Below are 225111 nucleotides of genomic sequence, written 5' to 3'. Positions count from 1 at the left end.
CGACGCCACCGACACGGGTCAGCACATCACGCAGGATCTCATCGACGAGCCCCTCCATGGGCGCCAGGGCGATTTGCATACGATCATCCGAAAAAAGGGCGCGTAGTGTAGCCGATAGCGATCCTGAATCGCCCCGCCCGCAGGTCAGGCGGTTTTTAGGCAGAACCTAACCTTCTCCGCTGCGCTCACATCCACAGGACATTCATAACGAAGCCAGGAGGACACCCATGCCACGTTACCTGCTGATCGCCTGCTGGCTGGCCAGCGCCCTGGCAATGGCCAGCGAGTCGGTGCTGGATGCACCGCTCACACCTTCCGCCCCCGTTGCCGACGCGTTGGGGCGCCTGGTGATCAGCCGCGACAACAGCTCACCCAATGCCTGCGATGTCGAACTCTATGTCAATCAGAACTCGGTGGCTCAGATCGCCCCTGGCCAGTCGCTGGGCCTGGATGCGCCCAGCGGCGAACTGACCCTGAGTGCAGCCCTGTCACAATCCGGCTATTGCGCTGGCGCAGGGCCTAGCGCCCCACAATCGGTCCTGCTGGAGCCTGGGCAGACACGCCATTTCGACATCCGCGTCGAGGGCGACGCGGTGTTTCTCGCACCGGTGATGGAGTAAGCGAATTCCAGCCATCCCGGGACGTGACGGTGATCAGACCTGCGGAGCGAGCAACGCCTGACCATATCCCTCGACGAATTCCACCGGCATGCGCTTCGGCTTGCCACTGGACAGTTCGATACACACGAAAGTGGTCTGCGCGCGCAGCAAGGTGCAGGCATCCTCGGGTCGTTTCAGCTGAAAATGGCGCTTCATCTTCAGGCGATTATCGGACTCGACGATCCAGGTCGCGACCTGCAGCTCTTGCCCTTCATAAGCGCTGGCGAGGTAGTCGATTTCATGACGCAATACGGCCATCGCCCGATCCAGGCGCCGGTACTCGCTCAGGTCCAGCCCCAGGCTCTGCGAATGGCGCCACGCGCAACGCTCCAGCCAGCTGACATAAACCGCGTTATTGGCATGGCCAAGACCATCGATGTCCTCGCTGCCCACACGCAAGTCGATGACAAAAGGAGTTGGCAGATCCCAGCTCATTCACGTACCTCCAGATCCTTGCCCAGCGCACACGCCTCGGCAGCCAGTTGGGTGATCTGATCCCAGGCGCGCGCCCGAATCAGGTTGTCGGGAGCAATCCAGGTGCCACCCACACACGCCACGTTGGGCAGGCGCAGGAAGCTCGGCAGGTTATCCGGCGTGACCCCACCCGTGGGGCAGAAGCGTATGCCGGTGAACGGTCCCTTGAAGCTTTTCAGCATTTTCACGCTGGTGGTGCCATTTGCAGGAAATAGCTTCAGCGAGCGATAGCCATACTCCAGTGCCAACAGCACTTCGGAAGGGGTCATCACCCCCGGCAAATACGGCAGGCCACAATCCTCGGCAGCAGCGGCCAGGCGCGCGGTGCAACCCGGGCTTACGGTGAATTGCGCCCCAGCATCGCGCGCCTCTAGAAACTGCTCGGTATGGATCAACGTTCCCGCGCCGACCAGCAACTCCGGGAGCGCCTTGCGGATCGCCGCCAGCGCATCGAGAGCACGCGGCGTGCGCAAGGTAACTTCCAGCACATGGATACCACCGGCATGCAGCGCATGAGCGAGATCGACAGCCAGCTCGGCATTATCGACCACCAGCACCGGCAATACCGGACGCGCCTGCTGCAGCACCTTGTCCATCGTCAGACTCATGCCCTTCCCCTCCAATGTTCCTCAGCCGACAGTAATCGACGAGCCTTGCAGGGACGCCCATTACGCGCAACAAGGCACGCTCCATCATCGATGGCAGCGGCCAGTGTAACGGCAGAAGGTCATGGATAGGGTTATGGACGCGCATGCCCCTGCTGAATGGCAACGGGGAGTGGAAGCGCAGAAAAACAAAAGGGTCATTCCATAACGGAATGACCCTTCAAAAGCCCGCAGAGCGGGTAAAAATGGCGTCCCCTAGGGGACTCGAACCCCTGTTACCGCCGTGAAAGGGCGGTGTCCTAGGCCACTAGACGAAGGGGACAAAACCTTCGAAGAACAAAGCCAGCACACGGCTGGCCTTGTCAGTGATTGGTGGAGCTAGACGGGATCGAACCGTCGACCTCTTGCATGCCATGCAAGCGCTCTCCCAGCTGAGCTATAGCCCCGGATTTATCGTCTCTCGACCCGCAACGCTTACGCGTTGCTGCTGGAATAATGGCGTCCCCTAGGGGACTCGAACCCCTGTTACCGCCGTGAAAGGGCGGTGTCCTAGGCCACTAGACGAAGGGGACGCAAACCCTTCTACAACATCAATCGATCCGAAGATCAACCGTGGCAATTTGGTGGAGCTAGACGGGATCGAACCGTCGACCTCTTGCATGCCATGCAAGCGCTCTCCCAGCTGAGCTATAGCCCCGTCTCAAGGACGGGGCGCATATTAGGGTCAGGGCATAGGACTGTCAACAGAATTTTTCCGTCCTCGCAGAATCTTTTCTCCGCAAGAACAATCACTTACCCCGACTTGATCAGCGAAAGCTCTCCAGCAGCTTCTTCCACTCCTTGGTTTCGCCATTGCTGGCACCACCCAACAGCTCGATAGCCTGGCGCAGACGGAAACGCGACAGATCGGCCCCGAGGATTTCCATGGCATCCAGCACCGACACCGAACTGGCCTTGCCGGTAATGGCCGGGAACATCAGCGGCATCAGGTCGCGCAGCTTCAGACCCAACCCTTCGCAAACGAACTGAATGGCTGCAGTAATGCGCTCCTTGTCCCATTGGCGCAGGGCTTCCAGCTCCCACAGCACCAACTGCATGGCCTGGCGTACCTGGTCCGGCGACAGCTTCTTGTGCACGAACAGAGAGGCATCCGGCTGCACACCACCGCTAAGGAAGAAGCCGGCCAATGGCGCAATCTCGCTGAACGTCTCGACGCGGCCTTGTACGTGCGGGGCGATCTGCATCAGGTACTGTGGATTCAGCGCCCACTGCTGCACGCGCTGGGCGAACGCTTCCACCGGCAGCTCACGCAGCCATTGCCCATTGAGCCAGGCCAGCTTCTCGACATCGAAGATCGGCCCACCCAGGGATACACGCGACAAATCGAAGTGCTCGATCATCTCTGCCAGGGAGAACTTCTCGCGCTCGTCCGGCATCGACCAACCCATGCGCCCCAGGTAATTGAGCAGCGCCTCGGGCATGTAGCCCATGCGCTCGTAGAAGGTGATGCAGGTCGGATTCTTGCGCTTGGACAGCTTGCTCTTGTCCGGGTTACGCAACAGAGGCATGTAGCAGAGCTTGGGTTGTTCCCAGCCGAAGTATTCGTACAGCTTGATCAGCTTCGGCGCCGAAGGCAGCCACTCCTCGCCCCGCAGGACGTGGGTGATCTCCATCAGGTGATCATCCACCACGTTGGCCAGGAAGTACGTCGGCAGGCCATCGGCCTTCATCAGCACCTGCATATCCATGCGATCCCACGGAATCTCGACATCGCCACGCAGCATGTCCGGCACCACGCAAACGCCTTCGGTCGGCATCTTCATGCGCACGACATGCGACTCGCCAGAAGCAATGCGCTGCTGCGCCTCGGCCGGCGGCAGATTGATGCAGTGGCCGTCGTAACGGGGGGTTTCCTTGTTCGCCATCTGCTCGGCGCGCACCTTGTCCAGGCGCTCGGCGGAGCAAAAGCACGGGAACGCATGGCCTTTGCTGACCAGTTCGTCCGAATACTTCTTGTAGATATCGCCCCGCTCGCTCTGCCGATATGGGCCATGCGGGCCGCCGACATCCGGGCCTTCGTTCCACTCGATGCCCAGCCAGCGCAGCGCGTCGAAAATCTGCTGCTCAGACTCCCGACTCGAACGCAACTGATCCGTGTCCTCGATACGCAGGATGAACTCGCCACCGTGCTGGCGCGCGAAGCACAGGTTGAACAAGGCGATATAGGCGGTACCGACGTGCGGATCGCCAGTGGGCGACGGCGCAATACGGGTGCGGACTTTGGTCATGGCGATTCTCGAAACCAGGAGGTGGATCAGAAAGGATGGATCAGGGGCGCGATGTTAACAGGCTGGCCACCGACGGCTCCAGCAGCCCGGGACGCGGCAGGCTGGCCATGAGGAAGTCGAGGAACGCCTTGACCTTCATCGCCTGGAAACGCCGGGACGGATACACCGCATACAACTCCCCGACCGGCAGATGCGCTTCGGGGAACAAGGTGACCAGGCGCCCGCTGCGCACCGCCTCCCCGGTAATGAGCAGCGGTAGCCCGGCAATGCCGGCGCCAGCCAGCGTCGCTTCCCGGGCCATGGTGATGTTGTTGCATGACAACACCCGCTGACAGGGCACCTGCTCGCCCAGCAATGGCCAGTAGCGCGACGAGTCCTGTGGCATGAGGATGGCGCGGTGCCCGGCCAGCTCGGCAATGGTTCGTGGCCGGCCTTGCACTGCCAGGTAGTCGGGACTGGCGAACAGCCCTCGACTGTTCTCGAACAACTTGCGAGCAATCAGTGTGGAGTCATGAGGCTGGCCGAGCTGGATGGCGATATCGATACCCTCCTCCACCGGATCGACATCCCGTGAGGTCAACTCCACCTCGGCGCTGATCTGCGGGTACTGGCGCATGAAGCGCCCCAGCACCGCGCCCAGGAACAACTGGCCAAACTCGATAGGGGCAGTAATCCGCAACAATCCCGAGGGCTCCTGCTGCAGTTGCATCACCGCCTGCTCGGCTTCGGCGAAGTCGAGCATGATCTGCCGGCAACGCTCGTAATAAGCCTGGCCAACCTCGGTGAGTCGCAACTTGCGTGTAGTGCGATTCAACAAACGCACACCCAGCCGCTCCTCAAGCAATGCAATGCGCCGACTGACCGTGGACTTCTGCATGCTCAGGCTCTGCGCCGCCTGGGTAAAGCTGTGGAACTCCACCACACGCGTGAAGATCAAGGCGTCATCGAGCCCCATTACTGTTCCCTATGCGCAACAAAGTTTGTGAATTCTAGCGGCTATATACATGACGGCAACACTGTTAAATTTACTTACATTAATGCACCTCGTCCGAGCCATTATTCATGCCCGCCAAATTGCAGCGCCGTCTGTCCGTTTTTGTTGCCATCGTTGCCCTGATCGTCATCGCCCTCTTCGCCCACTGGCTACTCATTGGTCGCTTCTTTGAGAGCACCGACAACGCGTATGTGCAAGGTGAGATCACCCGCGTATCCAGCCAGCTCAGCGCCCGTATCGATCAGGTCCTGGTAAACGACAACCAGCATGTGGAAAAAGGCCAGTTGCTGGTCAGCCTGGAGTCCGCCGATTTCCAACTGGCCCTCGACCGCGCCCGCGCCACGCTCGCCACCCGCGAAGCCGAACTGACCCAGGCCCAGAGCCGGCTTGACCAACAGGCAAGCCTGATTGCCGCCAGCCGTGCCGATGTGGGCGCCGGCCAGGCCAACCTGAATCGCACGCAGATCGACCTCTCCCGCGCCCAGGCCCTGCGCAAGCCGGGTTATGTGTCCGAGGAGCGCGTCACTACCCTGTCCGCCGACAGCCGTGTCGCCCACGCGCAACTGGCCAAGGCTGAAGCAGACCTGGCCGCGCAGAATCAGCAGGTCAATGCCCTGAATGCCGATATCAAGCGCCTGCAGGCTCAGATCAGCAATGCACGCGCCGACATTTCCCAGGCCGAACTGAATCTCGAACGCACCCAGATCCACGCCCCGCTCAGCGGCATCGTCGGCCAACGCTCGGCACGCAACGGGCAGATCATCCAGGCGGGCGCCTACCTGCTGTCGATCGTGCCGAACGATGACATCTGGGTGCAGGCCAACTTCAAGGAAACCCAGATCGGACGCATGCAGAACGGCCAGCATGCCGAACTGACCTTCGACGCCTATCCGGACACGCCCATCGACGCCACCATCGACAGCTTGTTCGCTGCCTCTGGCGCGCAGTTCAGCCTGCTGCCACCGGACAACGCCACGGGCAACTTCACCAAGGTGGTGCAACGTATTCCGGTGAAATTGACCTTCCCGGCAGACAATCCGCTGCAGGGCAAGATTCGCCCCGGCATGTCGGTCGAGGTGAAGGTCGACATCCGCAATGAGCGGTGATCAGCTAATTCGCCCTACCGGCGAACCCAGCCGGCGCGACTGGATCGCGGTAATGAGCGCCATGCTCGGCGCCTTCATGGCGGTGCTGGACATCCAGATCACCAACTCATCGCTCAAGGACATCCAGGGGGCGCTGTCGGCCACCCTGGAGGAAGGCTCGTGGATTTCCACGTCCTACCTGGTGGCGGAAATCATCATGATTCCGCTGACCGCCTGGCTGGTGCAACTGCTCTCGGCGCGCCGCCTGGCGGTATGGGTATCCCTGGGCTTTCTCGCCTCCTCGCTGCTCTGCTCGTTCGCCTGGAACCTGGAGAGCATGATCGTGTTTCGCGCCCTGCAGGGCTTCACCGGCGGCGCGCTGATCCCCCTGGCGTTCACCCTGACCCTGATCAAACTGCCGGAACATCACCGCGCCAAGGGCATGGCCCTGTTCGCCATCACGGCGACCTTCGCGCCCTCTATCGGACCCACGCTGGGCGGCTGGCTCACCGAGAACTGGGGTTGGGAGTACATTTTCTACATCAACGTGCCGCCGGGTCTGCTGATGATCGCCGGGCTGATGTACGGCCTGGAAAAGAAGATGCCCAATTGGGACCTGCTGAAAAGCACCGACTACGCCGGCATCGTCACGCTGGGGATGGGCCTGGGCTGCCTGCAGGTGTTCCTTGAGGAAGGGCATCGCAAGGACTGGCTGGAGTCCAACCTGATCGTCGGCCTCGGCAGCATCGCGCTGATCAGCCTGTGCCTGTTCGTCATCCTGCAGTTCTCGCGCGACAACCCGCTGATCAACCTGCGCATTCTCAGGGAGCGCAACTTCGGCCTGACCAGCATCGCCAGCCTGGGCATGGGTCTGGGGCTGTACGGTTCGATCTACCTGCTACCGCTTTATCTGGCGCAGATCCAGAACTACAACGCGCTGCAGATCGGCGAAGTGATCATGTGGATGGGCCTGCCACAGTTGTTCATCATTCCGCTGGTGCCGCTGCTGATGAAGGTGATCCCACCCAAACTGCTGTGCGCGCTCGGCTTCGGCCTGTTCGGCTTTTCCAGCTTCGCCTCAGGGGTGCTCAACCCGGACTTCGCCGGCGAACAGTTCAACCATATCCAGATCATCCGCGCGCTCGGCCAGCCGATGATCATGGTCACCGTGTCGCTCATCGCGACGGCGTATATCCGCGCCGAAGACGCCGGCTCAGCCTCCAGCCTGTTCAACATCCTGCGCAACCTCGGCGGCGCCATCGGCATCGCCCTGCTCGCCACCTTGCTCGACAGCCGCACCAAGGTTTATTTCGACTACCTTCGCGAATCGCTGGTGCCAAGCAATCCACAGGTCGCCGAGCGCCTGAATCTGCTTGCCGAGAAACTTGGCAGCGAACAGGCCGCACTGGGCAAGCTGAGCGAAATCGCCCATCAACAGGCCAGCATCATGGCCTACAATGATGCCTTCCATTTCGTTGGACTGGCGCTGGGCATCAGCATGATCGCCGTGCTCCTGACCCGGGCACTGCCACCTGGCACCACAGGTGGTGCGGCCCACTAAAGGCTGTTGTCGCTTGAAAGCGCCTCATGCGCTCCTGTACGCCAGAGCGCTGTATCGACCGTCACACTCCACATGCAATCGCATGTGATTTCTCGCCTAAGGTTTGCAATGCCCGCCTCCGCCCTGCGCACTCACACCCTCTTGCTGATCGGGGCCTTCCTGGTCATTTACATCGGCTGGGGCACCACTTATCTGGCCAACCATTTTCTGCTCCGGGAACTGCCGCCATTCGTCATCGGCACCCTGCGCTTTCTGTTGGCCAGCGTCCTGGCCCTGGGCTGGGCGCTCTTGCGTGGCCAGGTCGGCATGCAATCGGGAAACTGGGGCAGCGCATTGATCGGCGGCGTATTGTTGATCGCCATCGGGCAAGGGGCACTGATCTACGCCAACCAGCACCTGCCCACCGGCATGCTGGCCATGCTCTACACCAGCCTCCCCCTGTGGAGCGTGGCCCTGGAGTGGCTGCTTGGCGAACGCCCGCCACTCTGGGTATTGGTAGGCCTGACAGTCGCAAGCGCAGGCATCATGCTGCTGATGGGCAATGCCCTGGGAGGCAGCGCAGGCCCCATGCAATGGCTTTCGGGCGCCCTCGTGTTGCTTGCCACCCTGCTCTGGGCCGTTGGCGCCCACTGGCTACGCAAACGCCCACCCTTTACCTCCAGTTGGCTGGGGCTGGGCCTGCAGATGCTAATCGGTGCTGCCATTCTCGCCACGCTGGGCGTGATCGAGGGCGACTGGCAGGGGCTGGAACTGAGCAGCCTCTCCAGCCAGAGCTGGCTATGGCTGGCCTACCTGGTCTTGCCCGTGAGCCTGGGGGTCTACCCGGCGTACTTCTGGCTGCTGCGCGAGGTGCGGCCGAGCCTGGTATCCACCTTCGCCTTCGTCAACCCGGTGGTCGCCCTCCTGCTCGGCTATCTCATCCTCGATGAATACCTCAGCCTCAGCGCAGGCATCGCCTGCCTGGCAACGCTCGGCGGCGTGTCGCTGATCATCTTCGGCCGACGCTGACGGCGCAGGAGAGGCCGTCAACATCACACTACAGCGTCAGACCTGCAGCAAGCGGTCGCGCAATTTCTGAATCTCGTCGCGCATCTGCGCCGCGGCCTCGAACTCCAGGTCGCGGGCCAGTTGGTACATCTTCTCTTCCAACTGGCGAATACGCTTGGTGATTTCGCTCGGCGAACGCAGCTCGGCTTCGTACCGCGCATTTTCTTCGGCCGCCTTTGCCATCCCCTTGCGCTTGTTGCTGCGTGAGCCCGGCACCGTGGCGCCTTCGAGAATATCCTGGACGTCCTTTTTCACCCCTCTGGGCACGATGCCGTTGGCTTCGTTGAAGGCGATCTGCTTGTTACGCCGGCGCTCGGTCTCTCCAATCGCCCGTTCCATCGAGCCGGTCATGTTGTCGGCATAGAGGATGGCCCGGCCGTTGAGGTTACGCGCCGCCCGGCCAATAGTCTGGATCAGCGAGCGCTCGGAACGCAGGAAGCCCTCCTTGTCCGCGTCGAGAATCGCCACCAGCGACACCTCGGGCATATCCAGCCCTTCGCGCAACAGGTTGATGCCCACCAGGACGTCGAATGCACCGATGCGCAGGTCGCGGATGATTTCAACCCGTTCGACCGTATCGATGTCCGAATGCAGGTAACGCACCTTGACCCCGTGATCGGCAAGGTAGTCGGTGAGATCCTCGGACATGCGCTTGGTCAGTGTCGTCACCAGGACCCGCTCTTCGAGTGCGACACGCTTGGTGATCTCGGACAGCAGGTCATCGACCTGGGTCCGCGCAGGGCGCACCTCGATCTGCGGGTCGACCAGCCCGGTCGGGCGCACCACTTGCTCGACGACCCGCCCGGCATGCTCGGCCTCATAGGGCCCCGGGGTCGCGGAAACAAAGATGGCCTGCGGGCTGATCGCCTCCCACTCGTCGAAGCGCAGCGGGCGGTTATCCAGCGCTGACGGCAGGCGAAAGCCATATTCCACCAGGGTTTCCTTGCGTGAACGGTCGCCCTTGAACATGGCACCGACCTGCGGCACCGAAACATGGGACTCGTCGATCACCAGCAAAGCCTGGTCTGGCAGGTAGTCGTATAGGGTCGGTGGCGGCTCACCAGGCCCACGCCCAGACAAGTAGCGCGAGTAGTTTTCAATGCCGTTGCAGTAGCCCAGCTCGAGGATCATCTCCAGATCGAAGCGGGTACGCTGCTCCAGACGCTGGGCCTCGACCAACTTGTTGTTGGCGCGCAGATAATCCAGCCGCTCCTTGAGCTCGACCTTGATCGCCTCCACCGCCTCCAAAAGCGTTTCGCGTGGGGTCACATAGTGGCTCTTGGGATAAAAGGTGAAGCGCGGCAGTTTGCGAATCACTTCCCCGGTCAGTGGATCGAATGCCGACAGGCTCTCTACCTCGTCATCGAACAGCTCGATGCGGATCGCCTCCAGGTCGGATTCCGCCGGGAAGATATCGATCACATCGCCCCGCACCCGAAAGGTGGCCCGCGCGAAATCCATATCGTTACGGGTGTACTGCAGGTCGGCCAGGCGGCGCAGCAGCGCACGCTGGTCCATCTTGTCGCCTCGGTCGACGTGCAAGACCATTTTCAGGTACGACTCGGGACTGCCCAGGCCGTAGATGCAGGAAACAGTGGTGACGATGATCGCGTCCGGACGCTCCAGCAAGGCCTTGGTGGCCGACAGGCGCATCTGCTCGATGTGATCGTTGATCGAGGCATCCTTCTCGATGAAGGTGTCTGAGGACGGCACGTAGGCCTCGGGCTGGTAGTAGTCGTAGTAGGAAACGAAATACTCCACCGCGTTGTTCGGGAAAAAGCTTTTGAACTCGCCATACAGCTGCGCAGCCAGCGTCTTGTTCGGCGCCAGCACCAGAGTCGGGCGCTGCACCTGGGCGATGACGTTGGCAATGCTGAAGGTCTTGCCCGAGCCTGTCACACCCAACAATGTCTGGTGAGACAGCCCAGCCTCCAGCCCCTCTACCATCTGACGAATGGCTTCCGGCTGATCACCGGCAGGTTTGAAGCGGGTGACGAGTTGAAACTGCGACATGGGCAAACCTCGACAGGCTGCATGTGACGCGCCACGGTAACGGGCGTCAAAGCTAGCAATAAAGCGTGCGGACGCTGTCGCCGCACGTAACCTTGGCCGCTATAATACCGGCCCGTTACGCAACGCCCTAACATCTATCCCCGTTAGGGGTTGCCGGTCTTCCACCCTCCTCTCCGAGCTGCCGCATCATGAGTCTGTTCTCTGCCGTCGAAATGGCTCCGCGCGACCCAATCCTGGGCCTCAATGAAGCATTCAACGCCGACCCTCGCACCACCAAGGTCAACCTTGGCGTTGGCGTCTACACCAACGAGGAGGGCCGAATTCCACTCTTGCGCGCGGTTGCGGCTGCAGAGGATGCCCTGGCCGCCGCTCACGCACCCCGTGGTTACCTGCCGATCGAAGGCATTGCCGCCTATGACAAGGCGGTACAAACCCTGCTGCTCGGCAAGGACTCGGCTCCTATCCAGCAAGGCCGCGCCATTACCACCCAGACCCTGGGCGGTACCGGCGCGCTGAAGATCGGGGCAGACTTCCTCAAGCGTCTGCTGCCAGACGCTACCGTCGCCATCAGCGACCCGAGTTGGGAAAACCACCGCGCCCTGTTCGAATCCGCCGGTTTCCCGGTGCGCAACTACCGCTACTACGACGCCTTCAGCAACGGCGTTAACCGTGGCGGCCTGCTGGAAGACCTGAAAAACCTGCCTGCCCGCTCGATCGTGGTGCTGCACGCCTGCTGCCACAACCCGACCGGGGTCGACCTGAACATGGACGACTGGCAAGCGATCCTCGAGATCCTGCGGGAGCGCGAACATGTCCCGTTCCTCGACATCGCCTACCAGGGTTTCGGTGACGGTATTGAAGAAGACGCCGCAGCCGTGCGTTTGTTCGCTCAATCCGGTCTGACGTTCTTCGTTTCCAGCTCGTTCTCCAAATCCTTCTCGCTGTACGGTGAGCGCGTGGGTGCGCTGTCCATCATCACTGGCTCGCAAGAAGAAACCGGACGCGTGCTGTCGCAGGTCAAACGCGTGATCCGCACCAACTACTCCAACCCGCCAACCCACGGTGCGGCTGTTGTCTCCGCGGTGCTGAACAACCCCGAACTGCGCGCCATGTGGGAAGCCGAACTGGCTGAAATGCGTGAGCGTATTCGCGGCATGCGCAGCGCCATGGTCGAGCAACTGTCTGCCCTGGGCGCCAAGCGCGACTTCAGCTTCGTAGGCCAACAACGCGGGATGTTCTCCTACTCCGGCCTGACCACTGAACAGGTGGAACGCCTGAGGAGCGAGTTCGGTATTTATGCCGTAGGCACAGGCCGCATCTGCGTTGCCGCACTCAACCAGCGCAACCTGCCAGTGGTCACCAAAGCCATCGCCGAAGTCCTCTGAAACTGGCACCGGGAAGTCGCCCAGATACTTGACTTCCCCTTTCCAATCAGTAGGATACGCACCGTTGTTCCGCGATAGCTCAGTCGGTAGAGCAAATGACTGTTAATCATTGGGTCCCTGGTTCGAGTCCAGGTCGCGGAGCCAAACATCAAAGCCCCAGGTGAAAGCTTGGGGCTTTTTTATTGCCTGCAGCACAGCTACCCCTAGAGCCACTCCGCGCTGAACTGGAATCAAGTCACAGGATACTCCGTGCACCTTCTGCGCAAACAGAAACTCTAAGGGCAATCACCGTTGAACTGGGGACGACTGCGCCCATGGCCGGCACAAAAAAGCCGGTCAAAGACCGGCTCATATACAGCTCTGGGGGGATGGCGTCAGTTGACGCTCAACTTTCCGCGATTCTTTTCAAGCGTCGCCGCGCCAATACCTTTGACCTCCAACAACTCATCCACTGAGGCGAAAGGGCCATTGGCGGTACGATGATCGACGATTGCTTGCGCCTTGACCTTACCAATACCGATCAGCGTAGCCTCGATCGTACCAGCATCAGCAGTGTTGATATTTACCGATCCAACTGCTGCATTCGAGGCAGACTGAGTGGTTTCAGCAACAGGCTTAACAGCCTTGGTGGGTTCTGCTGCAACGGCGGCAACAGACAACGTGGTGATGCAAGCGAACAGGACAGCGGACAGTTTCATCTTCAGCATTTCACACTCCTTGTAATGGCAAGTGACCAATCCCGGTCACGCTTCTAAATTAGTCGCTAACGCATCGCTGTCAACGTTGAACCTCAAGATTCTGTGCGGCGCTGCACATGAACCCAGTCGACTATTTCACCTTCCGGGCTGTAACCGCTGACGGTTTCACGCAACAACTGACGCACCCTGTCGTAATCATCGCACTCAACGGCTGCGAACAGCTCCTCCAAGACGACCTTCAATGCTTCCCATGACAAGTGCTCCTCATTGGCCCGCATGATCATCGGGTGATCTGTCGGACTTACGTTATCGCCAATCAGCAACTCTTCGTACAGCTTCTCACCAGGTCGCAGCCCGGTGAACTCAATGGAAATATCACCAGCCGGGCTCTTTTCTGAGCGCACGCTGAGACCACTAAGATGAATCATCTTCTCCGCCATTTCAGCGATCTTTACTGGCTGCCCCATATCCAGTACGAAAACATCACCGCCCTCGCCCATCGCACCGGCCTGAATGACCAACTGCGCAGCCTCCGGTATGGTCATGAAATAGCGGGTTATATTTGGGTGGGTGACTGTAACAGGCCCTCCACGCTTGATCTGTTCACGGAACAAGGGGATGACAGAACCTGACGAGCCCAGAACATTGCCAAAACGCACCATGGTGAATCGGGTCTGCCTGAGCTGTGAAATACCCGAGTCATCGCTTAACAACAATGGGGCAGACTCTGCGCTCAAGGCCTGCAAAACCATCTCAGCCAAGCGTTTAGTACTACCCATGACGTTCGTGGGGCGCACAGCCTTGTCAGTGGATATCAATACGAAGTTTCGAACACCTGCCTTCAGCGCTGCCTGGGCAGTCTGCAGCGTACCGAGCACATTATTGAGTACACCTTCGGCAATGTTGTGCTCAACGATAGGAACGTGCTTATAGGCAGCCGCATGGTAGATAGTTTGCACATTCCAAGTCCGCATAACGTCCAATAGGCGGTCAGAATTACGAATGCTGCCCAATATACCCACGAGCTTTACCGATAAAGAATCTCGGCGTATCCATTGCTCCAATTCATTTTGGATGCTGTACAGGTTGTATTCACTGTGCTCGAAAAGGATTAGCGTCCGAGGGCCTGATAGGAGAATTTGTCGGCATAGCTCCGAGCCAATAGAACCTCCCGCACCAGTAACCATAACAGACTGAGCGCGAATACAACGCTCAAACAGTTCGCGCTGAGGCGGCACTGCATCACGCCCGAGAAGGTCAATGATATCGACCTCCTGCAAGTCACTAACATTGACCCGGCCGCTGGCCAGATCCATAAACCCCGGAATTGTTCTTACATGAAATGGATATGCTTCGAGTGCGGAGAGAATTTCCCGACGGCGACTACGCGATGCAGAGGGAATCGCAAGCAGAACCTCTTCTGCACCAGTTTCATCAATTAGCTGCTTGATATGTTTCGATTTATAGACTTTGACGCCAGCGATTATACGCCCAGAAATCCCCTCGTCATCATCGATAAAAGACACTGGGAGCATGCGCTTACCCATTCGCAGTGCCGTAAGTAATTGATTTCCTGCTGCACCCGCGCCATAGATTGCAACACGCGTGAGGGGTCGACGCCCCTGAGCGCGCGTGGGAAATAGCTCACCGCTGAAATACTGACGCATCAATAACCGTAGGCCGCCGATGAACAATAAAGACAGTGCCCAATAGATAAAAATTACCGAACGAGGCATGAGCTCGTCAGGCTGTATGAGATAGATGACCAAGGCTAACAGTAGGGCGGAAAGGCTTATCGCATTGAAAATGGTTACTAGCGCACCACTACCAAAATAGCGTAAGACGGCCCGATATAGGCCAAAGCGAATGAATAGGGGAATAGCAGTGGCTGGAGCGACGATGAATAGCCACAAATACTCTCCTACTGGGTCGATCATGCGCTCCAAACCGAGGCGCACGAAAAAGGCCAACCAAAGCGCAGCCCAGAGTAGCAGGATGTCAGCACATACTTGCAGAGAGCGTTTGCTCTGACGTGACATACGCAGAAGATACTGACGAATCCTGTCATTTTCCAATCCCATCAAACCGATACTCCGAGCAAAAGCGATAGCAACCGGCAAGTCTTGCCGTTAGCTAGCTATTATCTTGTCGCCGCAGCCATAACACTGGACAGCACTTCGCAGGTCTTTTCTAGTTCTTCCGTCGTCAATGTCGGATGAACCATGAACATAAGGCTGGTTTCTCCTAACTCGCGGGCTACTGGGAAACGCTCATCAGGGGCCCAGCCAGTCGAATCGAACGCAGCTTCCAGGTAGACCTCGGAACACGAACCAGAGAAACAGGGGACGCCATGCGCATTGATCTCTTCGAGAACGCGATCACGAGACCAACTGTGTCCAAGCCGTTCAGGTTCAACAAATACGTAGCATTTGTAAGCAGCATGTACCACCCCCAATGGGACTTTAGGCACACGTAATCCCTTGAGCTTTTCTGCGACGCCCCAAATCCGTTCAGCATTGGCAATACGCTGCTCATGCCATTGCTGCATCCGCTGTAATTGGATACGCCCGATAACAGCCTGAACCTCAATCATCCTCCAGTTGGTGCCAAAGCTCTCATGCAACCAACGAAACCCCGAGGCATGCTCACGCTCGTACACTGCTTCCCAGCTTTTCCCATGGTCCTTGAACGACCACATCTTCGACCACAGTTCTCTGGAGTTGGTGGTAACCATTCCCCCCTCCCCACCCGTAGTCATTATTTTGTCCTGACAAAAGGACCAAGCTCCAACATGGCCAATCGAGCCAACTGGGCGCCCGTTATAATGAGCGCCGTGGGCTTGAGCACAATCCTCTATTACCTTGAGGTCGTACTCAGAGGCTAGCGCCATGATCGGATCCATGTCACACGGCCACCCTGCCAAGTGAACACAAATAACCGCCCGGGTCCGTGGGCTTAAAACAGAGCGGATAGTCTCAGCAGTAATATTCTGCGAATCGCGATCAACCTCAGCGAAGACCGGAATCGCACCCGCATTCACAATGCTTGAAGCAGAGGCGAGAAAAGTACGTGGAGTGACGATAACTTCGTCCCCGTCACCTATTCCCAACGCCCTTAGCGCCAGGTCCAGAGCGACAGTCCCATTGGTGACAGCAACGGCATACTCCGTTCCAGTCCAAGACGCGAACTCCTGCTCGAACCGGCGACACTCCTCGCCGGTCCAGTAGTTCACTTTGTTGGACAGGATAACGTCACGAGCAGCATCAGCCTCTTCTTCAGAAAAGGACGGCCAAGGAGAAAATGGCGTATTCAGCACAAGAGGGATCTCGACAAACGGTGGCAGTAGATCGATCCGAAACCAGCTCCGGATACAACACAAAAATCTATTCGAAGTGGGCAGGCACCCCGAAAGCGACAATATTATCCGGCACATCGCGCACAACTGCAGCGCCTGCGCCAATAGTGACATCGTCGCCAATATGAATCAGTTGCCGAATGCTCGCCCCAATGCCAATCCAGCTCGCCTCGCCTACCCGCACCCCGCCAGCAAGGTGCGCGCCAGGGCTGACATGAACCGCACGAGCAAGAACGCTATCGTGATCAACGCTACAGAGGGTATTGAGGATACAGCCCATACCTATCTGCGCATAAGCGTTCACTACAACACCGCCGAATACAACGCTCCCCGCACCGATAGAAGCGTAGCGACTAATAGTAGCGGTAGGATGGACAAGCGTCGCAACACTCGCGCCACGCGATAGCAACTCTTCCAGTTTGGATAATCTGGCCCGGTTATGGCCGATAGCCACCAGCACAGCGTCAAAAGTCTCCAGATGCTGCATTAGCTCTTCAGATGTCCCTGCAACAACCCAGTTACCGTTCAGCGCTAAACCCGGGTATGCATCATCATAGAATACGATGCTCTCCCAACCGCAAAGCTCAGCCGTATCAGCCACAACTCTGCCATGTCCGCTGGCACCTAAAATAGCTAGCCGTTTCACGTATCGTTACCCGTGAACTTGGACATCGTCGCCTGCCCTTCGGCACTAATGCCTTCACGAATGAGGACCTTACGCACGGTCAACAGCAGGATCCGAATATCCAGCCAAAACGTCTGGCTATCCACATACCAGATATCCAGATCAAATTTCTGCTTCCAACTCAATGCATTACGCCCGTTGATCTGCGCCCAACCGGTAATGCCTGGACGGACTTCGTGCCGGCGCGCCTGCTCAGCACTATAAAGTGGCAAGTACTCCATCAGCAGCGGACGCGGCCCAACCAAGCTCATATCTCCCTTCAGTACGTTCCACAATTCGGGCAACTCATCCAGGCTGGTCCCACGTAGAAACCGTCCAAAACGAGTTAGGCGAATGTCATCCGGCAAAGAATTGCCTTCAGCATCTACAGCATCAAGCATGGTACGGAATTTGACCATCATAAACGGCCGGCCATACAACCCGGGACGTTGCTGGCGAAAAAATGCAGGGGTTCCCAGTTTTACTCGCACCAGCACGTAAAGAACCAACAGCACTGGCCAGAGCAACAGCAACGCTAGCGCACTACAAACAATGTCGAAAATCCGTTTGAAGCTCATGTCTTATTCCCTTGGCCGAATATGCGCGCATAAAAATCGCTCAATCCGCCGACGACTTTCGCGCGAGAAAAACGTAGCAATGCACGGGTCCGTGCAGCCTCGCCCATTGCAGCACGTAACTCGCCATCCTCGATCAGACGCTGCAGCGCAGCCTTTAACTCTGGCACGCTCGCGGACGGAACCAGCAGACCGGACACACCATCCTCCACCGCATCGGTAAGCCCGTAGATGCGCGTGGCGACCGACGGCACACCAGCAGCGGCAGCCTCGAGAACCGAGCTACCAAATCCCTCCCGATAGCTGGGTAGACAGAAGATGTCCGCTGCAGCCATGTACGCCTCGGGTTCGCGGGTAAAACCCTGGAAATGCAGACGTTCGCCCAGGCAACCGGCAACCGAACGGATATGCTCGACCATCCCGCCCTCGTCAGGCCCGGCTATCAGCCAATGCACATCAGGGAGCTGGTCATCCAGTTCCACCATGGCCTGCGCCAACTCGCGCAGCCCCTTGTCGGTATTCAACCGCCCGAGAAAGAGCACCACCAACGCGTCGGTTGGAACAACGTGCTCATCACGGACCCGCTTACGGGCGAGCGGATCGGGGCGAAAACGCTCACCATCCACACCACAGATCGACCCATCACCAATCACCTCTATCCGTCCCTGGCGACAGACCCGCTCGGCAACCAGGAAGTCACGCTGCGACGGACTATCTGCCAGCAGATGCGATGCGGCTGCAGCGATCAGCCGATCCGCACTCTTGAGAATGAAACGCCCCAGCCCCGTGCGCGTGACCCAGACCTGACCGGTAAACCAGTGAATGCGCACCGGAACGCCAGCCAGCCGCGCAGCCAGCATGCCCAGCAGCCCCGCCTTGGGGGTGACCGAATGAACCACGTCAAAGCGGTAGTGACGAAACAGCCCGACCAGCGAAAACAACGTTCTCAGATCAACGAGCGGAGAAATTTCCCGCGCCAGCGGCACATTCAGATACGTGACTCGCTCATCGTCCGGCAGCGGCCCGGTACCGTAATTGGAGATGACGAAGACGTCGTAGTCATCGGCAAGCCGCTCGATATGCAGGCGCAGAAAGGCCGACACAGCCATGGGGACGGTTGTGATGAAACAGAGCCGCTTACGCGTCAAATCTCGCCCTCCTTCGCTGCATCAAATCTGTAAAGGTGGTAATCACCAAAGCTCTCCATCTCGGCAGAGGGCAAATCTTTGCAAAAGCGCTCTGGCAAATACCCTTCATATGTCAACAGATAGCGCACATGATATTTTTCAAATATCTCCTGGACAGGTACACGCAAAACTGGAAACACCGGTTCCAACAGATGATATCCATACCCATGGCCGCCGAACAAAACCGGCTTGCCTGTCCGATAAGCAACCAAATCATGCCAATGCTGCGGAAAACACATGACAGGACCATCTTCAAGAGTGGCTAAATGGCTAACGGCCTCATCCAGCTTAGAGTCGACCTTCATCGTCCGACTTGTGCGCAAGGCTCTGAAAAAAGCAATGAGAGCCGACATACACATCAATAAGCCAACAACAAGTGCCACCCACCAGTACCAAGCCTGCCCCAACGACAAAAAACCGATGCCCAAGGCCAGTGCAGCCGGAAAACTTCCATTATAGCCATACAAGTAACCTTGGCCCAGCGAACGAAACATCGGAACCAACGTAGTAAGGAGCGCAAACAAGAATATCAAGGCAAGCCAGGCGTATATCCACACCTCATACGTAGAAAAGTCATGTCCTTTGAAGAGAGAAAACAAGCCCACCCCCAATGCAATTGGCATCCAGGGATTAAACCCGATCACAAACTGCAGTCGCCGAACCCAAGCCTTGAATCCGGACCGATAGAACTTGCCAGGAGTTTCATATCCCGCTTCACCATAGACCGGAGATTCCAGCAACGGATGAACTCCATTCCCACGCCAATTTCGAGCCCAGAACTTAACAGTATCCCAATGAGCTCTCATCGTCAGGCGATAAAACCCTCCACTTAACAGAAGCGCAGCCAAGACACTACCGGGCACCAATAAAGAGAGACGAAAATCACCAGCCAGACCCGCCCCAAACAAAGAAATGAACCAAAATAACTGCATGGCCATCTTATGAGTAATCATAACCATGCCAGCAAGAAAAAATACGCCCAGCCAAAACCAGGGTGAGGCCTCATATAAAAAAACTGCACCCACCAACAACCACATCGCATCGAGAAATAGCGCCCCCATGCCCCGCGGATTCAACTGCATATTATAAGTAACAAGAAGAGGCGTAACCGCATAGACTATTCCAGCAATTGCAGCCACTACCAGATCTGCAGTCAACCACCAGGCAGCCCAAACCAAAAGAACCATTCGCAGCATGTCTATAAAAACTGCGAACTGCACACTGAAACGATCAAACATCGAAGCAGGCAACCTCGACATCAACCATGGAAAGAAGGGGGGGTACCAGTGCCCCTCATCCAAGAGAAATTGCGGCATCTTGACGGGCAACGAGCCATCGCGACGCAAGGTTTCGATATAAGTCTTCCAATACCATTGATCCACACCCGAACCATGAGAGGAAAGCAATACCGGCGCGAGGCGCAGAATCAGCGCACATAGAAAAACCAGACACAGAAACAGCACCATCACCATGGCATTCCTTTTCTACATAAGAGCCGCACCAATATTGGAGCAGTACGAGACAGAGAAACCGGCACCATGGCCGAGACTTCTTCTGGAGAAAAAAAGTTGGCACGCCTAACTAAAGTAAGCATGCATAGCATAACCAACCCCGCGATCAGAGACCGAGCCCAAAAACTTTCCATAACAACCAACGACAAACCACCAAGGTGAGCCAGCAGCAGAACCAGGGCACCTCCAGCGAAAGGTAATTTAAGATAGCGATGCTGATCAATTAGAAACAGCCATTGCACTAAAATAAAACCAGCCAATGCCGCAATCGCGGCACCTAAAACACCAAAAACGGGTAGCAAAATTAAAGTTAGCAACACATTGACCAACAACTTCAATCCAAACAGGCCAACATTAGCGGTCAATAGGCGCCCCTGCACGAAGTGCCCCAAACCATAAAGATGTGTAGCTGCAGCACCCGGCACCGCCGCCAATAGAACTTGGAGTATGACCCGACTATCTTCAAAAGAACCACCCACTAACCATGAGAAGAGAGCAGGCAAAAAAGCGATAAGCCCAATAGTTGCGAGCACCCAGAGACTCATTACCTGAGGTGCAACGCGGCCAATCAGTTGTCGCTCACTTTCTACACCCACCTTCTCTACACGAGAAACCAGTTGGGGCATCAAAACAGCAACTACAGCAGTGGGCAGGCCGACCATGATCAACATGTACTGATAGGCAGGGTGATAAAAACCTACGGCCTGAGCATCAAGAAAGTGGCTTATCAGAATATAGTCACACCACTCCGAAAGGTACCCGACCAAGTATCCCGGCAACAGCGGAAGAGAAAAAGCAAGTGCCAAATTAACTTGCTTTTTCTCTGGCACCCCCAAACTTAAAGAGCTCCCTCTTAACTCTCGAGCAAGCATAAAAACCCAAGCTGCAGCTCCCGAGAAACTGACGACCATGAGAATCTGCAACGAGGTTAGACGCTGGCCCAGAATGGCCATTAAAGATAGAGCACCTAGAACCCCAATTAAGAGTAGGTCAGCCGCGAGTGGAGACCATGCAAGCCGCAAATAGCGCTCTCGCACTTGCTGAAGCCCCTGAGTCTCGCCCATGAGCCAAAGGGAGATGAAAATTGGAATAATCAACCACAAGCTATCTTCTGGCACATCCAATCGGGCCGACAACCATTCCGAAGGCGCCAGCAAGAAACAAGCAAGAACTAGCACGCCACCGAAAAACAATAAAGGCCAGCGCGTTGCCCACGTTCGCCGTAGCTGCCCAGAAGCCTCCCACTCCAGTCGCCCAAAGCGTTGAGTAATCGACTGAGACCAAAGCACAAACACTTGATTCAGCAACATGCCGGCGGCCAGAAGCATAGCCCAAGCTCCCAGGCCCTCCGGCCCCATTACACGAGCCATCAAAGCCGATACGAGCAGCCACAGCGGGGCTCGTACGGCACGTGCCAACATGAGTGCGGCTGTAGCTGACAAACGAAACGGGCTGTCAACTGTGCTCATGAGAAGGGCTCAAAATTCGGCCACCACAAGTGAATCTCCAGCATGCAGTCCAGCTAGTAATCCAGACTCCACCGGAACGAGGCGAACCACTCCATGAACACATGCAACCAACAGACTTTCTTCATCAACTTTCAGAATGCAACCCGGCGCAGCACTACTTGCAGCATCATCGACCACTTCCGAAGAGCTGAAATGCAATATCTCGCCCGCTGCTGTGCAACACATAGCTCCCTGTGTATAAGGTGGCGCCACCGCGCGAACGAAGTCCCTGACTTTCTCCGCACGATCAAAGGAGACCAACCAGTTGTCTTGAGCATGGCGCCGGCGAAACAGGCTTGCGCAAGTCTCGTCTTGAGGATGCGCTACCAAACGCCCACTCGCCCACTCAATTAGCGCTGACGGCAACCATTCATTAAGCAGTGCTGTTCCTCGGCGGAAGGCGTCATTAATATCCTCATCCACCCCCAAGTTGAAAGCGACCTGAGCCAAAACACCGCCAGCGTCCACTTCAGCCACTACTTCATGCAGAGAAAATCCCAACTGGGTCTCCCCATTGAGAATGGCCCATGTAAACGCGTGCCGCCCCCGATACCTAGGCAACAGAGAATTATGCACATTGAGAACAGCATGCTGTCGAGAAATGAACTCGGACGACAGTATATAGGGCCAATTTATCAGCAATACATTCGCATCACTGACAGAACCCAGCCCCTCACGCGAGCGAACGACCTTGGATACCAATCCCGAACTCTCAACTGCAGAGAAGAGTGGAGCATCGAATTCCAATGTGGTCAGCAGGGTAAGCACTATTGCAGCCTCAACATATATGTTTCCCTAAACTGCCCTATAGCCCCCAGCGTTTCCTTGAAGCGAAAAATTGAATCGTAAGCTTGCATATTCACTGAAGAGGTCCCCAGATCCATCCAGCAGTAACCCAACGACTGGGCCTGCTCAAAACCATCAAGCAGTAAGGCTGACTGCGCCTGGGTTGCCTGATGCTCAGGGTCCTGACAAAGATAAAATGTTCCTACCACACGACTGTTTTGCGCAAAATAGCAAACACCGGCAATGGGCTTTTCTTCCAAATAAGCACAGGAAAAGAAAACCTTATTGGGCAGCTCAGTCGCAAGCCACTGTAACTCCTCAAAAGTATGGGTTGGCTTCATACCGTGCTTTTCAAAGGTGGCAGTAAGCGTTTGCCAAAAATCCTGAATCGGTGCAGATCTACGCACCACAACGCCTAGCTTATTTGCCTTCCGTGCACGACGCTCCCACTCGGACCGGTGGGACTGCACATGACTATACTCTGCGAGATTAGCGTCAAGAGGAATGACACTGGAAATATCCCTATTAACACACGAGAAGCCTGCTTCCAAAAGCGCGAAACGAAATGTTTCTGTATAAATCAGACTACACGCTCTAATTGGCAATGTTATTCGAAACTCTTTGACACCAGCGTTTGCGACATAGTTGACGACCGAGCCGATTATATCTCTACACGCTGCAAGCCCCATCACACCTTGCATTGCTGGACCACCATAGCTACCGCCGTATGGTGACAGTGCGCAGAGTTCACCGTTGCGATCTATAAGAGCTAACGACCAGAGCGCAACCCTCTTTTTTTTTCGGTGAATGGACAGAAAAATTTCGGAGCTTTCAAAACGATCGCCGTGATAGCTTAAAAAGCTCTTCTTATGAAAGATAGTACCTTCATTTGAGCTCTCCACCCACTCATCCCACTCAAACGAATTCTCGCTCAAGAATGGAACAACCAAACACTCATTATTGGCAGCGTCAGTCATCAACTGATCCCTAAAAAACACACAAGAATCCCGCAAAGAATCAAGCCATAAACTGCACAAGATTCAAATACAGACTAGGCACAGGAACACCTGTACGTCTAGAATTATATATCAGCTCACCAACTTTCAAACCAAGTGAATGCAGCGCAATTACCGGCCTACTCCCAAGATATGAAAGTGTTTTTGCCATTCGATAAGGCCCCAGACAATCGACCGGATAAATTGAAATTCCTGCCTTAAGAATTTCTTTGACATCAAGCGAGCCAGAAAACTGAATAACCTTAAGAGAGCTATTCAAGGAATGAATCTCTTCCACGGTATACGGAGACCTCTCCAGCACATTCTCCTCAGCAGAGTAGGTAGCAACCACCAACGCATCTACAGAGGAAATCGTCTCCTCACTCAAGCAACTAGCATCTTTAACTAGAATCACATTCGCGGCATTCGCCTTCAAAGCCTTAACAATCACCACTCCAAAAGGATCATTGCTTAATACCGCAAACCTGCACCCTGCGACCTCTAAACCAGCCTCAAAAATCAGCTTCAGAGCTAACTGACCACATGAAGAAAAAACACCAAAACCATCAAAATCCTCATTAACTCCAGCAACAGCTATACCTTTAGTCCGACAAAATTCTAAATCCAAGTCACCAGGCCTGTATTCCCAAGCCTCGCTCATATAGGAGACAACCGCACACTCACTGCCACGAGAAATCAAATCTCGATCAAGTGGACGCACAAAACCTAAATTAAGAAATATATCGATACCGTGCGGAATCTTATCTCGAGAGTCTATAACTTCTATGCACCCATCGTTTAGACCCCACTCTTGGCACCTAAGCGATATCTCTTTAAACAGCATTTCATGTGTCGCGTGATAGCTGTCTGGCGCCACTGCGTAGACCTTTCTCGCACCAGCCATTGCCGCCACTAATGCAGAGTAGAGAAAAGGCCCACTCCCCGCCTCGGTCACGACAACCGCGCCACCCAAGTCTATAGATAAGTGATCAATGAACTCACGGATCAGCCTCAACTCTCGAGCGTCTATCATTATCAAATGCCAGTTCTAGCAATGATCGCTTCGCAAATGCGCCCCACATCAACGCCTTCATAGCAAGGCAAGGTGATTGTGTCTTGTTGAAGACGAGCAGCATTGGGCTGAACATCGGCGTATCGATTCTGGTAGTAGGTCGTAGCGCTGAGGCAGTAAGTACCGATGGTGGTTTCGATTTCATCATCGCGCAGCCCGCGGATCAGTGCATCCCGATCCAGTCCTTCTGGCACACGGAACACCAAGGACTGCACGTTATGCACGACATCCCCGGCCCGATGCTGTGGTATGAAACCAGCGGGCTCCAGACGACTCACATAGTCGCTCCGCACCGCGTTTCGCTCTGCCACGATTGAGTCCAGCTTACGTAGCTGGACCCGCCCCATCAGCGCCTGCGGCTCCGAAAGACGGTAGTTGTAACCCTGCTCGATGAAGTCCAGGCCGTAGCCCACCATCCCACTGGCCCCGTGGTTGAGCTTTACGTCAAACCAGGCGGACCAGCTATCGTCATTCATTGTGATCGCGCCGCCCTCACCCGTGGTGAGCAACTTGCGCGGGTGGAAACTGAAGCAGGTGAGATCTGCAATGTTCCCGACGGGAATACCCTGCTCACTGCTGCCGATAGCGCATGCTGCATCTTCGATGAAGGGCAACCGGTGCTCTTTGCAGATGGCCGCGATCTCATGCATACCCGAGGGATTGCCAAATGCATCGACCGCAATGACGGCCTTGGTCCTTTCGGTAATGCGCGCACGCAGGGCGCAGGGCAGCATGTTATAGGTGTCGAGCGACACATCGACAAAGACCGGACGCGCCCCGAGGTCCTCTACCACGTTGGCCGTAGCCGGAAAGGAGAAGTCGGAGACGAGAACTTCATCACCCGGCCCCACACCGATCAGCTTCAGACAGACGCTCAAAGCCGTGGTGGCCGACGTGGCCAAATGGGCGTGCTTCGCACTGGTGTAGGCGCAAATCTCCTTGCGAAAAGCCTCTACATGCTGGCCACGGGTGAACATGCCTGAGTCGAATATCTCGCGCATCTCCGTCTCGACTTCATCGAAGCTTATATAAGGCCTCATCAAGCGAATCTGGCTCATGCACGCTCTCCGATCTGGGCGGTGTACCACGTCAGAGTGTCAGCCAGCCCTTTGCCAAAGGGCGTCAGCGAATATTGAATCAGCCCCTTGACCTTCTCATTACTGGCGTTGTGCGACAGCACATCGGAGTGGCGGCCTGGCTTTCTCAGAATCTCTCCTGAATACCCGTAATGGGCGCAGATACGCGGAATCAGCTCATTGATCGAAATCTGGTTGTCGGTGGAGATATTTACCGTCTCGCCGGACGGCAGCACATCATGGAGCTTGACTACTGCATCCACGGTGTCGTGGACATAGATGAAGTCACGGCTTTGAGTGCCTTCACCGTGGATCTCCGGGGTTCCGCCGGTGAGCAGGCGCACGGCGGTGATCGGGATTACCCCGGCGAGCATGCCCTTGTGGTTCTGCCGCGGGCCGTAGTTGTTGAACGGGCGAACGATGTAGGCATCCACGCCGAACATGCGCACATAGCTTTCCACTGCCAGATCTGCCGCCGCCTTGCCGGCAGCATAGGTGGTGGTCGGGTTGCGCGGGTGGGCCTCATCCATCGGTTCGTACACCGCCGAGCCATAGACCTCGGAGGTGGAGAAGTGGCACAGAGTCTTGAACAGACCACGCCGCTGCAGCTCTAGCAGGTTCAGCACCACCTTGACGTTGGTGTCGAAGGCGTTGGCAGGGTTGAGGAAGGAGTAGTTCAGTGCCTTGGTGGCGCAGTTGAACACCACGTCGATGGCGTGCTGGGTGAATATGTACTCGAGGCTGGTGCTCAGTTCCGCATCGTCACGGTAGAACGTGGCCTTGCCACTGGCCAGCGCCTCGGCCAGGTTGTCTTCGGAGCCGACGAAGAGGTTGTCGATGACCGCCACATGATCAGCCCCTTCGGAAAGCAATCTATCGACCAGATGGCTGCCAATAAAGCCGGCACCGCCCGTGACTAGAATACCCTTGCCCGCAAAACCTTCTCGAATAGTCATGCCTGAACCGCTACCTGAATTTGTGCACATATCTTCATTGCGTCGACACCAGCATCGACTCCCGGAGTCTGCCCTCCACCCAACTGGCGGCAGCTCGCCATGAACGCCTGCAGCTCGGTCAGCAAAGCTTCCTGCGGCGGAACAGCAACGGTTTCCTGAATAGCGGAAACCGCGTAGGGCAGGCTGCCACTGTCGCGAGTCTCAGACTGCCGGTTGATCAGGATTTCCTTACGCAGCAGGTCGCAGTCGACGAACATGTCAACGCAGGTGCCTTCGATCTGGCGGATTTTCTTGTCTGTTACCCGGCTGGCCTGGATACGCGAGAACTGGCCGTTCTCGTGAGTAATCAGCGCCGAGGCGAAGTCGATCATGCTGCCATGAGCGAAACCATGCGCCGCCACAGAGGTAGCCGGACCATTGAGATAAAGCGCCAGGTCAATGTCGTGAATCATCAGGTCGGTGACCACATCAACATCGGTAATGCGCGCACTGACTTTGTTGGTACGTGTGAAATCCAGGCTGATGACACGCTCGGTTCGACCAAGTACTGTCTTCAGTGCCTGGACCGCCGGGTTGAAACGCTCAATGAAGCCGACTTGGATATTCAGACCCTTGTCTTTCGAAAAAGCGGCAATTTCTTGTGCTTCTTCCAGCGTGGCGGCCAACGGCTTCTCAACAAAAATGTTCTTCACATGCGCAGCAGCCAAGCGGATATAGTCCGCATGGGTCACGGTTGGGGTGCAGATCACCACCGCATCTACGCCCGCCAATAGCGGTGTCGGGTCGACCACACCTGGGATGCCATGCGCCTCACCCGCCTTCGCGGCGACCTCGGCATTGGCATCAGCTACGAACGCCAGCTCGAAGCCTTTGAGCATCGAGAGTACGCGCAAGTGGTTGCGCCCCATGTTGCCGAGGCCGATCAGGCCTACTTTGAGCACTTTCTCTTGCATGGCGTCAGACGTCTCCGGAAACTCGATTGCCTTCGCGGTCGATGCGAGCTACCGCACGCGCGGGGTTGCCCATGACCAGGGTGTAGGGCGCAACGTCCTTGGTCACCACACTGCCGGCGGCGACCATGGCGAACTCGCCGATGGTTATACCGCAGACGATGGTGGCGTTGGCGCCGATGCTGGCGCCGTTGTCGATGCGCGTCGAAGTGATCTTCCAGTCGGCATTGAAGGCACGCGGTACCTTGTCGTTGGTGAAGCAAGCGTTGGGGCCGACGAAGACGTCGTCGCCGATCTCCACACCGTTATAAACCGAGACACTGTTCTGGATCTTGCATCGACTGCCGATCTTCACCGCATGGTCGATATAGACGTCTTTGGACAGAATACAGTCTTCGCCGACCACTGCGCTTTCGCGAATCTGCACATTGATCCAGACCTTTGTCCCGGTGCCGATGCTGGCCTTGTCCGAGACATTGGCGCTAGGATGGATGTAGATGTCGTTAGCGGACATTGCCACCTCCAAGAACCGAACCCACCACTTCAACCACGCGCAGTTGCTCGGCTTCATTCATGTAGGGGAACAGCGGCAGGTTCAATACCGAGGCACATAGCTGCTCGCCGATCTGACCGCCGAAGTGGCCCTTGATGTAGGCCGCAGCACCCGGCTGGCTGGACATGACACTGGGATAGATATTGCCAAAACCGATGCCCTCGGCCTTGAGGCGGGCCTCTAGGCTGGCCTTGATGGCCGCATCCGGCACCAGGCAGACGTTGCAGTAGCCGTTCTCCTCATAGCCGGCCGGCGCGTTCATCAGCTGGATGCCGGTGGCGGGCAGGTGCTTCTGGTAGAAGGCAACGGCTTCGCGACGCGAGGCAATGCGGGCCTCGATGTGATCCAGCGACAGGTTGAGGAAAGCAGCCTGCAGTGAGTCCAGGCGCGAATTCCAGCCCACATCGCCGTAACCGTAGTGTGCTGTGCGGCCATGGTTGCCCAGGCGGCGGACCTTGTCGGCCAGCTCGGCGTCGTCGGTAAATACCGCGCCACCGTCACCCGCGCCACCGAGTACCTTGGCCGGGTAGAAGGAGGTGGTGGATATGTGTGCGCCCTTGTAGATGGGCTCACCCTGGTAACGCACGCCAAAGGCCTGGGCACAGTCCTCGATCAGCACCACGTCCTGCTCGCGGCACAGCGCGCGCAATTCAAGCAGACGGGCGCTGCCCCAGCCATACAGATGTGCCACCAGCGCCACCTTGGGTTGGGACTCGCGAATGGCCTGGGCAAAGGCTTCGAAGCAGACGCCGCCATCGCTGAGCTCAGCGTCCACCGTCACCGGTTTGGCGCCCACGTTCACCACCGCCTCGAAGGTCGCCCAGAAAGTGACGTTAGGCACCAGAACCACATCGCCCTCGCCCACCCCAACAGCCCGCAATGCCAGCTGCAACGCGTCTGTGCCGTTGGCGCAGCTCACCGCATGGGCAACCTGCAGCTCGGCCTGCAAACGGCTTTCCAGCGTGGAGACTTCTGCGCCGCCGATAAACTGGGCCCCCAGGGTCATAGCATGGAGTTTTTCCATCAACGCCGAGTGGAAACCGGGTTCCAGGCGCTTGAGGTCGATAAAAGGAACGTTAATTTTCAGACTCCTTGGCGAGGCGGCCGCAAAAAATAGGCGCCACTTTACCAGCAACGTGACGCCGTCGTCAGGATTGCGCCCACGCGACAGTTTCGCGCAGCGCCTTTGGCCGGTCAGGCCGGGCTTGGATTCACGACAAAACAACCGAGAGGCGCTGACGAGAAAGCATTCGCAACTGGAATAGCACCAAGAAAGCTACAGCTAGAAAAACTACAGCACCACCTACCCAACTGCGGAAGTGAATAACTGCGGCTAGACCAACGAGGACAGACCAGGTAGCCAGCAGCATGAGGATATCGGATACGGAAAGGTGCGACTGAGCCCGCGTCACACCAATCACGACTAGCGTCGCGACAAGGCTCGATAATGTCCAAGCCAGAGCCAAACCTACCAAGCCCATCGCCGGCATAAGCAAAAAATTCAACACGAGATTGGTGAGTAGGCCGATCAACGCGGCGATAGCCGCTCTTGTCGAAACAGCCGACACCGCACACAACTTGAATAGCAACAATGCTGAAAGTGCAAATGGTAGTTGCAGTGCACCAAACTTGAGAATCCCAACCAACCTCCCTGCAGCCTGAGGGTCATTCAACCCACTTGCGGCCGCATAGATAATGGGTTCAGCGAAGATGAAAACCGCAACGATGACTATTGCACTCCCCCAACTTCCAAGCATCAAGGAAACAAACAGATCGTCGCGGATACGAGCTTTCAAGCCAAGCGTCACAACTTTACTCATATAGGGCACAAACACTGCCGTCATCAATGCAGCACCCAGCAGAGAAGATATCTGCACTAACTTACTGCCCAGCGCCCAAGTAGACAGCCCACCTACACCGATCTGCCCGGCGAACCAAAAGTTCATAGGTACGGCTGCACCAGTGAGAAGTGCACAAAGCACCAACCATTTGCAGTTACGTAGCATGCCACTTTCATCTCGCAACACCCGCAGAGAACCAGGCAGGAGGTTGAACCCAGAACGCTTGAGAATCAGAGCCAGCACTAAGAGGTTGGCCAACTGGCCCACAGCCATACCAGTCATTGCGACTTTTACTATTTCACCTTCATTTGCAAAAAGAACGAAGGTCACCACAACCAACGGTACAAGCAATTGTGCGGATGCTGCCGCCACTGGCCGTCCTTGCGAATTAACGACGCTATTTCCTGCGACTATCGCTCCTGAAAAAATCAGAAGTAAAAGAGCAGCTGGGAATAGCTGCATCGTCAGATAAATATCCCCCTCACTGGAGAAGGTATGAAAAATGTCCTGCTCAAATACCAACAGCACTGCGCTGACCATAGTGAAAAGCAGCAGCGTGAAAGAGGTAGTACCAGCCAGAAGACGTTGTATCTGCAGATGATCTACAAGCTGTGATATTCGGGCAGACAAGGCGTCCCCCAGTGGCATCGATAGAAGGCCTGTAAAGAAAGTGGGCAGCATGATCGCCAGATAATAGCTATCGAGCGAAGAACCAAAACCTACCCTATCAATCAACAGCAGGTCGCGAACAAGTAGACCTAAGAAACCCACTAGCGAAACCAGCATCACTAGCATTCCTGCACCAGCCGCACGCGAACCACTAGGAGCTCTTGGTCGCTCAGAAAATACCTGCTGAATCCCAGCGGGACCGTCCGGCGGCGATCCGAAGCGCGAAAACAGCCTACCGAAAAGAAGCGCCCAGCCACATGCCCCTATAAGCAGAAACACAAACCACTGCCCGTACCGCACTCGGTGTAGAGTCCCCATGTTCGGACTTACATAGCTGTTGACCACTAACACAGCCCCCGCCACCACCAAACAAATGAGCAAAGGCTTACTCATGCGGTGACGCAGAATAAAGAAAAACCCTGGAAAAAATATATAGAACACCAATGTTTCGAACGCACCGATGACTCGCGGCAACGAGAGTTTTTCCACCCAGAAGTCTGGAAAGGGAGCAAACAACCCCACCACCAGAGCACGAGGAAGATAGGCAATAGTCTGCCCCACACTCTCTGGTTTGATGTCAGCGTCAATGATAGAACCTGCCTCGACAGAAAGGCCATAGTTGACAAAATGGGCACGAACTGCAGAAACCTTTTGAAGCAGGGCATCCATAGAGGCCGGCAAATAACCTGACTGCTGCCACTCCCAGCCAACTAGAAGCCCTCCTGGCACTTCACTTAAGTCCTGGTCAATCAGGGCGTTGCTTGATGGAACAATACTTAAGAAGAGTAAGCCGAGACCAATCAGCCAAGCAGTTCTGCCCAACCCTCCCCAATCCCTTATACTCCCCCATATAAAAGACACTAAAACAAGACAAACGAACGCACCAGAAAAAGCCACCAAATATATGCTCACCAAATGTGGCCGCATCATCGCAACGAGCCCAAGCCCAAGTAAAAACAGAGCTGAGTTCAATAGTAGGCGATAGAATCCTGGAAAACTAAAACACCTCAAAAAAGCAAGCAAGGCTAGTAGAAATCCTGCAATAGCAAAGGAATCCTTATGATTCTGGCCAAACCAGACCAATGCCGATGGAAAAACAAGGAAAAAGAAGCCTGCGACAAACCCGGCACGTAACCCACTTCGCGTTGGAAGGATTTGCAGAGCAATAAATACAATCAATACTGCGCCGAGGGCATGAAAAGCAGAAGTTAAAGGCAAGAAGAAAGCAGGCTCAGGCCCTAGCAGAGCGTAAACTGCAGCGAGCAGCCCCACGTTCCCTGTAGCAGCCCCTGAAGGCATAAGCCTCCACTCACTCCACCCAAGCGCCCGAATGCGCTCCGACATCTCAAGTGCAGTGGTGTGAAAATAAATCGCATCATCCGGCATCAAACCATGGCCGGCATGCATTGACGGCATCATCGGCAACACCAGCTTTTGCAGAATCAAGCCAATGGCCAACGAATAAACAAAGGCAAGCCCCCATAGCAACCAAGCTCCTCGCCCAGAAATCAGAGGGCAACCCCGCTCAACACAAATCATTTTCCTTACCACCAATAATCTGAATGGGCAAAAGCCCCACCGTCACAAAACACGCCAAAGCCCAACATTCTAATCAAGCTAGCTAAGCAGAACGCGGTAAAATGACAAAAAAACCGCAGCTTAGCACTAATGGGTAGCTGCCCCCTACCGTGAAAAAGCCACTGACAATAACATCTACCACTGGCACAAGCATGCCAAGCCTGGTCAACATCAAGCCTAACAATCCAAATATTTCTCTAGACACGGAGAGCCTTGCGAAGCAGTTGAGCAGTGGCGTGCCAACAATTGCAGGCGACTCCAATCGAAGCCTCAACCCCGCCCCCTATCGGAGGGAGGATGTGATACAGCTTTAAATGGGTCGATTTATTGATGACTAGTCCAGCCAACTGAGTCACTTTAGCCCGGACCACTTGGAATACCGACCCCATCTCCCGCTAGCCTATAAACCTTAACAAGGATGGAAAGGACGAATAGCCATCCACGCGCCATCTCCAATCAAAATTCATTTCATATAGATGCCCCTGAGCATGTTCGGCAAACCAAGAGCCAAACCTGTAACGGACTGCAATCGGCTGGATAAAGAGGATCAAGAGCAACATTATATAGAAATGTTGCAGGCACTTATATATAAGTGCACTCCTAACACATAGAAGATGACCGCTTAGAACAAAAAGTAGAAAAGGGAGAAACTATGTTACCAATGCATCCACAGTAACAATAAAACGTGAGCCCTAATTAGGTAACCCCACTTCAGTTCATCCGGATCATGAGATATTGTTGCACTAAAAAGACTGCATCTCAAAAATATACTATTCACGCCATTCAAAGCTGGCAGATAAAGCAGAGATACTGGTTTAACATCAGCGAAAAAAACAGGATAGGTGATGAGCCAAACCGCCTGAATCACCCAACAGAAAATCCCTAAAAGCGGACAGAGCCGTAAGCGAGAGCGCTCACAGAAACGCCCACTAACAGCTAGAAGGCACGAAGCATAAGACCAGCACAGGCCAGAAGAAATTAAATAAGTTTAAGCATAGGCTATATCAACTAATAAACGCTATTACGATCATGCCTTTCACTCATCTTCGTTCACTCGGTCACGCAACTCTTTTCCAGGCTTGAAGTGAGGGACGAACTTTCCGTCCAAGCGAACCGATTCACCCGTCTTCGGGTTACGGCCTACACGAGGCGCACGGTAGTGCAGGGAGAAGCTGCCAAAACCACGAATTTCGATGCGATCACCCGTTGCGAGCGCCTGCGACATCTGCTCGAGCATGGTCTTGATCGCCAGCTCAACATCCTTCGGCGACAAAAGCCCCTGATGGGTGACGATGCGCTCGATCAACTCCGACTTGGTCATGGTTTTCCCTTCTTTTTCAAGCGGCTAGATCACTAGATAGGGAGTTTTTAGCACGCTGCTCAGCTTTTGAACAGCCTATAAAACAAGGTGTTAAGAAAAAGCACTGCGTCAGTCAAGTAATTTCCAAGATCCCAAGCGCAAGGGGAAGCTCGAACAAGTCTTACGTCACGATCCTGCCTGCTGCGAAACGAGGAAACCCTGGAATTGCGCCCACAAAAAAGGGCGACCGAAGTCGCCCTTTCCAGAATCACCCGAACTTAGTTCTGGTTCATCTGCGCACGGATCAGATCACCGATGGTGGTCGGACCAGTGGTTTCAACTTCCTGCTTGGTACGCAGCTCTTTCATCGCGTCTTTTTCGTCTTCGACGTCTTTGGACTTGATGGACAGGCTGATTACGCGGCTCTTACGGTCGATGCTAATGATCTTGGCTTCGACTTCCTCGCCTTCTTTCAGCACGTTGCGCGCGTCTTCAACGCGGTCACGGCTGATTTCGGAGGCCTTCAGGGTCGCTTCGATATCGTTGCCCAGATCGATGATGGCGCCTTTGGCGTCAACTTCTTTCACGGTGCCACGAACGATGGTGCCCTTCTCGTTGAGCGAGGCGTAGTTGGAGAACGGATCGTCTTCCAGCTGCTTGATGCCCAGGGAGATGCGCTCGCGCTCAGGATCAACGGAGAGGATGACAGTTTCCAGCTCGTCGCCCTTCTTGAAACGGCGTACGGCTTCTTCGCCCACTTCGTTCCAGGAGATGTCGGACAGGTGAACCAGACCGTCGATGCCACCGTCCAGACCAATGAAGATACCGAAATCGGTGATCGACTTGATGGTGCCGGAGATCTTGTCGCCCTTGTTGAACTGGCCAGAGAAGTCTTCCCATGGGTTGGACTTGCACTGCTTGATACCCAGGGAGATACGACGGCGTTCTTCGTCGATGTCCAGAACCTGAACTTCCACTTCGTCGCCAACCTGAACGACTTTCGACGGGTGGATGTTTTTGTTGGTCCAGTCCATTTCGGAAACGTGTACCAGGCCTTCAACACCCTCTTCCAGCTCGGCGAAGCAGCCGTAGTCGGTGAGGTTGGTGACGCGTGCGGTAACACGAGTGCCTTCTGGGTAGCGAGCTTTGATGGCAACCCATGGGTCTTCGCCCAGCTGCTTCAGGCCCAGCGATACGCGGTTGCGCTCGCGGTCGTATTTCAGAACCTTGACGTCGATTTCGTCGCCAACGTTGACGATTTCCGACGGATGCTTGATGCGCTTCCAGGCCATGTCGGTGATGTGCAGCAGGCCATCGACGCCACCCAGATCGACGAACGCGCCGTAATCCGTGAGGTTCTTGACGATACCCTTGACTTGCTGGCCTTCCTGCAGGGATTCCAGCAGAGCTTCGCGCTCGGCGCTGTTCTCGGCTTCCAGCACGCTGCGGCGGGAAACGACAACGTTGTTGCGTTTCTGGTCGAGCTTGATGACCTTGAATTCCAGCTCTTTGCCTTCCAGGTGCGTGGTGTCGCGCACTGGACGGACGTCAACCAGAGAACCTGGCAGGAACGCACGGATGCCGTTAACGTCGACAGTGAAGCCGCCTTTAACCTTACCGTTGATAACGCCCTTGACCACTTCTTCAGCTGCGAAAGCCGCTTCCAGAACGATCCAGCACTCGGCACGCTTGGCTTTTTCGCGGGACAGCTTGGTTTCACCGAAGCCATCTTCAACCGCGTCCAGCGCTACGTGGACTTCATCACCGACCTTGATGGTCAGCTCACCAGCGTCGTTGTAGAACTGGTCGAGCGGGATGACGCCCTCGGACTTAAGGCCGGCATGCACGGTAACCCAGTCACCGTCGATGTCGACCACGATGCCAGTGATGATGGCACCCGGTTGCATGTCGAGGGTCTTCAGGCTTTCTTCAAAAAGTTCTGCAAAGCTTTCGCTCATGTTGATTCCTGTTGATTCAGGGCAGGGAATCTGCCCAAACCACACTCCAGACAATGTGGGTTCGTTATGTAAAAAGAGGCCTGCAGGACGTTGACTGGTCTCCTGCACGCCTCCTTGTCGACCGCGGTAGTGCGGTCTTTCTACTACCCGGCGAGATCGCGGCTGGCGACCTCGCTGAGGATTCTTTCCATCACCTGCTCGATGGACAGCTCGGTGGAATCCAGTTGAATGGCATCACTGGCCGGCTTCAGAGGAGCCACCGCACGCTGCATGTCGCGCTCGTCTCGAGCACGAATCTCGTCTAGCAGACTCGGCAGGCTAACACCATCCACTTTTCCTTTCAACTGCAGATAGCGGCGGCGCGCCCTTTCCTCGGCGCTGGCGGTCAGGAAAATCTTCAGGGGCGCCTCAGGAAATACCACCGTCCCCATATCCCGGCCATCGGCAACTAGCCCTGGCGCCTCGCGAAACGCTCGTTGGCGCTGCAGCAACGCCTCGCGCACCGCAGGCAGAGAAGCCACCTGAGAAGCGCCGGCACCGACCTGCTCATTGCGGATGTCGTCGGTAACCTCATCCCCTTCGAGGATGATGCGCTGCCCTTTGCCATCGACACCGGCGATGAACTGCACATCCAGATGCGCCGCCAATACTTTCAGCGACTCCTCGTTGGTCAGGTCGACCCCGTGATTGGCGGCCGCGAAGGCCAACAGACGATACAACGCACCCGAATCCAGCAGATTCCAGCCCAGTTTCTGTGCCAGTAACCCCGCCACCGTGCCCTTGCCCGAGCCACTGGGGCCATCGATCGTGATTACCGTTGCCAAGCCTGTCATACGCTAGCCTCCTCAGCCACGCGGATACCCGCCTGCGCAGCCAGACCGGGAAAATTGGGAAACGATGTGGCCACATTGGCACAATCGTGAATACGAATAGGCGCATTGGCGCGCAACGACGCCACACTGAACGCCATGGCAACGCGGTGATCGCCATGGCTCCATACTTCACCACCGCTCATGATGGCGCCATCAGAGCCCTTGCCCTCGATAACGATGCCATCCGGGGCGGGCTCAACCTTTACGCCGAGCGCAGCAAGGCCATCGGCCATGACCTGGATGCGGTCAGATTCCTTGACCCGTAATTCCTCGGCGCCACGCAGAACTGTCCGCCCTTCGGCGCAGGCTGCCGCAATGAACAACACCGGAAACTCGTCGATGGCCAAGGGCACTAAGTCCTCGGGAATGTCGATCCCCTTGAGCCTGGCCGCCCGCACACGGATATCGGCAACCGGTTCCCCACCCACTTCACGCCGGTTATCCAGGGAGATATCGGCCCCCATGAGCGTGAGGATATCGATCACTCCGGTGCGCGTCGGATTGATACCGACATGCTCCAGCGTCAGGTCGGAACCCTTGGCGATACTGGCGGCAACCAGGAAGAATGCGGCAGACGAGATATCAGCCGGCACCTCAATACGCGCGGCATCCAGATGATGCCCCGACTCGAGAGTCACGACATTGCTATCAACACTCACCGGATAACCGAAGCCACGTAACATGCGCTCGGTATGGTCGCGAGTCGGTGCAGGCTCGGTCACTGCCGTCTGCCCCGCGGCATACAGACCGGCCAACAGCAGGGAAGACTTCACCTGAGCACTGGCCATCGGCATGTCGTAGTGCATGCCGGTCAAGCGCTGACCACCTTTTATGTGCAACGGCGGACGCCCATCTGGGCCCGTTTCGATCACTGCGCCCATCTCGCGCAGCGGCTTGGCCACGCGACTCATCGGGCGCCTGGACAGCGAAGCATCGCCCGTCAGCGTGGTATCGAAAACCTGCCCCGCCAGCAACCCGGAGAGCAAACGCATGGAGGTACCGGAGTTGCCCAGATAGAGCGGCCCGGGCGGCGCCTTCAGCCCTTGCAGGCCGACACCGTGAATGGTGACCCGGCCATGGTGCGGCCCTTCGATGACCACCCCCATATCGCGGAATGCCTGGATCGTAGCCAGGGCATCCTCGCCTTCGAGAAAACCTTCGACCTCGGTCACGCCTTCGGCCAGCGAACCCAGCATGACCGAACGATGAGAAATCGACTTGTCACCGGGCACACGGATGCACCCGACGACCTTGCCTCCAGGGCTGGCTAGATAAACCAGATCATTCGACCGGACGGTATCCACGTACGCACGGCGCGCCAGGATCTTGCCAAAGTGCTCACGAGCGACCCGTGCACGGGTGAATACGCCAAGCAACTGGTGCCCATCCCCCGCATCCACCGCATCGCGCAAGGCGTCCAGATCATCGCGGAAGGCATCGAGGGTGCGCAGCACCGCATCGCGATTGGCCAGGAAGATGTCGTGCCACATCACCGGATCACTGCCAGCAATCCGGGTGAAATCACGGAAGCCGCCCGCCGCGTAGCGGAAGATTTCCAGGTTCTCGTTGCGCTTGGCCAGCGAGTCGACCAGTGTGAAGGCCAGCAGATGCGGCAAGTGGCTGGTCGCGGCGAGCACCTGATCGTGGTGCTCGACTTGCATATGCTCGACATCCGCCCCCAACTCGCGCCAAAGACGATCCACCAGCGCCAAAGCAGCGGGAGCGGTCGAGGCTTGCGGCGTCAGAATGACCTTGTGACGGCGGAACAACGACGCGTCAGCCGCCTCCACCCCACTCTGCTCGGACCCTGCAATCGGATGCCCGGGAACGAAGCGCGGCATGTCGCCAGAGAAGGCCAGGCGCGCCGCCCGCACCACGTTACCCTTGGCACTGCCCACATCCGTCAACACGGCATCACCCAGGTCTAATTTGGACAGCTGCAGCAGCAGCTTTTCCATCGCCAGGATCGGCACCGCCAACTGAATCACCGCAGCCCCCTGGCAGGCAGCCGCCAGGTCGCTCTCACAGCGGTCGACCACGCCCAGGCTTACCGCCTGACGACGCGATTCCGCATCCAGATCGACCCCCACTACCTCATGAAACATGCCCTTCTCACGCATACCCTTGGCAAAGGAGCCGCCAATCAAGCCCAAGCCGATCACCACCAGGCGACCCAGCGTGGACTTCTTGCGTTGCAGCGGCATGACATCAGCCATGGGCCAGAACCTTGGCCAGCGCCTCGAGGAAACGCGCATTTTCCTGCTCGGTGCCAATCGACACACGCAGGTAGGTCGGCATGCCGTAGCCTGCCACCGGGCGCACGATCACGCCTTCACGCAGCAGCGCCTGGTTGATTGGCCCGGCATCGCGACCGAGGTCGACAGCAATGAAATTGCAACGCGATGGTATCCAGCTCAGCCCCAGCCCGGCGAAACCGGCTTCAAGCTGGGCCATGCCGGCATCGTTGGCACGCCGACTGGCTACCAGATATTCGACGTCGTTCAGGGCCGCACAGGCTGCCGCCAGGGCCAGGCTATTGACGTTGAAGGGCTGGCGCACGCGATTGAGCACATCTGCCACTTCGGCCGACGACAACCCATAGCCCACGCGCAGAGAAGCCAGGCCATAGGCCTTGGAGAAAGTGCGCGAAACCAGCAGATTGGGGTAGCGCGCCAGATACTGAAGACCATCCGGCAGCTCATCACCCTCGGCGTACTCGATGTAGGCCTCGTCCAGCACCACCAGCACCTGGGCAGGCACCTGCGACAGAAAACGCTCGAGCGCGTCGGGGCCGAACCAGGTGCCGGTCGGATTGTTCGGGTTGGCGATGAACACCACGCGAGTATTGGCGTCGATGGCCGCCAGCATGGCCTCTAGGTCATGGCCGTGATCCTTCGCTGGCACGACCTTACCAGTTGCTCCCACCGCTTGCGTGGAGATCGGATAGACAGCGAACGCATACTGGCTGAACACGGCGTTCAAGCCAGGCGCCAGCCAGGCGCGGGCGACCAGATCGAGAATATCGTTGGAGCCATTGCCCAGAGTCACCTGCGCGGGCGTTACGCCACAGCGCGCCGCCAGCCGGGTTTTCAGCTCATAGCCGCTGCCATCGGGATAACGGGTCAGCTCGGCCAGCTCGGCCTGAATGGCCTGCAGCGCTTTCGGCGACGGCCCCAGGGGGTTCTCGTTACTGGCCAGCTTGACGATATGCGCCGGATCGAGATTCAGCTCACGCGCCAACTCGTCGACCGGTTTGCCCGGGACATAGGGCGAGAGTTTTTGCACGCCCGGCACGGCCAGGGCAAGGAAATCGGACATGGAAAGCCTCACGCTTCATGCGGCAAGCTGCAAGCAAAGCCCGGCGTTATCCGCGTGAACTGAAGCCTGAAGCCTGCGACTGTATTTAAAGGACCGCTTTCGGATAAGAGCCCAGCACCTTGAGCGCCACGGCGTCGCCGTTGATCTTTTCCAGCACGTCCTTGATCAGCGGATCCTTGTGGTGACCGACGAAGTCGATGAAGAACACATAGGTCCACTTGCCGCTACGCGACGGACGGGTCTCGATACGGGTCAGGTCGATGCCGTTGGTATGGAACGGCACCAGCAGCTCGTGCAGCGCGCCCGGCTTGTTGCGCATGGAGATGATGACCGAGGTCTTGTCATCGCCAGTGGGCGGCACTTCCTGGTTGCCGATGATCAGGAAGCGCGTGGAGTTGTCCGGACGATCCTCGATCTTCTCGGCCAGCTTGCTCAACCCGTACAGGCTCGCCGCCATGTCGCCGGCGATGGCAGCGGAGTTCCACTCGCTCTTCACCCGCTTGGCCGCCTCGGCATTGCTCGACACGGCCACGCGCTCGACATTCGGGTAGTGTGCGTCCAGCCACTTGCGGCACTGCGCCAGGGACTGGGCATGGGAATAGATACGGGTGATGCGGTCGGTCTTGGTGGTGTCCCCGACCAGCAGGTGATGGTGGATGCGCAGCTCCACTTCACCACAGATCACCATGTCGTGCTCAAGGAAGCTGTCCAGCGTATGGTTGACCGCACCCTCGGTGGAATTTTCCACCGGCACCACGCCGAAGTTGACCGCGCCCGCCGCTACTTCGCGGAACACTTCGTCGATTGCCGCCATCGGCTGGCTGATCACCGCATGACCGAAGTGCTTGAGTGCCGCAGCCTGGGAGAAGGTACCCTCTGGGCCGAGATAGGCGATCTTCAGCGGTTGTTCCAACGCCAGGCAGGAGGACATGATTTCGCGGAACAGACGCGCCACCTCCTCGTTGTCCAACGGCCCCTTGTTCAGCTCCATGATGTGCTTGAGCACCCAGGCTTCGCGCTCGGGGCGATAGAACACCGGCGCCTCACCTTCTGGCAGCGAGAGCATCTTCACCCGCGCCACTTCCTGGGCACAGCGCGCGCGCTCACTGATCAGCTCGAGGATTTTCTCGTCGAGGTTATCGATGCGCACCCGTAGCGCCTTGAGCTGATCAGCGTCACTCATCAGGCGTGCTCCTTCTCGAACTCCGCCATATAGGCTACCAACACCTCGACCGCATCCAGGCCGGTGGCGTTGTAGATGGAAGCACGCATGCCGCCCACCGAACGATGCCCCTTGAGGTTGAGCAGACCGCGCGCATCGGCACCCGCCAGGAATAGCTTGTCGAGTTTCTCGTCAGCCAGGCGGAACGGCACGTTCATCCACGAGCGGGCATTGTGTGCAATCGGGTTGGTGTAGAAATCGCTGTCGTCGATGGCCGTGTACAGCAGATCCTTCTTCGCCTTGTTGCGCTGCTCGATGGCCGCAACGCCGCCCTGCTCCTTGAGCCACTCGAACACCAAGCCCGAGAGGTACCAGGAGTAGGTCGCCGGGGTGTTGTACATCGAGCCGTTATCGGCAGCGATCTTGTAATTGAGCATGGTCGGGCAGACGCTGCGGGCACGGCCGAGCAAGTCTTCACGCACGATGGTCACCACCAGGCCGCTCGGGCCGATGTTCTTCTGCGCACCGGCATAGATCAGGCCGAACTTGGAAATATCGACTTCCCGCGACAGGATGTCCGAGGACATATCCGCGACCAGCGGGACATCACCGGTCTCAGGAATCCAGTCGAACTGCAAGCCGCCGATGGTTTCGTTGGTGGCGTAATGCACGTAGGCCGCGTCTTTCGACAACTGCCACTCGTTTTGCCCCGGGATGGCGAAATAGTCATAACCCTTGGCGCTGGCGGCGACATTGATAGTGCCGTAGCGACGCGCCTCTTCGATGGCTTTTTTCGACCAGATGCCGGTGTCGACATAGTCGGCGACGCCGTCTTCGGGTAGCAGATTGAGGGCGATCTCGGCGAACTGCTGGCTGGCGCCGCCTTGCAGGAACAGCACCTTGTAGTCCGACGGGATGGACAGCAGGTCGCGCAGGTCCTGCTCGGCCTTCTCGGCGATGGCCACGTATTCGTCGCTGCGGTGGCTCATTTCCATGACGGAAAGACCACGCCCCTGCCAATCGAGCATTTCAGCCTGCGCACGCTCCAGCACGGAGGTAGGGAGCGCCGCTGGACCGGCGCAGAAGTTATGGGCTCGCTTGCTCACGTCACTCTCACTCTTCGTCGTTGCCTGGGGCATCTGCCGGGGCCTCGTCGCCCTCGACTGCCACTGCGTCATCGCCTGCTTCGCCGGCCACATCGTCACCAGCCAGCTCTTCATCTTCTTCATCCGGTGCGGACGGCTCCTGCACACGCTCCAGGCCGACCAGTGTCTCGTCCGCCGCCAGCTTGATCAGGGTCACGCCCTGAGTATTGCGGCTCAGGCTGGAGACCTCATCAACACGGGTACGGACCAGGGTGCCCTGATCGGAAATCAGCATGATCTCTTCGCCGTCCAGCACCTGGATGGCACCGACCAGCTTGCCGTTACGCTCGTTGCTGACCATGGCAATAACGCCCTGACCGCCACGACCACGGCGCGGGTAATCCTCGAGCGGTGTGCGCTTGCCGTAACCACGTGCCGAGGCGGAGAGGATCTGCGCACCGGACTCGGGAATCAGCATGGAAATGATCTGCTGGCCTTCGGCCAGGCGCATACCACGCACACCACGAGCTGTACGGCCCATGGTACGCACCTTGCTTTCCTTGAAGCGGATGACCTTGCCGCCATCGGAGAACATCATCACTTCACGCGCGCCGTCGGTCACGGCAGCAGCGATCAGGGTGTCGCCCTCCTCCAAGCGCAGGGCGATCAGGCCGGAGCTGCGCGGCTTGCTGAACTGCACCAGCGGAGTCTTCTTCACGGTGCCCTTGGCGGTCGCCATGAAGATATAGGTACCGGTAGGCTCGTCAGCACTGTCGTCATCAGCGTCTTCGTCGTCGCCGACTTCTTCGATTTCTTCCGCCTCGACGATGACGCCCTCGATGACGTCGTCGCCCTCGTCACCTTCTGGCGCCTGCTGACGCACGGCTTCCAGATCGACCTGCAGCATCGCGGTGATGCGCTCGCCTTCGTCCAGCGGCAACAGGTTGACCAATGGACGACCACGCGCGGTACGCGAAGCCTCCGGAATCTCGAAGGTGCGCAACCAGTAGACCTTGCCCTTGCTGGAGAACAGCAGCAGCGTGGCGTGGCTGTTGGCTACCAGCAGGTGCTCGATGTAATCCTCGTCCTTCACCCCGGTAGCCGACTTGCCGCGACCGCCACGACGCTGCGCCTGGTAGGCGGCCAGCGGCTGGGACTTGGCGTAGCCACCATGGGAAATGGTGACGACACGCTCTTCCTCGGTGATCAGGTCAGCGATGGTCAGGTCGACCTGCGATGCAACGATCTCGGTACGACGGGCATCGCCGAACTCGGCCTTGACCTTCTCCAGCTCCTCGCGAATCACTTCCATCAGGCGCGTGGCGCTGGTCAGGATGCGGATCAGCTCGCCAATCTGGGTGAGGATTTCCTGGTATTCGGACAGCAGCTTCTCGTGCTCCAGCCCGGTCAGGCGGTGCAGGCGCAGTTCCAGAATGGCCTGAGCCTGTTCCGGCGAGAGGAAATAGCGCCCTTCGCGCAGACCGTATTGCGGATCGAGGTCTTCTGGGCGGCACGAATCAGCACCGGCGCGCTCGACCATGGCCTCCACGGCGCTGGATTCCCAGGCAGTGGCGATCAGGCGTTCCTTGGCCTCGGCCGGGGTCGGCGAGGTCTTGATCAGTTCGATTACCGGGTCGATATTCGACAGGGCAACCGCCTGGCCTTCGAGGATGTGGCCACGCTCACGCGCCTTGCGCAACTCGTAGACGGTCCGGCGGGTCACCACTTCACGGCGGTGACGGACGAACACCTCGAGCATGTCCTTGAGGTTCATGATCCGCGGGCGGCCATCGACCAACGCCACCACGTTGATGCCGAACACACTCTGCAGTTGAGTCTGGGCGTAAAGATTGTTGAGGATCACGTCCGGCACTTCGCCACGACGCAACTCGATGACCACGCGCATGCCGTCCTTGTCGGACTCATCGCGCAGCTCGGTAATGCCCTCGAGTTTCTTTTCCTTGACCAGCTCGGCGATCTTCTCGATCAGACGCGCCTTGTTCAGTTGGTACGGCAGCTCGGTGATGACGATCTGTTGGCGGCCACCGACCTTGTCGATGTCCTCGATCTCGGCGCGGGCACGCATATAAATGCGGCCACGACCGGTGCGGTAGGCCTCGATGATGCCGGCACGACCATTGATAATGCCCGCGGTCGGAAAGTCCGGACCCGGGATGTACTGCATCAGTTCGTCGACGGTGAGGTCCGGGTTGTCGATCAGCGCCAGGCAGCCGTCGATCACCTCACGCAGGTTGTGCGGCGGAATGTTGGTGGCCATGCCCACGGCAATACCGCTGGAACCGTTGACCAGCAGGTTGGGGATCTTGGTCGGCATGACCGCTGGGATCTGCTCGGTGCCGTCGTAGTTGGGCACCCAGTCGACGGTTTCCTTGTCCAGATCGGCCAGCAGCTCGTGAGCCAGCTTGGCCATGCGCACTTCGGTGTATCGCATGGCCGCGGCGTTATCGCCATCCACCGAACCGAAGTTGCCCTGGCCATCGACCAGCATGTAGCGCAGCGAGAACGGCTGGGCCATACGCACGATGGTGTCGTAGACCGCAATATCACCGTGAGGGTGGTATTTACCGATGACGTCACCGACCACACGGGCAGACTTCTTGTACGCCTTGTTCCAGTCGTTGCCCAGTTCGCTCATCGCGAACAGCACACGGCGGTGCACGGGCTTCAGACCGTCACGCGCATCCGGCAGGGCGCGCCCGACGATCACGCTCATCGCGTAGTCGAGATAGGACTGTTTCAGCTCGTCTTCGATATTGACCGGGAGGATTTCTTTGGCCAGTTCGCCCATGAGAAGCCTGGTTCCTTTTTCTGGTGAAACCCCGTCACACCCTTCCTGGGCGGGACCGGAGTCCGCCGTTGTCGCTCTTGCCCAGCAGCGACTCACGACAAATCAACGAGTTAAGCCAACAATTCGCGCTATGGGACGGCCTCCATGAGGCCGCCTGAAAACTGCCGGAGCTTACCACAGTCAGACGCCTCAGACCTACCCCGGAAACGCCCGTCAGTGCAGGCGCTTGCGGCACATGAGTGCCGCCATTTTCGCCGCATCCGGCCGCTCGACGATGCCCTTTTCGGTGACGATCGCATCGATCAGGTCGGCCGGCGTCACGTCGAACACCGGATTGAAGGCATCCACATCAGCCGCCACGCGCTGGCCGCCGACCTCCAGCAGCTCACTGGCGGCGCGCTCCTCGATGGGAATGTCCTCGCCACTTTCCAGCGCCATGTCGATCGTCGAGCTGGGCGCCACCACCATGAAACGCACACCGTGGTGCATGGCGCAGACCGCCAATTGATAGGTACCGATCTTGTTGGCCACATCGCCATTGGCCGTGATCCGGTCCGCACCGACGATGACCCACGTAATGCCACGGGTCTTCATCAGATGCGCTGCCGTCGAGTCAGCATTGATGCACACCGGTACGCCCTCACCCGCCAACTCCCAGGCAGTCAGACGTGAGCCCTGCAGCCAGGGCCGTGTTTCATCGGCATAGACGCGTTCGACCAGGCCCTCCAGATGCGCCGCGCGAATCACCCCCAGCGCCGTGCCGAAGCCGCCGGTCGCCAACGCGCCGGTATTGCAGTGGGTCAGCAGGTTCTGCGGGTTGCCCTGGTGCTTGCGAATCAGCTCCACGCCCAACTGGGCCATGGTCAGGTTGGCCTCACGGTCACTGGCATGGATGCCCGCGGCCTCGGCCTCCAGTACCGCCAGCGCATCGTCACCTGCCTTGAGCCGTTGTAGGCGATCGCGCATGCGCTCCAGCGCCCAGAACAGGTTGACCGCCGTGGGGCGGGACTCCTGCAGCACGGTGAAGTCTTCCTCAAGTGCCACCTGCCAATCGGCATCACCCTCGGCCAGACGCGCACGCACGCCCAGCACCAGGCCGTATGCCGCAGCGATACCGATGGCCGGCGCGCCGCGCACCACCATGTCACGGATGGCCTCAGCCACCTCGGCAGCCGAGTCGTACGCCAGCCAGACTTCCTGCCGTGGCAGCAGGCGCTGGTCGAGCAGATGCAACGTGCCGTCTCGCCATTCGATGGCTTTAACCTTTTCAGCCGCCAGCAATTGCTCGCGCATGGCACACCCCACCTGCAGAAACGAAAAGGCGCGGATTATAGCGAGCCGCGCCCGGTATGGCTCAGTTATACTGCCGCGACCGTCAGCTTGCCCTGGATACCACGCCATGCCCGATCATCGCGCGCCGCTCGACCTATTGCTCCTGCCGACCTGGCTGGTGCCGGTCGAGCCTGCCGGGGTGGTGCTGCGCGAACATGGCCTGGGTATCCGCGATGGCCGCATCGTACTTATCGCCCCCCGCGCCGAGGCCTTGCGCCACACGGCCGCAGAGGTGCGCGAGCTGCCAGATTGCCTGCTCACACCCGGCCTGATCAACGCCCACGGGCATGCCGCCATGACCCTGTTCCGCGGTTTGGCTGACGACCTGCCGCTGATGAGCTGGCTGCAGGACCACATCTGGCCCGCCGAGGCCAAATGGGTCGATGAGACCTTCGTTCACGACGGCACCGAACTGGCTATCGCCGAACAGCTCAAGGGCGGCATCACCTGCTTCTCTGACATGTACTTTTTCCCGGAGATCGCCAGCGAACTGGTGCACAAGAGCGGCATTCGCGCGCAGATGTGCATTCCCGTGCTGGACTTCCCCACGCCGGGCGCGCGCGATGCAGACGAGGCCTTGCGCAAGGGGCTCAAGCAGTTCGACGAACTCAAGCTGCATCCGCGGATCAAGATCGCCTTTGGCCCGCATGCGCCCTACTCGGTCAGCGACGACAAGCTGGAAACCGTGCGCATGCTCGCCGAAGAGCTGGATGCCGGCATCCACATGCACGTGCATGAAACCGCCTTCGAGGTGCAGCAAAGCCTTGACCGGCACGGCGTACGCCCCCTGCAACGCCTGGCCAACCTCGGCCTGCTCGGCCCACGCTTCCAGGCCGTGCACATGACTCAGATCAGCGACGACGACATCGCCCTGCTGGTAGAAAGCAACAGCAGCGTGATCCACTGCCCCGAGTCCAACCTCAAGCTGGCCAGCGGTTTCTGCCCGGTGGAAAAGCTCTGGCAGGCCGGCGTCAACGTCGCCATCGGTACCGACGGTGCCGCCAGCAACAATGACCTCGACCTGCTCAGCGAAACGCGCACCGCCGCACTGCTAGCCAAGGCTGTCGCCGGTAGCGCCACGGCGCTCAATGCACACAGTGCGCTACGCATGGCCACGCTCAACGGTGCCCGAGCGCTGGGCCTGGACGAGCAGATCGGCTCGCTGGAGCTGGGCAAGCTGGCCGACCTGGTCGCATTCGATCTGTCCGGGCTGGCCCAGCAACCGATCTACGACCCGGTTTCACAACTCATCTATGCCGGTGGTCGCAGTTGCGTGCAGCACGTCTGGGTGGGTGGCAAACAACTGCTCGACCAAGGCCGCCTGACCCGCCTGGATGAAGAACGCATCATCGCCACAGCCCGCGCCTGGGGCGCACGCATCGCCGACAAAGGCGCCGCGCTAAAGAATTCGCTTTAAAGGAACGCCACATGAGCAATGTCGATCACGCTGAAATCGCCAAATTCGAAGCCCTCGCCCACCGCTGGTGGGACCGCGAGAGCGAGTTCAAGCCGCTGCATGACATCAACCCGCTGCGCGTCAACTGGATCGACGAGCGCGTGGGCCTGGCCGGCAAGAAGGTGCTCGACGTCGGCTGTGGTGGCGGCATCCTCAGCGAAGCCATGGCTCAGCGCGGCGCCACGGTAACGGGCATCGACATGGGCGAGGCGCCACTGGCCGTTGCCCAGTTGCACCAACTGGAGTCAGGGGTGAACGTCGAGTACCGGCAGATCACCGCCGAAGCCCTGGCCGAGGAAATGCCCGGCCAATTCGACGTGGTCACCTGCCTGGAAATGCTCGAGCACGTGCCCGACCCATCCTCGGTGATCCGCGCCTGCTACCGCATGGTCAAGCCTGGTGGCCAGGTGTTCTTCTCCACCATCAACCGCAACCCCAAGGCCTACCTGTTCGCCATCATCGGCGCCGAATACGTCATGAAGCTGCTGCCACGCGGCACCCATGACTTCAAGAAGTTCATCCGTCCCTCGGAGTTGGGCGCCTGGAGCCGCGCAGCCGGCCTGCAGGTCAAGGACATCATCGGCCTGACCTACAATCCGATCACCAAGCACTACAAGCTGGCCGCCGATGTCGACGTCAACTACATGATCCAGACCCTTCGCGAGGAGTGAGGCGCATGCGTTTGCGAGCAGTACTTTTCGACATGGACGGCACCCTGCTCGACACGGCGCCGGACTTCATCGCCGTCTGCCAGGCCATGCGCCTGGATCGTGGCCTGGAGCCACTGGACAACACCCTGATTCGTGACCAGATCTCCGGCGGTGCCCGCGCCATGGTGGCCGCCACCTTCGCCATCGACCCTCAAGCCGAAGGTTTCGAAGCCCTGCGCCAGGAGTTTCTCGAGCGCTACCAGAGCCACTGCGCGGTATTCAGCAAGCTTTTCGACGGCATGCCGGCCCTGCTCGAGGATATCGAGCAGGCCAAGCTGCTGTGGGGCGTGGCGACCAACAAGCCCGTGTGCTTTGCCGAGCCGATCATGCAGCAACTGGGCCTGGCCACCCGTTCGGCCGTGCTGGTCTGCCCGGACCATGTCTCCCGCAGCAAACCGGACCCGGAAATGCTCCTGCTGGCCTGCGAAAAGCTCGGCATCCAGCCTGGCGAGGCGTTGTTCGTCGGCGATGACTTGCGCGATATCGAGTCCGGCCGCGCGGCTGGCTGCAAAACCGCCGCCGTGACCTATGGCTACATCCACCCGGACGACAACCCGCGCCACTGGGGAGCCGACGTGGTGGTCGACCACCCACAGGACCTGCGCGCCGTGCTCGACCGAGCACTGTGCAGCTGCTGAGTGCCCGCATGTTCAGCTACCTCACCCTGGGCTCCAATGACCTCCAGCGCAGCATGACCTTTTACGATGCAGCTCTGGCCCCGCTAGGCCACGTGCGCTGCGTGACAGGCGAAGACGGCTGGCAGGGCTGGGCCGGCTGGGGGACGTATCGAGATGACGGACGAGAGCAGCTGGCCCTGTGGTTATGCCAGCCCTTCAATGGCGCCCCAGCCAGCGCTGGCAACGGCAGCATGATTGCCCTCCAGGCGGATAGCTGGCAGGCCGTGCGGGCCTTTCACCAGGCGGCCCTGGCTCACGGCGGTCAGTGTGAAGGTCCCCCTGGCTTGCGTCCGCACTACAGCGATGACTTCTACGCCGCCTATGTGCGCGACCCCGACGGCCACAAGCTCGCCGTCGTCTGCCGCGGCTTTACTGGCGAGCACCAGCAGACGCCTTTTCCCTAATCCATCTTCATTTCAGCGAGACTCTTCCATGTTCGACTACGCCCCCCGCCCCGACCTGCTGCAAGGCCGAGTGATTCTCGTCACCGGCGCTGGCCGCGGCATCGGCGCCGCAGCCGCCAAGGCCTTCGCCGCTCACGGTGCCACGGTATTGCTGCTGGGCAAGACCGAGGCCAATCTGAGCCAGGTGTATGACGAAATCGAAGCGGCTGGCCACCCGCAACCGGCCGTCATCCCGTTCAACCTGGAAACCGCACTGCCCCATCAGTACGACGAACTCGCCGCCATGCTGGAAGGTGAATTCGGCAAGATCGACGGCCTGCTGCACAACGCCTCCATCGTCGGGCCACGCACTCCGCTGGAGCAGTTGTCCGGTGACAACTTCATGCGCGTCATGCAGGTCAACGTCAACGCCATGTTCATGCTGACCAGCACCCTGCTGCCGCTGCTCAAGCTCTCCGAGGACGCCTCGGTGGTCTTCACCTCGAGCAGCGTCGGGCGCAAGGGTCGTGCGTACTGGGGCGCTTATGCGGTGTCCAAGTTCGCCACCGAAGGGCTGATGCAGGTCATGGCCGATGAAGTGGAGGACATCACCAACGTCCGCGCCAATAGCGTCAACCCTGGAGCCACGCGCACCAGCATGCGCGCCCAGGCCTACCCGGGGGAAAACCCGGCAAACAACCCGCCCCCCGAGGCCATCATGCCGGTCTACCTGTACCTGATGGGTCCGGACAGCAAGGGCGTCAACGGCCAGGCCTTCGACGCACAATAACGACCATGAACGCCGCCGGTTTTCCGGCGGCGCAGCGCAAGACGGCATCAAATTGCCACCACGACCCTCATCTTCCTGGCAAAAAACTGCCACCCCACCCTCGCGACAACCCAGTAACCATTTGAATTAAAAGGACTTAAACCAATTGGCACGAAATTAGCTCTATCTCGATATCACAGCGCCTAGCGCCAGAGGTTGAGCTTCATGGTCACGCACACCCACTCCAACACCATTGATTTCGATGCCGCCAAGCTGCAGCGCCTGGGTTACGCCAACCGCGTACCACAGCCCCTGAAGCCGATCAGCGCTGCCCAGTTGCGCCAGCAGTTGAGCTTGCAGCTGCAAACCTCGCTGGAAGTGGAACGCATCCTTGAGCTGTTCTTCCAACAGGTTCAGCGCCTGGTGCCCCTGAATACCCTGAGCTATCAGTTGGCCTCCTGCGACCTGCGTCTGGAACTGGGCGAGCGCGCCAATCATTCGGCAGGCTATCGCCTGAGCCACGAAGGTGAATACCTGGGTGAGCTGGTCTTTCGGCGCAGCTATCGTTTCAGCGAAGAGGAGCTTGGCCAACTGGAGTCACTGTTGGCCAGCCTGCTCTTCCCGCTACGCAATGCCCTGCTCTACCGTGCAGCCCTGCAGATCGCCCTGCGCGACCCACTGACCGAGACCGGTAACCGCGTCGCCATGACCCAGGCCCTGCAACGCGAAACCGACCTTGCACGCCGCACCCTGCAACCGCTGTCGGTGCTGATGCTCGATCTCGACCACTTCAAACAGGTCAACGACAACTATGGTCATTTGACGGGTGATGAAGTACTCAAGGCCGTCGCCGCTGCGCTGAAGAACAGCCTGCGCAACATCGACATGGTGTTTCGCTACGGCGGTGAAGAATTCATGGTACTGCTCTCCAATACCTCCCGCGAAGCCGCAGGCATGGTCGGCGAACGCCTGCGCATGGCCGTGCAGGAACTTCAGTACGTGGTAGAGAATCAGGCCATCGAGTTGTCGATCAGCCTGGGTTGCGCCACCCTGCTGCCAGGTGAGTCACCAGAAAGCCTGCAACGCCGCGCCGACAACGCCCTGTACATCTCCAAGCGTGAAGGTCGCAATCGCCTGTCGATGGCGGGCTGACAGCCAGTTTCTCCAGTAACGCCTGTCTGCTGTAACTCATACCGGCCCTTATCGATACGGATAGGGCCGCGTCGCTGCTCCGTCCTGCCCCCATCTATCGCGCTGCCAGAAATGGCGCAGCAGTTGCTGCATTGCAGGATGAACGTCGCCTAACTGCTCACCTATTTCACCTATCTGTCCGGCGCACCTGATGCTCGGTGTGCTCCTTCGGTGCGCGCGGCGCACCCCACGACAGAGCAGCATCCCTGCGGCAATGGCTCACAGATACGCGCCCATAAAAAAGCCCCGCACAAAGGCGGGGCAGAAAAGGAGCATTTCAGTAAGCGTCTTGCGGTACTGCGTCTTGCTTAGAAGGCGTACTGGGCGCGAACCACGAAACCATCACCGCTATCATCACGGGCAGCTGCCGAGTTGATCACGCCATCAGACTTGGCCTTGACGTAGGTGGCGCTGATTTTCACGGCTTCGTTGGCGTACCAGTTCACACCCAGGTTGTGGGTTTTCAGGTCTACGTCACCCACGGCGCGGGTGGCAGTTGCCACGACGACGGTGTCGTCTTCCACGGTGAAGTCATCGTAGCGGTAGAACACTTCCCAGGCGCCGATTTGCTTGTTGGACGGCTTGATCGCATCAAACTTGCCCAATTTATAGATGCGCGGCTCACCGGTCAGGGTGTAGGCAGCCTGTACGTAGAAGCCATCAGCCTTACGGTCGGCGATCGCATCGTCAGCCTTCAGCTTGCGCTGCAGGTATTCGCCTTGCAGGGACAGTGGACCCATGGCCCAGGCTGCCTCGAGACCCCATGCAGTGTCGGTATCCCATGCATCCTTGTTCAGGTCCTGTGCGCCGATGCTGATGCGGTTGCCGTTGGTGCCGGCATCGTTACCACCTTCGGTTGCCACGCCACGCATGCCCAGACGGGTACGGAAGCGCGAGTCGTAGTTGGAAACGCCAGCGTCACGACGGGCATAGTTGAGGCCGAAGTGCAGGACGTTGCCATCGGCATGCAGCGGTGCGAATACGGCACGGGCGTTGAGCTGCTTGGTGCTCTCGCCATGCTCGTCGTTGGCATCCTTGGCGGTGATACCGGCGGAACCGTACAGGGATTCGCCAACGTTGCCGGAGAACTGGATGCCCAGGCCGCCGTCGTGGTTGTTGACCCACTCCATCAGGTCATAACCGATGTTGCGCTCAGGCGCGGTAACCCACTTGGAGCTAGTGGCTTTTTCCAGGCCGAACTCAGGGTCGAAACGACCAACCTTGATGGTCAGCGGATTGAAGCCGGTGTAGGCCAGCGACGCTTCGTCGAAGTAACCGTCGTTCGACTTGTCGCTACCGCCGGAGTTGTGCGACAGGTCGTAGTTGATCTGGTATTTCCAGTCGGTGAACATCACGCCGCCCACTTCCAGGAAGGCGCGGCGGAAATAAGCAGCGTCAGCTGCGTCGCCGTCTTTGGTGTACAGGCCATCGAAGGTGCTGTAGTCAGCTTGTACGCGACCGCCAATCTTGAAGCCGAAGGCCTTGTCGGTAGTAGCGACTTCCAGGCCGCCCTTGGTCTTGATCACGATATCGGCACCGTCGGTGCTGACGGTACCGGCGAAAGCCTGGGCGGAAATGGCCAGAGCCAGGGCGCTGGTGGCAAAACCGGCGAAGTGCTTACGGATCATTCGAAGATTCCCCTAATTGGTCTTTAGCGTTGGAAACACGCGGGCAAGTGCCAGCGGTGTTGGAGGGGAATCTTGGCGATGGGTTATTTCAGCGCGGTTTCTTTTATATGAAAGTTCGATGACAGAGGAACTTTTTAGTCCGAAGTCGAATAACTGCGTTGACACGCCACAACGCGCGCCTTGCCAACAGCAATAGCCGGGCGCGACAAGGGCGAGTTACAGCAGGTGGGATAATGCAAGACAGGATCGGGCGATCGGCGTGAGAGCTGCTATGCAACCCGGATCAACACGCGATGACGAAACGAGCAGCCATGTGCCGTTTCGCCATTTTTTGCAGTAATTTTCAGCAACCAGGCAGGACAGAGGGTGTCCTGCCTTCAGACTCAGCGCTTGCGCAGAATCACGCTGCCGATGGAGTAACCCGCGCCAAACGAGCTGAGCACACCCAGCGAGCCGCTCGGCAGGTCATCCTGGTGCTTGTGGAAGGCAATCACCGAACCGGCCGAACTGGTGTTGGCGTAGGTATCTAGAATCACCGGTGCCTCGCCTTCCTCGGCATCACGGCCCAGCAGCTTGCGAGCAATGAGCAGGTTCATGTTGAGGTTGGCCTGGTGCAACCAGAAACGTTTCACCTCGCCCACCTCGAGCTCGTTTTCCTGCAGGTGCGCGGCAATCAGCTCGGCAACCATCGGGCAGACATCACGAAACACCTTGCGACCTTCCTGCACGAACAACTTGTCCGGCGCACCGATGCCCTCTTCCGCCGCACGGTTGAGGAAACCGAAGTTGTTGCGGATGTTGTTGGAGAACTGGGTCAGCAGCTTGGTGCCGACTATGTCCCACTGGTAGCTGGAGGTGGCCTGATCGGCCCGCTCGATGATCACCGCCGTGGCGCCATCACCAAAGATGAAGTGACTGTCACGATCACGGAAGTTCAGGTGCCCGGTACAGATCTCCGGGTTGACCATCAGAATCGCCCGGGCCTGGCCGGTCTGCACCGCCGTGACGGCAGCCTGGATACCGAAGGTGGCGGAAGAACAGGCCACGTTCATGTCGTAGCCCCAGCCCTGGATGCCCAGTGCCGCTTGTACTTCGATGGCCACGGCCGGGTAGGCACGCTCCAGGTTGGAGCAGGCGACGATCACGCCATCGATATCGGCAACGGTCCTGCCCGCTCGCTCCAGTGCCTGCTTGGCGGCCTCTACGGCCATCTGGCAGAGAATGCCCCACTCGTCATTGCTGCGCTGAGGCAGGCGCGGTGTCATGCGTTGCGGGTCGAGAATGCCAGCCTTGTCCATCACGTAGCGGCTCTTGATGCCGGATGCCTTCTCGATGAAAGCCACGCTGGACTCGCTCAGCGCTGCGACCTCGCCTCGCTCGATCGCAGCGGCGTTGTCGCTGTTGAATTGCTGCACATAGGTATTGAAGGAGTGCACCAGTTCTTCGTTGGAAATGCTGTTTGGCGGGGTATACAGGCCAGTGCCACTGATTACGGCGTTGTGCACGGGGCGTTCCTCTTGTTCGGGGTCGCGCGCGACCTGGTGTGCGTTGAGCCCACGCCAGTCGGCGTCGGGTATAAATTCGTCATCTGGCTAAAACGGCAGGGCCTTGGCAGAGGTGCTGCCCGCTTTCAAGCCGTAGAGTTTGCCACAGCCGGAAGCCGTCGTCCGCTTGTCCAGCAAGGGCATAAGGCTTGTTTCGCTGATCAGAGAAGATGCTATGTGCTCGCAGAAAGGCACAGATATGTCGCAATAAACTGGGGAAAATGTCAGCAACATCTGCAAGAAGCCACTTAAGTGGCTGTTTTGGTCGTTCATGGGCAACAGCAAATGGGAGGCGCTCCTGCTGCCCGGCGCTGTAATCGAGCAACGACTGCGATTACAGTCCGCTCTTTACCCAGCAATGGACTAATCCATGGCCTTGCATACCTGGCTCATCTACCTTGTCGCCGTGATTGGCCTGTCGTTGACACCCGGCCCGAATGGGCTGCTTGCCCTGACCCATGGCGCGCTATACGGCCACCGCCGCACCCTGTGGACCGTGGCCGGTGGCGTTAGCGGCTTCGTGGCCCTGATTGCCCTGTCGATGTTCGGCATCAGTGCCCTGCTCAAAGCATCGGCCAGCGCACTGATCGTGCTCAAGCTGGCAGGTGGCGCCTACCTGATCTGGCTGGGCATCCAGCTCTGGCGCTCGCCGCCGATCCACATGACCACAGTGACCACTGCCCCCCTGAAACCTGGCCAACAGCTCTTTCGCCAGGGTTTGTTGTCGGCCATCTCCAACCCCAAGGTGATCCTATTCTATGGCGCCTTCCTGCCGCAGTTTCTCGACCCCAAGGCTGATCTGTTGCTGCAATTCGTGGTCATGGCGCTGACCTTCGCTATCGTCGAGGGCTTCGTCGAGTACCTGCTGGCCCGCCTCGCCCACCGCGTACGCCCCTGGCTGGAACGCAGCGGCAGAGGCTTCAACCGCTGCTGCGGCGGCCTGTTCGCACTGATGGGCGCGGCATTGCCGATAACGCGGTAGGCTCTGTTGACGTGTCGGCCTGAATAGCCGGTTCGAGGCAGTTGCGGACATTCGGCTTTTGCGTTTCATGACACTCTGGTTGGTGGGCTGAAGCCCACCCTACAGGATCATACCCCGCGTAGGGTGGGCTTCAGCCCACCAATTGAGGTATCCGCTTGTGCCTCAAAGAGGCCCATTCGAATGGCTAGGCTGGAACGATATTTCCATCCGCTTCGATGAGGTAAAGCGAAACGTCAACCGTCCCTGGTCGCGCGCCTCAGAAGAACTGCGAAACACTCATCTTGATATTGCGCCCAACACCCGAGACGGACTCGCCCAGGTACGGGTAGTACTCGCGATTGAACAGGTTATCCACGGTCACACGGGCCTCGAAGCCCTTCACCTGCTTGGGCTGCCAGCTGGCGAACAACCCGTGCAGCGCGTAGCCCTGAGTCTTGGGCAGGCCCCAGCCCGTTGCCAGCGGGTCATCATCCACGGGCGAACGGTCCTGCCGGCGAACGAAGTTACCGGTCCAGCCCAACGCCATGTCTATTTCCGGCACCTTCACACCCAGGGTCGCCACAGCCTTGCGCGGCGGGATCTCGGCGATCCAGGTTTCCGGCCCCCACGGGTTACGCGGCGACGCATCCCGCTGACCACGGATGTAGGACACCGACAGGCTGCCGAACACCCGCGAGCTGTCATAGAAGGACTCAACCTCAATACCCTCGATGGTGTAGCCGGGTAGGTTGCGGTAGTTGGTCAACGGTTGTGGACGGCAGATACCGTTATTGGCGCCACTGGGGATCTGCTCGACACAGGAAATACCGGTGCGTTTGAAGATCTCGTCCTTGCCACGGTTCTGGAACAGTGTGGTACGGACCTGCACGTTATCGCTATCGACCACTAGCCCTTCGAAGTCGACGATGCTGCCCACCCGGATGCCCCGAATGCGCTCGGGGTCCAGGTTGCGGCTGGTGGCCGGCACACTGCTGATAGCGCTCTGGACTTCGTAGAGTTCATCGATCAACGGCGCACGCCAGGTCTTGCTGACATCGGCGAAGAACGCCAGGTTGTCGGTGGCGGTCCAGAAAATTCCCAGGCGTGGCGACCAGCCGGTATAGGTCACGCTGCTGTAGTCATGGCCAACTGCCGGATTGGGATTGTTGTAACGCGACGCCAGGTTGGGCTCTCCTTTGCTCAACACCTGGTCATAACGCAGCGCCGGGGTGATGGTGACGGAGCCGATGGTCAACGCATCCTGGATGTAGCCGCTGCGGGTTTCCTGTTCACCCGATGGCATGTAATACGGCTGGTAGAAGCCGTAGTTGTAGGTGGCATCCTTCTTCTTGCCCAGGTCGTTCATCAAGGTGTCGCGCTTATGACCGTGCCACTGCATGCCGACGGTCAGGACATGGTCGAAAATGCCATCGGCAAAGCGGCTTTCGTTCTTCACCTCAGCCAGGCGGTCGGTGTAATTGACCCAGCTCTCGTTGCCCAGCGATGCCGCGAATACCGTGCTGGCAGTGTCCGGGCGCTTGTCGTTCTGGTCGGTCTTCGAATAGGCGAAACTGGCAGTCAGGTTGACCCACTGGTTATCCAGCGGCGCATAGTTCCATTTCAGCGAGTAGTTCTCGTCCTTCTGATCGCGATAGACCAGTTTGCGTTTCCAGGCGCCATCGAGTCCGTATTTCGCGATTTCCGCCGCCGTCGGCGCAGCCATTTCGTCACGCTTGGCGGCGAAAGGCTCCCAGGCCTTGCTGCCGGACTGCATGGCGGAAAAGGTGAACACGTGCTCGTCGTTCAGGCGCAGATTGCTCTTGTAGAGGAAGGCATCCAGGCTGTTGGACGAGTACTCGAAACGGGTGCCATTGGGCCGTTCGATGTTGTCACCCTCGCGCCCGTTGACGAATAGCAGGGCATCGAACATGCGGCTGGGCGTTTGCCCATAGACCGCGCCACTGTAGATGTTCTGCCGGTCATTGGTGTGGTAGCCGTACTTGAGGAATGCGCCGATGTTGCGCCCATCCTGCAGCAGGTCCTCGGGGTCCTTGGTGTCGACCTTGATCACCCCACCGAACCCACCGTTGCCGTACAAGGTGTTGTGCGGCCCCTTGTCGACTTCGACGTTCTTGATCAGCTCCGGCTCGATGAACACCGAACCCTGGCGGTATTTCTCGAAGCCCTTGGGCGCGCCGTCGAGGATGACCTTGACGTCTTCCACGTCGCCCATTCCCCAGATATTCAAGGTCTGGCCGCCCGGCCGGGGCGAACCGCTGGAGCTGACGCCCGGCAAGGTATCGAGCAATGCCGCGATGTTGTCCGCCTGTTGTCGGTCGATGTCCTTCTGGGTCAACACCGAGCGCCCCGCCGTACTGCTGTCGATCACACTGCCCATGATGGTGGTGCTACCCAGGGCCATGACATTCTCGCCGCCGCTACTGGCTTCCTGGTGACGACGAATCACGAAGCCGTCGCCCGCCTCGACCAACTCCAGCCCCGAGCCAGCGAGCAACCGCGTGAGCGCCTCACGGGCAGTGAACTCACCAGACAACGCCGGTGCCCGCAAGCCGCGCAATTGCGCTTCATCGAACAGGATCTGCAACTGGCTCTGCTGGGCCATGGCCGTCAGTGCATTGGCCATCGGCTGCGCCGGCAAGTTGAAGGTAAAGGCCTCGGCCATGACCGAGCCACTCAGCAACAGGGCGCTGAGAGCACTGCTGGCGCAGAGGTGGCGTAAGGCGAAACGGGTGTTGCGGGTTTTCATCCAAATCTCCCAGGGTGATAAACCGCTCATGCGTGAGGCGGACACCTGGAAGACGCAGAGAATGGAATAACCCACATATGCAAATGAAAAATATTTGCATCCATGCCGATTAGCGGGAAAAGCGCCGCGGCTCCTGCCTCAACGCGCGTGAATCAGCGCCCTGCCATCACGCTGATATTCCACCTGCACGGGCAGCAACTGGGGTAATGCAGCGAGAAAGGCATCCGGGCGGGCGATGTTCAGGCTGCCGGAAACCCGTTGTGTGGCAAGGCTGGGATCAGCCAACTGCACGGGCGCCTGTCGGTAGTGGGACAACTCATCCACCAACTGCGCCAATGGCCGGTCACGGAAAATCAGCTGCCCGCGTCGCCAGCCGGCAATCTCCTCAGGGTTCTGCTGGCCCAGTTGCAGCGTACCGGTCCGATAATCGAAGTCGGCACTGTCGCCCGCGCTCAACAGGGTCGGCTGTCCGGTGCCGGTTTGAGCGTGCAGGGCCACGCGGCCGCTTTCCACCACCACCGCCAGGCGCTGGTCGCCACGGCGTACATCAAAGCGCGTACCAACCACACGGACGCTGCCCTGCCCCGTCAGGACATCGAACGGGCGCTGGGTATCGGGGGCCACCGTGAAAAACGCCTCGCCGTGCAGCAACTCCACTTCGCGACGATCCGCATAGAGCCGCACATGCAGGCGCGTGTCGACATTGAGGTCGATACGTGAGCCATCCTCCAGCTCGACCTGGCGATGCTCGCCCGAGGTGCTCTGCACATAGCGATCGACATCCGGCTTGGCGGCAAACCAGCTCTGCGAAGTGGCCAGCGCTGCGCAGGCCAATACCACGGATGCAGCCAGCGCCTTTCCGGGTTGCCAGCGGCCTCGGGACTGCAGGGGAACGATAGCGGCAGATGGAGTGGCCGGCCGGGACAGGCTGTCGAAATCGGCCCAGATCAGCTGCATGTCGGCGAATGCCCTGGCATGCGCAGGACTGGCCGCCAACCAGATATCCAGCTCGGCCAGTTCATTCGCCGATAGCTGCCCGCTGGAGCGGCGGCTGAACCAGTTGGCCGCCTGCTCGTCGATCGTGTCCATCCGCTTCCTGTCGCTCATGTCTCGTCCGTCGTCGACTGACCTTGCACCCGCTGCTTGCAATGCAGCAATGCGCTGGCAATGTGCTTTTCCACCATGCTCAGGGAAATGCCCATCCGGTTCGCCACCTCAGCCTGGGACAGGCCATCGAACTTGTGCAGGATGAACGCCTCACGGCGGCGCGGCGACAGATCATCAAGGGCCAAGCCCAATAGATGCAAGCGTTGTTGCTGTTCGATCTGCTCCAAAGGGCTCACTTCCTGCTCATCGGCCATGCCATTGAGGGCCTGCTCGCCATCCAGCCCTTCGCACGCTTGCGGGCGCACCTGCTGCCGACGCCAATGGTCACGCAACAGGTTGCGGGCAATCTGAAAGAGGAACGCGCGGGGCTGCTGGACTTCGCCACCGTTGCGCCAGTCAAGCCAGTGGGTAAAGGCATCCTGCGCCAGGTCAGCAGCATCGGCCGTGCTGTCCAGACGCTTGCCAAAGAACTTCAGCAGCTCGCCATGGAACGCCCGATAGGCACCGGAAATCGATGCGCGTGAACGCTCATCCATATCGATGCCACCTGCTCGCTTCACGTCCGCCGCCCGAGATCACGCTTCGCCCCAACTGCATAAGTCGCCAGCGAACGGGAATGCCGTGCACCAAGGCCTTAAATGAGAATAACTATCATTAGATTACAGGGATTGGGGGCAGGTCAAGAAGCAAGAATCGCCGCGCCCATCAATGAAGGTGATGCCCACTAGCAGACGCATCGATTTTTTTCGTGACGCGTGCGGTGTTCATATAAGCCCCGTACCCAGCCTGACAACGACTCCCAGCGCGCTGCCAGCTCGAGGCAACAGCCCGACAGTATTCAGAGGACAGGTCATGAAAATTGCTTCCATCGTTTCCGCCGTTATCTCCAGCCTGATGCCCATGGCATTTGCCGAAGCCGCCGAAAAACCTGGCGAGGGCATTCCAGCCGTCGATTACCACTACGGCATGCAGCTGGATATCGAGAAGGTCCTGCATCGCACCGACAACTCCGACAAGATCGGCGTGGTGCCCAGTACCGTGGTGTACCAGGACGGCAAGGGTGAAGTGCACAAAGTGCGCTTTCTCGAGTGGGGCGGTAAAACCAGTCAACAAGGTTGAAGCCCAGGCGGATCAACCATGCTGGCCTTCATCGGCCACATGGCTGTCTGGCAGGCAGTCGTCAGCCCCGGATACTTTGCGGGCCGGCGATGCCACCCGAACGAATGAAGCGGGTCATTGCACGCGCTACATCGAGCACGTCGTCGGATGGATGGTTGGCGCAGTACGCACTGATCCACATACGCCGCCTGACGGCATCGAAGTCCTCGACCAGGTTTTCTTCCATCAGCAAGCGCTCACTGACGCCATGCAAATAGCCATCGACCCACAGACCAACCGTGCGCACTTGCGCCGAGTCATGTCGCTCTATGTGTTCGATGCTGTTACAGGTAACCGTAGCCAGATCCGCAGCACGGCTCAGATCATCGGCCAGGGCGCAATGACTGGTGAACAAAAGAACGGTACCGACAATGATGGCCTTCATGGGCAGGCTCCACAGATTCACGCTGACTCTTTTGGCCAACTGCCGCATGTGGACCACATATTCCAGCAAGGTTCCGCAAGGCACGCCTGGAGGCACGGGGAACGACCGGAAAAGCCGTCCCCGTGCACATCGTCACCGCGCGAGAATGGCCACGGCCTGAGTGCCGTAACGAACCAGATAGCCGCCATTCTGATGTTGCCAGACCTGGGCTTGCTGCACGTCGGCAAACCAGTTCGTCTCGAAATCACCAAAGGCCCCGGCATCCAGACGGTAGCGATCGATGGACGCGCTATCGCAGGTATCGATCGTTTGCTTGCAGGTAGCCCAGTCGGCATACCCCAGCTCGACGGCGAGCATGGCCAGGATCTGCTTGAGTTGGAGACTCTCACGTTGCCCGTACAGTTCGGTGAGGCGCTGGACTTTCAAGACCTTTGCCGTCAACAGCCGTCGCAGAATCGGCAAGGCGATACTCCGCTCTGCGCCGCGAGCACGACGCAACAGATGGCGAGCATGACTGCGCAGGTAGTCGGTATTACGGATATCGGTATGAATGGGGCAGGATGTGGACCACATGACGTTTCCTCTGTGTCTGCCGTTCTCGCTGCGGCTAGGAGGTTAACGTGAAGGTCAATCCAGAATGGAAAACCGGGACAGGTGCAAATGGCTTTTGCGAGAGTGGGCGCCCTGTCGTGCCCGGCGGCGATTCTAAAGCGCCTTTTCGTCGCCGTGCAAGCGCCGCCTCGACAGACGGCCGAGCGGTGTGGCTCAACAGCCACTCGGCCAGTCGGCGTAGACAGAAGGGTCGCTCGGCACAGCAAACCGGGTCGAGCGAGCCCCTCTATCGGTCAGCCATTGATGCGTTTGACCAAACGCGCCTGCAGCTTTTCCAGCTCAGCCGGGTCAGCCTTGGCAGTGGCGTGCATTTCGAGGTTATCGCCATTGAAGCGCGGCACGATATGCAGGTGGATGTGAAACACCGTCTGCCCTGCCGGCGCACCGTTGAACTGTGCGATCTGCACACCATCGGGTTGCAGCTCCTCCGTGATCACCCGGGTCAGTTTCTGAAGCGTCAGCATCATCTTGCTCAGGGCGTCCGCGTCGACATCGAGAAGATTGCGAGCGGCAGAGCGCTTGGGAATTATCAGCGTATGCCCGTAGGACTGCGGGAATACGTCAAGAAAGGCGAGCACGTCGTCGTCTTCGTAAAGCTTGTAGCAGGGGGCCTCGCCGCGAATGATCTTGGCAAAGATGTTCTGTGAATCGTAATCGCCGTGCAGGCTCATCAGGGTTCTCCATGTCAGGGTTAAGCCATGAACAATACCGGCTTGGCCTTGTCAGGTAAAAACAGTCGTTCAAAAACAAGTGCCGAGGCAATCCTTGGCCCGTTATTCTCACCTCCTCCTCCCCACATCGGAGTTCGCATGTCAGACCTTTCCGCCTACGCCATTACCCGCAAGTGGCCAGCCGCCCATCCCGAGCGCCTGCAACTCTATTCGCTGCCTACTCCCAACGGGGTCAAGGTATCGATCATGCTCGAGGAAATCGGTCTGCCCTACGAGGCTCACCTGGTCAGTTTCGAGACCAACGATCAGCTCACCCCCGAGTTCCTGTCGCTCAACCCGAACAACAAGATTCCCGCGATCATCGACCCCAATGGCCCGGACGGAAAAGCCCTGACGCTGTTCGAGTCAGGCGCGATTCTGATCTACCTCGCCGACAAGACCGGCAAGCTGATCCCCCAAGACGGCGTGGGCCGTTACCACGCCATCCAGTGGCTGATGTGGCAGATGGGCGGCATCGGGCCGATGTTCGGCCAGCTCGGCTTCTTCAACAAATTCGCCGGCAAGGACTTCGAAGACAAGCGCCCGCGTGACCGTTACGTCGCCGAATCCAAGCGCCTGCTCGGCGTGCTGGAGCAGCGCCTGGACGATCACCAGTGGCTGGTGGGCGATGAATACAGTATTGCCGACATCGCCACCTTCCCCTGGGTGCGCAACCTGATCGGCTTCTACGAAGCCGCAGACCTGGTTGAGTTCAACCGCTTCCCCAACGTCCAGCGTGCACTGGATGAGTTTCTCGCTCGCCCCGCCGTCATCCGTGGCTTGAACATTCCCAAGCGCGCCTGATCGAACCGCATGGCCCGGCTGCCATTAGCCGGGTCATGCGGTCTCGCCAAAGCGCCAACCTGTTCACCGGAGAAGGCTCTAGAACAAGCCTTTCGCCCGTCCTAATCAATCTTCGTAATGATCACTATCAGGCTGATCGGCCTTCTTAATGGTCACACCAGGTTTCTATAATTCCCGCCCCGCATATCTCCAGGCCTGTATCAGGCCTCGCCCTCCGGAACATAAAACCATGTCAAGCCTCAGCCAACCCCTCGACCACCAGGCGCAAAGCCCCAAGCAGCAATGGCTGGCGATCCTTTCGGTGGCCGTGGGCGCCTTCGCCCTGGTGACCAGCGAATTCCTTCCGGTGGGCGTTTTGAACGATGTCGCCAGCGACCTCGGCATCAGCTCGGGCCATGCCGGCCTGATGGTGACCCTCCCTGGCATCATGGCCGCTCTCGCCGCGCCTTTGCTGTCGGTCGGTATCGGTTCGATGGACAGGCGCCACCTGCTGGTCTTTCTGACCCTGATGATGATTGTCGCCAACACCGTCGTGGCCTTCGCCAGTGACTTCAATGTGCTGCTGGCTGGCCGCGTGCTGCTGGGCATCAGCATCGGTGGCTTCTGGGCAACGGCGATCGCCCTGAGTGACCGCCTGGCACCCAAGGGCGTGGGCGTGGGCCAGGCCAACGCGATCATCATGGCGGGGGTGACACTGGCCACCGTGCTCGGCGTGCCGGTCGGCACCTGGCTAAGCGGCCTGATGGGCTGGCGCATGACCTTCCTGGTCACGGCCCTGGTAGGTATTCCGGTGTTGCTGCTGCAGTTCTTCCTGCTGCCCACGCTCAAGCCGCAAAAGGCCATTCGCCTCAACGATCTGCCGGCGCTGTTCATCAATCCCAAGGCGCGTGTCGGCCTGATCGCGGTGCTGCTCATCGGGCTGGCGCACTTTGCTGCCTACACCTACGTCGCGCCCTTCTTCAAATACAACGCCCACTTCGACGGTGCGACCATCAGCTCGCTGCTGTTGCTCTACGGCACCGCAGGGGTGCTGGGCAATATCTTCGCCGGTTTTGCCGCCAACCGCAGTGTGCGCTACACGCTCCTGCTGGTGGCCTGCCTGCTCGGTCTGAGCACTTTCCTTTTCCCGTATTTCGCCACGCAGATGAGCGGTGCGGTCATCCTGATTGCCGTCTGGGGTTTCGCCTTCGGCGCATTCCCGGCCTGCGCCAATATCTGGATGTTCGTCGTCGCCCCCAAGGACGTCGAACGTGGCATGCCGCTGTTCGTCGCGCTGTTCCAGGTCATCATCGCCCTCGGTTCGTTCTTTGGCGGGCGCGTGGTCGATCAAATGGGGGTCGATGCCCTGCTTACCATGGCCACGGTGCTGGTGGTGTGTGGCTTCCTCACCGTCATGACCTTCGGCCGCGGCGTCAGCAACAACCTGGCACCTGCCGCGAACTGAGCTAGGCGAAGCGGGTACGGGGCGGTATCTTCAAGCGCCCCATACCTAGGACCTGCTCGCCTCATGCGTCGATCCCTCACCCTCCTGGCCCTGACGCTATGTGCGACGACTGCACTCGGCCATGTCGAAATCGCCGCCGTGCAGCACCCCACCATCGGCAAAATGCTGGTTGGCAAGGTTTCCGAAGAGATCGCCCCCGGTGACTACGAGGTGCTGCTCAAGAGCCTGCGCGATCACCCTGGCACCTTCGCCCGCAAAGTCATCCTGCTGGATACCATCGGCGGGAGCGCTGCCGAAGCCATGCGCATGGGGCGCCTGCTGCGCGAAACCGGCTTCGATACCCTGGTACCGTCCACCGGTGTTTGCCAGGGCAGTTGCATCTACCTGCTCGCCGCCGGCCACAAACGCACCGTGCGCGGGCATGTCGGCCTGCATCGCCCCTACTTTCCCGCCGGTGATTCCGCGCAGGCGCAATCGACACCGAGCGCGCTGCGGCAGAACCCCGTGACCTACCTGCGGGACATGGGCATGGCGCCCAACCTCGCGCCGGACATGCAAGCCATCCCTCCACAACGCATGCGCGTCCTGACCCCGCAAGAGCTCGCCCGCTACCGGCTCAACTGAGCGCTGTCGCGCTTTTGGGCAATGCGTGGCATTTACCGCAAGCGCGCATTGCGGGCCGCCCTGTAACTGGCTACGTTCGGCTGCACATCTCGTTGCCACCCCGTTCTATTCGCGATTTTCAACAAAGGAATCCGCATGCCTGCCCTACCGCGCACTCTGCTTGCCAGCCTCGCCCTGCTCTGCAGCATCAGTGCCCATGCCACCGATCCGGCCTGCCCGATTACCCTCGACCAGGAAGACCCCTCAAGCATTCGCCAACACCAGGAAAAAGCCGATGAGGGCGATGTCTGCGCCCAGTTCAATCTTGGCTTCTTCCACTACACCCGGCAGGAATACGAACTGAGCGAGCAGTGGTACGCCAAGGCTGCCGAACAGGGTGACGCGCGAGCCGCTTTTGAAATCGCCATCCTCTATCGCGACGCGCTGTTGCCCGGCGACGACAGCCAACGCCGCCAATGGATGGAAAAATCCGCCAACATGGGCCTGGACCTGGCCCAGATCGAACTGGCGATCGATCACCTGGAAAAACGCGAAGACCAGAGCGAACTGATCACGGCCATGGAATGGTTCGAAAAAGCCGCCAAGCAGAACAACGCCCAGGCCCAGTACGTGCTCAGCGAGTTGTACTGGAGCAACGAGCGCGGCCCTCAGGACATGGCCGCAGGCGATGACTCCGACCCTGAAATGCAGCGCGCCATGCATTTCGCCAGCGATGATCAGAAAGCCGCGCAATGGCTGTGCAAAGCGGCAATGAATGACTACCCACAGGCTCAATACACCCTCAGCAACGCCTACAGCATCGGCCGGGGCGATGTACCGCCCAGCCAGGTGCAGCGCCAGCTCTGGCTGGAAAAAGCCGCCGCCAATGGCGACGAAGATGCCATCAATTCACTCGATACCCGCCTCGAAGCCTGGTACACCACCGCGGAAAAGTGGGTGAAACGGCAATTGGTGACAGAAGAAGCCACCTGCCCGGAAGGCGCACTGGAGGTAGAACACTAGGACCTGGCGCCGTTTCGTCGCGAGCCGCGCTGCCGAGTTGCAGCGAGCGGAACGGCAAAGCCCCTCATAGATCGGTGAGCGGGAAAGGATGAATGGGCGCGCTCGCTACTGGCCCTGCAGCGTCCAACTCCTTACTATCCCCTTCCTTTCCGCCCGCTCGCTCACGCTGGGCATGCTCGCTCTTCGCCTCAGGTAGATCATGAAAATCGCCCGTCTGCGCGCCGATGTCCTGGCCGGACTCACCTCCTCGTTCGCCCTGGTGCCCGAGTGCATCGCCTTCGCCCTGGTTGCCCATCTCAATCCGCTGATGGGCCTGTACGGCGCGTTCATCATCTGCACCCTCACGGCGCTGTTCGGCGGGCGGCCGGGGATGATCTCCGGCGCTGCCGGGTCGATGGCCGTGGTGATCGTCGCCCTGGTGGTGCAGCACGGCGTGCAGTACCTGCTGGCGACAGTGCTGCTCGGTGGGTTGATCATGATCGCCTTCGGCGTGCTGCGCCTGGGCAAGCTGGTGCGCATGGTGCCGTATCCGGTGATGCTCGGGTTCGTCAACGGCCTGGCCATCATCATCGCCCTGGCTCAACTGGAACATTTCAAGGACGGTGAAGCCTGGCTCGGTGGCACGCCGCTGTATCTGATGCTCGGTCTGGTGGCCATGACCATGGCCATCGTCTACCTGCTGCCACGCCTGACACGCAGCGTACCGCCTGCGCTGGTGGCGATCCTCGGGGTTGGTCTGCTGGTCTACCTGACGGGGCTGCCAACCCGCACCCTGGGTGACATGGCGCATATCGCCGGCGGCCTGCCGAGTTTTGCCCTGCCGGACATTCCGTGGACCCTGGAAACCCTCGGCATCATTGCGCCCTATGCCGTGCTGATGGCCCTGGTCGGCCTGTTGGAAACCCTGCTGACGCTCAACCTTACCGATGAAATCACCCAGACCCGCGGCCACACCAACCGCGAGTGCGTGGCCCTCGGTGCAGCCAACGTGGTCTCCGGTGCGTTTGGCGGCATGGGTGGTTGCGCGATGATCGGCCAGACCGTGATCAACCTGAACTCCGGCGGCCGTGGCAGGCTCTCCGGTGTGGTCAGCGGCGTGATGATCCTGCTCTTCGTGCTGTTTCTTGCACCGCTGATCGAGCGCATCCCCCTGGCTGCGCTGGTCGGGGTGATGTTCGTGGTCTCTCAGCAGACCTTCGCCTGGGGCTCGCTGCGGGTACTCGGCAAAGTGCCGGCCAACGATGTCCTAGTGATCGGCGCCGTGACCCTGATCACCGTGTTCACCGACCTGGCCACCGCCGTGCTTTGCGGCATCGTCATCGCGGCCCTGAACTTCGCCTGGCAGCATGCACGCGAGCTGTATGCCGACAGCCTGACCGACGCTGACGGCAGCAAACTCTACCGCCTGCATGGCACGCTGTTCTTCGCCTCGACCACGCCATTTCTCAACCTGTTCGATGTCGCCAGCGATCCGGAACAGGTCACGCTGGACTGCCGCCACCTGAGCTTCGTCGACTACTCCGCCATCGCCGCACTGAAGACCCTGCGCGAACGCTACGCCAAGGCCGGCAAGCACCTGCGTGTGGTGCACCTGTCGGAACGTTGCAAACAATTGCTCAAGCGAGCGGGAATGCAGCAATAACGCCTCTCGGTCCGAAATTCGCGATGGCTTGGATCGGCGCGCACCGCGCAGCCTGCGAAGCGATTTCATCACGCACTCGAAATGCCCTCACATACAGGCAGGTGTGCAAGAACGTACCTGTAATCCTCGCTGCAGCTCTGCTCTTCTACGGCCAGCCGCCCAAGCACCACAAAGAAGCTCGACCACAAAATCGCGCACCAAAATAACGCGCCGTTTTTCCTCCTTTTCCTCCTCTTTGCCACGCAAGGCCCGCCCCTTCTGGGTCTGCGCTAGCTGGCACGATGTTCGCTATATCCCAGTCATGCAGAAGCACCCCGCAAGGGCGCACGGCACGACAATTTGCAATGGCTGACTAGGGTTCCGGCTCGACGCGCTCCTGAGAGCACGCGGGTGACTGGTCCGAGAGTTGGCGACCTCGTTCGGGGTTACACGGCGGGACAAAAGCCCGGGAGAACGCGCCACCTGAATGTCAGGCTCGTGCCGCGCTGCTCCTGCCCGTATTCCACCGAACCGGAGGTTCACCATGCGCAAGTCCCTGTTCTCCTCGCTGATCGCCGCCGGCCTCGCTGCCGCCCTGAGCATCCCCGCCCACGCCGAGAAGAAAGACCATTTCAGTGTCTGCTGGACCATCTATGCCGGCTGGATGCCCTGGGAATATGGCGCCGCCGAAGGCATCGTCGACAAGTGGGCGAAGAAGTACGGCATCAGCATCGATGTGGTGCAGCTCAATGACTACGTCGAATCGATCAACCAGTACACCGCTGGCCAGTTCGATGGCTGCACCATGACCAACATGGACGCCCTGACCATCCCCGCCGCTGGCGGCGTGGACTCCACCGCGTTGATCGTCGGCGACTTCTCAAATGGCAACGACGGCATTGTCATCAAGGGCGAGAACAAGACCCTGGCCGATCTCAAAGGCCTGGACGTCAACCTGGTCGAACTCTCCGTCTCCCATTACCTGCTCGCCCGTGGCCTGGAAAAAGCCGGCCTGAGCGAGAAGGACCTGAAAGTGGTCAACACCTCCGATGCCGACATGGTCGCCGCCTTCGCCACCAAGGACGTCAAGGCCGTTGCCACCTGGAACCCGCTGCTGGCCGAGATCGAAGCCACCCCAGGCGTGACCAAGGTATTCAACTCCAGCCAGATCCCCGGCGAGATCATCGACCTGATGCTGGTCAACAGCGCAACGCTGAAAGACAACCCGAACCTGGGCAAGGCCTTGACCGGTGCCTGGTACGAAATCATGGCGACCATGAGTGCCGACTCCGCCGCCGGCACCGCTGCCCGCGAGCACATGGCCAAGGCCTCCGGCACCAACCTGGCCGGCTACGAAGCCCAGCTCAGCACCACCAAGATGTTCTACGACGCCAAGGAAGCCGTGGCTTTCGCCAACAGTCCGAAACTGCCGGCGACCATGAGCAAGGTGGCCAGCTTCTCCTTCGATCACGGCTTGCTGGGTGAAGGCGCACAGAGCGCCGAGGCCATTGGCATGAGCTTCGCCCGCGACGTGGTCACCGGCGACAAGAGCAACGTCAAGCTGCGCTTCGACCCGAGCTACATGCAGATGGCGGCCGACGGCCAGCTCTGACGCCCTGGCCCCCGAGCGGGTTTGATCATTCCCACGTCGAGGCGTCGAACCGTCCGCGTGGGAATGCAGCCCGAGACGCTCCGCGTCTCAGTCTTGTGGACGCAAAACGTCCAACCCGGGCTCCCACGCAACGCGTGGAAACCATCGGTAACCTTGAGGAGCGCCATGCGCCTGATCAACCGACATCCGGACCGCGGCGGACGCCTGCTGCTGATCCTGCTGCCATTCGCCCTGCTGCTGTTCGCCTACTTCGTCGGCTCGGCATCGCGATTGACGGAAAACCCCAACGACAAACTGCTGCCCAGCGCCAGCCAGATGGTCGCTGCCATCGATCGCCTGGCCTTCACCGAGGACAAGCGCAGCGGCAACTACCTGTTCTGGCAGGACAGCGCAGCGAGCCTCAAACGCCTCAGCATGGGCATCGGCATTGCCGCCCTGGTCGGCCTGTGCCTGGGCATCGCGGCGGGCATATTGCCGCTGTTTCGCGCCCCGCTGTCGCCACTGCTGACCGTGCTGTCAATGGTGCCGCCACTGGCGATCCTGCCGATCCTGTTCATCGTCTTCGGCCTCGGCGAGCTGTCCAAGGTCATGCTGATCGTCATCGGCATCACCCCGATACTGGCGCGTGATCTGGAGCAACGGACCCGCGAGATTCCCACCGAAATCCTGATCAAGGCACAGACCCTCGGCGCCAATACCTGGACCCTGATCCTGCGCGTGGTCTTGCCGCAACTGCTGCCGCGCCTGCTGATCGCCCTGCGCCTGGTCCTCGGCTCGGCCTGGTTGTTCCTCATCGCCGCCGAAGCCATCGCCTCCACCGACGGCCTCGGCTACCGCATCTTCCTCGTGCGTCGCTACATGGCGATGGACGTGATCCTGCCGTACGTGGTGTGGATCACCCTGCTCGCCTGGCTGATGGACCTGGGCCTGCGCCAGCTCACCCGCCTGTGCTTCCCCTGGTATGAAGGAGCGAAAGCATGAAACGCATAGAGAGCGGCGCCGTAGCGAGCGAGTCGCTGGCAAGAAGCCCGGAGCGCAGCAACCGGAGTGGACATCTGGTCCATGAGGATTGCGAGCACCGCGTGACGCAGCCAGCGGCTCGCGCAGTAGGCGCCTTCATCGAAGTGAAAAATGTGTGGCAGGAGTATGGCGATCAGGTCGTGCTGGAACGCCTGAACCTGCGCATCAACGAAGGTGAGTTCTGCACGCTGGTCGGTGCCTCCGGCTGCGGCAAGTCGACCTTCCTGCGCCTGCTGCTGGGCCAGGAGCGCGCCAGCCGTGGCGAGATCCTGCTCGGCGGCGAGCCACTGGCCGGCGAGCCGGATAGCAGCCGTGGCGTGGTGTTCCAGCGCTACTCGGTGTTCCCGCATCTCTCGGTACTGGACAACGTCGCCATCGGCCTGGAACTGCCGCGCTCACCGCTGCTCGGTCGCCTGTTCGGCGCCGCCAAGCGCGAGGCCCGCGCCCAGGCCGAGGTGATCCTCGACAAAGTCGGCCTCGGCCATGCCCTGGACAAGTATCCGAGCCAGCTCTCCGGCGGCATGCAGCAGCGTCTGGCCATTGCCCAGGCGCTGATCATGAAGCCGCGCGTGCTGCTGCTCGACGAACCCTTCGGCGCCCTCGACCCTGGCATCCGCAAGGACATGCACGCCCTGCTGCTGGAGCTGTGGAACGAGACCCGGTTGACCGTGTTCATGGTCACCCACGATTTGAGCGAGGGTTTCAGCCTCGGCACCCGCCTGCTGGTGTTCGACAAAACCCGCATCGACCCGCACGCACCGAACGCCTTCGGCGCGCGCATCACCTACGACATCCCCCTGAACAGTGACCGCCGCGCCACCCGCGCCGCCGTCGACGCTTTGCCGGCACACGTCACCGAGCCCTATAAGGAGCACCCATGAGCGCATCCCTGAGCCTGCGTCCGACCCTGTACGAAGAACTCGTGCCTGGCGGCGGCCACACCTCGTTCGTCCTCAAGCGCGGCCAGTTGCTGCGCATCACCGATCTCGAAGGCGACGCCAACGTCAGCTTGCTGCTGCTCAGCGCCGCCGAGAAGAGCGAGCGCCTGAACCTGCCGGACACCCTCAAGTGCCAGCACACCGCCAAGCTCACCGCCGGCCATTGCTTGTACTCGGACATGGGCCGCGTGCTCGCCGCCATCACCGCCGACACCTGCGGCTGGCACGACAGTTTCGGTGGCGTGCTGAATGCCGAGGAAGTCGCCGAGAAATACGGCGCCGGTCGCTACCAGGAACTGCGCAACCACTTCTTCCGCAACGGCGTGGACAACCTGCTGGTGGAAATGGGCAAGTGGAACCTGAACATCCAGGACCTGCTGATGGCGCTCAACCTGTTCAGCAAGGTCAGCGTCGATGGCGACGGCCGCTTCCATTTCGAGCCTGGCAACTCCAAGGCCGGCGACTACATCGAGCTGTACGCACCGATGGACACCCTGGTGGTGCTCACTGCCCTGCAGCACCCGCTGGACCCCAACCCGCAGTACGCACCCAAGCCGGTGCAACTGAGCTGGAGCAAGGTCGAGAGCGACGGCATCAGCGTGCTGTGCCGCACCTCGCGCCCGGAAAACGGTCGCGGCTTCCACAACACCGAACGCCTGTATATCTGAGGACGCCGACATGAGCCTTACCGCCAGCGACAAACATGCTGCCACCGCTGTCTACCGCCACGAGATCCCTGCCGGCGAGCCGTTCCTCTGCGAAGTCAAAGCCGGGCAGACCGTGCGCCTGCTCGACCTCGAAGGCAACCAGGCGGTCGACACGCTGTTCTTCTCGGCCCGCAACCCACGCGAGCGCTACGACCCGCAACGCACCCTGCGCAAGCAGAACAGCGTGTACCTGACCACCGGAACCGTCCTCTACTCCAACCTGGGCAACCCGCTGCTGACCATCAGCGCCGACACCTGCGGCCGCCACGACACCCTCGGCGGCGCCTGCGCCCAGGAGAGCAACACGGTCCGTTACGCCCTCGACAAGCGCTACATGCACAGCTGCCGCGACAACTTCCTGCGCGCCAGCCTGCACGACGGCCGCCTGGAGAAACGCGACATCGGCGCCAACATCAACTTCTTCATGAACGTGCCGGTCACCCCCGAAGGCGGCCTGACCTTCGAGGACGGCATCTCCGCACCGGGTAAGTACGTCGAGCTGGTCGCGCACATGGACGTCATCGTCCTGATCTCCAACTGCCCGCAGTTGAACAACCCCTGCAACGGCTGGAACCCGACCCCGGCCGAGGTGCTGGTATGGGACTGATCAGACGCTGGCTATTCGCCCTGTGCCAGAGCCGCAGCGGCCAGTGCCTGGGGCAGAACGCCAAGCCAACGCAGACCCCGTAGGCGCGAGTTCTGCTCGCGAAGCGTTACCTGCCCTGTTCGCCAGCAGAGCACTAGGCGTGCCCCTAGCTCCTACACAGCGCGCGCGTATTCCCCACCCCGGACGACCGTGGTGCAGACCCAATACCGGCGGGACGGCCCGCCTCCTTCGAGGACACCTCGAATGTTCGACACACTTCTGATCGCCAACCGCGGCGCCATTGCCTGCCGCATTCTGCGTACTCTGCGTCAGCTCGACGTCAAAGGCGTGGCCGTGTACTCCGAGGCCGACGCCGCCAGCCTGCACATCCAGCAGGCCGATGAAGCCTTCAGCCTCGGCGAAGGCCCGGCCGCCCAGACCTACCTGGTGGTCGACAAGATCCTCGCCGTCGCCAGGCAGACCGGCGCGAAAGCCATCCACCCCGGTTACGGCTTCCTCTCCGAGAACGCCGCCTTCGCCGAAGCTTGCGAAGCCGCCGGCATCGCCTTCGTCGGCCCGACCCCGGAGCAGCTGCGCGTATTCGGCCTCAAGCACACCGCACGCGCCCTGGCCAAACAGCACGGCGTACCGATGCTCGAAGGCACCGAGCTGCTGGAAAACCTCGACGCTGCACTGATTGCAGGTGAAGAAGTCGGCTACCCGGTGATGCTGAAAAGCACCGCCGGCGGTGGCGGCATTGGCATGCGCGTATGCCGCAGCGCCGAGGAACTGAGCGACGCCTTCGAAGCGGTCAAGCGCCTGGGGCAGAACAACTTCAGCGACAGCGGCGTATTTATCGAGAAGTACATCCAGCGCGCCCGCCATCTGGAAGTGCAGGTGTTCGGCGATGGCGCCGGCGACGTGCTGGCCCTCGGCGTGCGCGACTGTTCGGTGCAGCGGCGCAACCAGAAAGTGCTGGAAGAGACCCCGGCGCCGAACCTGCCGGCCGGTATGGCGAAAGAGCTGTGCGCGGCGGCGATCAAGCTGGCCAAAGCGGTCAGCTACCGCAGCGCCGGCACCGTCGAATTCGTCTACGACAGCGAGGCCGAGCGCTTCTACTTCCTCGAAGTGAACACCCGCCTGCAGGTCGAGCACGGCGTCACCGAACAGGTGTGGGGCGTCGACCTGGTGCGCTGGATGATCGAACTGGCGGCAGGCGATCTGGCGCCGCTGAGCGAGTTGGCGAAGCACCTGAAGCCCAGCGGCCATGCCATCCAGGCGCGCCTGTACGCCGAAGACCCGGGCCGCGACTTCCAACCGAGCCCCGGCCTGCTCACCGCCGTGGACTTCCCCAAGGCCGATGGCAAGAGCCTGCGCATCGACACCTGGGTCGAAGCGGGCTGCGAGATCCCGCCATACTTCGACCCGATGATCGCCAAGGTCATCACCTGGAAGCCAACCCGCGAAGAAGCCAGCGCCGCGCTGAACCAGGCCCTGGCCGATACCCTGCTGTACGGCGTGGAAACCAACAGCCAGTACCTGCGACAGATCCTGGTCGACGCCCCGTTCGCCAGCGGCTCGCCGTGGACCCGCTGCCTGGAAGGCCTCGTCTACCAGGCGCACACCTTCGAGGTGCTCTCCGCCGGCACCCAGACCACCGTGCAGGACTTCCCCGGCCGCCTCGGCTACTGGGCGGTGGGCGTGCCGCCCTCGGGGCCCATGGACGACCGCGCGCTGCGCCTGGGCAATCGCCTGCTGGGTAACGACGAAGGCGCCGCCGGCCTGGAAATCACCATGAGCGGCCCGTTGTTGCGCTTCAACACCGATGCGGTGGTAGCGATCACTGGCGCGGAAATCCCCGTGACCCTGGACGGCGTGGCGCAACCGCTGAACAGCGCGCTGCTGATCAAAGCCGGCAGCACCCTGAGCCTCGGCACCATCGCCGGCAGCGGTGCACGCTCGTATCTCACCCTGCGTGGCGGCCTGCAGGTGCCGGAATACCTGGGCAGCAAAAGCACCTTCACCCTGGGCCAGTTCGGCGGTCACGGCGGCCGCGCCTTGCGTGCCGGCGATGTGCTGCATATTCCGGCACTCTGCAATGCGGAGAATGGCGCGCAACTGCCCGCCGCGCTATGCACCGCCCTGCCCGCCGTGCGCGAAATCCGCGTGATCTACGGCCCGCACGGTGCGCCGGAATACTTCACCCCGGCCTATATCGACACCTTCCTCGCCACCGACTGGGAAGTGCACTTCAACTCCAGCCGCACCGGCGTGCGCCTGATCGGGCCGAAACCTGAGTGGGTACGCGACAGCGGCGGCGAGGCCGGCCTGCACCCGTCGAACATCCACGACAACCCCTACGCCATCGGCGCGGTGGACTTCACCGGCGACATGCCGGTGATCCTCGGCCCGGACGGCCCGAGCCTGGGCGGCTTCGTCTGCCCGGTGACCATCATCGAGGCCGACCTGTGGCAGCTCGGCCAGCTCAAGGCCGGCGACAAGCTGCGCTTCGTGCCGGTGAATATCGAAACCGCCCGCACGCTGGCCAAGGCGCGCCAGGCAGAAGTCGCCGGGCTGGACGCTGTTGCCGTCAACTGGCAGCCGATCCCATTGGAGCCGCCGGTGATCCTCGACATCGGCAGCCAGGACAAGCGCCTGGTCGCCCGCCTCTCCGGCGACACCCACCTGCTGCTGGAAATCGGCCAGGCCGAGCTGGACCTGGTGCTGCGCTTCCGCGGCCATGCGCTGATGCAGGCGCTGGAAACAAAATTCGGACTGCGTCAGGGCGTAGCGAGTGCAGCCGAGCCGAGTTTTAACGACGCATCGGCAAACGCAGTAGCCCTGACTCGGTTCGCCAATGGCGTGATTGATCTGACGCCGGGCATCCGCTCGCTGCAGATCCATTACCAGCCGGAAACCCTGTCGCTGGCCAACCTGCTGGCGGTGGTGATCGGCGAATGGGACGCGGTGTGCAACGCCCAGGACCTCAAGGTGCCGTCGCGCATCGTGCACCTGCCGCTGTCCTGGGACGACCCGGCCTGCCAACTGGCCATCGACAAGTACATGACCACGGTGCGCAAGGACGCGCCCTGGTGCCCGAGCAACCTGGAGTTCATCCGCCGCATCAACGACCTGCCGAACCTCGACGAGGTGTACCGCACCGTGTTCGACGCCAGCTACCTGGTGATGGGCCTCGGTGACGTCTACCTCGGCGCGCCGGTGGCCACGCCGCTGGACCCGCGCCATCGCCTGGTCACCACCAAGTACAACCCGGCGCGCACCTGGACCGCCGAGAACTCGGTGGGCATCGGCGGCGCCTACCTGTGCGTGTACGGCATGGAAGGCCCCGGTGGCTACCAGTTCGTCGGCCGCACCCTGCAGATGTGGAACCGCTACCGCGAAGTCGCCGCCTTCCACGGCAAGCCCTGGCTGCTGCGCTTCTTCGACCAGATCCGTTTCTACCCGGTGGGGGCCGATGAGCTGCTGCAGATTCGCCGCGACTTCCCGCTCGGCCGCTATGAACTGCGCATCGAAGACAGCGAACTGGCCCTGGCCGACTACCAAGACTTCCTCACCGAGGAAGCCGAGGGCATCGACGCCTTCCGCACCCAGCAACGCGCCGCCTTCGACGCCGAGCGCCAGCGCTGGATCGCTTCCGGCCAGGCCCATTACGAGAGCGAGGAAGTGGTCGCCGAACTCGGTGATGACGCCCCGCTCGCGGCTGGCCAGCACAGCATCGACAGCCACATCGCCGGCAACCTCTGGCAGGTGCAGGTCGAGGAAGGCAGCGCGGTGAAAGCCGGTGACGTGCTGGTGATCCTCGAGTCGATGAAGATGGAAATCCCCCTCACCGCCCCGCGTGACGGCGTGGTGCGCGAGGTGCGCGTGCAACCCGGCTCGCCAGTGCGTGCCGGCCAGCGCGTGGTGGTACTGGAGGAAGCCTGAGGATGAGCTGGGCGGTGGATGGATGGAGCGCCAGCTACGCGCCCCGATCCACCCTACGACTGAATCGCAGGGTGGGCTTCAGCTCACCATTGCCATCAGCCAGAACGCGGTGAGCTAGAGCGGAGCGCCGCCCGGCCCGCCCTACACCTACGAACTCTCACCGCAGGGTGGGTCACGCTTCATCGACCCACCACGCGGACTCGCAATAAACGAGGAAACCTGACATGACCCACGAATTCGACCTGCGCCTCGGCGCCCTGAAAACCGCCTACGCCGACGGCAGCCTGACCCCGCGTCAGCTGATTCTCGCCCTGCATGACAAGGCCGCCGCGCTCAATCCGGAATTCCACCTGTTCATCCACCTGCTCAGCACCGCCGAGCTGGAACCCTATCTAGCGGCGCTGGACGGCAAGTCGCCGGCCGAGCTGCCGCTGTTCGGCGTGCCCTTCGCCATCAAGGACAACATCGACCTGGCCGGCATCCCGACGACCGCCGCCTGCCCGGCCTTCGCCTACGTGCCCGAGACCAGCGCGACGCTGGTCGCCCAGTTGATCGCTCTCGGCGCCGTGCCGATGGGCAAGACCAACCTCGACCAGTTCGCCACCGGCCTCAACGGCACCCGCTCGCCCTATGGCGAATGCCGCAACAGCGTGCACCCGGCCTACCCGTCCGGCGGCTCCAGCGCCGGCTCGTCGCTTGCCGTGGCCCTCGGCGTGGCCAGCTTCGCCCTCGGCACCGATACCGCCGGCAGCGGACGCGTACCAGCCGCACTGAATAACCTGGTCGGCCTCAAGGCAACCAAGGGCCTGCTCTCCACCGCCGGCGTGGTGCCGGCCTGCCGCACCCTGGACTGCGTGACCTACTTCACCGCCACCGCCGCCGAAGCCAGCCAGTTGCTGGCCCTGACCGCCAAGCTGGATCCGCGTGACGAGTACAGCCGCGCCAACCCGCTGTGGAACGACGCCAGCGCCTTCGGCAAACCCCGCGCAGGCTTCCGTTTCGGCGTGCCCAAGCAGCTCGAATTCCTCGGCTGTGTGGAGAGCCCGGCACTGTTCGCCAGCACTATCGAACAGCTGAAAGCCCTGGGCGGCGAAGCAGTGGAAATCGACTTCGCGCCCTTCCTCGACGCCGCGCGCCTGCTCTATGAAGGCCCCTGGGTCGCCGAGCGCTACAGCGTCGCCGGCGCACTGATCGAACAGCAGCCAGATGCCGTGCTGCCGGTGATCAAGGCCGTGCTGGAAAAAGCACCGGGCACCACTGCCGTCGACGCCTTCCGCGCGCAATACCGCCTGCAGGCGCTCAAGGCCATCTGCGACCGAATCCTGGCCGAGGTCGACTGTGTGCTGACCCCGGCCTACCCCCGCCCGGTAACGCTGGACGAGCTGCACGCCGAACCGGTCAAGCGCAACTCGGACCTGGGCTACTACACCAACTTCATGAACATGCTCGACTACGCGGCCGTTGCAGTGCCGGCCGGCTTCATGGCCAACGGCCTGCCGTGGGGCGTGACCCTGTTCGGTCGCGCCTTCACCGACCAGTATCTGCTCAGCCTCGCTGATGGCCTGCAGCGCCAGCACGGCCTGCCGTTGTCCGGTGCGCGCACGCTGGATACGACAGCCCCGGCCGCCATCGCCCGCAACGACCGCGCCCGCGTGGTGGTGTGCGGCGCCCATCTGGATGGCCTGCCGCTGAACTGGCAGCTCAAGCAACGCGGCGGCCGCCTGCTGCAAGCCACGCAGAGTTCGCCGGACTACCAGTTGTACGCCCTGGCCGGCGGCCCGCCCTTCCGTCCAGGCATGGTCCGTGTCGCCGAAGGTGGCGTGGCCATCGCCGTGGAAGTCTGGGAATTGCCAAGCGCCGAGCTGGGCTCGTTCCTTACCGGCATCCCCGCGCCGCTGGGCCTGGGCAAGGTGCAACTGGCCGACGGCAGTTGGGAAACCGGTTTTATCTGCGAACCCTATGGCCTGGCGGGCGCCCTGGACATCACCCATTTTGGCGGCTGGAAGGCTTACATGCAGAGCAAGGGCTGAGGCCAAACACCTAGCGTGAGCCGGGCGCAGCGGATGGTTCGCGCGAGCCTCGGATGCTGATGCGGCTGGAAGCAAGCACAGGGTGGATAGCAGCGCGTTATCCACCCTGCCATTCAAACCGTAGGGTGTGCAGGCGCATCGAAATTATGTGCAAGCCCTCCGCTGTGCACGGCGCACCCGACCTCTCTCTACAGGAGCAGCCAGCGCGTCTACAAATCCCCTGAGCGCTGATAACAGAGAATCCGCCCCCTGAACGGCGCATCCGGGTCATCCAGATCGTTGAGCAGGTCGGCCTGTTGCTGGTAGCCATGGCTGAGCATCTCGCGGCTGAAACGCGGGCTGTTGCCACGCCCCGGATCGACGATCAGCACTTCGGCCACCGGTTTGCTGTGGCGGTCGATAAAGCCGGCCAGCAGGCCAGGATGATCGCGCTCATACAGCAGGTCGCTACCGATGATCAGGTCGAACAGGCCAAGCTCGAGGTACACCTCGCCCCAATCACATGCCTGATATTCGATCGGTTCCAGCTCGTTCAACGTGGCGTTGCGCAGCAGGAACTCGCCAGCCAACGGGTGATAGTCGCTGGCGGTAATATCGGCGCCCAGGCGCTGCAGCACCAGGCTGCTCAGCCCCAACCCACAACCCAGCTCGAGAATGCGCAGGCCCTCGGTCGGGAAGCGGCTCATGGTCTGCGCCAATACCTGCCCGGCAGGCCACAGCTGGCCGAACAGCGACCAGGTGGCCGAGGAAATTCCTGCCAGCTCGGCCAGGCCATCGTGGTCGGCGAACTGCTGCTTGTCACGCAGGGAACACAAGTGAAAATCCTCGGCACCGATGCTGAGGGTGGAGTACTTGATGCGGTAACCAGGCATAGGCTGCTCGGGCCGTCGGAAATGTCATGCCACCCTGGAGGCGCGCAGACGAATCAACCAGCCGTCGGAGGGTAGGCATCCGACACATGGCCTGGAGGCGCCAGACCGGAACGTGTGACCCCATTGCGGGAATCAACGGAGAACATCAGAACAATCACTCTTCGTGCCGGACACCTTAGGCGCCTGGTCCAGGCTAAGCAAGGTCGTCGCCTCGCCACCCTCGGCGCTGGTACAGCCAGCCACCGCCACGTTAGCATGTGGCCACTACGAACCCAGAAACCGCCCCCCATGCCGCCACATACCTCCAAGCATGCCCAGGCCTACCTGCTTCTGCTGTTGCTGGTCCTGCTGCTCAGCGGCTTCATCGCCACCACCCTGGTCAGCTACTACACCTCGCGCGATGGCATTCGCCACACCATCGTCAACACCGAGCTGCCGCTGACCTCCGACAACATCTATTCGGAAATCCAGAAGGACCTCGTCCGCCCCGTGGTCATCTCCTCGATGATGGCGCGCGACACCTTCGTACGCGACTGGGTGATGGGTGGCGAACAGGACAGCGACCAGATGACTCGCTACCTGCGCGAAGTGCAGGAGCACTACGGCGCCTTCACCAGCTTCTTCATCTCCAACAAGACCCTGACCTATTACCAGGCCAAGGGCGTGCTCAAGCAGGTCGACGAAAAGGCCAAGCGCGACGTCTGGTACTTTCGCGTGCGCGACATGCAGACGCCCTACGAGGTCAATGTCGATGTCGACATGGCCAACCAGGACCGCCTGACCTTCTTCATCAACTACAAGGTCTATGACTACGACGAACGCTTCATCGGCGCCACCGGCGTGGGCCTGACCGTCGACGCCGTGGTCAAGCTGATCGACGACTACCAGCAGCGCTTCGAGCGCAGCATCTACTTCGTCGACACCAATGGCCGTATCGTCCTCACCGGCGCCACGGGTGGCCCCATGGGCGCGCGGGTTGGCCAGTCGCTCAGCGAAGTCGCCGGCCTCGAAGCCTTGCAGGCCAAGCTGCCACAGCCCAAGAGCGGCAACTTCACCTACAACGAACAGGGCCGTGGGCACTTCCTCAACGTGCGCTTCATTCCCGAGCTGAACTGGTACCTGTTCGTCGACAAGCATGAAGAAGGCGCGCTGGCCGACATCCGCCACACGCTCTACCTGAACCTGCTGGTCTGCCTGATCATCAGCAGCGTGGTGCTGTTCCTCGTGTACCTGTCGATGCGCCGCTACCAGCGCCATATTGCGGCCCTCGCCACCACCGACACCCTCACCGAACTGCCCAACCGCCGCGGCTTCAACCTGCTGGCCAACCAGGCCATCGTCGAGGCGCAACGCGAACAGAGCCCGCTTAGCGCCCTGCTGATCGACCTCGACAACTTCAAGGACCTCAACGACAGCCACGGCCACCTGGCCGGTGACGAAGTGCTGCGCGGCTTCGCGCGCAACCTGCAACAGGACCTGCGCCAGTCCGACATCATCTGCCGCTGGGGCGGTGAAGAGTTCATCCTGCTGCTCAAGGACACCGACAGCGCCACCGCCCGCCACCTTGCCGAGAAGATTCGCCACCAGACCGAAGCCAGCCGCTTCCCGTTCAATGGTGCCGAGCTGCAGATCAATACCAGCATCGGCCTTACCGAACTGCATGCCGACGACACCCTCGAGCGCCTGATCGCCCGCGCCGACCGCGCGCTGTACCGGGCCAAGAAGTCCGGGCGCAACCGGGTGTGCGAAGAACGTTTCGATCCGTCCTCATGAGCGAGACCACACGCTGCCCCTGCTGCGGCCAATTGAACGACTGCGCCCAGGCCGGCCAGGACGCTGCCGTGGAAGACTGCTGGTGTTTCAGCACGCCGATAGACCCGGCCCAGCTCGACGCCCTGCCCGCCGAGCAACGCAATCGCGCCTGCCTGTGCCCACGTTGTGCCCAGGGCCTGCCGGTAGAGCCCGACTGATCCATGCGCCTCGACCGTTTCCTCAGCAACCTGCCCCGCTTCAGCCGCCTCGATGCCCGCCAGTTGCTGGCCAGTGGTCGCGTCCGTGTGGATGGGCAGGTCAGCCGCGATGGCCGTGATGAAGTACGCGCCTTCAGCCGTGTCGAAGTGGACGATGAGCTGCTGCAGGCCGGCAAGCCGGCACGCTACTTCATGCTGCACAAGCCGGCCGGGGTGGTCAGCGCCACGCAGCACCCCGAGCACCGCACCGTGCTGGACCTGCTGGATGAACCAGACAAACAGGACCTGCACATCGGCGGGCGCCTCGACCTGACCACCACTGGCCTGCTGATCATCACCAATGACGGCCTCTGGTCCCGCCGCCTCACCGAACCGCGCAGCCGCCTGGGCAAGACCTACCGTGTCGAGACCGAGCAGCCCATCGGCAATGAATACATCGACGCCTTCGCGCGCGGCCTCTACTTCGCCTACGAAGACCTCACCACACTGCCCGCCGAACTGGAAATCCTCGACAGCCACACCGCCCGGCTGACCCTGCACGAGGGCCGCTATCACCAGGTCAAGCGCATGTTCGGCCACTTCAACAACAAGGTCCTGCGCCTGCACCGCGAACGTATGGGCCCGCTGGTGCTGGACCCTGCCCTGGCAGTCGGCCAGTACCGCTCGCTGAGCGAGAGCGAGATCACCCAGGTCTGAGCGCGACCGTCCGGCAGAAGAACGAAAAAGGTTCACACGCATGACTTGCGACTTAAACACGCGCCTGCTTGAATCCAGTTAACGGTCCGAACGTGACCGGATAGTCTGAAATGCATTCCAAGAAGATTTTTCCGACTGAAAGGTGCCTTGCACCTGCACGGGGACTGCCCTAGATCGACCTGACCGGCACCGCCGCCAGCCGATTCCCCCAGCCGGAAAACCCCGCCTATAACAACAGCTGTCGGCACGCTTGCACCCGCCGCTACCAGGCCTTTTCCCAGGCTTTTTGCCTACTGACCTAAGCTCGCGCAGCATTGAGTAGCTGTGCGTCCGCAACACGTACGTGTCATGGGGCTGCACGATGAAACCAGAAACCGCTGTGCTGGATATCCAGGGGCAATACCGCGTCTATACGGAGCACTACCGCGCTGACAGCGCCGAGCACACCATCATTCTGGTCAACGGCTCACTGTCGACGACGACCTCCTTCGCCCAATCGGTGCGCTATCTCTACCCGCACTTCAACGTGGTGCTGTTCGACTTGCCCTATGCCGGGCAATCGCGCGAATTCAACGACCACACACACCTGATGAGCCGCGAGGAAGAGGCAGACATCCTCCTCGAACTGATCGAACAGTTCGCCTGCGACCATGTGCTGTCCTTCTCCTGGGGCGGTATCGCCACGCTGCAGGCGCTGGCACGGCGACCACGGCGTATCGTCAAGGCGGTCATCAACTCGTTCTCGCCCATCATCAACGGGCCAATGCTGGCGTACCTCGAACGCGGTGCCGAGGTGCTGGCGGCCTGTGACCGCGAGAACATCGGCACGCTGCTCAACGCCACCATCGGCAAGCACCTGCCTTCACTGTTCAAGCGCTACAACCATCGCCATGTCGCCACGCTGGAGACTTACGAATACGCCCAAATGCGCTTCCACGTGGAAAACGTGCTGACCCAGCAAGGCCGCGCCTGTAACAGCTTCGCCGACGAAATCGACATCCCCCTACTGTTCGTCAACGGCGATTGGGACGAATACACCAGCGCAGAGGATGCGCGCCTGTTCGCCCGCCATGTCAGGCACTGCGAATTCCGCGTGATCCACCAAGCTGGCCACTTCCTCGACATGGAACACAAAGCCGCCTGGATGCAGACCCGCGACGCCCTGCTGGCTTTCCTGCTGCCGCCGCTCAACAGCCCACGCCAGCCAGCGGCCCGCTCCCATGCGCTGGCCATCTGAATAGCCTGGGCACGCAGCGCCCTTCTGCGTGCCCAGGCGGGGATGGGCGGGGGATGGATTACAAACAAGCGGGGAATTTTCTCACCCGCGGCTTCACCTGGGCGGGTGATTCTGGTAAAAAGGCTGCCCTCAAAGCGGGTGTCGTATAATGGTAATACCCTAGCTTCCCAAGCTAGAGCCGTGGGTTCGATTCCCATCACCCGCTCCAAAATCGAAACGTTAAAGCCCTGTTCTTACAGGGCTTTTTCGTTTTCGGGTTTGGGATGTGTCGAAGATGGGATTCAGTCCCAGCTAGCGGTAAGACCGTGTCGGAAAGCAGCCAGCCCAATTCGGCTTGCGACGAAGCCAATTGAAACGCCAACTCAACACAGAATAGCGACCACCCAGGAAGCAGGTAGGCGCTGGTATACCCGGGCATATAGAGCCAAGTGTGGCTAAGAAATTTGACTAAGAGCGGGCTTTAGCTCGTTCTAATGAGCGAAGCGAACGACCTGAACCAATAATCAGGGGCATTTCAACTCCATGCCGCGAGCCAGTTCTGAATTATAACGCTCTGCGAACTTTTTAGCTGCCGGCTGTAGATTAACTATTTCATCGCTGCACAAAATGTCAGATGTGCCAGGCATGTGTTTTATTTGTGCTTTTTGATGCAGGCAAGCCATCACATCGTCTGAAAGCCCTGGAGTGCTTACGGAGTAGCCATATACTCCATAAAATGCGGGACTGGAAAGTTTTGCTTCTTCTTTTGCTAGTTCCTCAGGATTGAGCTGAAGAAGTTCTTTGAGTTCGGCAAGGTCTTTTTCTTGTGGTGGGCAATCAACTACTTCAGTTGCAGCGCATGCAGAAAGAAGAACCATCATGGTGGTTAGTGCAATGCGTCCAAGCACAGGTAATGTTCCTAATGTTTGGTTAAGGGGCCGGCTTTAGCCGGTCCCGCAGTGAGCGAAGCGAACGTCCTGAACCGTTTGTTAGGCGCGCACAGAACAATGAGCTATGCCTGCTTCCGCGTAGGTAAAAATGCGGACAGTCCGAGCGCAACCATTAAAGCTCCAGCCATTGATATATGTGATTCTGGAGACAGAATACTGATGAGGCTTACTGAGGATGGGAGACCGGGAAATAGGTAGTAAATAAGCATTGAGAAACTGGCTATAAGACCGGCGATGATGTAGGCAGATGCGACCATTTTGCTGTTTGAAATTTGCTTTCTTATTGAGCTAATGGCTAGTAGTAGTGCACATGAGAAAATAATATTCCCAACTGCAATTCCTGCTAGAGGTGTGAGGTTGTATGTGCGCTGCATTATGCCTCTGAGAAAGTAAGTTATCTCGCCCAGCGAGTAAGCAGCTGCTAAAAGCAATAAGACTGTGCTTATAAGTAAAGTTATCTTTTTCATTGCGATCTTCATGGGTGGTAGTGGTGCCTAACTATAAATCAGGCGTCATAGCTGTCGCATAAAATCCCCCGGTGGTGTCGGCTAATCTGTCATGAGCGGTAACACCCCTTTGATTTTTAATATATCAAAGGTGACAAACACGACAGACACACTGAGAGACTGATGGCCAGAAGCTAGCCATAGCTGCCAGACATGTCTAGCAGTTGCGCTGAAAAAGTGTCGAATTCACTGCAGGGATAACGGGAAAATGCTGCCGTTTATAGGTCGAAACGTGAGAAAGCTGGCCTTTGCGGATCACAGCGAAGCACTGATAAGTGCTCAACTCCAATCACCCTCTCCAAATAAGCCCCTCAATTCAATCCTCCCTAAGCTCCTGAAACCGCTCCGCCAAAAAATCCACCAACGTCCTGACCGAAGGCAATAATCCACGCCGAGAGGCAAACACAGCGTGGATGATTTCTCGACGTGGCGCCCAGCCTGGGAGGACGTGGATCAGTTCGCCACGGGCGAGCTGTTCCTCGACCATCATTCGTGGCAGTTGCACGATGCCGACGCCGGCAACCGCCGCAGTGCGCAGGGCGAACATGCCCTGGGTGATAAAGCGCGGCTCATGACGGATGGTTGCTTGCCGTCCATCCGGGCCTATCAGGTTCCAGACGTGATCGTACTGAGGCAAGCCCAGGGCCAGACTGGGAAGGCCGGCCAGGTCGGCGGGGGTCTGTGGCACACCCGATGCTGCCAGCACTTTCGGGCTGGCGACCAGGCACTGGCCGCGGTCGGCCAGTACGCGCATGACCAGGTCGCTGTCTTCGAGGGGTGGTGGGCGCACACGAATGGCGATATCGATCCCCTCCCCCACGACGTCCACCCGGCGGTTGGTTTCCTCCAACTGAACCTGTACCCGTGGATAAGCCACCATGAAGGCTGCCAGCATGTCGGCGACGCGTGCGTCGAGCAGCGCGACCGGGCAAGTCATGCGCACGGTGCCGCATGGCTCGGCCTGGGTGATGGCAATCGCCTCGTCGGCGGCATCCGCCTCTACCAGCATGGCCTTGCAGTGCATGTAGTAGGTCTGGCCGATTTCGGTCATGACGAAGCGACGGGTGGAACGCTGGATCAGGCGTACGCCCAGCTTCTCTTCCAGCAGGGCAATGCGTCGGCTGAGTTTGGACTTGGGCATGCCCAGCGCTCGCCCGGCCTGGGCGAAGCCACCGTGCTCCACGGACTGCACATAGAAGTAGAGGTCGTTGAGATCTCTCATGGCTCATCGTTCACCAGATAGGACTCTGAAGGCAAAGATTAGCCTCTACCGGGTCTGTCGTCCCATATCTATTCTCCTTTCACGTTATCGAGACCCTGGTCTCATGCCTCAGGAGAATCCGCCATGAAGAAAGTACTCGGCATCTACAGCGCGCCTCGTCCGCACTGGGTAGGCGATGGCTTCCCCGTGCGTACGCTGTTCGACTATGGCAGCCACGGCGCCCACCTGAGCCCATTCCTGTTGCTGGATTACGCCGGCCCTGCTCACTTCGAGCCGTCGGCTCGTCCCCGTGGCGTCGGGCAGCATCCGCACCGGGGATTCGAGACCGTGACCATCGTCTACCAGGGCGAGGTCGAGCATCGCGATTCCACGGGCGCGGGCGGTCTTATCGGACCGGGTGACGTGCAGTGGATGACCGCGGCCAACGGCATCCTGCATGAGGAGCTCCATTCGCCGGCCTTCAGCAAAACCGGCGGCACGCTGGAGATGGTCCAGTTGTGGGTCAACCTGCCCGCCAGCGGAAAACGTGCGGAACCGGGGTATCAAACCCTGCTGGACGCCCAGATCCCAACGGTCGATTTGCCGGATGGCGCAGGGGCCGTACGTGTTATCGCCGGCACCTTCGATGGCCGCACCGGGCCTGCCCGCACCTTCACGCCCATGCAGGTCTGGGACGTGAAGATGAACCAAGGTCATCTGGCACGGTTCGAAAGCCTGCCGGGCCACACCTTTGCGCTGGTGGTACTGCATGGCTCGCTGCTGATTAATGGCACGCACGCCATCCAGTCAGGGCAATTGGCGCAATTCGAGCGCGGTGGCCATGACATCGAACTGGAGGCAAGCAGCGATGCGGTCTTTCTGCTGCTGGGCGGTGAACCGATCGACGAACCCATCGTCGGGCATGGACCGTTCGTGATGAACAGCCAGGCGGAAATCGCCCAGGCCATCGACGACTTCAACCACGGCCGTTTTGGCCAACTCCCCCGGTAGCGTTGCTACCACCACAGGCAACAGTCCTCAACCCAAGGAGAAACACCATGACTAAACCTTATGTTCGTCTCGACAAGAATGATGTCGCTGTCCTGCTGGTGGACCACCAGACCGGCCTGCTGTCGCTGGTACGCGATATCGACCCGGACAAGTTCAAGAACAGCGTCCTGGCCCTGGCCGGTATCGCCAGCTACTTCAAGCTGCCGACCATCCTGACCACCAGTTTTGAAGAAGGCCCCAACGGGCCGCTGGTTCCGGAACTGAAAGAACAGTTTCCCGACGCGCCCTACATTGCCCGCCCCGGGCAGATCAACGCCTGGGATAACGAGGAGTTCGTCAAAGCCGTCAAGGCCACCGGCAAGAAGCAACTGCTGATCGCCGGCGTGGTGACCGAAGTTTGCGTGGCCTTCCCGGCGCTGTCAGCCATCGAGGAAGGCTTCGACGTGTTCGTCGTGACCGATGCCTCCGGTACCTTCAATGAGCTGACCCAGCAATCGGCCTGGAACCGCATGTCTGCCGCCGGTGCGCAGTTGATGACCTGGTTCGGCGTAGCCTGCGAATTGCACCGCGACTGGCGCAACGATGTGGAAGGCCTGGGCACCCTGTTCTCCAACCACATTCCCGACTACCGCAACCTCATCACCAGCTACACCAAGCTGACTCAGAAACAGTAAGGCCCGCCCGGCACACTGGAAAACAAAGACCCGCCATTGGCGGGTCTTTGTCTATCTGAACACGCGAGGTTCACGCCTCGTTTGGCACACCGGCGTTGATGAACAGCTGTGCGGTCATCACACAGCACTTCTCGGCCTTCTTGGCACTGAACGCCTTGTGGTCCAGCGCCCACTCCAGCCAGAAGCCGTCGATCAGCGCGGTGATGGTCAAGGCGCCGGTGCGGGCATCGAGGGCGATGGCCTTCTCGATGGCAACAGCCTTGAACATCGCTTCCAGCTCCTTGCGGTAATCGCTGTAGAGCTTCTTGTTCAGCGCGCGCAATTGCTCGGATGACACCGCGGCGCCCCAGAAGCCCAGCCAGGTGGTGAGGATGAATTCGTTGAAGATCTTGCCGCGAAAGGAGGAACGGATGATCGCCAGCAACCGGTCTTCGGCCGAACCGCCCTTGATCTCCAGGAACTTGCGGGTCTCTTCACGCAGTTGGTTGGTCAGTTCCTGGTAGGTGGACAACATCAGCTCTTCCTTGCTGGAAAAGTGATGACCGATCAACCCGACCGAAATGCCTGCCTCGGCGCAGATACGCTCTATGGTGCTACCGGAATGACCGAAGCGCTTGATGCAGCGCATCGTCGCTTCGACAATCGCCTTGCGTCGCACTTCTGGCTCGACGCGGGTCCGTCGCTTCTTGACCTCTGGTGCGAGTGTCTCGGTGCTCATGCATCAACCTGCCTAATGCGCGTCGTTCATAGAATCGCTTCACGCCCGTGATCCTGTGGAAACAGGTCGAGGCATTCGAGCGAGGCGACAATTTAGCAATTTTCATCACGGCAGGCGCAGGAATTGCGTTGTAGAGCGAACGCCAGCAACCATCGCAAGCGCACTCAGCGCTTGAGGGAAACCGCCGCCCGTTGCGGGCGGCGGGTTTTACAGAACAGCGACGATCAGAAGATATTCAGCGGGTACTCGGTAATCAGCCGCAGCTCGCGGGTGCTGCCACCGGTGGAGTCGCTACCGGAGTGCCAGGCGTGCATCAGGCGCACGGACAGGTCGCGCAGGCTGCCATCCGGCACCACATAGCGTGCCTCGAGATCCGTCTCATGCTCCTTCTCCCCTTTGCCGTACAGGTCGAAGTAGGCGGACGATTCCTTGGTGTGGCTGCCGTCGATACCCGAACCCCGGATGTGCCGCACCATCATGCTCAGGCCGGGCAGGCCATAGCTCGCCAGGTCCAGGTCGTACCGCACCTGCCAGGAGCGCTCGCCCGGGGCGTTGAAGTCCGAGTACTGCGACGAGTTGCCGAGGTAGATGGAGTCGGCGTAATAGCCGGCGCTCGGTTTTCCCAGGCCGACGTAGTCGAAGGGTTGGTCACCGTGGATCGACTGGTGGATCAGCGTGAGGGTGTGCGCACCGAGGGTGTAGCCGGCAGCCAACGACCAGGCCGTGGTGTCGATACCGCCAGCTTTGGCGCTGCCGCTGTCGGTGGTGCGATAGAGGTTGGCATCCAGGCTCAGTGACTGACCGTCCGCCAGCGGCTGGACGAAGTTCAGGTTGCCGTAGTACTGGTTCCACAGGTCCTTGAAGCGACCGTTGTACAGCGCGACGCTGAGTTGGTCGTTGACCGTGTAACGCCCGCCCAGGTAGTCCGCGGCGCGGGTTTCCTGACCGGCATAGGCAGCGTAGATACCGCCGTCGCCGCTGGTGGTGACCGAGCCCGTACCGGCGGTGAAGTGCCCCGCCTCGATATCCAGCCCTTCGATTTCCTGGCTGGTCAGGCTGAAGCCGGTTGCCGTCTGCGGCAGCAGGTAGTTGCCCCCGGCGGCGAACACCGGTGCGGTGGGCTGCTGCATCGAGCCGTACTTGAGCACGGTATTGCTGATACGCAGTTTGACCGCGCCACCGAGCTTGGAGAAATCGCTCGGCGAGTGGCCATCGCCGTTCACCGGCAGGGTCGGCGTGCCGGTATGGCCGTCACCGCCGTCGAGTTTCAGGCCCAGGTAGCCGTTCACGTCGATACCGAAACCGACGGTGCCCTGGGTGAAGCCCGAGGTGTAGTTGAGCAGAAAGCCCTGGGTCCAGTTGCGCGCATCACGGTTGTTGCGTGCATCGGCATGGTGGCCGTCGCCCTGGTTCTGGGCGTTCCAGTAGTAGTTGCGCACCAGCAAGGTGGCGCTGCCATCTTCGATGAAACCCTTGCTGTCGGCTTGCTGGCTGGCCAGCGCCAGCGTCGGCAGGTGTACCGCGAGGGCGAGCAGGGTCATACGGGCCCAGGGGGCCGCACTTGGAAGCTTGTTCATTGTTATTTTCCCAAATGGTTCAGAAGATGCTCACGAACCGCCGGGCAGCGGCTGGCGCGTGTGAAGCCGCGTCGCAAGGCTGCCATGCAACCTGCGCGACCTGAGCAGCGGAGCCTATACAGCCCGCTCCGTTGCTCAGTGTTTTCACCACGCGTTACCACTGGCTCGCTGGATCGTGAGCGGACGCTCAGAGGCCTTTTTCCAGGTCTTTATCCAGCTCGTCGATCTGGGCCAGCTCTTTCTCGATGTCCTGCGAGCGGCACAGCCACCAGTACACCAGCGCCGAGACGGCCAGGCCGATCAGCATGCTCACGTCGGCGCCATCCAGACGCTCGGCCACATAACCGGTGTACAGGCCGGTGTTGGAGAACGGCAGCATTGCCACGAAGCCCACCAGGTAGGCGCCAATACCGCGCCAGTTCCACTTGCCGTAGATACCGTTGGGTTTGAAGATCTCGCGGATGGAGAACTTGCCGTGGCGCACCAGGTAGAAGTCGACCAGGTTGATCGCCGTCCACGGGGTGAACAGGTACAGCAGGATGGCCAGGAAGTCGCCGAAGTCTTTGACGAAGTTGTCCGAGGCGGTCATCGCGATGAAGATCGCCGAACCACCCACCACCAGCATCGCCAGGATGCGCTTGAACAGCGTGGACTTCTGGGTCTTGACCGTGTCGACGATGCTCAACAGGGTGATCGACGCGCCATAGAAGTTCTGCGCCGCACTGGTCACCAGGCACAGCACCGCCAGGATCAGCAGGAACTCGCCGAAGCCGACATACACCGAGTTGCCCATCAGCACCAGGCCCTTGGCCAGGTTCTGTCCGGGGCTCAGCGCAGCAGCCAGGGCACCGATCAGCATCATCCACACACCACCGATCATGGCGCCCAGGTAGGTCCACCAGAACGAGCCACGCACACTGATGTTCGGCGGCAGGTAGCGCGAGTAATCGGAGACGTAGATCGCCCAGCTCAACTGGTAGGCGGCGGCGACGAAGAACTGCGCGAGGAACGGCGTGGCCTTGAATTCGGAAACATTCATCTGGTCAGCCGGCAGCTTCACGAAGATGAACAGCCCGAAGGTGAACACCACCATCACCGCAATCAGGAAGAACGCCAGGAACCGCTGCACCTTGTGGAAGGTGTTGTAGCCCGCGATGGCCATGATGATCGCCAGCAACGAGAAGGCGATGGCCGAGCCATGCTCGGGCACATCGAACAACTCATGCAGGGTCTGTCCGACCAGCAACTGGTTGAACGCGTTGTAGCCAACGTAGGTGGCAATCGCCACCAGGTACACCAACAGCGCCCCCAGGTAGCCGAATTGTGGACGCGACTGGATCAGCTGCGGCAGGCCCATCTGCGGGCCCTGGGTGGAGTGGCCGGCCATGAACAGCGTACCGAAGGCACAGCCGAGGATGATCGCCACGGCCGACCAGAACAGGTTGGCCCCCATGCCAACACCGATGATGCCGACCGCCAGCGTGGTCAGGTGGGCTTCACCGCAGAACCAGATCGGCCACAAGTGCCAGGCCTTGCCGTGCCGTTCGGCCAGGGGCACGTAATCGATGGAGCGGGTTTCGAGGTTGAGACGTCCTTTGGACGTGGTTTCACTACTGGATGACATGGTCATTGCACCTTTCTTATTGGTCTTGGCATCAGGGCACACAGGGTGGAACGGGACCCGCAGCTCAGCTGCGGGCGTTATCGATGGCTTGCGTGAGCAGCGCCTCCAGATCGCTCAGAGAGCTGTCTCGTGGGTTGGTCTGACGGGCCGGATCGGCGAAGGACTTGCGCGCGATATCAGCCACATCCACCTGTTTCACACCGAGTGCGGACAACGACTTGGGAATGCCAAGGCTGTCGAGTTTGGCGCAGACGGCGGCATAAAAGGTCTCGAAACGCGCATCCGGCAGGTCAAGCACCTGGGAGATCGGCTTGAGGCAGCGCGCGATCTCCTCCTGATTGAAGCGCAAGACCACCGGCAGGATGATCGCGTTGGTCAGGCCGTGGTGGGTGTTGTAGCGCGCACCGACCATGTGGCTGAGGGCATGCACCAGGCCCAGGCCCTTGAGGAACGCCACGCCGGCCAGGCACGAGCCGATCAGCATCTTGCCGCGCGCCTCGAGGTCCCGGCCCTCATTCACGGCGGTGTCGATGGAGTGCCAGAGCAGGTCCAGCGCCTGCAGCGCCGCCCCGTCGCAGAGCGGGTTGAAGCTCGGTACGAAGTAGGCTTCCAGCGCATGGATGATGGCGTCGAAGCCGGTCCAGGCAGTGAGGTTGGCCGGCAGGCTCTGGGTCAGTTCGGGATCGAGGATCACCGCCGCCGGGCGCGCCAGCGGATGCCAGACGCAGCCCTTGATGCCACGCGAGGTGTCCGTGAGCATGGCCGTGCTTTCGGTTTCGGCACCGGTGCCGGCGGTGGTCGGGATGGTGATCACCGGCGGGAAATCCGCCGCGCTCAGGCCTTCGGGCACCGGGCAATCGAAATCGAACTGCCACAGGTCGACATGCTGCTGGCGGGCGATCAACGCCACCGCCTTGCCGCCGTCCAGGCCGCTGCCGCCACCCAGGGCGATCACGCCGTCGGCGTTCCAGTCCTGATAGGCCTTGGCCCCGGCCTTGACCGCATGGTCGGTGGGGTTGGGCTCGATGCCGCCGAACAACCCGCAGGCCAGGCCGTCGTCATTGAGCAGGTTCTGCAGCTCGGCCACGAAGGGCAGGTTCAGCGAGCCCTGGTCGGTCACGATCAGCGGCCGGGTGATGTTGAACTGACGGCACAGCGCGACCAGTTTGCTGCGCACGCCAGGGCCGTATTCCATCGGCAGTGGAACGGTCCACGTCTGATGGTTGAGAGGAGACAGATTGCTTTGCACGAAACTCACCTTAACCGCAGCGGATGATGGTTGATTTCAACTCGGTGTACTTGCTCAGCGCGTGAGCGGAGTTGTCCCGACCATTTCCGGATTCCTTGAAGCCACCGAACGGGAAGTTCATGTCCACCAGTTCGTCATAGCAGTTGCCCCATACCGTCCCGGCCTTGAGTGCGCGGGTCGCGGTACGCAGGGTGTCGATGTTCGAAGACCACACCGCCGCGGCCAGGCCGTACTCGGTCTGGTTGGCAATGGCGATGGCCTCTTCGAGAGTGTCGAAGACGATGACCGTCAGCACCGGGCCGAAGATTTCTTCGTTGGCGATACGCGCATTGGCGTCGGCGAGGAAGATGGTCGGCTCCAGGTAGGCGCCCTCGCCCGCCAGCGACAACGCATTGCCGCCCGCCAGCAACCGGGCTTCCTGCTTGCCGATGTCGATGTAGCGCGCCACTTGCTCGAACTGGATGCGGTCGATGATCGAGCCGGTGACGCTCTGTGGGTCCAGCGGATGGCCCGGCTGGTAGCCCTTGGCCGCTTCGATCAGTTCCGCGATCAGCTCGTCGGCCACTGCTCGCTGCACCAGCAGACGCGAGCCGGCACTGCAGATCTGTCCCATGTTGGCGAAGATGGCGGCAGCAGCCGAGGCAGCGGCACGCGGGATATCCGGGCAATCGGCCATGACGATATTGGCCGACTTGCCACCCAGCTCCAGCCAGACGCGCTTGAGGTTGGACGACGCGGCATTGGCGGCGATCTGGCGACCGACCTTGCCGGAACCGGTGAAGGCGATGCAGTCCACATCCAGGTGCAGGCTCAGTGCGCGGCCCACGCTGCCGTCACCAGGCACTACGTTGAACACGCCAGCCGGGATACCGGCTTGCAGCGCCAGGTCGGCAATGCGCAACGCCGTGAGCGGCGATTTTTCCGAGGGTTTGAGCACCACGCTGTTGCCCGCAGCCAATGCCGGGGAAAACTTCCAGGCGGCCATCAGCAGCGGGTAGTTCCATGGCACCACGGCCGCGACCACGCCCAGCGGCTGGTGCGTCACGGTGCCGAAGAACTGCGGATCGATAGCCGGCACTTCGCCGTGCACCTTGTCCACCAGCTCGGCGAACCATTCCAGGCAATAGATCGTGCCAGGCAGATCACCGCCCGTGGTGTCACTGATCGGCTTGCCGCTGTCGAGGCTTTCGAGCAGGGCCAGCTCTTCTAGGTGGGCCTGCATCAGCGCAGCCCATTTGAGCAATACGGCTTTGCGTTCGCGGGGCGGCAGATCGGCCCAGACGCCGGCATTGAAGCTGCGACGTGCGGCGGCTACCGCAAGATTGACATCGGCATCGGTGCACGCGGCAACGGTGGCCAGCGGCTGCCCATCGATGGGGCTGTACGAACAGAACGTCGCACCCTTGCAGGCATCGACGTAGGCGCCGTCGATGAAGGCACGGCCTTCGATCTGCAACGTTTCACGCTTCTCGAACCAATAGGCACGGTCTTTGACTTGCGTCACTGCAACACCTCGTTTTGTTCTTTTCAGGCTGCGGCGATGCTAGATCATACTGAAAACTCATTCAATAGAAGCGAAAGCCATTATTGAAAATAAATTCAGTAGTAGGTTCCACGGAAAAATCAGCAAGAGAAGTGCCTGAGGCCTTGTAGGGCGTGGCATCCAGCAGATATGGAGAGGGGCCGATCGACAGGCCAAGCCTGTGCCGTTCATCAGGTAATTGCGCATGGGGCTGCGGAGAAAGCGGATGCAGAGACGCTCGCGAACGGAAAATTCGCGGCTTCATTCAGAGAAAAAATCTGCCTACCGAAGAGAGATACAGAAGCAGCCTGATGGAGAAAAATGCTATGGCCTGGTCAGCGGAGCGAGTGTCGCTGGAAATGTGCAGATCGTTGCCGTCGGCTGATGGCAATCGTTCAGCTCATGCACACCCCGTGTGCAAAAAGCCGGAGCGCAAGGCGGCGCCCGCAAGAGCCAGCATGGCTCATCGGACCTGTAACACGCCCTACTCCGGCAACGCACTGCCCACTGCATGGCCACTTATACCGTGCCGCTCGCGATAGGCACTGGGCGTCATGCCATACCAGCGGCGGAAGACGCGCTGGAAACTGCCCGGTTCTTTATAGCCGAGCTGCTCGGCGACCCTTTCCAGGCTCATGTTGGCATCCTGCAGCAGGTCCTGGGCCAGGTAGCGACGTTGCAGGTCGACCATGGCGCTGAACCCCCAGCCGTCGCGCGACAAGGTGCGTTGCAAGGTGCGTGGTGTCAGGTGCAAGCGTTCGGCAATGGCGTCGGCGGTGATGTCATGGGCCAGGCCAGACAGCACCGCATCGGCCACCAGCTCCAGCACCGAACCACCGGCGGTTTCCTGGGCATACTCTTCCAGCGCCTTTTCCAGGGCGCGCTGCACGGCCTGGTTGCCTTCCGGGCGCTCGCTGCGCAAGGCCTGCACGTCCATCACCAGCTCATTGTGTGGCTGACCGAAACGCACGGGGATACCGGCGCCCTGGAGCCAGGGCTCCGGGTTGGCAGGTTCGGGGCGGTGCAGGCGCAGCTCGACCAGCGCGCCAGGCGCCCCTGGCAAACTCCTCATGTGCTGGATCTGCCGAAACGCCCAGTAGTCCATCTCTTCCGCCGCCGGCAACAGGCCATGGTTCGGTAGCAGTGCGCTGTACAGCAGCCCATCACGCTCGTATTGACGCAGTTCGAGGTGGCCGGCAACCAACGGCCAGTAATGTTCCAGGGTCTGCAAGGCTGCCAGGCGCGATGGCAGCAACAGCATCAGGTAGCCCAGCCCCAGCAACTGCCCCGGAGCAAAACGCGCCGCCGCGATCCCGATGGCAGGATCGTCGCAGAACGCGCGTACCACCTCCCAGAAACGCCGCACCAGAAAGGCCGGTAAACGCAGGTTGGGCTGGCGCAAACTGGCCAGCCGCACCCCCCAGGCACTCTGCACTTCATCCAGGTCGATGCCGCGGCTTTCGAGCATTTGTACTGCCGCAAGGATTATGGTGGGGCATAACGAGGCCCTATTACGGTGTTCGGGGAAACTTTTTGTCGGCCACTGCCTCATCGACTCCAACGCATTTCTCCCATAGTTCCTGCACCCACCGGTCACCGCCGGCTGCGGCCAATGATAAGGCTGACATCTTGACGCGTCAGCCCATTGATGCTCACGGGCATACCACAACAATTACAACAGGTGAATTGACGGCATCAACGCCATCAACCCGCTGGACGCCTCCGCGTTCAACCGCCCTGGGGTAGAACTCAAGGAAGGCCAGCTGCCGGTCGAGATGCTCAGCTTCAACTATGACCTCAGCGACAGCCTGAGCCTCGAGGGCTTCTACCAGTACAACTTCCGCCCCACGGTACTCGATGGCTGTGGCACCTTCTTCTCGATCAGCGACAACACCCAGGAAGGCTGTGCAATGACCGAAATGCTGATCGGTCCGGCGGGCAACGCCACCACCGATCAGCTCATCGGCGCCCGTGTCTATGCCAGCCGCGCGGGCACCAAACACCCACGCGATACCGGCCAGTACGGCCTGGCAGTGCGCAAGACCATCAGCTCATGGAACGATGCCGAGCTGGGCCTGTACTACGCCAAGTACCACAACCGCACACCGAGCGTTAACGGCACCGTGGTCACCAGCGCTTCCCTGCCCACGGGCACATACAGCACTACCTATGTCGAAGACATCCGCCTCTACGGCATCAGCCTCAACGGTGTGGTCGGCACTACGGCGGTATTCACCGAGCTGAGCTATCGCCCCAACCAACCGCTGAACTACAACGGTTCCGATGTCGTTGCCGTGATTGCCGGAGCCGGCGCCAGCACACCGATCTACAACGGCGTGTCGCCTGCCCTGGGCAGCGAGTTCGAGGGCTATGCGCGCAAGAAAGTCTGGCAGTACAGCCTGGGGGCGACCGACAGCGTGAGCAACATCCTCGGTGCCGAGAAGTTCATCTGGGCCGGCGAAGTCGGCGCCAACTGGATCGACGACCTGAACCCGAACAAGGAGCGCTTCGGCCGCGCCGCCCTGTTCGGCCGTGTGCAGAACAACGGTGCCGCCTGCTTCGCTGCGGCTCCGGGCGGGCTGAACGCGGGCCAGGCAGCGAAGAAGAACGCCGACTACTGCAACACCCACGGCTACTTCACCGGCTTCTCCTGGGGCTATCGCCTGCGTGGTGCGCTTGCCTATGAAAGCCTGATCCCGTCCACCGTCATTACCCCGGCCATCAACTTCCGCCATGACGTGGAGGGCTACGGCCCGAACTTCCAGGAAGGGCAAATGGCAGCAGGCGTCTCGCTGACCTTCGACTACCGCAACAACTACTCGCTGGAGCTGGCCTACAACGACTTCTTCGGCAGCAACAAGTTTTCCACCATCGATGACCGCGACTTCGCCTCGGTCACCCTGAAAGCAAGTTTCTAAGGATCAGCCATGAAGATATTACCTCTCGCTCTGACCCTATTCGCACTGAGCCCACTGGCTCAGGCCAAGCAGAACGACCCGTCGCTGTTCGACACGCAGCTCACCCCCATGGGCGCCGAACGCGCCGCCAATGCCGACGGCAGCATTCCGACCTGGGACGGCGGCATGGCCCCTGGCGCGGCAGCCGTGAGCGCCAATGGCGACTATGCCGATCCGTTCGCGGGTGAAAAGCCCTTGGTCATCATCGACAAGAGCAACCTGGCGCAATACAAGGCAAACCTCAGCCCCGGCCAGCAGGCGATGTTCGCCCGCTACCCCGAGTACCGCATGCGTGTATTCCCCACGCACCGCAGCGCCCGCCTGCCGCAGAAGTACTACGACGAAAACCGCGCCAACCTGAGCAAGGTCGAGCTGACCGAGCATGGCTATGGGCTCAAGAACTACATGTTTGGCGTGCCATTCCCGCAGCCCACCGAAGCCCTGGAAGTCATGTGGAACCACATGACCCGCTTTCGCGCCGGCTCGGTGCGCCGCGAGCTTGCCTCTGCCACCGTGCAGGAAAGGGGTGACTACACCCTCGTTGTCTACGAAGCCCTGAGCGGCTTCCGCGAGAACCTCACGGATGTCGGCCCGAACGACAACATCCTGTTCTACAACCGCATCCTGACCCGCTCGCCGTCGCGTTTTTCCGGTGAGGTCACCCTGGTCCAGGAGCCGCTCAACCAGGTGGCAGAACCCCGCTCCGCCTGGCAGTACATCCCCGGTCAGCGCCGCGTGCGCCGTGCACCGACCGTGGCGTACGACAGCAGCGCCCGCTACAGCTTCGGCCAGGTGACCAACGACAGCGTCGATGGCTACAACGGCGCGCCGGATCGTTATGACTGGAAACTGATCGGCAAGCAGGAGCTGCTGGTCGGCTACAACTCCTACCAGTTGGCAAGCAAGAGCGTGAAGTACGCCGATATCCTCAAGCCCGGCCATATCAACACCGACCTCACCCGCTACGAGAAACACCGCGTGTGGGTGGTCGAGGCCAACCTCAAGCCAGGTGCCCGTCACGTCTACGCCAAGCGTCGCTTCTACCTCGATGAAGACACCTGGCAGATCATGGCGTCGGACATCTACGACAGCCGTGGCGAGCTGTGGCGCAACTACGAGTCCTACATGGTGCAACAGCATGACCTGGAGCTGCCGCTGACCGCCATGGAGGCGACCTACGACATGATCTCCGGCCGCTACGCCGCCAACATGATGACCAACGAAGCGGCGAAACGGATGGAGGTCAACTTCCCCGTCAGCAAATCCGAGTTCACCCCTGCACAGCTCAAACGTCTGGGCAAGTGAGTCAACGCATCCGGGGTCGGATGGCCCCGGTATCTCGCGTCTCGTCAGGAGATTCAACCATGCAACGTTCCACCAAACTCCGCTGGGGCCTCGGCCTCGGTGCTGGCGTCCTCGTGGCCGGCGCCCTGGCCGGCAAGGCCGTACTCGATCACGCTCAGGCCACCGCCCAAGGCTATCTGTTCGGCTATCCACTGGTGCTCATGGAAGTCACCCAGCGCTACATGATCGAAGCCAACAATGTCCCGCTCAACCGGATGCATCACATGCGCCAGTTCCCGGACGCCAGCTTCCGCTCCGTGGTTTCGCCCAACGCCGACACGCTCTACTCGACCGCCAGCCTCGACCTGAGCAGCGAGCCGGTCGTCATGCACATCCCGGATATGCAGGGCCGCTACTACATGATGCCGATCATGGATGCCTGGACCAACGTGTACGCCTCCCCTGGCTCGCGCACCTATCCCGACGGCCCGCGTGACTACCTGATCGCCGGTCCGGGCTGGAAAGGTGAAGTCCCCCCTGGCATGGCGCTGCTGCAATCGCCGACCAACCTGGCCTGGATGATCGGCCGGATCACCAGCAGCGGCCCATCCGACTATGCCGAGGTTCACGCCCAGCAGGACGGCATGAGCATCACGCCGCTCAGTGCCTGGCTGGGCACCGGCGCGCCGAAGCAGGCCGTAGCGTCGTGGCAGCCACCTGCCATCGACAAGCGCGCCCCGGACCAGCAGCTACCGAAATGGTCGTCCACGGAGTTCTTCACCACGGTCTGCAACCTGATGCGCGCCAACCCGCCGCGCAGCGCTGACGCGCCCGCCCTGCAGCAACTGCGTGACGCCGGCCTGCTCACCGATACCTGCACGCTGGACCAGTCGCCACTGCAACAGCTTGGGACCTGGATCGGCTACCGCAAGGTGATCGCTGCGCTGAACGACACCGACAACCTGATCGGCAAGATGCCGTCCTACAATGGCTGGCGCGTTCCTTACGACATAGGCGAATACGGCACGGACTACCCACGCCGCGCGATGGTCGCCAAGTTCGGCCTGGGCGCCAACCTCAACGAGGACGCCATCTACCCGTCCCTGCGCCGTGACACCGAAGAGCGACCGCTGTCAGGTGAATACCGCTATGTGCTGCACTTCGACAAAGCCCAACTGCCAGCGGTAAAGGGATTCTGGTCGCTGACGCTGTACGATCAGAATCAGTTCTTCGTGGCCAACCCGATCAACCGCTTCGCCATCGGCGACCGCGACAGGCTGCACTACAACGCCGACGGCTCGCTCGACCTGTACATCCAGGCCGACGCCCCGACGCAGCCGGAACAAATGGCCAACTGGCTCCCGGCACCAAAAGAAAACTTCAACATCATCCTGCGCCTGTACTGGCCTGAGCAGGCCATTCTCGACAAGAGCTGGCAGCCACCGGCCATCAAGCGCCTCGATTGACGCCCTTGCGCCCCGACTCATCATCGGGGCGTTTTTTTGTGGCCCAAGAAGGCAGCTAAGGACGTTCGACGTTTGCGTTTCATGACGCGCCGACTGGTGGGCTGAAGCCCACCCTACGCGGGTTGCCAGATCTGTAGGGTGGGCTTTAGCCCACCAACTGCGGTGTCCGCAATTGCCTTAATCCGGCCCTTCATGTCGAAACGGCAACGGCCCCTAGCCCTCACTGTGTCCCTGCCAACGTAGCCGGTTTGCTGCCGATAGCCCTGCGGATTAGAGTACGTGACCACCACACGACTGGTTCGTGCCCCCATGCCTCGATCGTCCTTCAATCTCTCCGATGCCGTGACCAGCACCACGCTGGCGACGGTCGTGCGTGCCATTACCACTACTTTGCGCCTGGACTACGGCATCGACCCCATCCCCGTGCTGCGCCATGTAGACATTGCACCGCAGGTTCAGGAAGACAATGAACTGCGCCTGCCGATGATCCGGCTCAAGCCCCTGTGGGATTACTGCGTGGCGCTGACCGGCGACCCGGCGTTCGGCCTGAAGGCCTCCCGCCACCAGTGCCCTTCCGACCTGCACGGCATCGATATCGCACTCAGCAGCAGTGCCACGCTGGGCGAATCGGTGAAGCGCTACATGCATTACCTGATCCTGCTCAGCAACGTACCGCGCAGCGAGCTCTATCAGGACGAACACGGCGACTGGCGCCTGGAGTTCACCCAGATCAGCGGGCCGCTTCCGGCCATGGCCGCGCGTGATTACTTCATGGCGATGCACCTGCGCCTGTTCGAAAAACAGACGGGAGTGCCTGCCGATCAATTCCTGCGGCGCCTGGACTTCATCAGCCCCGACCCCGAGAGCCGCAGCTACTGGTCGAGCATGAAGGTACCCGTCACCTTTGGCCAGGAAAGCTCGGCGTTGGTATTCAAGGCCGAAGCCTGGGACATGCCCTCTCCCGGCGCCAATCCACGCCTGCTCGCCCAGGTCGAACAACCGATCCTGGCCTACCTCGCCGAGTGCGGCATGCCGCTGCCCCTGAGTGCCCTGCGCGCACGTCTGGCCGATATGCTGGGTGGCCCGGTAAGCCTCGAGCAGTTGGCCGAGTCCCTGCAACTGCCCGTCAAAACCCTGCACGACTCCCTCGAACGGCAGGGGCTGAACTTCGCCCGCCTGCTCGACCAGACCCGCGAAGAGCTGACACTGACCTTGCTGAACGACCCCGCCCTGCTGCTCAAGACGGTCGCCAGCCGCGTCGGTTTCAGCACGTCCAGCGGCCTGATCAGGGCCTTCGTACGCTGGCGCGGCTGCACGCCCAACCAGTATCGCCGCCAACTCGAAACGGCCAAGGACGCCTGAGCCTTTCCTCTTGCAGCCAATCGCAAGGCTGAAATCCGTGTACGCAAAAAACATCCTGCAAAGCGGCTCCTCGCGTTGACTCGATTGACGTTCGATGATCAGATGCCCGGCTGTTTTCAGGTGCCCCCTGCCGCCGTGCATGGGGTGAAACGGGAAACCGGTGCGTCATCTCCATGACAAGTCCGGTGCTGCCCCCGCAACGGTAAGCGAGCGATGCATTCGACAGACCACTGTGCTTCGGCATGGGAAGGTGAATGCCTCATGACCCTCGCAAGCCCGGAGACCGGCCTGAGACGTTGTTTGGCAAACCCGCGGTGGGCGGGCGCAGGCCGGTTTCCGTGGGCTTTCTGCGCCTGCGGTTCCCTATGCGTTGTTCCCTCCGGGATTCATTCATTCCTGCATTAAGTGGAACGACATGTCCCGTAATTCCCTGTTCCAGTTCCTGGCGCGCAACTCCCTGCGTGCTGGTCTGACTCCTTTGGTTGCGCTTTCCCTGCCTAGCATCGCGGCTACCCAGGAGCCCGCCGACAAGGTATTGGCCCTGCCCTCGACGGCGATCACCGACACCGCCGACCAGCAGGCCGAACGCCCTGACCTGCACACCCCGCTGCCTGCCGGCTCGCGCTTGGGCCTGAGCGCCCTGAAGACCCCGGCCAGCGTCACCAGCATCTCCGGCGACGACGTACGCAACCGCAACAACGCCACCATCCAGCAAGCCGTGACACGCTCCCCCGGTATTTCCTACATGGGGGCGGTCGGCAATGGCGGGACCGCACTGGCGGCACGCGGCTTCACCGGGCACACCTCGGTCATGCAGCTGTATGACGGCACCCGCCTGTACATCGGCGCCGGCACCGTGACCTTCCCGGTCGACACCTGGTCGGTGGAACGCATCGACGTGCTGCGCGGCCCGGCCTCCGTGCTGTATGGCGAAGGCGCCACCGGTGCGGTCATCAATACCGTGTCGAAAAAACCGTTCAGCGGCGAGATCCGCAACCACCTGCGCGTTGGCTACGGCTCCTATGACCGCCGCCAGACCGCGTTCGACAGCGGCGGCTCGCTAGACGATGCCTGGAGCTATCGTTTCACCCTCAACCAGCAAGCCAGCAATGGCTCGGTCGACCGTGGCGACTCGAAGAGCCTGGCCATCAGCGGCGCCCTGCGCTGGGACGCCAATGACGACCTCAGCTTCACCCTCGCCCATGACTATGGCGATATCGAGCCCCCGTCCTACTTCGGCACGCCCCTGGTCAACGGTCACTACCGTGAGAGCCTGCGCAAGAAGAACTACAACATCGCCAATGCCGATAACCACTACAACGACCAATGGACGCGGCTGACCACCGACTGGCAGATCACTGACGCCCTGAGCGCCAGCAACCAGCTGTACTTCCTCAAGACCAATCGCTACTGGCGTAACGCCGAGACCTACAGCTGGCTGCCGGGTGACAGGGTGGAGCGCAAGGGCTACTACCGCATCAAGCACGAGCAGGAGCAGATCGGCGATCGCCAGACGTTCACGCTGAACCACCACCTGTTCGGCCTGGACAGCAAGACGGCGGTTGGCGTCGATTACAACTCGATCCGTTTCGTGCGTAACCACGACTTCAGCAACACGTCCAGCAGCAGCGTTCCGCTCTCGCAATCCGGTGGTGGCGGTTACCTGAGCAACGCCCCTTACGCACCGGGCGAGCACAGCCAGATCAAGCAGTTCTCGCTGTTCGCGGAAAACCAGACACAACTGTTCGAGCGTCTTTCGCTGGTCAGTGGCATTCGCAAGGACCAGGTGCACCTGGACCGCGACGACCTGCTCAAGAACACCCGCAGCGACCGCAGCCTGAGCGGTGGCAACTGGCGTCTCGGCCTGGTGTTCTCCGCTACGGATGATTTGTCCCTCTATGGCCAGTACGCCACCAGTACCGATGGCGTGAGCAACCTGCTGACACTGGGCGTTGCCGACCAGCAATGGGACCTGACCGAAGCCAAACAGACCGAGATCGGCCTCAAGCAGCAGTTCCTCGACGGCCGCGGCGAGTGGACCCTGGCGGCTTACCATATCGTCAAGAAAAAGCTCATCAGCCGCGACCCGATCAACCCCACCATCAGCCAGCAGGTTGGCCAGCAGTCTTCCGATGGCCTGGAGGCCTCCCTCGAGCTGAACCTGGCTCATGACTGGCGTCTGTCGGCCAACGCCGCCTTCGTGCGCGCCGAGTTCGACGACTTCAACGAGACCGTCGCCGGCGTCGCCTATAGCCGCGATGGCAATCGTCCGTCCAACGTGCCGCGCCGAACCGCCAACCTGTGGCTGAGCAAGGACTTCGGCCAGGCCTTCAGCGCCGGAGCCGGTGCGCGCTATGTCGACGCCCGTTATGCCGACAATGCCAACACCCTGGTCGTGCCCAGCTACACCGTGGTGGACGCCAATTTCGATTGGCATGTACAGCGTGACCTGACCCTGGGGCTGCAGTTGAACAACCTGTTCGACCGCCAATACGCCACCACGTCCGGCAACGCCGGCAGACAGTGGCTGATGGGCGAACCGCGCTCGTTCTTCGTCACCGCTGATTACAGCTTCTGACCGTGCTGCGGGCGCCTCGGCGCCCGCTCTGGAGCCCGTATGTCATCCCTGATGCTCAACGACCTGTCGTGGGCCGCGACCCAGGCTCGCGGCCAGCCGCACTGGTTGCTGCAGAACATCGACCTGCAGGTTGATGAAGGCGAATTCGTCGGGCTGATCGGCCCCAACGGCAGCGGCAAGACCAGCCTGCTGCGCTGCGCCTATCGGTTCAATCAACCGACTGGCGGCAGCGTGACACTCGACGGACAGGACCTCTGGCAACAGACGCCACGCTGGAGTGCGCAACGCATTGCCGTGGTGCTGCAGGAGTTCCCCCAGGAATTCGGCCTGAGCGTGACCGATGTCGTCGCCATGGGCCACACGCCACACAAGGGGCTGTTCGACAGCGACACCGCAGACGATGCTGCCCGTGTCGTGCAAGCCTTGCACAACGTTGGCCTGACCCCGGCGGCACACCACGCGTTCGCCACGCTGTCCGGCGGAGAAAAACAGCGCGTGCTGCTGGCCCGTGCCCTGGTGCAGCGTCCAGGCCTGCTGATTCTCGACGAGCCGACCAACCACCTCGACCCGCGCTATCAACTGGAACTGCTGCGCCATCTGCGCCAGCTGGGCCTGAGTACCCTGGCCAGCTTCCACGACCTCAACCTGGCTGCCGCCTTCTGCGACCGCCTGTATGTCATCGCCGGCGGACGCATCGTCGCCCACGGCACGCCCAGCGAGGTACTGACCGCCGAGCGCCTGCTGCAGGTCTTCGGCGTGCACGCCCTGGTCGACGCCCATCCGCTCGCCGACTGCCCACGCATCACCTGGATTCCCCACCCATGAACACACGTTGTCTGTTCAGCCTGCTGCTGGTCCTGCTCGCCCTGCCCGCCGCCACCAACGCCAGCGAGTACCCGCTGACCCTGCGCAGCTGCGACCGCGAGGCGACCTACAGCAAACCGCCGCAGCGCGCGGTCAGCCATGACATCAACATGACCGACATGCTGATCAGCCTCGGCCTGCGTGAACGCATGGTGGGCTACACCGGCATCACCGGCTGGAAAGCCGTCGACCCGGCACTGGGCGAGGCACTCGGTGACATGCCCGAGCTGGCCAGCCGCTATCCCTCGCTGGAAACCCTGCTGGACGTCGACGCCGACTTTTTCTTCGCCGGCTGGAGCTACGGCATGCACGTCGGCGGCCCGGTCACCCCGGACACCCTGGCGCCCTTCGGCATCCCTGTTTACGAACTGAGCGAGTCCTGCTCACGGATCATGGCCCAACGCTCAGCCAGCCTCGACGACCTGTACCGTGACCTGCTCAACCTGGGGCGAATCTTCTCCGTGGAGCCCCGCGCCGAGCAGCTGGTGGCCGGCATGCGCGAGCAGGTGGCCGCCGTACGTGCACGCCTGGCCGATGTGCACGACACACCCAGTGTCTTCCTCTACGACAGTGGCGAGGACCGCCCCGGTACGTCGGGACGCCTGGGCATGCCGCAAGCGCTGATCGAGGCCGCCGGCGGGCGCAACATCATGGACGATGTCGCGGCCAGTTGGACGCAGGTCAACTGGGAAAGCGTGGTCGAACGCAATCCCGAATACATCCTGATCGTCGACTACGGCTCACGCACCTGGCAGCAGAAGCGTGACTTCCTGCTGCAGCACCCAGCCCTGCAAACCCTCGATGCCATCCGCGAGCAACGTTTCATCGTGCTCTCGTACCTGCAGGTAACACCGTCAGTGGTCAGCGCCGACGCCGTCGAGCTGATTGCCCGTCACCTGCACCCACAGCAATTCGCCGAGGCCCGGCCATGATGCTGATCCGCACGACGGCGGCTTATCGGCTGCTGGTTCTCGGCTTGCTGGGCTTGCTGCTGGTTTCCTGCGTCAGCGCCCTGGCCTTTGGCCCGGCGAGTGTGCCGCTGGGCAACGTGTGGGGCATTCTTGCTCAACAGGTGGGGCTGAACGTCGATGCGGACTGGAGCAAGGGCCAGGAACATATCGTCTGGCTGATCCGCGCCCCGCGGGTGCTGCTCGGCGCCCTGGTGGGGGCCGGCCTGGCGCTGGTCGGCACTGCGCTGCAGGCCGTCACCCGCAACCCGCTGGCCGACCCGCACCTGCTCGGCGTCAGCTCCGGCGCCGCCCTTGGCGCGGTGCTGGTGATGCTCTACCTGGGCGACTTCATCGGCGTGTTCAGCCTGCCGCTGGCGGCCTTCATCGGCGCGGCGGGCAGCATGGTCCTGGTGCTCGCGGTGGCCAGCCATGGCGGCCGCCTGGAAAGTGACCGCCTGCTGCTGGCCGGCGTGGCGGTGTCCTTCGTGTTGATGGCCCTGGTCAACCTGCTGCTCTATACCGGCGATCACCACACCACCAGTTCGGTGGTGTTCTGGATGCTCGGTGGCCTGGGCGCAGCCCGCTGGGAAGTGGTCTGGTTGCCGGCGCTGTGCGTGGTGATCGGCCTGGGCGCATTGCTGGTTCTGGCGCGCGGCCTGAATGCCCTGATGAGCGGCGAGCAGACCGCCGTCAGCCTTGGTTTCAGCGGGCGGCGCCTGCGCCTGCACGTGTTCATCTGCACCTCGTTGCTTACCGGCGTACTGGTATCGCTGTCCGGCGCCATCGGCTTCGTCGGTTTGATGGTGCCGCACATGGCACGCCGCCTGGTGGGTGCCGAGCACCGCCGCCTGCTGCCGGTCAGCGCTCTGCTCGGCGCGCTCTTTCTGGTCTGGGTCGACGTGGCCGCCCGCACCCTGATCGCCCCTGAAGACCTGCCCATCGGCATCGCCACTGCAGCCATCGGCGGGTTGTTCTTCATCATGCTGCTACGACGCAGGCGCTGACCATGACCCCTGACCACTACCAACACGTGCTTTTCGTCGGCCCCGACCTGCGCGACGGCTCGGCCAGTGAAACCTTTCGCCGCCAGTTGCAGGAACTGCGCGGCGAGCAGGCACTGGACGACATCGTCGACACCACCACCGGCTTCGATGAACTCTGGAAAACCGTAGCCGACAGCCTGGGTCGGTACGCTGGCAAGGTGCTGCTGGTCGATCTCGATCCGAGCGCAGACAGCGCCTACCTGGACTGGCTGCGCTGCGAGCTGCAACGCATCGCCGCACCACTGGCCGGCAGCGGCCGACTGTTCGTCAGCGGCAGCCTGCTCGGCCGTCGCGACCTGTCCGCGGCAAACGCCTGCGACGCCATCGACCAGATCAGCGATCACTTGCCTTGCGAAGGCGCCAGCGAGATTCCGGCCAAACCCAACTGGTCACGCATCCCCGCGCACCGTCATCACCTGTTCCTGTGCATCGGTGCTCGCTGCGTGCGGCGTGGCGCGTTGCCGTTGTGGAAACGCCTGCGCCAGCAACTGAACGCCGCCGGCCGCATCGACACGGTCAATGGCGTGCTGATCACCCGTACCTATTGCCAGTTCCCCTGCAACCTGGGGCCTGTGGCAACGGTGCACCCGTCCGGGCACTGGTACAGCATCGTCAACGAGGAGGATGTCGATCGTCTGGTCCGCGAACAGTTGATCGATCACCAGCCGGCCACTGACGTGATGATCGAACACACCTATCAGATCGAATAAACAGCTCAGGTCGAACGCAGGCGCTCGTAGTAGTAAGGCACCTGCAGCAGGGCATAGCGCGCCGCCGCCAGGCGGACCTCGTTGCGCTCCCCGACGAAGCGCACCGTTTCGCTGACCACGCCCTCGTGGCCGTTGACACTCATGGCGCAGGCAAAGCACACCACGCCCTCGCCTTCGGCAAGCCCCGTGTTGGCCAGCACGATACTGGCGCGGGTCTGCTTGAGTGCCCCCACCGCCATCTCTCGCGCCACTTCTTCACTGGTGAGCCCATGCACCTCGATGGTTTGCAGGCTGACGCCCAGCACGCTGTGCTTGGCCTCGGGTGAATACACCACGAAGCCGCTTTCCAGCACGCCACCAATGCCAGAGAAATCACCCAGCAGCGAAGCCATCAACCCGGCCGTACAGGATTCTGCCGTCGTCAATGACAGCTGATATTTACGCAGAAAACTGACGACCTGTTCGATGCGTTGCATGGGGCGTATCTCGGTTACCGTTGAAAGTCTGTGCGCCATCGGAAGTGTCCGGACGGACAAAGTTCAAGTTTCTTCTTGAGGGCCCCCACGGGCCGAATAATGCGGCGCAGTTGACAGCTGCCAGGACAGGGAGTGGTTGAGCAAGAGAGGAGCCAGCCAGGTGATGCGCGGGCGATCCGCCGTATGCCGATTCGGCTCAAGCAGGGCTGGGCCGAAGGGTAATGAATGGCGTGATGGCCATCTGTTGATGGCACGTTCATCGCGCCATAGCCCATCGAATAAACCGCTCTAGGCAGCCGGTACAGGGCCAAATAAAGGCGAAACTTCTGCCCATTCGCAGCGGTCAGGAAAGTAGGACTTGCGCACTGGTAGCGTACGCAGGACCGCCTGTCGCCAAAGCCTCGGGACAGGCCCGCACAGAACGGAGGATGGTATGAGAAGTGCTGGCATAAGTGCTGATGTACCTGTGGCGAATACCGACTGCCCACCCTGTCCAACTCGCGCTTCACACCAACTCGCGCACCTCCCCGGATTCAAGCAGAGCCAGTTAGTCAGAACCGCCGCAAAATCCCCACCCAACCGACGCACCACGCTGATCGAACACGGTGACTATCTACCTGCCGCAGGTCATACGTGATGTACCCGGTCACGCGCAGCCATGGCGCCCTGCTGCAAGAGGATGGTACGACGCGCTTCGCCCTGTGGGCGCCGAACGGTCATGAGGTGGCCGTGGAGTTGGGCGATGGCACACTGCACCCGCTGCGCGAGCATATCGACGGCTGGTTCAGCAACCAGGTGGACTGCGCAGCCGGCACGTCCTATCGCTACCTGATCGACGGTCACCTGCATGTGCCCGACCCGGCCTCACGCGCGCAGGTCGATGACGTGCATGGCTTCAGCCAGGTGGTCGACCCCCACAGCTATGCCTGGCGCACAGCCAACTGGCGGGGACGGGCCTGGCATGAAACGGTGATCTATGAAGTGCATGTGGGACTGCTCGGCGGCTTCGCCGGCGTCGAAGCGCACCTGCCAAACCTGCTCGAGCTGGGCGTGACGGCTATCGAACTGATGCCCCTGGCCGGTTTCTCCGGGCTGCGTAACTGGGGCTACGACAGTGTGCTGCCCTTCGCCCCGGAAAGCGCCTACGGCACACCCGATGAACTGAAAAGCCTGATTGACAGCGCCCATGCCATGGGCCTGATGATCTTCGTCGACGTGGTCTACAACCATTTCGGCTCAGAAGGTAACTACCTCGGGCAATACGCCAGTGACTTCTTTCGCCAGGACCTGCAAACGCCATGGGGGGCAGCCATCGACTTTCGCCGCGTCCAGGTTCGCGACTTCTTCTGCGAAAACGCCCTCATGTGGTTGCTTGATTACCGCGTCGACGGCCTGCGCCTGGACGCGGTGCATGCCATCGTCGACCGCGACTTTCTCGTCGAACTGGCCCAACGCGTGCGCAAGGCCGTGGAGCCTGGCCGGCATATCCACCTGATGCTGGAGAACGAAAACAACGATATCGACCTCCTGCAACATGGGTTCGATGCGCAGTGGAACGACGATGGACACAACGTGCTCTATCACCTGCTGACGGGCGAGCGCGACGGCTACTACGCCGACTTTGCCCAGGAACCGGCACGCAACCTGGCGCGTTGCCTGAAAGACGGCTTCATCTACCAGGGCAGAACCGATCACGGGCGCAACCAGGGCTATTCGAGCGCCAACCTGGAACCCACGGCATTCATTCTGTTTCTGCAGAACCATGGTGTCAGTAATCGCGCCGTGGACGAACGCCTGATCAACCTGGCCGATGAAAATGCCCTGAAAGCCGCCACCGCCCTGTTGCTGCTGGCACCGATGGTGCCGCTGCTGTTCTTTGGCGAAGAATGGGGCTCGCATCAACCGTTACTGTTCTTCAGCAAATTCCAGGACACGCCAACCGAGGCAGTACGCGATACCAGTCGTCATCAGGCCGACCGTGAAGAGCGCCAGCGCCTGATCTCGGCGCAAGCCAACCGCCCCTTGGCGATACCGGATCATGATCCGGGCAACCAGCCTCAACAGCGTCACTGGCGCAGCTTCTATCGGCGCCTGCTGTACCTGCGTCACGCCCAGATCATCCCGCGCCTGCCGGGCACTCGCGCGCTCAATGCGGAAGTTGTCGCCGAGCATGCCGTATGCGCCCTCTGGCGCCTGGGCGACGGTTGCCGCCTGCATATCGATATCAACCTGGGCAACACACCGGCCTGGGTCGGCCCTCAGGCACTGGGCTCGACTGTCCTCCTGGCTCAGGGCGTGGAGCCGGAGGTGTACCGCCAGGGCTCCCTGCCACCCCGCAGTGCGGTGGTGCTGCTAGAAGACCCCGCCTGAACCCGCGACAAATGGCTTTTGGCCATGTTGCGGGTTCAGGACGGTAAAAAATCCCTGAACCGCAGGCGCGTGTTTTCGCTCGAAGCGGTAGAGAGGCGTGTAGGGGGTGCCATGCGCACCGCCTGCAAACCGCCTCCTGCTGGCCGCCCTGACACCGGCGGGCATTAGTCATTACCGCCTTATTTACGCTAGAGACAGGTCAATGAATTACAGCTGGCGCGAAGGGAACCAGGCCGATCTGCTGGCCACTGGAGAGGATTACTTTTCTCGTGTTTTCGCATGCATTCACGAAGCCCGGGAAGAGGTACTGCTGGAAACCTTCCGCATTGCCGAAGACGACGTGGGCCTGGCCCTGCAGCAGGCCTTGATTGCTGCGGCCAATCGTGGCGTGCGGGTCGAGCTGACCGCCGACAACTACGGTACCCACGACCTCAGCCAGTCATTCGTCAGCGCCATGACCGATGCCGGTGTTCATGTGCACCTGTTCGCCCCCGCGCCGCGCCTGTTCGGCTGTCGCACCACACGCTTTCGCCGCCTGCACCGCAACGTCCTGGTGATCGACGGCGAGCACGCCTTCATCGGCAGCTTTGCCTACTCGACCGGCCACTCTTCCCCTGGCGCAGCGCAAAACTATGCTCTGGCCGTGCGTGGGCCGGTGGTGGCCGATATTCACCGCGATGCCCTGAACCAGTTGCCAGACGCAGGCCGTCAGGCCAACCCGATCAAACCGGTCACTCGCCACGCGGGCAGCGCACGCCTGCGCCTTACCGTACGCGATAACGACACCCATATCCATGACATCGAAAGCGAGTACTTGCGCATCATCCAGGCCTCCACACAGCGCCTGGTAATCGCCAGTGCCTGTTTCTTCCCTCGCTATCCGCTACTGCGGGAAATACGCAATGCCGCCCGGCGCGGGGTCAAGGTCACCCTGCTGCTCCAGGGGCAAGCGCACATGCCCTGGGCCTACGGCTTCTCACGGCTGCTGTATGACTTCCTGTTGCGTGATGGTGTCGTCATTCATGAATACGACCAGGCTATCCTGCACGGCAAGGTCGCCCTGGCCGATCACGAATGGGTCAGCGTGGGCTCCAGCAACCTCGACCCACTCAGCCTCGCGCTGAACCTGGAAGCCAACCTGATGGTGCGCGATGCCCCCGTCAACCGTAGCCTGCACGACCATTTGCTGGAGCAGGCACATACCCACTGCCGCCCTGTCGAGTTGCAGGCTGCCACTCGCGGGTATTGGTGGCGGATACCGCTGATCGTCCTCGGATTCCAGTTCCTGCGCCGCTTTCCCGCCCTCGCCGGCTGGTTCCCCGCCCACACGCCGCGCCGCCCACTCATCGATGCCGAGCAGGCCCACCTGCAATACGACTCCGAGAACGCCGCCTGACGGCTATCTCCATATGGCGCATTCTTGTAGGGTGCGCCATGCGCAACGGTCTTCGGCAACAGGACGCTCCGCACAATACGGCTCCCCCTACACAACCGAGTCGCTCATGAGCGTGCTTGTCAGAACCTTCCGTGAGAGTGACCGAGAGCCATTACGCCGCCTCTACCAGGCAGCGCGTAATGCTGCCTTCACCTGGGCGCCTGTAGATGCCCGCCCGCTCACCGACTTCGACAAACATACCGAACAGGAGTTGATCCTGGTGGCGCTGATCGGCCAGGAGCCCGTCGGCTTTGCCTCGATCTGGGAGGCAGACAGCTTCCTGCACAACCTGTTCGTGCATCCGCAGCATCAACGGCAAGGTGTTGGCCGCGCCTTGCTCGGCCACTGCACCCAGCATTTCACCGCGACGCCGACGCTGAAATGCCTGCAAGCCAATGCAAGCGCCATCCGTTTTTACTCTGCATATGGCTGGCACGTGATCGATGAAGGGGAATCATCCGACGGGCCTTATTTCCTGATGGCTTGGAGTCAAGCCAGCCACAGCCTGTAGAGCGGAAACTCCCTGCCGGAAATGGCAGGGAATTGCCGCCTGCACAGGTGCGAGCAACGGCCGAAGTCCTATATCGCGTGATAGACAGAGGTGGCATAACTCCTGCTTTCCCGCCGGGCAGTTACAGTGAGGAATGCCCCATGCGGATCGACACAGCCACTACCCTCTACGCCACCCAGCGCCCCGCCGCCACGGCTGGACAACCCGAGTCCAAGGCATCATTCGCTGCGATGCCGAATGACAAGACGAACCAGCCCGTCAACACGGGGCCGAATGCCGCCCGGGATACGGATAAACCCGACTTCACTAGCATGACCCGGCAGCAGTTGGCCGACTGGATGAACGAGCAGCTCAGCGCTGGCAAGATGACCCTCGATGAAAGCTCGGCCTTTCTCGGCATGACGATCAGCATCCCGGTCGACGGCAGCAAGGGTCCCGACATGCGCGCCGATACCACGCGCTTTGATTTCATCTCCAAGGCACGCCTGGGAATCGACGGCGCGCTGTCGCACAACGACCCAAAATTGGCCGCGCGCCTGGAAAAAGCGATCAGCATCATGCAACGTACCCAGAACGCGGGCAGCGGTATCGATACCCGCGCGTAAGATACTCGCAACGATAATGCTCAGCCGTTTCAGGTAGTACGATGATCATTGAAGCCTTCAGGTACAAACAATGGGCCGACACGCGGACGCTGGAGGCGGTAAACCGTATCGATGGGGAGCACTTTCCTTCTGCCGTGGCGTTTGCCCGGCAACAGCTGAATCACATGATCCGAGTCGAGGAAATGTTCAAGGCTCGCCTTCTCGGCTCACCGGTACCCCATGGCTCGACGAACAGCGAAGCGGTGCCTGAACTTCCCGAGCTCATGCAGCGCATAGACGACTCGAATCGATGGTTCGCCCAATACGTCAACGAACTCACTGCCGAACACAGGGATCAGCAGGTGTTCTTTCAGTTCGTCGACGGCAAGCAGGGAGCGATGACGCGTCTGGAAATCCTCTTCCATATCGTCAACCACGGCACCTATCACCGGGGCGCGATCGGCCATGCCCTCGACCTGGCCCAGGCACCTCGCCCGGCCGATACCTACACGGTGTTCATTCACGCGGCTGAACCCGAGCGCCGTGAACGCGCCAGCACTGGCTGCACCTCTTCCCCCTCAGACCTCACAGGCTCGCCATGTCCTTGATCGCCCCGACACCCGCACCGCCTTACTATGCGGTGATTTTCACGTCCCAACGTACCGATGGGGACAATGGCTACGCAGAGATGGCAGTTCGCATGGTGGAGCTGGCATCCCGTCAGCCAGGCTTCCTGGGCGTCGAGTCGGCCCGGGAAGAGGTCGGCATTACCGTGTCGTACTGGTCCGATCTGGAATCGATCAAATACTGGAAAGCCGACATGGAACACCAGCAAGCGCAACGCGCTGGCCGTGAACGCTGGTACTCGACCTTCAAAGTCAGGATCGCGAAGGTCGAGCGAGACTACGGCCTGTAGCCAACGGCTGCGGTAGACTGCCCTCCCGCCCTGAACATCGGCCACGACCATGGTCCAGATCAAACCAGCAACGCCGAACCACATCCCCGCCATCCTGCCGCTCATCGAGCATTACTGGCGCTTCGAGGGCATCGGCGGGTTCGATGCCGAGCGCGTGGGCTATCAACTGAACCGGTTGTTCTCCAACCCCGACCTGGGGGCAGGCTGGATCGCCTATGTCGATGGCGTGGCAACCGGCTATCTGCTGGCCGTTCAGGTATTCAGCCTCGAATACCTCGGCCTGACCGCGGAAATCGACGAATTCTTCGTGCTGTCTTCGCAACGGGGCGGTGGTGTCGGTGCCGCACTGCTCAGGGCGGCCGAGGTCGAATTCATCCAGCGCGGCTATACCAACATGGCGCTGCAACTCGCGCGCGGCAATGACGCGGCACGGGCGTTCTATCACCGCCAGGGTTATATCGACCGTGCGGGCTATGAGCTTCTCGACAAGCACCTGGCTGCCGCCCCACCCACATCGATCCCAGGCTGACCACGATGCTCTGTCTACACGGCAAACACATCCACCTGCGCCCTCTGCTCGAGTCCGACGCCGACGCGGTGGTGGCTGCGGCCAGCGATGGCGAACTGTGGCGCCTGAACGTGACCGTGGTGCCGTCCGCCGACACGGTAAAGGCTTATATCAATACGGCCCTGAGCGGGCAGGCGCAAGGTACGGTGCTCCCGTTCGTCACGGTGGCCAACTCGACCGGAGCGGTCATCGGCAGCACGCGGTTCTGGAAGATCGACAGCCACAACCGCAGCCTCGAGATTGGCCACACCTGGCTGGCGAAGTCCTGGCAGCGTTCGGTCGCCAACACCGAGACCAAGTACCTGATGCTGCGCCATGCGTTCGAGACACTGGCCTGCATCCGTGTGCAGTTCACCACCGACGTGCTCAACGAGGCATCACGCCGCGCAATTCTTCGCCTCGGCGCCGTCGAAGAGGGCCTGATCCGCAATGAGCGCATCATGCCGGATGGGCGCAAGCGCACATCGGTGCGTTTCAGCATCATCGAGGATGAGTGGCCGGCAGTCGAAGCGCGTCTTTGCGCCAGACTTGATGGCAATGTGGCCTAACCCTTTCCTTGCCTGAGCGTCTTGCGGCACTCTCCACACTCATTGATCGCCCTAACTCACTGCCGAACGGGAGCACCATGCACGCACTTGAAAACAGGATTCCACCGCCACTGGTAGCCACGTTCTCCGGCCTGTTGATGGGGCTTATCGCCGTGCTGACGCCAGGTATCGATCTGCCGACGTCCGTGCGTATCGGCCTCTCGGTCGCGCTGGTCGCCCTCGGGCTGTTCTTCTGCCTCGCCGGGCTGGTGTCTTTTCGCCGGGCCAAAACCACCATCAACCCGCTACGCCCGGCCCGGGCCTCGGCGCTGGTCAGCTCAGGTATCTACCGGATCTCTCGCAACCCCATGTACGTGGGCTTCGCACTGTTTCTGCTGGCACTGGCGGCCGGCCTGGCATCGGCGTGGTCACTGATCGGCGTTGTGGGCTTCATGCTGTTCATCGGCCGCTTCCAGATCACCCCGGAAGAGCGCGCCCTGAACGGCCTGTTCGGCGACGAATACAGCGCCTATCAGCGTCGGGTTCGCCGCTGGATCTGAGCACCCCGACTACAGCCAAACGCGGGCGGTACCGCGCATCACTGTTTACGCCGCTCCAGCCAGTCGATGCAGTGCGGCACCACATTGAGGATCAACAGGGCCAGCACCGTACAGGCCACAGCGGTGCCTTCGCGACCGAGGCCGGCAGAGATACCGATGGCCGTGGTCAGCCAGATACCGGCTGCGGTTGTCAGGCCCTTGACCTTGGATTCCTCGTCGCTTTTCAGGATGGTGCCGGCACAGAGAAACCCGATGCCTGCCGCCACCCCCTGAATCACACGACTGAGCGCATCGCTGCTGGCACCCGACTGGGCCAGGGCCAGCACGAACAGCGCAGCACCCACCGCCACCAGCATATGGGTGCGAATACCTGCCGCCTTGCCATGCTGCTCGCGCTCGAAGCCGAGCAAGCCACCCAACAGTGCAGCCACCAGTACGCGCAGTACCACACGGGTGATGTCATCCACTTCCTTGATGTCGGAAAACTCGTCTATCACGGTGGCCCGGATGACATCCCAGGTACTCACGATGACAGTCCGCCAACCAGCGCAGCAGAAGCCTCTGCGGGCAGGTAGCGGTTGGCGCCGCAACGGCTGCAGCGTTGGCAGAGCAACGCTTCGTTACCGACATGCATGGGCGTGGCCTGTGCCCAGACGCAACCACCGATCAGACAGAGAAATGTCATGTCACCTCCTCGAGCACCCGATGCGCACTGGCGCGTGGATATCGCGTTCAGGATTTCGACCGGGGCAGTTCGGAGAAGGTTTGAGCAATTTGTGCGCGAAAAATAAAGATGAAGCCTTTTGCCAGGTCACAGGGTCTACAGCTTCAAGACGTGTGTGACCTGCGTGCTGATGATCTGGCGCGGCGTCGCTACCCACCATTGCGAGTAGCTCGGCATCATGAAGAACCTGGAAACACCCACCACGAAACTGGCCCTCTATGGCGCCCTGGGCAGCATCGGCAATGCGCTGATGGTCGAGGCCCTGCACCGGCAGTACGAGACCACGGCCGTTCTCGATGACCTCAACGCGATTAACTCGCGGCCCGGTATTCGCGCCAAGAGCGGCAACCTGTTCGAGGCCGTGAGTGTCAGCCAGAGCGTGGCGGGGATGGATGCGGTGATCTGCGTGCTCGCCAGTGACCACCTCGACGCAGGCGCCAGCAATGCATCTGCCGCAAGTGCCGAGCGCCTGTCCAACGCGGTGACGGCCCTGCTCGATGGCCTGGTCGTCGCCGGCGTGAAACGTCTGCTGCTGATTGGTGACTTCAATTGGATGGAGCATCCCTCGGCAGTCGGCGAATACATCCAGCAGCGCCTGACCGGCAGCCCGGTGGCCTGGACCCTGGTGGAAGCACCCGAGGTCGCGGATGACCTGTTGCAGTTCGACGAACTGACCCAACCGGCCAGCGAACCGGGTGGCCCGGTCGATGTGCTGCAGCGCTTCGCCGCTGGCGCGCTCGACGAACTCGAACTGTGCCTGCATGTGCACTGCCGCCTGCACCTGATCGATCAGCAATAAGCGGTGCGGTGAAACCATTGCCGTCCTGCTGATGACGGCCTGAACCCACGTCGGAGGTTACTTCGATGAACCCGGAAAGCCTGATACTGCTGATGATCTGTGCCTGGCTACTGCTGGCAGCAGCCCTGCTCTGGGGCATGCTGCGCGTGGCCCGCCGCCATCAACGCGATGCCTGGGAACAGCACCAGCACAAGAGCCTGCCGGCCAATGCCGACGCCAAGCGCCCAGCCGTGCCGAAACCGCAGCGCCCATGGCGCAAGATGATCCCGACGCTGTATCACCGCCTGGCTCGTCATCCACAGCACTAAGCACCTGTCTCGGATCTACGCGCATTGACCGAACCGCGTTGAAACGGCTTCGACAAATCGGCACACCTCGCTCTTGTCTAGCTCTGGGGTATGTTCCCGTTTCTCTTCAACGCATTGAATAGGATGGAAATATACGTCCAATCCAGCCCTTGGAACGGACTTCTTTGAGGCACAAGCGGACACCGCAATTGGTGGGCTGAAGCCCACCCTACGCGGGGGTATGACTCTGTAGGGTGGGCTTCAGCCCACCAACCAGTGCGTCATGAAACGCTAAGGTCGAACGTCCGCAACTGCCTCGATCCGGGCATCCATGCCGAAACGTCAACAGACCCTAGCTTGGGAGATCGGAGACCGGTTCCGAACGCCGGATAGCCCTGCGGCAGGCATCATTGCCTGCCGCAGGGCTGGGACGCCATCAGGCAGGAATGCGCTTCGCTTTTGCCTCCCGCGCCCAGACCCGGTGCTTGCCGATCGACGCAACGAAATCCGCGCTCAGCTTCGCCGCCTTGCCTGCACTGAGCAGGCCTGCATCCTTCTCCAGGTGCAGTTGCCCGGCGATGTCAGCCGCGCTGCCACACAGGGCGATGGTCTTCAGGTGCTTATAGGCTTCGAGCACGTAGTGCAGCGCCACGCCATCCTCGGCGAACTGCTTGGCCGCTTGCGCACCACCCGGGATGAACACCGCATCGAAGGCAATCGACGGCAGGCCTTTCATGCTGTCATCCGGCGTCAGGGATGAGCCATTGGCGGCTGTAACGGCTGCCGAAGTCGGCGCCACCAGCTTGGCACTGGCCCCCTGTTTACGCAGCACGTCGAGAATATGCTCGATGTCGCCGCTTTCCACGCCATCGGCGATCAGGATCGCCACCTTGCGCGATGCGATGGAGTCCGGCAGCAGGTTCATCTGGCTCAGCGCCGGCGAGGCTTTCAGCTTGCGTTTGAGCGTCGGCCGGGTAGGACCGTTCGGTGGCGTGAGGCCAAGATTCTTCGCCACCTCGGTCGCCAGCACCATATCGATATTGGCGAGGATTTCATTCACCTGGCGCTCACGGATGAACACGCGCTCAACCTTGCCCAACTCGAAACTGTAGGCCGCGATGATGTGCGCCTTTTCCACCTCGCTCATGCTGTTCCAGAACAGGGTGGCCTGGGAAAAATGGTCTGCGAACGAGTCGGCACGCTTGCGCAGTTTGACCCCGCTGACCGCCTGCGGATACGAAACGAAGCCCCCACCCCGGGGCGCTTCAGGCACCTCCTTCGGCCAGCCACCATCGATGGAGTTGGGCTCATAGGCGGCCCGCCCCTTGTTGATGGTCTGGCGGTGGGGCGCATCGCGCTGGCTGTTATGGAACGGACAGACCGGCCGGTTGATCGGCAGCTCGTGGAAGTTCGGCCCACCCAGGCGCAACAACTGCGTATCGGTGTAGGAGAACAGACGCCCCTGCAGCAGCGGGTCATTGGTGAAATCGATACCCGGTACGATATTGCCCATCTGGAAGGCCGCTTGCTCGGTCTCGGCAAAGAAGTTGTCCGGATTGCGATTGAGCACCATCTTGCCCACTGCGCGCACCGGCACCAGCTCCTCGGGGACCAGTTTGGTCGGATCCAGCAGGTCGAATTCGAACGCGTATTCGTCCGCCTCCGGAATGACCTGCACGCCCAGCTCCCACTCGGGGTAATCGCCCGCCTCGATGTCGTCCCACAGCGAACGGCGGTGGAAGTCCGGGTCCTTGCCGGCCAGCTTCTGCGCCTCGTCCCACACCAGCGAACGCACCCCGGAGGCCGGCCGCCAGTGAAACTTGACGAACACGCTCTGCCCTTCGGCATTGATCAGGCGGAAGGTATGCACGCCGAACCCCTGCATGGTGCGATAGGTCACCGGAATCGCCCGGTCGGACATGGTCCATAGCACCATGTGTGCGGACTCGGGCGTCAGTGAAACGAAATCCCAGAAGGTGTCATGGGCCGAGCCGCCCGTAGGAATCTCGTTGTGCGGCTCGGGTTTGACCGCGTGCACGAAGTCGGGAAACTTGATGGCATCCTGAATGAAGAACACCGGCATGTTGTTGCCGACCAGATCGAAGTTGCCCTCGTCGGTGTAGAACTTCACGGCGAAGCCGCGCACGTCTCGCACCGTGTCCGCCGAGCCGCGCGGCCCTTGTACTGTGGAGAAGCGCACGAATACCGGGGTTTTCTTGCCCGGCTCGTTGAGAAAGTCCGCCTTGGTCAGTTCGCTCAGCGGCTCGTAGACCTGGAAGTAACCATGCGCCGCCGCGCCACGTGCATGCACGACGCGCTCGGGAATGCGCTCATGGTCGAAGTGGGTAATCTTCTCGCGCAGCAGAAAATCCTCGAGCAGGCTCGGCCCGCGCTCACCCGCTCGCAGGCTGTTCTGGTTGTCGCTGATGCGGGTACCGGTGTTGCTGGTCAGGGCCTGGCCCGTCGCATCATCACGGAACGCGTCGAGTTGCTCGGTCTTGCGGTTGAGGTTGGCACGGTCACGGGTATCGGTACCAGCCATTGCGCTGGTGTTCTTTTTCTTTACGGCCATCAGAGTATCTCCGGGTAGCAGGCGGCCAACGCTGTCGGCTCACGGACCGACAGGTGGCGTTATCGATAGGAATTTCTGCGTCTGGATGAACCACTCAAGCTCGGTGCTTAGCGATTCTCGGGGCGACTGCTGTGACGGCCCCCTTTGCGACCAGCCTCGGCTGCCCGTTGCGGGTCATGGCGAAAATTGCCGCCACTGACCTGGCCACCTTTTCTGCCCGCATCCACGGCGCGTTGTGGATCGTGTGCAAAGTTTCCTTTGCCACCCCGGTGTTCGGTCATGGGTCTCTCCTGTTCGGCACAATCAGGCCATGGATGCACGGTGCATCTAATGAATGGGAGACCGGGTAGACGCAGAGGTTCTATGTTTCGCTAGAGGAAGTCGGTCTGTGAAACACAAATGACCAACGAAATGGAACCATGGCAAACGGCCAGCCCCTGCGCGTATTCGGGACCGGTTATCGGGTACTTCGGCAGGCATTTGACACGCCCCTTCTCAGCCACTATTCCTTCAATTCCTGCGTGCAGTTGCGAACCCGTGACAGAGGCAATCCATAGCTGTTTCTGCCGCCAAGCACGCTGCAGCATTCGCGCGAATCGACCCACCAGGCGGGCGCTTTTTCCCTCAATGCGACACCCGAAAAGGATGGACGGCAATGATGAGAAGAGCAGCATTGAGCGTACGAGAAATCGAACACGAACTGATCAGCAGCATGCCCAAGACCAAGCTGCACTGTCAGTTCATTGGTGATGGCTCGTTGAACATCCAGGTTCACTATCAGCACAACCACCTCACCATCGTCGGCGTGAAGCGCGATGACCTGGACAACGTGGCAGCCGTGCAGGAACTCGGCAAGGTGCTGCTGGCCGAGGTGAAAAGCATGCAACCCCTGCACGGCTATCCGCTGGAATAGACCCCGCGTCATTTATCTTGTGCACACCCGGCAAGCCGGCCCCACACGATTGATAAGTGGCCGGCGCATGCGCTCTTCGTGTCCCATCCATCTGCTTGCCATTGCATAACCTCCCGCACGCTGATATCTGTATATACAAACAGTATTCAGCATTCACCTCATGCAAACCCCGCTGACCCCCGACTTCTACTACCTGGCCAATTTCCACAAGGTGCTTGCCTGGTTGGGCGAACGCTATGACGACCTGCTGGATGCGGATGAACGTACCTTCCTGCACCAGCTGCCTGCCTTGCCGCTGCCTGCGCAAGCCCTGCTGGTACGGATGATCATGCGTAAAGGCGTGCATTTTCGCGCCAGCAAGCTCAGCTATGGGGAAATCGGCTGCCCCCACCAGGCGGCCCAGCCACTGCTCGAGACCGGCTGGATTACCGACCGCGCACAACTGCCTCTCAGTGATCTGTTCCCCGTGCTGCGCAAGGGCGAGATCCTCACCAGCTTCGCTGCGCATGCCCCACGCGCCCAACTGCGCAAACACGAGTTGCTGGAACAGCTGGATGCCCTGTTCGACGAAACACGCAGCTTCGCTGACTGGTGCCCGGACCTGCCCGATACCCTCTACTCAGTGACCATCGATGCGTTATGCGAGCGCCTGCGCCTGATGTTCTTCGGCAACCTGCGCCAGGACTGGTCGGAGTTCGTCCTCGCCGACCTGGGCATCTTCCGTTATGAGCAGGTGGCACTAGGCCCTGACTCCCGCGCCTTTCGCCAGCGTGCGGATGTCGATCACTACCTGCACCTGCAACGCTGCCGAGAACGCTTCGAGGCCGGCGAGCCGATCATCGACGTGCTAGACGCCATCGGCCCACCCATCAGCGACAATCCCTACCTGACCGGACGCCGAGACAAGCTGCTGTTTCGCATCGGTCAGCACCTGGAACGCGAAGGCGAGGCAGATACAGCGTTGGCGGTGTATCGCGCCAGTGCACACCCCGGTGCTCGCCAACGCCAGGTACGGATACTCGAACGCCAGGCGCGCCATGCCGACGCCCATGCCCTCGCCCAGGAAGCCCTGGCCGCGCCGTTCAACGATGCCGAAGCGCAACTGCTGCAGCGCGCGCTGCTGCGCCTGAACCGCCAACTCGGTCTGCCGGCACCGGCAAAAAACCGCTCGGCCGCCCCCAGCCGCCTGGACCTGAACCTGCCACGACCGTCTGGTTTGAGTGTCGAGCATTGCGTACGACTGCATCTCGGCGAGCCCGAAGCACCCGTGCACTACGTGGAGAACACGCTGATCTGCGGGCTGTTCGGCCTGCTCTGCTGGGAAGCAATCTTCGCCCCGCTGCCCGGCGCCTTTTTCCATCCCTTTCACAGCGCCCCGGCCGACCTGCTCGCCGCGGACTTCGCCCTGCGCCGGACCTCACTATTCAACGAGGCCTTGAACCTGCTGGACACGCCGCACTACCCGCAACGCATTCGCCAGACCTATCAGGACAAGTTCGGTATCCAGTCACCCTTCGTGCACTGGGGCGTGCTGGATGAAACCCTGCTCGACCAGGCCCTCGCCTGCCTGCCCGCAGCGCACCTGAAAGCCTGGTTCACGCGCCTGCTCGGCGACATCCAGGCCAACCGCGCCGGCATGCCCGATCTGATCCAGTTCTGGCCCGCGCAGCAGCGCTACCGGATGATCGAAGTCAAAGGCCCTGGCGACCGCCTGCAGGACAACCAGCGCCGCTGGCTGGCGTTCTGCGCCGAGCACGGCATGCCGGTGGACGTGTGCTACGTGCAATGGACCGATGCGAGTGATGCCGTGCAAACCGACACGGCGCTACCAGCATGAGCTACCGGATTGCCGTGCGCGCCCTGTGCGAGTTCACCGCCAAGGCCGGTGACCTCGATCTGCGCTTCACACCAGCGCCCACCGCCCAGGAAGGCATGGCCGGACATGCCACCGTGGTCAGCCGACGCGGGGCGCACTACCTGGCGGAGCTGTCGCTCAGCGGCGAGTACCAGAACCTGCAGGTGCGTGGCCGGGCCGATGGTTATGACCCGCTGGCCAACCTGCTGGAAGAGATCAAGACCCACCGGGGCGATGTCAGCCGCATCCCCGACAACCACCGGCAATTGCACTGGGCCCAGGCCAAGGTCTATGGCTGGCTGTTGTGCGCCGCACAGGAACTGGACGAGATCGACCTGGCCGTCGTCTATTTCAACGTCATCACCCAGAAGGAAAGCAGCGTTCAGCAGCGCTACAGGGCGAGCGAACTGCGCACGTTCTTCGAGTTGCAATGCAATCGTTTCATTGCCTGGGCCGAGCAGGAACAGGCGCATCGCCAGGTCCGTGATCTGGCTCTGCAAAACCTGCGTTTCCCCCACGCGCAATTTCGCAGCGGCCAGCGCCAACTGGCCGAGGCGGTCTACCGGGCCGCCCGCGATGGCCATTGTCTGATGGCGCAGGCCACCACCGGCATCGGCAAGACCCTCGGCACGCTGTTCCCGCAACTCAAGGCATTCGCCGAGCAGAAGCTGGATCGCCTGTTCTTCCTGACCGCTAAGACGCCGGGGCGACGCCTGGCCCTGGATGCCCTGGCCACCCTGCGCGGGCAGGAAACCGCGATGCCGCTGCGAGTGCTCGAACACGTGGCCCGGGAAAAGGCCTGCGAGCATCCCGACAAGGCCTGCCACGGCGAATCCTGCCCGCTCGCCAAGGGCTTCTATGATCGCCTGCCCGCCGCCCGCCTGGCCGCCCTGCAACGCGGCTGGCTCGACCAGAGCAGTGTGCGCGAGGTGGCCCTCGCCCATCAGGTCTGCCCCTATTACCTGAGCCAGGAGCTGTGCCGCTGGAGCGACGTGGTGGTGGCGGACTACAACTACTACTTCGACATGAGCGCCCTGCTTTACAGCCTGACCCTGGTCAACGACTGGCGCGTGACCGTGCTGGTCGACGAAGCGCACAACCTGATCGAACGGGGGCGCAAGATGTACACCGCCGAGCTGGACCAGGCGGCCTTCAACAGCATGCGCCGTGGCGCGCCAAAGTCGCTCAAGGGCTGCCTCGACCGAGTCGCCCGTCACTGGGGGCAGTTGCACAAGGACCAGGAGCAGGCCTATCAGGTGTATCCCCTGCCGCCCGACCTGTTCATCGCTGCTCTGCAGAAAGCCGTCAGTGCAATCACCGATCACCTGACCGACCAGCCCACGGGTAACGCCGCCGACCTGCTGAACTTCTACCTCGACGCCATGCTGTTCTGCCGATTGGCCGAAGCATTCGGCGACCACTCACTGTTCGATATCAGCCGCCACGGCAATTTACGCGGGCCGAGCCTGTCCACGCTGTGCCTGCGCAATATCGTGCCGGCGCCATTTCTCGCCGAGCGCTTCGCCACCGCCCACAGCAGCACGCTGTTTTCCGCCACCCTGAGCCCGGCTCATTTTTATGCCGACCTGCTTGGCCTGCCAGCCGAGACCCCGTGGCTGGATGTCGAGTCACCCTTTGTCGCCGAGCAACTGCAGGTGCAGGCGGTCAGCAACCTGTCCACGCGCTACCAGCACCGCGAGCAGTCCCTGGCGCCCATCGTCACCCTGATGGCCCGGCAGTTCCGCCAACAGGCCGGCAACTACCTGGCGTTCTTCAGCAGCTATGCCTACCTGCAACAAGTGCTCGACCTGTTCCAGCACGAACATCCGCAGATTCCGGTATGGGTGCAGTCCAGACAGATGGACGAGGCGGCGCGCGAACAGTTTCTCACACGCTTCCACGTCGATGGCCGTGGCATCGGCTTTGCCGTGCTCGGCGGGGCTTTTGGCGAGGGCATCGACCTGCCGGGAGATCGCCTGATCGGTGCCTTTATCGCCACCCTCGGCCTGCCCCAGATCAACCCGGTCAATGAGGAAATCCGCCAGCGCATGCAGGAGCTGTTCGGTGCCAGCGGCGGCAGCGGTTACGACTACACCTACCTCTACCCCGGCTTGCAAAAGGTCGTGCAGGCCGCAGGCCGGGTGATTCGCACACAGCAGGATCGCGGTATCGCCTACCTGCTCGACGACCGCTTCAACCAACCCGCCGTCCGTCGTCTGTTGCCAAGCTGGTGGAAGGTCCAACGGTGGCGATTGCTCGCCGACCACGAACCGGTGGCATGAGCGTTTTGGAAATCACTCGATCTTTTCCAATGCGCCGCGGTCTAGAGTGAGACACCCTCGCCTGTCTCTCCCTCCCTCATCATGCAGATTGCACGACTCCACAAGGCCCGACCGTGCAGATTGCCAGATAATGGCTTTTCAAAATCACACCAAGTCTTTGATTTTAAAAGAATATATATAAGTTAAAAGTTTGGCATGACTGATGCTGCTTTAACCCTTGTGGGTTCATTCATAAGGAGCATCGCCATGCAGCAGCAACCAGCCTTGAGTTCTTTTTCCGATGCCTTTCCCGAGCATGCCGTTTCGCTCATGCCGCGTCCGGATGGCAGTTTGCTGATCAAACTGGAGAAGGAAGAGAACCTTACGTTCAGTCGCGCCATCGACGCCAAGGATCTGTTCTGCCCCATGCGTACGAGCAAGGTGATCCACCAGATTCAACGCGACATGAATCTGGATGATGGCAATGTCGTGCTCGATCAGCAGTGGATGACCACCGACCTGCCCACCTATCTGGGCCAGCCCATCCATCTGCGGGCTATTCAGACCCTGGTGGCGAAAAGAAGGATCAAGTGAGCAAGATGCCTGACTAGCAGCGCCCGGCTCCTTCATGGCCCCGGCGACAGGACGTCATCGGGGCCACCTGCTCAACCGCAATTCTCGGTCGGCAGGTTGCTGCGCAAGCGATAGCGACGCTGCGTATCGCGCTCCACCAGGCCACAGGCACAAAGACGGCACAGCACCTGGCGTACGGTCAGGACGGAAATGCTCTGATCACTCACCATCAGTTCGGCGTGCAAGGCGCTCGATGGCAAACGCTGGCCTTGGCGCTCGGCTCTCTGCAACACCTCAAGCACCTTCAGACGAACCAGGCTGACCTTCAGTCCGGCACTGTGCAGCAAACTCTTCTGCTGCTGGTTGTGGCTGGTATTCATGCACGTTCTCCCTTGGCGGTGCGCCGCTATAGCTCCAGACCTCGTTCACCCACCCGAGACAGGCAGATGGCCAGTATCGAATCAGCGTCTCTTACCTATAAAGACGAACGAGCGCGGAAAAACCTGCACGCCATTTGGAATCTTTTTGACTCACACCCCGAGCTGGCTTTGTGCTATTCCTGAGCAACCCGCCAACCTGGCCTGGCCAGGGTGCAAAGCAGCCACTGCACACGAAGAACTGCGGCACGTCGGGATATGCTTCGGGATGGTGGGCCACAAGCCCGCCCGTGACAGACAAGCCAACTGGGGACAAACATGAAAAGGCTTGTGCTGCTGGTCGTTGTGCTGGCGCTAGCCGGCTGTGCCGCCAATGCAAAAACCTACGAAAAGAAAGGCCGTCGCGGCCTGCACATCGATTGCTCCGGCATCTCGTCGAGCTGGGAACAATGTGAACAGAGAGCCAAGGATTCCTGTGGCCGCAAAGGCTATCGGGTGGTGGCCAAGTCAGGGGGCGAAAAGTCCGACGACGATTCAGGTGATTTCCTGTTCGGCATCAACCCTGCCGGCTTCTCCAGCCGCAGCATGATCGTGATGTGTCGCTGACCCATCACTGACCTACCGATCACACCGCATTGATAATGGGCCTGCGCCAACTCAGGTGCTCAGCGCAGGCACGACTGTCCTCTACTGCATCACGGAACGGACCCGGTCATATCGACCTGCCTGCCCCGCCACCGTCACGATCTCACCAATGAACTGAGCGAGATCGCAACGAGGCGCGATGCTCATATATAGCCGAGGACCAGCAACACGATAATGATGACGAGTACCAGGCCCAGACCGCCACTGGGCCCGTAGCCCCAGGCACGACTGTGTGGCCAGGCCGGGATGGCGCCCACCAGTAACAGGATCAACACGATCAGCAGTATGGTTCCCAAAGTCATGGCCGTTCTCCTCGAACGTTGGTGCATGAAAATATGGTCAGCCGCGTTGAATTTGAAGTGAACGCGCTGGCTATATCCAGGAACGTGGGCACTACACCCATAAAACCCCTGTACCAGTTCCGACCTGCACCCGGCGCATTTGGTTTAGCTCGTTTTTTCCGGTCGTCTTTTTCGTGCCCTTTTCGGAAAATGTCGCCTTATGTTTCCACCGCCCGATCCGATAACCTCCCGACGCCTGCCTCCAACGGCATCGCCCATTCCTAGAAAGTCCCCTCACCTTCCCACATAGAGGTTCGCGCCATGCTGTTACGGCGTCTGAATATTGCTCCACGAGCCACGCTCAGTTTCTCCCTGGTCGCCCTGCTGGTTGTGCTGCTTGGCCTGTTCGCCTTGAGCCAGATGAAAGCGATCCGCGCCTCGACGGTCGCCCTCGTCGACACCACGATGCCCAGCTATGCCTCCCTCGGCACCATCAACGAAAAGATGCTGCGCCTGCGCATCGTCTCCTTCCGCATTCTGGTCGACCGTGAGCCCGACCAACTGGACGCGACGATGGCGCGCAAGGACGAGTTGGTCGACCAGTTGAACAAAGCCCTGGCCATCTATGAGCCGCTTCTCAATTCCGATGAGGAGAAACGCCTGTTCGTTTCCTTCAAGAGCGAACTGGACGCCTACCTCACCGTCAACAACCAGTTGATCCAGCTGTCCCGCGCTGACCGCGTCGACGATATCCGCGCCCTGCTGGGTGGCCAGTACAAGCAGCACTCCGACCGTCTCGGCGTATTGCTGGAAGATCTCATGAAGATCAACAGCCGTGACGCGTCCCTGGAGGCCAAGGCCGCCGACACGGAATACGACTACGCGACGTCCGTCGTCGTGGCCTTCATGCTGGTTGCCGCCGCGCTCACCGGCATTCTCGCCATGCTGCTGACCAAGAGCATCGTGCAGCCACTGCGCCAGGCCGTCAGGGTTGCCGAAACAGTGGCCGCCGGCACCCTCACCGACACCATTACCGTCAGTGGCTCCGACGAGCCCGCGCACCTGCTCGGCTCGCTGCGCACCATGCAACAGAGCCTGAAGAACACCCTGCTGAGCATTGCCCACTCATCCGAGCAACTGGCGTCCGCAGCGGAAGAACTGAACACCGTGACCGAAGATTCGAGCCGTGGCCTGCACCAGCAGAACCAGGAAATCGAACAGGCCGCCACGGCGGTGAACGAGATGACCACGGCGGTGGATGAAGTGGCCCGCAACGCGGTGGCAACCTCCGAAGCCTCGCGCAGCTCGGACAAGAATGCCCGGCAGGGCCAGGAGCAGGTGGACCGCACGGTCGAGTCGATCAGCAACCTGGCGCAGGACGTCAACACCACGTCCGGTCAGGTCGAAGAGCTGGCCGGCAAGGTCAACGGCATCAGCAAGGTGCTCGACGTGATTCGCGCCATCGCCGAACAGACCAACCTGCTGGCATTGAACGCCGCCATCGAAGCCGCGCGGGCAGGCGATGCCGGACGCGGCTTTGCCGTGGTCGCCGACGAAGTACGGGCCCTGGCCCATCGCACGCAGCAGTCGACCCAGGAAATCGAGCAGATGATCGGCGGTATACAGCAGGGCACCAACCAGGCCATGACCGCCATGCAGACCAGCACCGAACGCGCCCGCTCGACCCTGGACATGGCCCGCGCCGCCGGTGAAGCCCTGGCCCAGATCACCGATGCGATCAGCCATATCACCGAGCGCAACCTGGTCATCGCCAGCGCCTGTGAAGAACAGGCCCAGGTGGCTCGCGAGGTCGACCGCAATCTGGTCAACATCCGCGACCTGGCCACGCAGACCTCGGCAGGCGCCAACCAGACCAACGCGGCCAGTCAGGAGCTGGCGCGCCTGGCCATCGACCTCAACGGTTTGGTGACGCGCTTCTCGATCTGAATCACGCCAGCCGGGCAGGCACTGCAACGTGCGCTGCCCGGCCGGACCTACCCGGCAGACCGGTTTGCGCCAATGGCGAACCGCTGGCGGTAGTCGCGCGGCATCAGCCCGACGACCTTGAGGAACACCTGGCGGAAGGCGCCAGGGTCCTGATACCCCACCTCCCACGCAATCTGTTCGACTGTGCGCTGCGTCAGCTCCAGCAACTCGCGGGCCTTGCCCATGCGCAGGTGTTGGGCGTACTCGGTCGGTTTCAGCCCGGTCGCCGCACGGAAACGCCGCAGAAAGGTCCGCTCCCCCAGCCCGGCACGCGCCGCCATGTCCGCCAGGCTCACGCCTTGCGCCACCTGGGTCTGCAGCCAGTGCTGCACCTTGAGCACAGCCTCGTCACCATGACTGAAGCTGGGCGCGAAGCTGCTGAAATACCGCTGCGAGTGGCGGCTAAGATCGACCACCAGGAAGCGCGCGGTCTGTGCCGCCACGCTGGGCCCGAGCAGGCGATTGACCAGCGCCAGGCCGAGGTCGGTCCAGGCCATCAGGCCCCCGGCAGTGATGATGTCGCCGTCGTCGATGATCAGCCGGTCGGCATCGACCTGAATCGCCGGAAACTGCTCCGCCAGCTCACGCGCCAAGTGCCAGTGGGTGGTCGCGATGCGTCCGTCGAGCAGGCCACTGTGGGCCAATAGAAAGGCCCCCGCGCACACCGAACCGAGGGTCACGCCACGCCCATGCTGCTCGCGCAGCCAGTCCGCCAGCGAAGCGATGATGGCGTCACTCGGCAAGTCCACCAGGCAGGGCGGCAGTACGATCACCGTCGCCTGCCCCACCTCGCCCGGATGGCTATCGAAGCAACAGCTCAGCCCCGCATCAGAGGCATCGACCTGCCAGTGCCGCACCCGCAACCTCGGCAGGCCCGCCGTCGCATGCTCGGCCGCAATACCGTTGGCCACGCCGAACAGGTCGGTCAGGCCATGCACTGCCGCCTGCTGCGCGCCAGGGTAGACCAGCAGGTCAATTCCCCGCACATCCGTATCCGCACACAGAGGCATCTGTCAGTTTCTCCCGCGATATTGTCGATCCAGCCAATCCACAAGCGGCCCCGCCAGCCAGCACAATCCAGCGCATCCATCCCTCAACAAGGAATAGCTCCATGAGCAAACAGGCGCTGATCATCGTCGACATCCAGAACGACTACTTCCCCGGCGGCAAATGGACCCTGAACGGTGCCGAAGCAGCCGCCGACAATGCTGCCCGCGCACTGGCTGCCGCACGCGCCGCAGGCGACCTGGTGGTGCACGTACGGCATGAGTTCGCCACGGCCGACGCGCCCTTCTTCGCCCCGGGTTCGACGGGCGCGCACGTCCATCCCAAGGTCACCGAGCAGGCCGGCGAGCCGGTGGTGGTCAAGCAGCAGATCAACGCCTTCCGCGACACCGCCCTGCAGACCATCCTGCAGGAACACGCCATCGAGCGCCTGGTGGTGGTCGGCAGCATGAGCCACATGTGTGTGGATGGCATCGTACGTGCCGCCGTCGACCTAGGCTATGCGACCATCGTGCTGCATGACGCCTGCGCCACCCTCGACCAGACCTTCAACGGCATCACCGTACCGGCCGCCCAGGTGCACGCCGCCTTCATGGCGGCCCTGGCCTTTGGCTATGCCGAAGTCCTCTCCACCGACGAGTACCTCGCCCGCGTGGGTTGAGTCCCACCGACAACTGGAACATCTGCACCTGCCCGTGGCTCCAAGCCCTAACAGCTAGCCGCGCAGGTGCAGCATGGAGTTGGTCATCGCCCGTCCCGAGGGACTCTACTGCCCACCCGGCGACTTCTACATCGATCCCTGGCGCCCGGTCGAACGCGCCGTGATCACCCACGGTCATGGCGACCATGCGCGCGGCGGCAGCCGTCACTACCTGGCCGCGGCGGCCGGTGCCGGTATCCTGCGCACCCGCCTGGGTGCCGACATCAACCTGCAGACCCTGGACTACGGCGAGCGCCTCGATCACCACGGCGTGACCCTCAGCCTGCACCCTGCCGGGCATGTGCTCGGCTCGGCGCAGGTGCGCCTGGAATACCGTGGCGAGGTGTGGGTGGCGTCCGGCGACTACAAGGTCGAACCGGATGGCACCTGCACGCCGTTCGAGCCGGTGCGCTGCCACACCTTCATCACCGAATCGACCTTCGGCCTGCCGATCTACCGCTGGCAGCCGCAGGCACAGATCTTCGCCGGCATCGACGACTGGTGGCGGCAGAACCAGGCCGCCGGGCGCGCCAGCGTGCTGTTCTGCTACGCCTTCGGCAAGGCGCAGCGCATCCTCCACGGCATCGACCCGCGCATCGGGCCGATCCTCGGCCATGGCTCGATGGAACCGCTCAACCAGGTCTACCGCGATGCTGGCGTGCACCTGCCGCCCACCCTCTACGCCGGCGACTTCAAGAAGAGCGACCCGCTGCTGCGCCAGGCGCTGATTCTCGCACCGCCCTCGGCAGGCGGCAGCCCCTGGATGCGCCGCTTCGGCGAGTACAGCGACGCCTTCGCCAGCGGCTGGATGATGCTGCGCGGCACGCGTCGGCGGCGCGGCGTCGACCGCGGCTTCGTGCTTTCCGACCATGCCGACTGGCCAGGCCTGCTGTGGGCCATCGAACAGACCGGCGCCGAGCGGGTGTTCGTCACCCATGGCTCGGTCAGCGTGCTGGTGCGCTACCTGCGCGAGCAGGGCCTGGACGCACAGGGCTTCGACACCGAGTACGGCGACGAGGATGAAACCGCGCCCGGTGCAGAAGCGGAGCCGAGCGTATGAGGGCCTTCGCCGACCTCTACGGCCGCCTCGACGCCACCACCTCGAGCAATGCCAAACTCGCTGCGCTGGAGGATTATTTCCGTACCGCCAGCGCCGAGGATGCCGCCTGGGCGGTGTACTTCCTCGCCGGCGGCCGTCCGCGGCAACTGGTGCCGTCGCGACAGCTGCGCGAACTGGCGATGCAGGCGGCCGACCTGCCGGAATGGCTGTTCGAGGAAAGCTACTCCGCCGTGGGCGACCTCGCCGAAACCATCGCCCTGCTGCTGCCCGAATCCAGTCATGAATCCACCGACGGCCTGGCCGTGTGGGTCGAGGAGAAACTCCTGCCCCTGCGCGGCCTGCCGCCAGAGGAACTGGCCGCACGGCTGCCGGCGTTCTGGGCGCAGCTCGACCGCCAGGCGCTGATGGTGTGCATCAAGCTGATCACCGGTGCGTTCCGCGTCGGCGTGTCCAAGCTGCTGGTGACCCGCGCCCTGGCCAGCCTCGCCGACATCGATGCCAAGCGCGTGGCGCAGCGCCTGGTCGGCTACACCGACCTGTCGCACCGGCCCAGTGCCGAGCGTTATCGACGCCTGATCGCCGCCGAATCGGACGACGAACACGCCCAGCGCGGCGGCCAGCCCTACCCGTTCTTTCTCGCCCACGCCCTGCAATTGCCGGTGGAACAGTTCGAGGAAAACCTCGGTCCGGTCGAGGCCTGGCAGGTGGAATGGAAGTGGGATGGCATCCGCGCACAACTGGTCAAGCGTGACGGCCGCCTGTGGTTGTGGTCGCGCGGCGAGGAACTGATCAGCGAGCGCTTCCCCGAGCTGGACGAGCTCACCGCGCGCCTGCCCGACGGCACGGTGATCGACGGTGAACTGGTGGTCTGGCGCCACCCGCCGACCATCGCGGCCGAGCAGGCCCACCTGCTCGACGGCGCGGCGCTTGAAGCCAAGGTGGAGGACGAAGTCGAGCGCTACGGCATCCAGCCATTCGCCCTGCTGCAGCAACGCATCGGCCGCAAGACCCTGGGCAAGAAGCTGCTCGAAGAGGTGCCGGTGGCCGTGCTCGGCTACGACCTGCTGGAATGGCAGGGCCACGACTGGCGCAGCCGCCCGCAACATGAGCGGCGCACTCAGCTGGAGCAGGTGATCGCCGCCTGCGCCAGCCCCCGGCTGATGCCCTCGCCGCTGCTGCACGGCGACAGCTGGCAGGCGCTCGCCGAGCAGCGCGAAGCCTCACGTCGCCTCGGCGTCGAAGGGATGATGCTCAAGGCACGCGATTCGCTGTACGGCGTGGGCCGGACCAAGGACATGGGCGTGTGGTGGAAGTGGAAGGTCGACCCATTCAGCGTCGACGCCGTGCTGATCTACGCCCAGCGCGGCCACGGCCGCCGCGCCAGCCTCTACAGCGACTACACCTTCGCCGTGTGGGACGGCCCGCCGGACGCCAGCGCGCGCAGCCTGGTGCCGTTCGCCAAGGCCTATTCCGGGCTGACCGACGAGGAAATGCGCAAGGTCGACGCCATCGTGCGCAAGACCACCGTGGAAAAATTCGGCCCGGTGCGCAGCGTCACCCCCACCCTGGTCTTCGAGCTGGGTTTCGAGGGTATCGCCCTGTCCAAGCGGCACAGGAGCGGCATCGCCGTGCGCTTCCCACGCATGCTGCGCTGGCGCCAGGACAAGGCCGTGGAGGATGCCGACACCCTGGCCATCCTCCAGGACCTGCTGCAATGAGCCTGGCCAGCGCCTGGTTCGCCCAGCGCGGGTGGAAAGCCTTCCCGTTCCAGAAGCAGGTCTGGCAGGCCGTGGCCAAGGGCGAATCCGGCGTGCTGCATGCCACCACCGGCTCCGGCAAGACCTACGCGGTGTGGCTGGCCGCGCTCAACCGGTTCGCCAAGGCCACGCCGGCGACCACCGCCACAGGTCAGCCACGCAAGCGCCAACCTGCCGCCGCGCCGCTCAGCGTGTTGTGGATCACGCCGATGCGCGCCTTGGCCGCCGACACTCAGCGCGCCCTGCAAGCGCCGCTGGACGAGCTGAACATCGCCTGGAGCGTCGGCCTGCGCACCGGCGACACGGGCAGCAGCGAACGCGCGCGCCAGGGTCGCAAGCTGCCCAGCGCGCTGATCACCACCCCGGAAAGCCTGACCCTGCTGCTCACCCGCAGCGATGCCGAGGCGCAGTTCGCCGGCCTGCGCATGCTGGTGGTGGACGAATGGCACGAGCTGCTCGGCAACAAGCGCGGTGTGCAGCTGCAACTGGCCCTGGCACGGCTGCGGCGCTGGAACCCTGGGCTGATCGTCTGGGGCCTGTCGGCAACCCTGGGCAACCAGGCGCACGCGCTGCAGGTGCTGCTCGGCAACACACCGGGGCGCCTGGTACAGGGTAAACAGGACAAGAGCCTGCGCATCGACACCCTGCTGCCGCCCGGCATCGAGCGCTTTCCCTGGGCCGGGCACCTGGGCCTGCGCATGCTGCCGCAGGTGGTCGACGAGGTCGAAAGCAGCGGCACCAGCCTGCTGTTCACCAACACCCGCTCGCAGGCGGAGATCTGGTACCAGGCGCTGCTCGACGCCCGCCCGGACTGGGCCGGGCTGATCGCCCTGCACCACGGCTCGCTGTCGCGCGAGGTGCGCGACTGGGTCGAGCTGGGCCTCAAGGAAGGCCGGCTGAAAGCCGTGGTGTGCACCTCCAGCCTCGACCTGGGCGTGGACTTCCTACCCGTTGAACGGGTGCTGCAGATCGGCTCGGCCAAGGGCGTGGCGCGCCTGCTGCAACGCGCCGGGCGCTCCGGCCATGCACCGGGGCGCGCCTCGCGGATCAGCCTGGTGCCGACCCACGCCCTGGAGCTGATCGAAGCCGTCGCCGTGCAGGACGCGGTCGCCGCCGGACGCATCGAGGCCCGCCAGTCGCCGCAGAAGCCGCTCGACGTACTGGTCCAGCACCTGGTCAGCATGGCCCTCGGCGGCGGCTTCCACCCCGCTGAGCTGCGCGATGAAGTGCGCAGCGCCTGGGCCTATCGCAGCCTCAGCGATGACGAATGGCAGTGGGCCCTGGCTTTCGTCCGCCATGGCGGCAACTCGCTCACCGCCTACCCTGACTACCAGCGCGTCGAGCCGGACGAACACGGCGTCTGGCGCGTGCCCAACGCGGCCCTCGCACGGCGCCACCGGATGAGCGTCGGCACCATCGTCAGCGATGCCAGCATCACCGTGAAATTCTGGGCCAAGGGCGGCAGCGGCGGTTCGCTGGGCAGCGTCGAGGAAGGCTTCATCGCCCGCCTGCGCCCCGGCGACTGCTTCCTCTTCGCCGGGCGCCTGCTGGAGCTGGTACGGGTGGAGAACATGACCGCCTACGTCAACCGCGCCAAGGCGCGCAAGGCGGCGGTACCACGCTGGAATGGCGGGCGCATGCCACTGTCCAGCGAGCTGGCCGACGCCGTGGTGGCACGTTTCGGCGAGGCGGCGCAGGGCCGCTTTCGCGGCCCGGAAATGCAGCTGCTGCGGCCGCTGCTGGACGTGCAGCAGGCCTGGTCGGCGCTGCCCACCGCCGACTCGCTGCTGGCGGAAACCCTGCATTCGCGCGAAGGCTGGCACCTGTTCCTCTACCCCTTCGCCGGGCGCAGCGTGCACCTGGGCCTGGCCAGCCTGCTGGCCTGGCGCCTCGGCCAGTTGCAGCCGGCGACCTTCTCCATCGCCGTCAACGACTACGGCCTGGAACTGCTCTGCACCAGCCCGGTGGATTGGCCACGCTGGCTGAACACCGATCTGCTGCGCAGTGACGACCTGCTGCACGACGTGCTCGCCAGCCTGAATGCCGGCGAGCTGGCGCGGCGGCGCTTCCGCGAGATCGCCCGTATCGCCGGGCTGGTGTTCGGCGGCTACCCCGGCGCGGCGAAAAGCGCCCGCCAGTTGCAGGCGTCCAGCGGGTTGTTCTTCGACGTGTTCCAGCAATACGACCCCGACAACCTGTTGCTCGGCCAGGCCCAGGAGGAAGTGCTGCGCCAGGAGCTGGACGTGCAGCACCTGCAACTCACCCTGCAGCGCCTGCGTCAGTTGCGCCTCGACCTGCGTGAGGTGAAGCGTCCTCCACCGCTGGCCTTTCCTCTACTGGTCGAGCGCTTTCGCGAGAGCCTCAGCTCGGAAAAGCTCGCCGACCGCATCGCCCGCTTGCTGGCTGATCTGGAGAAGGCCGCCGGCCCCGGCGCTTATCCGGTAGAGCCACACAGCCGTCCCCTTATCGAGCGCGAGCCTGCCGCCAGCAAACGCGCGCGCCTAAGAAAAGACGGCCGTGCACGAACCCAACGATAGCGATCACCTCATGACCAGGAACACGCCCATCGATAGCGCTCAACTTGACGTCAGCGTCGCCGGTGAAACGCTCTGCCTGCTGGCCGACAAGGCCCTGTACTGGCCCAAGCAAAAAACCCTGCTGGTCGCCGATATCCATATCGGCAAGGCCGCGGCTTATCGCGCCCAAGGCCAACCGGTGCCCCATGGCACCACCCGGCAAAACCTGGCACGCCTGGATGCGTTGCTGGGCCGGCATGCCTGCCAGCGCCTGATATTCCTCGGCGACTTCCTGCATGCCCGCGCCGCCCATGCGCCATTGACCCTGGCGGCCCTGCACCAGTGGCGCGAGCAGCATGCCGAGCTTGAAATCATCCTGATTCGCGGCAATCACGATCGCCATGCCGGCGACCCACCGGCCAGCCTGAACATGCAGGTGGTTGACGAGCCTTTTCTGCTCGGCCCCTGGGCCTTGCAGCACGAACCCACCGCCCACCCCACTCACTGGGTGATCGCCGGGCATGTGCATCCGGTATTCGCCCTGCGCGGTCGTGGACGACAACGGTTGCGCATGCCGTGCTTCTGCCTGCAGCCAGGGCTCCTGCTATTGCCTGCCTTCGGCGAGTTCACCGGCGGCATGCTCGTGGCCGCAGAGAGCGACCGGCAGATTTACGGGGTCGCCGATGGGCATGTCTGGGCACTGAACAGCTAACCATTCATCCATCAGGCTGAACATGACGCCATCTGACGCAGTCCTGTACTGACACCCACAGGGAGATTTGCCATGACCACCTACGACTCGAAAACACTGAGCGTGATCGCGCCAAGCCACAACCTGAACGGCTGGGAACGTGCCCTGTCGATTGGCGCCGGCCTGGTGATGACCACACGCGGCCTGCGCCGTGGCGGCATCGGCGGTATCTATCGGGCCGGGCTCGGCGGATTGCTGGTACTGCGCGGCTTGCGCGGGCATTGCAGCGTCAAGGGCTTTACCCAGGACCCGGCCGAAGAAATCCGCTTTCTCAGTGCCGAGTTGCGCCGCGCCTCCAACGCGCTGTCCCAGCTTGCCAATGACGTCGAGAAAAACAACGCGCGCGGCAGCAAGGGCAAGAACGGCAAGGCTACCGTGGTGATCGATCAGGTCGACCCGGTTATCGCCGATGCGGTGGCCAAGGTAACCAACTGACACGCCGCTGGCGCGCTCCGGCTGCACGGCGCAGGGAACGCCGAGGGCAGGTCAGGCCTTGTCGTCGCTGCGCCGCATGATGTAGCTGTCCATGATCCAGCCATTGGCTTCGCGTGCGGCAGCCCGCACGCGACGGATCTCATCCGCCACATCACGCAGCTTGCCGGCCACGAGGATCTCATCGGGCGTGCCGACATAGGCGCCCCAGTAGATGTCGATATCCTGATCGACGTAATGGCGGAAGCTGTCTTCGGCATCCAGCATCACCACCACGCTGTCGGCATCCGGATAGGCAGCCGCCACCTTGCGCCCGGTGGTGACTTCGATGGACTTGCCGATCCGATTCAGCGGCACGCGGTGCTTGGCAGCCAGGGCCTGGATGCTGCTGATGCCGGGAATGACCTCGTAATCGAACGAATGCACGCCCGTCGCCACAATGGCTTCGACGATGCGGATGGTGCTGTCGTACAGGCCTGGATCGCCCCAGACCAGGAACGCTCCGCATTGGCCGTCGGCCAGTTCCTCGCCGATCAGCCGCTCGAACACCTGCTGCTTGTCACGGTTCAGGTCTTCGATACTGGCGTGGTAGTCGGCTCGGTCACGCACGCGCTCAGGGCTGGTCGCCTCGACGATGCGATAACGGTCGTGGCGGATGTAGCGCTGGCAGATTTCCTTGCGCAGGGCGACCAGCTTGTCTTTGGCCGGCCCCTTGTCCATGACGAAGAACACGTCGACTTCATTCAGCGCGTTGACCGCCTGCATGGTGATGTAGTCGGGGTTACCGGCGCCGATGCCGATGATGAGGATCTTTTTCATGGAACAAACTCGCCTGGAACGGATGGTGCGCAGCATACCAGCGGGCAGCGGCCATGCGCTCGCCGGTCCGGCGTTGGAGGCCAGAGCCGGGCAAGGCGTCGAGCCTGTCTAAAGGGAGGGAAAACACTCCAGATACCTGGGGTGCGCGGCCGGGGACAACGCACACCCTATGGTCGTACTGGCGCTGAAATCACGGAGAGCGTGGCAGGGTCAGATCACCCTGCGGCGTGCGAGACCTGCGGATCGATCTTGCGGCGCTCTACCAGAGTCTGGATCGCACGCAGGGAAATCGCTTCCCCCGTATAGGTGGGCAGCTCGCTGTGCACCCACTGGCTGCCCTGGCCGCGACACGTAACAGTGCCACCTTCCAGAGCCAGATCACGTTGCAGGTGACGAATCTCCTTGTCCATCAGCTCGGCGTTGAGCAGGACTTGCGAGTCGATCACTCGGCGCAACGGCTTGTCCTTGCCGCGCTCCAGCGTGATCAGCATGGACCCGTCGGCGCGAGGCCTGAACGAAACGTCATGCCCATCGAAAGCCTTCAAAAAACCATCCAGTACAAATTCCACGGTCGTGCACTCCACTGTTTACCTAAAACACAGGGAGCAGTAAGCATGCCAGGCCGCGATAAAATATTTTCTACTTGAATATCAATAGCTTAAAAACAAAGCAAGACTTCATAAACCATGCAATTTGCACGAAACCATCGCTGAGCCCATGCAATATGCAGGTATGGCCCGAGCGCCGAAACGGCCTCTGCCGATCCAGCGCTCGCGCGTCGTCACTCAGTGCTTGTGCTCGGTGGGCTCGTCCTTTTGCACGGCGACGTCTACCTGCACAGCACCGGCTTTCTCGAAGTGCAGGGTCAGCGGAAACCGTTCGCCATCACGCAACTGCTGTTTCAAGCCGAATAGCATCACGTGGTAGGCCATGGGCGCGAAGCTCACTTCACCATTGGCCGGCACCTCCACGGTCTGCACCTGCTGCATTTTCATCAGCCCGCCCTGGTGCACGTGCTCATGCAACTCAGCCTTGCTCGCCACCGGCGTGTCGACGCTGAGCAGACGGTCTGCGCTGTCACCCTTGTTGTGCACCACGAAATAGGCCGCTGCCGTCGGTGCGCTGGGCGGCATTTCCCGCGACCAGGGATGGTCGATGTGCAGGTCGCCTGCTTCGTATTCGTGGGCACTGGCCAGGGGTGCGGTAATCAGCAAAGCCGCGAGCAGCAGGGTGGATTTCAGGGTCATGGGTTTTCTCCTTGCAGGGGTGAACAAGCAGGTGAGGAACGGCGCTCGGTACGGATCCGGGGACGCCGCAAGCGACGCCAGCCAAGCACGGCGCCGCTGAGACTGATGACCAGGCCACCAAGGCTGGCGGCGATGATCAGGGTTTCACGCAACAGGGGACGCTCCAGCAACGGCAGCCAATCCCAACTGTGTAGCAGGTTGAACAACCAACGGGCAGCACGACGGCGCTGATCGAGCTGATCGACCAGCGCGCCGCTGTACGGGTCAAGGTAGATCCAGGTGGCGGCCTCGTCATCGAAGCGTACCTGCAATACCGGCAAGCGTTTGCTCAGGCTGCCATTCATGCTCTGTTCGGCGCGGGCGTAATGGTAGTCGTCATAGTGCTCCAGCCAGTGAGTCTGCAGGTGACCTGCGGGCTGCATGGCATGCGCAGCCCGCAGCAGCGTGTCTGCCGGCAACAGCGGCAAGGCCGGCGAGCCGGGCACATCCAGAGGCAGGATACGGCTGTCTCCCGTGCGCGCCAGGCCGACGACATAGGCTTGCCCGCCGAGCATGCGCCACTCCAGCTCGCTGACCCGCAGGCCACTTTGTCGCAGGCGCACCAGGCTGTCCTGCACGGAATACGGCAGGTTTTCCGCACGCAGCTCGGCACCGCGCAAATCTGCTGCGGACAATGTCGAGCGGCTATCGAGCAGGTGCCACGGGCGCATGGACATCAGCCCGCTGAAGATCCAGGCGATCAACAACGTGCCGAACAGCAATCCGGCGATATGGTGCCAACGGGCGAAGCCGCCGGCATAGGGCGAGCGCGAGCCACTGCGATAGGGCCGCGAAAAGCGCCAGCGCAGGATGCCGACGACCTGCCCGAGCAATGCCATGGCGGTAGCCGCCAGCGACAGATAGATGACGATATCCGCCGCCCAGCCGTCGAACAGCCCGCCGCGCAACGGATACAGCCAGTGCAGCCAGGCGCCCAGCCAGTTCCAGGCCCGCTCGCGCGCCGTGGCATCCAGCCAGACGCGCCCGGTGTGGCTGGATATGTACAGGCGGCGCTGCTGGGCGTCGTCGACATCGACCACATGGAAGGGCCGCTCCGCGCTGAGCGCCCGCGAGTGACTCCACATGTCCTCGTCGACCAGCCCGCGATAACGGGCCGCCACGCCACCGGCGAATGCCTGCGCACTGGCCAGTGCTGCTTCGCGATCAACGGCGCTGATCCGTGCTCCACTCAGCGCATTCACCGCCACCTCCGGTTGCCCCGGATAGGCCAGCAGGTAACGCGGCTCCCCCGCCACCGAGGTCAGGCGCAGGCTCGTCGGCGCCTCGCTCATGCCGCTGGCTGCCAGTGCCTGGGCTGGGTCGATGCAGCACCCCGCCGCCGTCAGCTCGGGTAGCGGCGCCAGGTGTTCGCGTGGTGTCAGCTTGGGGTAGCCGACATACAACATGACCACGCCCGAGACGAACCACAGGGCCATGAACAGGCACAACGCGATACCCAGCCAGCGATGCCAGAGATACAGGTAGCGTTTCATCGGTGCCCCCTCAGAACCGCGTATCCAGCGCCAGTTCGACGCTGCGCGGCTCGCCCAGGTAGTACTGGGTATTGCTCTGGTGGATGAAGCGCGCGTAGACCTCATCGGTCAGGTTGCGCACGCGCGCCGTAACGCTGGTCCGCTCGTCCAGGCGCAGCTTCACGAAGGCACCGAACAGGGTGTAGGACGGCACCCACAGGGTATTGGCGTTGTTCGCGTACACCGATGAAACGTAACGGGCATCCACCCCGCCCTGCCACTGGGAAGAAAAGTCGTAGGTCAACCAGAGGTTGGCCACGCGGTCGGGAATGTTCACCGGGGTCTTGCCCTTGCGCGACACGACCACAGCGCCGACCTTCTCGTTGAAGTCATCGTACTCGGCATCCACCCAGGCGAAATTGCCCTCGGCCAACAGCGCCGGGGTAATGCGCAACGAGGCCGCCAGTTCAAGCCCGCGCGACGTCTGCTGCCCGGCCTGGATGGTGGCGTTGGCATTGTTCGGGTCGGTAACCGGGAAGTCCTTGCGCACGATCTGGTAAACCGCCGCCGTGGTGGTCAGGCGCCCGTCGAAGAAATCCGCCTTGCTGCCGATCTCCACCTGGCGTCCGGTGCTGAGGTCGAAGTCCCCCACCTGCCCGGCACTGGCGCCCGTCAACGAGCCACCGGGCGGCTCGGCCGAGGTGCTGTACTGGGCATACAGGTTGGCATCGGGTGTCAGTTGATAAACCAGGCCGGCCCGCCCGGTCAGCGCATCCCAGCGACGCTCCACCGAGGTGGGTGTCGTACCCGGCGGGTTGTCCAGATGAAAGTCGATATGGTCGACACGCAACGCGGTGACCAGGCTCAGGCGCTCGCTCAGGTGCTGCAGGTTCTCGGCAAAGGCGGCCAGCGTCTTGACCTGGGTACTGCGCCCTTTCTGCCGCGCGCCCGCCATACCGGGAATAGCGTCGAAGTGCCCTGGGTCGAAGGCACCCGGGTCAACGCTGTCATAGGCACCGCCCGAGCGCGGGAACACTGTCTGCTGGTTGACGCTGTAATCGGCACCGAAGGCCCAATCACTGCGCAGGCCGAACAGTTCCCCCTGGCGCAGCAGCTCCAGGCGGTTGCCGTTCAGCTCCTGGTCATGCCGTTGCAGGTAGGCACCGGAACGCAGCACCTGCGTATTGCCTGGCGTGTAGCGGTACACCTCCAGGTTCCGGTAATCGCGCTGGCCCTGGTAGTGATAGAAGGTATTGCGCAGCGAGGTCGCTTCGTCGAGGTGATAGTCGGTGATCGAGCGCACCCAACGCGTGCGCTGTTCGTAGCGACCATCCTCGACGTTGTAGTTGTTGAAACGGTGATGGGTATCGATCTTCAACGTGCCCTGCTGCGGGTTCAGGGTCGGCGCGCCCCAGTACGGGCTGTCTTCCTTTTCCTCCAGGTATTCGATGGCCAGGGTGTGGGAAAGCTCGGGGGTGAAATCGCTGAGCAGCGAAAACGCCAGGCTGGTTGCCCCGCGCTCCTGGCGGTCGATGTAGCCGTTGCTGCTGTCCCGGCTGAAATCCAGGCGGGCATAGTGACGCGGACCGTCGCCGTCGTTGAGGGCCTGGTTGACGCCAATGGCGGTCTGCCAGGTATCGAAACTCGCGTAACTGATGCGCGCCTCACCGGCCTGCTCATCGCGGCTGGCCAGGCGCGTGATGTAGTTGAGCGAACCGCCCACCGAGCCACTGCCATGCAGGAAGGACGACGGGCCACCCACCAGTTCGACGCGGTCGTAGATCCAGGAATCGACCGGCCGGTTGGCACTCCCCGATTGCAGGCTGATGCCATTGAACAACTGGTTGACCTGCGCACCATTGAAGCCGCGATAGGCCACATAACCGCCCCACCCCGGTGGCGCCGAGGCGTTCACTCCGGGCAGGGTATTGGCAATATCCAGGGTATTGCGCGCGCCCGCCTGTTCGATCCGGCTACGCTCGGCGACGCTGACCGAGGCCGGGTTTTCCCGCACCGTGAGGCCCAAGCGGGACCCCGAATCGACCGTGCGCTCGAGCGACAGGCCAGTAGCTGGTTCTTCATCCGCGGTGATGGTGCTGCTGGGCAGATCGAGCGGGGCATGCTGGGCCCACGCCACATTCCCGGTGCTGACCAGCAGCACCAGGCAGGTAGTTCTTATAGACATGCTGTAACGCCTTCCAGGCAAAACGATGGATCACGTCTGAGCGCCACCGAACATGCACAGGCACGGGCAGGCGGTCAGCGTGCGTAAATCATCAGGCGGAAGGCGTAGGGGAAGCGCGGGGATTGATCGACGGCCAACTGTCGCGGGGAGGCGGTTGGGCGCGGCTGAGCAGGATGGCCGGAGCCACCGCACTACCCGGCAGGAACTTCAGGACCCAGGCCGAGGAATTCAGCGCCACCGCCTGGCCGAAGGAAGAACACAGCGGGCAGGACAACATCGAAAGTTGCGCCTGGTCCCCTTGGGAGCCGGACAGGTCGATGCCGGCACCGCTGTCGGAGCCGATCGAACAGAATCCGCCACCCAGGCCACTCAGGCTGAGGCCGCTCATCTGCCCGTGATGAATGCCACAGACGAACAGACTGAACAGTACGCTGGCGTACAGCGTCCAGACAGTCAGCGAACGGCGTTGGCGGGCAAGATTCATGGCGGCGACTCTAACACTCGGCTGCTGGCAGGTAGAACCAGGGCTACGCGGTCAATTGCCGCATCCGCGACGATCAACGGGGCAAGTAAAGCGGAGCCAGGGGAACCTGTCGACTCGATAACAGCCTGATCTTGAAAATCACCGCCACCGGCGAAGTCGATTGCAGCGGCTCGTGCTTTCGGCGATAAGCCTAGGGTCTATTGACGCTTCGACATGAGTGGCTGGATCAAGGCACAAGCGGACGTTCGACCGTTTGTGTTTCATGACGCGCCTATTGGTGGGCTGAAGCCCACCCTACGCAGGGGCCGGCTTTTGTAGGGTGGGCTTTAGCCCACCAACTCTAATGCCCGAAATTGCCTCAAAGCAGCCCGTTCGAGGGCTGGATTGAAAAGACATTTCTATCCGACTCACTGAGTTGAAGCGAAACATCAACAGACTCCAGTTTTTTTGACGTTGTGAGGTTGCTAGCGGATGTATCACGGGGAACGACTCAACGCCTGGACACACCTGGTCGGCGCCGTGCTGGCCTGCATCGGCGCCATCTGGCTAATCGTACTGGCCAGCCTTACCGGCGACCCGCACAAGATCGTCAGCGTCTCCATCTACGGCTTCGCCCTGGTGGTGCTCTACAGCATTTCCACCCTGTACCACAGCGTGCGCGGCCCGAAGAAGTTGGTCATGCGCAAGCTCGACCACCTGTCGATCTACCTGTTGATCGCCGGCAGCTACACGCCCTTCTGCCTGGTCACGCTGCAAGGCGCATGGGGCTGGACGCTGTTCGGTATCGTCTGGGGCCTGGCCGCGATCGGCATGCTGCAGGAGATCAAGCCACGCAGCGAAGCCCGCGTGCTGTCCATCATCATCTATGCGGTGATGGGCTGGATCGTGCTGATCGCGGTCAAACCCCTGATCGCCGCACTCGGCAGCACCGGCTTCACCTGGCTGGCGGCCGGTGGCGTGTTCTACACCGTGGGCATCATCTTCTTCGCCTATGACAGCCGCTTCCGTCACTGGCATGGCATCTGGCATCTGTTCGTGATTGCCGGCAGCGTGCTGCACTTCGTGGCGATCCTGCTCTATGTGTTGTAGTTGCCAGGTCTCTTTCGAGAATCATTAACAATTGAGACAAACTGCGGATACGCATAAGCTAGCGCGCTTCGCTCATCGCGCCCGGCTTCAGGCCTGTCCCATCCATGTCGCAGCAATATTCCTCGCTCCTGGCCTGCTTCATCGCCGAACGTCAGCGCCTGGCCACGTACCTGGCCGGACGTACCGGCTGTGCCGCCACGGCTGAGGATCTGCTGCAGGAAGCCTGGCTCAAGCTCAACCGCACCCACACCAGCGAAACCATCAGCAATCCGTTGGCTTACCTGCGACGCATGGCCACCAACCTGGCGATCGACGACGCCCGCGCCAACGCACGCCGCCTGCTCGATCCGATGGAAATCGACACGCTGCTGGATATTGCCGACGAAGCCCCGAACGCCGAGCAGGAAGCCTCGGACAGCCAGCAACTGGAGAAGCTTGCCGAGATCATCGATGAACTGCCGGCCCGACGGCGTGAGCTGTTCCTCGCCGCCCGCGTCGAGGGGCTGCCGCACAAGGCCTTGGCCGAGCGCTTCGGCGTCAGTGTGCGCACCATCGAACTGGAAGTGCATCGCGCCCTGGATTACTGTGCCCAGCGTCTGCGCCAGTTGGCCGGCGAAACGGAATTCTGAACCTGCCATGTACAGTCACACCCCTTGCCAGCCCACATGCGCCCGATGAACCAGCCAACCGCCTCCCCGCTGCCGGACCTCGACAGCCAGGCCAATGCCTGGGTGGTGCGTATCACCTCGGGCCAGGCCACGGTCGAAGATGCGCGCGCCTTGAAAGACTGGTGTGCATTGAGCCCGGCGCATGCGCAGGCCTATCGGGCAGCGGCACAGCTGTGGAAACAGACCGGTCGCGCCGCGCCGCAGGTGCCACGCAAACCCCGTCGCCTGCGGCGGATGCTCATGGGAGCCGTGGCAGCCGGTGTGCTACTGGCAGTGTTCGCCCCCCTGCAACTGGGCCATCTGCCTGACGCCCAGGCGCTGTTGGCGGACCACGCCACCACGCAAGGCGAACGGCGGCGCGTCGAACTGCCGGATGGCAGCGTGGCCGAACTCGACGCACGCACCCGCCTGGATGTCGACTTCAGCGGTAGCGAGCGGCGCATCCGTCTCGGCAGCGGGGCAGCCATCTTCCACGTGACCCACGATGCACAGCGACCCTTCGTGGTCAGCGCCGACGATGGCAGCGTCACCGCCCTGGGCACCGTCTTCGAGGTACGCCATCAGCATGACGGCATCCGCGTGACCTGCAGCGAAGGCGTGGTTGCGGTACGCCAGGCCGGCTTCGAGCAGGCTCTGTTGCACGCCGGAGAGCAGCTCACCTACGACGCGCGCCAAGGGCCGAGTGCCACAGCCCGTGTCGACACCGACCAGGCACTGGCCTGGCGCCAGGGCCTGCTGGTGTTCAAGAACCGTCCCCTGCAGGAACTGGTGGATGAGGTCAATCGCTACCACAGCGGCCGCATCCTGCTCGCCAACGAACGGATCGCACGCATGCCGGTCAGCGGCGTGTTCCACCTGCAACGGCCTGACGAAGCGCTGAAGCACATCGAAAGCAGCCTGCAACTGAGCGCGACCCGCCTGCCAGCCGGCCTGATTCTGCTGCGCTGAATTATTTTCAGGAAAATCTTGCGGGTCCCCCCTGCGGGTAGCGTCATTCAGATAAGAACGCGTTTCAAACGCGCTTATCAAATACTGCTATTGGGGGAATCATGGGCAACAGACGCACACGCTTCGCACAGGCCACGCCTACCAGCACACCGCCTTTCTCACGCCACGCCCTGGTCGGCGCCCTGCTGCTCGGTTGCTCGACTGCATTTCTCGCCACAGCGTCGGCCGTCGCTGCCGAAGCCACGAGCCAGACCAACGCCCAGGCCCTGCACTTCGACATCCCCGCCCAGTCGCTGGATGACGCGTTGGCCGCCTACGGCATCGCTAGTGGCGTGCAGGTGTTGTACGGCGCATCGCTGACCACCGGTCTGCAATCCAGTGCGGTCAATGCCCTGCTCACTCGCGAACAGGCCCTGTCACGCCTGCTCGGCGGCACCGGCCTGAGCTACCAGTTCACCGGAGAACGCAGCGTCACGCTGCAGGCCCCTGCCGCGCGCAAGACCCAGGCCATGGAATTCGCGCCCATCATGGTCACCGGGGAAAAGATCAACCGCACCCTGGAGCAGACCCAGTCCAGCGTGGTGGTCAACACCGCCGAGACCTTGCGCGCCCATAGCGACCGTGACCTGGGTGACGTATTCGCCCGCACGCCAGGGGTCTATACCCAAGCCGGCAACGAAACCTGGGGCATCCGTGGCGTACCGGTTTCCGGCTTCGATGACCAGGGCCCGGCCACGCTCAATGGCGCGGTGTCGGTCTATGTCGATGGCGCCCAGCAGCCGAACCGCGCCCTGACCCTGAGCCCCCTGCCCATGTGGGATGTGGAACAGGTGGAAGTCTTCCTCGGTCCGCAGTCGACCACTCAGGGCCGCAACTCGCTGGCCGGTGCCGTGGTGGTTCAGACGCGTGCACCCAGCTTCGAGCCTTCACTGGCCCTGCAGAGCAACGTCGGCAACTACGGTGAGCGCGGCGCCGCTGTCGCCGCCGGTGGTGGGCTGGTCGACAACGTGATCGCCGGGCGGATCGCCGTCGACTACCAGGAAGGTGATGGCTACATCGACAACATCGCCCGCGACCAGGACGCCAACCCGCGCCATGCCAGCAATGTGCGCGGCAAGCTGCTGGTACTGCCCAACGATGATCTCGATGTCCTGTTGACCTATGCCCACAGCGATACCCGCCAGGGTGACAACTCGATCCTGCGCGACAGCGGCCGCGTGCGGTACTACAAGATTTCTTCGGACACCGCAGCATTCGACAAACTGCAGCAGGACACCCTCAGCGCCAAGCTCGACTATCGCCTCGATGACAGCTGGAGCCTGACCAACCTCACGACTTACACCCGTTCCGACTACGACGCACGCCTGGATTTCGACCAGACGGCCGATGACAACGAAGAGATCCTGCGCACCCAGGACACCCGCATGTTCAGCCAGGAACTGCGCCTGGCTTACCAGGGAGATACGGTGCGTGGCTTCGCAGGTGCCTATTACGGGCGCACACGCAACAACCTGCATGACCGCCTCAACTTCGATGATGTGCTTTTCGGCACGGTCAAAGGCGATACCCGGCTCACCAACCAGGCTCTGTTCGGCGAGCTGAACTGGACCTTCGTTCCGCAATGGACGCTGGTCACGGGGCTGCGCTACGACCGCGAGCGCAACGAGACGGACATTACCGAGGATGATTTCTCCGGCCCGGCGCAAACCTCCAAGACCTTCCATGCCGTGCTGCCCAAACTGGGCCTGAACTACGAACTGGCCAGCAATCAGTTCCTGGGCTTCATGGTGCAGAAAGGCTACCGGGGTGGTGGTGTCAATGTGCGTGCAGGTAGCAGCCACGCCGCCTATGACCCGGAATACACCACCAACTACGAGCTGTCGTACCGCGGTGCCTGGCTGGACGACAGCCTGCGTGCACGCGCCAACCTGTTCTACACCGACTGGAAAGACCAGCAGGTCAGCGTGCGAGACCGCAACACCAACTTCATTCAGGTCTATAACGCCGCCAGCAGCCAGATCAAAGGTCTGGAGCTGTTCCTCGAGCGGGACATCAACAGCCACCTGGAACTGACAGCAGGCCTGGCCTACACCGATGGTCGCTACAAGAAGTTCGAACAGGGCAACAACACCCTGAAGAATGAACCGTTCCTCTATGCCCCCCGCTACAAGGCCTCGGTCGGCGCGCTGTACCGCTTCGACAACGGGCTGCGCCTCGGCAGTGACGTGGTCTATCAGGAAGGCACACCCTCGCAGTACCAGTTCGACGCCAACGGCAAGAGCCACATGCGCAAGAGCGACAGCTATGTGCTGGTCAACTTCAACGCCGAATACGAACTGCTGGATGGCCTGGTCGTGTCGGGTTACGTGAAGAACCTGTTCGACAAGCAATACGTCACCAACAACCGGGATGACGACATCATCGATGTCGGCGCACCGCGGACACTCGGAGTGGTGTTGAACTACCGCCTGTAGGCACAGGTCGACGGCCGATAATCGCCGCTCTGCTCAGTCATGGCCCCGCACCCTGTGTCGGGGCCATTGTGCATGTGCAGGGTGTCCGCTGAGTGTTTTCTATTGCCCGTAAACGATCCCGGGCACTCCAAAAACATCATTAGCCTGCCGACCGATGGCGACCCTGCGCGTCGAAAAAATGGCTCCAGAAAGCAGGCGCGATCTCATCAATGAAATGTGATGCAGGCCGCACAATCTCCGGCGTACACTCATTTTCACAAGGACAAATGAGAGTGCGTTCATGCGCAAAAAACCCCAGGTTTTGTTGTTCATAGCATTAGGGATTGCAGCATTCATCACCCCCCTCGGCCTGTCGCTTTACATCGCCTGGGATGACGGCCGAACAGAAGCCACCCGCTATCTCGAACAGCTCGCCAGTGATGTGTTGCGACGCTCCACAGCGACCCGTGCGCAGATCGATACGGCCTTGGATACATTGAGCAAGACGCCTGATGCCGATCCCTGCTCGGCAGATCAGCTACGCCGCATGCGGGCCATTGCAGGTGGCGCCAAGTACCTGCAAGGCATGGGCTATATCAAGGAGGACCACTTGCTGTGCTCGTCCCTGACCCAGCTCGATGAACCGATTGCCCTCGGCAAACCGCAACGCCTCACCTCCACCGGCTTCACCTACTGGGGCCTGGTCAACCTGCCCGGGGTTTCGGGCGGCCCGTTCAACATCAATGCCCGCGATGGCTACGCGACCATCCTCGACCCGGACCTGGTGGTCGATATCCTGCCCGAGCAATCGCCCATTTCGATTGTCCAGGTCAACACGGAATCCGGGAGCATCCTGCGCTCCCGTGGCGAGTTCAGGAAAGAGTGGCTGGCGGCCTACCACGGGCAGAAACAGATCTACTCCGATGACAATCACTTCGTCGTCATCCTGCCAGCCAGTAATCAGGAGACTACGGCCATCGCGGCGATGCCCCACTCGCAGTTGATCGATGACATCAAGGATGCCGCCGTTCATGTGGTGCCTTATGGTCTGATCATCAGTGTGCTGCTCGCCGCGCTGACGTACTTCATCGCCCGCTATCGGTTGTCACTCAAGGCGCAACTGCAGTCTGCCCTCAAGAAGCGCGAATTCTTTCTGCTGTATCAGCCGGTGATCGACCTGCGCAGCAACCGTTGTGTCGGCGCCGAAGCGCTGATCCGCTGGCGGCAGCCCAATGGCGAGCTGGTCAGCCCGGTCATCTTCATCCCCGCGGCAGAGCGGCACGGGCTCATCCAGCAGGTCACCGCCCAGGTCATGGAGATGGTCGCGCACGACACGACGGAACTGATCACCAACAATCCGGAAACACATATCGCCATCAACTTCTCCGCCGAAGACCTGCATTCGGTGGAAATCGCCGAGCGCCTGCAAACCCTGATCAAAAGCACCGGCGGGACATCGCGCAATATCCTCATCGAAGCCACCGAGCGTGGCTTCATGAGCCCGGACAAGGCCAAGGGCGTGCTGTTCTCGGTACGTTCGCAGGGCTTCAAGGTGGCCATCGACGACTTTGGCACCGGCAACTCGAGCCTCTCCTACCTGGCTACCTACGACCTGGACTTCCTGAAAATCGACAAGATGTTCGTCGACGCCCTGGGCACCGATACCGCCAGCAGCCGAGTGGCCTTCCACATCATGGAAATGGCCAGGACCCTGAATCTGCAGATGATTGCCGAGGGGGTCGAAACCGAAGAGCAGCGCGACATCCTGCGCAATGCCGGCGTGCAATTCGCTCAAGGATGGGTGTTCGGTAAACCGATGCCGATAGCCGAGCTGACCACGTTCATTCACCAACGCAACAGCCTCAATCCCGAACCAGCACCCAGCGAGCCAGATGCCCGTCAGTGAACGCGGGCTGCTGCGCAATGGCCCGTTGCGCAGCAGCCGCGCGGTGATTCAATGATCGTGCTTGCTGCCGCCCCGACAGGTCGGTGAATCCGGCGCAGCGCCCTGTTCACGCCACTCCTGCGGCGTATAGGTATGCAGCGCCAGGGCGTGGAACTGGCCCATCAGATCGCCCAGGCTGGCGTACACCTTCTGATGGCGCTTGACCGCGTTGAGTCCGGAGAACGCCTCGCTGACCAGCACCGCCTTGTAGTGGGTCTCCTGACCGCGGCTGTGCATATGGCTCTCGTCCACTACCTCGATATGCTCTGGCTGCAAGACCGTGAGCGCCTGCTGGATCTTCTCGCGCATGCTCATGCCCGGTTCCTCATGGCTGCTTGGCTTCGAGCTCGGCCGTCATTTCGGCGAGCAGCTTGTTCACTTCCGGCACAGCCGCCTGCAGGCGCTGCTGAGAAATCTGGATCGACTGCGAGGCGAGCGCCGGCATCTTTTCCAGCACCTTGCGCCCGACCGGGCTCTGGTAGAAAGCCATCAGTTCCTTCAACTCCGCCTCGGTGAAGGTGGTCGTGTACAGCTTGACCATGTCCGGTTTGAGCTTGTCCCAACCAATAGCGCGGTTCAGCGCTTCATCGGCCTTGGCCTGATAGCGCTCCAGCAGCACACGTTTGTTCTGCGGGGCCTGCGCCTGGGCAAAGCGCTCGGCAAACATCTGCTGCACCTGGGTATAAACCGGCACGCTCAGTTTGTCGGCATGGGTCAGCGTGAGAAAACGCTCGGCCTCAGCGGCATGGCTGGCCGCATCGGCGAACACGGAGCTACTGCCAGCCAGTAGCAGAGCAGAACAGAGAAGGCGCAGACGCATGAGCAAATCCTGTGGCAGGTGACGGGCCCCATGATTCGGGCCGCGAGGCCGGCCATTCTGCGCCGCACTGGGCTCATGCTCAAGCCGACCACAATCACAGCCCCCGACAAGCCCTTGTCAAAATGCCAGCACTTGTACATTCTTCCCCACCCTTGTCATGCTGCGCGCCAAGCAAATGGCGCCTATTCTCGTCCACCTCCCGAGGTGGATGCTTCACACATGGACGTGTCTGAATGAGTAGCTTGATCCTCCCTGATAGCACTGTGGCCGCGCAGAACCTCTGCGACGCTAGCGGTCGACTTGATCCCCGCGCCGTGGGCTGGTCCCCGCGCCCCCTTGTGGAGTGCGCCCTGCCCGGTAACTGGGGCCGGCGCAAGCGCTGGAATCACTGGTGCATCACCACCCCGCACTGGATGCTGACCCTGACCCTCGCCGATCTCGACTACGTCAGTTACGGCGGCGCCCACTTTCTCGACCTGGACAGTGGCAAGCTGGTCTCGCACACCCAGCGCCGCCCATTCGGCATGGGCTGTCATCTGCCAGACAACGCCATGCAGAGCCATGCGTTCAACCATCACCGCCTGCAACTGCGTGCCGATGATCGCGGCAGCAACATTCGTCTGACCGCCACAGCCCCGAGAATCGGCGGGCAGCCACTGCAACTGGCCCTCGACATTCAGCGCCCAGCCCATCTCGATTCGGTGAATCTGGTCTGTGCCATGGGCGAGAAGACCTTTCATGCCACCAGTCGGCAGCTTGGCCTACCCGTGAGCGGCAACCTGCAACTGGGTGGCCAGACCTATAGCTGCCCACCCGGACAGAGCTTCGCCTCGCTGGATTTTGGCCGTGGCGTATGGCCGTTGCGCACACACTGGAAGCGAGTGGTCTTTTCCGCGCCGGGCGGTATTGCCGGTAATTTCGGCTCAGGATGGTGCGATGCCAGCGGCCTGTCAGAAAATGCCTTGTGGTTCGGTGGTGAATTGCTCCATCTGAATGAACCGGTAACCATCGAACAGCACCCCAGCGGCGCCTTGGCACCCTGGCACCTGAGCTGTGCCAGCGAGCACGTCGACCTGACCTTTACCCCTCTTCAACACCATCACGCCCGACCACAGGTCGGTCCGTTTTTCGCCGATACCCGCCAATGGTTTGGTTATTTCGACGGTATCCTGCGTGGCCCCCGTGGCGAAAAGGTACCCGTGGCCCGCGCCTATGGCTGGCTCGGCGAAACACGCGCATGCTGGTAATTGCCACGCTCAGGGAACCCGGAGCGCTGCCTCAGGCCTAAGACCCTGGCGCCTGCATTTCGGCGGCCAGTCATGCCGCCGCCGTCTGCCATGCGCATGCTGTGGATACCGCCCCACCGTCTGGAGATCGCTCATGAGCCGTATCGAAACCGACAGCCTCGGCGCTATTGATGTTCCTACCGAGGCTTACTGGGGCGCGCAGACCCAGCGCTCCCTGATCAACTTCGCCATCGGCGAGCAACGCATGCCATTGGCCGTCCTGCATGCCCTGGCGTTGATCAAGAAGGCCGCCGCACGGGTCAACAGCCGCATCGGTGAGCTACCACCGGATATTGCCCGCCTGATCGAGCAGGCTGCCGATGAAGTCCTCGCCGGCGAGCATGATGAGCAGTTCCCGCTGGTGGTCTGGCAGACCGGCAGCGGCACGCAGAGCAACATGAATGTCAACGAAGTCATCGCCGGCCGCGCCAACGAGCTGGCCGGCAAGGGGCGCGGCGGCAAGAGCCCAGTGCATCCCAACGACCATGTCAACCGTGCACAAAGCTCCAACGACAGCTTCCCCACAGCCATGCACATCGCAGCGATCCAGGCCGTGCAGCACGATCTGCTGCCAGCGCTCGCTGAACTGAGTGCCGGCCTGGCCGATCAGTCTGCCCGCCACATGCACCTGGTGAAGACCGGCCGGACCCACCTGATGGATGCCACGCCGATCACCTTCGGCCAGGAGCTGTCCGCCTTCGTCGCCCAACTCGAATATGCCGACAAGGCCATTCGCGCCACCCTGCCCGCCGTGTGCGAACTGGCCCAGGGCGGTACGGCAGTCGGCACCGGCCTGAATGCACCCCATGGTTTCGCCGAAGCCATCGCCGCCGAACTGGCCGCGCTCAGCGGCCTGCCCTTCATCACCGCGCCCAACAAGTTCGCTGCGCTGGCCGGCCATGAACCGTTGACCAGCCTGTCCGGCGCGCTGAAGACCCTTGCCGTGGCGCTGATGAAGATCGCCAACGACCTGCGCCTGCTCGGCTCCGGACCACGTGCCGGTTTTGCCGAAGTACGCCTGCCGGCCAACGAACCCGGCAGCTCGATCATGCCGGGCAAGGTCAACCCGACGCAGTGCGAAGCGCTATCGATGCTGGCCTGCCAGGTGCTCGGCAACGACAGTACCATCGCCTTCGCCGCCAGCCAGGGACACCTGCAACTCAACGTGTTCAAGCCGGTGATCATCCACAACCTGCTGCAATCGATACGCTTGCTCGCCGATGGTTGCCGCAACTTCAACCAGCACTGTGTCGCGGGCCTGGAGCCGGATGCGAAACAGATGGCAGATCACCTGGAACGTGGCCTGATGCTGGTCACCGCACTGAATCCACATATCGGTTACGACAAGGCAGCGGAAATCGCCAAGAAAGCCTATGCCGAAGGCCTCAGCCTGCGTGAAGCCGCCTTGCAGCTCGGCTACTTGAGCAATGACGAATTCGACGCCTGGGTGCGTCCGGAAAACATGCTGGAGTCGGGTCAACATGGTTGATGACGTGAAGAGTGGTGCCACCCCGCTGGAGGGCGACGGCAAACGTATCCTGATGATTGTCGGTACGCCCAAGGCAGACAGCCTGTGCCACGCATTGGGTGAAGCCTATGCCGTAGGCGCCCGCCGTGAAGGCCATGTGGTGCGTCAGTTGAAACTGGGGGATATGCAGTTCGATCCGGTACTGCACGATGGCTACGCGCAGAGCCAGAACCTGGAACCGGACCTGCTCGAAGCCCAACGGCAGATTCACTGGGCCGAGCATCTGGTGTTCGTCTACCCCGTCTGGTGGGGTGGCCTGCCCGCGTTGCTCAAGGGCTTCTTCGACCGGGTGTTCCTGCCCGGCTTCGCCTTCAAGTACCGCAACCGCTCGCAGCTGTGGGACAAGTTGCTCACTGGCCGCACTGCCGATCTACTCGTTACGATGGATACGCCGCCCTGGTATTTCCGCTGGATCTACGGCGCTCCCGCACACCGGCAGATGACCCGTACCATTCTCGGCTTCAGCGGCATCAAGACCCGTCGCATCGCTCAGTTCGCACCCGTGCGCCCCTCGACCGAAGCCCAGCGCCAGAATTGGCTGCGCAAGGCCGAATTGCTCGGCGGTCGCGCTTAACGCCAACAGCCCTCCCGGCGTCGCCAAAACGGCGCCAAAAAACGCCATCTTCGCCCATCAAGATGAGAGACAGTCGGCAAATCAACCATTTGTCCGACAGTCCCTCTATGCCCTGGCGACGGATTAGACTGAAACTCAGCATCCTGTCTCAGGAGATACTGCCATGCATGCTCAACGCGCCATCGACCCCGCACCGGGCACCCACTACCGCAGTGAACGCATCAGCGCCGTCAACGGGCAGTATTTCTTCTCCACCCGCGAAGGCACGCTGGAAGGCCCCTTCTTCACCCGCGTGGATGCCGAACGCGAAATCGGCTTCTACATCCAGCGCATGCAGCAATCGCAAAAGATCACCGAGAGCCGGGTCTACTGACTGCCGTCGTTCAGTCCCGTTCGAAGGCACGCTCCAGGGCATCATTGATGGTGCGCAGCACCTTGACCCGGGCATAGCGCTTGTCGTTGGCCTCGACCAGCGTCCAGGGCGCCAGCGTACTGCTGGTGCGGTCGACCATATCGCCCACCGCCTCGCGGTACTCCTGCCACTTCTCGCGATTACGCCAATCCTCTTCGGTGATCTTGAAGCGCTTGAACGGCGTAGCCTCGCGCTCCTTGAAGCGCCGGTACTGGGTATCCCGGTCGATGGCCAACCAGAACTTCACCAGGACCACGCCCGCGTTACTGAGCTGCGCCTCGAAATCATTGATCTCGCTGTAGGCACGTAGCCAATCAGCAGGCTCGCAGAACTTCTCGACCCGCTCGACCAGGACACGGCCGTACCAGGAGCGGTCGAACACGGTGAACATGCCGCGTGCCGGGATGTGCCGCCAGAAGCGCCAGAGATAAGGTTGTGCACGTTCATCTTCGGTGGGTGCGGCAATCGGTACGATGCGGTACTGGCGCGGGTCCAGCGCTCCCGCGACCCGGCGAATGGCGCCGCCCTTGCCTGCCGCATCATTGCCTTCGAACACCGCGACCAGGGAATGCCGGCGCATGCGTTTGTCGCGCATCAGCCCGGCCAGGCGCGCCTGCTCGGTGGCCAACTGCTCCTGATAATCCTCCTTGCTCAGGGCGAGGTTCATATCCAGGCTGTCGAGCAGGCCGCGATCATCCAGGCTGGCGCTCACAGGCGCCACATGGGCCTGGGTATTACGCCGCTTCTTCGCCTTGAGCGCCGCCTGCAGCCCCTCGAGGAGGATGCGCCCCACGGTCAGGCTGCGGTAATACTCGTCGACCCCTTCGACCACATACCAGGGCGCGAAGTCGCGACTGGTACGCCGCAACACATGCTCGCCATAACGCACGAACTTGTCGTAGGTCTTCGACTGCTGCCAGTCCAATGGGCTGATACGCCAGCTGTGCTGGGGGTCATCCTTGAGGGTCTTGAGGCGCGCTTTCATGTGCGCCTTGGACAGGTGAAACCAGAACTTGAAGATCAGTGCGCCTTCGTCACAGAGCATCTGTTCCAGGCTCAAGGCACCATCGATGGCCTGATCCAGCACCGCATCCTTGAACTCGCCATGCACACGCCCCTGCAGCATCTGGCTGTACCAGTTGCCGAAGAAAATGCCGATACGCCCCTTGGCCGGCAACTGCCGCCAGTAACGCCAAGCCGGCGGGCGGGCCAGCTCTTCGTCGGTCTGGCGGTCAAAGGTACAGACTTGGATCAGGCGAGGGTCCATCCACTCGTTGAGCAACTTGACCGTCTCACCCTTGCCCGCACCTTCGATGCCGTTGATCAGCACGATGACCGGGAAGCGACTCTGCTGGGCCAGCTCGAACTGTGCCTCGAGCAACGCTTCACGCAGTGCAGGCACTTCGGCGTCATAGGTTTGCTTGTCGATGGCATGGCCCAACTCGGCGGACTCGAACATGAACAACTCCTTGATCAGATGCCTCCAGCCTAGCGGATAGAAATGGTCGTAGCCTAGGGTCTTCTCGAGCGATATCACGGCGCAATGAAACATCAGCCGCCACTTAAGTGAGCCTGCGGCTACAATGCGCGCCTCTGTACAGGTGCCTGCATGTCCGACCTTCCTTACGCCCAGCTCGATTGGGATGAACATGGCCAGCCGCGTTCGCGGCAGTTCGACGATGTGTACTTCTCACGCGATGACGGCCTGGGTGAAACCCGCCACGTTTTCCTGGCCAACACCGACCTGGCTACACGCTTCGCCGCCCTGCCCGCCCATGGGCGCATGACCATCGGCGAAACCGGCTTCGGCACCGGCACCAACTTCCTCTGTGCCTGGCAGCTGTTCGAGCAACACGCACCCTCCGATAGCCGCCTGCATTTCATCAGCGTGGAAAAACACCCGCTGAGCCAAAAGGACCTGCAGCGCGCCCTGGCGCTATGGCCTGAACTGGCCCCTTGGAGCACACCGCTCATCGAGCAGTACGTCGCGGTACACCCGGGGTTCCAGCGCCTGCTGTTCGACGGTGGCCGGGTCGTGCTGACCCTGCTGATCGGTGATGCCATCGAGATGCTCAGCCAGCTCGATGCCCGCATCGACACCTGGTTTCTCGATGGTTTCTCGCCCGCCAAGAACCCGCAGATGTGGAATGCCGATCTCTACCGCCAACTGGCGCGGCTTGCAGCACCAGGTGCCGTGCTTGGGACATTCAGCAGTGCCGGCGTGGTTCGCCGTGGCCTGATCGAAGCCGGCTTTGCCATACGCAAGGTACTGGGCTACGGCAAGAAATGGGAAAACCTGCGGGGTGACTTCCCCGCCACAGCCTCCGCGCCCGAGCACACGGCAGCACCGATCAAGCCCTGGTTTTCACGTCCCGCGTTCGTCCCCACGCAGCGGGAAGCCTTGGTGATCGGCGCCGGTCTGGCAGGTTGCGCGACAGCCGCCAGCCTGGCCTCCCGTGGCTGGCAGGTGACCTTGATCGAGCGCCATGGCGAAATCGCCATGGAGGCCTCCGGCAATCCTCAGGGCGTGCTGTATCTCAAGCTGTCCGCCCATGGTACGGCCCTATCGCAATTGATTCTCTGTGGATTCGGCCATACGCGACGTCTGCTGCAACGCCTGCAGCAAGGTCAGGACTGGGCAGCCTGCGGCGTGTTGCAACTGGCCTTCGATGAACAGGAAGAACAGCGCCAGGCCAAATTGGCCGCCGCCTTCCCCGCCGATCTGCTGCAGCGCCTGGACCACGATGCAGCCCAGGCGCGTGCTGGTATCGGCCTGCCCAGCGGCGGCCTGTTCTATCCGGAAGGCGGCTGGGTACATCCCCCCGCCCTGTGCCAGTTGCTCGCCACTCATCCACACATCCGCCTGCTGACGCACCACGAAGCACTCGATCTGCAGCGCGTCGAAGAGCGTTGGCAGGCCAGCGCCGACGGCCAGGTGCTGGCCTGCGCGCCGGTTGCCGTGCTGGCGGGCGCGGCAGATGTTCGACGTTTCGCCCCTGCCGCCGATCTGCCACTCAAGCGCATTCGTGGCCAGATCAGCCGCCTGCCGCAAAGTCCGACCAGTGCCGAGCTGGCGTGCGTGGTATGCGCCGAGGGCTATGTCGCGCCAGTGCGTAATGGCGAGCACACCCTGGGCGCGAGCTTCGACTTCCACAGCGATGACACCACGCCGACAACTGCCGAACACCAGAGCAACCTGGGCCTGCTGCGCGAGATTTCCAGCGACCTGGCCGAGCGCCTGCACGTCGACGCTCTCGACCCGAACACCCTGCAAGGCCGCGCCGCCTTTCGCTGCACCAGCCCGGACTACCTGCCCATCGTCGGGCCGCTGGCCGACCACAGCGCCTTTGCCACGGCCTACGCCGCGCTGGCCAAGGATGCCCGCCAGGTGCCGGACATCCCCTGCCCGTGGCTCGATGGCCTCTACATCAATACCGGCCATGGTTCTCGCGGGCTGATTACCGCGCCCCTGTGCGGCGAACTGCTCGCCGCCTGGCTGGATGATGAAGCCCTGCCCGTGCCGCGCAGCGTGGCCGAAGCCTGCCACCCCAACCGCTTCGCCCTGCGTCGGTTGATCCGCGGATGATCGAAGGTCTGTTGCTGCAAGCCCTGAGTATCGGCACCGTACTTGGCCTGCTTCTAGGACTGACCGGCGCCGGCGGCTCATTGGTGGCGCTGCCCCTGCTGCTCAGCCTGCACCTGCCACTGCGCGACGCCATTGGCGTGAGCCTGGGCGCCGTGGGGCTCACCGCGTTGATTGGCGCCATCGTGCGTGCCCGCCAGGGGTTGGTGGCCTGGCAACCGGCACTGCTGCTCAGCCTGAGCGGCCTGCCCGGCAATGCTCTCGGCCAATGGCTGGGACGCTTCGTCGATGAGCGTGTGCTGGTGGTCGCCTTCTGTCTGCTGGTGCTGTGGTCGGCCTGGCGCATGTGGCGCAATGCGAGCTTGCCGCGTAGTGGCCAGAGCCCGCTGCGCCTGTTGCCCCTGGCACTGATCGGTGTTGGCGTGGGCGTGCTCTCCGGTTTGATGGGCGTAGGCGGCGGTTTTCTGCTGGTACCTGCCTTGCTGGCCTTCACTCCGCTGTCGATTCTCGCCGCCACCGCCACCTCGATGGCCGTGATCGCCCTGGTTTCTGGAGGCGGCTTCATTATCTACCTCAGCCACGCCCAGCCTTCCCCGCTACTGCTCGCCGGCCTGGCAGCCGGTGGCGCACTGGGAGTGCTCACCGGTAATCGCCTGGCCATGCGTCTGGGTGGCAAACTGTTGCAACGGCTGTTTGCCGTGATGCTCGTTCTGGTCAGCCTGTCGCTGGCCGCACAGAAGCTTCTGGGAGGTGCCTGAGATGCTCTTTCGCCAACTGTTCGACAGCACCAGCTCGACCTACACCTACCTGCTGGCAGACAGCGGCGAAGCTGTGCTGATCGACCCGGTCAAGGACAAGCTGGATGATTACCTGCAACTGCTCGGCGACTTGCAGCTGCGTCTGGTGCTGGCCCTCGACACCCACACCCATGCCGACCACATCACCGCCCTCGGCGACCTGCGCGATGCCACCGGCTGCCGCAGCGGTTTTGGTGAGCAGAGTGCCAGCTCCTGCGCCAGCTTTACCTTTACCGAGGGCGAGCGCCTGCCATTCGGTAACAAGGCCCTGGTCGCCTGGCACACCCCTGGGCATACCGACGACTCCTACTGCTTTCTGCTGCCCGCCCATGACACGCAACCGGCCCGTCTGTTCAGCGGTGATACCATGCTGATCCGAGGCAGTGGCCGCACCGACTTCCAGAACGGCGATGCACGCCAGCAATGGGCCAGCCTGCAGCGGTTACTGAGCCTGCCTGGCGACACCGACGTCTGGCCGGCCCATGACTACAAAGGCTGGACCTGTTCGAGCATTGCCGAAGAGGCCGCACACAACCCGCGCCTGCAAGTCGCTGGAGCGGACGCCTATGCCGCCCTGATGGCCAGCCTGAACCTGCCCAACCCGGCGATGATGGATATCGCCGTGCCGGCCAACAGGGCCTGCGGCCAGGACTGAATCAGTGGCTGTTGCACGCTGAGGCAGCCAGCCGCGGCGACCGCAGGCTCAAGGTTCCACATCGCCGCACAGCTCTGCCGCCCGCAGCAGCGCTGCGGTCAGCCCATGGCGCTCCCACTCGGGCAAGGCCGAGAAGCGCTGGCTGAACTCCGGTGGCAACAGTGAAGGCGCCTGCTCGACCAGCGCTCGCCCTTGCGGACTGATCAACAGCCACTGGCGACGCCGGTCCTGATCGTCGCGCTGGCGCTGCAGCAAACCCTTCTCCTCCAGACGATCGAGCATGCCGGACAACGTGGCAGCACTCAGGCTGACCCGGCCGCTGAGCGCGCTGGCAGTCAGCCGCGCCTCCCCCGCCAAGACCTGCAGGATCATCAACTGCATGGGGGTCAGACCACCGAAACGGGCCAGTCGCTTGGCGTGCACCTCACCGGCCTGCTGCAGGCGCCGCAAGGCCTTGAACACATTCAATTCAAAGGCGGCCGCAGCCGGGCTATCAATTTCAACAGGAACTAATTTTTCAGACATCTACTCATATTCATTCAAGGTAATGCTTTGACATGAAAGCATTATTTTGTTTTGGTTTAAAAGGTCTGGAGCCATCCAGGCCACTCCCCAACGGCAAAACCGGTAAGGAATTATGTGCGGAATAGCTGGAGAACTACGTTTTGATCAACGCCCGGCCGATCTGGCCGCCGTCGAACGCATCACCCATCATTTGCGCCAGCGCGGTCCTGACGCGCATGGCTTCCACGCCCAAGGTCCCATAGCCCTGGGCCATCGCCGGCTGAAGATCATGGATCTTGCCGAGGCCTCCGGGCAACCGATGATCGACAGCGATCTCGGCCTGTCGATGGTGTTCAACGGCGCCATCTACAACTACCCCGAACTGCGCGAAGAGCTGACCCGGCTCGGCTATCGTTTTTTCTCCGATGGCGACACCGAGGTTCTGCTCAAGGGCTACCACGCCTGGGGTGAACAACTGCTGCCGAAACTCAATGGCATGTTCGCCTTCGCCGTGTGGGAGCGCGACAGCCAGACGCTGTTTCTCGCCCGCGACCGCCTCGGGGTCAAGCCGCTCTACCTGTCGCAAACCGGGCAACGCCTGCGCTTTGCCTCAACCCTGCCGGCACTGCTGCAGGGTGGCGATATCGACGCGACACTGGACCCGGTCGCCCTCAATCAATACCTCAACTTCCATGCCGTGGTGCCGGCCCCGCGCACCCTTCTGGCTGGGGTGAAGAAACTGCCACCGGCCAGCTGGATGCGTATCGACGCCAGCGGCAAGAGCGAGCAGCAAAGCTGGTGGCAGCTCGACTACGGCCCGCGCGCCGACGAGCAGGCCTTCACCCTCGAAGACTGGCGCGACCAGGTGCTCAACGGCCTGCGTGAAGCCGTCTCGATTCGCCAGCGGGCGGCCGTGGATGTCGGCGTGCTGCTCTCCGGCGGGGTCGACTCGAGCATGCTGGTGGCACTGCTGCGCGAAGCTGGCGTGGACAACCTGCTGACCTTCTCCATCGGCTTCCAGGATGCCGGCGGAGAGCGCGGTGACGAGTTCCACTATTCGGACCTGATCGCCAAACGCTTCGCTACCCGCCACCACCAGTTGCGAATCGACGAGCACGAGATCATCGAGCAGTTGCCAGCAGCCTTCCGCGCCATGAGCGAGCCGATGGTCAGCCACGACTGCATCGCTTTTTATCTGCTGTCGCGCGAAGTGGCCAAGCACTGCAAGGTGGTGCAGAGCGGCCAGGGTGCCGACGAGCTGTTCGCCGGTTACCACTGGTACCCGCTGGTAGACGGTGCAGAGGATGCTTATTCCGCCTATCGACAGGCCTTTTTCGACCGCGAGCACGATGAATACGCCGCCTGCGTGATGCCCGCCTGGCTGGGCGCTGACCACGCCGGCGAGTTCGTCCGCCAGCACTTCGCCCAACCCGGCGCCGAGGCGGCGGTGGACAAGGCACTGCGCCTGGACAGCACGGTGATGCTGGTCGACGACCCGGTCAAACGTGTCGACAACATGACCATGGCCTGGGGCCTGGAAGCCCGTACGCCGTTCCTCGACTACCGCCTGGCCGAGCTCTCGGCACGCATTCCTGGCCGCTTCAAGCTGCCGGACGGCGGCAAGCATGTGCTCAAGGAAGCCGCCCGTCTGGTCATTCCCGCCGAGGTCATCGACCGCCCCAAAGGTTACTTCCCGGTGCCTGGCCTCAAGCACCTGGAAGGCGCCACCCTGGGTTGGGTACGTGATCTGCTGGTCGACCCCAGCCAGGACCGTGGGTTGTTCAACCCCGCCATGCTCGACCGCCTGCTGACCGATCCCCACGGCCAACTCACCCCGCTACGGGGTTCCAAGCTGTGGCAACTGGCGGCACTCAACCTGTGGCTGAGCGAGCAGGGTTTGTAATGACTCACCGCGCCGCAGGTACCGCGGCGCTTCACCTATAGCAGACAGCAGAGGAAGCACCCGATCATGCGCGCCATCGCCCTCAATCAGCGTCTCGTACGCGGCCAAGCTCCTTCCTACGAACGCCTGCAAGCGCGTTTCGCCGAGGGCCAGGGCACTCAGCCAAGCCAGGCACGGACACTGCATTGCGGCTGGGGCCGCCTGTTGATCGGACACACCTTCGCCAACAACGAAAGCCTGGCCGGCGAGCTGCTCAACGAAGCCCCCGGCGAGCGCGACATCGCCATCTACATCGCCGCGCCGCACCAGGTGCTGGCACAGGCGCCGCAACAGCTGTTTCTCGACCCCTCCGATACCCTGCGCCTGTGGTTTACCGACTACCGCCCGGCACGCCGCAACTTTCGTGGTTTCCGCATCCGCCGGGTGCATAACGCCGAAGACTGGAAGGCAATCAACCGCCTGTACCAGACCCGCGGCATGCTGCCCATCGACCCGGACAAGCTTACCCCGCGCCATCAGGGCGGTCCGGTGTACTGGCTGGCCGAGGATGAGGACAACGGCACGGTGATCGGCAGCGTGATGGGCATCAACCACACCAAGGCCTTTCACGACCCGGAGCATGGCAGCAGCCTGTGGTGCCTGGCAGTCGACCCGCAGTGCCGGCGCCCGGGCGTCGGCGAAGTGCTGGTCCGTCATCTGGTCGAGCACTTCATGAGCCGTGGCCTGAGCTACCTCGACCTGTCGGTCCTGCATGACAACCAGCAGGCCCTCAAGCTCTACGCAAAACTGGGCTTCCGTGCCTTGCAGACCTTCAGCCTGAAGCGCAAGAACGGCTTCAACGAGCCGCTGTTCCTCGGCCCCGGCCCCCAGGCGGAAATGAACCCCTATGCACGCATCATCATTGATGAGGCGTTGCGCCGTGGCATCGAGGTACACGTGGACGACGCCGAGGCCGGCCTGTTCACCCTCAACCATGGAGGGCGACGCATTCGCTGCCGCGAGTCGCTGTCGGACCTGACCAGCGCGGTGAGCATGACCCTGTGCCAGGACAAGCGCCTCACCCACCGCGCCCTTGAACGCGCCGGATTGCAGCAGCCCCAGCAGGCGCTGGCCGGTAGCCCCGAGGACAACGCTGCCTTCCTCAGCGAGCACGCGCGCGTCGTGGTCAAGCCGGTGGATGGCGAACAGGGCCAGGGCGTAGCCGTCGACCTGCGCACAGCGGATGCCGTCGAAGAGGCCATCGCCCGCGCTCGCCAGTTCGACAGCCGCGTACTGCTGGAGAGCTACCACGAGGGCCTGGACCTGCGCATCGTGGTCATCGGTTTCGAGGTGGTGGCAGCTGCCATCCGCCGTCCTGCCGAGGTGATCGGCGATGGGCGCCACAGTATCGGCGCGCTGATCGAGGCTCAAAGCCGACGCCGCCAGGCCGCCACCGGTGGCGAAAGCCGCATCCCGCTGGACAGCGAAACCCAGCGCACCCTGCATGATGCCGGCTACGACTATGACCGGGTCTTGCCCACCGGCACCCGCCTTGCCGTGCGCAAGACCGCCAACCTGCACACCGGTGGCAGCCTGGAAGACGTGACCGCCATCCTCCATCCGACCCTGCGTGACGCGGCCATTCGCGCCGCGCGCGCCCTGGATATTCCGGTCGTCGGCCTGGACCTGCTGGTGACCGCCGCCGACGCCCCCGACTATGTATTCATCGAAGCCAACGAGCGGTGCGGGCTGGCCAACCATGAGCCACAACCCACCGCCGAACGCTTCATCGATCTGTTGTTCCCGCTCAGCCAGATCAGCGCCTGAGCCGGGCTACTGACCATTCATGACGACTGACGGAGGTTCCATGTCCGTACGCCTGCCCGACCCCGATCTGCCCTATCTGCAACAGGTGCTGCTGGAAATGCTCGCCATTCCCAGCCCGACCGGCTTCACCGACACCATCGTGCGCTATGTCGCCGAACGCCTGGAAGAAATGGGCATTCCCTTCGAACTGACCCGTCGCGGCACTATTCGCGCCACCCTGCTCGGCCGGCAGAAAAGCCCGGACCGTGCAGTTTCCGCGCACTTGGACACCATCGGCGCCATGGTCCGCGAGATCAAGGACAACGGCCGCCTCGGCCTGGCCGCAGTCGGCTGCTGGTCCAGTCGCTTTGCCGAAGGCAGTCGCGTCAGCCTGTTCACCGATAACGGCGTGCTACGCGGTAGCGTGTTGCCCCTGATGGCCTCGGGGCATGCCTTCAATACTGAAATCGATCGCATGCCGATCAGTTGGGATCACGTCGAACTGCGCCTGGACGCCTACAGTTCGACACGCGCCGAGTGCGAAGGCATCGGCGTGCGCGTCGGTGACTTCGTCGCCTTCGACCCACTGCCGGAGTTTTCCGAGAGCGGCCATATCAGCGCACGCCACCTGGATGACAAGGCCGGGGTTGCCGCATTGCTCGCCGCACTCAAGTGCATCACCGAAGCCAAACTGGTGCCACCGATCGACTGTCACCCGCTGTTCACCATCACCGAGGAAATCGGCTCAGGCTCGGCCGGTGCCCTGCCCTGGGACGTCAGCGAATTCGTCGGCATCGACATCGCCCCGGTGGCGCCCGGCCAGCAATCCACCGAACACTGCGTGAGCGTGGCCCTGCAGGACTCCGGCGGCCCCTATGATTACCACCTCTCGCGGCATCTGCTGAAACTGGCCGAGCAGGAAGACGTGCCAGTGCGCCGGGACCTGTTCCGCTACTACCACAGCGACGCCCAGTCGGCGATTACCGCTGGCCACGACACCCGCGCCGCACTGCTGGCCTTCGGCTGCGACGCCACCCATGGCTACGAACGCACCCACATCGACAGCCTGGTCGCGCTGACGCGCCTGCTCGGCGCCTACATGATGAGCCCGCCGGTATTCGCCAGCGATGCAGGGGCCGACCATTCGCTGGAACGCTTCAGCCATCAGATCGAACACGACGCGCAGATGTCCAGCGAAACCCAGGTGCCCAACATCGACAGCATCCTTGGCCAGCGCACCCTCGACACCGAATGACTGATCGCTGACGCATCACCGCATTGAAACCGGCTGTAACGTATTCAGCAGCCCCCATGAGCATGGGGGCTTTGGCCTGCTCCGCATCCTTGCATACGGCCAATCCGGCACCTACAACTCAATGGTGGGAGCTTGTGGCGAATCGCGCATGAAGGCAAAGTGCAACTACGGACGCCAAAAATAATAAAGAGGTTCGCGGATGCCTCGTTTCTGCCTGACGTTGCTCATGTTCTGGCTCAGCGGCGCCCTGTGGGCCATGCCTCCCGCGCCACTGGACCGTGACGAACTGCGGCTGTCACTGGCGCCTTACATGGGCTACCACGAAGACCGTACCGGCACGCTCAGTGCCGAGCAGGTGCAACACCTGCCCGACAGCGAATTCCAGCGCATTCGTGGCGACCATGCCAACCTCGGCAAGAACAGCTCCGCCTGGTGGTTCAAGGTGCGCCTGGTCAACAGCCGCCCACAGCCGCTGCATGGCTATCTGGAAATCAACTACGCCCTGCTCGATTACATCACCGTGTACCTGCAGGATGCCGATGGCACCCTGCACAAACAGGAAAGTGGCGACCGTTACGCCTTTTCCCAGCGCCCGGTACAGGTCCGCGACTTCTGGTTCCCGTTGGATCTGCCGTCCGGCAGCAACACCGTGCTGCTGCGCATAGAGACCACCAGCACCATCTTCGTGCCCGCCTTCTTCAGCACCTACGGTGCCAGCGCCGCCGCCCAGGAAAACCTCATGGGCATCAACGGCGCGTTCTATGGCGTGCTGTTCGCCATGTTCATCTACAACCTGTTCCTGTTCATTTCCCTGCGCGAACCGGCGTACTTCTGGTACCTGGTGTACAACCTCAATATCGGCCTGTTCGCCGCCAGCTTCGACGGCATGCTGTTCAAGCTGCTGCCTGACCATATAGGCCTGCAGTCGGTGAGCATCTATGTCCTGATGTTCGTCCACTGCCTCACCGCCATCCAGTTCAGCCGTCACTTCTTGCATATCAACCAGTACTTCCCGTCACTGGACCGGGCCATGCGCCTGCTCATGCTGGCCGTTGCCGGCTGCCTGATCTCTGTCGCGCTGATCGGCCTGGAAGCCTGGAACGTGCTGGCCAGCCTGGCCGTGCTGATCGTCTCGCTGCTGCTGCTTTGTGCGGGCATTTATGTCTGGCGCAAGGGTGTGCGTCACGGCTCTTACTACGTCCTGGCCTGGAGCGTGCTGCTGGTGGCGTTCATGCTCACCACCAGTGGCTCGCTGGGTGTCGAGGTGCTCGGCGTGTTTGGCTCGGCCATGGTCAAGATCGGCGTCACCATCGAGCTGCTGACCCTGTCCATCGGCCTTGCCGACAGCATCAACCGCCTGAAGGAGGAAGGCTTCCGCTCGCGCCAGGCAGCGGAACAGGCTGCCTTCGAAAGCCAGGCCAAGAGCCGCTTCCTGGCCAAGATGAGCCACGAGATTCGCACGCCTCTCAATGGCGTGCTGGGCATGTTGCAGTTGCTGCGCGAAACACCGATGGACCGCAACCAGCGCTTTTATGTGGAAACCATCAGCAGCTCCGGCAACGCGCTCATGTCCGTGATCAATGACATCCTCGACTACGCCCGCATCGAATCCGGCAAGCTGACCCTGGAGGAGATCGAGTACGACCTGGAGCAACTCATCTCCGACACGCAGAGCCTGTTCACCGGCCAGGCGCTGGAGAAACGCTTGCGCCTGTACGTCAGTATCGAGGCTGGCGTGCCCCGGCGCATCGTGGGCGACCCGACACGCCTCAAGCAGGTGCTGATGAACCTGCTGAGCAACGCCTTGAAGTTCACTCAGGAAGGCCGCGTGATCCTGAGCGTCTGTCGGCGTACCAACAGCACGGGCAGCCCACACCTGGTTTTCGCGGTCAGCGACAGCGGCATCGGCATTCGCAACGAGACCCTCACCCAGTTGTTCACCTCGTTTTCCCAGGGCGACTCCAGCACCACCCGCCGCTACGGTGGCAGCGGCCTGGGCCTGGCGATCAGCAAGGAACTGGTGGAAATGATGGGCGGCCATATCGAGGTGCAAAGCACGCTCGGTCAAGGTTCGCGCTTTGCCTTCGACGTGCCGCTGCACCCCGCCGCAGACGAAGAGGACAGCCTGGCCTCGCTGCTCAAAGGCCGTGTAGCGCTGCTCTGCTCACTGGATGGAATCGGCCTGGATGCACTGGGCCACCTACTGGCCCGCTGGGGCATGCGCACCGAACGCTGCCAGGACCCGGAACGCCTGCGCGAAATCCTCGATGACTTCAACGCCCCGCCCCTGCTGGTATTGATGACACCATGGCCAGGCTCCGTCGGCCACTGGCTCGACAACCTCGAACCCTTGCTGGAAAAAGGCCAGCGTGTACTGCTCCTGCACTCGCCGGAGCAGAATCCAAACCTCTCCGACATGCGCGGCCTGCGCACCCTCAACCTGGCCGTACCGTTGGCGGTGACAGCGTTGCGCAATGGCTTGGTCGAACTGTATAGCGAGCGTCGCAGCCAACCACGACCGGCCATGGATGAACCTGTGAGCCGTTCCAGCACATCGCCCTGCATCCTGGTGGCCGAAGACAATGCGGTGAACCAGATGGTCGTGCAGGCATTCCTGAAAAAACGTGGTTACAACGTCCGCCTGGTAGCCAACGGCACGGCTGCCGTAGCGGAGTATCAACGCGCGCCAGGGGCGATCCAGCTGGTGTTGATGGATTGTGAAATGCCGGAGATGGATGGATTCGAGGCAACCCGGCAGATCCGCAAACTGGAAAGCCGCCAACGCCTTGCGGCTGTACCGATCATCGCCGTCACCGCCCACATTCTCGAGGAGCATCGCCAGCGCGGCATCCAGGCCGGCATGGACGGCTTCCTCGGCAAACCACTGGATTGCCAGGTGCTGTATGCCCTGCTCGATCATTACCTGACTGACAAAGCGGTGGGTCCGCAGTAGCATCACGGCCCACTGCCGAGAACCGCACCATGCTGATTCCCTATCACCTGCTCGAAGCCGACACCCTGACCCGTCTGCTGGAGGACTTCGTCACCCGTGAAGGCACTGACAACGGCGACGAAACGCCGCTGCAGACCCGCGTCGAGCGCGCCCGTCACGCCCTGGTCAAGGGCCAGGCACTGATCGTGTTCGACCCGGACAGCGAGCAGTGCCAGTTGATGCTGAAAGAAGAAGTACCACGCGAACTGCGCGAGCCATGAGAACTACTCAGAACCTGTTCAACGTCTCGCGAGCTAGATGTATGTGAGGCAAAAACAGGTAGGAAGCGGAGTTTACTGGCTGTAAATGAGCATTCCGAACCTGTTTTAACGCAGCAGACCTGACGCGCAGCAGACTTCTCAGCGCCAGCCCAGGCGCGGGCCCAGCAGGATGATCGTCGCGCCGGCCACACACAGCACTGCACCGATCCAGTCCGTATTCAACGGACGTCCCCGCTCGACCACCCAGAGCCAGAACAGTGACGTGACAATATAGAGCCCGCCATAGGCGGCGTAGGCACGCCCTGCGTAGGCTGCCTCCACCCGCGTCAGCAGCAGGGCGAATGCGGTGAGCGCCAGCAAGCCCGGAACGATCCACCAGGCACTCTTGCCCATGCGCAGCCACATCCAGAAGGCATAGCAGCCAGCAATTTCGAACAGTGCCGCCAGGAAAAACCACAGGTAGTTGAGCATTCGTCAGTCTCGTCAGATGCCTAGGGGCTGGTGCCGTTTTGATTTAACTCATTGAGTCGGATGTAAGAATACTTCCAGTCCAGGCCTTCGAACGGGCCTCTTCGAGGCAGTTGCTAGCTTTATCTGTGGGGGCGCGATGCCCTGCAGGAAGGCTGCCGTCACGGATAAGGCATACGCGCGTTCAACTGCGCAAACTCCCCTCGCGCTCCCACACGCAGCGCATGCGCAGCTCGTGCTCCTGAGGGCTGTGATAGCCGTTTTCCGACTCCCAGCGAAAGGTGTGCAGGCCATTCAATTCGGTTTCCAGATGCACCACCGCACTGGCCCAGTACAGGCGTTTCAGCAACGACTCGAACGCCTGCACCCAGAGTGCCCACTCGTACTCGACCGCCCGGTAGCTGGCGCCGAAATGGATCACCTGGGTCTGGTACAGGCCTGCATCCTCGTTGGCGCAAAAGGAGAACATCTCGCGGCCGAGAAACGGCCAGACATCGCCTTGCGGCAATTGTTCGAGCGCGCGCCGGTTGTTCTCGCGACGCTGCTGACGTTGCTCGCGGTCACCGGATGGCCAGTCACGGATACAGCCATAGACGATGGATTCAGGCTCCACACGGGTACTCCGAAAAGTGCAGGCTGCCTTCTATCACAGGGCCTCGCCGCTGCAAAGGAACTGCACCCAAGTCCGTGAACTGGCCTCAAACACGCTGCGCCGCAGCCGGGGCACGCAGGCACCAGGCGATCACCGTCATCGTCACCGCCATGCCCACCATGACCATGAACGGCACCTGGTAATTGCCTGACAGGTCGCGGCCCATGCCAACCAGTACGGGGGCCAGGCAGGCCATGCCATAGCCTGCGCACAGCATCATTGCCGTCCAGCGGCTGACCGCCATTGGCGTATGCACTTCGTACAGCGGCAATACCAGCGACAAGGCAAAGGAACCACTGAGGGCGAACCCCATCAGCACCGCCCAGACTTCCGGCAACAACTGAGGGTTGAAGGTGATCATGCTCAGGCACAGCACCATGCTCAGGCCGCAACAGACCAACAGGGGCTGACGGATATCGAAACGCTGCGCCAGCCAGGGCAGCAGCCAGGCACTGGGCAGACCGACCAGCATGAACAGGCTGAACAGGGCGTTACTGTGCAGCGTGCCCAGGCCGCCCTCGTGGTAGCGCGCCACCAGCCAGGTCGCCAAGGTATAGAACAGGCCTGCCTGAATGGCGAAGAAGCCCGTGACCAGCCACGCCCTGGGCTGGCCCCATGGCAGCCCTTCACTCGGTTCCTGGCTCACCGCATCGGCCCGACTCGGCAAACGCCACCAGAACAGCAAGGCCACTACGGCAGGCACGGCCCAGCCAGCGAGGCCGAAGGCCCAATTGTCGCCCAGGGCCTGGGTGACCGGCACGGTCAGCACGGCACCGGCGGCACCACCGATGGCCATGCTGAAGGAATACCAGCCAACGACCCGACCCACGTGATCGACGAAATGCCGCTTGATGAAACCGGAGAGCAACGGCCCGGCCACGGCAATACCCGCACCCAGTAAAACGGCACTGCCGATCAGCAGCGCGCTGACATGCCCGCCCAGGCGCAACACCAGCGCCAAAGCTATGAGTGCCAGACAGGCAGTAATCGTGCGTTCCAGGCCGAAGCGCATCGCCAGACGCGGCGCCAGCGGCGCCAGCAGGCCCATGCACAGCACCGGCAGTGCAGTGGTCAGGCTGATCAGGCCACGGCTCAGGGCCAGTTCGTTGGCGATACGTTCGATAAGTGGGGCGAAGGAGGTGATGCCGGGGCGTAGATTGATCGCCGCCAGCACCAGAGCCAGCATGAGCAAGACGCGAGAAACAGGTTTCACAGGAAATTCACTAGCAGATCGGCCACATGAGCCTGGTCGGCCACCCTACCCCGCAAGCCTTTCACGGGCAAGATCATCCCCCGCAAAAATCGACTGTTCGGACAGCAAATCCTGCCAACGCGGGTGCCGTTTGGAACACCAATCAATGGCAGTTCGAATGAGCGCCTTCAGTGTCTCGAAAAATACCAATAGCCTGTATATAGTGGCCTTTTGCCAAAACAATCGTGATGCACCGTACCTGAACAGAGCCCTGCCACGGCAGCCATCCCAGGCAACGCCCCATGGTCCGTGCGCAGCAGCCCCCTCGCCCACTCGCTGGAATATCGATTATGAAAACAAAAAAAGATGCAGATTCCACCGTTTCCGAGCCGCGCTCCCTGGCCGTTCCCGTAGCCGATGCACCACCCCGTACGGCCCTGCTGCCAAGCGTGCCGGGTAATGGCGAGCAGTACATGTACTTCACCGAGCGGGACATCGACCGCATCCTGGAAAACCTCGACGGCCTGCGCGAGCGGGTGTTTCCCAAGGTGCTGAATGACGACGGCAGTGAATCGCGCTCCGCCCAGCACTTCCCCTCGGTCTGCCTGATCGGCCTCGGTCGCTGCGGCTCCAATATCGCCCTGGACGTCGCCTCGCTGGTGTACAACGCCCGCAAGTTCTACCTCAACGAATTCAGCAACCAGGAAAAGGCCGCCAATGAACAGCGGCCCAACAGCTGGATTCGCAACAACCTGCGCCTGTCATCCAGCCGCGCTGCCAAGCCGGTATTCCTGATCGAGCCCCTGGTCATGCTCGGCGACCTGGACAAGGACATCGAAGGACGTATCCGCTTCTCGCGCAAGACCGAGAAAAGCGGCTTTCTCAGCGACTACAGCAAGATGAAGATCATGGACCTGTCCGAGGTGCATGCCGGCGGCGCCGGTAACGCACCGATCCTCGGTCAGTACCTCGCCAAGATCATCCTCAACAAGGACACCCAGCGTTTCTCCAATGCGGACTGGAAGTTCATCCACAGCTACCTGATCGACTCCTGCGGCATCAAGGCCAACCAGTCGCGGCTGTACTTCTACATCTTCAGCGCTGGCGGCGGTACCGGCTCGGGCATGGCCTCGGAGTTCGGCTTAGCGCAACAGTTCGCCTATATGAGCAAAACCTTCGAGACCAAGCCCGAGCAGGCCAACGACGACAACCGCGACCACTCCTTCGTTTTCGAGCCGATCTTCACCAGCGGTATCTGCATCCTGCCGAACATCTCCGACCAACGCATCGAGATGTCCGAAGCCCTGCACATCAACGCCGGTCGCCTGCTGTGCAAGTACCTCGCCGAGGAGTGGGACTTCTCCTACAACTTCGACAACGAGGAAACCGGTGAAGAGAGCGTGATGCGTCGTATCCGTCCGTGGAACGCGATGATGCTGATCTCCAACGACATCATGCGCTATGCCGAGGAAAGCGACGGCGGCAACATCCAGAACATCGACGTCAACGCCATGGAGCGTCACGCCAACCAGTACATCTCGCAGCAGATCTTCAACATCCTCACCGCCCAGGCTGTCACCACCGACTACGACCAGAACTACTTCCGCCGTGCGGGTATCGACATTGGCGAGACCATCCGCCTCGACGCCAACGACCTGTTCATGAGCCTGGCCGGCCCGGTTGCCGTGGCCTATGCCGAATCGGTGGTCGCCGAACAGGCACCGCCAACCCCGGCAGACAAGTTCAAGGTGTTCGAGAAAGAACCAGCACGCCTGAACATCGACGACCTGTTCTTCCGCTCCATCGATCTGCCGCACTTCAACAAGGCGACCCAGGCCATCGAAGGCATCAGCTTGCTGCCGATCGAATCCAAGCGCTACCGCGCGGCGCTGGAGCAGTACAAGAAGTCCAACTACGACGCCAGCGCCCTGAGCGACCTGCACTTCTTCAAGAACTGTTCCTCGGTGGTGTCGATCGTCTCGCTGCCCAAGGACTACAAGCTGTCCTACATGGACCTGAACCGGCTCAAGACCCACCTCAACAGCCTGTTCCCCAACACCACCCTCAAGCGTTACGCGCTGGTGATCGGCGCCTCTGCCAACCTGTCGCTGACCACCCTGATCGTCAAGAGCCCATGCCTGTCGGACGATTTCCTGACCCTGATCGTGGCCTTCATCAAGCGCTGCTTCGCTCGTGACCAGTTCCGCTACGACGACAGCCTGGACAACGCCATGCTCGAATTCATCGTCTCCGACGAGTTCGATGAAGAGCGCATCGAGGCCATGCTCAACGAACACGAGAACCCGGCGAAGATCCTCGACACCAACTGGTATGCGATCAAGCCAATGTACGAGAAGAAGTACCGCGAGCTGATCAATGATCAGGACAAGTTCGTCTCGATCAACGACATCCGCCTGTCGCGCGACAGCGTGAAAAAGGCCATCAAGTACCTGCGCGAGATCTACCGCCACCGCGTCGGCAAGACCCGCGTCATCTCGCTCAACGATTACACCGACAAAGCCTGATCCGCGCGCTGCACCAATAAAAAGGGCCTGTCTTTACAGGCCCTTTTTCATGAGCAGATTGCTTAGCGGTTGAAGGCCGCCTCCCACTCATGCAGCCAACTCAGGCCATGCATGGTCGGGCGCTGCGATTTGTATTCGGCCCCCAGCCAACCGCGATAGCCTGACTCTTCCAGGGCCCGCAGCAGAACAGGGAACTGCAGTTCGCCGGTCCCTGGCTCGCCCCGCCCGGGGCAATCGGCAAACTGCACATGGCCGATGCGACCGGCCAGCAGGTGAATCCCAGCCACGACGTCCAGCCCCTGGCGCGCCATGTGATAGAGGTCGTACTGAGCCTGGCAATTGGGGTGATCGACCGAACGCAGCAAGTCATCGAGCTGCTCCGGGGTGTTGATCAGGAAACCAGGCATATCCAGCGGATTGATCGCCTCGCACAGCACGCGTATGCCCAGCGGCGCAAACGCCTCGGCAGCCTGACGCAGGTTGGCCGTCAGGGTGGTGATGGCCTCATCGCGCGTCACGCCATCTGCCAGCCGCCCCGGCAGGACGTTGACACAAGCTGGGCGCACCATCGCCGCATAGGTCAGCGCCTCGCGCAAGGCTGCGTCGAACTCGGTCTGGCGCGCGGGAACGGCGGCCAATCCCGGGCCACCGGTCAACAGATCGCCGGCTGGCAGATTGATCAACACCAGCGGCATACCAGCCCTCTGCAGAGCCTCCTTCAGACGCAGCGCCGGAACCTCGTAGGGAAACTGGATCTCCACCGCCGAAAAACCTGCGGCAGATGCTGCAACGATCCGATCGATCAGAGGCAACTCGCTGAACAGCAAGGACAGGTTGGCGGCGATCTTCATACGAGCTCCGGGAGATACAGTTTCACCAGTGTAGAAGGATCCTGCTCGAGATAACCGTGACCGCCGTGCAAACGCATCAATTGGGCGGCCAGGCCAGTCATCGGCGTGGCACTACCCTGCTCATGCGCCAGCTTCACCGCATTGTCCAGATCCTTGAGTAACGTGCGGACGTGCCACTTGACTGGCTCGAAGCAACGCTCGGCCATCTGCAGGCCGAGAATCTGCAGGGGTTTGGAGTCGGCAAAGCCACCCGCCAGCGCTGGCGCAATCAGCGCGGCATCGACCCCTGCACGCTCGGCCAGCGCCACAACCTCGGCAATCACCAGTGCATTGCAGGCGACGATCATCTGGTTACAGGCCTTGGTCACCTGGCCTGCGCCGACCTCGCCCATGCGCGTCAGGCGTTGGCCAACATGAGCGAGTATCGGTCGCACACGCTCGATATCCTCGTGGCGGCCGCCAGCCATGATCGCCAGGCTGCCAGCCTGTGCACCAGCGGTACCGCCCGAAACTGGCGCATCGACCCAACGCATGCCCGTGCGTTGCTCCAGCTCTGCAGCCATTTCACGGGTAGCCGCCGGCTCCAGGCTGGAAAAGTCCACCAGTAATTGCCCTGGCCGAGCACGCTCGACAATGCCACCTGCACCGAAAACCACCTCACGCACCGCTGCCGTATCGGCCAGGCACAGCATCACGACATCCGCCTGCTCACACAGCTCGCCCGGTGTCGGCACCACAATGGCACCGTGTTCCAGCAAAGGTTGGCATTTGTCAGCGGAGCGATTCCACACATGCAGCGTAAAACCTGCGGCGAGCAGGCGTTGGCTCATGGGCAGGCCCATCAGTCCGATGCCGGCGAACGCCAGCACAGGCAGAGAAGAAGACATCGAACGACTCCAGTCGAAGGCCACGAAGGGGCAAGGCCTGTGGGTAAGCGGCTACAGCCTGTCCTTTTCCAGGTGATCGAGATCGACACTGTCACCGGGGTGCGCGTCGAGCAACTGACGAATGTCCTCGAACATGAGGTCGAACTCGGCATGGCTGTGCATGATCAGCCCACTGGGTATCTGCAAACCATGCTTGGCGGCCAGGCGTGTGGCGACGCTGGCAAAATTGAAAGCCGTGTCGCGATGCAGTTCGACCGTGTCCTCGAATGCCTGCCCCTGCACAACGCCCTGCAGACGCATGTGCAGCATCGCCCCCTCCTGGGCATCGTGGCGAACCTCATAGTAAAGGTCGACCGTGAATTCCGGCTGGCCAGGCAAACTGGCGCGATGCAAATGGCCGGGAGTGAACATAGGCCTCTCTCCTGATCAATCGGGAACAGTCAGTCTAGGCGCTTTTGCCCCTGAGCACTGTTTCAGTGCAGCACGTTAGCGGTTACTCGCTCCTGCACCAACACCCATGGTGCAACCACCACCGCCCACAGGGCCGGATCACGCGCCAGCAGATCTTCCGCCAGCGCAACTTCGACCTTGGTCACCTGGGCGCTTTCCAGCCATTGCGCTACTTTTACCTGGCTATTCTCGGCCACAGCCAACGCGACTTCGACCAGATCCAGGGTGCCATCGACCCACAACAACGCCCCACGGGCGAAAAAGGGCTGCAGTTCCTGCCAGGTGATCGGGGCGGTTTCGCCAAGCAATTTGGCATAGAGGGTGCTAGGTTCTTCTGTCATGGCGCGCACTCGGTGAAAAAACGGCGGTCATGATAGCGCCCGCAGACGCAAACGTGCGCTTCAACCCGCATGGCAAGTCGCCTCCAGAGCAGCGCCGTTATTCTGTATGTTTGTTTCAATTAAGCGACACACCTGGGAATGCTCCGGATTGTCGGCTTTTCAAGCCGCGAAATGGAGTTCTACACTGTGCCGGTACAGTTGCCGGACATATGACCGGGGGATGCCAATCCGGTCCACCCGCTTCGGCGCATGGATTACAACAACGAAAAACTAAAAAAGAGTGGAGCACTATGAATAAGGCTAGCAAGCACGTATCCAAGCTGTTCGCCGCCATGGCTCTAGCTGGCGTCGCCAGCTACTCGATGGCAGCCGACACCATCAAGATCGGCCTGGCAGGCCCGGTCACCGGCTCTGTAGCCCAGTATGGCGACATGCAGCGCGCTGGCGCGTTGATGGCCATCGAGCAGATCAACAGCGCTGGCGGCGTCAACGGCGCCAAACTCGAAGGCGTTGTCTATGACGACGCATGCGACCCGAAACAAGCGGTCGCGGTCGCCAACAAAGTGGTCAATGATGGCATCAAGTTCGTGGTCGGCCACGTGTGCTCCAGCTCCACCCAGCCGGCTACCGACATCTACGAAGACGAAGGCGTACTGATGGTGACCCCGTCGGCCACCGCTCCGGAAATCACCGCTCGTGGCTACAAGCTGATCTTCCGCACCATCGGCCTGGACAGCATGCAAGGCCCGGCAGCCGGCAAGTTCATCGCCAGCCACTACAAGGACAAGACCATCGCGGTGCTGCATGACAAGCAGCAATATGGCGAAGGCATCGCTACCGAGGTCAAGAAAACCCTCGAAGGCGCTGGCGTCAAGGTAACGGTCTTCGAAGGCCTGAACGCAGGTGATAAAGACTTCAACGCCCTGATCAGCAAACTGAAGAAAGCCGGTGTCAGCTTCGTCTACTTCGGCGGCTACCACCCGGAAATGGGCCTGCTGCTGCGCCAGGCCAAACAGGCCGGCCTGAACGCCACGTTCATGGGTCCGGAAGGTGTCGGCAACAGCGAAATCACCGCCATTGCCGGTGACGCATCCGAAGGCATGCTGGCTACCCTGCCACGCGCATTCGAGCTGGACCCGAAGAACCAGAAGCTGGTTGAAGCCTTCAAGGCCAAGAAGCAGGACGCGAGCGGCATCTTCGTTCTGCCGTCCTACTCGGCGGTTTCCGTCATTGCCCAAGGCATCGAGAAAGCCGGCTCGACTGATCCGGAAGCCGTTGCCGAAGCACTGCGCAGCAACACCTTCAACACCCCTACCGGCGAACTGAGCTTCGACGACAAGGGCGACCTGAAGAACTTCGACTTCACCGTCTACGAGTGGCACAAAGACGCCAGCAAGACCGAAGTCAAATAAGCAATCCGTTGTAATCACAAAGCCCACGTCTTTTCGTGGGCTTTGTTTTAGCAGCGCTCCAGTGTCTGCCCCCGCTTCCCGGCGCAGTCCTGGCAACCAACTGCGAGCCGAACGCCCAACAGGTATCCTGTGCGGGACGTTCAGCGAGAGATTCCCATGCCTGACATCTATCACTACCTGCAACAGTTGCTGAACGGCCTGACCGTCGGCAGCACCTATGCATTGATCGCCATTGGCTACACCATGGTCTACGGCATCATCGGCATGATCAACTTCGCCCATGGCGAGGTGTACATGATCGGCTCCTACATCGCCTTCATCGCCATCACCCTACTCGCCATGATGGGTCTGGACAGCGTGCCGCTGATGATGATCGCCGCCTTCGCCGCGAGCATGATCGTCACCAGTGCCTATGGTTACAGCATCGAACGAATCGCCTACCGACCGCTACGCGGCGGTAACCGTCTGATCCCGCTGATCTCGGCAATCGGCGTGTCGATATTTCTGCAGAACATGCTCATGCTCTCGCAGAACTCGAAGGAAAAAGCCATTCCGTCCCTGCTGCCGGGTAACTTCATCATCGGTGAAGACAGCATGAACGGCATCGTCGTGTCCTACATGCAGATCCTGATTTTCGCAGTCACCTTCCTGGCCATGGTCGGCCTGACGCTTTTCATCTCTCGCTCGCGCCTCGGCCGCGCCTGCCGCGCCTGCGCCGAAGACCTGAAGATGGCCAACCTGCTGGGCATCAACACCAACAACATCATCGCCCTGACCTTCGTCATCGGCGCCGCCCTGGCAGCCGTAGCCGCCGTCCTGCTGGGCATGCAGTATGGCGTGATCAACCCGAACATTGGCTTCCTCGCCGGTATCAAGGCCTTCACTGCTGCCGTACTCGGCGGTATCGGCAGCATCCCTGGCGCGGTGCTTGGCGGCCTGCTGCTGGGCGTGGCCGAAGCCTTCGGTGCCGATATCTTCGGTGACCAGTACAAGGATGTGGTGTCGTTCGGTCTGCTGGTCCTGGTTCTGCTGTTCCGCCCAACCGGCATTCTTGGCCGTCCTGAGGTGGAAAAAGTATGACCGCCCCGACTACGAACAAGCGCGTCAAAACCGCCTTCTTCAGTGCCCTGCTGGTACTGGCCGTTGCCTACCCGGTGCTGGGTCTGAAACTCACCACCGTAGGCATCAAGCTGGAAGTCCACGGTGCCAGCCCCGCGGTGCTCTGGACCATCGCCGGCTGTGCGATTGCCATGTTCTTCTGGCAACTGTTCCGCGATAAGGTACAGACCGCCTGGGACAACACCCCGAAGCTGCCCGCCATTCCCAGCAAGGCCAGCAATTTCTTCACCCTGCCCTCGACCCAGCGCTGGATCATCCTGGGCCTGATCGTGGTCGCCCTGGCCTGGCCGTTCTTCGGCAGCCGTGGTGCAGTGGACATCGCCACGCTGATCCTGATCTACGTGATGCTCGGCCTCGGCCTGAACATCGTGGTCGGCCTCGCCGGCCTGCTGGACCTGGGTTACGTCGGCTTCTACGCAGTCGGGGCCTACACCTACGCCCTGCTCTCGCACTACTACGGCTTCGGCTTCTGGATCTGCCTGCCGCTGGCGGGGATGATGGCTGCCCTGTTCGGCTTCCTGCTGGGCTTTCCGGTGCTGCGCCTGCGCGGTGACTACCTGGCCATCGTGACCCTCGGTTTCGGCGAGATCATTCGCCTGCTGCTGCGCAACATGACCGACATCACCGGCGGCCCCAATGGCATCAGTGGCATCGACAAGCCGAGCTTCTTCGGCCTGACCTTCGACCGCCGCGCTGCCGAGGGCATGCAGACCTTCCACGAGTATTTCGGCATCGCCTACAACTCGGTGCACAAGGTGATCTTCCTCTACCTGATCGCCCTGCTGCTGGTACTGCTCACGCTCTTTGTGATCAACCGCCTGCTGCGCATGCCCATCGGCCGCGCCTGGGAAGCGTTGCGCGAAGACGAGATCGCTTGCCGCGCGCTGGGCATGAACCCGACCATCATCAAACTCTCGGCCTTCACCCTGGGCGCCACCTTCGCCGGCTTTGCCGGTAGCTTCTTCGCCGCACGCCAGGGCCTGGTCTCGCCGGAGTCCTTCACCTTCATCGAATCGGCGATCATTCTCGCCATCGTGGTGCTGGGCGGCATGGGCTCGCAACTGGGCATCATCCTCGCGGCCATCATGATGATTCTGCTGCCCGAGCTGGCACGCGAATTCAACGAATACCGCATGCTGATGTTCGGTGCCCTGATGGTCCTGATGATGATCTGGCGTCCACAGGGCCTGCTGCCGATGCAGCGTCCCCACCTGGAGTTGAAGCAATGAGCCGCGCGATTCTCGATGTAAGCGGGCTCACCATGCGCTTCGGCGGCCTGCTGGCCGTCAACGGGGTGAGCCTGACCGTCAAGGAAAAACAGGTGGTGTCGATGATCGGCCCGAACGGCGCCGGCAAGACCACCGTATTCAACTGCCTGACCGGCTTCTACCAGCCGACCTCCGGCAGCATCCGCCTGAACGATGAAGCGATAGAGGGGCTGCCGGGGCACAAGATCGCCCGCAAAGGTGTGGTGCGCACCTTCCAGAACGTGCGTCTGTTCAAAGACATGACCGCTGTGGAAAACCTGCTGGTAGCCCAGCACCGCCACCTCAACACCAACTTCCTCTCCGGTCTGCTGAAGACGCCCGCCTATCGCCGCAGCGAGCGTGAGGCCATGCAATATGCCGCCTACTGGCTGGAGCAGGTCAACCTCACCGACATCGCCAACCGTCCCGCCGGCACCCTCGCCTACGGCCAACAGCGCCGCCTGGAAATCGCCCGTTGCATGATGACGCGCCCCAGCATCCTCATGCTCGACGAACCGGCTGCCGGCCTCAACCCGCGCGAGACAGAAGACCTCAAGGCGCTGATCGCCATGCTGCGCAACGATCACAACGTCACTGTCCTGCTCATCGAGCACGACATGAAGCTGGTCATGAGCATTTCCGACTACATCTACGTGATCAACCAGGGCACCCCGCTGGCCAATGGCACCGCCGAGCAGATCCGCAACAACCCGGATGTGATCAAAGCCTATCTGGGGGAGGCGTAACCCATGCTGAGCTTCAACAACGTCTCCACCTTCTACGGCAAGATCCAGGCCCTGCATGACGTCAGCATCGAGGTACAGAAAGGCGAGATCGTCACTCTGATCGGCGCCAACGGAGCCGGCAAGTCGACCCTGCTGATGACCCTCTGCGGCTCGCCCCGCGCGGCCAGCGGCAGCATCCGTTACCTGGGTGAGGAACTGGTCGGCCAGGACTCCTGCGACATCATGCGCAAGAGCATTGCCGTGGTTCCCGAGGGTCGCCGCGTGTTCGCCCGCCTGACCGTCGAGGAAAACCTGGCCATGGGCGGCTTCTTCGGCAGCAAGGCGAGCAATCAGGAACAACTGGACAAGGTCCTGCACCTGTTCCCGCGCCTGAAAGAGCGCCTGGCCCAACGTGCCGGCACCATGTCGGGCGGCGAGCAGCAGATGCTCGCCATTGGCCGCGCCCTGATGAGCAAGCCCAAACTGCTGTTGCTCGACGAGCCGTCACTCGGCCTGGCGCCCATCATCATCCAGCAGATCTTCGACATCATCGAGCAACTGCGCGAGGACGGCGTGACTGTGTTTCTCGTCGAGCAGAACGCCAACCAGGCACTCAAGCTGGCCGACCGCGCCTATGTACTGGAGAACGGGCGAATCGTCATGCAGGGCAGCGGCGCCGACCTGCTGGCCGACCCCAAGGTACGCGACGCTTACCTGGGTGGCTGATTGTTGATAGCGCCTGACCAAGACCGCCCTCCGGGGCGGTTTTTTATTGGCCTCAGGGAGGGTACGGTCGGATTTGGCCGGTTCACCACGGCCTGCCCCATACAGCGACCACCGCACCTCGGACAACCTCAGATCCGCTACAACGAAAATCCGAAGATCACCGTTTACTGCCACGTGCAGACATTGACTGGAGGCCCTCGGTATAGACTAGCCGCCCCCAGCACCAGGAACGCGCCCCCATGCTCAAGGTCATCGCTCAGGACTTCATCAAGCCGGAGTACGTAGAAGCAGTCATGCCGTACTACCGCGAACTGGTGGAGAAAACTCGGCAGGAAGAACGCTGCATTGCCTACACCCTGCATATCAACCAGAAAGACCCCGGCCATTTCATTTTCATCGAGGAATGGCCAGACCGAGCAGCACTGGACTTCCATTGCCAGACGGAACACTTCCGCACCCTGGTGCCAAAGATAGATGCCCACCAACGGCAGGCCGGTACTTACCTGCTCATGGACCCATTCAGTTGAATAACCCAGATAAAGGCTGTGCCCTATAACCGGGCTGTGGCTTCACACCAATTGCGCCTGGCGCCCAGCGAACGCCGCCAGATGACTACCCCATGGCACGGAGTACTTACATGCCAAACCAGCGGATTTCCCCGTACTACTATGTTCTTGGCCTCCTCACCCCGTTCTGGCTGCTAATTGGTGTTGCCGTGACGGGCGCACTCTACCCCGGATACAGCCATATCGATCAGGCCATGAGCGAGCTTGGTGCACTGGGAGCCCCCACCCACGAGATATCGCCGCTGATCAACAACTATCCGCTCGGAGTCCTGTTCATCGCCTTCGGCCTGGCCGTCTATGCCACGTTCAAACAGTCCTGGCCGGCCAAGGCAAGCGGCGCGCTGATCGCCCTGCATGGCCTGGCCAGCTCCGCCACCGGCTATTTCTCCTGCGATGTGGCTTGCGGCCTGGAAAACCCTTCCACCAGCCAATCGCTGCATAACCTGGCAGGCCTGGTCATGTTTCTCTCGCTGGTCCTCGCCAGCGCCTTGTGGACATACCTCGCACTGCAGTTGCTGAACCGCCGGGGCTTCGCCTTCTTTTCCCTCGCCTGCACTGTCGCAGCGCTGGCCGTGTTGCCACTGATGGGAGCAGCCGTCGAGTCGGGGCAAGGCTTCGGTCTGTACCAACGCATCAACTACGGCGCCTCGCTGCTTTGGGTAGCAGGACTGGCCTGGGTACTGCTGCGCAGGCAGCATCGATAGCCAGGCGCCTACTGAACGCCCACGCAAGGCCACCACGAATCAAGGAGAACCCATGCCCTTCCCACCAGAAGAACGTGAAGCGCTACTGAGCCTCAAAGGTGTCGGCGATACGGTAATCATGCGGCTCGAGCAAATGGGGTTCGACTCACTCGAGCAACTGAGCCAGGCCAATGCGTTGGATATCGTGAGTTCAGCCGCTGCCAGTGTCGGCTCGACTTGCTGGAAGAACAGCCCACAAGCGCGCGCTGCCATCCAGGCGGCTATCTCGCTGGCGCAATCGCATCAGCCAGGAGGGGCCGGCTGACATCGCTCGTCAGGTCACACCTCGCCGGCATAGCACACCGGCGAACTTGACGGCCCTCGCCGCTCCAACTCGTCGTCAAGAAACTCGGCCAGCACCCGGGCGTTGTTGCACTGCTCATCCTTGGCCGCGAACAACAATGTCAGCCTACCTTTGCCAGCCAAGCCCAACAGCCCCTGCCAATATTCGGGATGAGCCGCCAGCTCGGCCCGATAGCGCTGGCGGAATTCACCGAATAACGCGGGGTCATGACCAAATGCTTGACGCAATTGCGTAGAAGGGGCGACTTCACGCAGCCAAGTGGTCAAGTGCAGGACGTCTTTGCGGCACCCTCGTGGCCACAGGCGATCGACCAGCACACGAGCACCGTCTTCCTCACTGGCTGGTAAATAGACCCGCTTGCATTGGATCACCGCGACGCCTCTCTAGCCTTCGTCATCCTCATCATTGCTGCCAACCGTGGCACCCAGACACGTGAGCACGTGATTGCCCGTGCTATCGGCAATCGCCCAGCTGCCACTTTCAACACTGTAGCTGGCGGCCGCTACCTCAGTGGCGGAGAAGCTCCAGACACGATGAGTACGACCATCCATGCATTCCACTCGGAGCAATGGCTGCTCGGCCTCAGCCGGCTCACCAAGCGTGAATTGCCAGGCATGCAGATCATCAATGATCAACATGTCGGCTTGCTGCAGTTCGCCAAGCAGATCAGGGTTATCGGTCATCATTCACGCCCCTCGAGCAGTGCCAGGCGCTCTTCCAGCGCCACGATACGTGCCTCCAGCTCGGCCAGACGGCTCTCGTCAGCGACAGCCCGCGGCGCACTTTCGGTACTACCACGACTGGCCAGCAACGCCTCCAGGTCCGCAGGCTCGCCCAGCAAGTGCATGTAACGCTCTTCACGCTGCCCCGCCTGGCGTGGCAACAGGCTGGCCAATCCACGGACCGCGAGACGCTCCAGTTGGTGCTGCACTTCGGCGGCATCCTCGAAGGCGAACAAGCGGTTGCTGCGGGTCAACAACTCATTGATGGTCTGCGGCCCACGCAACAGCAGCAGGCCGATCAGTGCCAACTGCGGCTTGACCAGTTCCAGGGTCTTTTCCGCCCGCTGCTCCCAGCGGTCAGCCCGCCCTCCCATGACCAAGCGGCTCAAGCCACGCCCTTCGAGGCTGCGCAGTGCCTGCCCGACCTGGCCTTCGGTAAGGCTCATCAGGGGTTCACGGCTGGTTTTCTGATTACAGGCCAGAACCGTTGCATTGACGGTCAGTGGATAGGTTTCCGGCGTGGTGGCCTGCTTCTCGATCAGGCATCCCAGTACACGGACCTCGATGGCACTGAGCGGGTCCAGTTCCGTTTGGGCGTCGAGATCGTTAGACATGATGGCTCCCTGGCAATTTAAAGGACGTAGCCTGCCACATGTCTCTTCACAACGCTCTGCCTTCCCGCTTCCCCTTGAGATCGCCGCACGCTGTGGGTAACGTGACCGCTCCCTGCACGAGAGCCTGTCCATGTCCCCCGTCCGTTGCCTGCTATTTGCCTTGTTGCCGCTGTTTGCCGGCTGCCAGCTGTTCGCTACCAAAGCCGAGCCGGAAGTGCTGGGGCAGCGCCTGCAGGGTGAACTGGGCACCAGCAAGGGCAAACTGCTGTTCCGCCCCTGCCAGGACCAACGCACGTTCAGCTTCAGCAGCGACGGCAACCCGGACCTCATGCGTGAAATCTCTGGCCTGCTTGCCGATGGCGGCGGCCCTGTGTTCGCCGACCTCAGCGGCCAGCTTCGCGCCGGCGCGGTGGCCGACACCGACGGTCAGCTCAAGCTCACCCAGCTCTATCGCATTCAACATGAGGGGCATGGCTGCGATGACCCCGACTTCAAGCGCCTGATCTTGCGTGCCTCCGGCAATGAGCCGGACTGGAGCGTGAATGTCACCGGTAAGGGACTGGCCTTGATGCGCCCCGGCCAACCACCGCTGGCCCTACCGTATCTGGAGGAAACCCTGCCGGATGGCAGCTTCAACCTCAGCAGCGAGGCCAATGGGCAGCGTTTCGAGCTCTGGGTCGCCCCACAACGTTGCACGGACACCATGAGCGGTGCCATCCAGCACCTCAGCGCCGAACTGCGCCTGGACGGCGTCGTCCATCGCGGTTGCGCCTCGCTGGGTGGCGCGCGAAACCGCTGACACGCATTTAGCGACAGGCGACATTCTCCGATGCTCGCCTCCTTCCTGCTCAGTGCTTGCCCCTCAGTCGAGAATCCCTGCCGGCGCGCGCGCCGTGCTACGCCACTGGCTCAGCACCACGCCGATGAACACCAGTGCTGCCGCTGCATACTGCAGGGTGTTCAAACGCTCCCCCAGGAAGATCGCCGCAAACACCAGAGTGAACACCGGGATCAGATTGGTGAAGCCTGATGCCTGACTCGCTGGCAAACGGCTGACACCGAAGTTGTACAAGCCATAAGCGCCCACCGTGACCAGCACGCCCAGGTAGATCACCGAGCCCACGCCGAGTGCACTGAACGCCTGAGGGACAGGCTCAGTCATGAGCGCCAATGGCAGAAAGAACAGGGAGCCGATGAAGGCCTGCATGGCAGTCAGGATGAACGCCGAATAACGCTCGGAGAGAAACTTCAGCAACAGCGTGTAGCCCATGGCACAAAGTATGGCGAGAAATTCGTAGAAGTTGCCGAGCATCGGCGCAGGCGCACTTTCGTCTGCTTCGCCAGCCAGGCTCAGCCATACGGCGCCGATCACTGCCAAGCCGAAACCAGCCAGCGTGGTCCGGGTGATACGCTCGCGCAGGAACAGGTAGGCACCTATTGCCACCAGCAACGGCAGCAAGGCCGTGATCATCCCGGCTTGCGCGGCGCTGGTGCGCTGCAGGGCCAATGCCTCGAAAATGAAATACAGACAAGGCTCACACACCGCCAGGCCGAGCAGGTACTTCCAGTCGCCACGCAGGTAGCGCAAGCGTCCTCGCCAGCGCCAGGCCAGGAGGAAAACCAAGCTGCCGAGCGCCATACGGCCAAAAATCACCCACATCGGCGGTAGTTCACTAAAGGCGAACTTCAAGGCGATGAAAGAGCTGCCCCACAATGCCATGGCAATTACCAGGCAAACCATCGCCAGCCCTGGCCCCTGTGCTCTGTGCACTACACACCTCTACATCTGGCAAAGACGCAGTATAGAGCCGCAGAGCTGAGCAACACAGAGACGACCCGCTTTCGAAAATCTCTAAACGGTCGTCAGCCGAAGGGGCGAACGCATCCGTTTTAATAACGAAAAAGAATATAACTTTTGTTTTATAAACCTCTAGTACCGGGTAGGGTGGTGGCTGCAATTGGCTCCAGGAGTGTGTGTTCTTGTCTCTACGTAACCGTGTCACCCGTTTCTTTCAGCTCGAATCAGCCAGCGGCCTGCTGCTGATCGCCGCCGCTGTACTGGCCCTGAGCATCAACAATTCGCCGCTGGCCTTCCTCTACAACGGCCTGCTGGAAACCCCCGTGGTCGTCCAAATCGGCGCCCTGAATATCGCCAAGCCCCTGCTGCTGTGGATCAACGATGGGCTGATGGCCCTGTTCTTCCTTATCGTCGGCCTGGAAATCAAGCGCGAAGTCCTTGAGGGGCATCTGGCCAAGCCGTCGCAACTGGTCCTTCCGGGCGCCGCAGCGCTGGGTGGCATGGTTGTCCCCGCGCTGGTGTTTCTGTTCTTCAACCATGACAACCCGGCAGCCGCCAGTGGTTGGGCCATTCCCATGGCTACAGATATCGCCTTCGCCCTCGGGGTACTCGGCCTGCTCGGCAAGCGTGTGCCGCTGTCCCTGAAACTGTTCCTGATGACGCTGGCGATCATCGATGACCTCGGCTCGATCATCGTCATTGCCCTGTTCTACTCCAGCGAGCTATCGACCCTGTCGCTGATGCTGGCTGCCGGACTGCTCGCTCTGCTGATGCTGTTCAACCGCCTGGGCGTCACGCGCCTCGGACCCTATCTGGTGATTGGCTTGCTGGTATGGGTATGCGTGCTTAAAAGCGGCGTGCATGCCACCTTGGCCGGAGTCGCCCTGGCCTTGATCATTCCACTGCGCACGGCGCGTGACACACCCTCGCCTGCCCGCGCGCTGGAGCACGCGCTGCATCCATGGGTCGCCTTCGCCATCCTGCCGCTGTTCGCCTTCGCCAATGCCGGCGTACCACTGGCAGGCCTGACCCTTTCCAGCTTCACCAGTCCGGTACCTCTGGGTATCGCCGCCGGCCTGCTGCTGGGCAAGACGGTGGGGGTCTTCGGCTTGACCTGGCTGGCCGTCCAGGCACGCATCACCCGTTTGCCGGCCGAGGCCAACTGGGGGCAGGTGCTGGGTGTGGCAGTACTGTGCGGCATTGGTTTTACCATGAGCCTGTTTGTCGGATCCCTGGCTTTTCCGCCTGGTGTCAGCGAATACGCTGGCGCAGACCGTATCGGCATCCTGACCGGCTCGGTGCTGGCAGCGGTGATCGGTTACGCCATTACCGCGGCAGCGGCCCCGCGAAAGGCCTGAATATCGGGCAGAAAAAAGCCGGCATATGCCGGCTTTTTTCATCGACCTGTCGCTCAATGGGTAACGCGACTGGTGCCGTCGACGGTCATGATGCGAACACGCTCACCCACGCGGAAGATCTCGTCCTTCTCCACCTGCTGCACATAGGCGCGCATGGTGCCGTCATCTTCACGCACAGTAATTTCAACACCTTGGGTACGGGTCAGGCCCTCTTCCGTCGCGGCGCCCAGCAAACCGCCCGCAACTGCGCCAATCACCGCTGCCACCGCAGAGCCTCGGCCCCCGCCGATACCGCTACCGGCCACGCCACCGACTACCGCACCTGCGCCACCACCGATTGGTGTTTTGGTGCCCTCGATCTTCACTGGACGCAGTGATTCGATGGTGCCCATGCGCACGGTCTGCACCTTGCGCGCTTCGTCACGGCTGTAGCTGTCTCCGCTCAGGTTGGATGCGCAACCACCCAACGTCAGGGCCAGAGCGGTGAATGTCGCGGTTATCAGCATCGATGTACGCATAGTCTCTCTCCGATATGGCAGTACTGCATTAGAACCCGCCTGACACTACGAACCAGTGCGCGGTATTCCCTTAGATACACGGCGCGGCAAAAAGTCCGATTCTGTGCCGCACAATATTTAGTTAGGGTAGCGCAGTTGTCGCAGTGAGCAGGTCAATGGACTATTTCATCGTTTTTATCACCACGGCCGCTGGCCTGTACTTCCACGGCTGGCTTTACCTGCGCATCAAGCGCTGGATGGACCGCGATCTGGCGCTGTCTCTGGCAGGCAGCGACCCGGACAAGCGCGCCTATATGCTCGAACGCCTGGGAGAAGCCCGTAAGTCGAAGATCAAGCGCCGAGATCTGCAGCCCTGGCTGGAAAACGCCGCCCTGACCTATCGGGCCGACTGAGCCAGACGCCACAGGCGAGCGATATCACTGGCGCGTGCCTGCAGTTCACCCGCTGCGCCATCCAGCGCGGCCTGCAGGCTCATCGGGCCCGGCGCCAGGCTGAAGGCAGCCTCGATACCCGCCTCGTACAACTTCTGATAATCCTCACCCAGACTACCGACCAGCGCGATGACCGGCACACCCGCGGCCTGCGCGATACGCGCCACACCAACGGGTGTCTTGCCGTGCAGGCTTTGGGCGTCCAGGCGCCCCTCTCCGGTAATAACCAGATCCGCCCCCTCGAGTGCCTGGGCCAGGCCTGAAACCTCGGCCACCAACTCCACACCAGGACGAAAACCGGCCTGCAGAAAAGCCCGAACAGCGAAACCCAACCCGCCCGCCGCGCCCACACCTGGGAACTGGCGGTGATCTTCGCCCAGCGTCTCAGCCGCGATGCGCGCATAGTGATTCAGCGCCGCGTCCAACTGCTCCACCTGAGTCGGGTTCGCCCCTTTCTGCGGGCCAAATACCTGAGAGGCCCCCTGCATGCCGCACAGGGGATTATCGACATCGGCCGCCACATCCACCTGGACACCCTGCAGACGTGCATCCAGGCCGGACAGGTCCAACCGGGCAAGGCCCGCCAATGCAGCGCCACCAGGCGCCAGCTCGCGCCCCTGATCATCAAGCAAGCACACACCCAATGCCTGCAGCAGACCGGCGCCACCATCGTTGGTCGCACTGCCACCGAGGCCGAGAATGATCCGGACAGCCCCGGCATCCAGCGCCTGACCAATCAGCTCACCCGTACCATAGGTAGTAGCGCGCGTAGCATCACGCTGCTCGCGCGGGACCCAGTGCAACCCACTGGCAGCGGCCATCTCGATGACTGCCGTGCGGCCTGGCAACCAGCCCCAGTGTGCTGCCACCGGCGTGCCCATTGGCCCGCGCACCTGACACTCGCGCCGCTCGCCACCGGTCGCGGCCAGCAGCGCATCCACCGTGCCCTCGCCGCCATCGGCCATGGGCTGCAACACAATCTGCGCGTCAGGGAATACCTGCGCCCAGCCACGCGCAATAGCCGCTGCGACCTCGGCGGCAGAGAGGCTTTCCTTGAAAGAATCCGGAGCTATGACGACTTTCATGCAGTCCTCGTGGCGGGCACGACACCCGACAGGTCAACACCTACGGCTCAGCACCTGCTTGCAGCCCTGGCGGTAGAACCAGACAAGACCTGACGAGGTATCGCCGCAGGAGTCGTAGACAGGTGCTCAGGGAGCCAGGCGTTCACGCACCCAACCAGCGTCCTGCAGTCGGTAGTTGAGACGGTCATGCAGGCGACTGGGGCGTCCCTGCCAGAACTCGATACGATCCGGCAGCAGTCGGTAGCCACCCCAGTGGGGCGGACAATGCGGTGCTTGGTCGAGAAAGCGCTTTTCCGTATCCGCCAGCAGGCCTTCCAGCTCGCCACGCCCTTCGATGACCCGGCTCTGCGGTGAAGCCCAGGCGCCCAGGCGGCTGCCCAGTGGTCGCACCTGAAAATAGGCGTCCGACTCGTCAGCCGTGACCCGCTCGATCCGCCCCTCGATCCGCACCTGACGCTCCAGGGCTGGCCAGAAGAACGTCATCGCCGCGAAGGGCCGCGCAGCCAATTGCTGGCCTTTGGCACTGTCGTAGTTGCTGAAGAAGGTAAAACCTCGCTCATCCAGCCCCTTGAGCAGCAGCACCCGACTATGCGGCCGCCCCTGCTCATCAACCGTCGCCAGCATCATTGCGTTGGGCTCCACCGGTAGCTGCTCGGTTTTTACCGCATCGGCGAACCAGTGCTGGAACAGGACGAAGGGCTCATCCGGTGCCTGGTCTTCGCTGAGGCCATTGCGGGTGTATTCGCGACGCATATCAGCAAGGGACTGGGACATGACTCAGGCTCCGTGAACAATAGGTCCAGCTTACTTGGCCAATGCCTTCTTGGTTTGACCTGGAGCAGCTTTATCGGCAACTACCACGGCTGGGGCCGGAGCCGAAGCGGGAGCCGGGTTGCTGTACTGGACAAGCAAGGCCACCAGGGTGTCTTGCGGCGTCAGGACCATTTCGACACGGCGATTCAAGGCACGTCCTTCAACGCTGTCATTGGCAGCACGTGGCATATCCGGGCCGACGCCCTTGAGCAACAGGCGATCACGCTGCAACCCGCTGAGGCGAAAGATCGCCGCCACGGCCTTGGCGCGGTCTTCACTGAGTTTGCGGTTGGCCTCGAGGCTGCCACTGCTATCGGCATGACCGAGTACCAGCACCGCTGTGCGCGGGTCCTGCTCCAGCATCTTGGCGACACGGGTGAACGGCCCCAGAGTGACCGGCAGCAACATGTTCGGCCGATCGGGGTTGAACGAGCCATCCACCGGGGCGGTGATTACCAGTACGTTTTCCCGACGCTCCAGCTCGAAGCGGCTATCCTTCAACGCCTCGCGAAGGCGTGGCTCATACTCGTCGAGCCAAGCCTGGGTCACCTTCTGGTTGATTTCCGGCACAGCAGGCTTTTCGGCCTTGTCGGACTTGTCGAAAAAACCGGCACAGCCAGTCAGGCCAAGGCACAGCAGCAACGCGAGGGGTCTGGTCGAGAGCATTTGAAATCCACAGTCAGTAAGAAATTGATCGGTAGCGGGCGTCCATCGCCACGCCGGGAATAGGGTTGTTTACAGGCATTGGCCCAGTATGCGCGACAACTTCTGCGCACGTGGGTCCATCAGTACATAAGGCCCGAGGCTGTTGGTGGCGAAACCGAATGCCACTTCGCGCTCCGGGTCGGCAAAACCGACCGAACCGCCAGCACCGGGATGACCGAACGCCTTGTGACCAAGGCCGAACGTCGCATTCGCCACATCCGGTTGATCGAGCATGCACCCCAGGCCCAGACGGGTACGGGTCAGCAGGGTCTTGTCTTCGCCATTGGCATGTTCACGGGTCATTTCGTTGAGCAGCTCGGCTTCCAGCAGGCTGCCGTCCAGCAGCCCGGCATAGAAACCGGCGAGCGCGCGCGCGTGTCCATGGCCGTTGGCAGCAGGCTGCTGCATGCGGCGCCATTCAGGCTTGTTGGTACTGGTAAGAATCGACGGCGGGTTGGCAAACGCTCGCGTGGTCATCGATGCTGGCTCAGTCATCATGCACGTGAGCAGGCGCTGCGCAGCGGCGTCCCCCATGTCCCCCTTCTTGCGGGCGATATGCGCCACGCGCTCGAATTCGCTATCGGCCAGGCCAACATGAAAGTCCAGCCCGAGCGGTTTGGCGATGCGCGCGACGATGGCTTCTCCCGGCCCGCGCCCATCGACCCGACGCAACACCTCGCCAATCAACCAGCCGTAGGTGATCGCGGCATAACCGTGGCCTTCGCCAGGTGTCCACCAGGGCTGTTCGGCGGCCAGCGCCTGGGTCATCTGTGTCCAGTCGTACAATGCTTCAGCGGGCAATTGCTCACGCAGGGCTGGCAAGCCCGCAGTGTGACTCAGCAGTTGGCGGACCGTTATGCGCTCCTTGCCGGCGGCGGCGAACTCCGGCCAATAACGCGCGACGGAGGCATCCAGCTCAAGCTTGCCTTCGGCGACCAGTTGCAGCGCGGCCACAGCAGCGAAGGGCTTGGTGCAGGAAAACAGATTGAGAATGGTGTCGCTGTGCCAGGCTTGCTCGCCATCCTTGTCGGCAACACCTGCCCACAGGTCGACCACGGTTTCACCACCAACCTGCACGCACAGTGCAGCGCCCCGTTCCTGCGTATCGTTGAATAATTCGGCGAACGCCTCTTTCAGCGCTTCGAACCGCAGGTCGAAATGGCCCTGTATCTGCACCTGCATCCCCCTAATTCAAAATAAAGCCGGGGCATTGTTACAGCCCCGGCTGTGAATGTGAATCTTGGCCGACAGCCTGCGCTCAGAACGTGCTTACGCTTCTTCTGACTGTCGGCCATACAGCGTTAGAAATATTCTCAGGGTGTGGCAGCTTTACCCGGCTCGGCAGGCCTCGCGGCAGCCTTGAGCAACACGCCCGGCGCGCTCAGGTTGGCCTTGCGTACGGCCTCGACGAAGCCCTGCCATGGTCGGTCGGTAATTCCCAACAAGCCCAGGTGGCCATTCTCGCCATCCAGGCGGCGCCCACTGACGGGCTGGTCGAGGTACTGGAACCAGTGCACGCCAACAATACTCGGCTCTTCCAGGGACCTGGCCAGGAAGTGCGCATAGGCCGGGCCACGCTCCTCTTCCTTGTAGGTCTCGACCACACCGCCCCAGAACGGGCCACGGTCACGCGAGCCAAAGTGGAACTCGGTGATCAATATCGGCTTGTCCAGCGCCCGCAGCGTGGCGAAGTCATAGCCCTGCTGCGGCTCGCGAGCGTAGAAGTTGAAACTCATCACGTCGCAGTACGTGGCACAGGCCTCGATGGCTTCCGGCGAACTGATGGCGAAACGACCACCCAGCAGCATGTGGTTGGGAGCATGCCACTTCAGCGAATCCGAGATGGTCTTGAAGTAGGTGTCGGCGAAGAAGCGCTGGAATGCCTTCAGGTCCTGTTCGATGGCCGGATGTTCAGCGCTCGGCAGTGGCGCCTCGAAGCCCGGGTCTTCCATCAACTCCCAGGCACCCAACTGAATGCCCCACGCCTTGGACAAGCCATCCTGGTTACGGTACTTGTCACGCAACTGCTTGAGGAAGGCGCGCTTGGCTGGCACATCGGTGGTCAGGCGCAATGTGCTGTAGGCCAGGGCGTAGCGGCTTTGGGGATCATTGCCGGGCGCCGTCCAGGCCAGCTCGTTATCGGCGAAGAAGCCAAGCAACCAGGGATCGTCGCGACGATCACGAGCGGCAATCGCGATGGCCCGCTCAGCCGCCATGGCGAAGCGCGGGTCGAACGGATCAGGCATGCCGCCCCACCAGTCCAGGCCCGTATTAATGATCGCGTAGTCGCCGGAAATCGACAGCGGAACGGTATAGGGCATGCGCTTGGCGGCACCCAGCTCGGCATCGCTCCAGTTGCCCAGGGTGTTGAAGCCCCACCCGAGCAGGCGATCAAGGCTGTGCTGAGTCCAGCGAGGTGAATCGAAGCCCGGCCCTGCGCATGGCGCGACGGATGCCTGCACGGCTGCTGCACTTCCGGCATGCGGGCAAGGATGTTCGTAAGTGCGCTGCAGGTTGGCGCGATAGAAATCGAACCAGCGCCCCTGGTCGAATGCCCGGCCACGGTTGGCACCGGTGTCACGTCGGCTATCGCTGCTGCCATAGTAGGTTGCCAGCGCATCATCCGGCTTGGGCAGCGCACTGAACATGCCCTCCCGGCCTTCGATATAAGTCTGGCTCTGGTGGGAGCTGACCGCATTGACGCCCAGCGAATAGAACGGATGCCCCTCTGGCGTCACCAGAAACCAGCGGCCGTCCTGCTTCTCGGCGCGGAAGAAACCCTTGGCCTCGAAACGTGGCCCCTTGAGCAGGCCACCAAAGGGGTCCAGCTCAGGGCGCTTCTGCAACCAGTTTTTCAATTGAGCCTGCTCGCGAGCAGCCGCCTCGCGCAGTTGTTTGTCACTGCTGATCTTTTCTGGCCACTGGCCCCGGCTGTACTGGCCCCAGGCATCGACGATACCGCTGTAGGCGGCCTGTTGCGCCGCGCCCGAGCTCTGCACGCCAAAACGCCCAAGCAGAATGCTCTGCGGCGCGTTCGGCTTGTCGAGGAACAGACTGACGGACTTGACCTGTGCAGCCGTCAGCTCGCCACTGACGGTTTCCGCCAACAGTACCCGTTGATTCTCGAACGCAAACGGCATGGGCGGACCGGCACGCATGCCCTGAGCCAGCGGTGACGTGGCGGCCAGTGGCATCAGAAGCGTCTGCGCCGGGCCGGCAGGCAAAGCGATGCGGCTGCTGAGTACTTTGCCATCCGTGCTTTCGATACGGACTTCAAGGGTAATGGCCCAGTCCATCGCATTCTGTACACGCAGGCTCATGGCGCGCTGTTTCGACCAGTCCCACTCCCCGCTCTGAGGTTGCAGACGAAGAGTTGGACGCTCAGCTGCATTAAAAACCACGCGGCGCAGCACCTCGCCCTCGGCGTTGGGCTCGGCGGTCAGTTCGGGCAGATTGGCCTGCTCGGTAGTGACTTGCACCGCATCCAGCGGGCGCACGAAATTGAACAATGTTTCATCCTTGGCCACAGCCACACCGGCAACGCTCAGCAAAACCAGCAACAACGTGGCCTGCAGTTTTCTCTCGTGCCCCATGAAACCCCTCATTCAACGAACGCTCCGAAGCCCAGTGGAAATCAGTCGATATTTTCACGTAAATCGTGAGGCAAAAGTATGGGCGCCCCAACTATTGTTTATCCGGAAAATATTTCACCAAAACGCTGACGCAATGCCCAAGGATAGTGGTTTTCAGGCCCGCCAGGCCTGTATGCAGCCAATCAGATGCAGTTCAACCCAGCTACTGGCTGCGGACCTGCGCAAAACGTCAGTGTTGAAGACGTCACCAGGCGCCAGGGGTTCCCTGTCCTACGCCTTCGTCCACCCTACATGGTTGCTGGAGGGCTGGGAATTTGGGCCGTAGTGGACACGCTTCGCGTTGCCCACCTTACAGCTGGATACTGCTGTCGAGATTCTTCATCGGGTGGGTCGGGGCGCGTAGCTGACGCTTTTCTTATCCACCAGTACGGCAGTGCCCGGTAGCGGGCATCGAGCTGGATGAGCACTCATGCCAGCGGCAAATCCCCGCTACCTGATCATAACCCTGCGTCATACCGCCGACCGCTTGAGACGATCGAGCAGCCGATCCGGCAACAGTCGGTTAAGCACACGAAATAGCTTGGCCGGTACCGTCACCGGATAGCGGATACGTGGGGTACGGCACTCCAGCGCCTGCAGTACCACATTGGCCACCGCCTCGGCAGGCAGGGTGTACTTGACCGCCGCACCTTCCCTGGCCAGGCGTTCCTGCATCTGGGCATAGGCAGAAACATGGGCGCCGCGCTCGGTATCGACGTGTTTGCGCAATGCCAGCAGGCTGTTGGCGCGAAACCGCGCGATGATCGGCCCTGGCTCGATCAGCACCGCATCGATGCCACTGCCGTGCAGCTCGAGGCGCAGGGTATCGACCAACCCTTCGATGGCAAACTTGGACGCGTTGTAGGCGCCACGCAAAGGCAATGCGGCGTAGCCCAACACCGAGCTGTTGAACAACACACGACCATGCCCTTGCCTGCGCATGATTGGCAACACGGCGGCCGTCAGCTCCACCGGACCGAAGACATTGGCCTCGAACTGCTCGCGCCAGGCCTCGCGCGGCACATCCTCGATGGCACCCGGCTGGCCATAGCCGCCGTTGTTGAACAAGGCATCGAGCCCGCCGCCAGTCTGCTCCAGCACCCATGCCAGCGCGCGCTGGATACTGGCGGAGTCGTTCAGGTCGAGTTGCACCGCAGCAAATCCATCCCCCTGCAAACGCGCGACATCCTCGGGCTGGCGCGCCGATGCGAACACCTGCCAGCCTGCAGTCCGACAGGCGAGCGCCGTGGCGTAACCAATGCCGGTCGAACAACCGGTGATCAGAATCGAACGGGATGTCGACGTCATGCACCGCTCCTTGGCGATGGGGAATGGAACGGCGCGAAGTGCGGATACGCCCTCATTCGCGCCACAGGCTCAACTGATTTCGCGGCGAAACGGCGGCAGGGCATTGAGGATTGCCTTGCCATAGCGCTGGGTGACCACACGGCGATCGAGCAAGGTAATGATGCCGCGATCCTCTTCGGTGCGCAGCAGCCGCCCACAGGCCTGCACCAGGCGCAGGGAAGCATCAGGCACGGCGATTTCCATGAACGGATTGCCGCCACGCGCTTCGATCCACTCCGCTAGCGCCGCTTCCACCGGATCATCCGGGACGGCAAAGGGAATCTTGGCGATCACCACGTGCTCGCAATAGGCGCCGGGCAAATCCACACCTTCGGCAAAGCTGGCCAGCCCGAACAGCACGCTCTCCTCGCCACTGTCGACGCGCGCCTTGTGCTTGTTCAGGGTCTCCTGCTTGGACAGATTGCCCTGAATGAACACACGCTTGCGCCAGTCACGATCCACGCCATCGAACACGTCCTGCATCTGCTTGCGCGAGGAAAACAGCACCAGGGTGCCGCGCGAGCCCTCGACCAGACCGGCCAGCTCACGCACGATAGCGGCGGTGTGCGCAGCAGCATCGCGTGGATCGGCCTTGAGATCCGGCACCCGCAACACACCGGCATCGGCATGATGAAAGGGGCTGGGCACCACTGCCGTGACCGCCGCCCTGGGCAACCCGGCGCGCATGCGGTAACGATCGAAACTGTTCAAGGCCGTCAGCGTCGCCGACGTCACCAATGCGCCATAGGCGACGTTCCACAGGTTACGCCGCAAGGTCTCGGCCGCCAGGATCGGACTGGCGTTGACCTCGATGTCGAACGCCGCGCCGCTGTCGGCCAGCGTCAGCCAGCGGGCCATCGGCGGGCTGTCTTCCGGGTCCTCGGTGGTGAAGGCGGTCCACAATTCCCAGTTGCCCTGGGCACGCGCCAGCAGGCTGCCGAACAGCGGGTACCATTCTTCGGCCTGATGACTGGCAATGCCCACGGCGCCCTCGCCGTCCATCGCTTCCTTGAGCAGCTCGGTCAGGCGGGTGAATACATCGGTCAGGCGCGAGAAGCCCTTCTTCAGCTCGATACCCAGCTCGCGCAAGTGCTCCGGCACCAGGCCACCGACGAAACGATGCTGGGGGCGTTCACGGCCCTGCATGTCTTCACTGGCGGTAAAGTCCGCCAATTGCTCGCAGGCACTGAACATGAACTGCTGCTGCGTGCGCAGCTCGCGGGCCATTTCCGGCACCTGTTCGATCAGCCGCCCCAGATCGCCGGGCAGCGGGTTCTGCGCCAGCAGCTTGGTCAGGTTCTTTTCCACCTGGCCGAGCCAGTCGGCAGTGCTGCGCAGGCGAGTGAAATGGGCAAAGTGGCCGATGGCCTTGTCCGGCAGGTGATGGCCCTCGTCGAACACGTAGAGGGTTTCACGTGGGTCCGGTAGTACCGCGCCGCCCCCCAGGGCCAAGTCGGCGAGCACCATGTCGTGGTTGGTAACGATCACATCGACCTTGCCCATGCCTTCGCGGGCCTTGTAGAAGGCGCACTGGCCGAAGTTGGGACAATGGCGGTTGGTGCACTGGCTATGGTCGGTGGTCAGACGGCTCCACTGGGCATCGTCGAGTTCTTCCGGCCAACTGTCGCGATCACCGTCCCAGCGGTTGCCGGCGAGTTTCTCGATCATGCCGGTGAACAGTTTCTGGCTGCTCTCGTCGACATCGATGTGGAAGCCTTCCTCGGCGAACATCTGCGCGGTGGAGCCCTGCGCTTCACCCTCCTGCAACAGCATGTCCAGCTTGGACAGGCACAGGTAGCGACCACGTCCCTTGGCCAGCGCAAAGCTGAAAGCGAGGCCGCTGTTGCGCATCAGGTCCGGCAGGTCCTTATGCACGATTTGCTCCTGCAGCGCGACGGTCGCGGTGGCGATCACCAGGCGCTTACCGGCAGCCTTGGCGATAGGAATCGACGCCAGCGCATAGGCCACCGTCTTGCCAGTACCGGTGCCAGCCTCGACCGCCACCACGGCAGGCTCGCCGTCGCGCTGGCCTTCATCATTGTGTTTGATGGTGCCGAGAACCTTGGCGATCTCGGCAATCATCAAACGCTGGCCATAGCGGGCCTTGAGGCTCTTGGACTCGAGAAAACGGCTGTAAGCGCCCTGGATCTGGGACTTGATTTCGGAACTGAGCATGAGGGCTGAAGACTGGATAAATTTTCAGTAGTTTACCGACAGGTCACCCCCTGGCGCCATCTTTAGCGCGCCCAGTGACCTGTCCGTTGATCCATCTGCCTGGCGTAGACAGATGCGCAACGCAGGGTAAACTTCGCGCCCTCGGCCCGACTGCCTCAGAACCTGTTCACGATCTTCTGGATTAGAGCCAGACAAGGGCTAGACGCCCCCGCAAAAACGCCCGAGGAACGTACTGGGCCCGCACTCGGGTTTAGGAGTGATAAATGAGCACTCCGTCAGGAACGCCCAGTCCGGGCTGGCGATCCAGGACGTTTTCAACGCCGTATGGCCGCGAGCCAGGAGATCGGGAACAGGTTCTCAGGCGCTGAAACCCCACAGGAGAATCTGATGACCGCTTTCGCCGCCGTGTATGCCCTGCACTTGCTCGCCGCCCTGATCTGGGTCGGTGGCATGTTCTTCGCCTGGATGATCCTGCGCCCTGCAGCCGTGACCAGCCTCGAGGCGCCTGCACGCCTGACACTGTGGACAGAAGTGTTTCGCCGCTTTTTCCATTGGGTATGGGTGGCCGTGCTGGTATTGCCAATCACCGGCTTCGGCCTGCTGCACCTGCGTTTCAGCGGGTTCGAGACCGCGCCACGCTATGTGCACATCATGATCGGCCTGTACCTGGCCATGCTGGCGTTGTTCATCCGGGTGCAAGTACTGCAGTTGCCGAAACTGCGCCAAGCCGTGCAGGCGCAGGACTGGCCAGCGGGTGGCGAGGCGCTGGGGCGCATTCGTCGACTGGTAGGCCTCAATCTGCTGCTCGGCCTGGCCCTGGTTGCCATTGCAGCGGCGCGCCCGATGTTCTGACAAAGCTGCCGGTTGCTGGGGCGTGTGTTGGTGCGCTCGGCGCACCCTGCGTGAGCACAAGGCATCAATCGTCAGCAAAAGAAACGGGGCCTTGTCGGCCCCGTTTCTTTTTTCCAGCGAATAATGCGATTGCCTAGCGGTGAACCTGAATCTCCACGCGGCGGTTCTGCGCACGGCCATCGGCGGTCGCGTTGTCAGCAATCGGGCGGCTTTCGCCAGCACCCGACACCGAAACCACGTTGCCCCTGGCTACACCTTTCTCCACCAGGTAATCCATCACGGAAACCGCACGACGCTCCGACAACTTCAGGTTATAGGCATCGCTGCCCACACTATCGGTGTGCCCTGTGATGGTCAGTTGGGCATTCGGTGCTTCGTTGGTCAGGCGACTGGCCACGGTATCGAGCCGAGCTTTATCGCCAGCGGTCAGCCGCGCAGAGTCGAATTCGAAGAGGATACCGCTGACGACGATGACTTCGTCTTCCTCGACCACCACGACTTCTTCGACCACTTCAGCCACTACAGGCGGGCAGCCATCAGCATCGACTTGTACGCCGCGTGGTGTGCCCGGGCATTTGTCTCGGCTGTCGGGAACGCCGTCGCCATCCTCGTCACCATCGCCATGAACCCAGCAATAACCAGCGGCCAGACCGCCGCCGAGCAATGCCCCGTAACCTGCCCAGGACGAGCTCTCGATCGCCCCCAATGCTGCACCACCAACACCGCCGACCGCCGCACAGGTTGGCCAGTCGGTCTTCTGCAGGCCGGCACAGCCGGTCAAGACACTGGTCAACAGGATCATGGGTAATGCTGTCCTCATTATGCTCATATGCAACTCTCCTGTAGGGATCGGCTGGAACCGACACTCTAGGCAGTAAAGACTGCACAGTTGGAATACGCCAGCACTAGGCCTGACGCGGCCAGCACGCTAGGCTTTAGCCATTGCCCGAGGTATTTCAATGAGCGCCGCCCCTTCCCAACGTACACCGCAACAAGCGCTGGCCGCCCTGCTTGACCATCACCTGCCGCAGCAGTTGCTGCTGGTCGGTGCCAGCAGCCTGCCCGCTGTAGATGCTTTCATTGCCGCCCACCCGGATGTGCAACTGGCCCATAGCGATGCCGGTGCCTTGCCCAGCGAGCTGGCCGCCAAGCGCTTCGACCTAGCGCTGATCGTCGACTGCCTCGAACACCTGCCCAAGCGCACGGCACTGGAGTTGCTCGGCGGTATCCGCAACCTCAATGCCAGCCGCATCGCCGTACTGGTCGACCTGCAGGCCTGCGACTGGCGGGAAACCGACTTCTACTCCCTGGCCCTGCAAGCCAGCGAAACATTCCGCCGTGATGAACAGACACTGACGCTGTTCACCTACGACCTGCGTGATTACAAACAGGTACCGGACTGGCTGAACGCCAAGTTCTGGGCCAACCCGGAAAATTTTGGCAAGTACTGGTGGTGACCTCATGAATCAGGCCTGTCCCTGCGGCAGCGGGATGCAACTGGACGCCTGCTGCGCGCACTACCATGCGGGCACTCCGGCACCGAGCGCACCAACCCTGATGCGCTCACGCTACAGCGCCTATGTGCTGGGCAATATCGATTACCTGGTCGCAACCACGCTGCCAGCCCAGCAGGCAGGGCTGGACCGCGCAGCCATAAGCGCCTGGAGCCTGGGCAGCACCTGGCTCGGTCTGGACGTGGAGAGTGACGAACTGATCGGTGCCCTGCCCGAACATGCCTTCGTCACGTTTACCGCACGCTGGCACGACGAAACTGGTGAGCACAGCCACCGCGAACGCTCGGCATTCGTGCAGAACGCCGGGCGTTGGTACTTCATCGACCCCACCGTGCCCCTGAAAGCCGGACGCAATGATCCGTGCCCCTGCGGCAGCGGCCAGAAGATGAAGAAGTGTTGCGCTGCCTATCTATGAACTGAACGCGCCACCACCCGGTGACGCATGGCTGTAACCAGCCAATACAGTGGTTACTCAGGTGCACGCAGCCTATGCGGCCACGCGCGCCCCGTGCTTATTGCAACTTGAGGTGTGAAGTATCCGGCGCTGGTGCGGCAGGCGCCTGCTTGATCTGGCCCATGTCGCTGCCCACAGGTGCCAGGCTGAACTGGGACAGGTCCACCGGTGGCGGCGCTGCATCTGGCTTGGCATCCTGAAGATCGACGCCCACCGGGGCAATCCCGAAGTCTGGGGCTTCCACATCCACGAAAGCCGCCATGTACTCATCACGTGGAATGACTTTCGACGAAGCCCCCTTCAGCGCAGTATCCGGCGGCGAAGCAACCAACGCGGGGCTGGCCACAGGCACCGCTGCAGTCGCAGTCGCAGTCGCAGTCGCAGATGGTGGAGCGTCTGCCACCGGTAGATCGAGCGCACGGACAATAGCCACGGCGCCGGCACGCTCCAGCGTAGTCCTGTACTTCTCTGCCCCGGCCTGATCCAGGTTGGTCTTGATCACGATACGCCGACCGGAAAACAACAACGCAATGCGCTGCGCATCCGCCTGGAACAAGCGCGCCAGATTCGCCTTGACCTGCTCAGATTCGGCGCCCGCCACCAGCTGCCCGGCAAAGGCGATCTCATAGAGGCTCATGACCACACTCCTGTTTGGTTAACTCGGCCTGCTTCTGTTTCGCTCGTAAGCCCTGTGCTGCACAAGAATCGTGCTTCAGTACAAGACGAGGGAAACGGAGCGCACCCTGGCAGTATGACCCAGGTCTTTTTCTCATAACACCATGTGGTCGGCAGTTGTCAGTTGTTACACTGGGTCATTCATCGGAGTAATGAAATGCTTTACCAGGCGCGAACGATACGAATTATCGCCCTGACGATAGGGCTCGGTCTGCTGGCCAGCCTTGCAGGATGCTCCACCTGGTTTACCAGTGAGTTCCAGGACCCGGAAGTCCGCCTCGTCAAGGTCGATGTGATCAAGGCCAGACTGCTTGAGCAGCAGTTCATGCTGCGTTTCCGTATCGATAACCCCAACGCCTCGAGCCTGCCGGTACGTGGCCTGGTCTATAGCGTGACCCTGGACGGCATACCACTGGCCGAAGGCGAATCGAGCAACTGGTTCACCGTCGAGGCCCATGGGCACCAGACGTTCGAAGTGCCGGTACGCACCAACCTCTGGCGCCACATCAAAGATATCGTTCGCGCCTTGGAAAACCCGGACGAGGCGATCCGCTACAGTTTCCAGGGACAGGTCAAAACCGGCCTGCTGTTCGGTCGCAGCGTGCACCTTGTGCGCAATGGCGAGATAATACCCGGCGACTACATCCCAGAGTGATTCACCGATGAACCAGCAACCCCACGTCCACGGCCCAGACTGCAACCACGATCACGACCATGATCATCACCACGATCACGGCCATGTGCACGGCCCGAACTGCGGCCACGCCCACCAGGAGCCGGTGCGCAACCCGCTGAAAGAAGTCGGGCGCAACGACCCTTGCCCCTGTGGCAGCGCCAAGAAATTCAAGAAGTGCCACGGCGCCTGAGCCGTCCTGTCTCAGGCAGGTCATCCGCACCTGCCTGAACGCCCCTACCGCCCGTTCTCACCGCCCTCTACAATCGCCCATTGATTTCCCTCCTACTCCCATCAGGAGCCGGCCCATGGGTTCGCGCTTTTTCCGCCGTTCGTTTTTCGTTGCTGCCGCCACTGCCCTGCTCAGCGGCACCTTCCTGACCGGCTGCCAGTCCTTCCTCAACAGCCGCTATGCCGATAGCGTGCCGCCAGACCAAGGCATTGTGCGCATGCAGGGGCTCGCCCAGAGCGTGGTGGTACGGCGCAACTCGCTGGGCATGCCGCTGATCGAGACGTCGACCTTTCACGATGCCCTGTTCGCCCTGGGCTACGTGCACGCCAGTGACCGTATCAGCCAGATGGTTGGCATGCGCCTGCTGGCCGAAGGGCGCCTCGCGGAAATGAGCGGCCCCGGCGTGCTGGAAATCGACCGATTCATGCGTACCGTCAACCTGCGCAAGAGCGCGGATGTTCTGTACAAGAACGCGTCACCGCGCATGAAACAGTTCTTCGAGGTCTACGCGCGCGGCGTCAACGCCTACCTGTTCCGCTACAAGGACAAGCTGCCGATGGACCTGGCAGCCTCGGGCTACCGCCCACCCTACTGGAAGCCGGAAGACTCGGTGTTGGTGTTCTGCCTGCTGAACTTCGGCCTGTCGGTCAACCTGAAGGAAGAGCTCGCCGCCCTGACCCTCGCCGACAAGGTCGGCAGCGACAAGCTCGCCTGGCTGCTGCCCACCTACCCGGACGAACCCCTGCCCTTCGACGAGGCGGAAAAGCTGCGTGGCCTGAAGCTGACGGGGCAAATCCCCGGCCTGGCCGCCATCGACCGTGCCGCCAGCCAGGTGCAGGACCTGAACATGCTCGGCATCGCCGCCTCGAACAACTGGGCCATCGCGCCGCAGCGCAGCCGCAGCGGCAAGAGCCTGCTGGCCAACGACACGCACCTGCCGCTATCGATGCCCTCAATCTGGAACTTCGTGCAGATCCGCTCGCCGAAATTCCAGGCGGCCGGGGTCTCCATCGCCGGGGTTCCCGCCGTGGTCGCCGGCTTCAACGGTAAAGTCGCCTGGGGCATGACCATGGTCATGGGCGATAACCAGGATCTGTTCCTCGAACAGGTCAAACGACAGAACAACCGGCTCTACTACCTGGCTGACGGCAAATGGCAGCCCGCCCTTGAGCGCCAGGAAACCTTCTTCATCAAGGGGCAGCGTCCGATTCGCGAAACCGTCTACGAGACCCGCCACGGCCCGCTGCTGAACTCGGTGCTGGGCGAACGCAAGCACCCGCTGCAACCGCTGCCTCTCACCAGTGGCTATGGCCTGGCCTTGCAGACCGCGCAATTCGAGAGCGACCGGACCCTGGATGCCTTCTTCGACCTGTCCCGCGCACAGTCGGTCGACCAGGCATTCGAGGCCACTCGCGAGATTCGCGCCATCGCCCTGAACATGGTCTTTGCCGATGCCCAGCACATTGCCTGGCAGGTCACCGGTCGCTTCCCCAACCGCAAACAGGGCCTGGGCCTGATCCCCTCTCCCGGCTGGGATGGCGCTTATGACTGGGACGGCTACGCCGACCCGATGCTCCACCCCTATGACCAGGACCCGCAACAAGGCTGGCTGGGCACCGCCAACCAGCGCACCGTACCACGCGGCTATGGCATGCAACTGTCCAACTCCTGGTTCTACCCGGAGCGTGCCGAACGCATCGCGCAACTGGCCGGCGCGGGCAAGCACGACATGCGAAGCATGATCGCCATGCAATACGACCAGACCACGCCTTTCGTCGCGAAACTCCAGGCGATGTTCGAAGCGCCCGGCATGGCCCAGCCGCTGCAGAAGGCCATCGATGCCCTGCCCGCGGATCAACGCGGCAAAGCCCGCGAAGCCTATAGCCGCCTGATGGCTTTCGACGGCCGCATGAGCGCGACCTCGGCCGATGCTGCGCTGTACAGTGCCTTCCTCTACGAAAGCGCGCGGCAGACCTTCCTCGACAAACTCGGCCCTGAGGATGGTCCAGCCTGGAAGGCTTTCGTCGATATCGCCAATGACTCCTACTCGGCGCAAGCCGACCACCTGCTCGGCCGCGAAGACAGTCCGTTCTGGAATGACACCCGCACCGCGCAACAGGAAGACAAGCCGGCCATTCTCGCCCGTAGCCTGGCCGCTTCGGTGAGCCTGCTAGAGGCGCGTCTCGGTGCCGACCGCAAGGGCTGGCAGTGGGGCAAGCTGCACACCTACACCTGGACCAGCGATGCCACGAAGATGGCGCCCTACCTGAGTGCCAGCGAGCGCAGCAGCATCAACGCGATCAGTTCCTACCTCAACCGCGGGCCGTACCCGGCTGGTGGCGACCATGGCACGTTGAACGTGGCGGCCTATAACTGGGGCAAGGATTTCGACACCTGGCTGATCCCGGCCATGCGCATCATCGTCGACTTCGGCCGCGAGGAACCGATGATCGGCCTCAACAGCTCCGGTCAGTCTGGCAACCCGGCCAGTCCACACTATGCCGATGGCATCAACGCGTGGCTCAAGGCAGGCTACCTGACGTTCCCCTTCCAGCAGCAGAACATCGACAAGGTCTATGGCACACGGCGCCTGTTGTTGACGCCTGGCAAGTAGATCCTCCATCAGGGCGCCAACAGGCGCCCTGCGTCTTTTCAGACCATCGGTTCGATCCGCTCTTAAAGGCCTTGTCTAAGTGCCATGAGATATATAGACGCGCCTGCAAATCCTCAAACAGTTTAAAAACAGCCCTTTACGCACGCTTTATCGCACTACACTTCAAAACGAGCGGCTAAGCCCGCTCCGGGTAGGGTGTTTTGGCTCCAGCAACATAAGAGCCCGTAATCCAAGAACAACCGGTACCAGCCCTGCCAGCATCCTTCGCGAGGAGCTTATGGGTATTGCCGCCAGCGAACTGCGTGAGTACGTCATCCGCCCTACCCTGCTGTACCTGGGGCGCCACTCCTCCACGGCTGAAGTCTTGTTGCTCAGTATCGCCGCCTGCCAGTCCTCCTTTGGCGAAGCGCTGCACGGACAGGAAGACAGCTACGGTCTCTACCGTATCAGCGGCGACGCGCACAAACGTCTCTGGGACGAACACCTGGCGCTGGATCCGAACCTCGCCAGCCAGGTTCGCGGGCTGGCCAGCCAGCATGCCTTCCTTGCCGCGCCACATGTCGAGCTGACCGTCAATCTGCGCTATGCCACCGCCATTGCCTGGATGCTCATCGAAGCGCATTCGGTGGAACTTCCAGACAGCGATGACATCCATCGACTAGCTCGGATCTGGCGGCGTGTGTTCCAGCCAAAGGGTCACTTGAGCGATTTCATTCAAGCCTGGCCACGCTGTCTTCCCGACTGCCATCACGCCGCCTGAATGCCGCAAAAACACATGACCAACCAGTCAACTAATCACCTCGGACGCTGTTCGTCTGAAATCCTGAAATAGCTGTTCTAGAGCGGTTGGCAAGCCCTCTTTAAATCGCTAACTTGCCGCCCCCATTCTGCCGTACGAGAGTATTTGCGCATGAACAATCATTGGCTAAAAACCTCCCTCGCCCTGATCATCACCACCGCCTCCGCTCACAGTTTCGGCTCCGGTTTCGCTCTCAACGAGCAAAGCGTCAGTGGAATGGGGACCTCCTTCGCCGGTCGCGCCTCCTCGGCCGACGACGCCACCACCCTGTTTGGCAACCCGGCCGGGATGTCGCGCCTGAAACGCGACGAAGTCAGCGTCGGTGCCGCCGCCATTTACGCCAGGACCGACATCAAGCACGCCAGTGGCAGCACGGCCGGCAGCAACGATGGTGACATGGTCCCGGTAACAGGCGTACCGATGGGCTACTACGTCAAACCCATCGATGAGAACTGGGCCTTCGGTATTGGCGTCTACGCCCCATTCGGCCTGGTCACCGACTATGAGAAAGGTTTCCAGGGCCGCAACTACGGGGACTACAGCAAGGTTTCGGTGGTCAGCCTGCAGCCCACCATCAGCTATCGTTTCAACGATCAGTTGTCCGTCGGTTTCGGCCCGACCATCAACCGCATCGACGGCACGTTGAAAAGCGCAGTTGCCTCGCCAGCGCCACAACTGGACCCACAGGAAAGCCGGGTAAAGATCGAGGGCGATGACACCGCCTTTGGCTTCAATGCCGGGGTGCTCTACGAGTTCACGCCACAAACGCGCGCGGGCCTGGTGTACCACTCCAAGGTCAAATACAAGCTGGAAGGCGATACCAAGATTTCCGGCGGCAACGCCTTGCTCGGCGGGATCGACGCCTACGGCAAATACGATGCTTCGCTGGACCTGACCACACCGGAATCCGTCGACGTCTCCATCACCCATGAGCTGGATGACCGCTGGACGGTCTACGCCGGTAGCACCTGGACCCGCTGGAGCCGCCTCAAATCCATCGTGGTGGAAAACGACGGCGTGCCGGCAGGCCTTGCGGCTGCCAACTTCGGCACCATCGGCGAAGAACAGAACTGGCACGACACCTGGGCCTATGCACTCGGCGCCGCCTACAAGCTGAACCAGCAATGGACCCTGCGCACCGGCCTGGCCTTCGACCAGAGCCCGACCAACAATACCGACCGCTCGCCGCGCATTCCTACCGGTGACCGTACCGCCATCAGCGTTGGCGCCGCCTGGAGCCCTACCGCCGATATCACCGTTGACCTGGCCTACTCCTACCTGTGGGAAGAAGACACCAAGATCAACCACAACGACCCGGGCAAAGGCAGCTACAGCTCCACCTACGAGAACAGCGCACACGGCCTGGGCGCACAGCTGAGCTATCGTTTCTGAACAACACGCAGGTATGAAAAAGCCGGGCCAATGCCCGGCTTTTTTGTGAGTGCAGACTTAGGGCATCAAGGCTGGCTGGCAATCGCCTGCTCGACCGCCTTGATCAGCTCAGGATCATCCGGCTTGGTCATGCTGGAGAAGCTGGCAATCACCTTGCCGTCGCGACCCACCACGTACTTGTAGAAGTTCCAGCGTGGCGCACTGCTTTGCGCGGCCAGCTCACGGAACAACGGTATCGCATCGGAACCACGCACGGGCTGAGGCTCGCTCATGGCAAAGGTCACGCCGTAATTGATGTAACACACGGTCGCCGTTTCGCTGCTGTCACTGGCTTCCTGTTTGAAGTCATTGGACGGTACGCCCAGCACTTCCAGACCTTGCTCCTTGTAACGCTGGTACAGCGCTTCGAGCCCTTTGAACTGCGGTGCGAAGCCGCAATGGCTGGCGGTATTGACCACCACCAGCGGCTTACCGGCAAAGCGCTCGCACAGGTTGATCTGCTCCTTGGAGCGCAGTTGCTGCAACTCACCCTGCAACAGCGGCGGACAATCAGCCGCCATCAGCTGCGAGGCAAACAGACCTGCCAGGAGACTCAAGGACAGACGCGTGAACATGGCACCACCTTTCTTCAATTCGATCAGGTGGACCACGCTACTCGCCTTGCCAGGCAGCGGCAATGCTCAACACAGGCTCATACCCAGTTGCAGCAAGGCCAGCCCCCCCTGCCGCCAGCCCCAGATGACCAGTGCGATCACCAGGCCCGCGCCAAGCAGCAGGCTGACCCAGCCCAGACGGCGAGTACTCACGCCGCACTGCCCGCCGCTTGCAGGCGTGCCACCGGCTGCTCGCGCACCGGCCAGTTGAGCACGGCGGCCACCAGACCCAGGCCGATGGAAATCTGCCAGATCAGGTCATAACTGCCCGTTTTGTCGTACACATAGCCCCCCAGCCAACCGCCGAGGAACGAACCGATCTGGTGGAAGAAGAACACGATACCGCCCAGCATCGACAGATTGCGCACGCCAAACAGCGTGGCCACCGTGCCATTGGTCAACGGCACGGTGGACAACCACAACAACCCCATCGCGACGCCGAAGGCATAGGCGCTCCACACAGTGAGTGGCGAATAAACGAATGCGACGATCACGGCCGTGCGCAGCAGGTACAAGGCGGTCAGCAACCGCGGCTTGGACATCCGCCCACCCAGCCAGCCGGCAATATAGGTGCCGAATACGTTGAACAAGCCAACCAGCGCCAGCACCGTCGTACCGACCAGGGCAGGCAGGTGCTGATCGACCAAATAGGCCGGCAGGTGCACGCCAATGAACACCACCTGGAAACCACAGACGAAGAACCCCAGCGCCAGCAGCCAGAAGCCCGAATGCCCGCAGGCTTCACGCAAGGCCTCGATGAGTTTCTGCTCACCCTCCTGCGGCGGCAAGGGACGGTCCTTCAACATGGCCGCCAGCGGCACGATCAACGCCGCCATCAAGCCGAGCACCAGCAAGGCTGCCGACCAGCCGAGCCAACTGATCAGCCCCAATGACCCTGGCAGCATGGCGAACTGACCGAAGGAGCCAGCTGCAGCAGCAATACCCATGGCCATGCTGCGTTGTTCAGGTGCCACCGCGCGGCCAATCACACCAAGAATCACCGAGAACGAGGTCCCGGACAGGCCGATGCCAATCAACACACCAGCACTCAACGACAGGGACAACGCCGAATCGGACAAGCCCATCAGCAGCAGACCCAGCGCATACAGCAGGCCACCGATGATCACCACCCTGAGTGCCCCAAAGCGATCCGCCACCGCCCCGGTGAACGGCTGGGCCAATCCCCAGATCAGGTTCTGCAGGGCAATGGCGAAGGCGAACACCTCGCGCCCCCAGCCGAACTCCGCACTCATCGGCGCCAGGAACAGGCCAAAGCCATGCCGAATGCCCAAGGAAAGCGCCAGGATCAACGAACCACCGAGCAATACCCAGAAACTTGCTCGCCACAGATTACTCATTTCAACCTCTTTGCGGGTATATACCCATTTCTCAGGAAAAATTAACCGATGACTTCCAGATCATCCAGCAACAGCATCAAGACTTCGCGCTTGTCTTCGCCCAGGTACTGCGCCAACTGCACTTGCGCCTGTTGCCAGGGCTCAATGGACATTTCCAGGCGCTGGTGTCCCTGCGTAGTGAGCTGCACCACGCGGCTGCGCTGGTCGGTACCTTCACCCAAGCTGATCAGTCCTTCTTCCTGCAACAGCTTGAGGTTGCGCCCCATGGTGCTGCGGTCCAGCCCCATGGCCTCGGCCAGCACGGAAATACTCGGCTGATCGAGCCGCTGCAAATGCCGCAGCAGGGAAAACTGCGCAACATTCAGCCCGACATCACGCAGCGCGTCGTCATAGATTCGGGTCACCCCACGGGTGGCCCGACGCAACTTGGTACACAAGCAATGAGTCTTCAACATAAATAGATGTATATACCCGCATTTAGCCAAACACAAGCCTGGTAAACAGTTTTCGTGCACGCCCCTCCACACCGTTCACTCAGATGAACAAGGCCAAGGCCAGCAAAACCGAGCACTCGACTAGCTCCAGCAAGGCGCCAGCGGTATCGCCTGTGGTGCCTTCCAGACGCTGCATCAAACTCCGCCGCACGTACGCGAACATCACCCCGGCCGCAATCAGCGCCACGACCCCACTCCAACCCAGCAACAGCATGAGCCCGGCATTGACCAGCAACACCAGCGGCAACCTCTCACGCGGCAAGTGCTCGCTGATGGCTGCTCCCAGACCACCGGAGCGAACATACGGCGTGCTCAGGAACAATGCCGGCAACAGGCTGCGCCCCAGCCACGGAGCCAGCAACAAACCCGCCCAGGCGCCCTTGTCGAGCAAGGCGACCAGCGCAGCGAACTTGAGCAACAGAACCAGCACCAGCACGACCACGGCAATCGGGCCACTGCGGGGGTCCTTCATGATCTCCAGGGTGCGCTGACGATCGCCATAGCCACCCACCCAGGCATCGGCACTGTCCGCCAGGCCATCGAGGTGCAGCCCGCCACTCAATAGCACCCAGAGTGCCAGCAGCAGCGCGGCATGCAATAGCAACGGCGCGCCATCGAGCAACCCATGAGCCAGCAGCAGAAGGACGCCGATCAGCACACCCACCAGCGGGTACCACAACACCGAGCGACCCAGTTCAACTGCCTGCGGCATACCTGGCAAACGTACCGGCAAGCGGGTGAGGAACTGCAAGGCGATCAGCAGGGGAATGGGCAGTTTCATCTCAGCTCCTGCAGACCTGACCGATCATCCACCAGAACGCTGAACAGCGCGCCATGAGCCACTTCGACCTGCAGCAAGTGCTCACGTGGCAAACCACGGGCACGCGCCAATAGCAGACGCATCACCCCGCCATGGGTAACCAGCAGCAGATGCTTGCCCGCATGCTGCGCCTGCAACCTGGCCAGGGCAGCTAGCACCCGTGCCTCGAAGCGCACCAGCGGCTCGCCTTCGGGTGGCGTGAAAGTGTAGGGATCGTTCCAGAACAGGCCCAGCTCACGCTCGCTGTCGACCATCAACTCGGCGGCACTGCGCCCTTCCCAGGCACCGAAGTGCAGCTCCTGCAATCCGGGCTCCAGCTGTAGCGGCAATCCGCGGGTCAGCGCCAGTTCATCGGCGAAGCGCGCACAACGCTGCAAGGGCGAGCTGACTAGGGCATCCCACCCCGCCAGCCCGCTGACCGCCTGGCGCATCTGCGCCCAACCGGTATCGGTCAGGGCATCGTCAAGGCTGCCACGAAAGCCGCCGCCACGCTCGGTCTCGCCATGTCGCAACAGGTCCAGGCGCAGGCTCATGCCGGACGATCCGCCACGGCGGCTTCGGCGAAGGTCGCCATCTGCCCGTGCAGGGCACAAGCCATGTGCAGCAAAGGCACGGCCAATGCCGCGCCCGAGCCCTCACCCAGGCGCAAGCCCAGTTCCAGCAAAGGCTCGGCCTGCAACACCTCGAGCACCTGGCGATGCCCGGGTTCCGCCCCCTGGTGGGCGAACAGCAACCAGTCGCGCGCGCCCGGATTGAGGCGTACGGCGCACAGGGCAGCTACCGTGCAGATAAAGCCATCGACCAACACCGGCACACCCGCCTGCGCGCAGCTCAGATAGGCACCCGTCAGCGCGGCGATCTCGAACCCACCGAGGTACTGCAAGACCTGTAGCGGATCACTCAACACCGCCTGATGCACCCGCAAGGCATGCTCTATCACCTGCGCCTTGTGCGCTACGCCCTTGACATCCAACCCCGTGCCAGGCCCGACCAGCAGGGTCGCTGGCTGACGCAGCAACGCGCAGGCCATGGCGGCGGCGGCCGTGGTATTACCGATGCCCATCTCGCCACCGATGAACAAGTCACAGCCACTGGCTACCGCGCGGTGTGCGCTGTCCCGCCCGGCCTCCAGCGCGGCCTGGCACTGTGCAGTCGTCATCGCTGCCTCGCGGGCGAAGTTGCGCGTACCAGCGCCCAGCTGCAGGTGGCGCACGCCGGGCAACGGCGGCAGCGGGATAGCTGTGCCCAGGTCGACAACGTCCAGCTCGGCGTTCAATTGCCGGGCCAGCACGCTGATCGCCGCCCCCCCATTGACGAAGTTGTGCAGCATCTGCCCGGTAACCGCTTGCGGGTAAGCCGAAATGCCCTCCTCGACCACACCATGATCGCCAGCGAACAGGGCAATCCAGGTCTTGCTCAGGGCAGGTCTATCCCGCCCCTGTAACCCGGCCAGAGTGACTGCCAGTTGTTCCAGGCGGCCCAGCGAGCCTGCCGGCTTGGTCAGTTGCTGCTGGCGTTGCAGGGCGCGGCTGCTGGCCTCGCTGTCCAGCGTCTTGCACGGGTGTTGCCACCAAAAGACGGTCATAACGCTGCTCCCTTGAGAACCATGGGCAAGCCGGCGACGGTAAACACCACGCGCGGGCAACACTCGGCCAGGCGCTGGTGCAGCCAGCCGGCTTCATCGACATAGCGACGGGTCAGTTCCCCCATGGGTACTACGCCCAGGCCGGTTTCGTTGCTGACCAGAATGATCCGTCCCGGCAATGCAGCCAGACTGTCGAGCAGCGCGTCGCGCTCGCCACGCAGCCGGCTTTCATCCTCCAGCATCAGCAGATTGGTCAGCCACAGGGTCAGGCAATCGACCAACAGGCAGCGCTCGCTGCTTGCCTGTTCACGCAGTACCCGTGCCAGCGCCAGCGGCTCTTCGATTAGCCCCCAGTTATCCGGGCGACGCGCGCGGTGCTGCCGGACACGCTCGCTCATCTCGCCATCCAGCGGCTGGCTGGTGGCGATATAGGTCACAGCCAGGCCGCTATCGCGGGCCAGCGTTTCCGCCAGGCGGCTCTTGCCGGAACGAGCGCCCCCGAGGATCAGTTCATGCATGGTTCACTTCTTCCAAAACGCTGGGCCTGGCAGGCGATATCACCCTACAGGCCACACAATGCCCGCAGCTTTCCGGTATCCAGATGCGCCTCGACCAGATCGGCCAAGCGCTCGATATCCCGCTCGCGCAGGGCGTGGTAATCCACCTGCTCCACCCGCTCCAACCCGGCCCAGCGCAACAGCGCGGAACAGGCCTGCGGGGTTTCGAACAGACCGTGCAGGTAGGTGCCGATAACCTGGCCGTCGGCACTGATCGCCCCGTCAACGCGGCCATCGTCCAGCACCACCGCCGGGCTGGACAACCCAGGGCCGCTGCTGACGCCCGCATGAATCTCGTAGCCGGTGACCTCGGCCTGTTCCAGGCCCAAGCGCCCTGTCACCGTGCGCAACTGCTTCTCCGGCTCCAGCACCGTGGCGAAATCGAGCAAGGCAAAACCTGCGCTATGCCCGGCGTCACCTTCAAGCCCGTGGGGGTCGTCGATCCGCGTGCCGAGCATCTGCAGACCACCACAGATGCCAAGTAGCTTGCCGCCGTAGCGGAGATGACGCTGCAGCGCGCGCTCCCAGCCATTGACGCGCAGGAACGCCAGGTCGGCGCGCACGCTCTTCGAGCCGGGCAGGATGATCAGGTCTGCCGCCGGGATCGCCTGCCCCGGCGCGATGAACTGCAGGTCGACCTGCGGGTGCAGTCGCAGTGGGTCGAAATCAGTGTGGTTACTGATTCGTGGCAGCACCGGCACCACCACCCGCAGTTGCTCGCCGCGCTTGTCACCCTGGCGCCGGTCGATGGCGTCCTCGGCTTCCAGATGAAAATCGCGCAGGTAAGGCAGCACGCCGAGCACCGGCTTGCCGGTTCGCTGCTCCAGCCAGTCCAGGCCTGGTTGCAACAGGGCGATATCGCCACGAAAGCGGTTGATCACGAAGCCCTTCACCCGTGCCTGCTCGCTGGGCGATAGCAGTTCGAGGGTGCCAACCAGGTGGGCGAACACGCCGCCCTTGTCGATATCGGCGATCAGAACCACCGGGCAGTCGACCGCCTCGGCGAAGCCCATGTTGGCGATGTCGTTGGCGCGCAGGTTGATCTCGGCAGGCGAGCCGGCACCCTCCACCATCACCACGTCGTAGGCTTCTTGCAGGCGCCGATGGGAAGCCAGCACGGCCTCGCGCGCCACCTGCTTGTACGCGTGATAGCTCAGCGCATTCATGTTGCCGACCGCGCGGCCATGGATGATCACCTGTGAGCCGGTGTCGCTGTTGGGCTTGAGCAGCACGGGGTTCATGTCGGTATGCGGCGCCAGGCCACTGGCCTGGGCCTGTACCGCCTGGGCGCGACCGATCTCGCCACCATCGGCAGTCACCGCGCTGTTCAGTGCCATGTTTTGCGGTTTGAACGGCACCACCGCCACGCCCTGACGCCTGAGCCAACGGCACAGCGCCGTCACCAGCGTGCTTTTCCCGGCATCAGACGTGGTGCCCTGCACCATCAGGGTGGCCCGCACTCGGGTGGCACGCATCCGGGTGGCCTGCACTTGGGCGCTCATGGCTGCTCCAACGCAAATGCACGCAACGCCGCATCCAGCCGCTGCCAGCCGGCCTCGTCACCCGGCAGGCCGAAACGCAGGCCCGGTGGATTATTGATCAGTCGTACGAGAATGCCGCGCCGGGCGAGAAAGTCGTGTAGCAGCGGCGGCTGCTCGTGCAGCACCAGATGAAACATCGCGGTACCGCCCGCTGGCGGCAAGCCGTGGCTGCTGAGCAGTATCGCCAGGCGCAGGCCATCGCCGAGCAGGCGCTGGCGCTGCTGGCGCAAGCCATGGGTGTCGCACAGCGCCGCCGTGGCAACCAGGCGCGCGGGGCCACTGATGCTCCAGGGCCCCAGCAACTCGTTCAGTTTGCCCAGCAAAGCCGGCTCGGCCAGGACGAAGCCCAGGCGAATACCGGCCAGGCCAAAAAACTTGCCGAACGAGCGCAGCACGATCAGCCCCGGCAGGTGGGCATGGGCAGCCAGGCTTTCCTCCGGGGTGCAGTCGATGAAGGCCTCGTCCACCACCAGCCAGCCCCCACGCGCAGCCAGGCTGGCATGCCAGTCGAGCAGCACCTGCGGCGAGATGCGCCGGCCAGTCGGGTTATTCGGGTTGATCACCACCAGCACATCCAGGCGATCCAGCGCGCGGGCTACGGAGCCCTCGCTGATTTCCAGCAGACGGTGCCCTTCTCGGCGCCAGGCTTCGGCATGTTCGGCATAGGCTGGCGAAACGATGCCCACCTGAGCGTTGCGGCGTAAACGCGGCAGCGCCTGGATCGCCGCCTGCGAGCCGGCCACGGGCAAGAGTCTGGGCACGCCGTAGTAATCACGCGCCGCCGCCTCCAGGCCATCTTCCAGCTCCGGCAGGCGATTCCAGACCGCAGGCGGAATCTCGGGCAACGCGCCGTGATACGGGGCGATACCCGTGGACAGGTCGAGCCAGTCGGCCAGGTCGATTGCATAGTGCTGTGCCGCTACCCGCAGGCGTCCGCCGTGTTCAAGCAAGGTAAACACTCCCGATTACCAGCAGCGCCAGCCACAGCAGCACGCCGCCCCATACCAGATTCATCGCCCGTTCGATATCCCGCGCCCGTGGCTGTGGGCCTTCGCCCAGGGTCGGGCGCTGATGCAGCTCGCCGTGGTACACCGCCGCACCGCCAAGCGCCACACCCAGCGCACCGGCCCCCGCCGCCATCACCGGCCCGGCATTGGGACTGTCCCATTGCGGGGCCTGGCGCCGCCAGCAACGCAGCGCCGTCGCGGTCTTGCCAAGCAGCGCGTAGGTCAGCGCCACCAGGCGGGCCGGCAGGTAATTGAGTACATCGTCGATACGCGCCGCAGCCCAGCCGAAGCGTTCGAAGCGCTCGTTGCGATAGCCCCACATCGCGTCCAGGGTATTGCTCAGGCGGTACAACACCACGCCCGGCGCACCGGCCACGAGAAACCAGAATAGCGCGGCAAACACCGCATCGCTGCCGTTCTCCAGCACCGACTCCGTGCCGGCTCGCGCAACACCTGTGGCATCCAGCTCTTCGGTACGCCGGCTGACCATGTAACTGACACGACGCCGCGCCTCCGGCAGATCGCCCAGACGCAACGCCTGGGCCACCGGCTGGGCATGCTCGCCCAGGCTGCGCAGGCCAAGCGCAGCGTACAGGGCCAGTACGTCGACCAGCCAACCGACATAGGGCAGGCTCACCAACAACACCGTGAGCAGGGTCAACGGCAGCACCGCCATGCACCAACCTGTGACGCCATGGCTACGCCAGCCGTGACCACCGCTGTTGAGGCGCCGCTCGATGCGTTGCGCCAGGTTGCCGAACGCCACCAGCGGATGCCAACGCCGTGGCTCGCCCAGGGCACTGTCCAGCATCACACCCGCCAGCGTAGCAATCACCAGGCTCATGGCTGCCCCCAGCGGTCGGTATACAACAGCTCGGCCAGGGGACGCGGCGCAGCCCAGCCCTCCTGAACCAGCATTGGTTCGCTATAGAAGGCGGTGACCGGCCCCAGGCAGAGAATCGCCATCGGCTTGCTACCGGGCGGCATGTGCAGCAGGTCGGCGAGGGCGTGCGGGTCGAACAGCGAGACCCAGCCCAGGCCGAGCCCTTCCGCGCGCGCTGCCAGCCACAGGTTCTGGATGGCGCAGGCCAACGAGGCCAGGTCCATCTCCGGCAAGGTACGGCGGCCGAAGATATGTGCCTCGCGCTCGTCCATCAGTGCCGCCACCAACAGCTCGGCGCAATCGCGGACACCCTCGACCTTGAGCCGCATGAACTCATCGCTGCGCTCGCCGAGCGCCTCGGCGGTGCGCTGGCGCTCGACCTCGACCTGCGCGTGGATCGCCTCGCGCAGGTCGGCCGTGGTGATGCGAATGAAGCGCCAGGGCTGCATCAGGCCGACGCTTGGTGCGTGATGCGCAGCCTCGAGCAAGCGGGCGAGCAGTTCAGGTGCCACCTCCCCTCCGGCGAAATGGCGCATGTCGCGGCGCTCGGCAATCGCCCGGTACACCGCTTCGCGCTCGGCGGCGCTGAACGCCTGATCGCTCATGGCTGCAGCAACCTGGCTGCGGCCTGAGGATTCGACGGCAGGTAGAAGTGGATGTAGGAGGCCGTCAGGCGACCGATGCGATACACCGCCTCGGCGGCCGGACGCTGGTTGGGGCTGCTGCCGCAGGCCACGGGCTCCAGGGCGCAGTCGAGCAGTGAATGGTGGTAGGTGTGCCCACGCAACAGGCCCTCCGGCAACGCCACACGCTGCAGGCCGAGGGCGGCCATGCGCGTCTGCATCTGGGCGCTGCCAGGCAGCAGGCCGAGCAGGTCGGCCGCTTCGCCGTGCTTGTCCGTCAGCCGTTCGAGCAGGTAGAGCATGCCGCCGCATTCGGCGAGGATCGGCTTGCCAGCCGCATGGTGCGCGCGGATCGCCTCGCCCATCGGCCGATTGCCAGCCAGTTGCTGCAGGTGCAATTCGGGGTAGCCGCCGGGCAGGTACAGGCTGTCGACAGGCGGCAAGGCGCTGTCCTGCAGCGGCGAGAAAAACGCCAGGTGGGCACCGAGCTGACGCAGCAGGTCCAGGTTGGCCTGATACAGGAATGCAAACGCGGTATCGCGGGCCACCCCAATGCGCACGCCATCGAGCAACGCCGGCACCGATGCGGGCTGGGGCGCGGCGAACGTCACCGGCAATGGCAGCACATCCCCGGCACTGGCCAACAGCGCATCTGCGGCGGCATCCAACCGGGTATCAAGGTCAGCCAATTCCTCGGCCTGGACCAGGCCCAGGTGGCGGCTTGGCAGTTCGACCGCGGCACTGCGCGGGAGCGCGCCGTACCAGTGAATGGAGGGCGGCAGGCTGTCGCGCAGGATATCGCCATGGCGCAGGCTGCCCGTGCGGTTGGCCAGCACTCCGGCGAAGGGCAAGTCTGGCTGGAAGGTCGCCAGGCCGTGGGCCAGCGCACCGAAGGTTTGCGCCATCGCCGCACCATCGATCACACCCAGCACCGGGATGCCAAAACGCCGCGCCAGATCGGCCGCCGAAGGTGCACCATCGAACAGGCCCATCACCCCTTCGATGAGGATCAGATCGGCCTGCCCCGCCGCCTCCCAGAGCAGCCGGTGACACTCTTCCTCGCCCACCATCCACAGATCCAACTGATACACGTCCTGCCCAGAGGCACGCGCCAGAATCATCGGGTCGAGGAAGTCCGGACCGCACTTGAATACGCGCACACGCCGGCCAGCACGCGTATGCAAGCGCGCCAGGGCGGCGGTCACCGTGGTCTTGCCTTGTCCCGAGGCGGGTGCAGCAATCAGCAGGGCCGGGCAAACATGTGGCTGGGTCATCAGTATTCGATGCCCTTCTGCGCCTTTACGCCGGCCTTGAATGCGTGTTTCACCAGGCTCATCTCGGTCACGGTGTCAGCGGCTTCGATCAGGCCCGCTGGCGCGCCGCGCCCGGTCACCACCACATGCTGCAGCAGCGGCCGCGCTTCGATGTCGGCGAGCACCGCATCCAGTTGCAGGTAGCCATGCTTGAGGGCGATGTTCAGTTCGTCGAGTACCACCAGGCCGATCTGCGGGTCGTTCAGCAGTTGCGCCGCCACGGCCCAGGCCTGTTGCGCCTTGTCGATATCGCGCTGGCGATCCTGGGTTTCCCAGGTGAAACCCTCGCCCATCACGTGGTAGCTGACCTCATCCGGGAAGCGCCGGAAGAAACGCTCCTCACCGGTACTGGCCGCGCCCTTGATGAACTGCACCACGCCAACCTTGAGGCCATGCCCGAGCGCCCGCGCGACCATGCCGAAGGCCGAGCTGCTCTTGCCCTTGCCGTTGCCGGTATGCACCAGCAGCAGGCCGTACTCGTCCTGGGCCTGGGCGATCTTCTCGTCGATCAGCGCCTTCTTGCGCTGCATACGCGCCTTGTGGCGCTCATCGCGCGCAGCCGATTCGCGGGAGGCGGATTCACTCGATTCGCTCATGCCGGGCCTTTCTCAGCAGGGCTCGCGCAGGCAATGCGCAAGCGCCACACGCCGGCCAGACAGACCACGCGCATGGACTATTCATTGAAGACAGGCAAAGGGTCAGGCGATGAGCCTCGCAGACTCACCCACCCGCAGCGCCCTCCGCACTGCCGTGGATCGTTTCAGGCCGGTCTCCGGGCTTGTGAGGCGTGACGTTTTCCTCACCTACCGTTGCGGGGGCAGCGCCGGAGTCACCTGCAATCGAGCACGGTGTGCCGGCTTCCCTGTTTCACCTGATTCGCGCCAACGCGGCAGGCACCTGGAACAAGCCGCGCAGCTTAGTGGCTGGCCGCCCTACGGGTCAATCGAGCGACCGTTGGGAAGACCAGGCGAACCCTCTCAGCCAGGCGGCGTCGACAGGTAGAACAGCCACTCCACGAGGAGACGCCCGATGATCCGAGAACGCTATGCCTCCTGTATCCAGTCCTGCAACGCTTGCGCCATCGCCTGTGAAACCTGCGCTGCCGCCTGCCTCAAGGAAGCCGATATCCAGCATATGGCCCTGTGCATCAGTTGCGACCACGACTGCGCCGACCTGTGTCGGCTGGCCGCCGTACTGATGGCACGCGACAGTCCGCTGGTCGATGAAGTCTGCCGTCTGTGCACCCTCGCCTGCCAGGCCTGCGCCGAGGCCTGCGGCAAGCACCAACACGACCACTGTCAGGAATGCGCCCAGGCTTGCCTGCGTTGCGTAGTGGAATGCGAGGCGTTGGCCGCCGGAGCCTGATGCTCCGGCGCGTTATTCAACGCTTGCGACAGAGAGTCAGGCCATCGCCAATCGGCAGTAGCGACAGGTCGATGCGCGCATCGCTCTTCAGTCGGCGGTTGAGCGACTGGATGGCTCGCGTGTCGGCGCTGTCTGGCTGCGATTCGAGCACGCGGCCGCTCCACAGCACGTTATCGAACAGGATCAACCCGCCCGGGCGCACCAGCGCCAGTGCATGCTCCAGGTAAACCGGGTAATTCGCCTTGTCGGCGTCGATGAAGATCAGGTCGAAGCTGTCGCCCTGACCGCCGCGCTCCAATGCCGTCAGGGTTTCCAGTGCGGGCGCCAGGCGCAGGTCAATGCGCTCGAGCAGGCCGGCCTCATGCCAATAGCGCCGAGCGATGGCGTTGTAGTCGCCAGGCAGGTCACAGCAGATCAATTGCCCGTCGCTGGGCATCGCCGAGGCCAGGCAAATGGCGCTGTAGCCAGTGAACGTGCCGATTTCCAGCAGACGTCGCGCCCCGGTCAACTGCACCAGCAACGACATGAACTGCCCTTGCTCCGGCGCGATCTGCCAGCGCGACATCGACAGGTGCGCGGTTTCCTCACGCAGCCGCTTGAGCAGCGGTGACTCACGCAGAGACACATCGAGCAGGTAACGGTAGAGATCGTCGTCGAGCGCCAGGGTGCGGCCGGTCATGGCTGCTGGGCCAATCGGGAAGCGCTGAGCACGCGCTTGGCGCTGAGGTAGGACTTCTGCCAGTAGGCATTGCTCAGGCTGTCCAGGCGCACCGTCCCCCCACTGGAAGGCGCATGAACGAAACGCCCCTCGCCGACATAGATGCCGGCATGGCTGACCTGGCTGCCGCCATTGGTGGCGAAGAACACCAGATCCCCGCTTTGCAGGGCATCACGGCCCACGCTCGGTGCACGGATGCCGATCATCTCCCGTGTCGAGCGCGGCAGCTGGATACCGGCGGAGTTGCGATAGACATAGCCGATCAGCCCACTGCAATCGAAACCGCTGTCCGGCGTGTTGCCGCCATAACGGTAAGGCGTGCCCACCAGGCCAATGGCACTCATCAGCACATCGGCGGAGCTGTCATGGGTGACGGTAGGGAAAGGTGGCGCAACAGGGGTTTGTGGGGCGGGGGCGTTGCCAGCGCATGCAGTCAGCAGCGTGGCGAGGGCAAGCAGGGCAAAGCGAGCCGTGAAATGCATGAGCGGGCGATCCTGGCCGGAATGCGCCCACTCTGCCGAGACTGCGGCGCAGGCGCAACCCTGCAACCGCAAACAACGATCAGCGACGCGGCGCTTTTTGCACCGAAGCGTCGTGGTCCGGCGCCATGGCCAGCACACGCTTGGCCTCCATGTAGCTGCGGCTCCAGTAGCTGTCGTCCAGGCTATCGATCCGTACACCGCCGCTACGGCTACTGCTGGAATGGATAAACTGGTCATCGCCCAGGTAGATGCCGGCATGGCTGACACGGCCACGACCCCGGTTGTTGAAGAAGATCACATCGCCCGGCTCCAGATCGGTACGCGAGACCAGCGGTGCATCCAGGTTGATCATTTCACGGGTCGAACGCGGCAGCTGGATGCCAGCCTCTTCGCTGAACAGGTAGCCGACGAAACCGCTGCAGTCGAAGCCTGTCTGCGCCGAGCGGCCACCGAAGCGATATTTGGTGCCGATCAGGGACATGCCGTGTTCGAGGATGCTGTCGGCGAAGCTCGGCAGCTCGTAGGGCTTGTGATCGGAGAACTCTGCCAGTTGCTCGACACTCAGCTCGTCATTGGCCACTTCGGCCTGAACGGTGGACGGGCTGAAAACGAAGGAAGAACCGGAGCCGGAACGGGAATCTGCCACGCTGACTTGTGGCTGCGGTGCCTGGCTGGCACACGCCACCAGGAGGACCGAAAGTGCAATGGGCACGAGGGGTGCGAAGCGCTTTAGCATGGGCACGACCGTGTGGAATAGTTATAAACAAGTGGGCGACTATGCCGTCTGATAAACGAGATTGCAAATTCAATGCTCGGGAATGTGACTTAGCAACGCCGGCAAAACATCTAACGCCTTCCCCTCCAGGCGAACATCCACCCAGCGGCTCAAGTCGGTGCTGGAAGGGTTCACTTCGACCGTGAAGCCCCCGGTCTTTCTGGCCTGCATCACCGGTTCGACGATGTAGGGGAAGCTTGCTGTAGTGCCCACGGCCAGCACTACATCGAAGCCCTTGCGCAGCTCGTCGTAAAGTTTCCCCAGCGCCGCCTCCGGCAACCTTTCTTCGAACAGCACCACGGATGGGCGCAGTACCCCTGCGCAGCGGGCACAACGTGGCGGCAGAGGTCGCTGCAGGTGCTCGATCAACTCATCATCCTCGGCGCCGCAAGACTGGCAGGACAACGGCGCCAACTCGCCATGAATCTCGATCAGCCGCTGCGCCGGGCTGCCTGCCGCCCGGTGATAGCCGTCGATATTTTGCGTCAGCACCCAGCAACCGGGCTTGCGCCGTTGCAACTCGGCGATGGCGGCATGTCCGGCATTCGGCCGCGCGGCCAGGCAGGCCTTGCCCAACTCGGCCAGGTATTTCCAGCACAGGGCCGGGTCGCGTTGCAGCATGGGGCCGGACAGCGCCGCTTCGATGGGCAACCCCTCAGCCGTATGGCCGTTGTACAGCCCGCCCAGCCCGCGATAGGTCGGCAACCCGGAGTCCGCCGACACCCCGGCACCGGTAATGACCAAAATGCGCTCGGCCTGCTCGATGGCTCGCGCCACCTGGAGGATCGCCTGCTCCATCGCCCGTGCCTCGCTCAATGATTGACCGTGTGCGCCAGCATCGCCGACAGCTGACACAAGGGCCGACCGCTCTGCTCCTGCCAGCGATTGAACACCGCCTGGACAGCGGCGAGATCCTTGAGGCTGGTGGGTGCCTTGTCGATGACCTTCTGCGCCTGCAGGGCAGCCACCACGTCGTAGGTGGGCACGAAGGTATCCTTGCCCGCCATTCGCAGAAAGCGCGGCGCCGACAGGCCACCCAACTGACTACCGTGCTTGGCCAGGTACTTCCACAGGCCGACGATATCGTCCGTGGGCCAATCGGCGATCAACGCACCGAAGCTGCCCCGCTCCTTCTGCACATCGAGAATGAACTGGGCATTGCGCGGTACGCTCTTGAGCTTGCCCAGGTGACGAATGATCCGCGTGTCCTGCATCAGCCGCTCAAGATGCTCGGCACTCATCAACGCGACCTTCTCCGGGACGAAACCAAAGAACACCTCCTCGAATGCCGGCCACTTGGCATCGACCAGGCTGTGCTTGAGGCCGGCACGGAATACCCGCAGGGCAATCAGCGACAGGTAACGGTCATCCGGGATCTGCCGCAGCGCGTCGCTGGACAGGGGCTCGGGCAACATCGCCTCCAGGGCAGCGGCCGAGCCGAAACGATTCAGACAGTATTCGTGAAGCCAGGTGTAATCGCGCATGGGGGCTCCTGGGTAATAAGAGGTTCACAGGGTGCCCGCCACCGAACAACCAGGCAACCACGGGCTTTGCAGGCAGCATGGATTTTTTGCCACACTGCCGCACCGTTTCCCGTGAACCTTGCCATGCCTGATGCCACCGAGCCCTTTCTGGCGTGCTGCCTGTCCGTTCTACAGGGCGATCCGTTTGTCATCGACGAGCTGCGTTTTGCCGGCTTCGACTGCTCGCCGGGCGCATGGAGCTTCACCCTGCCCGCTCTGCATGCCTTTCTCACCGAGCACCTGCACGTGACGCTCGCCTACAAGGCCTTCATCCAGCAGTTGTTTGCCAGCGACATCAACCTGCGCCTGCGTGAGCACGGCGCCGAAATCGCCATCGCCGACAACCGGGGCAAGGTCAATTCGAGTCGTTACTGTCTGCGTCGCCTGCCGCTCTGAACAGATGCTGGTGATCGGCGTTGTACAGCGCCGAATCAGCGAACTGCTCCGCCCCCAGCACATGCCCGACCAGAATCAATGCCGTGCGCCGGAAGCCTTTGTCGCGGACCCTTGCCTCAATATCGGCGAGCGTACCCTGCACCCAGTCCTGATCCGGCCAGGTCGCCCGGTGCACCACGGCAATCGGGCAATCGGCGCCATAGTGCGGCAGCAATTCTTCAACTATTCGCGCCAGGTGCTGCACACCCAGGTGGATGGCCATGGTCGCCCCATGCCGGGCCAGGTCGCCCAGTTGCTCACCATCGGGCATGTTCGACTTGCTGGCATAGCGCGTGAGGATCAGCGTCTGCGAGACCTCCGGCAGGGTCAGCTCGCTTTCCAGCAGCGCCGCACAGGCGGCGGTCGCCGTGACTCCCGGAACGATCTCGAACGGAATAGTCAGCGCGCGCAACTGACGAATCTGCTCGCCGATTGCACCGTAGAGTGACGGATCACCAGAGTGTACGCGGGCCACGTCCTGGCCCTTGCCATGTGCCGTAGCGATCAGTTCGATGATTTCACTCAAGTGCAATTCGGCGGTATTGACCACCTGCTCGGCACTGTTTCCAGCCAGCACCGCCTCGGGCACCAGCGAGCCGGCATACAGGATCACTGGGCACGAACGAATCAACCGCTGACCCTTGACGGTAATCAGCTCGGGATCGCCGGGGCCGGCGCCGATGAAATAGACGGTCATGGGAGCCTCGAAAAACCACAAGACGTAGGGTGGAAGACGCTGTTTCCTTCCACCATGGGTTCGCTGACTAGCATCCGTGAGTCGAGCGCTACAACGCCCCCGCCAATGCCAGCGTCGCTTGTGCACTCTTGCGCTTGCTCACCAATAAACGCGCGGGGCGGCCACTCAGCGCTTCCGCCTGGGCCAACGCACTGGCCTCGGCCACGCCGGCACTGCCGGTGGCTTGTAGTGATGCCGCGGACGGCTCAGTCAGACGCTCATGGTAGCGCGCCAGGTGTTCGGCGGGGAGGAAGGCGAGCGGCAAATGCAGATGCTCGGCCAGGCGCAACAGGCCGGGTTCGTGTTGCTTGCTGGCACTGCTGGCGAGTGCCGAGAGGTCGGCCAGTTGCAGGCCACATTGGCGCAGGGTGATCTGCAGCAGCTCCAGCAGCGCCTCCATCGGACAGTCGCGCCGGCAACCAAAGCCGGCGACGACTGTGGATGAAGTCAGACTCAAGCGTTGCGGCTACGGCCGTATAGCCAGGCGGCGGCCAGGCCGAGGGCGGACCAGAACAGCGCGTTGGTCACCAGCGAAGCGATGATGAACTGGTGCTCCAGCGCTTCTGGAGCCAGGCTCTCGTGGACGTCCGGCTGCGGCGCGCCAATCACATGCGGAATGACCAGAATCACCACGCCGAGAATGCGCAGCACCCAGTTGCTGCCGAACGCCAGCAGCGCCAGGCCTGCGGCGGTAGACGCCGCGGTACCGATCCACCAGTACTGACGCAGGAGCAGGTCGGCGGCGGCAGTGCCCGGCAGTTCCGGCGGCAGGCCGGCGGATGGCGCGAGAACGAAGGTGGCGAAGCCCGCCAGGCCCCAGACCAGGCCCTGCCAGGTCTTGTTCGGCGCGCGCAGGGTGAACAGGCCAGCGAGCATCAAGGCGAAGCCGACAGCCACCACCAGGTTGCTCAGGCCGGTGGACAGCAGGCGCTGCCAGCCATCTTCCGGCGACCAGGCTTCTGCATCATGGCTGTGGCCGGCAGCGGCGCCATGATCGTGCTCGGCAACAGCGGCCTCATGACTGTGTTCGGCCACGGCGGCCACCGGCTCGGCGGTTTCGAAGGTTTCCGCATGCAGGATCAGTGGAGTGACCCACAGGGCTTGCAGCAGGGTCAGGACGATGGCGGCCAGCAGGCCGGCAAAACCTGCGGTCTGAGCGATACGCTTGATCATGTCGGTATCCTCAGTGGCACGGGAACGCAGCGCTGTGACGGG

General features: G+C 61.7%; 212 protein-coding genes, 6 tRNA genes, 3 pseudogenes and 3 riboswitches (2 of these 224 running past the window's edge). Of the genes and pseudogenes, 105 read left to right on the top strand and 116 right to left on the bottom strand.

What is annotated here, in order from left to right:
• On the bottom strand, window positions 1-79 hold the start of the coding sequence (locus ACWPW0_RS08165; RefSeq protein ID WP_454254992.1) for a tRNA dihydrouridine synthase. It extends 899 nt beyond the left edge of the window; the window shows 79 of its 978 coding nt (coding positions 1-79); it begins with the start codon at window positions 77-79; its stop codon lies off the left edge, out of view.
• A 148-nt stretch (window positions 80-227) separates the two neighbouring features.
• Between ACWPW0_RS08165 and ACWPW0_RS08160 the strand changes: the two genes are divergently transcribed.
• A complete protein-coding gene (locus ACWPW0_RS08160) occupies window positions 228-620 on the top strand; it encodes a hypothetical protein (RefSeq protein ID WP_454254991.1) in 393 nt (130 codons plus the stop codon).
• Between the two features lie 33 nt (window positions 621-653).
• Here ACWPW0_RS08160 and ACWPW0_RS08155 read toward each other — a convergent pair whose 3' ends face one another.
• The 8 genes from ACWPW0_RS08155 to ACWPW0_RS08120 form a co-directional block, all read right to left on the bottom strand.
• Entirely contained in the window at window positions 654-1094 is a 441-nt protein-coding gene (locus ACWPW0_RS08155) for an acyl-CoA thioesterase (protein WP_447590800.1), read from the bottom strand.
• Window positions 1091-1741, bottom strand: a complete 651-nt coding sequence (locus tag ACWPW0_RS08150) for a bifunctional 4-hydroxy-2-oxoglutarate aldolase/2-dehydro-3-deoxy-phosphogluconate aldolase (protein WP_454254990.1) — start codon at window positions 1739-1741, stop codon at window positions 1091-1093. The genes ACWPW0_RS08155 and ACWPW0_RS08150 overlap by 4 nt, the downstream gene beginning before the upstream one ends.
• A 243-nt stretch (window positions 1742-1984) precedes the next feature.
• Window positions 1985-2060 (bottom strand) — tRNA-Glu (locus tag ACWPW0_RS08145).
• 48 nt (window positions 2061-2108) lie between these two features.
• A tRNA-Ala gene (locus ACWPW0_RS08140) sits at window positions 2109-2184 on the bottom strand.
• 50 nt (window positions 2185-2234) lie between these two features.
• Window positions 2235-2310: transfer RNA gene (locus ACWPW0_RS08135), tRNA-Glu, on the bottom strand.
• Window positions 2311-2359: 49 nt separating this feature from the next.
• Window positions 2360-2435 (bottom strand) — tRNA-Ala (locus ACWPW0_RS08130).
• Window positions 2436-2544: 109 nt separating this feature from the next.
• Entirely contained in the window at window positions 2545-4026 is a 1482-nt protein-coding gene (gene gltX, locus ACWPW0_RS08125; RefSeq protein ID WP_454254989.1) for a glutamate--tRNA ligase, read from the bottom strand.
• Window positions 4027-4066: 40 nt separating this feature from the next.
• Window positions 4067-4981: a LysR family transcriptional regulator gene (locus ACWPW0_RS08120; RefSeq protein ID WP_447590797.1), complete on the bottom strand. Its 915-nt coding sequence runs from the start codon at window positions 4979-4981 to the stop codon at window positions 4067-4069.
• Window positions 4982-5088: 107 nt separating this feature from the next.
• Between ACWPW0_RS08120 and ACWPW0_RS08115 the strand changes: the two genes are divergently transcribed.
• From ACWPW0_RS08115 to ACWPW0_RS08105, 3 genes are all read left to right on the top strand, one after another.
• Complete coding sequence (locus tag ACWPW0_RS08115) at window positions 5089-6126, top strand: HlyD family secretion protein (RefSeq protein WP_447590796.1); 1038 nt, start codon at window positions 5089-5091, stop codon at window positions 6124-6126.
• On the top strand, window positions 6116-7666 hold the full coding sequence (locus ACWPW0_RS08110; protein WP_454254988.1) for an MDR family MFS transporter: 1551 nt from the start codon (window positions 6116-6118) through the stop codon (window positions 7664-7666). Before ACWPW0_RS08115 ends, ACWPW0_RS08110 begins: the two co-directional genes overlap by 11 nt.
• A gap of 108 nt (window positions 7667-7774) precedes the next feature.
• Window positions 7775-8674: an EamA family transporter gene (locus ACWPW0_RS08105; protein WP_447590794.1), complete on the top strand. Its 900-nt coding sequence runs from the start codon at window positions 7775-7777 to the stop codon at window positions 8672-8674.
• A 36-nt stretch (window positions 8675-8710) separates the two neighbouring features.
• Here ACWPW0_RS08105 and uvrB read toward each other — a convergent pair whose 3' ends face one another.
• On the bottom strand, window positions 8711-10726 hold the full coding sequence (gene uvrB / locus ACWPW0_RS08100; protein ID WP_454254987.1) for an excinuclease ABC subunit UvrB: 2016 nt from the start codon (window positions 10724-10726) through the stop codon (window positions 8711-8713).
• A 188-nt stretch (window positions 10727-10914) separates the two neighbouring features.
• Here uvrB and ACWPW0_RS08095 point away from each other — a divergent pair, with 188 nt between their 5' ends.
• Together ACWPW0_RS08095 and ACWPW0_RS08090 are read left to right on the top strand one after the other, a co-directional pair.
• Window positions 10915-12111, top strand: coding sequence for an amino acid aminotransferase (locus ACWPW0_RS08095; protein ID WP_447590792.1), 1197 nt, complete (start codon window positions 10915-10917; stop codon window positions 12109-12111).
• Window positions 12112-12179: 68 nt separating this feature from the next.
• Window positions 12180-12255, top strand: a tRNA-Asn gene (locus ACWPW0_RS08090).
• A gap of 230 nt (window positions 12256-12485) precedes the next feature.
• Here the strand turns inward: ACWPW0_RS08090 and ACWPW0_RS08085 are convergent.
• The 26 genes from ACWPW0_RS08085 to mtnA form a co-directional block, all read right to left on the bottom strand.
• Window positions 12486-12818 carry a ComEA family DNA-binding protein gene (locus ACWPW0_RS08085; RefSeq protein WP_447590790.1) on the bottom strand — a complete coding sequence of 111 codons (333 nt, stop codon included), beginning with the start codon at window positions 12816-12818 and terminating at the stop codon, window positions 12486-12488.
• 83 nt (window positions 12819-12901) lie between these two features.
• Entirely contained in the window at window positions 12902-14890 is a 1989-nt protein-coding gene (locus ACWPW0_RS08080; RefSeq protein ID WP_447590788.1) for a polysaccharide biosynthesis protein, read from the bottom strand.
• 59 nt (window positions 14891-14949) lie between these two features.
• On the bottom strand, window positions 14950-16125 hold the full coding sequence (locus ACWPW0_RS08075; RefSeq protein WP_454254986.1) for a DegT/DnrJ/EryC1/StrS family aminotransferase: 1176 nt from the start codon (window positions 16123-16125) through the stop codon (window positions 14950-14952).
• A gap of 67 nt (window positions 16126-16192) precedes the next feature.
• Window positions 16193-16810, bottom strand: a complete 618-nt coding sequence (locus ACWPW0_RS08070) for an acetyltransferase (RefSeq protein WP_454254985.1) — start codon at window positions 16808-16810, stop codon at window positions 16193-16195.
• Complete coding sequence (locus ACWPW0_RS08065; protein ID WP_454254984.1) at window positions 16807-17406, bottom strand: sugar transferase; 600 nt, start codon at window positions 17404-17406, stop codon at window positions 16807-16809. Before ACWPW0_RS08065 ends, ACWPW0_RS08070 begins: the two co-directional genes overlap by 4 nt.
• On the bottom strand, window positions 17403-18551 hold the full coding sequence (locus ACWPW0_RS08060; protein ID WP_454254983.1) for a glycosyltransferase family 4 protein: 1149 nt from the start codon (window positions 18549-18551) through the stop codon (window positions 17403-17405). Before ACWPW0_RS08060 ends, ACWPW0_RS08065 begins: the two co-directional genes overlap by 4 nt.
• Window positions 18548-20062 carry a hypothetical protein gene (locus ACWPW0_RS08055; protein ID WP_454254982.1) on the bottom strand — a complete coding sequence of 505 codons (1515 nt, stop codon included), beginning with the start codon at window positions 20060-20062 and terminating at the stop codon, window positions 18548-18550. Before ACWPW0_RS08055 ends, ACWPW0_RS08060 begins: the two co-directional genes overlap by 4 nt.
• Entirely contained in the window at window positions 20056-21570 is a 1515-nt protein-coding gene (locus tag ACWPW0_RS08050) for a lipopolysaccharide biosynthesis protein (RefSeq protein WP_454254981.1), read from the bottom strand. Before ACWPW0_RS08050 ends, ACWPW0_RS08055 begins: the two co-directional genes overlap by 7 nt.
• 9 nt (window positions 21571-21579) lie before the next feature.
• Entirely contained in the window at window positions 21580-22377 is a 798-nt protein-coding gene (locus tag ACWPW0_RS08045) for a methionyl-tRNA formyltransferase (protein ID WP_454254980.1), read from the bottom strand.
• The gene (locus ACWPW0_RS08040) at window positions 22377-23372 is read right to left on the bottom strand and encodes a GNAT family N-acetyltransferase (protein WP_454254979.1); all 996 of its coding nucleotides are present in this window, start codon (window positions 23370-23372) and stop codon (window positions 22377-22379) included. Before ACWPW0_RS08040 ends, ACWPW0_RS08045 begins: the two co-directional genes overlap by 1 nt.
• 40 nt (window positions 23373-23412) lie before the next feature.
• Window positions 23413-24423, bottom strand: a complete 1011-nt coding sequence (locus tag ACWPW0_RS08035) for a hypothetical protein (RefSeq protein WP_454254978.1) — start codon at window positions 24421-24423, stop codon at window positions 23413-23415.
• 2 nt (window positions 24424-24425) lie between these two features.
• On the bottom strand, window positions 24426-25520 hold the full coding sequence (locus ACWPW0_RS08030) for a DegT/DnrJ/EryC1/StrS family aminotransferase (protein ID WP_454254977.1): 1095 nt from the start codon (window positions 25518-25520) through the stop codon (window positions 24426-24428).
• The gene (locus ACWPW0_RS08025) at window positions 25517-26494 is read right to left on the bottom strand and encodes an NAD-dependent epimerase/dehydratase family protein (RefSeq protein ID WP_454254976.1); all 978 of its coding nucleotides are present in this window, start codon (window positions 26492-26494) and stop codon (window positions 25517-25519) included. The genes ACWPW0_RS08030 and ACWPW0_RS08025 overlap by 4 nt, the downstream gene beginning before the upstream one ends.
• Window positions 26491-27447: a Gfo/Idh/MocA family protein gene (locus ACWPW0_RS08020; protein ID WP_454254975.1), complete on the bottom strand. Its 957-nt coding sequence runs from the start codon at window positions 27445-27447 to the stop codon at window positions 26491-26493. Before ACWPW0_RS08020 ends, ACWPW0_RS08025 begins: the two co-directional genes overlap by 4 nt.
• 4 nt (window positions 27448-27451) lie before the next feature.
• Window positions 27452-27958 (bottom strand): acyltransferase, encoded by a 507-nt coding sequence (locus tag ACWPW0_RS08015; RefSeq protein WP_447590766.1) that lies wholly within the window; start codon window positions 27956-27958, stop codon window positions 27452-27454.
• A complete protein-coding gene (locus ACWPW0_RS08010; RefSeq protein ID WP_447590764.1) occupies window positions 27948-29021 on the bottom strand; it encodes a DegT/DnrJ/EryC1/StrS family aminotransferase in 1074 nt (357 codons plus the stop codon). Before ACWPW0_RS08010 ends, ACWPW0_RS08015 begins: the two co-directional genes overlap by 11 nt.
• Before the next feature lie 187 nt (window positions 29022-29208).
• The gene (locus ACWPW0_RS08005; protein WP_454254974.1) at window positions 29209-31995 is read right to left on the bottom strand and encodes a lipid II flippase MurJ; all 2787 of its coding nucleotides are present in this window, start codon (window positions 31993-31995) and stop codon (window positions 29209-29211) included.
• A 1126-nt stretch (window positions 31996-33121) separates the two neighbouring features.
• Window positions 33122-33406 (bottom strand): integration host factor subunit beta, encoded by a 285-nt coding sequence (gene ihfB, locus ACWPW0_RS08000; protein WP_447590760.1) that lies wholly within the window; start codon window positions 33404-33406, stop codon window positions 33122-33124.
• A gap of 257 nt (window positions 33407-33663) precedes the next feature.
• Window positions 33664-35343, bottom strand: a complete 1680-nt coding sequence (rpsA, locus tag ACWPW0_RS07995; protein ID WP_447590758.1) for a 30S ribosomal protein S1 — start codon at window positions 35341-35343, stop codon at window positions 33664-33666.
• A 143-nt stretch (window positions 35344-35486) separates the two neighbouring features.
• Window positions 35487-36176: a (d)CMP kinase gene (gene cmk, locus ACWPW0_RS07990; RefSeq protein WP_447590756.1), complete on the bottom strand. Its 690-nt coding sequence runs from the start codon at window positions 36174-36176 to the stop codon at window positions 35487-35489.
• Complete coding sequence (locus ACWPW0_RS07985; RefSeq protein ID WP_454254973.1) at window positions 36173-38431, bottom strand: bifunctional prephenate dehydrogenase/3-phosphoshikimate 1-carboxyvinyltransferase; 2259 nt, start codon at window positions 38429-38431, stop codon at window positions 36173-36175. The genes cmk and ACWPW0_RS07985 overlap by 4 nt, the downstream gene beginning before the upstream one ends.
• Window positions 38424-39533: a histidinol-phosphate transaminase gene (gene hisC / locus ACWPW0_RS07980; RefSeq protein WP_454254972.1), complete on the bottom strand. Its 1110-nt coding sequence runs from the start codon at window positions 39531-39533 to the stop codon at window positions 38424-38426. Before hisC ends, ACWPW0_RS07985 begins: the two co-directional genes overlap by 8 nt.
• Before the next feature lie 85 nt (window positions 39534-39618).
• Window positions 39619-40716 (bottom strand): prephenate dehydratase, encoded by a 1098-nt coding sequence (gene pheA, locus ACWPW0_RS07975; RefSeq protein WP_447590750.1) that lies wholly within the window; start codon window positions 40714-40716, stop codon window positions 39619-39621.
• Window positions 40716-41801: a 3-phosphoserine/phosphohydroxythreonine transaminase gene (gene serC, locus ACWPW0_RS07970; RefSeq protein WP_454254971.1), complete on the bottom strand. Its 1086-nt coding sequence runs from the start codon at window positions 41799-41801 to the stop codon at window positions 40716-40718. Before serC ends, pheA begins: the two co-directional genes overlap by 1 nt.
• Before the next feature lie 7 nt (window positions 41802-41808).
• Window positions 41809-44589 (bottom strand): DNA gyrase subunit A, encoded by a 2781-nt coding sequence (gene gyrA / locus ACWPW0_RS07965; protein WP_454254970.1) that lies wholly within the window; start codon window positions 44587-44589, stop codon window positions 41809-41811.
• A 213-nt stretch (window positions 44590-44802) separates the two neighbouring features.
• Window positions 44803-45882: an S-methyl-5-thioribose-1-phosphate isomerase gene (mtnA, locus tag ACWPW0_RS07960; RefSeq protein WP_447590745.1), complete on the bottom strand. Its 1080-nt coding sequence runs from the start codon at window positions 45880-45882 to the stop codon at window positions 44803-44805.
• A gap of 106 nt (window positions 45883-45988) precedes the next feature.
• On the opposite strand from mtnA, the gene ACWPW0_RS07955 reads away from it, so the two are divergent.
• The 6 genes from ACWPW0_RS07955 to ACWPW0_RS07930 all read left to right on the top strand — a co-directional run bounded on the left by ACWPW0_RS07955 (window position 45989) and on the right by ACWPW0_RS07930 (window position 51068).
• Entirely contained in the window at window positions 45989-47338 is a 1350-nt protein-coding gene (locus ACWPW0_RS07955; protein ID WP_454254969.1) for a TRZ/ATZ family hydrolase, read from the top strand.
• An 11-nt stretch (window positions 47339-47349) separates the two neighbouring features.
• Window positions 47350-48048 (top strand): bifunctional 2-polyprenyl-6-hydroxyphenol methylase/3-demethylubiquinol 3-O-methyltransferase UbiG, encoded by a 699-nt coding sequence (ubiG, locus tag ACWPW0_RS07950; protein ID WP_447590741.1) that lies wholly within the window; start codon window positions 47350-47352, stop codon window positions 48046-48048.
• A gap of 5 nt (window positions 48049-48053) precedes the next feature.
• Window positions 48054-48725: an N-acetylmuramic acid 6-phosphate phosphatase MupP gene (gene mupP, locus ACWPW0_RS07945; protein ID WP_454254968.1), complete on the top strand. Its 672-nt coding sequence runs from the start codon at window positions 48054-48056 to the stop codon at window positions 48723-48725.
• A gap of 8 nt (window positions 48726-48733) precedes the next feature.
• Entirely contained in the window at window positions 48734-49168 is a 435-nt protein-coding gene (locus ACWPW0_RS07940) for a VOC family protein (protein WP_454254967.1), read from the top strand.
• A gap of 28 nt (window positions 49169-49196) precedes the next feature.
• A complete protein-coding gene (locus ACWPW0_RS07935; protein ID WP_454254966.1) occupies window positions 49197-49937 on the top strand; it encodes a YciK family oxidoreductase in 741 nt (246 codons plus the stop codon).
• Window positions 49938-50141: 204 nt separating this feature from the next.
• The gene (locus ACWPW0_RS07930) at window positions 50142-51068 is read left to right on the top strand and encodes a GGDEF domain-containing protein (protein ID WP_447590734.1); all 927 of its coding nucleotides are present in this window, start codon (window positions 50142-50144) and stop codon (window positions 51066-51068) included.
• Between the two features lie 347 nt (window positions 51069-51415).
• Here the strand turns inward: ACWPW0_RS07930 and ACWPW0_RS07925 are convergent, their stop codons facing one another.
• Together ACWPW0_RS07925 and ACWPW0_RS07920 are read right to left on the bottom strand one after the other, a co-directional pair.
• Window positions 51416-52735, bottom strand: coding sequence for an OprO/OprP family phosphate-selective porin (locus ACWPW0_RS07925; RefSeq protein WP_447590732.1), 1320 nt, complete (start codon window positions 52733-52735; stop codon window positions 51416-51418).
• Between the two features lie 383 nt (window positions 52736-53118).
• On the bottom strand, window positions 53119-54240 hold the full coding sequence (locus ACWPW0_RS07920) for a beta-ketoacyl-ACP synthase III (protein ID WP_447590730.1): 1122 nt from the start codon (window positions 54238-54240) through the stop codon (window positions 53119-53121).
• A gap of 409 nt (window positions 54241-54649) precedes the next feature.
• Between ACWPW0_RS07920 and ACWPW0_RS07915 the strand changes: the two genes are divergently transcribed.
• Window positions 54650-55261 (top strand): LysE family translocator, encoded by a 612-nt coding sequence (locus ACWPW0_RS07915; RefSeq protein WP_454254965.1) that lies wholly within the window; start codon window positions 54650-54652, stop codon window positions 55259-55261.
• A 256-nt stretch (window positions 55262-55517) separates the two neighbouring features.
• Here the strand turns inward: ACWPW0_RS07915 and ACWPW0_RS07910 are convergent, their stop codons facing one another.
• The 3 genes from ACWPW0_RS07910 to ACWPW0_RS07900 form a co-directional block, all read right to left on the bottom strand.
• Window positions 55518-58007 (bottom strand): TonB-dependent hemoglobin/transferrin/lactoferrin family receptor, encoded by a 2490-nt coding sequence (locus ACWPW0_RS07910; RefSeq protein ID WP_454254964.1) that lies wholly within the window; start codon window positions 58005-58007, stop codon window positions 55518-55520.
• 138 nt (window positions 58008-58145) lie between these two features.
• Window positions 58146-59114, bottom strand: a complete 969-nt coding sequence (locus tag ACWPW0_RS07905) for a FecR family protein (protein ID WP_454254963.1) — start codon at window positions 59112-59114, stop codon at window positions 58146-58148.
• Complete coding sequence (locus tag ACWPW0_RS07900; RefSeq protein ID WP_447590722.1) at window positions 59111-59650, bottom strand: sigma-70 family RNA polymerase sigma factor; 540 nt, start codon at window positions 59648-59650, stop codon at window positions 59111-59113. The genes ACWPW0_RS07905 and ACWPW0_RS07900 overlap by 4 nt, the downstream gene beginning before the upstream one ends.
• 316 nt (window positions 59651-59966) lie before the next feature.
• Here ACWPW0_RS07900 and ACWPW0_RS07895 point away from each other — a divergent pair, with 316 nt between their 5' ends.
• On the top strand, window positions 59967-60233 hold the full coding sequence (locus ACWPW0_RS07895; protein WP_447590721.1) for a DUF2790 domain-containing protein: 267 nt from the start codon (window positions 59967-59969) through the stop codon (window positions 60231-60233).
• Between the two features lie 61 nt (window positions 60234-60294).
• Here the strand turns inward: ACWPW0_RS07895 and ACWPW0_RS07890 are convergent, their stop codons facing one another.
• The 3 genes from ACWPW0_RS07890 to ACWPW0_RS07880 all read right to left on the bottom strand — a co-directional run bounded on the left by ACWPW0_RS07890 (window position 60295) and on the right by ACWPW0_RS07880 (window position 61940).
• On the bottom strand, window positions 60295-60657 hold the full coding sequence (locus ACWPW0_RS07890) for a hypothetical protein (RefSeq protein ID WP_447590719.1): 363 nt from the start codon (window positions 60655-60657) through the stop codon (window positions 60295-60297).
• A 132-nt stretch (window positions 60658-60789) separates the two neighbouring features.
• Window positions 60790-61230: a hypothetical protein gene (locus ACWPW0_RS07885; RefSeq protein WP_447590717.1), complete on the bottom strand. Its 441-nt coding sequence runs from the start codon at window positions 61228-61230 to the stop codon at window positions 60790-60792.
• A gap of 272 nt (window positions 61231-61502) precedes the next feature.
• Complete coding sequence (locus tag ACWPW0_RS07880) at window positions 61503-61940, bottom strand: HIT family protein (RefSeq protein WP_447590715.1); 438 nt, start codon at window positions 61938-61940, stop codon at window positions 61503-61505.
• Window positions 61941-62078: 138 nt separating this feature from the next.
• On the opposite strand from ACWPW0_RS07880, the gene ACWPW0_RS07875 reads away from it, so the two are divergent.
• From ACWPW0_RS07875 to atzF, 12 genes are all read left to right on the top strand, one after another.
• Window positions 62079-62783: a glutathione binding-like protein gene (locus tag ACWPW0_RS07875; RefSeq protein ID WP_447590713.1), complete on the top strand. Its 705-nt coding sequence runs from the start codon at window positions 62079-62081 to the stop codon at window positions 62781-62783.
• 229 nt (window positions 62784-63012) lie between these two features.
• Window positions 63013-64227 carry an MFS transporter gene (locus ACWPW0_RS07870; RefSeq protein ID WP_447590711.1) on the top strand — a complete coding sequence of 405 codons (1215 nt, stop codon included), beginning with the start codon at window positions 63013-63015 and terminating at the stop codon, window positions 64225-64227.
• Window positions 64228-64290: 63 nt separating this feature from the next.
• Window positions 64291-64851, top strand: coding sequence for a hypothetical protein (locus tag ACWPW0_RS07865; protein WP_454254962.1), 561 nt, complete (start codon window positions 64291-64293; stop codon window positions 64849-64851).
• A gap of 135 nt (window positions 64852-64986) precedes the next feature.
• Window positions 64987-65853 (top strand): tetratricopeptide repeat protein, encoded by an 867-nt coding sequence (locus ACWPW0_RS07860; RefSeq protein WP_447590708.1) that lies wholly within the window; start codon window positions 64987-64989, stop codon window positions 65851-65853.
• Window positions 65854-66052: 199 nt separating this feature from the next.
• A complete protein-coding gene (locus ACWPW0_RS07855; protein WP_454254961.1) occupies window positions 66053-67495 on the top strand; it encodes a SulP family inorganic anion transporter in 1443 nt (480 codons plus the stop codon).
• A gap of 341 nt (window positions 67496-67836) precedes the next feature.
• A riboswitch (guanidine-I (ykkC/yxkD leader) is annotated at window positions 67837-67949 on the top strand.
• Between the two features lie 69 nt (window positions 67950-68018).
• A complete protein-coding gene (locus ACWPW0_RS07850; protein ID WP_447590705.1) occupies window positions 68019-69086 on the top strand; it encodes a putative urea ABC transporter substrate-binding protein in 1068 nt (355 codons plus the stop codon).
• A 165-nt stretch (window positions 69087-69251) separates the two neighbouring features.
• A complete protein-coding gene (locus tag ACWPW0_RS07845; RefSeq protein WP_454254960.1) occupies window positions 69252-70067 on the top strand; it encodes an ABC transporter permease in 816 nt (271 codons plus the stop codon).
• Complete coding sequence (locus ACWPW0_RS07840; RefSeq protein WP_454254959.1) at window positions 70064-70987, top strand: ABC transporter ATP-binding protein; 924 nt, start codon at window positions 70064-70066, stop codon at window positions 70985-70987. Before ACWPW0_RS07845 ends, ACWPW0_RS07840 begins: the two co-directional genes overlap by 4 nt.
• A complete protein-coding gene (locus ACWPW0_RS07835; RefSeq protein WP_447590699.1) occupies window positions 70984-71712 on the top strand; it encodes an urea amidolyase associated protein UAAP1 in 729 nt (242 codons plus the stop codon). Before ACWPW0_RS07840 ends, ACWPW0_RS07835 begins: the two co-directional genes overlap by 4 nt.
• Window positions 71713-71722: 10 nt before the next feature.
• Complete coding sequence (locus ACWPW0_RS07830; protein ID WP_340658955.1) at window positions 71723-72358, top strand: urea amidolyase associated protein UAAP2; 636 nt, start codon at window positions 71723-71725, stop codon at window positions 72356-72358.
• A gap of 243 nt (window positions 72359-72601) precedes the next feature.
• Window positions 72602-76282 (top strand): urea carboxylase, encoded by a 3681-nt coding sequence (uca, locus tag ACWPW0_RS07825; protein ID WP_454254958.1) that lies wholly within the window; start codon window positions 72602-72604, stop codon window positions 76280-76282.
• 224 nt (window positions 76283-76506) lie between these two features.
• Complete coding sequence (atzF, locus tag ACWPW0_RS07820; protein WP_454254957.1) at window positions 76507-78312, top strand: allophanate hydrolase; 1806 nt, start codon at window positions 76507-76509, stop codon at window positions 78310-78312.
• Between the two features lie 209 nt (window positions 78313-78521).
• Here atzF and ACWPW0_RS07815 read toward each other — a convergent pair whose 3' ends face one another.
• Window positions 78522-79184 (bottom strand): class I SAM-dependent methyltransferase, encoded by a 663-nt coding sequence (locus ACWPW0_RS07815; RefSeq protein ID WP_454254956.1) that lies wholly within the window; start codon window positions 79182-79184, stop codon window positions 78522-78524.
• Between the two features lie 288 nt (window positions 79185-79472).
• On the opposite strand from ACWPW0_RS07815, the gene ACWPW0_RS07810 reads away from it, so the two are divergent.
• From ACWPW0_RS07810 to ACWPW0_RS07790, 5 genes are all read left to right on the top strand, one after another.
• A complete protein-coding gene (locus ACWPW0_RS07810) occupies window positions 79473-80957 on the top strand; it encodes a sensor domain-containing diguanylate cyclase (protein WP_454254955.1) in 1485 nt (494 codons plus the stop codon).
• The gene (locus ACWPW0_RS07805) at window positions 80954-81154 is read left to right on the top strand and encodes a cysteine-rich CWC family protein (RefSeq protein WP_454254954.1); all 201 of its coding nucleotides are present in this window, start codon (window positions 80954-80956) and stop codon (window positions 81152-81154) included. Before ACWPW0_RS07810 ends, ACWPW0_RS07805 begins: the two co-directional genes overlap by 4 nt.
• 3 nt (window positions 81155-81157) lie before the next feature.
• Window positions 81158-81850 carry a pseudouridine synthase gene (locus ACWPW0_RS07800; protein ID WP_454254953.1) on the top strand — a complete coding sequence of 231 codons (693 nt, stop codon included), beginning with the start codon at window positions 81158-81160 and terminating at the stop codon, window positions 81848-81850.
• Window positions 81851-82211: 361 nt separating this feature from the next.
• Window positions 82212-83087 (top strand): alpha/beta fold hydrolase, encoded by an 876-nt coding sequence (locus tag ACWPW0_RS07795; protein WP_454254952.1) that lies wholly within the window; start codon window positions 82212-82214, stop codon window positions 83085-83087.
• Between the two features lie 134 nt (window positions 83088-83221).
• A tRNA-Gly gene (locus ACWPW0_RS07790) sits at window positions 83222-83295 on the top strand.
• 295 nt (window positions 83296-83590) lie between these two features.
• Here ACWPW0_RS07790 and ACWPW0_RS07785 read toward each other — a convergent pair.
• From ACWPW0_RS07785 to ACWPW0_RS07775, 3 genes are all read right to left on the bottom strand, one after another.
• Complete coding sequence (locus tag ACWPW0_RS07785; protein WP_454254951.1) at window positions 83591-83974, bottom strand: hypothetical protein; 384 nt, start codon at window positions 83972-83974, stop codon at window positions 83591-83593.
• Between the two features lie 104 nt (window positions 83975-84078).
• Window positions 84079-84483 (bottom strand): hypothetical protein, encoded by a 405-nt coding sequence (locus ACWPW0_RS07780; RefSeq protein WP_454254950.1) that lies wholly within the window; start codon window positions 84481-84483, stop codon window positions 84079-84081.
• A 355-nt stretch (window positions 84484-84838) separates the two neighbouring features.
• Complete coding sequence (locus ACWPW0_RS07775; RefSeq protein ID WP_454254949.1) at window positions 84839-85744, bottom strand: LysR family transcriptional regulator; 906 nt, start codon at window positions 85742-85744, stop codon at window positions 84839-84841.
• A gap of 123 nt (window positions 85745-85867) precedes the next feature.
• Between ACWPW0_RS07775 and ACWPW0_RS07770 the strand changes: the two genes are divergently transcribed.
• Together ACWPW0_RS07770 and ycaC are read left to right on the top strand one after the other, a co-directional pair.
• The gene (locus tag ACWPW0_RS07770) at window positions 85868-86734 is read left to right on the top strand and encodes a pirin family protein (RefSeq protein ID WP_454254948.1); all 867 of its coding nucleotides are present in this window, start codon (window positions 85868-85870) and stop codon (window positions 86732-86734) included.
• Window positions 86735-86781: 47 nt separating this feature from the next.
• A complete protein-coding gene (gene ycaC / locus ACWPW0_RS07765; protein ID WP_454254947.1) occupies window positions 86782-87408 on the top strand; it encodes an isochorismate family cysteine hydrolase YcaC in 627 nt (208 codons plus the stop codon).
• Window positions 87409-87478: 70 nt separating this feature from the next.
• On the opposite strand, the gene betI is transcribed toward ycaC, so the two are convergent.
• The 6 genes from betI to ACWPW0_RS07735 all read right to left on the bottom strand — a co-directional run bounded on the left by betI (window position 87479) and on the right by ACWPW0_RS07735 (window position 95566).
• Window positions 87479-88126 carry a transcriptional regulator BetI gene (gene betI / locus ACWPW0_RS07760; protein ID WP_454254946.1) on the bottom strand — a complete coding sequence of 216 codons (648 nt, stop codon included), beginning with the start codon at window positions 88124-88126 and terminating at the stop codon, window positions 87479-87481.
• 224 nt (window positions 88127-88350) lie between these two features.
• Window positions 88351-89703 (bottom strand): OprD family porin, encoded by a 1353-nt coding sequence (locus ACWPW0_RS07755; RefSeq protein ID WP_454254945.1) that lies wholly within the window; start codon window positions 89701-89703, stop codon window positions 88351-88353.
• Window positions 89704-89890: 187 nt separating this feature from the next.
• Window positions 89891-91327, bottom strand: a complete 1437-nt coding sequence (locus tag ACWPW0_RS07750; protein WP_447722254.1) for a purine-cytosine permease family protein — start codon at window positions 91325-91327, stop codon at window positions 89891-89893.
• Window positions 91328-91391: 64 nt separating this feature from the next.
• Complete coding sequence (locus ACWPW0_RS07745; protein ID WP_454254944.1) at window positions 91392-92576, bottom strand: iron-containing alcohol dehydrogenase; 1185 nt, start codon at window positions 92574-92576, stop codon at window positions 91392-91394.
• Between the two features lie 10 nt (window positions 92577-92586).
• Window positions 92587-94080: an aldehyde dehydrogenase family protein gene (locus tag ACWPW0_RS07740; RefSeq protein WP_454254943.1), complete on the bottom strand. Its 1494-nt coding sequence runs from the start codon at window positions 94078-94080 to the stop codon at window positions 92587-92589.
• A 502-nt stretch (window positions 94081-94582) separates the two neighbouring features.
• Window positions 94583-95566 carry an AraC family transcriptional regulator ligand-binding domain-containing protein gene (locus ACWPW0_RS07735; RefSeq protein WP_454254942.1) on the bottom strand — a complete coding sequence of 328 codons (984 nt, stop codon included), beginning with the start codon at window positions 95564-95566 and terminating at the stop codon, window positions 94583-94585.
• A 217-nt stretch (window positions 95567-95783) separates the two neighbouring features.
• On the opposite strand from ACWPW0_RS07735, the gene ACWPW0_RS07730 reads away from it, so the two are divergent.
• The 9 genes from ACWPW0_RS07730 to ACWPW0_RS07690 all read left to right on the top strand — a co-directional run bounded on the left by ACWPW0_RS07730 (window position 95784) and on the right by ACWPW0_RS07690 (window position 107312).
• Window positions 95784-97016 (top strand): DUF1302 domain-containing protein, encoded by a 1233-nt coding sequence (locus ACWPW0_RS07730; protein ID WP_454256711.1) that lies wholly within the window; start codon window positions 95784-95786, stop codon window positions 97014-97016.
• Window positions 97017-97025: 9 nt separating this feature from the next.
• Entirely contained in the window at window positions 97026-98360 is a 1335-nt protein-coding gene (locus ACWPW0_RS07725) for a DUF1329 domain-containing protein (RefSeq protein ID WP_454254941.1), read from the top strand.
• A gap of 59 nt (window positions 98361-98419) precedes the next feature.
• The gene (locus ACWPW0_RS07720) at window positions 98420-99805 is read left to right on the top strand and encodes a DUF1254 domain-containing protein (protein ID WP_454254940.1); all 1386 of its coding nucleotides are present in this window, start codon (window positions 98420-98422) and stop codon (window positions 99803-99805) included.
• Between the two features lie 309 nt (window positions 99806-100114).
• Window positions 100115-101167 carry an AraC family transcriptional regulator ligand-binding domain-containing protein gene (locus ACWPW0_RS07715; protein WP_447590653.1) on the top strand — a complete coding sequence of 351 codons (1053 nt, stop codon included), beginning with the start codon at window positions 100115-100117 and terminating at the stop codon, window positions 101165-101167.
• A gap of 101 nt (window positions 101168-101268) precedes the next feature.
• A riboswitch (cobalamin riboswitch) is annotated at window positions 101269-101473 on the top strand.
• Window positions 101474-101582: 109 nt separating this feature from the next.
• Window positions 101583-103745 carry a TonB-dependent receptor gene (locus ACWPW0_RS07710; RefSeq protein WP_454254939.1) on the top strand — a complete coding sequence of 721 codons (2163 nt, stop codon included), beginning with the start codon at window positions 101583-101585 and terminating at the stop codon, window positions 103743-103745.
• Between the two features lie 39 nt (window positions 103746-103784).
• Window positions 103785-104570 (top strand): ABC transporter ATP-binding protein, encoded by a 786-nt coding sequence (locus ACWPW0_RS07705; protein ID WP_454254938.1) that lies wholly within the window; start codon window positions 103785-103787, stop codon window positions 104568-104570.
• Window positions 104567-105541 (top strand): ABC transporter substrate-binding protein, encoded by a 975-nt coding sequence (locus ACWPW0_RS07700; RefSeq protein ID WP_454254937.1) that lies wholly within the window; start codon window positions 104567-104569, stop codon window positions 105539-105541. Before ACWPW0_RS07705 ends, ACWPW0_RS07700 begins: the two co-directional genes overlap by 4 nt.
• The gene (locus ACWPW0_RS07695) at window positions 105538-106563 is read left to right on the top strand and encodes a FecCD family ABC transporter permease (protein ID WP_454254936.1); all 1026 of its coding nucleotides are present in this window, start codon (window positions 105538-105540) and stop codon (window positions 106561-106563) included. The genes ACWPW0_RS07700 and ACWPW0_RS07695 overlap by 4 nt, the downstream gene beginning before the upstream one ends.
• 2 nt (window positions 106564-106565) lie before the next feature.
• Window positions 106566-107312, top strand: coding sequence for a (2Fe-2S) ferredoxin domain-containing protein (locus ACWPW0_RS07690; protein ID WP_454254935.1), 747 nt, complete (start codon window positions 106566-106568; stop codon window positions 107310-107312).
• Window positions 107313-107317: 5 nt separating this feature from the next.
• On the opposite strand, the gene ACWPW0_RS07685 is transcribed toward ACWPW0_RS07690, so the two are convergent.
• Window positions 107318-107788: a CinA family protein gene (locus tag ACWPW0_RS07685; RefSeq protein WP_447590641.1), complete on the bottom strand. Its 471-nt coding sequence runs from the start codon at window positions 107786-107788 to the stop codon at window positions 107318-107320.
• A gap of 636 nt (window positions 107789-108424) precedes the next feature.
• On the opposite strand from ACWPW0_RS07685, the gene treZ reads away from it, so the two are divergent.
• The 9 genes from treZ to ACWPW0_RS07640 all read left to right on the top strand — a co-directional run bounded on the left by treZ (window position 108425) and on the right by ACWPW0_RS07640 (window position 115259).
• Entirely contained in the window at window positions 108425-110158 is a 1734-nt protein-coding gene (treZ, locus tag ACWPW0_RS07680; protein ID WP_454254934.1) for a malto-oligosyltrehalose trehalohydrolase, read from the top strand.
• 202 nt (window positions 110159-110360) lie between these two features.
• On the top strand, window positions 110361-111554 hold the full coding sequence (gene clsB, locus ACWPW0_RS07675) for a cardiolipin synthase ClsB (RefSeq protein ID WP_454254933.1): 1194 nt from the start codon (window positions 110361-110363) through the stop codon (window positions 111552-111554).
• A gap of 106 nt (window positions 111555-111660) precedes the next feature.
• On the top strand, window positions 111661-112104 hold the full coding sequence (locus ACWPW0_RS07670) for a GNAT family N-acetyltransferase (protein ID WP_454254932.1): 444 nt from the start codon (window positions 111661-111663) through the stop codon (window positions 112102-112104).
• A 140-nt stretch (window positions 112105-112244) separates the two neighbouring features.
• Window positions 112245-112709: a hypothetical protein gene (locus ACWPW0_RS07665; protein ID WP_454254931.1), complete on the top strand. Its 465-nt coding sequence runs from the start codon at window positions 112245-112247 to the stop codon at window positions 112707-112709.
• A gap of 41 nt (window positions 112710-112750) precedes the next feature.
• Window positions 112751-113296 carry a DinB family protein gene (locus ACWPW0_RS07660; protein WP_454254930.1) on the top strand — a complete coding sequence of 182 codons (546 nt, stop codon included), beginning with the start codon at window positions 112751-112753 and terminating at the stop codon, window positions 113294-113296.
• Window positions 113287-113604, top strand: coding sequence for an antibiotic biosynthesis monooxygenase family protein (locus tag ACWPW0_RS07655; protein WP_454254929.1), 318 nt, complete (start codon window positions 113287-113289; stop codon window positions 113602-113604). Before ACWPW0_RS07660 ends, ACWPW0_RS07655 begins: the two co-directional genes overlap by 10 nt.
• Before the next feature lie 49 nt (window positions 113605-113653).
• Complete coding sequence (locus ACWPW0_RS07650; protein WP_454254928.1) at window positions 113654-114133, top strand: N-acetyltransferase family protein; 480 nt, start codon at window positions 113654-113656, stop codon at window positions 114131-114133.
• A 5-nt stretch (window positions 114134-114138) separates the two neighbouring features.
• Window positions 114139-114720: a GNAT family N-acetyltransferase gene (locus ACWPW0_RS07645; RefSeq protein ID WP_454254927.1), complete on the top strand. Its 582-nt coding sequence runs from the start codon at window positions 114139-114141 to the stop codon at window positions 114718-114720.
• Between the two features lie 77 nt (window positions 114721-114797).
• Window positions 114798-115259 (top strand): methyltransferase family protein, encoded by a 462-nt coding sequence (locus tag ACWPW0_RS07640; protein WP_454254926.1) that lies wholly within the window; start codon window positions 114798-114800, stop codon window positions 115257-115259.
• 38 nt (window positions 115260-115297) lie between these two features.
• On the opposite strand, the gene ACWPW0_RS07635 is transcribed toward ACWPW0_RS07640, so the two are convergent.
• On the bottom strand, window positions 115298-115789 hold the full coding sequence (locus ACWPW0_RS07635) for an MgtC/SapB family protein (RefSeq protein ID WP_447595592.1): 492 nt from the start codon (window positions 115787-115789) through the stop codon (window positions 115298-115300).
• On the bottom strand, window positions 115783-115944 hold the full coding sequence (locus tag ACWPW0_RS07630; RefSeq protein ID WP_447590623.1) for a PSPA7_2676 family Cys-rich small protein: 162 nt from the start codon (window positions 115942-115944) through the stop codon (window positions 115783-115785). Before ACWPW0_RS07630 ends, ACWPW0_RS07635 begins: the two co-directional genes overlap by 7 nt.
• A gap of 217 nt (window positions 115945-116161) precedes the next feature.
• On the opposite strand from ACWPW0_RS07630, the gene ACWPW0_RS07625 reads away from it, so the two are divergent.
• Both ACWPW0_RS07625 and ACWPW0_RS07620 read left to right on the top strand, forming a co-directional pair.
• A complete protein-coding gene (locus ACWPW0_RS07625; RefSeq protein ID WP_454254925.1) occupies window positions 116162-116782 on the top strand; it encodes an NAD(P)H-binding protein in 621 nt (206 codons plus the stop codon).
• Window positions 116783-116847: 65 nt separating this feature from the next.
• Window positions 116848-117090, top strand: a complete 243-nt coding sequence (locus ACWPW0_RS07620) for a hypothetical protein (RefSeq protein ID WP_447590619.1) — start codon at window positions 116848-116850, stop codon at window positions 117088-117090.
• Window positions 117091-117505: 415 nt separating this feature from the next.
• On the opposite strand, the gene katE is transcribed toward ACWPW0_RS07620, so the two are convergent.
• Together katE and ACWPW0_RS07610 are read right to left on the bottom strand one after the other, a co-directional pair.
• The gene (gene katE, locus ACWPW0_RS07615; RefSeq protein WP_454254924.1) at window positions 117506-119641 is read right to left on the bottom strand and encodes a catalase HPII; all 2136 of its coding nucleotides are present in this window, start codon (window positions 119639-119641) and stop codon (window positions 117506-117508) included.
• A gap of 128 nt (window positions 119642-119769) precedes the next feature.
• Window positions 119770-119898: pseudogene (locus ACWPW0_RS07610) on the bottom strand (general stress protein); the annotation flags it as partial.
• Window positions 119899-120296: 398 nt separating this feature from the next.
• On the opposite strand from ACWPW0_RS07610, the gene ACWPW0_RS07605 reads away from it, so the two are divergent.
• The 4 genes from ACWPW0_RS07605 (at window position 120297) to ACWPW0_RS07590 (ending at window position 125264) form a co-directional block, all read left to right on the top strand.
• Entirely contained in the window at window positions 120297-120554 is a 258-nt protein-coding gene (locus ACWPW0_RS07605) for a hypothetical protein (RefSeq protein WP_454254923.1), read from the top strand.
• A gap of 160 nt (window positions 120555-120714) precedes the next feature.
• Window positions 120715-122391 carry a VRR-NUC domain-containing protein gene (locus tag ACWPW0_RS07600; protein ID WP_454254922.1) on the top strand — a complete coding sequence of 559 codons (1677 nt, stop codon included), beginning with the start codon at window positions 120715-120717 and terminating at the stop codon, window positions 122389-122391.
• On the top strand, window positions 122388-124691 hold the full coding sequence (locus tag ACWPW0_RS07595; protein ID WP_454254921.1) for an ATP-dependent DNA helicase: 2304 nt from the start codon (window positions 122388-122390) through the stop codon (window positions 124689-124691). Before ACWPW0_RS07600 ends, ACWPW0_RS07595 begins: the two co-directional genes overlap by 4 nt.
• Window positions 124692-124937: 246 nt before the next feature.
• Window positions 124938-125264, top strand: a complete 327-nt coding sequence (locus tag ACWPW0_RS07590; protein WP_447590610.1) for a DUF3509 domain-containing protein — start codon at window positions 124938-124940, stop codon at window positions 125262-125264.
• A gap of 71 nt (window positions 125265-125335) precedes the next feature.
• Here the strand turns inward: ACWPW0_RS07590 and ACWPW0_RS07585 are convergent, their stop codons facing one another.
• Window positions 125336-125623 carry a hypothetical protein gene (locus ACWPW0_RS07585; RefSeq protein WP_447590609.1) on the bottom strand — a complete coding sequence of 96 codons (288 nt, stop codon included), beginning with the start codon at window positions 125621-125623 and terminating at the stop codon, window positions 125336-125338.
• Window positions 125624-125938: 315 nt separating this feature from the next.
• On the opposite strand from ACWPW0_RS07585, the gene ACWPW0_RS07580 reads away from it, so the two are divergent.
• Complete coding sequence (locus ACWPW0_RS07580) at window positions 125939-126226, top strand: hypothetical protein (protein ID WP_447590608.1); 288 nt, start codon at window positions 125939-125941, stop codon at window positions 126224-126226.
• A gap of 182 nt (window positions 126227-126408) precedes the next feature.
• On the opposite strand, the gene ACWPW0_RS07575 is transcribed toward ACWPW0_RS07580, so the two are convergent.
• Complete coding sequence (locus ACWPW0_RS07575; protein WP_447590606.1) at window positions 126409-126567, bottom strand: DUF3309 family protein; 159 nt, start codon at window positions 126565-126567, stop codon at window positions 126409-126411.
• A gap of 300 nt (window positions 126568-126867) precedes the next feature.
• On the opposite strand from ACWPW0_RS07575, the pseudogene ACWPW0_RS07570 reads away from it, so the two are divergent.
• Together ACWPW0_RS07570 and ACWPW0_RS07565 are read left to right on the top strand one after the other, a co-directional pair.
• Window positions 126868-127635, top strand: a pseudogene (locus ACWPW0_RS07570) (MCP four helix bundle domain-containing protein); the annotation flags it as partial.
• Window positions 127630-128493: a methyl-accepting chemotaxis protein gene (locus tag ACWPW0_RS07565; RefSeq protein WP_454256710.1), complete on the top strand. Its 864-nt coding sequence runs from the start codon at window positions 127630-127632 to the stop codon at window positions 128491-128493. The pseudogene ACWPW0_RS07570 and the gene ACWPW0_RS07565, both read left to right, overlap by 6 nt.
• A gap of 47 nt (window positions 128494-128540) precedes the next feature.
• Here ACWPW0_RS07565 and ACWPW0_RS07560 read toward each other — a convergent pair whose 3' ends face one another.
• Complete coding sequence (locus ACWPW0_RS07560; RefSeq protein WP_454254920.1) at window positions 128541-129542, bottom strand: GlxA family transcriptional regulator; 1002 nt, start codon at window positions 129540-129542, stop codon at window positions 128541-128543.
• A 101-nt stretch (window positions 129543-129643) separates the two neighbouring features.
• On the opposite strand from ACWPW0_RS07560, the gene ACWPW0_RS07555 reads away from it, so the two are divergent.
• The 6 genes from ACWPW0_RS07555 to ACWPW0_RS07530 all read left to right on the top strand — a co-directional run bounded on the left by ACWPW0_RS07555 (window position 129644) and on the right by ACWPW0_RS07530 (window position 136756).
• Window positions 129644-130198 (top strand): cysteine hydrolase family protein, encoded by a 555-nt coding sequence (locus ACWPW0_RS07555; protein WP_454254919.1) that lies wholly within the window; start codon window positions 129644-129646, stop codon window positions 130196-130198.
• 73 nt (window positions 130199-130271) lie between these two features.
• Window positions 130272-131297 carry a ligase-associated DNA damage response exonuclease gene (locus tag ACWPW0_RS07550; RefSeq protein WP_454254918.1) on the top strand — a complete coding sequence of 342 codons (1026 nt, stop codon included), beginning with the start codon at window positions 130272-130274 and terminating at the stop codon, window positions 131295-131297.
• Window positions 131294-133015: an ATP-dependent DNA ligase gene (locus ACWPW0_RS07545; protein ID WP_454254917.1), complete on the top strand. Its 1722-nt coding sequence runs from the start codon at window positions 131294-131296 to the stop codon at window positions 133013-133015. Before ACWPW0_RS07550 ends, ACWPW0_RS07545 begins: the two co-directional genes overlap by 4 nt.
• Window positions 133012-135591, top strand: coding sequence for a ligase-associated DNA damage response DEXH box helicase (locus tag ACWPW0_RS07540; RefSeq protein WP_454254916.1), 2580 nt, complete (start codon window positions 133012-133014; stop codon window positions 135589-135591). The genes ACWPW0_RS07545 and ACWPW0_RS07540 overlap by 4 nt, the downstream gene beginning before the upstream one ends.
• Window positions 135592-135601: 10 nt before the next feature.
• The gene (gene pdeM, locus ACWPW0_RS07535; protein ID WP_454254915.1) at window positions 135602-136282 is read left to right on the top strand and encodes a ligase-associated DNA damage response endonuclease PdeM; all 681 of its coding nucleotides are present in this window, start codon (window positions 135602-135604) and stop codon (window positions 136280-136282) included.
• 72 nt (window positions 136283-136354) lie between these two features.
• Window positions 136355-136756, top strand: a complete 402-nt coding sequence (locus ACWPW0_RS07530) for a hypothetical protein (RefSeq protein ID WP_447590594.1) — start codon at window positions 136355-136357, stop codon at window positions 136754-136756.
• 51 nt (window positions 136757-136807) lie between these two features.
• Here the strand turns inward: ACWPW0_RS07530 and cobF are convergent, their stop codons facing one another.
• The 6 genes from cobF to ACWPW0_RS07500 form a co-directional block, all read right to left on the bottom strand.
• Window positions 136808-137572: a precorrin-6A synthase (deacetylating) gene (cobF, locus tag ACWPW0_RS07525; protein WP_454254914.1), complete on the bottom strand. Its 765-nt coding sequence runs from the start codon at window positions 137570-137572 to the stop codon at window positions 136808-136810.
• 215 nt (window positions 137573-137787) lie between these two features.
• Complete coding sequence (locus ACWPW0_RS07520) at window positions 137788-138141, bottom strand: DUF3509 domain-containing protein (protein WP_454254913.1); 354 nt, start codon at window positions 138139-138141, stop codon at window positions 137788-137790.
• Window positions 138142-138357: 216 nt separating this feature from the next.
• Window positions 138358-138819 carry a copper chaperone PCu(A)C gene (locus ACWPW0_RS07515; RefSeq protein WP_454254912.1) on the bottom strand — a complete coding sequence of 154 codons (462 nt, stop codon included), beginning with the start codon at window positions 138817-138819 and terminating at the stop codon, window positions 138358-138360.
• Complete coding sequence (locus ACWPW0_RS07510; RefSeq protein WP_454254911.1) at window positions 138816-140351, bottom strand: PepSY domain-containing protein; 1536 nt, start codon at window positions 140349-140351, stop codon at window positions 138816-138818. The genes ACWPW0_RS07515 and ACWPW0_RS07510 overlap by 4 nt, the downstream gene beginning before the upstream one ends.
• A 10-nt stretch (window positions 140352-140361) precedes the next feature.
• Window positions 140362-142515 (bottom strand): TonB-dependent receptor, encoded by a 2154-nt coding sequence (locus tag ACWPW0_RS07505; RefSeq protein WP_454254910.1) that lies wholly within the window; start codon window positions 142513-142515, stop codon window positions 140362-140364.
• A gap of 91 nt (window positions 142516-142606) precedes the next feature.
• The gene (locus ACWPW0_RS07500; protein WP_447590584.1) at window positions 142607-142999 is read right to left on the bottom strand and encodes a DUF2946 domain-containing protein; all 393 of its coding nucleotides are present in this window, start codon (window positions 142997-142999) and stop codon (window positions 142607-142609) included.
• 471 nt (window positions 143000-143470) lie between these two features.
• On the opposite strand from ACWPW0_RS07500, the gene trhA reads away from it, so the two are divergent.
• From trhA to ACWPW0_RS07475, 5 genes are all read left to right on the top strand, one after another.
• Window positions 143471-144088: a PAQR family membrane homeostasis protein TrhA gene (gene trhA / locus ACWPW0_RS07495; protein ID WP_454254909.1), complete on the top strand. Its 618-nt coding sequence runs from the start codon at window positions 143471-143473 to the stop codon at window positions 144086-144088.
• A 104-nt stretch (window positions 144089-144192) separates the two neighbouring features.
• A complete protein-coding gene (locus ACWPW0_RS07490; protein WP_447590580.1) occupies window positions 144193-144717 on the top strand; it encodes an RNA polymerase sigma factor in 525 nt (174 codons plus the stop codon).
• A gap of 45 nt (window positions 144718-144762) precedes the next feature.
• Complete coding sequence (locus ACWPW0_RS07485; RefSeq protein WP_454254908.1) at window positions 144763-145704, top strand: FecR family protein; 942 nt, start codon at window positions 144763-144765, stop codon at window positions 145702-145704.
• A gap of 101 nt (window positions 145705-145805) precedes the next feature.
• Entirely contained in the window at window positions 145806-148178 is a 2373-nt protein-coding gene (locus tag ACWPW0_RS07480; protein WP_454254907.1) for a TonB-dependent receptor domain-containing protein, read from the top strand.
• Between the two features lie 280 nt (window positions 148179-148458).
• Window positions 148459-150063, top strand: coding sequence for an EAL domain-containing protein (locus tag ACWPW0_RS07475; protein ID WP_454254906.1), 1605 nt, complete (start codon window positions 148459-148461; stop codon window positions 150061-150063).
• A gap of 48 nt (window positions 150064-150111) precedes the next feature.
• On the opposite strand, the gene ACWPW0_RS07470 is transcribed toward ACWPW0_RS07475, so the two are convergent.
• Window positions 150112-150417 (bottom strand): BolA family protein, encoded by a 306-nt coding sequence (locus ACWPW0_RS07470; protein ID WP_454254905.1) that lies wholly within the window; start codon window positions 150415-150417, stop codon window positions 150112-150114.
• Window positions 150418-150427: 10 nt separating this feature from the next.
• A complete protein-coding gene (locus tag ACWPW0_RS07465; RefSeq protein WP_447590572.1) occupies window positions 150428-150922 on the bottom strand; it encodes a DUF2059 domain-containing protein in 495 nt (164 codons plus the stop codon).
• A 233-nt stretch (window positions 150923-151155) separates the two neighbouring features.
• On the opposite strand from ACWPW0_RS07465, the gene ACWPW0_RS07460 reads away from it, so the two are divergent.
• From ACWPW0_RS07460 to ACWPW0_RS07445, 4 genes are all read left to right on the top strand, one after another.
• Window positions 151156-152169, top strand: a complete 1014-nt coding sequence (locus tag ACWPW0_RS07460) for a DUF2804 domain-containing protein (protein WP_454254904.1) — start codon at window positions 151156-151158, stop codon at window positions 152167-152169.
• A 133-nt stretch (window positions 152170-152302) separates the two neighbouring features.
• Complete coding sequence (locus ACWPW0_RS07455) at window positions 152303-153697, top strand: class II fumarate hydratase (RefSeq protein ID WP_454254903.1); 1395 nt, start codon at window positions 152303-152305, stop codon at window positions 153695-153697.
• Window positions 153690-154310, top strand: a complete 621-nt coding sequence (locus ACWPW0_RS07450; protein WP_454254902.1) for an NAD(P)H-dependent oxidoreductase — start codon at window positions 153690-153692, stop codon at window positions 154308-154310. The genes ACWPW0_RS07455 and ACWPW0_RS07450 overlap by 8 nt, the downstream gene beginning before the upstream one ends.
• 163 nt (window positions 154311-154473) lie before the next feature.
• Window positions 154474-154683, top strand: a complete 210-nt coding sequence (locus ACWPW0_RS07445; protein ID WP_447590567.1) for a DUF6316 family protein — start codon at window positions 154474-154476, stop codon at window positions 154681-154683.
• 10 nt (window positions 154684-154693) lie between these two features.
• Here ACWPW0_RS07445 and pap read toward each other — a convergent pair whose 3' ends face one another.
• Entirely contained in the window at window positions 154694-156181 is a 1488-nt protein-coding gene (gene pap / locus ACWPW0_RS07440) for a polyphosphate:AMP phosphotransferase (RefSeq protein WP_454254901.1), read from the bottom strand.
• Between the two features lie 150 nt (window positions 156182-156331).
• Between pap and mnmC the strand changes: the two genes are divergently transcribed.
• The 3 genes from mnmC to ACWPW0_RS07425 are packed head-to-tail and all read left to right on the top strand — an operon-like array spanning window position 156332 to window position 159757.
• On the top strand, window positions 156332-158308 hold the full coding sequence (mnmC, locus tag ACWPW0_RS07435; protein ID WP_454254900.1) for a bifunctional tRNA (5-methylaminomethyl-2-thiouridine)(34)-methyltransferase MnmD/FAD-dependent 5-carboxymethylaminomethyl-2-thiouridine(34) oxidoreductase MnmC: 1977 nt from the start codon (window positions 156332-156334) through the stop codon (window positions 158306-158308).
• A complete protein-coding gene (locus ACWPW0_RS07430) occupies window positions 158305-159063 on the top strand; it encodes a sulfite exporter TauE/SafE family protein (RefSeq protein ID WP_447590562.1) in 759 nt (252 codons plus the stop codon). The genes mnmC and ACWPW0_RS07430 overlap by 4 nt, the downstream gene beginning before the upstream one ends.
• Before the next feature lies 1 nt (window position 159064).
• Window positions 159065-159757, top strand: a complete 693-nt coding sequence (locus ACWPW0_RS07425; RefSeq protein WP_454254899.1) for an MBL fold metallo-hydrolase — start codon at window positions 159065-159067, stop codon at window positions 159755-159757.
• 48 nt (window positions 159758-159805) lie between these two features.
• On the opposite strand, the gene ACWPW0_RS07420 is transcribed toward ACWPW0_RS07425, so the two are convergent.
• Window positions 159806-160282 carry a MarR family winged helix-turn-helix transcriptional regulator gene (locus ACWPW0_RS07420; RefSeq protein ID WP_447590558.1) on the bottom strand — a complete coding sequence of 159 codons (477 nt, stop codon included), beginning with the start codon at window positions 160280-160282 and terminating at the stop codon, window positions 159806-159808.
• 112 nt (window positions 160283-160394) lie between these two features.
• Between ACWPW0_RS07420 and ACWPW0_RS07415 the strand changes: the two genes are divergently transcribed.
• The 5 genes from ACWPW0_RS07415 to ACWPW0_RS07395 all read left to right on the top strand — a co-directional run bounded on the left by ACWPW0_RS07415 (window position 160395) and on the right by ACWPW0_RS07395 (window position 168417).
• On the top strand, window positions 160395-162164 hold the full coding sequence (locus ACWPW0_RS07415; RefSeq protein ID WP_454254898.1) for an N-acetylglutaminylglutamine amidotransferase: 1770 nt from the start codon (window positions 160395-160397) through the stop codon (window positions 162162-162164).
• Between the two features lie 66 nt (window positions 162165-162230).
• Complete coding sequence (ngg, locus tag ACWPW0_RS07410; RefSeq protein ID WP_454254897.1) at window positions 162231-163970, top strand: N-acetylglutaminylglutamine synthetase; 1740 nt, start codon at window positions 162231-162233, stop codon at window positions 163968-163970.
• A gap of 40 nt (window positions 163971-164010) precedes the next feature.
• Entirely contained in the window at window positions 164011-165204 is a 1194-nt protein-coding gene (locus ACWPW0_RS07405) for an osmoprotectant NAGGN system M42 family peptidase (protein ID WP_447590552.1), read from the top strand.
• A 199-nt stretch (window positions 165205-165403) separates the two neighbouring features.
• Complete coding sequence (locus tag ACWPW0_RS07400; protein ID WP_454254896.1) at window positions 165404-168157, top strand: 7TM diverse intracellular signaling domain-containing protein; 2754 nt, start codon at window positions 165404-165406, stop codon at window positions 168155-168157.
• Between the two features lie 29 nt (window positions 168158-168186).
• Window positions 168187-168417 (top strand): YheU family protein, encoded by a 231-nt coding sequence (locus ACWPW0_RS07395; RefSeq protein ID WP_447590549.1) that lies wholly within the window; start codon window positions 168187-168189, stop codon window positions 168415-168417.
• 138 nt (window positions 168418-168555) lie between these two features.
• Here the strand turns inward: ACWPW0_RS07395 and ACWPW0_RS07390 are convergent, their stop codons facing one another.
• From ACWPW0_RS07390 to ACWPW0_RS07380, 3 genes are all read right to left on the bottom strand, one after another.
• Window positions 168556-168888: a YnfA family protein gene (locus tag ACWPW0_RS07390; protein WP_447590547.1), complete on the bottom strand. Its 333-nt coding sequence runs from the start codon at window positions 168886-168888 to the stop codon at window positions 168556-168558.
• A 181-nt stretch (window positions 168889-169069) separates the two neighbouring features.
• Entirely contained in the window at window positions 169070-169498 is a 429-nt protein-coding gene (locus tag ACWPW0_RS07385) for a hypothetical protein (RefSeq protein WP_454254895.1), read from the bottom strand.
• Between the two features lie 85 nt (window positions 169499-169583).
• Window positions 169584-170750, bottom strand: a complete 1167-nt coding sequence (locus ACWPW0_RS07380) for an MFS transporter (protein ID WP_447590543.1) — start codon at window positions 170748-170750, stop codon at window positions 169584-169586.
• Window positions 170751-171079: 329 nt separating this feature from the next.
• On the opposite strand from ACWPW0_RS07380, the gene ACWPW0_RS07375 reads away from it, so the two are divergent.
• Window positions 171080-173254, top strand: a complete 2175-nt coding sequence (locus tag ACWPW0_RS07375) for a hypothetical protein (RefSeq protein ID WP_454254894.1) — start codon at window positions 171080-171082, stop codon at window positions 173252-173254.
• A 62-nt stretch (window positions 173255-173316) separates the two neighbouring features.
• On the opposite strand, the gene ACWPW0_RS07370 is transcribed toward ACWPW0_RS07375, so the two are convergent.
• The 4 genes from ACWPW0_RS07370 to ACWPW0_RS07355 form a co-directional block, all read right to left on the bottom strand.
• Window positions 173317-174105: a hydroxypyruvate isomerase family protein gene (locus tag ACWPW0_RS07370; protein ID WP_454254893.1), complete on the bottom strand. Its 789-nt coding sequence runs from the start codon at window positions 174103-174105 to the stop codon at window positions 173317-173319.
• Window positions 174102-174992, bottom strand: a complete 891-nt coding sequence (locus tag ACWPW0_RS07365; protein WP_454254892.1) for an NAD(P)-dependent oxidoreductase — start codon at window positions 174990-174992, stop codon at window positions 174102-174104. Before ACWPW0_RS07365 ends, ACWPW0_RS07370 begins: the two co-directional genes overlap by 4 nt.
• A 51-nt stretch (window positions 174993-175043) precedes the next feature.
• On the bottom strand, window positions 175044-175403 hold the full coding sequence (locus tag ACWPW0_RS07360; protein WP_454254891.1) for a DUF5064 family protein: 360 nt from the start codon (window positions 175401-175403) through the stop codon (window positions 175044-175046).
• Between the two features lie 62 nt (window positions 175404-175465).
• Window positions 175466-175783 carry a DUF2288 domain-containing protein gene (locus ACWPW0_RS07355; protein WP_447590534.1) on the bottom strand — a complete coding sequence of 106 codons (318 nt, stop codon included), beginning with the start codon at window positions 175781-175783 and terminating at the stop codon, window positions 175466-175468.
• A 290-nt stretch (window positions 175784-176073) separates the two neighbouring features.
• Between ACWPW0_RS07355 and ACWPW0_RS07350 the strand changes: the two genes are divergently transcribed.
• The 8 genes from ACWPW0_RS07350 to ACWPW0_RS07315 all read left to right on the top strand — a co-directional run bounded on the left by ACWPW0_RS07350 (window position 176074) and on the right by ACWPW0_RS07315 (window position 182586).
• Complete coding sequence (locus ACWPW0_RS07350) at window positions 176074-177195, top strand: branched-chain amino acid ABC transporter substrate-binding protein (protein WP_454254890.1); 1122 nt, start codon at window positions 176074-176076, stop codon at window positions 177193-177195.
• A gap of 156 nt (window positions 177196-177351) precedes the next feature.
• Window positions 177352-178275 (top strand): high-affinity branched-chain amino acid ABC transporter permease LivH, encoded by a 924-nt coding sequence (gene livH / locus ACWPW0_RS07345; protein ID WP_447590530.1) that lies wholly within the window; start codon window positions 177352-177354, stop codon window positions 178273-178275.
• The gene (locus ACWPW0_RS07340) at window positions 178272-179543 is read left to right on the top strand and encodes a high-affinity branched-chain amino acid ABC transporter permease LivM (protein ID WP_447590528.1); all 1272 of its coding nucleotides are present in this window, start codon (window positions 178272-178274) and stop codon (window positions 179541-179543) included. The genes livH and ACWPW0_RS07340 overlap by 4 nt, the downstream gene beginning before the upstream one ends.
• On the top strand, window positions 179540-180307 hold the full coding sequence (livG, locus tag ACWPW0_RS07335; protein ID WP_447590526.1) for a high-affinity branched-chain amino acid ABC transporter ATP-binding protein LivG: 768 nt from the start codon (window positions 179540-179542) through the stop codon (window positions 180305-180307). Before ACWPW0_RS07340 ends, livG begins: the two co-directional genes overlap by 4 nt.
• 3 nt (window positions 180308-180310) lie before the next feature.
• A complete protein-coding gene (locus ACWPW0_RS07330) occupies window positions 180311-181012 on the top strand; it encodes an ABC transporter ATP-binding protein (protein WP_447590525.1) in 702 nt (233 codons plus the stop codon).
• Between the two features lie 239 nt (window positions 181013-181251).
• The gene (locus ACWPW0_RS07325; protein WP_454254889.1) at window positions 181252-181539 is read left to right on the top strand and encodes a putative quinol monooxygenase; all 288 of its coding nucleotides are present in this window, start codon (window positions 181252-181254) and stop codon (window positions 181537-181539) included.
• 110 nt (window positions 181540-181649) lie between these two features.
• Window positions 181650-182282, top strand: coding sequence for a DUF998 domain-containing protein (locus ACWPW0_RS07320; RefSeq protein ID WP_454254888.1), 633 nt, complete (start codon window positions 181650-181652; stop codon window positions 182280-182282).
• A gap of 52 nt (window positions 182283-182334) precedes the next feature.
• Complete coding sequence (locus ACWPW0_RS07315; RefSeq protein ID WP_447590520.1) at window positions 182335-182586, top strand: helix-hairpin-helix domain-containing protein; 252 nt, start codon at window positions 182335-182337, stop codon at window positions 182584-182586.
• Between the two features lie 14 nt (window positions 182587-182600).
• Here ACWPW0_RS07315 and ACWPW0_RS07310 read toward each other — a convergent pair whose 3' ends face one another.
• The 3 genes from ACWPW0_RS07310 to ACWPW0_RS07300 are packed head-to-tail and all read right to left on the bottom strand — an operon-like array spanning window position 182601 to window position 183961.
• Complete coding sequence (locus ACWPW0_RS07310) at window positions 182601-182996, bottom strand: DUF488 domain-containing protein (protein ID WP_447590518.1); 396 nt, start codon at window positions 182994-182996, stop codon at window positions 182601-182603.
• Window positions 182997-183008: 12 nt separating this feature from the next.
• On the bottom strand, window positions 183009-183308 hold the full coding sequence (locus tag ACWPW0_RS07305; RefSeq protein WP_447590517.1) for a DUF5629 family protein: 300 nt from the start codon (window positions 183306-183308) through the stop codon (window positions 183009-183011).
• Window positions 183308-183961, bottom strand: coding sequence for a YceH family protein (locus ACWPW0_RS07300; RefSeq protein ID WP_454254887.1), 654 nt, complete (start codon window positions 183959-183961; stop codon window positions 183308-183310). The genes ACWPW0_RS07305 and ACWPW0_RS07300 overlap by 1 nt, the downstream gene beginning before the upstream one ends.
• 130 nt (window positions 183962-184091) lie before the next feature.
• Between ACWPW0_RS07300 and ACWPW0_RS07295 the strand changes: the two genes are divergently transcribed.
• A complete protein-coding gene (locus ACWPW0_RS07295) occupies window positions 184092-184760 on the top strand; it encodes a COG3650 family protein (protein ID WP_454254886.1) in 669 nt (222 codons plus the stop codon).
• A 63-nt stretch (window positions 184761-184823) separates the two neighbouring features.
• On the opposite strand, the gene ACWPW0_RS07290 is transcribed toward ACWPW0_RS07295, so the two are convergent.
• Window positions 184824-185702: a DMT family transporter gene (locus ACWPW0_RS07290; protein ID WP_454256709.1), complete on the bottom strand. Its 879-nt coding sequence runs from the start codon at window positions 185700-185702 to the stop codon at window positions 184824-184826.
• A gap of 239 nt (window positions 185703-185941) precedes the next feature.
• Between ACWPW0_RS07290 and nhaA the strand changes: the two genes are divergently transcribed.
• A complete protein-coding gene (gene nhaA / locus ACWPW0_RS07285) occupies window positions 185942-187117 on the top strand; it encodes a Na+/H+ antiporter NhaA (protein WP_454254885.1) in 1176 nt (391 codons plus the stop codon).
• A gap of 53 nt (window positions 187118-187170) precedes the next feature.
• On the opposite strand, the gene ACWPW0_RS07280 is transcribed toward nhaA, so the two are convergent.
• Window positions 187171-187635, bottom strand: a complete 465-nt coding sequence (locus ACWPW0_RS07280; protein WP_447590508.1) for a glycine zipper 2TM domain-containing protein — start codon at window positions 187633-187635, stop codon at window positions 187171-187173.
• A 155-nt stretch (window positions 187636-187790) separates the two neighbouring features.
• Between ACWPW0_RS07280 and ACWPW0_RS07275 the strand changes: the two genes are divergently transcribed.
• Window positions 187791-188027, top strand: coding sequence for a hypothetical protein (locus ACWPW0_RS07275; protein WP_454254884.1), 237 nt, complete (start codon window positions 187791-187793; stop codon window positions 188025-188027).
• Here ACWPW0_RS07275 and ACWPW0_RS07270 read toward each other — a convergent pair.
• From ACWPW0_RS07270 to dinG, 7 genes and pseudogenes are all read right to left on the bottom strand, one after another.
• Complete coding sequence (locus ACWPW0_RS07270; RefSeq protein WP_454254883.1) at window positions 188012-189151, bottom strand: glycerate kinase; 1140 nt, start codon at window positions 189149-189151, stop codon at window positions 188012-188014. The genes ACWPW0_RS07275 and ACWPW0_RS07270 overlap by 16 nt on opposite strands.
• A gap of 126 nt (window positions 189152-189277) precedes the next feature.
• Window positions 189278-189925 (bottom strand): pyridoxamine 5'-phosphate oxidase, encoded by a 648-nt coding sequence (pdxH, locus tag ACWPW0_RS07265; protein WP_454254882.1) that lies wholly within the window; start codon window positions 189923-189925, stop codon window positions 189278-189280.
• A gap of 60 nt (window positions 189926-189985) precedes the next feature.
• Window positions 189986-190630 (bottom strand): annotated as a pseudogene (locus tag ACWPW0_RS07260) (OmpA family protein); the annotation flags it as partial.
• Between the two features lie 69 nt (window positions 190631-190699).
• Window positions 190700-191845 carry a serine hydrolase domain-containing protein gene (locus ACWPW0_RS07255; RefSeq protein WP_454256708.1) on the bottom strand — a complete coding sequence of 382 codons (1146 nt, stop codon included), beginning with the start codon at window positions 191843-191845 and terminating at the stop codon, window positions 190700-190702.
• Window positions 191846-191982: 137 nt separating this feature from the next.
• On the bottom strand, window positions 191983-194262 hold the full coding sequence (locus ACWPW0_RS07250) for a beta-agarase (RefSeq protein ID WP_454254881.1): 2280 nt from the start codon (window positions 194260-194262) through the stop codon (window positions 191983-191985).
• Window positions 194263-194772: 510 nt separating this feature from the next.
• Complete coding sequence (locus ACWPW0_RS07245; RefSeq protein WP_454254880.1) at window positions 194773-195609, bottom strand: SDR family NAD(P)-dependent oxidoreductase; 837 nt, start codon at window positions 195607-195609, stop codon at window positions 194773-194775.
• 69 nt (window positions 195610-195678) lie between these two features.
• Window positions 195679-197823, bottom strand: coding sequence for an ATP-dependent DNA helicase DinG (gene dinG, locus ACWPW0_RS07240; protein WP_454254879.1), 2145 nt, complete (start codon window positions 197821-197823; stop codon window positions 195679-195681).
• Window positions 197824-198210: 387 nt separating this feature from the next.
• Between dinG and ACWPW0_RS07235 the strand changes: the two genes are divergently transcribed.
• Complete coding sequence (locus ACWPW0_RS07235) at window positions 198211-198675, top strand: CopD family protein (protein WP_454254878.1); 465 nt, start codon at window positions 198211-198213, stop codon at window positions 198673-198675.
• Window positions 198676-198808: 133 nt separating this feature from the next.
• Here ACWPW0_RS07235 and ACWPW0_RS07230 read toward each other — a convergent pair whose 3' ends face one another.
• Window positions 198809-199504, bottom strand: a complete 696-nt coding sequence (locus tag ACWPW0_RS07230) for an OmpA family protein (protein ID WP_454254877.1) — start codon at window positions 199502-199504, stop codon at window positions 198809-198811.
• A 130-nt stretch (window positions 199505-199634) separates the two neighbouring features.
• On the opposite strand from ACWPW0_RS07230, the gene ACWPW0_RS07225 reads away from it, so the two are divergent.
• Complete coding sequence (locus ACWPW0_RS07225; RefSeq protein WP_447590491.1) at window positions 199635-200132, top strand: DUF6231 family protein; 498 nt, start codon at window positions 199635-199637, stop codon at window positions 200130-200132.
• A gap of 4 nt (window positions 200133-200136) precedes the next feature.
• Window positions 200137-200604, top strand: coding sequence for a YchJ family protein (locus ACWPW0_RS07220; protein WP_447590490.1), 468 nt, complete (start codon window positions 200137-200139; stop codon window positions 200602-200604).
• A gap of 97 nt (window positions 200605-200701) precedes the next feature.
• On the opposite strand, the gene ACWPW0_RS07215 is transcribed toward ACWPW0_RS07220, so the two are convergent.
• Window positions 200702-201280 (bottom strand): hypothetical protein, encoded by a 579-nt coding sequence (locus tag ACWPW0_RS07215; protein ID WP_454254876.1) that lies wholly within the window; start codon window positions 201278-201280, stop codon window positions 200702-200704.
• A 195-nt stretch (window positions 201281-201475) separates the two neighbouring features.
• Here ACWPW0_RS07215 and ACWPW0_RS07210 point away from each other — a divergent pair, with 195 nt between their 5' ends.
• The 5 genes from ACWPW0_RS07210 to ACWPW0_RS07190 all read left to right on the top strand — a co-directional run bounded on the left by ACWPW0_RS07210 (window position 201476) and on the right by ACWPW0_RS07190 (window position 207028).
• Window positions 201476-201973, top strand: a complete 498-nt coding sequence (locus ACWPW0_RS07210) for an LEA type 2 family protein (RefSeq protein WP_454254875.1) — start codon at window positions 201476-201478, stop codon at window positions 201971-201973.
• A gap of 7 nt (window positions 201974-201980) precedes the next feature.
• Window positions 201981-202184 carry an SEC-C metal-binding domain-containing protein gene (locus ACWPW0_RS07205; protein WP_454254874.1) on the top strand — a complete coding sequence of 68 codons (204 nt, stop codon included), beginning with the start codon at window positions 201981-201983 and terminating at the stop codon, window positions 202182-202184.
• A gap of 115 nt (window positions 202185-202299) precedes the next feature.
• Window positions 202300-204837, top strand: a complete 2538-nt coding sequence (locus ACWPW0_RS07200) for a penicillin acylase family protein (RefSeq protein ID WP_454254873.1) — start codon at window positions 202300-202302, stop codon at window positions 204835-204837.
• A gap of 277 nt (window positions 204838-205114) precedes the next feature.
• Complete coding sequence (locus tag ACWPW0_RS07195) at window positions 205115-205597, top strand: hypothetical protein (protein ID WP_447590481.1); 483 nt, start codon at window positions 205115-205117, stop codon at window positions 205595-205597.
• Window positions 205598-205747: 150 nt separating this feature from the next.
• Window positions 205748-207028, top strand: a complete 1281-nt coding sequence (locus ACWPW0_RS07190) for an OmpP1/FadL family transporter (protein ID WP_447590479.1) — start codon at window positions 205748-205750, stop codon at window positions 207026-207028.
• 65 nt (window positions 207029-207093) lie between these two features.
• On the opposite strand, the gene ACWPW0_RS07185 is transcribed toward ACWPW0_RS07190, so the two are convergent.
• The 14 genes from ACWPW0_RS07185 to cobO form a co-directional block, all read right to left on the bottom strand.
• A complete protein-coding gene (locus tag ACWPW0_RS07185; protein ID WP_454254872.1) occupies window positions 207094-207642 on the bottom strand; it encodes a glutathione peroxidase in 549 nt (182 codons plus the stop codon).
• Between the two features lie 66 nt (window positions 207643-207708).
• Complete coding sequence (locus ACWPW0_RS07180) at window positions 207709-207834, bottom strand: hypothetical protein (protein WP_454256787.1); 126 nt, start codon at window positions 207832-207834, stop codon at window positions 207709-207711.
• Window positions 207831-209030, bottom strand: coding sequence for an MFS transporter (locus ACWPW0_RS07175; RefSeq protein ID WP_447595583.1), 1200 nt, complete (start codon window positions 209028-209030; stop codon window positions 207831-207833). The genes ACWPW0_RS07180 and ACWPW0_RS07175 overlap by 4 nt, the downstream gene beginning before the upstream one ends.
• Before the next feature lie 50 nt (window positions 209031-209080).
• Window positions 209081-209494: a MarR family winged helix-turn-helix transcriptional regulator gene (locus tag ACWPW0_RS07170; protein ID WP_447590477.1), complete on the bottom strand. Its 414-nt coding sequence runs from the start codon at window positions 209492-209494 to the stop codon at window positions 209081-209083.
• A 79-nt stretch (window positions 209495-209573) separates the two neighbouring features.
• Window positions 209574-210314 carry an adenosylcobinamide-GDP ribazoletransferase gene (locus ACWPW0_RS07165; RefSeq protein ID WP_454254871.1) on the bottom strand — a complete coding sequence of 247 codons (741 nt, stop codon included), beginning with the start codon at window positions 210312-210314 and terminating at the stop codon, window positions 209574-209576.
• The gene (gene cobC, locus ACWPW0_RS07160) at window positions 210311-210886 is read right to left on the bottom strand and encodes an alpha-ribazole phosphatase family protein (protein WP_454254870.1); all 576 of its coding nucleotides are present in this window, start codon (window positions 210884-210886) and stop codon (window positions 210311-210313) included. The genes ACWPW0_RS07165 and cobC overlap by 4 nt, the downstream gene beginning before the upstream one ends.
• Window positions 210883-211938 carry a nicotinate-nucleotide--dimethylbenzimidazole phosphoribosyltransferase gene (cobT, locus tag ACWPW0_RS07155; protein ID WP_454254869.1) on the bottom strand — a complete coding sequence of 352 codons (1056 nt, stop codon included), beginning with the start codon at window positions 211936-211938 and terminating at the stop codon, window positions 210883-210885. Before cobT ends, cobC begins: the two co-directional genes overlap by 4 nt.
• The gene (gene cobU / locus ACWPW0_RS07150) at window positions 211935-212456 is read right to left on the bottom strand and encodes a bifunctional adenosylcobinamide kinase/adenosylcobinamide-phosphate guanylyltransferase (RefSeq protein ID WP_447590470.1); all 522 of its coding nucleotides are present in this window, start codon (window positions 212454-212456) and stop codon (window positions 211935-211937) included. The genes cobT and cobU overlap by 4 nt, the downstream gene beginning before the upstream one ends.
• 44 nt (window positions 212457-212500) lie before the next feature.
• The gene (locus ACWPW0_RS07145) at window positions 212501-213970 is read right to left on the bottom strand and encodes a cobyric acid synthase (protein ID WP_454256707.1); all 1470 of its coding nucleotides are present in this window, start codon (window positions 213968-213970) and stop codon (window positions 212501-212503) included.
• Between the two features lie 23 nt (window positions 213971-213993).
• Window positions 213994-214986, bottom strand: a complete 993-nt coding sequence (gene cobD / locus ACWPW0_RS07140; protein WP_454256706.1) for a threonine-phosphate decarboxylase CobD — start codon at window positions 214984-214986, stop codon at window positions 213994-213996.
• Window positions 214979-215887 carry an adenosylcobinamide-phosphate synthase CbiB gene (cbiB, locus tag ACWPW0_RS07135; protein WP_454254868.1) on the bottom strand — a complete coding sequence of 303 codons (909 nt, stop codon included), beginning with the start codon at window positions 215885-215887 and terminating at the stop codon, window positions 214979-214981. Before cbiB ends, cobD begins: the two co-directional genes overlap by 8 nt.
• A complete protein-coding gene (gene bluB, locus ACWPW0_RS07130) occupies window positions 215884-216531 on the bottom strand; it encodes a 5,6-dimethylbenzimidazole synthase (RefSeq protein WP_454254867.1) in 648 nt (215 codons plus the stop codon). The genes cbiB and bluB overlap by 4 nt, the downstream gene beginning before the upstream one ends.
• On the bottom strand, window positions 216528-217823 hold the full coding sequence (locus tag ACWPW0_RS07125; RefSeq protein WP_454254866.1) for a cobyrinate a,c-diamide synthase: 1296 nt from the start codon (window positions 217821-217823) through the stop codon (window positions 216528-216530). Before ACWPW0_RS07125 ends, bluB begins: the two co-directional genes overlap by 4 nt.
• The gene (gene cobO / locus ACWPW0_RS07120) at window positions 217823-218458 is read right to left on the bottom strand and encodes a cob(I)yrinic acid a,c-diamide adenosyltransferase (protein WP_454254865.1); all 636 of its coding nucleotides are present in this window, start codon (window positions 218456-218458) and stop codon (window positions 217823-217825) included. The genes ACWPW0_RS07125 and cobO overlap by 1 nt, the downstream gene beginning before the upstream one ends.
• Before the next feature lie 150 nt (window positions 218459-218608).
• Window positions 218609-218778, bottom strand: a riboswitch (cobalamin riboswitch).
• Window positions 218779-218891: 113 nt separating this feature from the next.
• Here cobO and ACWPW0_RS07115 point away from each other — a divergent pair.
• On the top strand, window positions 218892-219227 hold the full coding sequence (locus tag ACWPW0_RS07115) for a four-helix bundle copper-binding protein (RefSeq protein ID WP_454254864.1): 336 nt from the start codon (window positions 218892-218894) through the stop codon (window positions 219225-219227).
• Window positions 219228-219243: 16 nt separating this feature from the next.
• Here the strand turns inward: ACWPW0_RS07115 and ACWPW0_RS07110 are convergent, their stop codons facing one another.
• From ACWPW0_RS07110 to ACWPW0_RS07090, 5 genes are all read right to left on the bottom strand, one after another.
• Window positions 219244-219906, bottom strand: coding sequence for an O-methyltransferase (locus ACWPW0_RS07110; protein ID WP_454254863.1), 663 nt, complete (start codon window positions 219904-219906; stop codon window positions 219244-219246).
• Window positions 219903-220427, bottom strand: a complete 525-nt coding sequence (locus ACWPW0_RS07105; protein WP_454254862.1) for a C40 family peptidase — start codon at window positions 220425-220427, stop codon at window positions 219903-219905. The genes ACWPW0_RS07110 and ACWPW0_RS07105 overlap by 4 nt, the downstream gene beginning before the upstream one ends.
• Window positions 220428-220506: 79 nt before the next feature.
• On the bottom strand, window positions 220507-221163 hold the full coding sequence (locus tag ACWPW0_RS07100; RefSeq protein ID WP_454254861.1) for a C40 family peptidase: 657 nt from the start codon (window positions 221161-221163) through the stop codon (window positions 220507-220509).
• A gap of 69 nt (window positions 221164-221232) precedes the next feature.
• Complete coding sequence (locus ACWPW0_RS07095) at window positions 221233-222000, bottom strand: NAD-dependent deacylase (RefSeq protein WP_454254860.1); 768 nt, start codon at window positions 221998-222000, stop codon at window positions 221233-221235.
• Between the two features lie 14 nt (window positions 222001-222014).
• Window positions 222015-222686, bottom strand: a complete 672-nt coding sequence (locus ACWPW0_RS07090; RefSeq protein ID WP_447590450.1) for a DNA-3-methyladenine glycosylase I — start codon at window positions 222684-222686, stop codon at window positions 222015-222017.
• A 123-nt stretch (window positions 222687-222809) separates the two neighbouring features.
• On the opposite strand from ACWPW0_RS07090, the gene ACWPW0_RS07085 reads away from it, so the two are divergent.
• Window positions 222810-223121, top strand: coding sequence for a hypothetical protein (locus ACWPW0_RS07085; protein ID WP_454254859.1), 312 nt, complete (start codon window positions 222810-222812; stop codon window positions 223119-223121).
• On the opposite strand, the gene cobM is transcribed toward ACWPW0_RS07085, so the two are convergent.
• The 4 genes from cobM to ACWPW0_RS07065 all read right to left on the bottom strand — a co-directional run.
• Complete coding sequence (gene cobM / locus ACWPW0_RS07080) at window positions 223081-223857, bottom strand: precorrin-4 C(11)-methyltransferase (RefSeq protein WP_447590446.1); 777 nt, start codon at window positions 223855-223857, stop codon at window positions 223081-223083. The two genes, ACWPW0_RS07085 and cobM, sit on opposite strands and share 41 nt — an antisense overlap.
• An 88-nt stretch (window positions 223858-223945) precedes the next feature.
• The gene (locus tag ACWPW0_RS07075) at window positions 223946-224353 is read right to left on the bottom strand and encodes a cobalamin biosynthesis protein (protein WP_454254858.1); all 408 of its coding nucleotides are present in this window, start codon (window positions 224351-224353) and stop codon (window positions 223946-223948) included.
• Complete coding sequence (locus ACWPW0_RS07070) at window positions 224350-225069, bottom strand: CbtA family protein (RefSeq protein ID WP_454254857.1); 720 nt, start codon at window positions 225067-225069, stop codon at window positions 224350-224352. Before ACWPW0_RS07070 ends, ACWPW0_RS07075 begins: the two co-directional genes overlap by 4 nt.
• Before the next feature lie 10 nt (window positions 225070-225079).
• Window positions 225080-225111, bottom strand: partial view of a CbtB domain-containing protein gene (locus ACWPW0_RS07065; protein WP_447590438.1) — the 3' portion only. Its footprint extends 154 nt past the window's final position; 32 of the gene's 186 nt are visible here — the last part of the coding sequence; its start codon lies beyond the right edge, outside the window — the gene reads right to left on this strand; the stop codon is at window positions 225080-225082.

The organism is Pseudomonas sp. Marseille-Q8238 (assembly GCF_965111915.1).
This window is presented reverse-complemented; position numbering and strand designations above follow the sequence as displayed.

Excerpts from the sequence above, each read along its gene's own strand:
- ACWPW0_RS08160 (WP_454254991.1), top strand. The coding sequence starts at position 228 with ATGCCACGTTACCTGCTGATCGCCTGCTGGCTGGCCAGCGCCCTGGCA.
- ACWPW0_RS08155 (WP_447590800.1), bottom strand. The coding sequence starts at position 1,094 with ATGAGCTGGGATCTGCCAACTCCTTTTGTCATCGACTTGCGTGTGGGC.
- ACWPW0_RS08150 (WP_454254990.1), bottom strand. The coding sequence starts at position 1,741 with ATGAGTCTGACGATGGACAAGGTGCTGCAGCAGGCGCGTCCGGTATTG.
- gltX (WP_454254989.1), bottom strand. The coding sequence starts at position 4,026 with ATGACCAAAGTCCGCACCCGTATTGCGCCGTCGCCCACTGGCGATCCG.
- ACWPW0_RS08120 (WP_447590797.1), bottom strand. The coding sequence starts at position 4,981 with ATGGGGCTCGATGACGCCTTGATCTTCACGCGTGTGGTGGAGTTCCAC.
- ACWPW0_RS08115 (WP_447590796.1), top strand. The coding sequence starts at position 5,089 with ATGCCCGCCAAATTGCAGCGCCGTCTGTCCGTTTTTGTTGCCATCGTT.
- ACWPW0_RS08110 (WP_454254988.1), top strand. The coding sequence starts at position 6,116 with ATGAGCGGTGATCAGCTAATTCGCCCTACCGGCGAACCCAGCCGGCGC.
- ACWPW0_RS08105 (WP_447590794.1), top strand. The coding sequence starts at position 7,775 with ATGCCCGCCTCCGCCCTGCGCACTCACACCCTCTTGCTGATCGGGGCC.
- uvrB (WP_454254987.1), bottom strand. The coding sequence starts at position 10,726 with ATGTCGCAGTTTCAACTCGTCACCCGCTTCAAACCTGCCGGTGATCAG.
- ACWPW0_RS08095 (WP_447590792.1), top strand. The coding sequence starts at position 10,915 with ATGAGTCTGTTCTCTGCCGTCGAAATGGCTCCGCGCGACCCAATCCTG.
- ACWPW0_RS08085 (WP_447590790.1), bottom strand. The coding sequence starts at position 12,818 with ATGCTGAAGATGAAACTGTCCGCTGTCCTGTTCGCTTGCATCACCACG.
- ACWPW0_RS08080 (WP_447590788.1), bottom strand. The coding sequence starts at position 14,890 with ATGGGATTGGAAAATGACAGGATTCGTCAGTATCTTCTGCGTATGTCA.
- ACWPW0_RS08065 (WP_454254984.1), bottom strand. The coding sequence starts at position 17,406 with ATGAGCTTCAAACGGATTTTCGACATTGTTTGTAGTGCGCTAGCGTTG.
- ACWPW0_RS08055 (WP_454254982.1), bottom strand. The coding sequence starts at position 20,062 with ATGGTGATGGTGCTGTTTCTGTGTCTGGTTTTTCTATGTGCGCTGATT.
- ACWPW0_RS08050 (WP_454254981.1), bottom strand. The coding sequence starts at position 21,570 with ATGAGCACAGTTGACAGCCCGTTTCGTTTGTCAGCTACAGCCGCACTC.
- ACWPW0_RS08040 (WP_454254979.1), bottom strand. The coding sequence starts at position 23,372 with ATGACTGACGCTGCCAATAATGAGTGTTTGGTTGTTCCATTCTTGAGC.
- ACWPW0_RS08035 (WP_454254978.1), bottom strand. The coding sequence starts at position 24,423 with ATGATAGACGCTCGAGAGTTGAGGCTGATCCGTGAGTTCATTGATCAC.
- ACWPW0_RS08030 (WP_454254977.1), bottom strand. The coding sequence starts at position 25,520 with ATGAGCCAGATTCGCTTGATGAGGCCTTATATAAGCTTCGATGAAGTC.
- ACWPW0_RS08025 (WP_454254976.1), bottom strand. The coding sequence starts at position 26,494 with ATGACTATTCGAGAAGGTTTTGCGGGCAAGGGTATTCTAGTCACGGGC.
- ACWPW0_RS08020 (WP_454254975.1), bottom strand. The coding sequence starts at position 27,447 with ATGCAAGAGAAAGTGCTCAAAGTAGGCCTGATCGGCCTCGGCAACATG.
- ACWPW0_RS08015 (WP_447590766.1), bottom strand. The coding sequence starts at position 27,958 with ATGTCCGCTAACGACATCTACATCCATCCTAGCGCCAATGTCTCGGAC.
- ACWPW0_RS08010 (WP_447590764.1), bottom strand. The coding sequence starts at position 29,021 with ATGGAAAAACTCCATGCTATGACCCTGGGGGCCCAGTTTATCGGCGGC.
- ihfB (WP_447590760.1), bottom strand. The coding sequence starts at position 33,406 with ATGACCAAGTCGGAGTTGATCGAGCGCATCGTCACCCATCAGGGGCTT.
- rpsA (WP_447590758.1), bottom strand. The coding sequence starts at position 35,343 with ATGAGCGAAAGCTTTGCAGAACTTTTTGAAGAAAGCCTGAAGACCCTC.
- cmk (WP_447590756.1), bottom strand. The coding sequence starts at position 36,176 with ATGACAGGCTTGGCAACGGTAATCACGATCGATGGCCCCAGTGGCTCG.
- ACWPW0_RS07985 (WP_454254973.1), bottom strand. The coding sequence starts at position 38,431 with ATGGCTGATGTCATGCCGCTGCAACGCAAGAAGTCCACGCTGGGTCGC.
- hisC (WP_454254972.1), bottom strand. The coding sequence starts at position 39,533 with ATGTCCGATTTCCTTGCCCTGGCCGTGCCGGGCGTGCAAAAACTCTCG.
- pheA (WP_447590750.1), bottom strand. The coding sequence starts at position 40,716 with ATGAGTGACGCTGATCAGCTCAAGGCGCTACGGGTGCGCATCGATAAC.
- gyrA (WP_454254970.1), bottom strand. The coding sequence starts at position 44,589 with ATGGGCGAACTGGCCAAAGAAATCCTCCCGGTCAATATCGAAGACGAG.
- mtnA (WP_447590745.1), bottom strand. The coding sequence starts at position 45,882 with ATGCGCGAGCAATTGCTGGCGGCTGAAAAGGTTAAAGCCATCGAATGG.
- ACWPW0_RS07955 (WP_454254969.1), top strand. The coding sequence starts at position 45,989 with ATGCCCGATCATCGCGCGCCGCTCGACCTATTGCTCCTGCCGACCTGG.
- ubiG (WP_447590741.1), top strand. The coding sequence starts at position 47,350 with ATGAGCAATGTCGATCACGCTGAAATCGCCAAATTCGAAGCCCTCGCC.
- mupP (WP_454254968.1), top strand. The coding sequence starts at position 48,054 with ATGCGTTTGCGAGCAGTACTTTTCGACATGGACGGCACCCTGCTCGAC.
- ACWPW0_RS07940 (WP_454254967.1), top strand. The coding sequence starts at position 48,734 with ATGTTCAGCTACCTCACCCTGGGCTCCAATGACCTCCAGCGCAGCATG.
- ACWPW0_RS07935 (WP_454254966.1), top strand. The coding sequence starts at position 49,197 with ATGTTCGACTACGCCCCCCGCCCCGACCTGCTGCAAGGCCGAGTGATT.
- ACWPW0_RS07930 (WP_447590734.1), top strand. The coding sequence starts at position 50,142 with ATGGTCACGCACACCCACTCCAACACCATTGATTTCGATGCCGCCAAG.
- ACWPW0_RS07925 (WP_447590732.1), bottom strand. The coding sequence starts at position 52,735 with ATGATCCGTAAGCACTTCGCCGGTTTTGCCACCAGCGCCCTGGCTCTG.
- ACWPW0_RS07915 (WP_454254965.1), top strand. The coding sequence starts at position 54,650 with ATGGCCTTGCATACCTGGCTCATCTACCTTGTCGCCGTGATTGGCCTG.
- ACWPW0_RS07910 (WP_454254964.1), bottom strand. The coding sequence starts at position 58,007 with ATGAAAACCCGCAACACCCGTTTCGCCTTACGCCACCTCTGCGCCAGC.
- ACWPW0_RS07905 (WP_454254963.1), bottom strand. The coding sequence starts at position 59,114 with ATGAGCGACAGGAAGCGGATGGACACGATCGACGAGCAGGCGGCCAAC.
- ACWPW0_RS07900 (WP_447590722.1), bottom strand. The coding sequence starts at position 59,650 with ATGGATGAGCGTTCACGCGCATCGATTTCCGGTGCCTATCGGGCGTTC.
- ACWPW0_RS07895 (WP_447590721.1), top strand. The coding sequence starts at position 59,967 with ATGAAAATTGCTTCCATCGTTTCCGCCGTTATCTCCAGCCTGATGCCC.
- ACWPW0_RS07890 (WP_447590719.1), bottom strand. The coding sequence starts at position 60,657 with ATGAAGGCCATCATTGTCGGTACCGTTCTTTTGTTCACCAGTCATTGC.
- ACWPW0_RS07885 (WP_447590717.1), bottom strand. The coding sequence starts at position 61,230 with ATGTGGTCCACATCCTGCCCCATTCATACCGATATCCGTAATACCGAC.
- ACWPW0_RS07880 (WP_447590715.1), bottom strand. The coding sequence starts at position 61,940 with ATGAGCCTGCACGGCGATTACGATTCACAGAACATCTTTGCCAAGATC.
- ACWPW0_RS07875 (WP_447590713.1), top strand. The coding sequence starts at position 62,079 with ATGTCAGACCTTTCCGCCTACGCCATTACCCGCAAGTGGCCAGCCGCC.
- ACWPW0_RS07870 (WP_447590711.1), top strand. The coding sequence starts at position 63,013 with ATGTCAAGCCTCAGCCAACCCCTCGACCACCAGGCGCAAAGCCCCAAG.
- ACWPW0_RS07865 (WP_454254962.1), top strand. The coding sequence starts at position 64,291 with ATGCGTCGATCCCTCACCCTCCTGGCCCTGACGCTATGTGCGACGACT.
- ACWPW0_RS07860 (WP_447590708.1), top strand. The coding sequence starts at position 64,987 with ATGCCTGCCCTACCGCGCACTCTGCTTGCCAGCCTCGCCCTGCTCTGC.
- ACWPW0_RS07855 (WP_454254961.1), top strand. The coding sequence starts at position 66,053 with ATGAAAATCGCCCGTCTGCGCGCCGATGTCCTGGCCGGACTCACCTCC.
- ACWPW0_RS07850 (WP_447590705.1), top strand. The coding sequence starts at position 68,019 with ATGCGCAAGTCCCTGTTCTCCTCGCTGATCGCCGCCGGCCTCGCTGCC.
- ACWPW0_RS07845 (WP_454254960.1), top strand. The coding sequence starts at position 69,252 with ATGCGCCTGATCAACCGACATCCGGACCGCGGCGGACGCCTGCTGCTG.
- ACWPW0_RS07840 (WP_454254959.1), top strand. The coding sequence starts at position 70,064 with ATGAAACGCATAGAGAGCGGCGCCGTAGCGAGCGAGTCGCTGGCAAGA.
- ACWPW0_RS07835 (WP_447590699.1), top strand. The coding sequence starts at position 70,984 with ATGAGCGCATCCCTGAGCCTGCGTCCGACCCTGTACGAAGAACTCGTG.
- ACWPW0_RS07830 (WP_340658955.1), top strand. The coding sequence starts at position 71,723 with ATGAGCCTTACCGCCAGCGACAAACATGCTGCCACCGCTGTCTACCGC.
- uca (WP_454254958.1), top strand. The coding sequence starts at position 72,602 with ATGTTCGACACACTTCTGATCGCCAACCGCGGCGCCATTGCCTGCCGC.
- atzF (WP_454254957.1), top strand. The coding sequence starts at position 76,507 with ATGACCCACGAATTCGACCTGCGCCTCGGCGCCCTGAAAACCGCCTAC.
- ACWPW0_RS07815 (WP_454254956.1), bottom strand. The coding sequence starts at position 79,184 with ATGCCTGGTTACCGCATCAAGTACTCCACCCTCAGCATCGGTGCCGAG.
- ACWPW0_RS07810 (WP_454254955.1), top strand. The coding sequence starts at position 79,473 with ATGCCGCCACATACCTCCAAGCATGCCCAGGCCTACCTGCTTCTGCTG.
- ACWPW0_RS07805 (WP_454254954.1), top strand. The coding sequence starts at position 80,954 with ATGAGCGAGACCACACGCTGCCCCTGCTGCGGCCAATTGAACGACTGC.
- ACWPW0_RS07800 (WP_454254953.1), top strand. The coding sequence starts at position 81,158 with ATGCGCCTCGACCGTTTCCTCAGCAACCTGCCCCGCTTCAGCCGCCTC.
- ACWPW0_RS07795 (WP_454254952.1), top strand. The coding sequence starts at position 82,212 with ATGAAACCAGAAACCGCTGTGCTGGATATCCAGGGGCAATACCGCGTC.
- ACWPW0_RS07780 (WP_454254950.1), bottom strand. The coding sequence starts at position 84,483 with ATGAAAAAGATAACTTTACTTATAAGCACAGTCTTATTGCTTTTAGCA.
- ACWPW0_RS07775 (WP_454254949.1), bottom strand. The coding sequence starts at position 85,744 with ATGAGAGATCTCAACGACCTCTACTTCTATGTGCAGTCCGTGGAGCAC.
- ACWPW0_RS07770 (WP_454254948.1), top strand. The coding sequence starts at position 85,868 with ATGAAGAAAGTACTCGGCATCTACAGCGCGCCTCGTCCGCACTGGGTA.
- ycaC (WP_454254947.1), top strand. The coding sequence starts at position 86,782 with ATGACTAAACCTTATGTTCGTCTCGACAAGAATGATGTCGCTGTCCTG.
- betI (WP_454254946.1), bottom strand. The coding sequence starts at position 88,126 with ATGAGCACCGAGACACTCGCACCAGAGGTCAAGAAGCGACGGACCCGC.
- ACWPW0_RS07755 (WP_454254945.1), bottom strand. The coding sequence starts at position 89,703 with ATGAACAAGCTTCCAAGTGCGGCCCCCTGGGCCCGTATGACCCTGCTC.
- ACWPW0_RS07750 (WP_447722254.1), bottom strand. The coding sequence starts at position 91,327 with ATGTCATCCAGTAGTGAAACCACGTCCAAAGGACGTCTCAACCTCGAA.
- ACWPW0_RS07735 (WP_454254942.1), bottom strand. The coding sequence starts at position 95,566 with ATGCTCGAAAGCCGCGGCATCGACCTGGATGAAGTGCAGAGTGCCTGG.
- ACWPW0_RS07725 (WP_454254941.1), top strand. The coding sequence starts at position 97,026 with ATGAAGATATTACCTCTCGCTCTGACCCTATTCGCACTGAGCCCACTG.
- ACWPW0_RS07720 (WP_454254940.1), top strand. The coding sequence starts at position 98,420 with ATGCAACGTTCCACCAAACTCCGCTGGGGCCTCGGCCTCGGTGCTGGC.
- ACWPW0_RS07715 (WP_447590653.1), top strand. The coding sequence starts at position 100,115 with ATGCCTCGATCGTCCTTCAATCTCTCCGATGCCGTGACCAGCACCACG.
- ACWPW0_RS07710 (WP_454254939.1), top strand. The coding sequence starts at position 101,583 with ATGTCCCGTAATTCCCTGTTCCAGTTCCTGGCGCGCAACTCCCTGCGT.
- ACWPW0_RS07705 (WP_454254938.1), top strand. The coding sequence starts at position 103,785 with ATGTCATCCCTGATGCTCAACGACCTGTCGTGGGCCGCGACCCAGGCT.
- ACWPW0_RS07700 (WP_454254937.1), top strand. The coding sequence starts at position 104,567 with ATGAACACACGTTGTCTGTTCAGCCTGCTGCTGGTCCTGCTCGCCCTG.
- ACWPW0_RS07695 (WP_454254936.1), top strand. The coding sequence starts at position 105,538 with ATGATGCTGATCCGCACGACGGCGGCTTATCGGCTGCTGGTTCTCGGC.
- ACWPW0_RS07690 (WP_454254935.1), top strand. The coding sequence starts at position 106,566 with ATGACCCCTGACCACTACCAACACGTGCTTTTCGTCGGCCCCGACCTG.
- ACWPW0_RS07685 (WP_447590641.1), bottom strand. The coding sequence starts at position 107,788 with ATGCAACGCATCGAACAGGTCGTCAGTTTTCTGCGTAAATATCAGCTG.
- treZ (WP_454254934.1), top strand. The coding sequence starts at position 108,425 with ATGTACCCGGTCACGCGCAGCCATGGCGCCCTGCTGCAAGAGGATGGT.
- clsB (WP_454254933.1), top strand. The coding sequence starts at position 110,361 with ATGAATTACAGCTGGCGCGAAGGGAACCAGGCCGATCTGCTGGCCACT.
- ACWPW0_RS07670 (WP_454254932.1), top strand. The coding sequence starts at position 111,661 with ATGAGCGTGCTTGTCAGAACCTTCCGTGAGAGTGACCGAGAGCCATTA.
- ACWPW0_RS07665 (WP_454254931.1), top strand. The coding sequence starts at position 112,245 with ATGCGGATCGACACAGCCACTACCCTCTACGCCACCCAGCGCCCCGCC.
- ACWPW0_RS07660 (WP_454254930.1), top strand. The coding sequence starts at position 112,751 with ATGATCATTGAAGCCTTCAGGTACAAACAATGGGCCGACACGCGGACG.
- ACWPW0_RS07655 (WP_454254929.1), top strand. The coding sequence starts at position 113,287 with ATGTCCTTGATCGCCCCGACACCCGCACCGCCTTACTATGCGGTGATT.
- ACWPW0_RS07650 (WP_454254928.1), top strand. The coding sequence starts at position 113,654 with ATGGTCCAGATCAAACCAGCAACGCCGAACCACATCCCCGCCATCCTG.
- ACWPW0_RS07645 (WP_454254927.1), top strand. The coding sequence starts at position 114,139 with ATGCTCTGTCTACACGGCAAACACATCCACCTGCGCCCTCTGCTCGAG.
- ACWPW0_RS07640 (WP_454254926.1), top strand. The coding sequence starts at position 114,798 with ATGCACGCACTTGAAAACAGGATTCCACCGCCACTGGTAGCCACGTTC.
- ACWPW0_RS07630 (WP_447590623.1), bottom strand. The coding sequence starts at position 115,944 with ATGACATTTCTCTGTCTGATCGGTGGTTGCGTCTGGGCACAGGCCACG.
- ACWPW0_RS07625 (WP_454254925.1), top strand. The coding sequence starts at position 116,162 with ATGAAGAACCTGGAAACACCCACCACGAAACTGGCCCTCTATGGCGCC.
- ACWPW0_RS07620 (WP_447590619.1), top strand. The coding sequence starts at position 116,848 with ATGAACCCGGAAAGCCTGATACTGCTGATGATCTGTGCCTGGCTACTG.
- katE (WP_454254924.1), bottom strand. The coding sequence starts at position 119,641 with ATGGCCGTAAAGAAAAAGAACACCAGCGCAATGGCTGGTACCGATACC.
- ACWPW0_RS07605 (WP_454254923.1), top strand. The coding sequence starts at position 120,297 with ATGATGAGAAGAGCAGCATTGAGCGTACGAGAAATCGAACACGAACTG.
- ACWPW0_RS07600 (WP_454254922.1), top strand. The coding sequence starts at position 120,715 with ATGCAAACCCCGCTGACCCCCGACTTCTACTACCTGGCCAATTTCCAC.
- ACWPW0_RS07595 (WP_454254921.1), top strand. The coding sequence starts at position 122,388 with ATGAGCTACCGGATTGCCGTGCGCGCCCTGTGCGAGTTCACCGCCAAG.
- ACWPW0_RS07590 (WP_447590610.1), top strand. The coding sequence starts at position 124,938 with ATGCAGCAGCAACCAGCCTTGAGTTCTTTTTCCGATGCCTTTCCCGAG.
- ACWPW0_RS07585 (WP_447590609.1), bottom strand. The coding sequence starts at position 125,623 with ATGAATACCAGCCACAACCAGCAGCAGAAGAGTTTGCTGCACAGTGCC.
- ACWPW0_RS07580 (WP_447590608.1), top strand. The coding sequence starts at position 125,939 with ATGAAAAGGCTTGTGCTGCTGGTCGTTGTGCTGGCGCTAGCCGGCTGT.
- ACWPW0_RS07575 (WP_447590606.1), bottom strand. The coding sequence starts at position 126,567 with ATGACTTTGGGAACCATACTGCTGATCGTGTTGATCCTGTTACTGGTG.
- ACWPW0_RS07565 (WP_454256710.1), top strand. The coding sequence starts at position 127,630 with ATGCAACAGAGCCTGAAGAACACCCTGCTGAGCATTGCCCACTCATCC.
- ACWPW0_RS07560 (WP_454254920.1), bottom strand. The coding sequence starts at position 129,542 with ATGCCTCTGTGTGCGGATACGGATGTGCGGGGAATTGACCTGCTGGTC.
- ACWPW0_RS07555 (WP_454254919.1), top strand. The coding sequence starts at position 129,644 with ATGAGCAAACAGGCGCTGATCATCGTCGACATCCAGAACGACTACTTC.
- ACWPW0_RS07550 (WP_454254918.1), top strand. The coding sequence starts at position 130,272 with ATGGAGTTGGTCATCGCCCGTCCCGAGGGACTCTACTGCCCACCCGGC.
- ACWPW0_RS07545 (WP_454254917.1), top strand. The coding sequence starts at position 131,294 with ATGAGGGCCTTCGCCGACCTCTACGGCCGCCTCGACGCCACCACCTCG.
- ACWPW0_RS07540 (WP_454254916.1), top strand. The coding sequence starts at position 133,012 with ATGAGCCTGGCCAGCGCCTGGTTCGCCCAGCGCGGGTGGAAAGCCTTC.
- pdeM (WP_454254915.1), top strand. The coding sequence starts at position 135,602 with ATGACCAGGAACACGCCCATCGATAGCGCTCAACTTGACGTCAGCGTC.
- ACWPW0_RS07530 (WP_447590594.1), top strand. The coding sequence starts at position 136,355 with ATGACCACCTACGACTCGAAAACACTGAGCGTGATCGCGCCAAGCCAC.
- cobF (WP_454254914.1), bottom strand. The coding sequence starts at position 137,572 with ATGAAAAAGATCCTCATCATCGGCATCGGCGCCGGTAACCCCGACTAC.
- ACWPW0_RS07515 (WP_454254912.1), bottom strand. The coding sequence starts at position 138,819 with ATGACCCTGAAATCCACCCTGCTGCTCGCGGCTTTGCTGATTACCGCA.
- ACWPW0_RS07510 (WP_454254911.1), bottom strand. The coding sequence starts at position 140,351 with ATGAAACGCTACCTGTATCTCTGGCATCGCTGGCTGGGTATCGCGTTG.
- ACWPW0_RS07505 (WP_454254910.1), bottom strand. The coding sequence starts at position 142,515 with ATGTCTATAAGAACTACCTGCCTGGTGCTGCTGGTCAGCACCGGGAAT.
- ACWPW0_RS07500 (WP_447590584.1), bottom strand. The coding sequence starts at position 142,999 with ATGAATCTTGCCCGCCAACGCCGTTCGCTGACTGTCTGGACGCTGTAC.
- trhA (WP_454254909.1), top strand. The coding sequence starts at position 143,471 with ATGTATCACGGGGAACGACTCAACGCCTGGACACACCTGGTCGGCGCC.
- ACWPW0_RS07490 (WP_447590580.1), top strand. The coding sequence starts at position 144,193 with ATGTCGCAGCAATATTCCTCGCTCCTGGCCTGCTTCATCGCCGAACGT.
- ACWPW0_RS07485 (WP_454254908.1), top strand. The coding sequence starts at position 144,763 with ATGAACCAGCCAACCGCCTCCCCGCTGCCGGACCTCGACAGCCAGGCC.
- ACWPW0_RS07480 (WP_454254907.1), top strand. The coding sequence starts at position 145,806 with ATGGGCAACAGACGCACACGCTTCGCACAGGCCACGCCTACCAGCACA.
- ACWPW0_RS07475 (WP_454254906.1), top strand. The coding sequence starts at position 148,459 with ATGCGCAAAAAACCCCAGGTTTTGTTGTTCATAGCATTAGGGATTGCA.
- ACWPW0_RS07470 (WP_454254905.1), bottom strand. The coding sequence starts at position 150,417 with ATGAGCATGCGCGAGAAGATCCAGCAGGCGCTCACGGTCTTGCAGCCA.
- ACWPW0_RS07465 (WP_447590572.1), bottom strand. The coding sequence starts at position 150,922 with ATGCGTCTGCGCCTTCTCTGTTCTGCTCTGCTACTGGCTGGCAGTAGC.
- ACWPW0_RS07460 (WP_454254904.1), top strand. The coding sequence starts at position 151,156 with ATGAGTAGCTTGATCCTCCCTGATAGCACTGTGGCCGCGCAGAACCTC.
- ACWPW0_RS07455 (WP_454254903.1), top strand. The coding sequence starts at position 152,303 with ATGAGCCGTATCGAAACCGACAGCCTCGGCGCTATTGATGTTCCTACC.
- ACWPW0_RS07450 (WP_454254902.1), top strand. The coding sequence starts at position 153,690 with ATGGTTGATGACGTGAAGAGTGGTGCCACCCCGCTGGAGGGCGACGGC.
- ACWPW0_RS07445 (WP_447590567.1), top strand. The coding sequence starts at position 154,474 with ATGCATGCTCAACGCGCCATCGACCCCGCACCGGGCACCCACTACCGC.
- pap (WP_454254901.1), bottom strand. The coding sequence starts at position 156,181 with ATGTTCGAGTCCGCCGAGTTGGGCCATGCCATCGACAAGCAAACCTAT.
- mnmC (WP_454254900.1), top strand. The coding sequence starts at position 156,332 with ATGTCCGACCTTCCTTACGCCCAGCTCGATTGGGATGAACATGGCCAG.
- ACWPW0_RS07430 (WP_447590562.1), top strand. The coding sequence starts at position 158,305 with ATGATCGAAGGTCTGTTGCTGCAAGCCCTGAGTATCGGCACCGTACTT.
- ACWPW0_RS07425 (WP_454254899.1), top strand. The coding sequence starts at position 159,065 with ATGCTCTTTCGCCAACTGTTCGACAGCACCAGCTCGACCTACACCTAC.
- ACWPW0_RS07420 (WP_447590558.1), bottom strand. The coding sequence starts at position 160,282 with ATGTCTGAAAAATTAGTTCCTGTTGAAATTGATAGCCCGGCTGCGGCC.
- ACWPW0_RS07415 (WP_454254898.1), top strand. The coding sequence starts at position 160,395 with ATGTGCGGAATAGCTGGAGAACTACGTTTTGATCAACGCCCGGCCGAT.
- ngg (WP_454254897.1), top strand. The coding sequence starts at position 162,231 with ATGCGCGCCATCGCCCTCAATCAGCGTCTCGTACGCGGCCAAGCTCCT.
- ACWPW0_RS07405 (WP_447590552.1), top strand. The coding sequence starts at position 164,011 with ATGTCCGTACGCCTGCCCGACCCCGATCTGCCCTATCTGCAACAGGTG.
- ACWPW0_RS07400 (WP_454254896.1), top strand. The coding sequence starts at position 165,404 with ATGCCTCGTTTCTGCCTGACGTTGCTCATGTTCTGGCTCAGCGGCGCC.
- ACWPW0_RS07395 (WP_447590549.1), top strand. The coding sequence starts at position 168,187 with ATGCTGATTCCCTATCACCTGCTCGAAGCCGACACCCTGACCCGTCTG.
- ACWPW0_RS07390 (WP_447590547.1), bottom strand. The coding sequence starts at position 168,888 with ATGCTCAACTACCTGTGGTTTTTCCTGGCGGCACTGTTCGAAATTGCT.
- ACWPW0_RS07375 (WP_454254894.1), top strand. The coding sequence starts at position 171,080 with ATGAAAACAAAAAAAGATGCAGATTCCACCGTTTCCGAGCCGCGCTCC.
- ACWPW0_RS07370 (WP_454254893.1), bottom strand. The coding sequence starts at position 174,105 with ATGAAGATCGCCGCCAACCTGTCCTTGCTGTTCAGCGAGTTGCCTCTG.
- ACWPW0_RS07365 (WP_454254892.1), bottom strand. The coding sequence starts at position 174,992 with ATGTCTTCTTCTCTGCCTGTGCTGGCGTTCGCCGGCATCGGACTGATG.
- ACWPW0_RS07360 (WP_454254891.1), bottom strand. The coding sequence starts at position 175,403 with ATGTTCACTCCCGGCCATTTGCATCGCGCCAGTTTGCCTGGCCAGCCG.
- ACWPW0_RS07355 (WP_447590534.1), bottom strand. The coding sequence starts at position 175,783 with ATGACAGAAGAACCTAGCACCCTCTATGCCAAATTGCTTGGCGAAACC.
- ACWPW0_RS07350 (WP_454254890.1), top strand. The coding sequence starts at position 176,074 with ATGAATAAGGCTAGCAAGCACGTATCCAAGCTGTTCGCCGCCATGGCT.
- livH (WP_447590530.1), top strand. The coding sequence starts at position 177,352 with ATGCCTGACATCTATCACTACCTGCAACAGTTGCTGAACGGCCTGACC.
- ACWPW0_RS07340 (WP_447590528.1), top strand. The coding sequence starts at position 178,272 with ATGACCGCCCCGACTACGAACAAGCGCGTCAAAACCGCCTTCTTCAGT.
- livG (WP_447590526.1), top strand. The coding sequence starts at position 179,540 with ATGAGCCGCGCGATTCTCGATGTAAGCGGGCTCACCATGCGCTTCGGC.
- ACWPW0_RS07330 (WP_447590525.1), top strand. The coding sequence starts at position 180,311 with ATGCTGAGCTTCAACAACGTCTCCACCTTCTACGGCAAGATCCAGGCC.
- ACWPW0_RS07325 (WP_454254889.1), top strand. The coding sequence starts at position 181,252 with ATGCTCAAGGTCATCGCTCAGGACTTCATCAAGCCGGAGTACGTAGAA.
- ACWPW0_RS07320 (WP_454254888.1), top strand. The coding sequence starts at position 181,650 with ATGCCAAACCAGCGGATTTCCCCGTACTACTATGTTCTTGGCCTCCTC.
- ACWPW0_RS07315 (WP_447590520.1), top strand. The coding sequence starts at position 182,335 with ATGCCCTTCCCACCAGAAGAACGTGAAGCGCTACTGAGCCTCAAAGGT.
- ACWPW0_RS07305 (WP_447590517.1), bottom strand. The coding sequence starts at position 183,308 with ATGACCGATAACCCTGATCTGCTTGGCGAACTGCAGCAAGCCGACATG.
- ACWPW0_RS07300 (WP_454254887.1), bottom strand. The coding sequence starts at position 183,961 with ATGTCTAACGATCTCGACGCCCAAACGGAACTGGACCCGCTCAGTGCC.
- ACWPW0_RS07295 (WP_454254886.1), top strand. The coding sequence starts at position 184,092 with ATGTCCCCCGTCCGTTGCCTGCTATTTGCCTTGTTGCCGCTGTTTGCC.
- ACWPW0_RS07290 (WP_454256709.1), bottom strand. The coding sequence starts at position 185,702 with ATGGTTTGCCTGGTAATTGCCATGGCATTGTGGGGCAGCTCTTTCATC.
- ACWPW0_RS07280 (WP_447590508.1), bottom strand. The coding sequence starts at position 187,635 with ATGCGTACATCGATGCTGATAACCGCGACATTCACCGCTCTGGCCCTG.
- ACWPW0_RS07275 (WP_454254884.1), top strand. The coding sequence starts at position 187,791 with ATGGACTATTTCATCGTTTTTATCACCACGGCCGCTGGCCTGTACTTC.
- ACWPW0_RS07270 (WP_454254883.1), bottom strand. The coding sequence starts at position 189,151 with ATGAAAGTCGTCATAGCTCCGGATTCTTTCAAGGAAAGCCTCTCTGCC.
- pdxH (WP_454254882.1), bottom strand. The coding sequence starts at position 189,925 with ATGTCCCAGTCCCTTGCTGATATGCGTCGCGAATACACCCGCAATGGC.
- ACWPW0_RS07250 (WP_454254881.1), bottom strand. The coding sequence starts at position 194,262 with ATGGGGCACGAGAGAAAACTGCAGGCCACGTTGTTGCTGGTTTTGCTG.
- ACWPW0_RS07245 (WP_454254880.1), bottom strand. The coding sequence starts at position 195,609 with ATGACGTCGACATCCCGTTCGATTCTGATCACCGGTTGTTCGACCGGC.
- dinG (WP_454254879.1), bottom strand. The coding sequence starts at position 197,823 with ATGCTCAGTTCCGAAATCAAGTCCCAGATCCAGGGCGCTTACAGCCGT.
- ACWPW0_RS07235 (WP_454254878.1), top strand. The coding sequence starts at position 198,211 with ATGACCGCTTTCGCCGCCGTGTATGCCCTGCACTTGCTCGCCGCCCTG.
- ACWPW0_RS07230 (WP_454254877.1), bottom strand. The coding sequence starts at position 199,504 with ATGAGCATAATGAGGACAGCATTACCCATGATCCTGTTGACCAGTGTC.
- ACWPW0_RS07225 (WP_447590491.1), top strand. The coding sequence starts at position 199,635 with ATGAGCGCCGCCCCTTCCCAACGTACACCGCAACAAGCGCTGGCCGCC.
- ACWPW0_RS07220 (WP_447590490.1), top strand. The coding sequence starts at position 200,137 with ATGAATCAGGCCTGTCCCTGCGGCAGCGGGATGCAACTGGACGCCTGC.
- ACWPW0_RS07215 (WP_454254876.1), bottom strand. The coding sequence starts at position 201,280 with ATGAGCCTCTATGAGATCGCCTTTGCCGGGCAGCTGGTGGCGGGCGCC.
- ACWPW0_RS07210 (WP_454254875.1), top strand. The coding sequence starts at position 201,476 with ATGCTTTACCAGGCGCGAACGATACGAATTATCGCCCTGACGATAGGG.
- ACWPW0_RS07205 (WP_454254874.1), top strand. The coding sequence starts at position 201,981 with ATGAACCAGCAACCCCACGTCCACGGCCCAGACTGCAACCACGATCAC.
- ACWPW0_RS07200 (WP_454254873.1), top strand. The coding sequence starts at position 202,300 with ATGGGTTCGCGCTTTTTCCGCCGTTCGTTTTTCGTTGCTGCCGCCACT.
- ACWPW0_RS07195 (WP_447590481.1), top strand. The coding sequence starts at position 205,115 with ATGGGTATTGCCGCCAGCGAACTGCGTGAGTACGTCATCCGCCCTACC.
- ACWPW0_RS07190 (WP_447590479.1), top strand. The coding sequence starts at position 205,748 with ATGAACAATCATTGGCTAAAAACCTCCCTCGCCCTGATCATCACCACC.
- ACWPW0_RS07185 (WP_454254872.1), bottom strand. The coding sequence starts at position 207,642 with ATGTTCACGCGTCTGTCCTTGAGTCTCCTGGCAGGTCTGTTTGCCTCG.
- ACWPW0_RS07170 (WP_447590477.1), bottom strand. The coding sequence starts at position 209,494 with ATGTTGAAGACTCATTGCTTGTGTACCAAGTTGCGTCGGGCCACCCGT.
- ACWPW0_RS07165 (WP_454254871.1), bottom strand. The coding sequence starts at position 210,314 with ATGAAACTGCCCATTCCCCTGCTGATCGCCTTGCAGTTCCTCACCCGC.
- cobC (WP_454254870.1), bottom strand. The coding sequence starts at position 210,886 with ATGAGCCTGCGCCTGGACCTGTTGCGACATGGCGAGACCGAGCGTGGC.
- cobT (WP_454254869.1), bottom strand. The coding sequence starts at position 211,938 with ATGACCGTCTTTTGGTGGCAACACCCGTGCAAGACGCTGGACAGCGAG.
- cobU (WP_447590470.1), bottom strand. The coding sequence starts at position 212,456 with ATGCATGAACTGATCCTCGGGGGCGCTCGTTCCGGCAAGAGCCGCCTG.
- ACWPW0_RS07145 (WP_454256707.1), bottom strand. The coding sequence starts at position 213,970 with ATGCGTGCCACCCGAGTGCGGGCCACCCTGATGGTGCAGGGCACCACG.
- cbiB (WP_454254868.1), bottom strand. The coding sequence starts at position 215,887 with ATGAGCCTGGTGATTGCTACGCTGGCGGGTGTGATGCTGGACAGTGCC.
- bluB (WP_454254867.1), bottom strand. The coding sequence starts at position 216,531 with ATGAGCGATCAGGCGTTCAGCGCCGCCGAGCGCGAAGCGGTGTACCGG.
- ACWPW0_RS07125 (WP_454254866.1), bottom strand. The coding sequence starts at position 217,823 with ATGACCCAGCCACATGTTTGCCCGGCCCTGCTGATTGCTGCACCCGCC.
- cobO (WP_454254865.1), bottom strand. The coding sequence starts at position 218,458 with ATGAGCGAATCGAGTGAATCCGCCTCCCGCGAATCGGCTGCGCGCGAT.
- ACWPW0_RS07115 (WP_454254864.1), top strand. The coding sequence starts at position 218,892 with ATGATCCGAGAACGCTATGCCTCCTGTATCCAGTCCTGCAACGCTTGC.
- ACWPW0_RS07110 (WP_454254863.1), bottom strand. The coding sequence starts at position 219,906 with ATGACCGGCCGCACCCTGGCGCTCGACGACGATCTCTACCGTTACCTG.
- ACWPW0_RS07105 (WP_454254862.1), bottom strand. The coding sequence starts at position 220,427 with ATGCATTTCACGGCTCGCTTTGCCCTGCTTGCCCTCGCCACGCTGCTG.
- ACWPW0_RS07100 (WP_454254861.1), bottom strand. The coding sequence starts at position 221,163 with ATGCTAAAGCGCTTCGCACCCCTCGTGCCCATTGCACTTTCGGTCCTC.
- ACWPW0_RS07095 (WP_454254860.1), bottom strand. The coding sequence starts at position 222,000 with ATGGAGCAGGCGATCCTCCAGGTGGCGCGAGCCATCGAGCAGGCCGAG.
- ACWPW0_RS07090 (WP_447590450.1), bottom strand. The coding sequence starts at position 222,686 with ATGCGCGATTACACCTGGCTTCACGAATACTGTCTGAATCGTTTCGGC.
- ACWPW0_RS07085 (WP_454254859.1), top strand. The coding sequence starts at position 222,810 with ATGCCTGATGCCACCGAGCCCTTTCTGGCGTGCTGCCTGTCCGTTCTA.
- cobM (WP_447590446.1), bottom strand. The coding sequence starts at position 223,857 with ATGACCGTCTATTTCATCGGCGCCGGCCCCGGCGATCCCGAGCTGATT.
- ACWPW0_RS07070 (WP_454254857.1), bottom strand. The coding sequence starts at position 225,069 with ATGATCAAGCGTATCGCTCAGACCGCAGGTTTTGCCGGCCTGCTGGCC.